Annotated in this window: 222 protein-coding genes, 4 tRNA genes, 8 pseudogenes and 1 riboswitch (2 of these 235 cut by a window edge); of the genes and pseudogenes, 78 read left to right on the plus strand and 156 right to left on the minus strand. The window is 70.2% G+C overall.

Going from position 1 to position 223789, the window contains the following annotated elements; translation table 11 throughout:
- The 22 genes from secY to rpsJ all read right to left on the minus strand — a co-directional run.
- Positions 1 to 966 carry the 5' portion of a preprotein translocase subunit SecY gene (gene secY, locus ACWCQS_RS02865; RefSeq protein ID WP_388619634.1) on the minus strand. The gene continues 348 nt to the left of window position 1, outside the view, so only the first 966 of its 1314 coding nucleotides appear in the window; it begins with the start codon at positions 964 to 966; its stop codon lies beyond the left edge, outside the window.
- A 243-nt stretch (positions 967 to 1209) separates the two neighbouring features.
- Complete coding sequence (gene rplO, locus ACWCQS_RS02870) at positions 1210 to 1665, minus strand: 50S ribosomal protein L15 (RefSeq protein WP_030745257.1); 456 nt, start codon at positions 1663 to 1665, stop codon at positions 1210 to 1212.
- A 2-nt stretch (positions 1666 to 1667) separates the two neighbouring features.
- Positions 1668 to 1850, minus strand: a complete 183-nt coding sequence (gene rpmD / locus ACWCQS_RS02875; RefSeq protein WP_003998814.1) for a 50S ribosomal protein L30 — start codon at positions 1848 to 1850, stop codon at positions 1668 to 1670.
- Between the two features lie 2 nt (positions 1851 to 1852).
- The gene (gene rpsE / locus ACWCQS_RS02880; RefSeq protein WP_009190144.1) at positions 1853 to 2458 is read right to left on the minus strand and encodes a 30S ribosomal protein S5; all 606 of its coding nucleotides are present in this window, start codon (positions 2456 to 2458) and stop codon (positions 1853 to 1855) included.
- A 37-nt stretch (positions 2459 to 2495) separates the two neighbouring features.
- Positions 2496 to 2879 (minus strand): 50S ribosomal protein L18, encoded by a 384-nt coding sequence (rplR, locus tag ACWCQS_RS02885; RefSeq protein WP_450982730.1) that lies wholly within the window; start codon positions 2877 to 2879, stop codon positions 2496 to 2498.
- A gap of 3 nt (positions 2880 to 2882) precedes the next feature.
- The gene (gene rplF / locus ACWCQS_RS02890) at positions 2883 to 3422 is read right to left on the minus strand and encodes a 50S ribosomal protein L6 (protein WP_388619630.1); all 540 of its coding nucleotides are present in this window, start codon (positions 3420 to 3422) and stop codon (positions 2883 to 2885) included.
- A 24-nt stretch (positions 3423 to 3446) separates the two neighbouring features.
- A complete protein-coding gene (gene rpsH / locus ACWCQS_RS02895; RefSeq protein WP_004984520.1) occupies positions 3447 to 3845 on the minus strand; it encodes a 30S ribosomal protein S8 in 399 nt (132 codons plus the stop codon).
- 213 nt (positions 3846 to 4058) lie between these two features.
- Complete coding sequence (locus ACWCQS_RS02900) at positions 4059 to 4244, minus strand: type Z 30S ribosomal protein S14 (protein WP_003948630.1); 186 nt, start codon at positions 4242 to 4244, stop codon at positions 4059 to 4061.
- A 5-nt stretch (positions 4245 to 4249) separates the two neighbouring features.
- Positions 4250 to 4807 carry a 50S ribosomal protein L5 gene (gene rplE / locus ACWCQS_RS02905; RefSeq protein ID WP_061920719.1) on the minus strand — a complete coding sequence of 186 codons (558 nt, stop codon included), beginning with the start codon at positions 4805 to 4807 and terminating at the stop codon, positions 4250 to 4252.
- Positions 4807 to 5130: a 50S ribosomal protein L24 gene (rplX, locus tag ACWCQS_RS02910; RefSeq protein WP_350962687.1), complete on the minus strand. Its 324-nt coding sequence runs from the start codon at positions 5128 to 5130 to the stop codon at positions 4807 to 4809. Before rplX ends, rplE begins: the two co-directional genes overlap by 1 nt.
- A gap of 2 nt (positions 5131 to 5132) precedes the next feature.
- Positions 5133 to 5501 (minus strand): 50S ribosomal protein L14, encoded by a 369-nt coding sequence (gene rplN, locus ACWCQS_RS02915; RefSeq protein WP_003998823.1) that lies wholly within the window; start codon positions 5499 to 5501, stop codon positions 5133 to 5135.
- Between the two features lie 100 nt (positions 5502 to 5601).
- A complete protein-coding gene (gene rpsQ / locus ACWCQS_RS02920; RefSeq protein WP_055706472.1) occupies positions 5602 to 5889 on the minus strand; it encodes a 30S ribosomal protein S17 in 288 nt (95 codons plus the stop codon).
- The gene (rpmC, locus tag ACWCQS_RS02925) at positions 5889 to 6113 is read right to left on the minus strand and encodes a 50S ribosomal protein L29 (RefSeq protein ID WP_007494763.1); all 225 of its coding nucleotides are present in this window, start codon (positions 6111 to 6113) and stop codon (positions 5889 to 5891) included. Before rpmC ends, rpsQ begins: the two co-directional genes overlap by 1 nt.
- Positions 6113 to 6532 (minus strand): 50S ribosomal protein L16, encoded by a 420-nt coding sequence (gene rplP, locus ACWCQS_RS02930; RefSeq protein WP_009190136.1) that lies wholly within the window; start codon positions 6530 to 6532, stop codon positions 6113 to 6115. The genes rpmC and rplP overlap by 1 nt, the downstream gene beginning before the upstream one ends.
- Before the next feature lie 5 nt (positions 6533 to 6537).
- Complete coding sequence (gene rpsC, locus ACWCQS_RS02935) at positions 6538 to 7356, minus strand: 30S ribosomal protein S3 (RefSeq protein ID WP_055706471.1); 819 nt, start codon at positions 7354 to 7356, stop codon at positions 6538 to 6540.
- A complete protein-coding gene (gene rplV / locus ACWCQS_RS02940) occupies positions 7356 to 7703 on the minus strand; it encodes a 50S ribosomal protein L22 (protein WP_351143382.1) in 348 nt (115 codons plus the stop codon). The genes rpsC and rplV overlap by 1 nt, the downstream gene beginning before the upstream one ends.
- 45 nt (positions 7704 to 7748) lie before the next feature.
- Complete coding sequence (gene rpsS / locus ACWCQS_RS02945) at positions 7749 to 8030, minus strand: 30S ribosomal protein S19 (protein ID WP_009190133.1); 282 nt, start codon at positions 8028 to 8030, stop codon at positions 7749 to 7751.
- A gap of 12 nt (positions 8031 to 8042) precedes the next feature.
- A complete protein-coding gene (gene rplB / locus ACWCQS_RS02950) occupies positions 8043 to 8879 on the minus strand; it encodes a 50S ribosomal protein L2 (protein ID WP_070026315.1) in 837 nt (278 codons plus the stop codon).
- A gap of 38 nt (positions 8880 to 8917) precedes the next feature.
- Positions 8918 to 9337 carry a 50S ribosomal protein L23 gene (rplW, locus tag ACWCQS_RS02955; protein WP_103812796.1) on the minus strand — a complete coding sequence of 140 codons (420 nt, stop codon included), beginning with the start codon at positions 9335 to 9337 and terminating at the stop codon, positions 8918 to 8920.
- Positions 9337 to 9990: a 50S ribosomal protein L4 gene (gene rplD / locus ACWCQS_RS02960; protein WP_103812795.1), complete on the minus strand. Its 654-nt coding sequence runs from the start codon at positions 9988 to 9990 to the stop codon at positions 9337 to 9339. The genes rplW and rplD overlap by 1 nt, the downstream gene beginning before the upstream one ends.
- An 8-nt stretch (positions 9991 to 9998) precedes the next feature.
- Entirely contained in the window at positions 9999 to 10643 is a 645-nt protein-coding gene (rplC, locus tag ACWCQS_RS02965; RefSeq protein WP_014674369.1) for a 50S ribosomal protein L3, read from the minus strand.
- 16 nt (positions 10644 to 10659) lie between these two features.
- On the minus strand, positions 10660 to 10968 hold the full coding sequence (gene rpsJ / locus ACWCQS_RS02970) for a 30S ribosomal protein S10 (protein WP_003948644.1): 309 nt from the start codon (positions 10966 to 10968) through the stop codon (positions 10660 to 10662).
- Positions 10969 to 11530: 562 nt separating this feature from the next.
- Here rpsJ and ACWCQS_RS02975 point away from each other — a divergent pair.
- Genes ACWCQS_RS02975 through ACWCQS_RS02990 form a run of 4 tightly spaced genes read left to right on the plus strand, consistent with a single transcriptional unit; the run spans position 11531 to position 14571 of the window.
- On the plus strand, positions 11531 to 11836 hold the full coding sequence (locus ACWCQS_RS02975; protein WP_451002802.1) for a hypothetical protein: 306 nt from the start codon (positions 11531 to 11533) through the stop codon (positions 11834 to 11836).
- Positions 11833 to 12582 carry a hypothetical protein gene (locus tag ACWCQS_RS02980; RefSeq protein ID WP_451002803.1) on the plus strand — a complete coding sequence of 250 codons (750 nt, stop codon included), beginning with the start codon at positions 11833 to 11835 and terminating at the stop codon, positions 12580 to 12582. Before ACWCQS_RS02975 ends, ACWCQS_RS02980 begins: the two co-directional genes overlap by 4 nt.
- A 22-nt stretch (positions 12583 to 12604) precedes the next feature.
- Complete coding sequence (locus ACWCQS_RS02985; protein WP_451002804.1) at positions 12605 to 14032, plus strand: putative T7SS-secreted protein; 1428 nt, start codon at positions 12605 to 12607, stop codon at positions 14030 to 14032.
- The gene (locus tag ACWCQS_RS02990) at positions 14032 to 14571 is read left to right on the plus strand and encodes a hypothetical protein (protein WP_451002805.1); all 540 of its coding nucleotides are present in this window, start codon (positions 14032 to 14034) and stop codon (positions 14569 to 14571) included. Before ACWCQS_RS02985 ends, ACWCQS_RS02990 begins: the two co-directional genes overlap by 1 nt.
- An 86-nt stretch (positions 14572 to 14657) precedes the next feature.
- On the opposite strand, the gene ACWCQS_RS02995 is transcribed toward ACWCQS_RS02990, so the two are convergent.
- From ACWCQS_RS02995 to ACWCQS_RS03020, 6 genes are all read right to left on the minus strand, one after another.
- Positions 14658 to 15122, minus strand: coding sequence for a hypothetical protein (locus ACWCQS_RS02995; protein WP_451002806.1), 465 nt, complete (start codon positions 15120 to 15122; stop codon positions 14658 to 14660).
- Positions 15123 to 15172: 50 nt separating this feature from the next.
- Entirely contained in the window at positions 15173 to 15673 is a 501-nt protein-coding gene (locus ACWCQS_RS03000; RefSeq protein ID WP_451002807.1) for a hypothetical protein, read from the minus strand.
- A 28-nt stretch (positions 15674 to 15701) separates the two neighbouring features.
- The gene (locus ACWCQS_RS03005; RefSeq protein WP_451002808.1) at positions 15702 to 17006 is read right to left on the minus strand and encodes a hypothetical protein; all 1305 of its coding nucleotides are present in this window, start codon (positions 17004 to 17006) and stop codon (positions 15702 to 15704) included.
- 38 nt (positions 17007 to 17044) lie between these two features.
- Positions 17045 to 17410 carry a hypothetical protein gene (locus ACWCQS_RS03010; protein ID WP_451002809.1) on the minus strand — a complete coding sequence of 122 codons (366 nt, stop codon included), beginning with the start codon at positions 17408 to 17410 and terminating at the stop codon, positions 17045 to 17047.
- 155 nt (positions 17411 to 17565) lie between these two features.
- Positions 17566 to 17763 carry a DUF397 domain-containing protein gene (locus ACWCQS_RS03015; RefSeq protein WP_451002810.1) on the minus strand — a complete coding sequence of 66 codons (198 nt, stop codon included), beginning with the start codon at positions 17761 to 17763 and terminating at the stop codon, positions 17566 to 17568.
- Positions 17760 to 18647: a helix-turn-helix domain-containing protein gene (locus tag ACWCQS_RS03020; RefSeq protein ID WP_451002811.1), complete on the minus strand. Its 888-nt coding sequence runs from the start codon at positions 18645 to 18647 to the stop codon at positions 17760 to 17762. Before ACWCQS_RS03020 ends, ACWCQS_RS03015 begins: the two co-directional genes overlap by 4 nt.
- 137 nt (positions 18648 to 18784) lie before the next feature.
- Here ACWCQS_RS03020 and ACWCQS_RS03025 point away from each other — a divergent pair.
- Positions 18785 to 19326, plus strand: a pseudogene (locus ACWCQS_RS03025) (ATP-binding protein).
- Complete coding sequence (locus ACWCQS_RS03030; protein ID WP_451002812.1) at positions 19323 to 19682, plus strand: hypothetical protein; 360 nt, start codon at positions 19323 to 19325, stop codon at positions 19680 to 19682. The pseudogene ACWCQS_RS03025 and the gene ACWCQS_RS03030 overlap by 4 nt, the downstream one beginning before the upstream one ends.
- Before the next feature lie 143 nt (positions 19683 to 19825).
- Here ACWCQS_RS03030 and ACWCQS_RS03035 read toward each other — a convergent pair whose 3' ends face one another.
- Positions 19826 to 20506 (minus strand): serine/arginine repetitive matrix protein 2, encoded by a 681-nt coding sequence (locus ACWCQS_RS03035; protein ID WP_451002813.1) that lies wholly within the window; start codon positions 20504 to 20506, stop codon positions 19826 to 19828.
- A 178-nt stretch (positions 20507 to 20684) separates the two neighbouring features.
- Here ACWCQS_RS03035 and ACWCQS_RS03040 point away from each other — a divergent pair, with 178 nt between their 5' ends.
- Entirely contained in the window at positions 20685 to 22715 is a 2031-nt protein-coding gene (locus ACWCQS_RS03040; RefSeq protein WP_451002814.1) for a glycosyltransferase family 4 protein, read from the plus strand.
- 263 nt (positions 22716 to 22978) lie between these two features.
- Here the strand turns inward: ACWCQS_RS03040 and tuf are convergent, their stop codons facing one another.
- The 14 genes from tuf to ACWCQS_RS03110 form a co-directional block, all read right to left on the minus strand.
- Entirely contained in the window at positions 22979 to 24172 is a 1194-nt protein-coding gene (gene tuf, locus ACWCQS_RS03045) for an elongation factor Tu (RefSeq protein ID WP_351618223.1), read from the minus strand.
- 156 nt (positions 24173 to 24328) lie between these two features.
- Positions 24329 to 26455 (minus strand): elongation factor G, encoded by a 2127-nt coding sequence (fusA, locus tag ACWCQS_RS03050; RefSeq protein WP_450982741.1) that lies wholly within the window; start codon positions 26453 to 26455, stop codon positions 24329 to 24331.
- Positions 26456 to 26494: 39 nt separating this feature from the next.
- Complete coding sequence (gene rpsG, locus ACWCQS_RS03055; protein ID WP_003998848.1) at positions 26495 to 26965, minus strand: 30S ribosomal protein S7; 471 nt, start codon at positions 26963 to 26965, stop codon at positions 26495 to 26497.
- A 2-nt stretch (positions 26966 to 26967) separates the two neighbouring features.
- Positions 26968 to 27339 (minus strand): 30S ribosomal protein S12, encoded by a 372-nt coding sequence (rpsL, locus tag ACWCQS_RS03060; RefSeq protein WP_003948652.1) that lies wholly within the window; start codon positions 27337 to 27339, stop codon positions 26968 to 26970.
- A gap of 600 nt (positions 27340 to 27939) precedes the next feature.
- A complete protein-coding gene (locus ACWCQS_RS03065; RefSeq protein WP_450982742.1) occupies positions 27940 to 31839 on the minus strand; it encodes a DNA-directed RNA polymerase subunit beta' in 3900 nt (1299 codons plus the stop codon).
- A 99-nt stretch (positions 31840 to 31938) separates the two neighbouring features.
- Positions 31939 to 35424, minus strand: a complete 3486-nt coding sequence (gene rpoB / locus ACWCQS_RS03070) for a DNA-directed RNA polymerase subunit beta (RefSeq protein WP_388619580.1) — start codon at positions 35422 to 35424, stop codon at positions 31939 to 31941.
- Between the two features lie 569 nt (positions 35425 to 35993).
- A complete protein-coding gene (gene rplL / locus ACWCQS_RS03075) occupies positions 35994 to 36380 on the minus strand; it encodes a 50S ribosomal protein L7/L12 (RefSeq protein WP_055706209.1) in 387 nt (128 codons plus the stop codon).
- A 112-nt stretch (positions 36381 to 36492) separates the two neighbouring features.
- Positions 36493 to 37023 (minus strand): 50S ribosomal protein L10, encoded by a 531-nt coding sequence (gene rplJ / locus ACWCQS_RS03080; protein WP_055706208.1) that lies wholly within the window; start codon positions 37021 to 37023, stop codon positions 36493 to 36495.
- Positions 37024 to 37303: 280 nt separating this feature from the next.
- On the minus strand, positions 37304 to 38239 hold the full coding sequence (locus ACWCQS_RS03085; protein ID WP_451002815.1) for a hypothetical protein: 936 nt from the start codon (positions 38237 to 38239) through the stop codon (positions 37304 to 37306).
- Positions 38240 to 38420: 181 nt separating this feature from the next.
- On the minus strand, positions 38421 to 39146 hold the full coding sequence (gene rplA, locus ACWCQS_RS03090) for a 50S ribosomal protein L1 (protein ID WP_388619572.1): 726 nt from the start codon (positions 39144 to 39146) through the stop codon (positions 38421 to 38423).
- Between the two features lie 101 nt (positions 39147 to 39247).
- Positions 39248 to 39682 (minus strand): 50S ribosomal protein L11, encoded by a 435-nt coding sequence (rplK, locus tag ACWCQS_RS03095; RefSeq protein ID WP_023547415.1) that lies wholly within the window; start codon positions 39680 to 39682, stop codon positions 39248 to 39250.
- A gap of 169 nt (positions 39683 to 39851) precedes the next feature.
- Entirely contained in the window at positions 39852 to 40706 is an 855-nt protein-coding gene (gene nusG, locus ACWCQS_RS03100; RefSeq protein WP_351802216.1) for a transcription termination/antitermination protein NusG, read from the minus strand.
- Between the two features lie 80 nt (positions 40707 to 40786).
- Positions 40787 to 41074, minus strand: a complete 288-nt coding sequence (secE, locus tag ACWCQS_RS03105; RefSeq protein ID WP_451002816.1) for a preprotein translocase subunit SecE — start codon at positions 41072 to 41074, stop codon at positions 40787 to 40789.
- Between the two features lie 106 nt (positions 41075 to 41180).
- A tRNA-Trp gene (locus tag ACWCQS_RS03110) sits at positions 41181 to 41253 on the minus strand.
- A gap of 262 nt (positions 41254 to 41515) precedes the next feature.
- Between ACWCQS_RS03110 and ACWCQS_RS03115 the strand changes: the two genes are divergently transcribed.
- Positions 41516 to 42742 carry a pyridoxal phosphate-dependent aminotransferase gene (locus ACWCQS_RS03115; RefSeq protein WP_451002817.1) on the plus strand — a complete coding sequence of 409 codons (1227 nt, stop codon included), beginning with the start codon at positions 41516 to 41518 and terminating at the stop codon, positions 42740 to 42742.
- A 147-nt stretch (positions 42743 to 42889) separates the two neighbouring features.
- Positions 42890 to 43930 carry an adenosine deaminase gene (locus tag ACWCQS_RS03120; RefSeq protein ID WP_451002818.1) on the plus strand — a complete coding sequence of 347 codons (1041 nt, stop codon included), beginning with the start codon at positions 42890 to 42892 and terminating at the stop codon, positions 43928 to 43930.
- Positions 43931 to 44169: 239 nt separating this feature from the next.
- Here ACWCQS_RS03120 and ACWCQS_RS03125 read toward each other — a convergent pair whose 3' ends face one another.
- Entirely contained in the window at positions 44170 to 44781 is a 612-nt protein-coding gene (locus ACWCQS_RS03125; protein WP_451002819.1) for a TetR/AcrR family transcriptional regulator, read from the minus strand.
- Positions 44782 to 44897: 116 nt separating this feature from the next.
- Here ACWCQS_RS03125 and ACWCQS_RS03130 point away from each other — a divergent pair, with 116 nt between their 5' ends.
- The gene (locus ACWCQS_RS03130; RefSeq protein ID WP_451002820.1) at positions 44898 to 45530 is read left to right on the plus strand and encodes an NAD(P)-dependent oxidoreductase; all 633 of its coding nucleotides are present in this window, start codon (positions 44898 to 44900) and stop codon (positions 45528 to 45530) included.
- Between the two features lie 19 nt (positions 45531 to 45549).
- Here ACWCQS_RS03130 and ACWCQS_RS03135 read toward each other — a convergent pair whose 3' ends face one another.
- From ACWCQS_RS03135 to ACWCQS_RS03175, 9 genes are all read right to left on the minus strand, one after another.
- The gene (locus tag ACWCQS_RS03135) at positions 45550 to 46722 is read right to left on the minus strand and encodes a UDP-N-acetylmuramate dehydrogenase (RefSeq protein ID WP_451002821.1); all 1173 of its coding nucleotides are present in this window, start codon (positions 46720 to 46722) and stop codon (positions 45550 to 45552) included.
- A 106-nt stretch (positions 46723 to 46828) separates the two neighbouring features.
- Complete coding sequence (locus ACWCQS_RS03140) at positions 46829 to 47230, minus strand: DUF3291 domain-containing protein (RefSeq protein WP_450982750.1); 402 nt, start codon at positions 47228 to 47230, stop codon at positions 46829 to 46831.
- Between the two features lie 32 nt (positions 47231 to 47262).
- Positions 47263 to 48759, minus strand: a complete 1497-nt coding sequence (locus ACWCQS_RS03145; protein ID WP_451002822.1) for a DHA2 family efflux MFS transporter permease subunit — start codon at positions 48757 to 48759, stop codon at positions 47263 to 47265.
- 84 nt (positions 48760 to 48843) lie between these two features.
- A complete protein-coding gene (locus ACWCQS_RS03150) occupies positions 48844 to 49413 on the minus strand; it encodes a TetR/AcrR family transcriptional regulator (protein WP_451002823.1) in 570 nt (189 codons plus the stop codon).
- A 114-nt stretch (positions 49414 to 49527) separates the two neighbouring features.
- Complete coding sequence (locus ACWCQS_RS03155; protein ID WP_388619550.1) at positions 49528 to 49956, minus strand: MaoC family dehydratase; 429 nt, start codon at positions 49954 to 49956, stop codon at positions 49528 to 49530.
- Positions 49957 to 49963: 7 nt separating this feature from the next.
- The gene (locus tag ACWCQS_RS03160) at positions 49964 to 50416 is read right to left on the minus strand and encodes an FAS1-like dehydratase domain-containing protein (protein ID WP_451002824.1); all 453 of its coding nucleotides are present in this window, start codon (positions 50414 to 50416) and stop codon (positions 49964 to 49966) included.
- A gap of 201 nt (positions 50417 to 50617) precedes the next feature.
- Entirely contained in the window at positions 50618 to 50782 is a 165-nt protein-coding gene (gene rpmG, locus ACWCQS_RS03165) for a 50S ribosomal protein L33 (RefSeq protein WP_003948671.1), read from the minus strand.
- Between the two features lie 90 nt (positions 50783 to 50872).
- Positions 50873 to 50945: transfer RNA gene (locus tag ACWCQS_RS03170), tRNA-Met, on the minus strand.
- Between the two features lie 45 nt (positions 50946 to 50990).
- Positions 50991 to 51063: transfer RNA gene (locus tag ACWCQS_RS03175), tRNA-Thr, on the minus strand.
- Positions 51064 to 51402: 339 nt separating this feature from the next.
- Between ACWCQS_RS03175 and ACWCQS_RS03180 the strand changes: the two genes are divergently transcribed.
- Positions 51403 to 52665: an amidohydrolase family protein gene (locus tag ACWCQS_RS03180; RefSeq protein ID WP_451002825.1), complete on the plus strand. Its 1263-nt coding sequence runs from the start codon at positions 51403 to 51405 to the stop codon at positions 52663 to 52665.
- A gap of 219 nt (positions 52666 to 52884) precedes the next feature.
- Positions 52885 to 53541, plus strand: a complete 657-nt coding sequence (locus tag ACWCQS_RS03185) for an SDR family oxidoreductase (RefSeq protein WP_451002826.1) — start codon at positions 52885 to 52887, stop codon at positions 53539 to 53541.
- 164 nt (positions 53542 to 53705) lie between these two features.
- Here ACWCQS_RS03185 and ACWCQS_RS03190 read toward each other — a convergent pair whose 3' ends face one another.
- From ACWCQS_RS03190 to ACWCQS_RS03200, 3 genes are read right to left on the minus strand one after another with little or no spacing between them, the layout of a single operon-like run.
- A complete protein-coding gene (locus ACWCQS_RS03190; RefSeq protein ID WP_451002827.1) occupies positions 53706 to 53918 on the minus strand; it encodes a hypothetical protein in 213 nt (70 codons plus the stop codon).
- 42 nt (positions 53919 to 53960) lie between these two features.
- Entirely contained in the window at positions 53961 to 54185 is a 225-nt protein-coding gene (locus tag ACWCQS_RS03195) for a hypothetical protein (RefSeq protein WP_351612174.1), read from the minus strand.
- A gap of 44 nt (positions 54186 to 54229) precedes the next feature.
- Positions 54230 to 54583, minus strand: coding sequence for a DUF6233 domain-containing protein (locus tag ACWCQS_RS03200; RefSeq protein WP_451002828.1), 354 nt, complete (start codon positions 54581 to 54583; stop codon positions 54230 to 54232).
- A 189-nt stretch (positions 54584 to 54772) separates the two neighbouring features.
- On the opposite strand from ACWCQS_RS03200, the gene ACWCQS_RS03205 reads away from it, so the two are divergent.
- The 4 genes from ACWCQS_RS03205 to ACWCQS_RS03220 all read left to right on the plus strand — a co-directional run bounded on the left by ACWCQS_RS03205 (position 54773) and on the right by ACWCQS_RS03220 (position 57642).
- Positions 54773 to 55255, plus strand: coding sequence for a carboxymuconolactone decarboxylase family protein (locus tag ACWCQS_RS03205; protein WP_450982757.1), 483 nt, complete (start codon positions 54773 to 54775; stop codon positions 55253 to 55255).
- Positions 55256 to 55696: 441 nt separating this feature from the next.
- Positions 55697 to 56038, plus strand: coding sequence for an RRQRL motif-containing zinc-binding protein (locus ACWCQS_RS03210; RefSeq protein ID WP_451003017.1), 342 nt, complete (start codon positions 55697 to 55699; stop codon positions 56036 to 56038).
- 555 nt (positions 56039 to 56593) lie between these two features.
- Complete coding sequence (locus ACWCQS_RS03215) at positions 56594 to 57214, plus strand: hypothetical protein (protein WP_451002829.1); 621 nt, start codon at positions 56594 to 56596, stop codon at positions 57212 to 57214.
- Between the two features lie 155 nt (positions 57215 to 57369).
- Positions 57370 to 57642, plus strand: a complete 273-nt coding sequence (locus ACWCQS_RS03220) for a hypothetical protein (RefSeq protein WP_451002830.1) — start codon at positions 57370 to 57372, stop codon at positions 57640 to 57642.
- An 82-nt stretch (positions 57643 to 57724) separates the two neighbouring features.
- Here ACWCQS_RS03220 and ACWCQS_RS03225 read toward each other — a convergent pair.
- A tRNA-Tyr gene (locus ACWCQS_RS03225) sits at positions 57725 to 57806 on the minus strand.
- Positions 57807 to 58033: 227 nt separating this feature from the next.
- Here ACWCQS_RS03225 and ACWCQS_RS03230 point away from each other — a divergent pair.
- The 3 genes from ACWCQS_RS03230 to ACWCQS_RS03240 all read left to right on the plus strand — a co-directional run bounded on the left by ACWCQS_RS03230 (position 58034) and on the right by ACWCQS_RS03240 (position 60576).
- A complete protein-coding gene (locus ACWCQS_RS03230; RefSeq protein WP_218514922.1) occupies positions 58034 to 58522 on the plus strand; it encodes a YajQ family cyclic di-GMP-binding protein in 489 nt (162 codons plus the stop codon).
- A gap of 251 nt (positions 58523 to 58773) precedes the next feature.
- Complete coding sequence (locus tag ACWCQS_RS03235; RefSeq protein ID WP_451002831.1) at positions 58774 to 60024, plus strand: APC family permease; 1251 nt, start codon at positions 58774 to 58776, stop codon at positions 60022 to 60024.
- A 150-nt stretch (positions 60025 to 60174) separates the two neighbouring features.
- On the plus strand, positions 60175 to 60576 hold the full coding sequence (locus ACWCQS_RS03240; RefSeq protein ID WP_451002832.1) for a YccF domain-containing protein: 402 nt from the start codon (positions 60175 to 60177) through the stop codon (positions 60574 to 60576).
- Positions 60577 to 60637: 61 nt separating this feature from the next.
- Here ACWCQS_RS03240 and gvpK read toward each other — a convergent pair.
- From gvpK to ACWCQS_RS03300, 12 genes and pseudogenes are all read right to left on the minus strand, one after another.
- A pseudogene (gvpK, locus tag ACWCQS_RS03245) lies at positions 60638 to 60739 on the minus strand (gas vesicle protein GvpK); the annotation flags it as partial.
- Positions 60740 to 60749: 10 nt separating this feature from the next.
- Positions 60750 to 61613: a zinc metalloprotease HtpX gene (gene htpX / locus ACWCQS_RS03250; RefSeq protein ID WP_450982761.1), complete on the minus strand. Its 864-nt coding sequence runs from the start codon at positions 61611 to 61613 to the stop codon at positions 60750 to 60752.
- A gap of 191 nt (positions 61614 to 61804) precedes the next feature.
- Positions 61805 to 63325, minus strand: coding sequence for an NADH-quinone oxidoreductase subunit N (locus ACWCQS_RS03255; protein WP_451002833.1), 1521 nt, complete (start codon positions 63323 to 63325; stop codon positions 61805 to 61807).
- Positions 63322 to 64896 (minus strand): NADH-quinone oxidoreductase subunit M, encoded by a 1575-nt coding sequence (locus tag ACWCQS_RS03260; RefSeq protein WP_451002834.1) that lies wholly within the window; start codon positions 64894 to 64896, stop codon positions 63322 to 63324. The genes ACWCQS_RS03255 and ACWCQS_RS03260 overlap by 4 nt, the downstream gene beginning before the upstream one ends.
- A gap of 6 nt (positions 64897 to 64902) precedes the next feature.
- Entirely contained in the window at positions 64903 to 66897 is a 1995-nt protein-coding gene (locus tag ACWCQS_RS03265; protein ID WP_451002835.1) for an NADH-quinone oxidoreductase subunit 5 family protein, read from the minus strand.
- Positions 66894 to 67268 carry an NADH-quinone oxidoreductase subunit NuoK gene (nuoK, locus tag ACWCQS_RS03270; RefSeq protein ID WP_153539358.1) on the minus strand — a complete coding sequence of 125 codons (375 nt, stop codon included), beginning with the start codon at positions 67266 to 67268 and terminating at the stop codon, positions 66894 to 66896. Before nuoK (ACWCQS_RS03270) ends, ACWCQS_RS03265 begins: the two co-directional genes overlap by 4 nt.
- Positions 67268 to 67906, minus strand: coding sequence for an NADH-quinone oxidoreductase subunit J family protein (locus ACWCQS_RS03275; RefSeq protein WP_451003018.1), 639 nt, complete (start codon positions 67904 to 67906; stop codon positions 67268 to 67270). Before ACWCQS_RS03275 ends, nuoK (ACWCQS_RS03270) begins: the two co-directional genes overlap by 1 nt.
- Positions 67907 to 67947: 41 nt before the next feature.
- On the minus strand, positions 67948 to 68499 hold the full coding sequence (locus ACWCQS_RS03280) for a NuoI/complex I 23 kDa subunit family protein (protein ID WP_451002836.1): 552 nt from the start codon (positions 68497 to 68499) through the stop codon (positions 67948 to 67950).
- Complete coding sequence (locus ACWCQS_RS03285; RefSeq protein WP_451002837.1) at positions 68499 to 69467, minus strand: complex I subunit 1/NuoH family protein; 969 nt, start codon at positions 69465 to 69467, stop codon at positions 68499 to 68501. Before ACWCQS_RS03285 ends, ACWCQS_RS03280 begins: the two co-directional genes overlap by 1 nt.
- Positions 69464 to 70936 carry an NADH-quinone oxidoreductase subunit C gene (locus ACWCQS_RS03290; protein WP_451002838.1) on the minus strand — a complete coding sequence of 491 codons (1473 nt, stop codon included), beginning with the start codon at positions 70934 to 70936 and terminating at the stop codon, positions 69464 to 69466. Before ACWCQS_RS03290 ends, ACWCQS_RS03285 begins: the two co-directional genes overlap by 4 nt.
- A complete protein-coding gene (locus ACWCQS_RS03295; protein WP_451002839.1) occupies positions 70933 to 71529 on the minus strand; it encodes an NADH-quinone oxidoreductase subunit B in 597 nt (198 codons plus the stop codon). The genes ACWCQS_RS03290 and ACWCQS_RS03295 overlap by 4 nt, the downstream gene beginning before the upstream one ends.
- Complete coding sequence (locus tag ACWCQS_RS03300; protein WP_388619487.1) at positions 71520 to 71939, minus strand: NADH-quinone oxidoreductase subunit A; 420 nt, start codon at positions 71937 to 71939, stop codon at positions 71520 to 71522. The genes ACWCQS_RS03295 and ACWCQS_RS03300 overlap by 10 nt, the downstream gene beginning before the upstream one ends.
- Before the next feature lie 202 nt (positions 71940 to 72141).
- Between ACWCQS_RS03300 and ACWCQS_RS03305 the strand changes: the two genes are divergently transcribed.
- The 5 genes from ACWCQS_RS03305 (at position 72142) to ACWCQS_RS03325 (ending at position 79020) form a co-directional block, all read left to right on the plus strand.
- Positions 72142 to 73323, plus strand: coding sequence for a sensor histidine kinase (locus tag ACWCQS_RS03305; protein ID WP_451002840.1), 1182 nt, complete (start codon positions 72142 to 72144; stop codon positions 73321 to 73323).
- Positions 73324 to 73621: 298 nt separating this feature from the next.
- Positions 73622 to 74956 carry a sensor histidine kinase gene (locus tag ACWCQS_RS03310; protein ID WP_451002841.1) on the plus strand — a complete coding sequence of 445 codons (1335 nt, stop codon included), beginning with the start codon at positions 73622 to 73624 and terminating at the stop codon, positions 74954 to 74956.
- A gap of 121 nt (positions 74957 to 75077) precedes the next feature.
- The gene (locus ACWCQS_RS03315; protein ID WP_388619479.1) at positions 75078 to 75767 is read left to right on the plus strand and encodes a LuxR C-terminal-related transcriptional regulator; all 690 of its coding nucleotides are present in this window, start codon (positions 75078 to 75080) and stop codon (positions 75765 to 75767) included.
- 270 nt (positions 75768 to 76037) lie between these two features.
- The gene (locus ACWCQS_RS03320; protein ID WP_451002842.1) at positions 76038 to 77966 is read left to right on the plus strand and encodes a 2-oxoacid:acceptor oxidoreductase subunit alpha; all 1929 of its coding nucleotides are present in this window, start codon (positions 76038 to 76040) and stop codon (positions 77964 to 77966) included.
- A complete protein-coding gene (locus ACWCQS_RS03325) occupies positions 77959 to 79020 on the plus strand; it encodes a 2-oxoacid:ferredoxin oxidoreductase subunit beta (RefSeq protein WP_451002843.1) in 1062 nt (353 codons plus the stop codon). Before ACWCQS_RS03320 ends, ACWCQS_RS03325 begins: the two co-directional genes overlap by 8 nt.
- Positions 79021 to 79037: 17 nt before the next feature.
- Here the strand turns inward: ACWCQS_RS03325 and ACWCQS_RS03330 are convergent, their stop codons facing one another.
- Positions 79038 to 79442 (minus strand): winged helix-turn-helix transcriptional regulator, encoded by a 405-nt coding sequence (locus ACWCQS_RS03330; RefSeq protein WP_451002844.1) that lies wholly within the window; start codon positions 79440 to 79442, stop codon positions 79038 to 79040.
- Positions 79443 to 79544: 102 nt separating this feature from the next.
- Between ACWCQS_RS03330 and ACWCQS_RS03335 the strand changes: the two genes are divergently transcribed.
- From ACWCQS_RS03335 to ACWCQS_RS03345, 3 genes are all read left to right on the plus strand, one after another.
- Entirely contained in the window at positions 79545 to 80399 is an 855-nt protein-coding gene (locus ACWCQS_RS03335; protein WP_451002845.1) for an SDR family oxidoreductase, read from the plus strand.
- 112 nt (positions 80400 to 80511) lie between these two features.
- The gene (gene rarD, locus ACWCQS_RS03340; protein ID WP_451002846.1) at positions 80512 to 81462 is read left to right on the plus strand and encodes an EamA family transporter RarD; all 951 of its coding nucleotides are present in this window, start codon (positions 80512 to 80514) and stop codon (positions 81460 to 81462) included.
- A gap of 37 nt (positions 81463 to 81499) precedes the next feature.
- Complete coding sequence (locus ACWCQS_RS03345) at positions 81500 to 81967, plus strand: VOC family protein (protein ID WP_451002847.1); 468 nt, start codon at positions 81500 to 81502, stop codon at positions 81965 to 81967.
- A gap of 32 nt (positions 81968 to 81999) precedes the next feature.
- On the opposite strand, the gene ACWCQS_RS03350 is transcribed toward ACWCQS_RS03345, so the two are convergent.
- Entirely contained in the window at positions 82000 to 83103 is a 1104-nt protein-coding gene (locus ACWCQS_RS03350; protein ID WP_451002848.1) for a hypothetical protein, read from the minus strand.
- 195 nt (positions 83104 to 83298) lie between these two features.
- Between ACWCQS_RS03350 and ACWCQS_RS03355 the strand changes: the two genes are divergently transcribed.
- Positions 83299 to 83886, plus strand: a complete 588-nt coding sequence (locus ACWCQS_RS03355) for a flavodoxin family protein (protein WP_451002849.1) — start codon at positions 83299 to 83301, stop codon at positions 83884 to 83886.
- A gap of 16 nt (positions 83887 to 83902) precedes the next feature.
- Here the strand turns inward: ACWCQS_RS03355 and ACWCQS_RS03360 are convergent, their stop codons facing one another.
- The 4 genes from ACWCQS_RS03360 to ACWCQS_RS03375 all read right to left on the minus strand — a co-directional run bounded on the left by ACWCQS_RS03360 (position 83903) and on the right by ACWCQS_RS03375 (position 88694).
- Positions 83903 to 84820, minus strand: coding sequence for an ABC transporter permease (locus ACWCQS_RS03360; RefSeq protein ID WP_451002850.1), 918 nt, complete (start codon positions 84818 to 84820; stop codon positions 83903 to 83905).
- On the minus strand, positions 84807 to 85838 hold the full coding sequence (locus ACWCQS_RS03365; RefSeq protein ID WP_451002851.1) for an ATP-binding cassette domain-containing protein: 1032 nt from the start codon (positions 85836 to 85838) through the stop codon (positions 84807 to 84809). The genes ACWCQS_RS03360 and ACWCQS_RS03365 overlap by 14 nt, the downstream gene beginning before the upstream one ends.
- Before the next feature lie 71 nt (positions 85839 to 85909).
- Positions 85910 to 87109, minus strand: a complete 1200-nt coding sequence (locus tag ACWCQS_RS03370; RefSeq protein WP_451002852.1) for a LolA family protein — start codon at positions 87107 to 87109, stop codon at positions 85910 to 85912.
- A 574-nt stretch (positions 87110 to 87683) separates the two neighbouring features.
- Positions 87684 to 88694, minus strand: coding sequence for a polyprenyl synthetase family protein (locus tag ACWCQS_RS03375; protein WP_450982778.1), 1011 nt, complete (start codon positions 88692 to 88694; stop codon positions 87684 to 87686).
- 591 nt (positions 88695 to 89285) lie between these two features.
- Positions 89286 to 89467: riboswitch (cyclic di-AMP (ydaO/yuaA leader) on the plus strand.
- 3 nt (positions 89468 to 89470) lie between these two features.
- Between ACWCQS_RS03375 and ACWCQS_RS03380 the strand changes: the two genes are divergently transcribed.
- A complete protein-coding gene (locus ACWCQS_RS03380; RefSeq protein WP_451002853.1) occupies positions 89471 to 89965 on the plus strand; it encodes a transglycosylase SLT domain-containing protein in 495 nt (164 codons plus the stop codon).
- A 148-nt stretch (positions 89966 to 90113) separates the two neighbouring features.
- Here ACWCQS_RS03380 and ACWCQS_RS03385 read toward each other — a convergent pair whose 3' ends face one another.
- The 3 genes from ACWCQS_RS03385 to ACWCQS_RS03395 all read right to left on the minus strand — a co-directional run bounded on the left by ACWCQS_RS03385 (position 90114) and on the right by ACWCQS_RS03395 (position 93546).
- Positions 90114 to 90926 (minus strand): HAD family hydrolase, encoded by an 813-nt coding sequence (locus tag ACWCQS_RS03385; protein ID WP_451002854.1) that lies wholly within the window; start codon positions 90924 to 90926, stop codon positions 90114 to 90116.
- A gap of 128 nt (positions 90927 to 91054) precedes the next feature.
- Complete coding sequence (locus ACWCQS_RS03390) at positions 91055 to 92257, minus strand: FAD-dependent oxidoreductase (RefSeq protein WP_451002855.1); 1203 nt, start codon at positions 92255 to 92257, stop codon at positions 91055 to 91057.
- 47 nt (positions 92258 to 92304) lie between these two features.
- On the minus strand, positions 92305 to 93546 hold the full coding sequence (locus tag ACWCQS_RS03395; protein WP_451003019.1) for a carboxylate--amine ligase: 1242 nt from the start codon (positions 93544 to 93546) through the stop codon (positions 92305 to 92307).
- A 305-nt stretch (positions 93547 to 93851) separates the two neighbouring features.
- On the opposite strand from ACWCQS_RS03395, the gene fahA reads away from it, so the two are divergent.
- The 5 genes and pseudogenes from fahA to ACWCQS_RS03420 form a co-directional block, all read left to right on the plus strand.
- Positions 93852 to 95069: a fumarylacetoacetase gene (gene fahA / locus ACWCQS_RS03400; RefSeq protein ID WP_451002856.1), complete on the plus strand. Its 1218-nt coding sequence runs from the start codon at positions 93852 to 93854 to the stop codon at positions 95067 to 95069.
- A gap of 480 nt (positions 95070 to 95549) precedes the next feature.
- Positions 95550 to 96488 (plus strand): M56 family metallopeptidase, encoded by a 939-nt coding sequence (locus ACWCQS_RS03405; RefSeq protein ID WP_451002857.1) that lies wholly within the window; start codon positions 95550 to 95552, stop codon positions 96486 to 96488.
- Between the two features lie 132 nt (positions 96489 to 96620).
- On the plus strand, positions 96621 to 97409 hold the full coding sequence (locus tag ACWCQS_RS03410) for a GntR family transcriptional regulator (RefSeq protein ID WP_451002858.1): 789 nt from the start codon (positions 96621 to 96623) through the stop codon (positions 97407 to 97409).
- A 12-nt stretch (positions 97410 to 97421) separates the two neighbouring features.
- Positions 97422 to 97532 (plus strand): annotated as a pseudogene (locus tag ACWCQS_RS03415) (ABC transporter permease); the annotation flags it as partial.
- A 2-nt stretch (positions 97533 to 97534) separates the two neighbouring features.
- Positions 97535 to 99049: pseudogene (locus tag ACWCQS_RS03420) on the plus strand (HEAT repeat domain-containing protein); the annotation flags it as partial.
- 36 nt (positions 99050 to 99085) lie between these two features.
- On the opposite strand, the gene recQ reads toward ACWCQS_RS03420, so the two are convergent.
- The 15 genes from recQ to ACWCQS_RS03495 form a co-directional block, all read right to left on the minus strand.
- Entirely contained in the window at positions 99086 to 101074 is a 1989-nt protein-coding gene (gene recQ, locus ACWCQS_RS03425; protein WP_451002859.1) for a DNA helicase RecQ, read from the minus strand.
- A gap of 210 nt (positions 101075 to 101284) precedes the next feature.
- Entirely contained in the window at positions 101285 to 102934 is a 1650-nt protein-coding gene (nuoN, locus tag ACWCQS_RS03430; protein WP_451002860.1) for an NADH-quinone oxidoreductase subunit NuoN, read from the minus strand.
- Positions 102931 to 104502, minus strand: coding sequence for an NADH-quinone oxidoreductase subunit M (locus ACWCQS_RS03435; RefSeq protein WP_451002861.1), 1572 nt, complete (start codon positions 104500 to 104502; stop codon positions 102931 to 102933). Before ACWCQS_RS03435 ends, nuoN begins: the two co-directional genes overlap by 4 nt.
- A gap of 5 nt (positions 104503 to 104507) precedes the next feature.
- Positions 104508 to 106454 (minus strand): NADH-quinone oxidoreductase subunit L, encoded by a 1947-nt coding sequence (gene nuoL, locus ACWCQS_RS03440; RefSeq protein ID WP_451002862.1) that lies wholly within the window; start codon positions 106452 to 106454, stop codon positions 104508 to 104510.
- 15 nt (positions 106455 to 106469) lie between these two features.
- Positions 106470 to 106769: an NADH-quinone oxidoreductase subunit NuoK gene (gene nuoK, locus ACWCQS_RS03445; RefSeq protein WP_023547474.1), complete on the minus strand. Its 300-nt coding sequence runs from the start codon at positions 106767 to 106769 to the stop codon at positions 106470 to 106472.
- Complete coding sequence (locus ACWCQS_RS03450) at positions 106766 to 107608, minus strand: NADH-quinone oxidoreductase subunit J (protein WP_451002863.1); 843 nt, start codon at positions 107606 to 107608, stop codon at positions 106766 to 106768. The genes nuoK (ACWCQS_RS03445) and ACWCQS_RS03450 overlap by 4 nt, the downstream gene beginning before the upstream one ends.
- Complete coding sequence (gene nuoI / locus ACWCQS_RS03455) at positions 107605 to 108207, minus strand: NADH-quinone oxidoreductase subunit NuoI (protein ID WP_451002864.1); 603 nt, start codon at positions 108205 to 108207, stop codon at positions 107605 to 107607. Before nuoI ends, ACWCQS_RS03450 begins: the two co-directional genes overlap by 4 nt.
- Positions 108200 to 109564, minus strand: coding sequence for an NADH-quinone oxidoreductase subunit NuoH (gene nuoH, locus ACWCQS_RS03460; protein ID WP_451002865.1), 1365 nt, complete (start codon positions 109562 to 109564; stop codon positions 108200 to 108202). Before nuoH ends, nuoI begins: the two co-directional genes overlap by 8 nt.
- Positions 109561 to 112089 carry an NADH-quinone oxidoreductase subunit G gene (locus tag ACWCQS_RS03465; protein WP_451002866.1) on the minus strand — a complete coding sequence of 843 codons (2529 nt, stop codon included), beginning with the start codon at positions 112087 to 112089 and terminating at the stop codon, positions 109561 to 109563. The genes nuoH and ACWCQS_RS03465 overlap by 4 nt, the downstream gene beginning before the upstream one ends.
- A complete protein-coding gene (gene nuoF, locus ACWCQS_RS03470) occupies positions 112086 to 113432 on the minus strand; it encodes an NADH-quinone oxidoreductase subunit NuoF (protein ID WP_451002867.1) in 1347 nt (448 codons plus the stop codon). Before nuoF ends, ACWCQS_RS03465 begins: the two co-directional genes overlap by 4 nt.
- Entirely contained in the window at positions 113432 to 114298 is an 867-nt protein-coding gene (gene nuoE, locus ACWCQS_RS03475) for an NADH-quinone oxidoreductase subunit NuoE (protein WP_451002868.1), read from the minus strand. The genes nuoF and nuoE overlap by 1 nt, the downstream gene beginning before the upstream one ends.
- The gene (locus ACWCQS_RS03480; RefSeq protein WP_388619400.1) at positions 114295 to 115617 is read right to left on the minus strand and encodes an NADH-quinone oxidoreductase subunit D; all 1323 of its coding nucleotides are present in this window, start codon (positions 115615 to 115617) and stop codon (positions 114295 to 114297) included. The genes nuoE and ACWCQS_RS03480 overlap by 4 nt, the downstream gene beginning before the upstream one ends.
- A complete protein-coding gene (locus ACWCQS_RS03485) occupies positions 115614 to 116384 on the minus strand; it encodes an NADH-quinone oxidoreductase subunit C (RefSeq protein ID WP_451002869.1) in 771 nt (256 codons plus the stop codon). The genes ACWCQS_RS03480 and ACWCQS_RS03485 overlap by 4 nt, the downstream gene beginning before the upstream one ends.
- Entirely contained in the window at positions 116381 to 116935 is a 555-nt protein-coding gene (locus ACWCQS_RS03490; RefSeq protein WP_143628055.1) for a NuoB/complex I 20 kDa subunit family protein, read from the minus strand. Before ACWCQS_RS03490 ends, ACWCQS_RS03485 begins: the two co-directional genes overlap by 4 nt.
- A gap of 13 nt (positions 116936 to 116948) precedes the next feature.
- Positions 116949 to 117308 carry an NADH-quinone oxidoreductase subunit A gene (locus ACWCQS_RS03495; RefSeq protein ID WP_003992243.1) on the minus strand — a complete coding sequence of 120 codons (360 nt, stop codon included), beginning with the start codon at positions 117306 to 117308 and terminating at the stop codon, positions 116949 to 116951.
- A 752-nt stretch (positions 117309 to 118060) separates the two neighbouring features.
- Between ACWCQS_RS03495 and ACWCQS_RS03500 the strand changes: the two genes are divergently transcribed.
- Together ACWCQS_RS03500 and def are read left to right on the plus strand one after the other, a co-directional pair.
- On the plus strand, positions 118061 to 118864 hold the full coding sequence (locus ACWCQS_RS03500; protein WP_388619394.1) for a C40 family peptidase: 804 nt from the start codon (positions 118061 to 118063) through the stop codon (positions 118862 to 118864).
- 151 nt (positions 118865 to 119015) lie between these two features.
- Complete coding sequence (def, locus tag ACWCQS_RS03505; RefSeq protein WP_451002870.1) at positions 119016 to 119645, plus strand: peptide deformylase; 630 nt, start codon at positions 119016 to 119018, stop codon at positions 119643 to 119645.
- 4 nt (positions 119646 to 119649) lie between these two features.
- On the opposite strand, the gene ACWCQS_RS03510 is transcribed toward def, so the two are convergent.
- Positions 119650 to 120942, minus strand: a complete 1293-nt coding sequence (locus ACWCQS_RS03510) for a geranylgeranyl reductase family protein (RefSeq protein WP_450982800.1) — start codon at positions 120940 to 120942, stop codon at positions 119650 to 119652.
- 97 nt (positions 120943 to 121039) lie between these two features.
- On the opposite strand from ACWCQS_RS03510, the gene ACWCQS_RS03515 reads away from it, so the two are divergent.
- Together ACWCQS_RS03515 and ACWCQS_RS03520 are read left to right on the plus strand one after the other, a co-directional pair.
- Positions 121040 to 121558 (plus strand): GNAT family N-acetyltransferase, encoded by a 519-nt coding sequence (locus ACWCQS_RS03515; protein WP_451002871.1) that lies wholly within the window; start codon positions 121040 to 121042, stop codon positions 121556 to 121558.
- 109 nt (positions 121559 to 121667) lie between these two features.
- The gene (locus tag ACWCQS_RS03520) at positions 121668 to 121976 is read left to right on the plus strand and encodes a PASTA domain-containing protein (RefSeq protein WP_388619384.1); all 309 of its coding nucleotides are present in this window, start codon (positions 121668 to 121670) and stop codon (positions 121974 to 121976) included.
- Between the two features lie 15 nt (positions 121977 to 121991).
- On the opposite strand, the gene ACWCQS_RS03525 is transcribed toward ACWCQS_RS03520, so the two are convergent.
- Complete coding sequence (locus ACWCQS_RS03525) at positions 121992 to 122687, minus strand: demethylmenaquinone methyltransferase (RefSeq protein ID WP_351802361.1); 696 nt, start codon at positions 122685 to 122687, stop codon at positions 121992 to 121994.
- Between the two features lie 23 nt (positions 122688 to 122710).
- A pseudogene (locus ACWCQS_RS03530) lies at positions 122711 to 123148 on the minus strand (acyltransferase family protein); the annotation flags it as partial.
- 463 nt (positions 123149 to 123611) lie between these two features.
- On the opposite strand from ACWCQS_RS03530, the gene ACWCQS_RS03535 reads away from it, so the two are divergent.
- Complete coding sequence (locus ACWCQS_RS03535) at positions 123612 to 124625, plus strand: chitinase (RefSeq protein WP_451002872.1); 1014 nt, start codon at positions 123612 to 123614, stop codon at positions 124623 to 124625.
- Here ACWCQS_RS03535 and ACWCQS_RS03540 read toward each other — a convergent pair.
- From ACWCQS_RS03540 to ACWCQS_RS03560, 5 genes are all read right to left on the minus strand, one after another.
- The gene (locus ACWCQS_RS03540; RefSeq protein ID WP_451002873.1) at positions 124612 to 125217 is read right to left on the minus strand and encodes a hypothetical protein; all 606 of its coding nucleotides are present in this window, start codon (positions 125215 to 125217) and stop codon (positions 124612 to 124614) included. The genes ACWCQS_RS03535 and ACWCQS_RS03540 overlap by 14 nt on opposite strands.
- 16 nt (positions 125218 to 125233) lie before the next feature.
- Complete coding sequence (gene mqnC, locus ACWCQS_RS03545) at positions 125234 to 126433, minus strand: cyclic dehypoxanthinyl futalosine synthase (protein ID WP_451002874.1); 1200 nt, start codon at positions 126431 to 126433, stop codon at positions 125234 to 125236.
- Between the two features lie 72 nt (positions 126434 to 126505).
- The gene (locus ACWCQS_RS03550; RefSeq protein WP_451002875.1) at positions 126506 to 127249 is read right to left on the minus strand and encodes a prepilin peptidase; all 744 of its coding nucleotides are present in this window, start codon (positions 127247 to 127249) and stop codon (positions 126506 to 126508) included.
- Positions 127250 to 127283: 34 nt separating this feature from the next.
- Positions 127284 to 129125 carry a protein kinase domain-containing protein gene (locus ACWCQS_RS03555; protein WP_451002876.1) on the minus strand — a complete coding sequence of 614 codons (1842 nt, stop codon included), beginning with the start codon at positions 129123 to 129125 and terminating at the stop codon, positions 127284 to 127286.
- Between the two features lie 76 nt (positions 129126 to 129201).
- A complete protein-coding gene (locus ACWCQS_RS03560; protein WP_451002877.1) occupies positions 129202 to 130050 on the minus strand; it encodes a menaquinone biosynthetic enzyme MqnA/MqnD family protein in 849 nt (282 codons plus the stop codon).
- A gap of 297 nt (positions 130051 to 130347) precedes the next feature.
- On the opposite strand from ACWCQS_RS03560, the gene ACWCQS_RS03565 reads away from it, so the two are divergent.
- Entirely contained in the window at positions 130348 to 130551 is a 204-nt protein-coding gene (locus ACWCQS_RS03565) for a cold-shock protein (RefSeq protein WP_004984723.1), read from the plus strand.
- 134 nt (positions 130552 to 130685) lie between these two features.
- Here ACWCQS_RS03565 and ACWCQS_RS03570 read toward each other — a convergent pair whose 3' ends face one another.
- A complete protein-coding gene (locus ACWCQS_RS03570; protein ID WP_451002878.1) occupies positions 130686 to 131261 on the minus strand; it encodes a helix-turn-helix domain-containing protein in 576 nt (191 codons plus the stop codon).
- A 68-nt stretch (positions 131262 to 131329) separates the two neighbouring features.
- On the opposite strand from ACWCQS_RS03570, the gene ACWCQS_RS03575 reads away from it, so the two are divergent.
- From ACWCQS_RS03575 to ACWCQS_RS03590, 4 genes are all read left to right on the plus strand, one after another.
- A complete protein-coding gene (locus tag ACWCQS_RS03575; RefSeq protein WP_451002879.1) occupies positions 131330 to 132019 on the plus strand; it encodes an AzlC family ABC transporter permease in 690 nt (229 codons plus the stop codon).
- Entirely contained in the window at positions 132016 to 132330 is a 315-nt protein-coding gene (locus ACWCQS_RS03580) for an AzlD domain-containing protein (RefSeq protein ID WP_451002880.1), read from the plus strand. Before ACWCQS_RS03575 ends, ACWCQS_RS03580 begins: the two co-directional genes overlap by 4 nt.
- Positions 132331 to 132356: 26 nt before the next feature.
- A complete protein-coding gene (locus tag ACWCQS_RS03585) occupies positions 132357 to 133064 on the plus strand; it encodes a class I SAM-dependent methyltransferase (RefSeq protein ID WP_451002881.1) in 708 nt (235 codons plus the stop codon).
- 192 nt (positions 133065 to 133256) lie between these two features.
- Positions 133257 to 133460: a hypothetical protein gene (locus ACWCQS_RS03590; RefSeq protein WP_451002882.1), complete on the plus strand. Its 204-nt coding sequence runs from the start codon at positions 133257 to 133259 to the stop codon at positions 133458 to 133460.
- A 147-nt stretch (positions 133461 to 133607) separates the two neighbouring features.
- On the opposite strand, the gene ACWCQS_RS03595 is transcribed toward ACWCQS_RS03590, so the two are convergent.
- The 5 genes from ACWCQS_RS03595 to ACWCQS_RS03615 all read right to left on the minus strand — a co-directional run bounded on the left by ACWCQS_RS03595 (position 133608) and on the right by ACWCQS_RS03615 (position 139701).
- Positions 133608 to 136649 (minus strand): AfsR/SARP family transcriptional regulator, encoded by a 3042-nt coding sequence (locus ACWCQS_RS03595; protein ID WP_451002883.1) that lies wholly within the window; start codon positions 136647 to 136649, stop codon positions 133608 to 133610.
- A 140-nt stretch (positions 136650 to 136789) separates the two neighbouring features.
- Positions 136790 to 137584 (minus strand): AfsR/SARP family transcriptional regulator, encoded by a 795-nt coding sequence (locus tag ACWCQS_RS03600; RefSeq protein ID WP_451002884.1) that lies wholly within the window; start codon positions 137582 to 137584, stop codon positions 136790 to 136792.
- Positions 137585 to 137660: 76 nt separating this feature from the next.
- On the minus strand, positions 137661 to 138491 hold the full coding sequence (locus ACWCQS_RS03605) for a hypothetical protein (RefSeq protein ID WP_451002885.1): 831 nt from the start codon (positions 138489 to 138491) through the stop codon (positions 137661 to 137663).
- Positions 138492 to 138535: 44 nt separating this feature from the next.
- Complete coding sequence (locus tag ACWCQS_RS03610) at positions 138536 to 138817, minus strand: DUF397 domain-containing protein (RefSeq protein WP_451002886.1); 282 nt, start codon at positions 138815 to 138817, stop codon at positions 138536 to 138538.
- Entirely contained in the window at positions 138814 to 139701 is an 888-nt protein-coding gene (locus ACWCQS_RS03615; RefSeq protein ID WP_451002887.1) for a helix-turn-helix domain-containing protein, read from the minus strand. The genes ACWCQS_RS03610 and ACWCQS_RS03615 overlap by 4 nt, the downstream gene beginning before the upstream one ends.
- An 83-nt stretch (positions 139702 to 139784) precedes the next feature.
- On the opposite strand from ACWCQS_RS03615, the gene ACWCQS_RS03620 reads away from it, so the two are divergent.
- Complete coding sequence (locus tag ACWCQS_RS03620) at positions 139785 to 140279, plus strand: ATP-binding protein (protein WP_451002888.1); 495 nt, start codon at positions 139785 to 139787, stop codon at positions 140277 to 140279.
- On the opposite strand, the gene ACWCQS_RS03625 is transcribed toward ACWCQS_RS03620, so the two are convergent.
- Both ACWCQS_RS03625 and ACWCQS_RS03630 read right to left on the minus strand, forming a co-directional pair.
- On the minus strand, positions 140209 to 141111 hold the full coding sequence (locus tag ACWCQS_RS03625) for a LysR family transcriptional regulator (protein ID WP_451002889.1): 903 nt from the start codon (positions 141109 to 141111) through the stop codon (positions 140209 to 140211). The two genes, ACWCQS_RS03620 and ACWCQS_RS03625, sit on opposite strands and share 71 nt — an antisense overlap.
- Before the next feature lie 159 nt (positions 141112 to 141270).
- Positions 141271 to 143223, minus strand: coding sequence for an AMP-dependent synthetase/ligase (locus ACWCQS_RS03630; protein ID WP_451002890.1), 1953 nt, complete (start codon positions 143221 to 143223; stop codon positions 141271 to 141273).
- Positions 143224 to 143458: 235 nt separating this feature from the next.
- Between ACWCQS_RS03630 and ACWCQS_RS03635 the strand changes: the two genes are divergently transcribed.
- Positions 143459 to 144280 (plus strand): MaoC family dehydratase, encoded by an 822-nt coding sequence (locus tag ACWCQS_RS03635; RefSeq protein WP_451003020.1) that lies wholly within the window; start codon positions 143459 to 143461, stop codon positions 144278 to 144280.
- Positions 144281 to 144318: 38 nt separating this feature from the next.
- Here ACWCQS_RS03635 and ACWCQS_RS03640 read toward each other — a convergent pair whose 3' ends face one another.
- The 9 genes from ACWCQS_RS03640 to ACWCQS_RS03680 form a co-directional block, all read right to left on the minus strand.
- Positions 144319 to 144993, minus strand: coding sequence for a TetR/AcrR family transcriptional regulator (locus tag ACWCQS_RS03640; protein WP_451002891.1), 675 nt, complete (start codon positions 144991 to 144993; stop codon positions 144319 to 144321).
- A 10-nt stretch (positions 144994 to 145003) separates the two neighbouring features.
- Positions 145004 to 145312, minus strand: a complete 309-nt coding sequence (locus tag ACWCQS_RS03645; RefSeq protein WP_451002892.1) for a DUF4229 domain-containing protein — start codon at positions 145310 to 145312, stop codon at positions 145004 to 145006.
- Positions 145313 to 145387: 75 nt separating this feature from the next.
- Entirely contained in the window at positions 145388 to 145912 is a 525-nt protein-coding gene (locus ACWCQS_RS03650; RefSeq protein WP_451002893.1) for an N-acetyltransferase family protein, read from the minus strand.
- Positions 145913 to 145928: 16 nt separating this feature from the next.
- Positions 145929 to 146588 carry a UdgX family uracil-DNA binding protein gene (locus ACWCQS_RS03655; RefSeq protein ID WP_450982820.1) on the minus strand — a complete coding sequence of 220 codons (660 nt, stop codon included), beginning with the start codon at positions 146586 to 146588 and terminating at the stop codon, positions 145929 to 145931.
- A 136-nt stretch (positions 146589 to 146724) separates the two neighbouring features.
- Positions 146725 to 147888: an aminofutalosine synthase MqnE gene (gene mqnE, locus ACWCQS_RS03660; RefSeq protein ID WP_451002894.1), complete on the minus strand. Its 1164-nt coding sequence runs from the start codon at positions 147886 to 147888 to the stop codon at positions 146725 to 146727.
- A 41-nt stretch (positions 147889 to 147929) separates the two neighbouring features.
- Complete coding sequence (locus ACWCQS_RS03665; protein WP_451002895.1) at positions 147930 to 148385, minus strand: Lrp/AsnC family transcriptional regulator; 456 nt, start codon at positions 148383 to 148385, stop codon at positions 147930 to 147932.
- 48 nt (positions 148386 to 148433) lie between these two features.
- Complete coding sequence (locus ACWCQS_RS03670) at positions 148434 to 149090, minus strand: UbiX family flavin prenyltransferase (RefSeq protein ID WP_451002896.1); 657 nt, start codon at positions 149088 to 149090, stop codon at positions 148434 to 148436.
- 143 nt (positions 149091 to 149233) lie between these two features.
- The gene (gene mqnP, locus ACWCQS_RS03675; protein WP_451002897.1) at positions 149234 to 150136 is read right to left on the minus strand and encodes a menaquinone biosynthesis prenyltransferase MqnP; all 903 of its coding nucleotides are present in this window, start codon (positions 150134 to 150136) and stop codon (positions 149234 to 149236) included.
- A gap of 79 nt (positions 150137 to 150215) precedes the next feature.
- Positions 150216 to 151673, minus strand: coding sequence for a menaquinone biosynthesis decarboxylase (locus tag ACWCQS_RS03680; protein WP_451002898.1), 1458 nt, complete (start codon positions 151671 to 151673; stop codon positions 150216 to 150218).
- A gap of 75 nt (positions 151674 to 151748) precedes the next feature.
- Here ACWCQS_RS03680 and ACWCQS_RS03685 point away from each other — a divergent pair, with 75 nt between their 5' ends.
- On the plus strand, positions 151749 to 152036 hold the full coding sequence (locus ACWCQS_RS03685; RefSeq protein WP_451002899.1) for a PLD nuclease N-terminal domain-containing protein: 288 nt from the start codon (positions 151749 to 151751) through the stop codon (positions 152034 to 152036).
- A complete protein-coding gene (locus tag ACWCQS_RS03690; protein WP_451002900.1) occupies positions 152036 to 152926 on the plus strand; it encodes a LysR family transcriptional regulator in 891 nt (296 codons plus the stop codon). The genes ACWCQS_RS03685 and ACWCQS_RS03690 overlap by 1 nt, the downstream gene beginning before the upstream one ends.
- Here the strand turns inward: ACWCQS_RS03690 and ACWCQS_RS03695 are convergent.
- The 5 genes from ACWCQS_RS03695 to ACWCQS_RS03715 all read right to left on the minus strand — a co-directional run bounded on the left by ACWCQS_RS03695 (position 152814) and on the right by ACWCQS_RS03715 (position 157972).
- Positions 152814 to 153770, minus strand: a complete 957-nt coding sequence (locus tag ACWCQS_RS03695; RefSeq protein WP_451002901.1) for a DMT family transporter — start codon at positions 153768 to 153770, stop codon at positions 152814 to 152816. The two genes, ACWCQS_RS03690 and ACWCQS_RS03695, sit on opposite strands and share 113 nt — an antisense overlap.
- 92 nt (positions 153771 to 153862) lie before the next feature.
- Positions 153863 to 154618, minus strand: a complete 756-nt coding sequence (locus ACWCQS_RS03700) for a hypothetical protein (protein ID WP_451002902.1) — start codon at positions 154616 to 154618, stop codon at positions 153863 to 153865.
- A complete protein-coding gene (locus ACWCQS_RS03705; protein WP_451002903.1) occupies positions 154605 to 156242 on the minus strand; it encodes a substrate-binding domain-containing protein in 1638 nt (545 codons plus the stop codon). The genes ACWCQS_RS03700 and ACWCQS_RS03705 overlap by 14 nt, the downstream gene beginning before the upstream one ends.
- Entirely contained in the window at positions 156239 to 157540 is a 1302-nt protein-coding gene (locus ACWCQS_RS03710; protein ID WP_451002904.1) for a hypothetical protein, read from the minus strand. The genes ACWCQS_RS03705 and ACWCQS_RS03710 overlap by 4 nt, the downstream gene beginning before the upstream one ends.
- Positions 157541 to 157639: 99 nt before the next feature.
- The gene (locus ACWCQS_RS03715; protein ID WP_451003021.1) at positions 157640 to 157972 is read right to left on the minus strand and encodes an ArsR/SmtB family transcription factor; all 333 of its coding nucleotides are present in this window, start codon (positions 157970 to 157972) and stop codon (positions 157640 to 157642) included.
- Between the two features lie 101 nt (positions 157973 to 158073).
- On the opposite strand from ACWCQS_RS03715, the gene ACWCQS_RS03720 reads away from it, so the two are divergent.
- The 6 genes from ACWCQS_RS03720 to ACWCQS_RS03745 all read left to right on the plus strand — a co-directional run bounded on the left by ACWCQS_RS03720 (position 158074) and on the right by ACWCQS_RS03745 (position 163322).
- On the plus strand, positions 158074 to 159048 hold the full coding sequence (locus ACWCQS_RS03720; RefSeq protein ID WP_451002905.1) for a quinone oxidoreductase family protein: 975 nt from the start codon (positions 158074 to 158076) through the stop codon (positions 159046 to 159048).
- Positions 159049 to 159280: 232 nt separating this feature from the next.
- Positions 159281 to 159889, plus strand: coding sequence for a DUF6232 family protein (locus tag ACWCQS_RS03725; protein ID WP_451002906.1), 609 nt, complete (start codon positions 159281 to 159283; stop codon positions 159887 to 159889).
- Positions 159886 to 160242 (plus strand): hypothetical protein, encoded by a 357-nt coding sequence (locus tag ACWCQS_RS03730; RefSeq protein ID WP_451002907.1) that lies wholly within the window; start codon positions 159886 to 159888, stop codon positions 160240 to 160242. The genes ACWCQS_RS03725 and ACWCQS_RS03730 overlap by 4 nt, the downstream gene beginning before the upstream one ends.
- A gap of 108 nt (positions 160243 to 160350) precedes the next feature.
- Positions 160351 to 160800, plus strand: a complete 450-nt coding sequence (locus ACWCQS_RS03735; protein ID WP_388619289.1) for a nucleoside deaminase — start codon at positions 160351 to 160353, stop codon at positions 160798 to 160800.
- Positions 160793 to 161758, plus strand: coding sequence for an isopenicillin N synthase family dioxygenase (locus ACWCQS_RS03740; protein ID WP_451002908.1), 966 nt, complete (start codon positions 160793 to 160795; stop codon positions 161756 to 161758). The genes ACWCQS_RS03735 and ACWCQS_RS03740 overlap by 8 nt, the downstream gene beginning before the upstream one ends.
- A 157-nt stretch (positions 161759 to 161915) precedes the next feature.
- Positions 161916 to 163322, plus strand: coding sequence for a condensation domain-containing protein (locus tag ACWCQS_RS03745; protein WP_451002909.1), 1407 nt, complete (start codon positions 161916 to 161918; stop codon positions 163320 to 163322).
- Positions 163323 to 163336: 14 nt separating this feature from the next.
- Here the strand turns inward: ACWCQS_RS03745 and ACWCQS_RS03750 are convergent, their stop codons facing one another.
- From ACWCQS_RS03750 to hemL, 8 genes are all read right to left on the minus strand, one after another.
- Positions 163337 to 163816, minus strand: a complete 480-nt coding sequence (locus ACWCQS_RS03750; protein WP_451002910.1) for a hypothetical protein — start codon at positions 163814 to 163816, stop codon at positions 163337 to 163339.
- Between the two features lie 25 nt (positions 163817 to 163841).
- Positions 163842 to 164942 carry a c-type cytochrome biogenesis protein CcsB gene (gene ccsB, locus ACWCQS_RS03755; protein ID WP_451002911.1) on the minus strand — a complete coding sequence of 367 codons (1101 nt, stop codon included), beginning with the start codon at positions 164940 to 164942 and terminating at the stop codon, positions 163842 to 163844.
- Entirely contained in the window at positions 164939 to 166666 is a 1728-nt protein-coding gene (gene resB / locus ACWCQS_RS03760; protein WP_451002912.1) for a cytochrome c biogenesis protein ResB, read from the minus strand. Before resB ends, ccsB begins: the two co-directional genes overlap by 4 nt.
- A gap of 3 nt (positions 166667 to 166669) precedes the next feature.
- Positions 166670 to 167440, minus strand: coding sequence for a cytochrome c biogenesis CcdA family protein (locus ACWCQS_RS03765; RefSeq protein ID WP_451002913.1), 771 nt, complete (start codon positions 167438 to 167440; stop codon positions 166670 to 166672).
- A 1-nt stretch (position 167441) separates the two neighbouring features.
- On the minus strand, positions 167442 to 168032 hold the full coding sequence (locus tag ACWCQS_RS03770; protein WP_451002914.1) for a TlpA family protein disulfide reductase: 591 nt from the start codon (positions 168030 to 168032) through the stop codon (positions 167442 to 167444).
- 118 nt (positions 168033 to 168150) lie between these two features.
- Entirely contained in the window at positions 168151 to 169416 is a 1266-nt protein-coding gene (locus ACWCQS_RS03775; RefSeq protein WP_451002915.1) for a hypothetical protein, read from the minus strand.
- A 149-nt stretch (positions 169417 to 169565) separates the two neighbouring features.
- On the minus strand, positions 169566 to 170225 hold the full coding sequence (locus ACWCQS_RS03780) for a histidine phosphatase family protein (RefSeq protein ID WP_451003022.1): 660 nt from the start codon (positions 170223 to 170225) through the stop codon (positions 169566 to 169568).
- 59 nt (positions 170226 to 170284) lie between these two features.
- A complete protein-coding gene (hemL, locus tag ACWCQS_RS03785; protein WP_451003023.1) occupies positions 170285 to 171601 on the minus strand; it encodes a glutamate-1-semialdehyde 2,1-aminomutase in 1317 nt (438 codons plus the stop codon).
- A 308-nt stretch (positions 171602 to 171909) separates the two neighbouring features.
- Here hemL and ACWCQS_RS03790 point away from each other — a divergent pair, with 308 nt between their 5' ends.
- Positions 171910 to 172611 carry a hypothetical protein gene (locus ACWCQS_RS03790; protein ID WP_451002916.1) on the plus strand — a complete coding sequence of 234 codons (702 nt, stop codon included), beginning with the start codon at positions 171910 to 171912 and terminating at the stop codon, positions 172609 to 172611.
- A gap of 144 nt (positions 172612 to 172755) precedes the next feature.
- Here ACWCQS_RS03790 and ACWCQS_RS03795 read toward each other — a convergent pair.
- The 10 genes and pseudogenes from ACWCQS_RS03795 to ACWCQS_RS03840 form a co-directional block, all read right to left on the minus strand.
- Positions 172756 to 172944, minus strand: a pseudogene (locus ACWCQS_RS03795) (site-specific integrase); the annotation flags it as partial.
- A 47-nt stretch (positions 172945 to 172991) separates the two neighbouring features.
- A pseudogene (locus tag ACWCQS_RS03800) lies at positions 172992 to 173525 on the minus strand (flavoprotein).
- Between the two features lie 118 nt (positions 173526 to 173643).
- Positions 173644 to 175218 carry a multicopper oxidase family protein gene (locus tag ACWCQS_RS03805; protein WP_451002917.1) on the minus strand — a complete coding sequence of 525 codons (1575 nt, stop codon included), beginning with the start codon at positions 175216 to 175218 and terminating at the stop codon, positions 173644 to 173646.
- Positions 175215 to 175613, minus strand: a complete 399-nt coding sequence (locus ACWCQS_RS03810; protein WP_451002918.1) for a hypothetical protein — start codon at positions 175611 to 175613, stop codon at positions 175215 to 175217. The genes ACWCQS_RS03805 and ACWCQS_RS03810 overlap by 4 nt, the downstream gene beginning before the upstream one ends.
- 61 nt (positions 175614 to 175674) lie before the next feature.
- Positions 175675 to 177090 (minus strand): MFS transporter, encoded by a 1416-nt coding sequence (locus tag ACWCQS_RS03815; RefSeq protein WP_451002919.1) that lies wholly within the window; start codon positions 177088 to 177090, stop codon positions 175675 to 175677.
- Positions 177087 to 177434 (minus strand): darcynin family protein, encoded by a 348-nt coding sequence (locus tag ACWCQS_RS03820; protein WP_451002920.1) that lies wholly within the window; start codon positions 177432 to 177434, stop codon positions 177087 to 177089. Before ACWCQS_RS03820 ends, ACWCQS_RS03815 begins: the two co-directional genes overlap by 4 nt.
- 92 nt (positions 177435 to 177526) lie before the next feature.
- The gene (locus ACWCQS_RS03825) at positions 177527 to 178423 is read right to left on the minus strand and encodes a diiron oxygenase (protein WP_451002921.1); all 897 of its coding nucleotides are present in this window, start codon (positions 178421 to 178423) and stop codon (positions 177527 to 177529) included.
- On the minus strand, positions 178420 to 179331 hold the full coding sequence (locus ACWCQS_RS03830) for a TauD/TfdA family dioxygenase (RefSeq protein WP_451002922.1): 912 nt from the start codon (positions 179329 to 179331) through the stop codon (positions 178420 to 178422). Before ACWCQS_RS03830 ends, ACWCQS_RS03825 begins: the two co-directional genes overlap by 4 nt.
- Positions 179328 to 180926: an AMP-binding protein gene (locus tag ACWCQS_RS03835; RefSeq protein WP_451002923.1), complete on the minus strand. Its 1599-nt coding sequence runs from the start codon at positions 180924 to 180926 to the stop codon at positions 179328 to 179330. The genes ACWCQS_RS03830 and ACWCQS_RS03835 overlap by 4 nt, the downstream gene beginning before the upstream one ends.
- Entirely contained in the window at positions 180919 to 181566 is a 648-nt protein-coding gene (locus tag ACWCQS_RS03840) for a thermostable hemolysin (protein ID WP_451002924.1), read from the minus strand. The genes ACWCQS_RS03835 and ACWCQS_RS03840 overlap by 8 nt, the downstream gene beginning before the upstream one ends.
- Positions 181567 to 182015: 449 nt before the next feature.
- On the opposite strand from ACWCQS_RS03840, the gene ACWCQS_RS03845 reads away from it, so the two are divergent.
- On the plus strand, positions 182016 to 182981 hold the full coding sequence (locus tag ACWCQS_RS03845; protein ID WP_451002925.1) for a LuxR C-terminal-related transcriptional regulator: 966 nt from the start codon (positions 182016 to 182018) through the stop codon (positions 182979 to 182981).
- On the opposite strand, the gene ACWCQS_RS03850 is transcribed toward ACWCQS_RS03845, so the two are convergent.
- Positions 182939 to 185140, minus strand: a complete 2202-nt coding sequence (locus ACWCQS_RS03850) for an MMPL family transporter (RefSeq protein WP_451002926.1) — start codon at positions 185138 to 185140, stop codon at positions 182939 to 182941. The genes ACWCQS_RS03845 and ACWCQS_RS03850 overlap by 43 nt on opposite strands.
- A 156-nt stretch (positions 185141 to 185296) precedes the next feature.
- On the opposite strand from ACWCQS_RS03850, the gene ACWCQS_RS03855 reads away from it, so the two are divergent.
- From ACWCQS_RS03855 to ACWCQS_RS03865, 3 genes are read left to right on the plus strand one after another with little or no spacing between them, the layout of a single operon-like run.
- Positions 185297 to 186049, plus strand: a complete 753-nt coding sequence (locus ACWCQS_RS03855) for a TetR/AcrR family transcriptional regulator (protein WP_451002927.1) — start codon at positions 185297 to 185299, stop codon at positions 186047 to 186049.
- A gap of 45 nt (positions 186050 to 186094) precedes the next feature.
- Positions 186095 to 186496: a BlaI/MecI/CopY family transcriptional regulator gene (locus ACWCQS_RS03860; protein WP_451002928.1), complete on the plus strand. Its 402-nt coding sequence runs from the start codon at positions 186095 to 186097 to the stop codon at positions 186494 to 186496.
- 33 nt (positions 186497 to 186529) lie between these two features.
- A complete protein-coding gene (locus ACWCQS_RS03865) occupies positions 186530 to 187519 on the plus strand; it encodes a M56 family metallopeptidase (RefSeq protein ID WP_451002929.1) in 990 nt (329 codons plus the stop codon).
- A 263-nt stretch (positions 187520 to 187782) separates the two neighbouring features.
- Here the strand turns inward: ACWCQS_RS03865 and ACWCQS_RS03870 are convergent, their stop codons facing one another.
- On the minus strand, positions 187783 to 189228 hold the full coding sequence (locus tag ACWCQS_RS03870) for a protein kinase domain-containing protein (protein WP_451002930.1): 1446 nt from the start codon (positions 189226 to 189228) through the stop codon (positions 187783 to 187785).
- A gap of 966 nt (positions 189229 to 190194) precedes the next feature.
- Between ACWCQS_RS03870 and ACWCQS_RS03875 the strand changes: the two genes are divergently transcribed.
- A complete protein-coding gene (locus ACWCQS_RS03875; RefSeq protein WP_451002931.1) occupies positions 190195 to 191712 on the plus strand; it encodes a sialidase family protein in 1518 nt (505 codons plus the stop codon).
- Between the two features lie 428 nt (positions 191713 to 192140).
- Here ACWCQS_RS03875 and ACWCQS_RS03880 read toward each other — a convergent pair whose 3' ends face one another.
- On the minus strand, positions 192141 to 193739 hold the full coding sequence (locus tag ACWCQS_RS03880) for an MFS transporter (protein ID WP_451002932.1): 1599 nt from the start codon (positions 193737 to 193739) through the stop codon (positions 192141 to 192143).
- Positions 193740 to 193751: 12 nt separating this feature from the next.
- Positions 193752 to 194450, minus strand: a complete 699-nt coding sequence (locus ACWCQS_RS03885; protein ID WP_451002933.1) for an SDR family oxidoreductase — start codon at positions 194448 to 194450, stop codon at positions 193752 to 193754.
- 95 nt (positions 194451 to 194545) lie between these two features.
- On the opposite strand from ACWCQS_RS03885, the gene ACWCQS_RS03890 reads away from it, so the two are divergent.
- The 4 genes from ACWCQS_RS03890 (at position 194546) to ACWCQS_RS03905 (ending at position 197264) form a co-directional block, all read left to right on the plus strand.
- Complete coding sequence (locus ACWCQS_RS03890) at positions 194546 to 195037, plus strand: winged helix-turn-helix transcriptional regulator (protein WP_451002934.1); 492 nt, start codon at positions 194546 to 194548, stop codon at positions 195035 to 195037.
- A 59-nt stretch (positions 195038 to 195096) separates the two neighbouring features.
- The gene (locus ACWCQS_RS03895) at positions 195097 to 195651 is read left to right on the plus strand and encodes a PaaI family thioesterase (RefSeq protein WP_451002935.1); all 555 of its coding nucleotides are present in this window, start codon (positions 195097 to 195099) and stop codon (positions 195649 to 195651) included.
- A 162-nt stretch (positions 195652 to 195813) separates the two neighbouring features.
- Positions 195814 to 196065, plus strand: a complete 252-nt coding sequence (locus tag ACWCQS_RS03900; RefSeq protein WP_451002936.1) for a hypothetical protein — start codon at positions 195814 to 195816, stop codon at positions 196063 to 196065.
- A gap of 11 nt (positions 196066 to 196076) precedes the next feature.
- Positions 196077 to 197264, plus strand: coding sequence for an SPFH domain-containing protein (locus tag ACWCQS_RS03905; protein ID WP_388619255.1), 1188 nt, complete (start codon positions 196077 to 196079; stop codon positions 197262 to 197264).
- Between the two features lie 131 nt (positions 197265 to 197395).
- Here ACWCQS_RS03905 and ACWCQS_RS03910 read toward each other — a convergent pair.
- Together ACWCQS_RS03910 and ACWCQS_RS03915 are read right to left on the minus strand one after the other, a co-directional pair.
- A pseudogene (locus ACWCQS_RS03910) lies at positions 197396 to 197998 on the minus strand (NAD(P)-dependent oxidoreductase); the annotation flags it as partial.
- Positions 197907 to 198926, minus strand: a complete 1020-nt coding sequence (locus ACWCQS_RS03915) for an EamA family transporter (protein ID WP_451002937.1) — start codon at positions 198924 to 198926, stop codon at positions 197907 to 197909. The pseudogene ACWCQS_RS03910 and the gene ACWCQS_RS03915, both read right to left, overlap by 92 nt.
- A gap of 78 nt (positions 198927 to 199004) precedes the next feature.
- On the opposite strand from ACWCQS_RS03915, the gene ACWCQS_RS03920 reads away from it, so the two are divergent.
- Positions 199005 to 199904 (plus strand): LysR family transcriptional regulator, encoded by a 900-nt coding sequence (locus ACWCQS_RS03920; RefSeq protein WP_451002938.1) that lies wholly within the window; start codon positions 199005 to 199007, stop codon positions 199902 to 199904.
- Between the two features lie 16 nt (positions 199905 to 199920).
- Here the strand turns inward: ACWCQS_RS03920 and ACWCQS_RS03925 are convergent, their stop codons facing one another.
- Positions 199921 to 200688, minus strand: coding sequence for an MBL fold metallo-hydrolase (locus ACWCQS_RS03925; RefSeq protein WP_451002939.1), 768 nt, complete (start codon positions 200686 to 200688; stop codon positions 199921 to 199923).
- A gap of 56 nt (positions 200689 to 200744) precedes the next feature.
- Between ACWCQS_RS03925 and ACWCQS_RS03930 the strand changes: the two genes are divergently transcribed.
- A complete protein-coding gene (locus ACWCQS_RS03930) occupies positions 200745 to 201710 on the plus strand; it encodes a helix-turn-helix domain-containing protein (RefSeq protein WP_451002940.1) in 966 nt (321 codons plus the stop codon).
- 198 nt (positions 201711 to 201908) lie between these two features.
- On the opposite strand, the gene ACWCQS_RS03935 is transcribed toward ACWCQS_RS03930, so the two are convergent.
- Positions 201909 to 202508, minus strand: coding sequence for a peroxiredoxin-like family protein (locus ACWCQS_RS03935; protein WP_451002941.1), 600 nt, complete (start codon positions 202506 to 202508; stop codon positions 201909 to 201911).
- A 93-nt stretch (positions 202509 to 202601) separates the two neighbouring features.
- Between ACWCQS_RS03935 and ACWCQS_RS03940 the strand changes: the two genes are divergently transcribed.
- On the plus strand, positions 202602 to 203216 hold the full coding sequence (locus ACWCQS_RS03940) for a TetR/AcrR family transcriptional regulator (RefSeq protein WP_451002942.1): 615 nt from the start codon (positions 202602 to 202604) through the stop codon (positions 203214 to 203216).
- Between the two features lie 14 nt (positions 203217 to 203230).
- On the opposite strand, the gene ACWCQS_RS03945 is transcribed toward ACWCQS_RS03940, so the two are convergent.
- Positions 203231 to 204025 (minus strand): MBL fold metallo-hydrolase, encoded by a 795-nt coding sequence (locus ACWCQS_RS03945; RefSeq protein ID WP_451002943.1) that lies wholly within the window; start codon positions 204023 to 204025, stop codon positions 203231 to 203233.
- A 98-nt stretch (positions 204026 to 204123) separates the two neighbouring features.
- Here ACWCQS_RS03945 and ACWCQS_RS03950 point away from each other — a divergent pair, with 98 nt between their 5' ends.
- The 10 genes from ACWCQS_RS03950 to ACWCQS_RS03995 all read left to right on the plus strand — a co-directional run bounded on the left by ACWCQS_RS03950 (position 204124) and on the right by ACWCQS_RS03995 (position 218010).
- Entirely contained in the window at positions 204124 to 204747 is a 624-nt protein-coding gene (locus tag ACWCQS_RS03950) for a CGNR zinc finger domain-containing protein (RefSeq protein ID WP_451002944.1), read from the plus strand.
- Between the two features lie 272 nt (positions 204748 to 205019).
- A complete protein-coding gene (pstC, locus tag ACWCQS_RS03955) occupies positions 205020 to 205976 on the plus strand; it encodes a phosphate ABC transporter permease subunit PstC (protein WP_450982863.1) in 957 nt (318 codons plus the stop codon).
- A 2-nt stretch (positions 205977 to 205978) separates the two neighbouring features.
- On the plus strand, positions 205979 to 207220 hold the full coding sequence (pstA, locus tag ACWCQS_RS03960; protein ID WP_451002945.1) for a phosphate ABC transporter permease PstA: 1242 nt from the start codon (positions 205979 to 205981) through the stop codon (positions 207218 to 207220).
- The gene (locus tag ACWCQS_RS03965) at positions 207220 to 208935 is read left to right on the plus strand and encodes a phosphate ABC transporter substrate-binding protein PstS (protein WP_451002946.1); all 1716 of its coding nucleotides are present in this window, start codon (positions 207220 to 207222) and stop codon (positions 208933 to 208935) included. Before pstA ends, ACWCQS_RS03965 begins: the two co-directional genes overlap by 1 nt.
- Entirely contained in the window at positions 208932 to 211586 is a 2655-nt protein-coding gene (locus ACWCQS_RS03970) for a hypothetical protein (RefSeq protein WP_451002947.1), read from the plus strand. The genes ACWCQS_RS03965 and ACWCQS_RS03970 overlap by 4 nt, the downstream gene beginning before the upstream one ends.
- 111 nt (positions 211587 to 211697) lie before the next feature.
- Positions 211698 to 213692: an Ig-like domain repeat protein gene (locus tag ACWCQS_RS03975; protein ID WP_451002948.1), complete on the plus strand. Its 1995-nt coding sequence runs from the start codon at positions 211698 to 211700 to the stop codon at positions 213690 to 213692.
- A gap of 92 nt (positions 213693 to 213784) precedes the next feature.
- On the plus strand, positions 213785 to 214693 hold the full coding sequence (locus ACWCQS_RS03980; protein WP_451002949.1) for a sortase: 909 nt from the start codon (positions 213785 to 213787) through the stop codon (positions 214691 to 214693).
- Positions 214694 to 214751: 58 nt separating this feature from the next.
- Positions 214752 to 215573 (plus strand): phosphate ABC transporter ATP-binding protein PstB, encoded by an 822-nt coding sequence (gene pstB / locus ACWCQS_RS03985; protein ID WP_451002950.1) that lies wholly within the window; start codon positions 214752 to 214754, stop codon positions 215571 to 215573.
- A 180-nt stretch (positions 215574 to 215753) separates the two neighbouring features.
- Positions 215754 to 216029: a hypothetical protein gene (locus ACWCQS_RS03990; protein ID WP_451002951.1), complete on the plus strand. Its 276-nt coding sequence runs from the start codon at positions 215754 to 215756 to the stop codon at positions 216027 to 216029.
- A gap of 154 nt (positions 216030 to 216183) precedes the next feature.
- A complete protein-coding gene (locus ACWCQS_RS03995; protein WP_451002952.1) occupies positions 216184 to 218010 on the plus strand; it encodes a phosphatidylglycerol lysyltransferase domain-containing protein in 1827 nt (608 codons plus the stop codon).
- 142 nt (positions 218011 to 218152) lie between these two features.
- Here the strand turns inward: ACWCQS_RS03995 and ACWCQS_RS04000 are convergent, their stop codons facing one another.
- The 5 genes from ACWCQS_RS04000 to ACWCQS_RS04020 all read right to left on the minus strand — a co-directional run bounded on the left by ACWCQS_RS04000 (position 218153) and on the right by ACWCQS_RS04020 (position 223112).
- Positions 218153 to 219562: a HAMP domain-containing sensor histidine kinase gene (locus ACWCQS_RS04000; protein WP_451002953.1), complete on the minus strand. Its 1410-nt coding sequence runs from the start codon at positions 219560 to 219562 to the stop codon at positions 218153 to 218155.
- Positions 219563 to 220294 carry a response regulator transcription factor gene (locus tag ACWCQS_RS04005; protein ID WP_451002954.1) on the minus strand — a complete coding sequence of 244 codons (732 nt, stop codon included), beginning with the start codon at positions 220292 to 220294 and terminating at the stop codon, positions 219563 to 219565. It abuts the gene before it with no gap.
- A gap of 138 nt (positions 220295 to 220432) precedes the next feature.
- Positions 220433 to 221020: a CE1759 family FMN reductase gene (locus ACWCQS_RS04010; RefSeq protein ID WP_451002955.1), complete on the minus strand. Its 588-nt coding sequence runs from the start codon at positions 221018 to 221020 to the stop codon at positions 220433 to 220435.
- A complete protein-coding gene (locus ACWCQS_RS04015) occupies positions 221017 to 222102 on the minus strand; it encodes an LLM class flavin-dependent oxidoreductase (RefSeq protein WP_451002956.1) in 1086 nt (361 codons plus the stop codon). The genes ACWCQS_RS04010 and ACWCQS_RS04015 overlap by 4 nt, the downstream gene beginning before the upstream one ends.
- A 119-nt stretch (positions 222103 to 222221) precedes the next feature.
- Positions 222222 to 223112 carry an NADP-dependent oxidoreductase gene (locus ACWCQS_RS04020; RefSeq protein WP_451002957.1) on the minus strand — a complete coding sequence of 297 codons (891 nt, stop codon included), beginning with the start codon at positions 223110 to 223112 and terminating at the stop codon, positions 222222 to 222224.
- 136 nt (positions 223113 to 223248) lie between these two features.
- On the opposite strand from ACWCQS_RS04020, the gene ACWCQS_RS04025 reads away from it, so the two are divergent.
- On the plus strand, positions 223249 to 223653 hold the full coding sequence (locus ACWCQS_RS04025) for a winged helix-turn-helix transcriptional regulator (protein WP_451002958.1): 405 nt from the start codon (positions 223249 to 223251) through the stop codon (positions 223651 to 223653).
- Positions 223654 to 223671: 18 nt separating this feature from the next.
- On the opposite strand, the gene ACWCQS_RS04030 is transcribed toward ACWCQS_RS04025, so the two are convergent.
- Positions 223672 to 223789 carry the end of a hypothetical protein gene (locus ACWCQS_RS04030; RefSeq protein WP_451002959.1) on the minus strand. It continues 362 nt past the right edge of the window, so the window shows 118 of its 480 coding nt (coding positions 363-480); its start codon lies off the right edge, out of view — the gene reads right to left on this strand; its stop codon occupies positions 223672 to 223674.

Here is a 223789-nt window from a genome sequence, read left to right on the forward strand (position 1 = left end):
GTACAGAGTGATGTAAATCGGGTGGTCGCCCTTGGTCAGGTTGTTCTGGACCCAGTTCTTCCAGCCCGAGTTGCCCCCCGCGAACTGCGCCACGAGCGCCGGGATGTAGAGCAGCGAGGAGGCGAAGATGACCGGAATCACACCCGCCTGGTTCACCTTGAGCGGGATGTACGTGGACGTACCACCGTAGGAACGACGGCCGATCATGCGCTTCGCGTACTGCACCGGGATGCGGCGCTGGGCCTGCTCGACGAAGACGACGAGCCCGACCATGACCAGGCCGACCAGGATGACGGTGCCGAACTCGATCCAGCCGCCGGCCAGGGTGCCCTGCTTCTTGATGGCCCACAGCGCGGACGGGAAGGTCGCGGCGATCGAGATGAACATCAGGATCGACATGCCGTTGCCGATGCCGCGGTCGGTGATCAGCTCACCGAGCCACATCACGACGCAGGTACCGGCGGTCATGCAGACGACCATCGTGATGGTCGTGAAGATCGCCTGGTCCGGGACGATGCTTGCGGCGACCGAGCAGCCGTTGAACAGCCGGCCGGTGCGGGCGGTGGCGACCAGGCCGGTGCCCTGCAGGATGGCGAGCGCCACCGTCAGGTACCGGGTGTACTGCGTGATCTTCGCCGTACCGGCCTGGCCCTCCTTCTTGAGGGCTTCCAGGCGCGGGATGACCACGGTCAGCAGCTGAAGGATGATGCTGGCCGTGATGTAGGGCATGATGCCGAGCGCGAAGACCGTGATCTGCAGCAGCGCACCGCCGCTGAACATGTTCACGAGGCCGAACAGTCCCTGGTTGGCCCCGGCCTCGGTCACACACTGCTGGACGGCCTTGTAGTTGACGCCGGGGATCGGGATGTGGGTACCGACCCGGTAGACCACGATGATGGCCAGCGTGAAGAGCAGCTTCTTGCGCAGGTCGGGCGTCCTGAACGCCCGGGCGAACGCGGTGAGCACGGTGCCTCCTGCGACCCCCGCGCAACTGCGTCAAGGGTGACGGTCTTGAGGTTCGACGGATACAGACGAATAGCTAACGGTCAACTGCCGCTCAGGGTGCCCCATGGGAGCAGCCAGAAAAAGTAGGCAGTGCTGGCCACCTTACCGGCGAGAGCACCGCCCTTGGAACGACCAACCGGGGATACCCCTTTTGTGGAGTATCCCCGGTCGGGATCGTTCACGTCATCGAGGGACCTGAGAAACTCAGACCAGCTCGGTGACCGTACCGCCGGCGGCGGTGATCTTCTCCTTGGCGGAGCCGGAGACGGCGTCGACCGTCACCTGCAGCGCCACCGAGACCTCGCCCTGGCCGAGGACCTTGACGAGGCTGTTCTTGCGAACGGCACCCTTGGCCACCAGACCCTCGACGGTGACCTCGCCACCCTCGGGGTAGAGCGCGGCCAGCTTGTCGAGGTTCACGACCTGGTACTCGGTCTTGAACGGGTTCTTGAAGCCCTTCAGCTTCGGGAGGCGCATGTGCAGCGGCATCTGGCCACCCTCGAAGCGCTCCGGAACCTGGTAGCGGGCCTTGGTGCCCTTGGTACCACGACCGGCCGTCTTACCCTTCGACGCCTCACCACGACCGACACGGGTCTTGGCGGTCTTGGCGCCCGGGGCGGGACGGAGGTTGTGGATCTTCAGCGGGTTCTGCTCCGCCATGATCAGTCGACCTCCTCGACCGTCACGAGGTGGCGGACGGTGTGCACCATGCCGCGGAACTCGGGGCGGTCCTCCTTGACGACCACGGTGTTGATCCCCTTGAGACCAAGCGACCGCAGGGTGTCACGGTGGTTCTGCTTGCTGCCGATGTAGGACTTGACCTGCGTGATCTTGAGCTGCGCCATGATTACGCACCCGCCCCGGCACGCGCACGAAGCAGAGCCGCGGGAGCGACGTCCTCGAGCGGCAGACCACGGCGAGCCGCGATCTCCTCGGGACGCTGCAGACCCTTCAGGGCCTCCACGGTCGCGTGCACGATGTTGATGGCGTTGTCGGAGCCGAGCGACTTCGACAGCACGTCGTGGATACCGGCGCACTCGAGCACGGCACGCACCGGACCACCGGCGATAACACCGGTACCCGGGGAGGCGGGCTTGAGCAGCACGACGCCGGCAGCCTTCTCACCCTGGATGGGGTGGGGGATGGTGCCCTGGATCCGGGGGACCTTGAAGAAGTGCTTCTTGGCCTCCTCAACGCCCTTGGCGATGGCGGCCGGCACCTCCTTGGCCTTGCCGTATCCGACACCCACGGTGCCGTCACCGTCGCCCACCACGACCAGCGCGGTGAAGCTGAAGCGACGACCACCCTTCACAACCTTGGCGACGCGGTTGATCGCGACGACGCGCTCAACGTACGCGGTCTTCTCGGCGGCAGCAGCGCCGCCGTCACGGCCCTTCCGGTCCCGCCGCTCGCCGCCACCGGCACCGCCACCGCGGCGCTGGGGTCCAGCCATTGGATTTACCTCTCTCTTTTCCGCTAGCTACGGCGGCTCAGAACCTGAGCCCGGCCTCGCGGGCGGCGTCCGCCAGGGCAGCGATGCGCCCGGCGTACTGGTTGCCACCACGGTCGAACACGACGGCCTCGACACCGGCGGCCTTGGCACGCTCGGCGACCAGGGCGCCGACCTGCTTGGCCTGCGCGGACTTGTCGGCCTCGCCACCACGGATCGACGCGTCCAGGGTGGACGCCGACGCCAGGGTGTGGCCCTTCAGGTCGTCGATCACCTGCGCCACGATGTGGCGGTTGGAGCGGGTCACGACCAGACGGGGGCGCTCCGCCGTACCGGCGATCCGCTTGCGGATCCGGATGTGACGGCGCTTGATCGCGGCGCGCTTGTAGGCGTCGCCCTTGAGGATCTTCTGCCCGTATGCCATGGCTTACTTACCCGCCTTTCCGACCTTGCGGCGGATGACTTCGCCCTCGTACTTGACGCCCTTGGCCTTGTACGGGTCGGGCTTGCGCAGCTTGCGGATGTTGGCCGCAACCTCGCCGACCTTCTGCTTGTCGATGCCCTCGACCGAGAAACGGGTCGGGGACTCCACCTTGAAGGTGATGCCCTCGGGGGCCTCGACGAGGATCGGGTGGCTGTAACCGAGAGCGAACTCCAGGTTCGAACCCTTGGCGGTCACTCGGTAACCGACACCGCTGATCTCGAGCTTCTTCACGTAACCCTGGGTCACGCCGGTGATCATGTTCGCCACCAGCGTGCGGGAGAGGCCGTGCAGGGCCTTGCTCTGACGCTCGTCGTTCGGGCGGGTCACCGACAGGGTGCCGTCCTCGCCCTTAGCGATGTCGATCGGAGCCGCGACGGTGTGGGACAGCGAGCCCTTGGGGCCCTTGACCGAGACCGTACGGCCGTCGATGGTGACGTCCACGCCGGCGGGAACCGCGATGGGGAGCTTGCCGATGCGCGACATAGCTGTTTCCTCCGTTCCCTTCTGCTACCAGACGTAGGCGAGGACTTCCCCACCCACGCCCTTCTTGCCGGCCTGCTTGTCGGTGAGGAGCCCGTGGGACGTGGAGATGATCGCCACGCCCAGGCCGCCGAGCACCTTCGGCAGGTTGGTGGACTTCGCGTACACCCGGAGACCGGGCTTGGAGATCCGCTTGATGCCCGCGATGGAGCGCTCACGGTTGGGGCCGAACTTCAGCTCCAGGACGAGGTTCTTGCCGACCTCGGCGTCCTCGACCTTCCAGCCCGTGATGAAGCCCTCCTGCTGGAGGATCTCCGCGATGTGCGACTTGATCTTCGAGTGCGGCATCGCCACGGAGTCGTGGTACGCCGAGTTCGCGTTCCGCAGACGCGTCAGCATGTCTGCGATCGGATCAGTCATGGTCATGAATTGGCCTTCGGCCTCTCTCGCCGGGGTTTCCTGGTGCGCCATCCCTCTCCCCGATCCGAGACGGGACGGGTGCGGCGCGGTGGACCTACGGCGTAGTAAGTCGTACGGGCGGCGACAGACGCCCAACCCCACAAGCCTAAGGCATGCGAGCTGGGCGTCTGACCGCCCTATCTACTTACCGAGAGCCTTGGTGTTCCCGATTTGCCGGGACTACCAGGAGCTCTTGGTCACGCCCGGCAGCTCGCCACGGTGAGCCATCTCACGAAGGCACACGCGGCACAGGCCGAACTTGCGGTACACGGAGTGCGGACGGCCGCAGCGCTGGCAGCGGGTGTAGCCACGCACACCGAACTTGGGCTTGCGAGCAGCCTTGGCAATCAGAGCCTTCTTCGCCATCTCGCTCACGCCTCCTTGAACGGGAAGCCGAGGTGACGAAGGAGCGCGCGGCCCTCAGCGTCGTTGGTCGCCGTGGTGACCACGGTGATGTCCATGCCCCGGGTACGGTCGATCTTGTCCTGGTCGATCTCGTGGAACATGACCTGCTCCGTGAGACCGAAGGTGTAGTTGCCACGGCCGTCGAACTGCTTGGGGGACAGGCCGCGGAAGTCGCGGATGCGCGGCAGCGCGAGCGACAGGGTGCGGTCCAGGAACTCCCACATGCGGTCGCCACGGAGCGTGACGTGGGCACCGATCGGCTGGCCCTCACGCAGCTTGAACTGCGCGATGGACTTGCGGGCCTTGGTGACGGCCGGCTTCTGACCGGTGATGGTGGTCAGGTCGCGGATCGCGCCTTCGATCAGCTTCGAGTCACGGGCGGCGTCGCCGACACCCATGTTGACCACGATCTTGACGAGGCCGGGAACCTGCATGACGTTCTCGTACTTGAACTCGTCACGCAGCTTGCCCGCGATCTCCTCGCGGTACTTCTGCTTCAGACGCGGAGTGGTGGTGGTAGCCATCAGATGTCCTCACCCGTCCGCTTGGCAACGCGGATCTTGTTGCCCTCTTCGTCGAAGCGGTAGCCGACACGCGTGACGACCTTCTTGCCGTCCTTCTCCACGACCAGCTGGACGTTGGAGACGTGGATCGGCGCCTCGGTGGTCACGATGCCGCCGGCCTGGGAACCGCGAGCGGTCGGACCGGCCTTGGTGTGCTTCTTGACCCGGTTGACACCCTCGACCAGGACACGGTCCTCGCGGGGGTAGGCCGCGATGACCTTGCCCTGCTTGCCCTTGTCCTTACCGGTGATGACCTGGACCAGGTCGCCCTTCTTGATCTTCATGCTTACAGCACCTCCGGCGCGAGCGAGATGATCTTCATGAACTTCTTCTCGCGCAGCTCACGGCCGACCGGGCCGAAGATGCGGGTGCCGCGAGGGTCGCCGTCGTTCTTCAGAATGACGGCGGCGTTCTCGTCGAAGCGGATGTACGAGCCGTCCGGACGGCGGCGCTCCTTGACGGTGCGAACGATGACCGCCTTGACGACGTCACCCTTCTTCACGTTGCCACCGGGGATCGCGTCCTTGACGGTGGCGACGATGACGTCACCGATGCCCGCGTAGCGGCGACCGGAGCCACCGAGCACACGGATGCAAAGGATCTCCTTCGCACCAGTGTTGTCGGCGACACGCAGTCGCGACTCCTGCTGGATCACGTCTATCTCCTGTTTGTCTGCCGGTTCCCGGCAGGGGCTTCAGTTACGAGAGCCCCTGCCGAGCCTGGCGGAACTGACCTGCGGGTTTGCCCCGCAGGAATTACTTGGCCTTCTCGAGGATCTCGACGACGCGCCAGCGCTTCGTCGCGGACAGCGGCCGGGTCTCCATGAGGAGGACGCGGTCGCCGACGCCCGCGGCGTTCTGCTCGTCGTGCGCCTTGAGCTTGTTGGTACGGCGGATGACCTTGCCGTACAGCGCGTGCTTGACGCGGTCCTCGACGGCGACGACGACGGTCTTGTCCATCTTGTCGCTGACGACGAGACCCTCACGGGTCTTGCGGAAACCGCGCGCCTCGGTGTTCTGCTCAGTCACGTTCTTCTCGCTCATCAGGCGTTCTCCACCGTCTCGATGCCGAGCTCACGCTCACGCATGAGGGTGTAGATCCGGGCGATGTCCTTGCGGACCGCCTTGAGACGGCCATGGTTCTCGAGCTGCCCCGTCGCCGCCTGGAAGCGGAGGTTGAACAGCTCTTCCTTGGCCTCGCGGAGCTTCGCCAGAAGCTCCTCGTTGCCCAGCTCGCGCAGCTCGGACGCCTTGGTACCGGCCGACATCACGCTTCACCTGCCTCGCGCTTGACGATCCGGCACTTCATCGGCAGCTTGTGGGCCGCACGGGTCAGCGCCTCACGGGCGATCTTCTCGTTGGGGTACGACAGCTCGAACATCACGCGTCCGGGCTTGACGTTGGCGATCCACCACTCCGGAGAACCCTTACCGGAACCCATGCGGGTCTCGGCCGGCTTCTTGGTGAGCGGACGGTCCGGGTAGATGTTGATCCAGACCTTGCCACCACGCTTGATGTGACGCGTCATGGCGATACGAGCGGCCTCGATCTGACGGTTCGTCACATACGCCGGGGTGAGCGCCTGGATGCCGTACTCGCCGAACGCAACCTGCGTGCCACCCTTGGACATACCGTTGCGCTTCGGGTGGTGCTGCTTGCGGTGCTTGACCCTACGGGGGATCAGCATGTCGGTCAGGCCTCCGTTCCGGTGCTCTCAGCCGGAGCGGCGGGGGCCTCGGCCTTGGGGGCCTCGGCACCGGCAGCCTGCTGCGGCTTGCGACCGCGCCGCTCGCCACCGCGGCCACCACGGGCCGGGCGGTCGGCGCCACCGCGGGCCGGGCGGTTACCCGCACGGGCGGCAGCGTTCTCGGCGCGGACCTCGGCGATGTTCTTGACGTCGCCCTTGTAGATCCAGACCTTCACACCGATGCGGCCGAAGGTCGTCTTGGCCTCGAAGAAGCCGTAGTCCACGTTCGCACGGAGCGTGTGCAGGGGCACACGGCCCTCGCGGTAGAACTCCGAGCGGGACATCTCGGCGCCGCCGAGACGGCCACCGCACTGGATCTTGATGCCCTTGGCGCCGGCCTTCATCGCCGACTGCATGCTCTTGCGCATGGCACGGCGGAAGGAGACGCGGGAGGACAGCTGCTCGGCGACGGCCTGGGCCACCAGCTGAGCGTCCGTCTCCGGGTTCTTGACCTCGAGGATGTTCAGCTGGACCTGCTTGCCGGTCAGCTTCTCCAGGTCACCGCGGATGCGGTCGGCCTCGGCGCCGCGGCGGCCGATGACGATGCCCGGGCGAGCGGTGTGGATGTCCACACGGACGCGGTCACGGGTGCGCTCGATCTCCACCTTCGAGATGCCGGCGCGCTCCATGCCGGACGTCATCATCCGACGGATGGCGACGTCTTCCTTGACGTAGTCCTTGTACAGCTTGTCGGCGTACCACCGGGACTTGAAGTCCGTGGTGACACCGAGCCGGAACCCATGCGGGTTAACCTTCTGGCCCATTACCGGGTTCCTTCCTTGCTGCTGACGACCACGGTGATGTGGCTGGTCCGCTTGCGGATCCGGTAGGCACGGCCCTGGGCACGCGGACGGAACCGCTTCAGGGTCGGGCCCTCGTCGACGAAGGCCTCGGAAACGAAGAGGCTGTCGACATCGGTGTGGTCGTAGTTGTGCGCGGCGTTGGCAATGGCGCTGTCGAGCACCTTGCCGACCGGTACCGAGGCTGCCTGCGGAGCGAATCGCAGAACAGCCTGGGCCTCCGTGGCGTCCATGCCACGGATGAGGTCCACCACACGGCGGGCCTTCATGGGCGTGACGCGGATGTACCGCGCCTGGGCCCTGGCTTCCATGGTTGTCCCTTCAGAGTTACTTACGTGTCTGAATGCGATCCGCTACTAGCGGCGCTTCGACTTCCGGTCTTCCTTGACGTGGCCCCGGAAGGTGCGGGTCGGCGAGAACTCGCCGAGCTTGTGGCCGACCATCGACTCGGTGACGAACACCGGGATGTGGGTCTTGCCGTTGTGCACCGCGATCGTGTGGCCGAGCATGGCCGGGACGATCATCGAGCGACGGGACCAGGTCTTGATGACGTTCTTGGTACCGGCTTCGTTCTGGACGTCCACCTTCTTGATCAGGTGGTCGTCGACGAAGGGTCCCTTCTTCAAGCTACGAGGCATCTCAACCCGTCCTTAGCGCTTCTTGTTCGTCTTGCGGCGGCGGACGATGTACTTGTTCGACGCCTTCTTGGGCGAACGAGTACGGCCTTCCTTCTTGCCCCACGGGGACACAGGGTGGCGACCACCGGAGGTCCGGCCCTCACCACCACCGTGCGGGTGGTCAACCGGGTTCATCACGACACCACGGACGGTCGGGCGGACGCCCAGCCACCGCTTACGGCCGGCCTTACCCCAGTTGATGTTGCTCTGCTCGGCGTTGCCGACCTCGCCGACGGTGGCGCGGCAGCGGACGTCGACCAGGCGGATCTCACCGGACGGCATGCGCAGGTGGGCCATGGAGCCCTCCTTCGCGAGCAGCTGCACGGAGGCACCGGCCGAGCGGGCGAACTTGGCGCCGCCGCCCGGACGCAGCTCGATGGCGTGCAGGGTCGTACCGACCGGGATGTTGCGCAGGGCGAGGTTGTTGCCCGGCTTGATGTCGGCCCCGGGACCGTTCTCGACGCGGTCGCCCTGGCTGAGGCCACGCGGCGCGAGGATGTAGCGCTTCTCGCCGTCCGCGTAGTGCAGGAGCGCGATGCGCGCGGTGCGGTTGGGGTCGTACTCGATGTGCGCGACCTTCGCCGGCACGCCGTCCTTGTCGTGACGACGGAAGTCGATCACGCGGTAGGCGCGCTTGTGTCCGCCACCCTGGTGGCGAACGGTCACACGACCGGCGTTGTTACGGCCGCCCTTGCTGTGCAGGGGGCGGACCAGCGACTTCTCCGGCGTGGACCGCGTGACCTCGACGAAGTCGGCAACGCTGGCGCCACGACGGCCCGGCGTAGTCGGCTTGTACTTGCGGATTCCCATTTCTCAGTCCTCGTCCGATATCGGACGATCCGACCCGCTTACGCGGTCGGACCGCCGAAGATGTCGATACGGTCGCCCTCGGCGAGGGTCACGATCGCGCGCTTGGTGCCCGCGCGCTGGCCGAAGCCGGTGCGGGTCCGCTTGCGCTTGCCCTGGCGGTTGATCGTGTTGACCCCGGTGACCTTGACGTCGAAGACCGCCTGGACGGCCTGCTTGATCTGGGTCTTGTTGGCGTTCGGGTCGACGATGAACGTGTACTTGTTCTCGTCGAGGAGCGCGTAGCTCTTCTCGGAGACGACCGGCTTCAGCAGGACGTCACGGGGGTCCGTGTACGACTTGCTCAGCGGGGTCTCGACGGTGTTCTTGCCCTCGGCGGCGTGACGGCGCGCCTTGGCGACGCGCGCGGCCTTGGCGGCCTTGGCGGCCTTCGAGGCGATAGCGGGGTGACGGATGGCCATCAGACCTCGCTCCCTTCGGTGTCGTTGGCCTTCGGGCCGGCGACGAAGGACTCGAAAGCGGCCTGGGTGAAGACCACGTCGTCCGAGACGAGAACGTCGTACGTGTTCAGCTGGCCCGGCTCCAGGATGTGGACCTGGGGCAGGTTGCGGGCGGACAGCCACGCGGCCTCGTCGGCGCGGTCGACGACCAGGAGCAGGTTCTTGCGCTCCGAGATCTTGCCGAACAGCGACTTGGCGGCCTTGGTGCTGGGGGTCTCGCCCTCGACCACGCCGGAGACGACGTGGATGCGGTTGTGACGCGCCCGGTCGGTGAGGGCACCGCGCAGGGCGGCGGCCTTCATCTTCTTCGGGGTGCGCTGCGAGTAGTCGCGCGGCACGGGACCGTGCACGACGCCACCACCGGCGAACTGCGGCGCGCGGGTCGAACCCTGGCGGGCGCGACCGGTGCCCTTCTGGCGGTACGGCTTCTTGCCACCACCACGGACTTCGCCACGGGTCTTGGTCTTGTGCGTGCCCTGACGGGCAGCGGCCAGCTGCGCGACGACGACCTGGTGGATCAGCGGAACGCTGACCTTGGCGTCGAAGATCTCCGCGGGGAGCTCGACGGAACCGGCCTTCTCGCCCGCCGGCGAAAGGATGTCAACAGTGCTCATCGGTTACCTCAGGCCCCCTTGGCCGCGGTGCGGACCAGGACGAGGCCGCCGTTCGGACCGGGAACCGCGCCCTTGATGAGCAGCAGACCCTTCTCCGCGTCAACGGCGTGGACGGTCAGGTTCTGGGTGGTGACCCGCTCGTTGCCCATGCGACCCGCCATGCGGAGGCCCTTGAACACGCGGCCCGGGGTGGCGCAGCCACCGATGGAACCGGGAGAGCGGTGCTTGCGCTGGGTGCCGTGTCCGGCGCCGAGGCCACGGAAGTTGTGGCGCTTCATGACACCGGCGAAGCCCTTGCCCTTGCTCTTGCCGGTCACGTCGACCTTCACACCGGCCTCGAACACCTCAGCGGTGATCTCCTGGCCGAGCGTGTACTCGGAGGCGTCCGCGGTGCGGATCTCGACGAGGTGACGACGGGGGGTGACGTCGGCCTTGGCGAAGTGGCCCTTGAGGGGCTTGTTCACCTTGCGCGGGTCGATCTCGCCGAAGGCGATCTGGACCGACTCGTAGCCGTCGACGTCGTTCGTACGAACCTGGGTGACGACGTTGGGGCCGGCCTTGACGACGGTGACCGGAACAACGCGGTTGTTCTCGTCCCACACCTGCGTCATGCCGAGCTTCTCGCCCAGGATGCCCTTGATCTGCTTAGCCATTCTCAGCCCACCAGCCTCAGAGCTTGATCTCGATGTCGACACCGGCCGGCAGGTCGAGTCGCATCAGAGAGTCAACGGTCTTGGGGGTCGGGTCGAGAATGTCGATCAGGCGCTTGTGCGTGCGCATCTCGAAGTGCTCGCGCGAGTCCTTGTACTTGTGCGGCGACTTGATGACGCAGTACACGTTCTTCTCAGTGGGCAGCGGCACCGGGCCCGCGACCGACGCACCAGTGCGGGTCACCGTCTCGACGATCTTCTTCGCCGAGGAGTCGATGACCTCGTGGTCGTAGGCCTTGAGCCGGATGCGGATCTTCTGTCCCGCCATGGCTACTCAGTAGTCCTGTCTCTCTTACGCTCTGGAACCCGGCGGATTCCTTACTGCTGCCGTCGTTTCTCCGACCCACGCGGTCGGGCGTGTCGCGCTCCCGCTGACATGGATGTCCCTTGTTCGAACATCCCTGCGGGAATGCGCACGGCCCTTCCGGAACCGCGGACCGGGGACCTCGGGCCCACCGGGCGCCTGGCCGGTGCCGCGCCCACACTTCCCGGAAGATTCCCGTACGTCCGCCCCAGTGCTGCCCGTGGGCAGTTAGGACGACGAGTACTGTGGGACTCGCTTCCGGTCCTCCCGGCGGGAGGCGCGCAGCATCAACACTCGACCGAGCAACTCGGACAGTCTGCCATATGCGGCGGTGCGGATGCCAATCGAGCCGGAGAGAATACCCCCGGGGTGACGTAGGTCAAACCGGCGGACCGGGCGGGGCGGGGTGTGGAGCCTTCGAGAACGTTCTGTGCCCGCCTTGTACTACGGAGCCAAGCGGTCCGCTTCGTGCGCCGGCCCCGTGAAAAGATCGCCGCCAAGAGATCTTTTCGGGGGTACGACGACGATGACTGGCTACTGCACGGTGGAGTTCGAGGCCCTGTCCCGGCTCGTCCAGGAGCTCAGCGAGTGCGCGGGCGCCATGCGGTCCGCCATGAAACAGCTGAAGGACATCGGCCCCGCGGGCGCCGGCTCCAAGGAGCTGGAGGAGGCCTGCGACGAGTTCCAGGACAAGTGGGGCTACGGCATCAAGCAGATCGCCAAGGCGACCGGGGGCATCACCGAGAAGGTCGCCGAGTCGGGCCGGCTCTATCAGGGCCTGGAGGACGAGGTCACCGCACTGGTGAGGTCCGTCAAGGTCGGTGAGCGGTGACTCCCGTACCGGAACCCACGGCCCCGGCCTTCCGCTTCCAGGTACAGCCCGAGTTCCATGAGGTGCCCCTGGGCATCGGCCAGGACGAGGACGCCTTCGAGGAGCATCTGCGGCAGTTCGCCCAGGACTACTGGGGGGAGCGGGAGGACCTGAAGCTGCTGCGCGAGCTGACCGCAGCGATGTACGGGGCGAACGCAGAGCTTCTCGTCGCGGGCGGCGCCGTCTACAACGCGCTCGGCATCTTCCCCGTCGGCGGCAGCCCGGACAGCACGCAACCCCCGGAGCGCATCAGCCGCGCCACCCTCACCGTCAGCGTCCGCGAGCTGGAGAACCCCGACCCGCACCTCACCGCGGCAGGCATCGCGGAGACTCTCGACAAGGCGGCCGGGAACGGCGCGGCGGGCGAGGTCCAGCCGATCTCCCTGCCTGCCGGGCCCGCGGTCGTGCACATCGCCGCCACCCGTGCGGTGTGGGAGCTGCCGAAGGGACCGGAGGAAGAAGCACCGGGCGGCGCCGAGCACGAGCAGTACTTCGTACGGATCGAGGTCTGGCTGCCGTTCCCCCAGGACGACCGGCTGCTGCTGCTCTGCCTGAGCACGCCCGACGTCCAGGACCTCCACCACTACCAGGCGGTCCTCGCCGACATCGCCCACACGATCACCTTCGCCGAGGACGCCGATGCCGGCGCGACCGCTTCCTCCGACCCGGCCGCCGTCCCCGTCACCTCCCCCTTCAGCTCCTACTGACCGCGTCGAGGAGACCAACCTCATGACCACCCCGACGTACGACGCGCTCGGCTTCGATCCCGCCCCAGGCGAGCTCGCCTCGGTGCACAACCTGGTCACCTCGCTCACCAACGTGACGAAGCAGCTGCACGACGCCCACGCGACGCTGACCCGGCTGGGCAAGGCGAACAGCGCCTGGGCGGGCGATGCCGCGACCGCCTTCGCCAAGAAGACCGGGTCCTTGCCGAAGTACCTGGCCACCGGGCACGACTCGCTCGTCGACGCCACGCACGCGCTACAGGGCTGGGAGACCAGCCTGCGGGAGTTCCAGACCCTGGCCGGACGCTACGAGCTGGAGGCCGAGCAGGCGCGCAAGACGCTGAAGGCCGCGCAGAACGACCCGGACCTGCAGCTCGCGGGCAAGACCTTCGACACCCAGGCCGAGGCGGACCGGGCGCAGCAGCGCCTGGACAGCGCGGCCAGGAGGGTCAACCAGGCCCGCGACGAGCTGGCCGCCATCATCAAGAAGGCCGAGACGCTCCTCACCCACCACGACGAGGCCGCGCGCGCCGCGGCGGCGGCGATCCGCAAGGCGGCCGAGGCCGCACCGGACGAGTCCCTGCTCCACAAACTCGGCGACCTGCTGTCCTCGATCGGCGACGAGATCAAGAGCCTCGCGAACGACCTCTGGCACTGGATCCAGAAGCACGCGGACACGATCTACAAGATCGGCGACTGGCTGAACATGGCGGCCGCCGTGTGCGACCTGCTGGCCATCGTCTTCTCCGAGACGATCATCGGCGCCGCCGTCTTCGAGGTCCTCGCCAGGGTTCTGAACGCCGGCGCACTCGCCTTCCACGGTGTCGGCTGGGCCGCCGGAGCGAAGAAGGGGTCATGGGCCGACATCGGCCTCGACCTCGCCGGATTCGTGCCATTCGGTGACCTCATCAAGGGTGGGAAGCTCGCTTGGCAGAGTTTCCGGGGTGTGGAGATAGCGGCCGACTCCTTCAAGGCGGCCGACCGGATCGCGGCGATTGCAGGGAAGGCGAAGGACGCGGAGGTCATCCTGGACCTCAAGAAGCCCCTCTTCGGCGCAGGAAAAGCCATGTACCGAGCCACCGCGGACACCTTCAAAGGTCGTTTCGCCATGGCCGCGGAACGCGTGTTCAACGACGCCACTCGCTACGAACGTCCGCTGACCAGCCCGGTGAAGTTCCTGGACCAGCACGTCGTCCCGAAGATCATCGATCACACTCCCCTGGGGAAGATTCCGGGTCTCGCCGATGCGGTGAAACTGGGGGAGAACGGCAAGACCTTCATCGATCCCACCTCATGGGTGTCGCGCGCCCCCGAGGTCGCCTACCGCGGATACAAGCTGTACGAGTCCGCGGAGACGGCCTTCTCCAACGAGGTGCACGGCAAGTACGAGAAGTACAAGGGCTTGATCGACCAGGGGCTGGGAGCACTGTGATGGCCACCGTCACGACGGGCTCGGACCGTGCATGGGGCGCCCGTCCGCCCAAGTCGGCCCTGCGCCTGTGGACCCGTTACTGCCTTCAGTGGGGGTGGGGGCCGCTGCTCTGGTTGCTCGTGCGGCTTCCCCTGATCGTGCTGGCTCTGCTCGACGTGGAGATCCCGCAGTCGGGCCGAGGGCCCATGGGGAAGCCTCGCTGGCGAAGGCGGATCTGGATCGACCGGGAGCGGCTGCGACTGGAACGCATCACCGAACCCCGCGAACAGGAGCGTGAACTCAGGCAGTTGCTGGCGGACCACCGGCTGAACTGCGTTCCCCCGCGCCCCGGAGCACCCGCGCCCCTCCCCTGCTCTGGCGGAATTCACCGGCTCGACATCGACGACAGCTACTACCGGCTGCTGGGCGCACGCCGCGCCTACGAGATCGCTCACGGCGAGTACGGCTGGCGCCTGGCCGAGAACGCCGAGAGGCACCTGCCGACCTGGCTGGAGCTGCGCTGCCCGGGGCCGGAAGAGCGCGCCCGGCGACCCCTGTGAACCACCCGGGTCGGCTACACCCCAGGCCTGTAGATCACGTCGTACGGCAGTTGGCCCGGGAGAGCCTCGGTGTACGCAGACTCCGATCAGAGGTGGCGTGTATGCACTCCGCGCCAGGCCCATCCCGCGCCGAGGACGGTTCCCTGCACGGGATTCCTCATCTCCGAACTGTCAAAGCGGAAACTCTCCGTCAGCTTGAAGCCGCCCTTGGCCCCCCGTTCGATCGTCCATCGGCGGGACATCTTCTTCACCGGTCCGCGGCGCCATGACGCCGACTCCGGCATTCTGAGTGATTCTCCGACCCATGTGATCTCGCGTTGCTCCTCGCTCACTCGAACTTCGTGGGATGCGGGGACGAGGCGCATCCGGATCCGATAGAGCCGGTCCATTTGGGATCTGGCGAAGAAGGTCCGCCAAGCCGGCTCAGCGACCCGGTATTCCGCCACCAGGTCAGCGCCCTCCTCTGGAGTGGCCAGGCGCACGACATACGGCGTGCCGGGTTGGTTGAGCCCGAGCAGCGCGGCCCAGAGCTCCTCGGCCGAACGCGTCATGACCTCCTTGCCGGGGTACCTCGTGTCCTCGGGTCTGCCGAAAAGGCCCATCAGGCAACATGTCCTTCGTCTTTCGGGCGTACCGCCCGCACGAACTCCTGGAAATCTCCCAGGAGGGCGTTGTGCTGCTCACCGGTAGTGGTCAGAGCGAATCTCACAACGGCACGCTCGGGCGGATCGGCGGTGTTCGGCAAGGACAGATAGACCTGGGACTGGACGAGGTCGTGGCGCGTGCCGTCGACGATCACTGAGAAGGCGAGGTTCTGCGTAAGCCCGGGAACGGCCGCGGAACCGACCTCGCGGCGGTCGGTCGTCACCACCGCCCCGACGAGTTCGCCCATGCGCCGCACCGAGGCGTCGGCGATCTCGGTCAGTGTGGCCGCGTCCGACCGGCGTTCGCCGTCCATGGTGATGTTGGCGGTGAATCCGTCATCCGCCTGCGACCAGAGCGCCACGAAGGCCACGTCCTCAGCGCCGACCTGGTCCGGTGCAGCCACGTGCCAGCCCGGTGGCAGTCGGTATTCCATCGACACCGGCAGGGTGTGGGGCATCTCGGCCTGTCCTTCCGCGGGAAACGAGTCAGAATACGCTGGTGATTCCGTGGATGGCCGAGCCGGCGACGTCGCCAGCCCTGTGGAGCCCATCCCCCACCGCATCGGCGGCACCTGACAGGGTTTGGGACACCTCCTTCGGATCGACGGTGACCTCGAAGCCCACATCGCCGCCAACGCCAGGACAGACCCCCGCCTCAGCGCCGAACGCCCACTTTCCGTCGTCCTGCTTACCGAGGGTCAATTTGGCCTCCGCCCCCTCGCCGGCCTCCCCGTCGGCCGTGAAGCCGGCGGTGACCCCGCCGGCCTCCACACCCCCGGCCACTCCGGCCTTGAACCCGGTGAACTCCTTGGCACTGAGAGTCAGGCCCTCCGGGCTGACCTTGGCCTTGGCTCCGGCCTCGAAACCGTAGAACGCGTTGGCCCGGCCGTAGGCGCCGACACCATCGTCCTGGATGGACCCCTTGAGCACGAGCCGCTCCGCTGCGGACATCTCAGCGCCGAGGGAGGCGGAGTTCTTCGTGAATGCGGCGTTCGCACTGACCCGGGCTCCCGCACTGAGGTCGGCTGACCCCGCCAGTTGCAAATCGCCGTGGGTCAGGGTTCCTTCCGACTTCACCTCGGCGAGAGTCAGATATGCCTTGGCGAAGAACTCGTAGCCATCGCCGGGGCCGGCGAAGGAAGTGCCGGCGTCGAAGGCGGTTGTGGTGGTCTTGCCGTGTGCGACCCATGCACCGGGCTTCTTGGCGTTGTATTTGTCGATGTCGCCCACGGCCTCGCCGTTGAATCCCCGACCGCCCGTGGCACTGCTCGAGTCGATCCCCACCTTGTCCAGCGCGACCTGCACGCTGACGTCGGCCTCACGGACGGCCTTCACGGCACTGTCGATCCGGTCCTGCCAGTCCTTTGCGACCGCCATGGAGACCAGGTCGTCGTGCTTGACTGGGCGGCCGAAGGGGTCTACCTGCCCCTTGTCGTCCCAGGAGACGATGCCCTGTTCCGAGACCTTCAGGCCCGCGTCGATGGCGTCCTGTCGTACGGTCAGAACCTCACCGACGAGCTTGGCTATTCTGGCCGCTGCTTCGCGTAACAGCGATGCGACCGCCTTGGCCTCCGTCTGCGCGTTACGGAACTCCTGGAGTGTGATCACGAAGCGCGCGTTGGCCGCGATGGCGGCCAGCCCGGCCGAGTTTTCGCCCATGGTGACGCTGTACACGTCCCGCTGGTACGCCTCTTCCTGTTCCTTGAACTTGCCTGCCATGCCTTCCCAGGCGGTGGCGGCGGTGGTGAGGCTGGACAGATCGACGTTTACGACATCGAAGTAGGACGGCATTTCTTCCCCCAAAGAAGCGCTGATCGCTGCGTCATGTGTCAGAACAGATCGAGCGGGGAGGAACGCCGGACTTCGGTGCCCACTCCGATGTCCATGGTGTGAATCGTGTTGCTGCCGGCGCGCAGTGCGTGGCTCTCCGAAGCCAGCCGTTCTCGCAGGTAGTCCGTCTGCTCCTGCCACTTCGCAAGGGCTTGCTTCAGACCCGTCGCGAGTTGCCAGGGCTCCTGGCCCGCTTCGAAAGCCTTGATGGTGAACGAACTGTCCCCGTCCGCGTAGGCCCCCGCTGCCTTCGTGTCCGGCTCGATGTGCTGATCAATGGCATTGGCCGCCGCCTGCTGCTCGGCAGGCGAGGAGGCCAGATCCGGCCGACTGTTCGTGGATCCAGCACCAGCGCTCTCGCCCATGTCCCGTACCCCCGTCAGGTTCCTGGCGTGTCCACTTCACGCTAGCAACCTCGTTTACTCAAGGGGGAGTTGAGCAGCACGTGACTGCCTGTCTTTGACACCACATGACACGCCGTTGGGTCAATTTTGATCGACAGCACGCAACCGCCACTACCTCAAGGGCGGGAGATCCCACCCGCGTACGGCAAGAAGTCGGCCCAGGCCTTCGGGGTGACGGCGAGCTGGGGGCCGGCGGTGTTCTTGGAGTCGCGGACGTGGATGGTGGTGGGGGTGAGGGCGACTTCGAGGCAGTCGTTGCCGTTACTGCTGTCGCTGTAGCTGCTTTTGAACCAGTGGAGTTCCGGGGTGCTCATAGTTCTCCCAGCGCTTGCTCGATGAAGACCAGAGACTCCTCTGGCGTGAGCGCCTGAGCCCGGATGATGCCATAGCGAAGGTCAAGGACCCGGAGCTGCCTCGGGTTCGAGACTGGACGGCCCGAGAAGTCACCGTCGGTACGGCCCATCCCCGTACCATCCGCGAACTTCAGCACTTGGATCCGGCCCCCCGTCCCAGGGTGGTTCGCGCGGGTGGTCGGCATCGCTTGAAGCTCCACGAACGGCAACCGGGCCACCTCCAGCATATGTTCGAGCTGTCGGCGCAACACCATTGTGTCCCCGACCGGGCGGCGCAGTGTCACCTCTTCCTGGACGAAGCTGAACTCGGGTGCGGGTGAGCGCTCGAAGACGGACTTCCGGGCGATGCGCGCAGCCACCATGCGCTCCAGCTGGTCCGGCGAGTAGGCCGGACGCCAGGTGTGAAGCAGCGCCCGTGCGTACTCCTCCGTCTGCAACAGGCCATGGATGTTGTGGTTGCTGTACAGCAGCATCTCCACCGCCCGCCCCTCCAGTTCCGCCAGCTCCCGCACCTTCTTCGGATACCGGGCCTTGCGCATGTCCTCCATGAAGGCCCTCAGATGCCCCTGCGCCTTCAGGATCTGGTCCGCCCTGTCCAGCAGCTCCGGCCGAGGGATCCGCGCCCCACGTTCGATCTTGCGGATCATGTCCTCGCCGTAACCAAGGGCCTCGGCCAACTCGGCCACGGTCAGACCGGCCGCCTCCCGACACACCCTCAGCAGGCGCCCCACGGCCTGCACTACCGGCTCGATCTCGTCCCCCGGCTCGACGTCCCAGCCCGCCTCGTCCACATCGTCACCCATCGGCTCGACGTCCCAGCCCGCCTCGTCCACATCGTCACCCATGGCCCCTCCTCCGACGCGCACTCGTACCCGTACAACGCGCGAGACAGCCGAGACAGCCGAGACAAAGCCGGGACGGTCACCGTACGTGCAGGCGTTGTCACTCATCCACGGAAGCACACTCGGCCACGCTGAGTGACATGAATCAAGAAACCGCCGAAGCCGCCGAGCCCCCGGCCGAACTCACCGGCGCCATCCCGAACTTCACGGTCCTCCTGTCCCCCACGCGTCGCGGCGCCCGCCTGGCCCGGCTCCTCGCCACCGAGCAACTCCGCACTTGGGGACTCCCGTTGGAGGCGGCGGCGCACATCGTGGCCGAGCTGGCGGCCAACGCCGCGACGCACGGCAGGGTGCCGGGGCGGAACTTCCGGCTCACGCTCTACGTCGTCGGCGACACGCTCCGGATCGAGGTGACCGACACGCGCGGTGACCGGCTGCCCAGGCTCCAATCCCCGTCCGCGGAGGGCGACTCGGGTCGGGGCTGGTACTCGTGGACGCGCTGGCCGACCGCTGGGGCGTCTCCACGGGCCGGGCTCCGCGCAAGACCGTATGGGCCGAGGTCACCCTCTCCGCACCGGAACCCGGGGCCTCGTGCTCCGGTGCCACGGCCGGTCCGCGCTCCCCTACCACAGTCATCCCCGACGACTACCCTGGCCAGTGCACTCCCGGGAGGGCTCCATGAGCACGCAGGCCGACCACGGACACGAGCTGGTACACGAGCTGGTTCCCCGCCCAAAACTGACTCCGGACGCTTTGCGGGCCGCCCTCGCCGTCGTCGACCCCGGGCGCCTGCCAGAGATGCAGCGGACGAAGGACGAGGTATTCGCCAAGGCCGTGGAGTGGCAGTCACTCAGCTCGGTGCGGAGCTGGGTCATGACCTGGGCCAGGGACATCGAGATCGCCCGCCGCCCGGACCTCGCCGCCCGCCATGCTCGAGCCAGAAACGACCTGGAACATGAAGACCCGGCCGTCGCCGGTGCAGCCCTGCGGGAGCTGAGCGCTGTCCTGAACGAGGCGATGAAGGCAGTACGCGATTGAGCGAGCGCGTCTACGTCCTGCAAATCACCTACCTGGGCCGGTGAGCCGGCGTTGGGCCGCTCTAGTTGAAAGGCCGTTCGCCCAGCCAAGCCGAAAACGAAGGAACCCCTGCTCATGAAGCAGGGGTTCCACTGGCCGCGACACTAGGACGGCGGCCCGGCCGGGGGCCATGGGGCGGGTCCGGAGGGGGGTGGGCCCCACTGCGGCGCCGGGGCCCACGCGGCGGCGAGGCGGCGGCGGTGACGACTGCGCCGAACGCCGGTGACGACGGCGATGGTCACGGTCGCGGCGGCCGCGGCGAGGAAGCAGCCGATCGCCGCGGCGATACTGCCGATCGTGGCCCCGACCTTGGGCTTGTCCCCGAGCGCGAACTCTGCCGGCAACTGCGACGTACAGGTCAGCGTGTAGTCGCCGGTGCTGTCGGGCTTCACCTCGAAGACGCGGTCCCAGGTGCGGGAACCGGCGGTGATGCGGAAAGTGCTGCTCGGTTGGGTCATCGACCCGGGTCGCATATCCGGGATCCGGCAGTCGACATGGCCCGGCCCGGACTGGGAGACGTAGATCGCCTTGGTCTTCCCCTGGACGAAGCCGAACGTCCGCGATTCGCCGCTGGAGAAACTGTGCGCGGTGTCGATCAAGCCCACGGTGTCCTTCACCGTCACCACGATGAAGGCGACGCCGGAACCCGCCAGGACGAGCCCCAGCAGCCCGGCCACCAGGTACCAGATGCGCCGGGGCCGCAGGTCCTTCGCCGGAATGTTCGGCGGCGGAGGCGGCGGGCCGCCGTAAGGCGGGCCCCACGGGTACGGGTTCTGTATCGCCACAGGGGCGCATGGTACGGCAATCGCCGCGGCCGGCCCCGTCTGGCTCATGTTCGTTCCGAGATCTCTAACCCCTTGTAAACGGTATGGAAAATGTGTGAATACTGTATGACTGCCCTGCGGACGGTCTGCACCCCACCAGTCGGCGGCTCCCACCCATGCCACAAAGCAGGAGAACTGCGTGAAGATCTCGTTCCTCATCCACAATGTGTATGGCCTGGGTGGGACAAACCGGACGACGATCAATCTCGCCTCGGCCCTGGCCGAGCGCCATGAGGTGGAGATCGTGTCGGTGTTCCAGAGCATCGACACACCGCTGTTCGCCGTGGACCCGCGGGTCAAGGTGACCAGCCTCATCGACACGCGTGAGGTCCCCGAGAAGGACCGGTCCGTACCGGCCCGGGTCTTCCCCGCCGCCGAGGCCCGCTACCACCAGTACAGCACGGTGACGGACGAGCGGGCCGCCGCCTACTTCCGCCGGAACAGCCCGGATGTGCTCATCGGGACGCGCCCCGGACTGAACGTGTACGTCGCACGCTTCGGCGGCGACCGGACGCTGCGCATCGGCCAGGAGCACATCACGCTCGCATCGCACTCGGAGGCTCTGCGTGGGGACCTGAAGAAGGCCTATGCACGCCTGAACGGATTCGTCACGGTCTCCGAGGCCGATGCGGCCAACTACCGCAGTGACATGGCCATTCCGGGGCTGCCGATCGTCTCCATACCCAACAGCGTCCCCGCGCCCTCGGTGTCCCCGGCCGACCCTGCCGCCAAGACGGTCGTCGCCGCGGGGCGGCTCGCGGTCATCAAGCGGTACGACCTGCTCGTACATGCCTTCGCGAAGGTCGCCGCCAAGCACCCCGACTGGCGCCTGCGGATCTACGGCGACGGCGGCCAGCGCGGGAAGTTGCGCTCCCTGATCAATGACCTCGGTCTGTACGACCGGGTCCATCTGATGGGACTCGCCTCGCCGATCGAGGCCGAGTGGGTCAAGGGCTCGATCGCCGCGGTGACCTCGGACAGCGAGTCCTTCGGCATGACCATCGTGGAAGCGATGCGCTGCGGAGTCCCGGTCGTGAGCACCGACTGCCCGCTCGGCCCGCGTGAGATCATCCGCGACGGCGAGGACGGCCTGCTGGTCAGGCCGGGAGACGTCGACTCCATCGCCGAGGGCCTGCTGCGGTTGATCGACGACGACACCGCGCGGGCCGCCATGGGTGCCGCGGCCCGCCGCAACGCCGAGCGGTTCGACCCCGCCGCGATCGCCGTGCGCTACGAGGAGCTGTTCCGTGAGCTCGGTGCCGACCGCTCCACCGCCGCGCCCGTCCGCACCCCGCTGTGGAGCCGCCTGCTGCGCACCCGCGCGGGCCGGGCGGCCGCGCCGCAGCCGCCCGTGTCGCCGGCACCGGCTCCGATGAGCGGGTCCGTCCATGCCGACGCGGACGGTTCGCTGCGCGTGGTGCCGGCGCCCACCGCGCCGGTCGACGAGGGCGAGCTGCTGCTGATCAGGCGCGGCGGCGAGGACCGTACGACCCTGCGCGTGCCGCTCGTCCGCGACGCCGGCGGCCGGCTCTCGGCTCCCGTCGAGCGCACGCTGCCCCTGGGGAACGCGGTGTGGGACCTGTGGATCGCTCCGGCGAAGGGCCCGCGCAAGCGGCTGCGCAGCGAGCTGCTCGACCTGCGGGGCCTGATGGACTTCCGGCCCGAGCCGCAGCTCTCCCCGGTGCGGGCACTGCTGCCGTACGCGACCGTGGACGGGTTCGTCGCGCTGAGCACCCGTGAGGCCGACGTGCACGCCGAGGTGCAGGGCATCGACATCGACGGCGGCGAGATCGGCGTGACGGTGCGTCTGTTCGGGACCGACGCCGCCGCCGAGGGCGTCGAGTTGCGCCACCGCGGCCGCGCCGACGCCCCGGTCCTGGAGCCGTCCTGGCACCGCGACCGGGACGGGCTGCTGCACGCCCGCGTCAGCTGCGCGGACGTCGCCCGGCACCACCACGACGAGCAGGACCTGTGGGACCTGTCGGTCCGCGTCGCCGGCCGGACCGAACCGGTGCGCGTCGGCGGCTGGTTCGGTGACGTCAAGGACCGCAAGAAGGTGTACGTGTACCCCGTCACGGTGTTCGAGGAAACCCCGCGCGGACGCGCCCGGGTACGGCCGTACTACACGGTCGACAACGACCTGTCCGTCAACGCCGTCGACCTGCCGTAGCGGCCCCGGCCGGGGTCCCGGGCCGGGCGGCGCGGGACCCCGGCCCCCGCAGGGCAGGCCCGGTACCTCGGGCCGGCGCTCGACACGCAGATCACCATCGGCCGGGGCTACAGCCTCCAGGTGTACGTGTGCGAGGCGTCCTACGGCCACCCGCCGGTGCAGAACATGCAGTGACCGCCCGTCAGGAACGCGAAGAGGCCCGTACGACCGGAGTCGTACGGGCCTCTCCTTTGGTCAGTCAGTGACCCTCAAGCAAGCGGAACTTACTTGACGATCTTGGTGACCTGGCCGGCGCCCACGGTGCGGCCACCCTCGCGGATGGCGAACTTCAGGCCCTCCTCCATGGCGACGGGCTGGATGAGGTCCACCTTCATCTCGGTGTTGTCACCCGGCATGACCATCTCGGTGCCCTCGGGGAGGGTCACCACGCCGGTCACGTCCGTCGTACGGAAGTAGAACTGCGGGCGGTAGTTGTTGAAGAACGGCGTGTGGCGGCCACCCTCGTCCTTGGACAGGATGTAGGCCTGGGCCTCGAACTCGGTGTGCGGGGTGACCGAGCCCGGCTTGATGATGACCTGGCCGCGCTCGACGTCCTCGCGCTTGATGCCGCGGAGCAGCAGACCGACGTTCTCACCGGCCTGGCCCTCGTCGAGCAGCTTGCGGAACATCTCGATGCCGGTGACCGTGGTGGAGGTCTTCTCCGGCTTGATGCCGATGATGTCGACGGTCTCGTTGACCTTCAGGACACCACGCTCGATACGGCCGGTGACGACCGTACCGCGACCGGTGATCGTGAAGACGTCCTCGATCGGCATGAGGAACGGCTTGTCGACGTCGCGCTCCGGCTGCGGGATCGACTCGTCGACGGCGGCCATCAGGTTGAGGACGGAGTCCACCCACTCCTTCTCGCCCTCGAGGGCCTTGAGAGCGGAGACCTTGACGACCGGAACGTCGTCGCCGGGGAACTCGTACTCGGAGAGGAGCTCACGGACCTCGAGCTCGACGAGCTCCAGGATCTCCTCGTCGTCCACCATGTCGGCCTTGTTCAGGGCGACGACGATGTACGGAACGCCGACCTGGCGGGCCAGGAGCACGTGCTCCTTGGTCTGCGGCATCGGGCCGTCGGTGGCGGCGACCACGAGGATGGCGCCGTCCATCTGCGCCGCACCCGTGATCATGTTCTTGATGTAGTCCGCGTGACCCGGGCAGTCGACGTGGGCGTAGTGACGCGCCTCGGTCTGGTACTCGACGTGCGCGATGGAGATGGTGATACCGCGCTGGCGCTCCTCGGGCGCCTTGTCGATGTTGTCGAACGGGGTGGCCTCGTTCAGGTCCGGGTACGCGTCGTGCAGCACCTTGGTAATGGCGGCCGTGAGGGTCGTCTTACCGTGGTCGATGTGACCGATGGTGCCGATGTTGACGTGCGGCTTAGTCCGCTCGAACTTCGCCTTCGCCACTGGGGTCCTCCTGTGGAGTGGTTCTGTACGCCTTACTTCATCGGCGCCAGGTGATCTTTGCTGTAAAGGCCCGGAACCGGGGGCAAACATCCGGGTTTACGGCTGTTTGCCCCTTGAGGCTCCGGAGTCAAGCCTACGGCGTGTGAACGCGGTGCGTTACTCGCCCTTGGCCTTCGCGATGATCTCCTCGGCGACGTTCCGCGGAACCTCGGCGTAGGAGTCGAACTGCATGGAGTAGCTCGCACGGCCGGACGTCTTGCTGCGCAGGTCGCCGACGTAACCGAACATCTCCGAAAGGGGCACGAGGCCCTTCACGACGCGGGCACCGGCCCGCTCCTCCATGGCCTGGATCTGGCCACGGCGGGAGTTGATGTCGCCGATGACCTCACCCATGTAGTCCTCGGGCGTGGTGACCTCGACGGCCATCATCGGCTCGAGCAGCACGGGCGAAGCCTTGCGCGCGGCCTCCTTGAAGGCCTGCGAGCCGGCGATCTTGAAGGCGAGCTCGGAGGAGTCGACCTCGTGGTAGGCACCGTCGTGCAGGATCACGCGGACACCGGTCATCTCGTAACCGGCGAGGATGCCGAACTGCATGGCCTCCTGCGCACCGGCGTCGACCGAAGGGATGTACTCCTTCGGGATACGGCCACCGGTCACCTTGTTCACGAACTCGTACGAGGTGTCGCCACCCTCGAGCGGCTCGATGCCGATCTGCACCTTCGCGAACTGACCGGTACCACCGGTCTGCTTCTTGTGGGTGTAGTCGACGCGCTCGACGGCCTTGCGGATCGTCTCGCGGTAGGCCACCTGCGGCTTGCCGACGTTGGCCTCGACCTTGAACTCACGGCGCATACGGTCGACCAGCACCTCGAGGTGCAGCTCGCCCATACCACCGATGATGGTCTGGCCGGTCTCCTCGTCCGAGTGAACCTGGAAGGACGGGTCCTCCTCGGCCAGGCGCTGGATCGCGACGCCCAGCTTCTCCTGGTCGCCCTTCGACTTGGGCTCGATGGCGACCTGGATGACCGGCGCCGGGAAGTCCATGGACTCCAGGATGACCGGGTTCTTGTCGTCGGACAGCGTCTCACCGGTGGTGGTCTGCTTCAGGCCCATGACGGCGACGATGTCGCCGGCGCCCACCGACTCGATCTCCTCACGCTTGTTGGCGTGCATGCGGTAGATCTTGCCGATGCGCTCCTTCTTGCCCTTGACGGAGTTCAGCACCGAGGTGCCGGACTCCAGGCGGCCCGAGTAGACCCGGACGAAGGTGAGCTTGCCGAGGTGCGGGTCGCTCATGATCTTGAACGCCAGCGCGGAGAGGGGCTCCTCGTCGGACGGCTTGCGCTTGACGACCTCCTCCGGGTTGTTGACCGCGTGGCCCTCGATGGCCTCGATGTCAACCGGGGAAGGCAGGTAGCGCACGACCGCGTCGAGCAGGGGCTGGACGCCCTTGTTCTTGAACGCGGTGCCGCAGAACACCGGGGTCACGGTGGTGCCGGTGCCCTTGCCGGAGGCGATGGTGATCCGACGGATGGCCGCGTACAGCTGCTCCTCGGTGGGCTCCTGGCCCTCCAGGTACAGCTCCATCAGCTGCTCGTCGTTCTCGGCCACGGCCTCGAGGAGCTTGCCGCGCCATTCCTCGGCCGCCTCGGTGTGCGTGGCCGGGATGTCGACGACGTCGTACATCTCGCCCTTGGTCGCCTCGGCGGACCACACGAGCGCCTTCATGCGGACCAGGTCCACGACGCCCTTGAAGTCGGCCTCGGCACCGATCGGCAGCTGCATCACGATCGGCTGAGCGCCGAGGCGGTCAGAGATCATGTCGACGCAGCGGTGGAACTCGGCACCGGTCCGGTCCAGCTTGTTGACGAAGCAGATACGCGGAACGCCGTAGCGGTCCGCCTGACGCCACACGGTCTCGGACTGCGGCTCAACGCCGGCGACGCCGTCGAACACCGTCACGGCACCGTCGAGCACGCGCAGGGAGCGCTCCACCTCGACGGTGAAGTCGACGTGGCCCGGGGTGTCGATGATGTTGATGGTGTGGTCGACGTTCTCCAGCGGCCAGTGGCAGGTGGTGGCAGCAGAGGTGATCGTGATGCCACGCTCCTGCTCCTGCTCCATCCAGTCCATGGTGGCAGCGCCGTCGTGGACCTCACCGATCTTGTACGAAACGCCGGTGTAGAACAGGATCCGCTCGGTGGTGGTCGTCTTGCCCGCGTCGATGTGGGCCATGATCCCGATGTTGCGGACCCTGGCCAGGTCAAGTGAAGTGGTAGCCATAAGGCTTCAGTCTTCTCTCGGTCTCGATGTGGGTAGCGACTACCAGCGGTAGTGCGCGAAGGCCTTGTTGGACTCGGCCATCTTGTGGGTGTCCTCGCGCTTCTTCACGGCCGCACCGAGGCCGTTGGAGGCATCGAGAAGCTCGTTGAGGAGACGCTCGGTCATGGTCTTCTCGCGACGGGCGCGGGAGTAACCGACCAGCCAGCGCAGCGCCAGGGTGTTGGCACGGCCGGGCTTGACCTCGACCGGAACCTGGTAGGTGGCGCCACCGACACGGCGGGACTTGACCTCGAGGGTCGGCTTGATGTTCTCGAGAGCGCGCTTGAGCGTGATGACCGGGTCGTTGCCGGTCTTCTCGCGCAGACCCTCCATGGCGCCGTAGACGATGCGCTCGGCGGTGGAGCGCTTGCCGTTCAGCAGCACCTTGTTGATCAGGGAGGTCACCAGAGGAGAACCGTAGACCGGGTCGATGATGACCGGGCGCTTCGGGGCGGGGCCCTTACGAGGCATTCTTACTTCTCCTTCTTGGCGCCGTAACGGCTGCGAGCCTGCTTGCGGTTCTTGACACCCTGGGTGTCGAGGGAACCGCGGATGATCTTGTAGCGAACACCCGGCAGGTCCTTCACACGGCCGCCGCGCACGAGCACGATGGAGTGCTCCTGCAGGTTGTGTCCCTCACCCGGAATGTAAGCGGTGACCTCGATGCCGCTGGTCAGACGCACACGCGCGACCTTGCGGAGGGCCGAGTTCGGCTTCTTCGGGGTGGTCGTGAACACACGCGTGCAGACGCCACGACGCTGAGGGGAACCCTCGAGTGCGGGCGTCTTGTTCTTCTCGACCTTGTCCTGCCGGCCCTTGCGGACCAGCTGCTGGATCGTAGGCACTACTTCTCCGGTTTCTGTGTGCCGATGGGTACAGCTAACCTGGAACGTCGCCGACCCACGCGGTCGGGTGTGTCGAATCCGGCGGACTCCCGCCGCAAGGCGAAAAGAGCACAGATTACGGTGGCCGCTCACAGCTCGCCATGCGGTCTGAAGGCACGCACGAGAGCCAGGGCACACCCCAGGCACAAGGTCTGAGCGTACCTACCTCATTCGCTGTGGTCAAAACAAATGGGCCTTACCTCTATCACGTCGGCCACGCTGTCAAGCCCCTGCGCCGCGCAACGCCCCACTGCATGCCGGGTACCGCCAGTCAAAACAGTTGAAACACGGCGGAATCCGGCCACTGACCGCACCGCCCTGCCGGCGCGTTCCGGCTGCCTGTGATGTGCGTCCCTGGCGGTGCCCCCGCCGCCCGTACGCGGCCGCCTGCCGCCCCGTGAAGGCCTTGTCCCGTCCCTGGGGCGCCAAGGTGGCCTTGCGCGCACGCCGATGGGCCTGAACGGCGGCCGGGCAGCGCGAAGGCGGCCTGGCGGCGCGAAGGCGCCCGGGAACGCCGAAGGGCGGCCACCCCGAGGGGTGACCGCCCTTCATGCTGCTCGCTTACTGGTTGTACGGACCGTAGTCGTAGTCCTCCAGCGGGACGGCCTGGCCGGAGCCGGTGCCGAACGGCGAGTAGTCGATGTCGTCGTAGCCGACGGCCGAGTACATCGCGGCCTTGGCCTCCTCGGTCGGCTCGACCCGGATGTTGCGGTAGCGGGACAGACCCGTACCGGCCGGGATGAGCTTACCGATGATGACGTTCTCCTTGAGGCCGATGAGGCTGTCGGACTTGGCGTTGATCGCCGCGTCCGTCAGGACTCGGGTCGTCTCCTGGAAGGAGGCGGCCGACAGCCAGGATTCCGTCGCCAGCGAGGCCTTGGTGATACCCATCAGCTGCGGACGACCGGAGGCCGGGTGACCGCCCTCCTGGACCACACGACGGTTCTCGTGCTCGAAGCGGGAGCGCTCGACCAGCTCGCCGGGCAGCAGCTCGGCGTCGCCGGACTCGATGATCGTCACACGGCGCAGCATCTGCCGGATGATGATCTCGATGTGCTTGTCGTGGATCGACACACCCTGCGAGTTGTAGACCTTCTGGACCTCGCCGACCAGGTGGACCTGGACGGCACGCTGGCCCAGGATGCGCAGCACGTCGTGCGGGTTGGTGGCACCCACGGTGAGCTGCTGGCCCACCTCGACGTGCTCGCCCTCGCTGACCAGGACCTTGGCACGCTTGGAGATCGGGTACGCCGTCTCGTCGCTGCCGTCGTCCGGGGTGACGACGATCTTCTTGGTCTTCTCGGTCTCCTCGATGCGGACGCGGCCGCTCGCCTCGGAGATCGGGGCGACACCCTTCGGGGTACGGGCCTCGAAGAGCTCGACGACACGCGGCAGACCCTGGGTGATGTCGTCACCGGCCACACCACCGGTGTGGAAGGTACGCATCGTCAGCTGGGTACCGGGCTCACCGATGGACTGGGCGGCGATGATGCCGACCGCCTCACCGATGTCGACCAGCTTGCCGGTGGCGAGCGAACGGCCGTAGCACATCGCGCAGGTGCCGACGGCGGACTCGCAGGTCAGGACCGAGCGGGTCTTGACCTCCTCGACGCCGTGCTTGACCAGCTCGTCGATGAGCACGTCACCGAGGTCGGTACCGGCCGGGGCCAGCACCTTGCCGTCGACGACGATGTCCTCGGCGAGGCAGCGCGCGTACACGGACGTCTCGACGTTGCCCGCCTTGCGCAGCACGCCGTCCGCACCGCGCTCCGCGATGTGGAGCTTGAGGCCACGGTCGGTGCCGCAGTCCTCCTCGCGGATGATGACGTCCTGGGAGACGTCGACCAGACGACGGGTGAGGTAACCCGAGTCGGCGGTACGAAGGGCGGTGTCCGCCAGACCCTTACGGGCACCGTGCGTGGAGATGAAGTACTCCAGCACGGACAGACCCTCACGGAACGAGGCCTTGATCGGACGCGGGATCGTCTCGTTCTTCGCGTTCGACACCAGACCACGCATACCGGCAATCTGACGCATCTGCATCATGTTGCCTCGTGCACCCGAGTTCACCATCATGAAGATCGGGTTGGTCTTCGGGAAGTTCTCGTTCATCGCCTCGGCGACCTCGTTGGTCGCCTTGGTCCAGATCGCGATGAGCTCCTGCGTGCGCTCGTCCTTGGTGATCAGACCGCGCTCGTACTGCTTCTGGACCTTCTCGTCCTGCGCCTCGTAGCCCTTGACGATCTCCTTCTTCGCCTCGGGAACGACGACGTCGGAGATGGCGACGGTGACGCCGGAACGGGTGGCCCAGTAGAAGCCGGACGCCTTCAGGTTGTCGAGCGTCGCCGCCACGATGACCTTCGGGTAGCGCTCGGCGAGGTCGTTGACGATCTCGGAGAGCTGCTTCTTGCCGACCTCGTAGTCGACGAACGGGTAGTCCTCGGGCAGCAGCTCGTTGAAGAGCGCACGGCCCAGCGTGGTGTTCAGCCGGAAGCTGTCACCCTGCTGCCACTCCGGCTCGCCCTCCTCGCGCGCCGGCGGGGTCCAGCCGCGCGGCGGGATGGTGCCCACCGGGAAGCGGATGTCCACGCGCGACTGCAGCGACAGCTCGCCGGCATCGAACGCCATGATCGCCTCGGCCACGGACGCGAACGAGCGGCCCTCGCCCTTGACGTCACGCATCTCGCCGTCGGTGGTGAGGAAGAACAGACCGAGGACCATGTCCTGGGTCGGCATCGTCACCGGACGGCCGTCGGCCGGCTTGAGGATGTTGTTCGAGGACAGCATCAGGATGCGGGCCTCGGCCTGCGCCTCCGCGGACAGCGGCAGGTGCACGGCCATCTGGTCACCGTCGAAGTCCGCGTTGAACGCGGTGCAGACGAGCGGGTGGATCTGGATGGCCTTGCCCTCGACCAGCTGCGGCTCGAAGGCCTGGATGCCGAGGCGGTGCAGGGTGGGAGCACGGTTCAGCAGAACCGGGTGCTCGGCGATGACCTCTTCGAGGACGTCGTACACGACCGTACGGCCGCGCTCCACCATGCGCTTGGCGCTCTTGATGTTCTGCGCGTGGTTCAGGTCGACCAGGCGCTTCATCACGAACGGCTTGAACAGTTCCAGCGCCATCGCCTTCGGCAGACCGCACTGGTGCAGCTTCAGCTGCGGACCGACGACGATCACGGAACGCGCCGAGTAGTCGACACGCTTGCCGAGCAGGTTCTGGCGGAATCGACCCTGCTTACCCTTCAGCATGTCGCTGAGGGACTTCAGCGGGCGGTTACCGGGACCGGTCACCGGCCGGCCGCGACGGCCGTTGTCGAAGAGGGCGTCAACAGCCTCCTGAAGCATGCGCTTCTCGTTGTTGACGATGATCTCCGGGGCACCGAGGTCCAGGAGCCTCTTCAGACGGTTGTTGCGGTTGATGACACGGCGGTACAGGTCGTTCAGGTCGGAGGTCGCGAAGCGGCCACCGTCCAGCTGCACCATCGGACGCAGGTCCGGCGGGATGACCGGGACGCAGTCCAGGACCATGCCCTTGGGGCTGTTGGACGTCTGCAGGAACGCGGAGACGACCTTCAGCCGCTTGAGGGCACGGGTCTTCTTCTGGCCCTTGCCGGTACGGATGATCTCGCGGAGCTTCTCGGCCTCCTCCTCGAGGTCGAAGGACTCCAGGCGCTTCTGCAGCGCCGCGGCACCCATCGAGCCGTCGAAGTACGTGCCGAAGCGGTCCCGCAGCTCGCGGTAGAGCAGCTCGTCGCCCTCCAGGTCCTGGACCTTGAGGTTCTTGAACCGGTTCCACACCTCGTCGAGGCGGTCGATCTCGCGCTGCGCGCGGTCGCGCAGCTGCTTCATCTCGCGCTCGGCACCCTCGCGCACCTTGCGGCGCACATCGGCCTTGGCACCCTCGGCCTCCAGCTCGGCCAGGTCGGCCTCGAGCTTCTTGGCGCGGGCCTCCAGGTCGGCGTCGCGGCGGTTCTCGATCTGCTGGCGCTCGACCGAGACATGCGCCTCCAGGGAGGGCAGGTCGCGGGTACGGCGCTCCTCGTCGACGTACGTGATCATGTACGCGGCGAAGTAGATGACCTTCTCGAGGTCCTTCGGAGCCAGGTCGAGCAGGTAGCCCAGACGGCTCGGGACACCCTTGAAGTACCAGATGTGCGTGACGGGCGCGGCCAGCTCGATGTGGCCCATCCGCTCACGGCGCACCTTCGCACGCGTGACCTCGACGCCACAGCGCTCGCAGATGATGCCCTTGAAGCGGACGCGCTTGTACTTGCCGCAGTAGCACTCCCAGTCCCGGGTGGGGCCGAAGATCTTCTCGCAGAAGAGGCCGTCCTTCTCGGGCTTGAGGGTGCGGTAGTTGATGGTCTCGGGCTTCTTGACCTCGCCGTGGCTCCACTGACGGATGTCGTCAGCGGTGGCCAGGCCGATCCGGAGCTCGTCGAAGAAGTTGACGTCGAGCACTATGCGTCAATCCCTCTCAGGGTCGTAAGTCTTTGGTCTGTACGGGGGCCTGGGGGTCGGCGGGGCCCCTTGTGGGTCAGGGGCCCCGCCGGACTCCCGTCAGACCTCTTCGACGCTGCTCGGCTCGCGCCGGGACAGGTCGATGCCGAGCTCCTCCGCAGCGCGGAAGACGTCCTCGTCGGTGTCACGCATCTCGATGGACATACCGTCGCTGGACAGCACCTCCACGTTCAGGCAGAGCGACTGCATCTCCTTGATGAGGACCTTGAAGGACTCGGGGATGCCGGGCTCGGGGATGTTCTCGCCCTTGACGATGGCCTCGTAGACCTTCACGCGGCCGGTGACGTCGTCGGACTTGATGGTCAGCAGCTCCTGGAGGGCGTACGCGGCGCCGTAGGCCTCGAGTGCCCACACCTCCATCTCGCCGAACCGCTGGCCACCGAACTGCGCCTTACCACCCAGCGGCTGCTGGGTGATCATCGAGTACGGACCGGTCGAGCGGGCGTGCAGCTTGTCGTCGACCAGGTGGTGCAGCTTCAGGATGTACATGTAGCCGACCGAGATCGGGTCCGGGAACGGCTCACCGCTACGGCCGTCGAACAGCCGCGCCTTGCCGGACGGGAGCACCATGCGCTCGCCGTCGCGGTTCGGGATGGTGTGCTGCAGCAGACCCGCCAGCTCGTCCTCGCGGGCACCGTCGAAGACCGGGGTCGCGACGTTGGTGCGCGGGGCGACCTGGTCGGCGCCGATGGCCTGCAGGCGCTGGGCCCACTCGTCCGCGAGGCCGGAGACGTCCCAGCCGCGGCTGGCGAGCCAGCCGAGGTGGATCTCCAGGACCTGTCCCGGGTTCATTCGGGACGGCACACCCAGCGGGTTGAGGATGATGTCGACCGGGGTGCCGTCCTCCAGGAACGGCATGTCCTCGATCGGCAGGATCTTGGAGATGACACCCTTGTTGCCGTGCCGGCCGGCGAGCTTGTCACCGTCGGTGATCTTGCGCTTCTGCGCGACGTAGACGCGGACCAGCTGGTTCACGCCCGGCGGCAGCTCGTCGCCCTCCTCGCGGTCGAAGACGCGCACGCCGATGACCTTGCCGGTCTCGCCGTGCGGCACCTTCAGCGAGGTGTCACGGACCTCACGGGCCTTCTCACCGAAGATCGCGCGCAGCAGGCGCTCCTCGGGGGTCAGCTCGGTCTCACCCTTCGGGGTGACCTTGCCGACGAGGATGTCACCGGCGATGACCTCGGCACCGATGCGGATGATGCCGCGCTCGTCGAGGTCGGCGAGGACCTCCTCGGAGACGTTCGGGATGTCCCGGGTGATCTCCTCGGGGCCGAGCTTGGTGTCACGGGCGTCGACCTCGTGCTCCTCGATGTGGATCGAGGAGAGGACGTCGTCCTGCACGAGGCGCTGCGACAGGATGATCGCGTCCTCGTAGTTGTGACCCTCCCACGGCATGAACGCCACGAGCAGGTTCTTGCCGAGGGCCATCTCGCCGTTCTGGGTGGCCGGGCCGTCGGCCAGGACCTGGCCGGTGACGACGCGGTCGCCCTCGTTGACGATGACCTTCTGGTTGACCGAGGTGCCCTGGTTGGACCGGGAGAACTTGGCCAGGCGGTACGTGATGTACGTGCCGTCGTCGTTGGCGGTGGTGATGTAGTCCGCGGAGACCTCCTGGACCACACCGTCCTTCTCGGCCTTGACCACGTCGCCGGCGTCGACCGCGGAGCGGTACTCCATGCCGGTGCCGACGAGCGGCGCCTCGGACTTAATCAGCGGCACGGCCTGACGCATCATGTTCGCGCCCATGAGGGCACGGTTGGCGTCGTCGTGCTCCAGGAAGGGGATCATGGCGGTCGCGACCGACACCATCTGGCGCGGCGAGACGTCCATGTAGTCCACGTCCTCGGGGCCGACGTAGTCGACCTCGCCGCCACGGCGGCGAACCAGCACGCGGGCCTCGGCGAACCGCATCTCCTCGTTCAGCGGCGCGTTGGCCTGCGCGATGACGAAGCGGTCCTCCTCGTCGGCCGTCAGGTAGTCGACCTCGTCGCTGACCTGGCCGTCGACGACCTTGCGGTACGGCGTCTCGATGAAACCGAACGCGTTGACCCGGCCGTAGGAGGCGAGCGAGCCGATCAGACCGATGTTCGGGCCTTCCGGCGTCTCGATCGGGCACATGCGGCCGTAGTGCGAGGGGTGCACGTCACGGACCTCGAAGCCGGCCCGCTCACGGGAGAGACCACCCGGGCCGAGGGCGTTCAGACGACGCTTGTGCGTCAGCCCCGACAGCGGGTTGTTCTGGTCCATGAACTGGGACAGCTGCGAGGTGCCGAAGAACTCCTTGATCGACGCCACGACCGGGCGGATGTTGATCAGGGTCTGCGGCGTGATCGCCTCGACGTCCTGCGTGGTCATGCGCTCGCGCACGACACGCTCCATACGGGCGAGACCCGTACGGACCTGGTTCTGGATCAGCTCGCCGACGCTGCGGATACGGCGGTTGCCGAAGTGGTCGATGTCGTCGGTCTCGACCATGATCGAGCGACCCGACGCGCCGACCGTCTCGGTCTCGCCGGCGTGCAGCTTCACCAGGTACTTGATGGTGGCGATGACGTCCTCGGTGGTGAGCACACCGGCGTCCAGCGGCTCGTCCGCACCGAGCTTCTTGTTGACCTTGTAGCGGCCGACCTTGGCGAGGTCGTAACGCTTCGGGTTGAAGTACAGGTTCTCCAGCAGCGTCTGCGCGGCCTCACGCGTGGGGGGCTCACCCGGACGCAGCTTGCGGTAGATGTCGAGCAGCGCGTCGTCCTGGCCCTGGGTGTGGTCCTTCTCCAGGGTGGCGCGCATGGACTCGTACTCGCCGAACTCCTCGAGGATCTGCTCGGTCGTCCAGCCGAGCGCCTTCAGCAGTACGGTGACCGACTGCTTGCGCTTGCGGTCGATGCGGACACCGACCATGTCGCGCTTGTCGATCTCCATCTCCAGCCAGGCACCCCGGGACGGGATGATCTTGGCGGAGAAGATGTCCTTGTCGGACGTCTTGTCGATGGTGGAGTCGAAGTAGACACCGGGGGAACGGACCAGCTGAGACACCACGACACGCTCGGTGCCGTTGATGACGAAGGTGCCCTTGTTCGTCATGAGCGGGAAGTCGCCCATGAAGACGGTCTGGGACTTGATCTCACCGGTCTCGTTGTTGGTGAACTCGGCGGTGACGAAGAGCGGGGCGGCGTACGTGAAGTCGCGCTCCTTGCACTCGTCGATGGAGTTCTTCGGCGGCTCGAAGCGGTGGTCCCGGAACGTCAGGGACATCGACCCGGAGAAGTCCTCGATCGGGGAGATCTCCTCGAAGATCTCCTCCAGACCGGACTTGGTGGGGACGTCCTGACCGTTCTCCAGAGCCTCCTCGACCCGACTCTGCCAGGCGGTGTTGCCGAGCAGCCAGTCGAAGCTCTCGGTCTGCAGCGCGAGCAGGTTCGGAACCTCAAGAGGCTCCTTGATCTTTGCAAAGGAGATGCGCAGCGGGGCGGTGCTGGCGCCGTTGTTCATATTCGCGGTCGAGGCATTGCGCGAGGCGGCCAAGAGGGGGTCCTTCCGAGGGCTCGGACTCACTACGCGCGTACCGGCCCCTCACCCATACACAGAGACAGACACCCCAGGTCAAGGGAGCTATTGTCGTCAGTGCTCGAGTGAGGGCAGACCCCTGGTGACGGGCAGGGGACAGCTAACAGGCAGCGCAAAGGGTCAGTGTAGCCACTTGGCACACTGATGTCCAGTGCGGGTTTTTCGAGACCCTCGCTGTGCTCACCGCTCTTGTCAACGCCCTCGGCATGCCTGCCCTCAACGCACGTTGATACTGCCCTCTTCGCCGTCGATCCATGCCTCGGATTCGGATCCTTGTGACGACGCGTCCTGAGAATTGCGCGCTGCGTGCGGTTCGTCAAGGGGCCCCAGCCGGAACACCGCCGTCCGGGGACACGGCGAAGATCACCTTACCCCTCACGAACACAGGTGCAAGGCGGCCCACACCGGACCCCGGGGAACGCCGTAGGGCGACCACCCAGATGGATGATCGCCCTACGGTGCGTTCGCGTTACAGCCCTACGAGACCGATTTCAGCGCGCAGTCGGGTCCTGGGGACCCGGAAGGTCTTACTTGACCTCGACGGAGGCGCCGGCGCCCTTGAGGGCCTCGGCGGCCTTGTCGGCGGCTTCCTTGTTGACCTTCTCGAGGACCGGCTTCGGGGTGCCGTCGACGAGGTCCTTGGCCTCCTTCAGACCCAGGGAGGTCAGCTCACGCACGACCTTGATGACCTGGATCTTCTTGTCGCCGGCGCCGGTGAGGATGACGTCGAACTCGTCCTTCTCCTCGACAGCCTCGGCGGCCGGGGCACCCGGGGCGCCGGCGGCGGCCACGGCGACCGGGGCGGCGGCGGTGACGTCGAACTTCTCCTCGAAGGCCTTCACGAACTCGGAGAGCTCGATGAGGGTCATCTCCTCGAACTGCGCGAGCAGGTCTTCCTGGCTGAGCTTCGCCATGATGGGCGATCCTTCCACTCAAATCGGCAGGTGCCGGATGTACTGGGTGTGGCGGGCGTACGTCGGCCCGCTGCGACCCGTGCCGTCGGCGCGGGTCAGAAAGCGAGCCGAATTACTCGGCACCGCCCTGCTCGGCCTGCTTGGCGCGAAGCGCGTCCACGGTGCGGACGAGCTTCGACGGGAGCGCCTGGAAGAGCGCGGCAGCCTGGGACTGCTTGCCCTTCATGGCACCCGCCAGCTTGCTGAGCAGAACCTCGCGGGACTCGAGGTCCGCAAGCTTCTTGATCTCGTCGGCGGAGAGGGCCTTGCCCTCGAGGACACCGCCCTTGATGACGAGATTGGGGTTGTCCTTGGCGAAGTCACGCAGACCCTTCGCCGACTCCACCGGGTCACCGGTGACGAAGGCGACGGCCGTCGGGCCAGCGAAGAGCTGGTCCTCCAGCGTGATCCCGGCCTCCTTGGCCGCAATCTTGGTCAGCGTGTTCTTCACCACGGCGTACTGGGCGTTCTCACCGAGCGACCGGCGCAGCGTCTTGAGCTGCGCCACGGTGAGACCGCGGTACTCGGTCAGCACGGCGGCGTTGGAGCTGCGGAACTTGTCCGTCAGCTCCGCAACCGCGGCAGCCTTGTCGGGCCTCGCCATAGAGCCTCGGCCTCCTTCCGGGTGATTCGGACCGCGCGGACCCGAAGGAGGACTGGGGAAAACGAAACGCCCCGGCGCAGGCGCACGGGGCGGACTCGACCGGTCGCACACGCGCTCGGCGCGCGCACTCCGGGAGTTCTTCCACTGTCACCTGCGCGGGTCGCCCACTTTTCAGCGGATCCTTCGGCCACCGCGCCCTCGTACGAGCGCGCGGCAACGACCAGCGGTCTTTGGCTTCCGTGGAAGCGTACGGGACGGCCCCCCGCCCAGGCAAATCGGGTCAGGACGTCGTGCTCGTGCTGCTGCCCGTCGCGGTGCCGTTGGGCAGGCGGCTGGACTTCATGAGCTTGGCGAAGTCCAGCGTGTCCGAGGCCGGCGGCGCCTCGGTGGTGACCGGGACGCCGTAGTCGCTGTAGTAGGCGGTGTTGACCATCTCGCCCTTGGCCATGGCGCCCTTCTCGATCTTCTTCACCGGCAGGTTCTGGTCGTTGAGCCAGATGTCGACGGTCTCGCTGGCGATGCCTGCCTGGTCGAGCTGCTTCTTCAGGGCGGCCAGCTGTTCCGCGCTGAGGTTGCTGCTCCTGCCCGCGAAGTCGGCGATGTTCACCGTGCCCGAGTAGTGCGTCGTACGGACGCCGGAGACGGTCTCCTGGCCGACCTTCTTCACGTCATGGGAGGCCAGCAGCAGCTTCACCGTCTGGCCCGGCGTGGCGGTGCGGATCTGGTCCTTCAGGTACGCCCCGGAGGCACCGCTGACCTGGGCGAGGAGGTCGTACGAGTACTTGATCCAGTGCTTGCCCCCCAGGCGCTCGGCGGACGTGCCGCCCAGGCTCGCGTAGTAGGCGTCCGGCAGGTAGCGGGCCTGCACCGACGGCGCCGCGCCGACCTTGTGCATGGCCTCGGCGACCTTGCCGCCGGTGTAGGTGATGGTGAGGCTGCCGGTGAGGCCGTTGCCCCAGCGCATGGTGCCGTTTCCCGACATCGACATCACGTCGCCGACGACCATGGTGGAGCGCACCTTCGCCGATTCCGCCTTGTCGGTGGACTGCTCGGCGGTGCGCAGCACGGCGGCGATGGGACTGATGTGGATCGTCTCGCCGCCGGCGGCCTTGTCACCCTTGCCGGAGCTTGCGGAGGAGCCGCAGGCTGCCACGGAGGTCAGCGCGGCGACCACCGCTACGGAAAGGGCCGTACGGCGAACGGTCGTGCTCTTCATCTGGTCCCACCCCTATTGCGAGTCGTAGTGCCCTGCACGGTAGCCCAGGCCACTGACAGTCATTCGAAAGGCCGTACAAAGGAAGGCCCTACGAAGAAAGGACGGGCCCCGCACCTGGAAGGTTGCGGGGCCCGCCCTCACTCACGCGTACCTGACGCGGCTACCGGGGTGAGCGGACGGCTCAGACGGCGGCCGGGTCCTCCTCGACGAGGAGGTTGCGGGTGCGGTTCGGGTCGACCGGGATGCCGGGGCCCATCGTGGTGGTGATGGCGGCCTTCTTGATGTAGCGCCCCTTGGCGGCGGACGGCTTCAGACGGAGGATCTCCTCCAGCGCGGCGCCGTAGTTCTCCACCAGCTTGTCGTCCCCGAAGGACGCCTTGCCGATGATGAAGTGCAGGTTCGAGTGCTTGTCGACGCGGAACTCGATCTTGCCGCCCTTGATGTCGGTGACGGCCTTGGCGACGTCGGGGGTGACGGTGCCGGTCTTCGGGTTCGGCATCAGACCACGCGGGCCGAGGACGCGGCCGAGGCGGCCGACCTTGCCCATGAGGTCCGGGGTGGCGACGACGGCGTCGAAGTCCAGGCGGCCCTTCGAGACCTCGTCGATCAGCTCGTCGGCACCGACGATGTCGGCGCCCGCGGCACGCGCGGCCTCGGCACGGTCGCCGGTCGCGAAGACCAGGACCCGGGCGGTCTTACCGGTGCCGTGCGGAAGGTTCACGGTGCCACGGACCATCTGGTCGGCCTTGCGCGGGTCGACACCCAGACGGAAGGCGACCTCGACGGTGGCGTCGAACTTGGTCGTGGAGGTCTCCTTGGCGAGACGGACGGCCTCGAGCGGGGCGTACAGCTTCTCCCGGTCGACCTTGGCGTCCGCAGCGCGGAGAGCCTTGCTGCGCTTGCTCACAACTTGCTCCTGTGTGTTCTGAAGGAGTCGTGGTCCCTGGGCCGAGCAGGCCCTGCCACGTGCGACCGGCTACGGCCGCATGACTGCTTGGGGGTTTGGGGTCAGCCCTCGACCGTGACGCCCATGGAACGCGCGGTACCGGCGATGATCTTCGCGGCGGCGTCCAGGTCGTTCGCGTTCAGGTCGGGCATCTTGGTCTGGGCGATCTCGCGGACCTGCGCCTCGGTGATCTTGGCGACCTTGGTCTTGTGCGGCTCGCCGGAGCCCTTCTCGATGCCCGCGGCCTTGAGGATCATCTTCGCGGCCGGCGGCGTCTTGGTGACGAAGGTGAAGGAGCGGTCCTCGTAGACCGTGATCTCCACCGGGATGACCCAACCGCGCTGCGACTCGGTCGCGGCGTTGTAGGCCTTGCAGAACTCCATGATGTTGACACCGTGCTGACCCAGCGCGGGGCCGACCGGCGGAGCCGGGTTGGCGGCACCGGCCTGGATCTGGAGCTTGATGAGCCCCGTGACCTTCTTCTTCTTGGGAGGCATAGCTCTCCGGGTCCTTTCATTCGGGTCCATGCCCGCGCAAGATCGCGATCCTGACGCAGGCATACCGCACAACGATAGCGGGTATAGATGCGCGGCCAAAAACCGAGCAGGTCAGACCGGCTGAGACAGCCCGCCTGACCTGCGCGGAAGAGCGACGTCCAGAAATGGACTAGTTCTTCTGGATCTGGTCGAAGGACAGCTCGACCGGCGTCTCGCGGCCGAAGATCTCCACCAGGCCCTTGACCTTCTTCGAGTCGGGGTTGATCTCATTGATGGTCGCCTGCAGCGTGGCGAACGGGCCGTCGGTGACGGTGACCGAGTCGCCGACCTCGAAGTCCAGCACCTGGACCTCGACCTTGCGCTGCGGGGCGGGCTTGCCCTCGGCCTCGGCGGCCTCGCGGGCGGCCTTCTCCTCGGCCTCCGGGGCGAGCATCTTGACGATCTCGTCCAGGGTCAGCGGGTACGGGTCGTAGGCGTTGCCGACGAAGCCGGTGACGCCCGGGGTGTTGCGGACGACACCCCAGGACTCGTTGGTCAGGTCCATGCGGACCAGGACGTAACCCGGCAGCTTGTTCTGCTTGATCGTCTTGCGGTCGCCGTTCTTGATCTGGACGACCTCTTCCTGCGGCACCTCGGCCTGGAAGATGTAGTCCTCGACGTTCAGCGAGACGGCGCGCTGCTCCAGGTTGGTCTTCACGCGGTTCTCGTAACCGGCGTAGGTGTGGATGACGTACCACTCGCCGGGCAGAGAGCGCAGTTCCTCGCGCAGGGCCTCGACGGGGTCGACGGGCGCGGCCGGCTCCTCCTCGGCGGCCTCGGCGGCAGCCTCCTCGGCCTCTTCCTCGTCTTCCTCGTCCTCGACGTTCAGGGCAGCCTCTTCGGCCGGCTCCCCCGCCTCGGCCTCGGCAGCCTCGAACTCGTCCTGCTCGTCCGCGCCCTCGACGATGTCGCGCTCGTCGTCCACCATCTCGGCAGCGGTCCCGCGAGGCTCGATGGCGTCGTCGTTCAGGTTCGGGTCAGACACGATGGCTGCTTCTTCCTGGATACATAGGGGTGGAACATGCGAAAACGGGCGCCGGTGCCACGGCGCCCTTCGCTCTTGGCTCAGCCGAAGACGTACTTGGCCGCGTGGTTGAGCCCATAGTCAATCACGGTCACCAGCGCGATCATGATGGCGACGAAGAAGATCACCACGGTGGTGTACGACGTCAGCTGGTTGCGCGTCGGCCAGACGACCTTGCGGAGCTCCGCGATGATCTGGCGGTAGAAGGTGGCGAGGCGCTTCAGCGGGCCCTTCTTGGCGCGCTTGCCGCCCTTGCGGGCCTTCTTCTTGGCTTCGAGCGCCTCGTCCTGGGCGTCAGGCGTGTCGATGGAGCCCACGGCGTCCGTCATTGTCCTCACCTGGTCCCGGGTCGTGGCCGTGCCGCGCCCGGTTTCTGAGCCGCACGGCGGTGCATTGCTGTACGTACACGCGCACACATCCTGGCGGTGTGTGTAGCAGGGCCGGAGGGACTTGAACCCCCAACCGCCGGTTTTGGAGACCGGTGCTCTACCAATTGAGCTACGACCCTTTGTGTGTCCCCCAACGTACCGCATCCGGCCGGGTGCGCGGTGTGCACCGGTTTCGGCGGCGGCTTCTGAAGGCCAACGAGGTGAGAGTGTACGTGGTCAACAGCCCGGCGTCGAACAGAAAGTGCCCGTCCGGAGCCACCTGACCAAAGATCGTCCTGGCCGGAGGCCGGATTCGGACCCGTGTTCACGTCCCGACCCGTTGCTGTTCAGTCTGTGAAACCCGTGTGCCGGGGGGATTTCCGGTCTGGAACGATGGGCTCCATGAGCGCTGCAACCCCACCCACCGAGCGCCGGGTCTCCGCCCGAGTCGGCGCGATCTCCGAGTCCGCCACCCTCGCCGTGGACGCCAAGGCCAAGGCCCTGAAGGCCGCCGGGCGTCCGGTGATCGGCTTCGGCGCCGGTGAACCCGACTTCCCGACCCCGGACTACATCGTCGAGGCCGCCGTAGAGGCCTGCAAGAACCCGAAGTACCACCGCTACACGCCGGCCGGCGGCCTGCCCGAGCTGAAGGCCGCGATCGCCGCGAAGACGCTGCGCGACTCCGGCTGGGAGCCCGACGTCTCGCAGATCCTCGTCACCAACGGCGGCAAGCAGGCCATCTACGAGGCGTTCGCCGCGATCCTCGACCCGGGCGACGAGGTCATCGTCCCGGCGCCGTACTGGACGACGTACCCGGAGTCGATCCGCCTGGCCGGCGGAGTCCCGGTGGAGGTCGTGGCCGACGAGACGACCGGCTACCGCGTCTCGGTCGAGCAGCTGGAGGCGGCGCGCACGGAGAAGACGAAGGTCGTGCTCTTCGTCTCCCCGTCCAACCCGACCGGCGCGGTGTACTCCGAGCCCGAGACCGAGGCGATCGGCCGCTGGGCCCTGGAGCACGGCCTGTGGGTGCTCACCGACGAGATCTACGAGCACCTGGTCTACGGCGACGCCGCCGCGGTGTCCCTGCCGGCGCTGCTGCCCGAGCTGCGCGACAAGTGCGTCGTCGTCAACGGTGTGGCCAAGACGTACGCCATGACCGGCTGGCGCGTGGGCTGGGTCATCGGCCCGAAGGACGTCGTCAAGGCCGCGACCAACCTGCAGTCGCACGCCACCTCGAACGTCTCCAACGTGGCCCAGGTGGCCGCCCTGGCCGCCGTCTCCGGTGACCTTCAGGCCGTGGCGAAGATGCGCGAGGCCTTCGACCGGCGCCGCAGGACGATCGTGCGGATGCTCAACGAGATCGACGGCGTGGTCTGCCCCGAGCCCGAGGGCGCGTTCTACGCCTACCCGTCGGTCAAGGCCCTGCTCGGCAAGGAGATCCGCGGCAAGCGCCCGCAGGACACGGTCGAGCTGGCCGCGCTGATCCTGGAGGAGGCCGAGGTCGCGGTCGTCCCGGGTGAGGCCTTCGGCACGCCGGGCTATCTGCGGCTGTCGTACGCGCTGGGCGACGAGGACCTCGTCGAGGGCGTGAGCCGCATCCAGAAGCTTCTGGCGGAGGCCAAGTCCTGAGCAGTCCATCTTTGGACAACCGAGCGGTCCATTTCTGGACAGGGGCACCCGGGAACGTTCCCGGGTGCCCCTGTTCGTTTGTGCGAGCAAGACCACGTACGGGGAAACGGCTACCGGTACGGCAGGGACGTACGGCAGGATCTGGGAATGGAGCGTGTACGTGATCTCTCTGAGCTGCCGAAAGCCCATCTGCACCTGCACTTCACCGGCTCGATGCGGCCGGGGACCGTCCTGGAACTGGCCGACAAGTACGGCGTACGTCTGCCCGAGGCCCTGACAGAGGCACTGACCAGCGGCGAACCGCCGAAGCTGCGGGCCACCGACGAGCGGGGCTGGTTCCGTTTCCAGCGGCTGTACGACGCGGCTCGCTCCTGCCTGCGCCGGCCGGAGGACATCCAGCGCCTGGTCCGGGAGGCCGCCGAGGAGGACCTGAACGACGGCTCGGGCTGGCTGGAGATCCAGGTGGACCCCACGTCGTACGCACCCCGGCTGGGCGGGCTGATCCCCGCGCTGGAGATCATCCTGGACGCGGTGGAGACCACGTCCCGGGAGACCGGGCTCGGCATGCGCGTGCTCGTCGCCGCCAACCGCATGAAGCACCCTCTGGACGCCCGTACGCTGGCCCGCCTCGCGGTGCGGTACGCCGACCGGGGCGTGGTCGGTTTCGGGCTCTCCAACGACGAGCGGCGGGGCATGGCGCGGGACTTCGACCGGGCCTTCCACATCGCACGCGAGGGCGGTCTGCTGTCGGCCCCGCACGGCGGCGAGCTGACCGGCCCGGCCTCGGTGCGCGACTGCCTGGACGACCTGCACGCCTCGCGGATCGGGCACGGGGTGCGCGCGGCGGAGGACCCGCGGCTGCTGAAGCGGCTCGCCGACCGGGGCGTGACCTGCGAGGTGTGCCCGGCCTCGAACGTGGCGCTCGGCGTGTACGAGAAGCCCGAGGACGTGCCACTGCGGACCTTCTTCGACGCCGGCGTGCCCATGGCGCTCGGCGCCGACGATCCGCTGCTGTTCGGCTCCCGGCTGGCCGCCCAGTACGAGATCGCCCGGCACGCGCACGGCTTCTCGGACGCCGAACTCGCCGAGCTGGCCCGCCAGTCGGTACGGGGTTCGGCCGCCCCGGAGAACGTCAGGGCGCGCCTGCTGGCCGGCGTGGACGACTGGCTGACCCGCCCGGCCGCATAAGGCGAGCGGCGGGCTCGCCCGGGCGGCTGGACGAGTGCCGGGATCTCCCCCATCAGCCTCGCGTGCCCCTTGCCGACACCCTTCTGGTACGGCCCGTGACCTGCCGCGTGCACGAACCAGCCGGCCTCGCCGAGCAACAGCCGATGGGCGCGGGGTTGCGCAGGGAGGTGTGACTCGCGCGGTCTCAGCCGTACGGGCGGGTCCCGTGGGAGGCGTTTGTCATGCGGTCAGGGTGAAGCTCACGCCGAGGCCGGCGCAACGGAGATTCCGCCCAGCAGTGTGCGCGCGAGCCGGGCGGCGAAGTCGTCGACCGACGGCCGTTCCCCGGTGCCGGTCGCGTCGTAGGCGAACGCGCGCTGCGCGCAGGCGCCCAGCAGCAGCGAGGCGGCCGCGAAGGTGTCTGCGTCGGCGCGGACCCGGCCGACGGCCTGTTCGGCGCGCAGATAGGCGTCCAGGTCCTGGATGGGCCGGTGCGGGCCAGAGCCGAGCGTGCGCAGGGCGTCGTCGTGCCGCCGCTTGAGCTGGGTCTCGGCGTACAGGGAGGCGGCGATCGGGAAACTCTGCTCGTAGAAGAGCGCGGCCTGGCGGGCGATCTCGGTGAGGTTGCCCTCCAGAGTGCCCTGTCCGGGTTCGGCGGCGAGGCTGTTGAGCAGGGGCGTGAGCCGGGGCAGCCGCTCGGCGAGCACGCGTACGAACAGGTCCTCCTTGCTGTCGAAGTACTTGTAGAGGGCCGCTTCGGAGCAACCGGCCGCGCGGGCGATCTCCTTGGTGGTGGCGCGGGCGAGTCCGACGGTGAGCATGAGCTCGTGGGCGGCGTCGAGGATGCGGACACGCGCCGGCTTCGGCTCCATGTGCGTCCAATCGGGCTTGACGGGTGGGTGAGTGCTTACCCACTCTAGAGGGCAGGCAGGTGAGTGAACACTCACCCACCTGCCTCACTCCACCCATCCCGAGTACGGGAGCACTCATGAACCTCACCGTTTTCGGCGCCACCGGCGGCATCGGCCGCGAGATCGTGCGTCAGGCGCTCGGCGCCGGCCACCGCGTGACCGCCGTCGTCCGCGATCCGGCCCGGCTCGACGTCACGGGCGACGCGCTGGAGGTGTTCCGCGCCGACCTCACCGACCCCGAGGAGCTGCGCGCAGCGGTCAGCGGCCGGGACGCGGTCCTCTCCGGCCTGGGCGCGCGCAGCCGCAAGGACGCCGGGGTCGCCACCCGGCTGACCCGGACCGTCCTGCGCGCCATGGAGGCCGAGGGCGTACGACGGCTGCTCGTGGTCAGCGCCGGCCCCGTCGGCCCCGCCCCCGAGGACGACGGCGCGCTGGACCGGGCGATGCGCGGCCTGGTGTCGGCCGTCCTGAAGGACGTCTACACCGATCTGCGCGGGATGGAGGCCGAGCTGGCCCGCAGTGGCACGGACTGGACGTCCGTACGGCCGCCGCGGCTGCAGAACAAGCCGCTCACCGGCCGCTACCGCACCACCGTCGGCGGCTTCCCGCCCAAGGGCCGCTTCATCGCGCGCGCGGACGTGGCGCATGCGATGCTGGCGATGATCGACGACGAAGGGACCGTGAAGCAGGGCGTGGGAGTGGCGTACTAGGCCACTGCCGTTCGTGCCGTCAGAGGCTGACGCCGACCGTCACCGGCTCGTTGACGAGCGTGATCCCGAAGGCCTCGCGTACGCCGGCGACCACCTCGCGGGCCAGGGCCAGCAGGTCCTCGGTGGTGGCGGCGCCCCGGTTGGTGAGGGCGAGGGTGTGCTTGGTGGAGATGCGGGCCGGTCCGGTGCCGTAGCCCTTGGTGAAGCCCGCCTTGTCGATCAGCCAGGCCGCGGAGGTCTTCGTACGGCCCTCCCCCGCCGGGTAGGCGGGGGGCTCCACGCCGTCGCCCAGCCGCTCGCGCACGCGCGCGTGGAACGCGGCGAACTGCTCGTCGCTGAGGATCGGGTTGGTGAAGAAGGACCCGGCCGACCAGGTGTCGTGGTCCTCGGGGTCCAGCACCATGCCCTTCCCGGCGCGCAGCTTCAGCACGGTCTCGCGGGCCTCGGCCAGCGGCACCCGCTCTCCCGGCTCGACGCCGAGCGCGCGGGCCGCCTCGGCGTACTTCAGGGGCGCCGAGAGCCCGTCCGCGTCCTCGAGCTCGAAGCGGACGCGCAGCACGACATGGCGCTCGGGGTCGGCCTTGAAGCGGCTGTGGCGGTACGAGAAGGCGCACTCCTCGTTCGTCAGCGTGACGGTCTCGCCGGCACGCCGGTCGTAGGCGATGACCTCGGTGATGGTGGAGGAGACCTCCTGGCCGTAGGCGCCCACGTTCTGGATCGGGGTGGCGCCGGCCGATCCCGGGATCCCGGCGAGGCACTCGATCCCCGCGAGCCCAGCCTCGACCGTGCGGGCCACGGCATCCGTCCACACCTCGCCTGCCGCGAGCTCCAGCGTCGTGCCGCGCAGCTCGACACCGCGCGTGGCGATGCGCAGGGCGGTGCCGTCGAAGCCCTTGTCGCCGATGACCAGGTTCGATCCACCGCCGATGACCAGCAGCGGCGTCCCGCTGTCGTCGGCCTCACGGACAGCGGCGATCACCTCGGCGTCGGTGGTGGCGGTGACCAGCCGGGCCGCGGGACCGCCCAGCCGGAAGGTGGTCAGCGGGGCGAGGGGGGCGTCGTGGAGTACCTGCACGGGCCCAAGACTACGAGACACCTCCGACAGCACCGCATCCACGCGGGCGACGAGCGACGGCCGGGGAACGGTGGCGGGAGGCGGTTCTGCACCATGCAGGGCGGGGTGGGGCTCCATGCCCTGTCCGCCCACTGACGCGAGCCGACACACGGGTACGCGCGCGTGGGCTCCTCTCGAAGCCCACGCGCGCGTACCCGACGTACCGCGGCTACCGACCGGCGGTCTAGCTGAGCCGCCGCTCCGCCTCCTCCCAGCTCACCGGCAACTCGTCGCTGGAGGTCTGCCAGGTGGCGAACGCGGCGTCGCGCATCTGGGAGGCCAGTCCACGAGAGGCGGGGCGGTGGACACCGGAGCGGGCGAAGGCCTTCAGCGCGTCGGCGGACTCCCAGGCGGACAACGTCCAGAAGGTCCGCCGCAGGGGCTGTGCCTTGAGGGAGGCCCCGTAGGCGCCGGGTGCCTTGCCGACCTGCCGCCACACCGCCGGGGTGCGGGCGAGGAAGCGGAGCGCGCCCCACAGGGAGCGGGTCTCGAAGCGCGAGGCGAAGACGTGCACCTCGGTGCCCTGCGGCGGGGTGTTCGGCACGATCCAGGGAAGAGCGGGGAGAGCGGGCATCGCGAACTCCATGGGACGAGGGTGGCGGGGTTCCCGGGCGGGTCTCAGCGGGCGCTGCTCTCCAGGGCGGTGCCCGCCGGGGCGGGAGCCTCCGCGGCAGCGGCCTCCAGGGCCGTCGCGGGCGTCCGCGCGTCCCCCGCGGCGAGGCGGGCGGCGGCGCGCCGGGCCGGGATCACCAGGGCCGCGACCGCGGCGAGGGCGACCACCGCCGAGCCGGTGACCAGGGCGGGCCGCAGGCCGTCGACGAAGCTCTGCGCACTCTCGTAGCCGCCCGGTGCGGAGAAGATCGACGACATCACCGCGATGCCGAGCGCGCCGCCCACCTCGCGCAGCGCGTTGTTGGCGCCGGAGGCGATGCCCTGCTCCTGCGGGCGGACGCTGGACATCACCAGATTGGCGGCCGGCGCGAAGTACAGGGCCATGCCGACCCCGCTGACGACCAGGGCGGGCAGCTGGGCGGCGTAGGAGGCGTCCGTGGTGGCCACGACGGCCATGTAGCCGAGACCGACGGCCTGCAGGAACAGGCCGGCCGCGACGACCGGGCGGCCGCCGATGCGGTCGGAGAGGATCCCGGCGATCGGCGCGACGAGCATCGGCATGCCGGTCCACGGCAGCATCCTGAGGCCCGCCTCGGTGGGCGAGTAGCCGAGCACGCCCTGCATGTACTGGCTGAGCAGGAAGATCGAGCCGAACATGCCGACGAACATCAGCAGGCTGGCCGCGTTGATGCCGGAGAAGGCGCGGGACCGGAACAGCCGCATCGGCAGCATGGGGTTGGCCGCGCGGGAGCTGTACAGGACGAACCCGGTCAGCAGCGCGCCGCCCGCGAACAGCGCGGTGAGGACCACGGTGTCGGTCCAGCCGTCGGCAGGGCCGCGGACCAGGCCGTAGACGATCCCGAAGAGGCCGCCGCTGGCGAGCAGGGTGCCGGGGACGTCGAGCCGGGCGCCGGTGCCATGGGACTCGGCGAGGCGCAGCCGGGCGAGCGGCAGCGTGATCAGGCCGAGCGGGACGTTCAGCCAGAAGATCCAGTGCCAGGAGACGTGCTCGGTGAGGCTGCCGCCGATGAGCGGTCCGGAGGCGACGGCGAGTCCGTTGACGGCGCCCCAGATGCCGTACATCATCCCGCGCTTCGCGGCGGGCACGGCTGCGGTCAGCAGGGTCAGCGTGAGCGGCATCGTCACGGCCGCGCCGACGCCCTGCACCGCGCGGGCGGCGATCAGGGAACCGATGCCGGGGGCCATGGCCGCGGCGGCGGAGGCGCCGGTGAAGACGGCGAGTCCGGCGATGAAGAGCCGGCGGCGCCCGAAGCGGTCACCGAGCGCCGCGCCGAACATCAGCAGGACGGCGAAGGTGAGCGTGTAGGCGCTCACGGTCCACTCGAGGTCGTCCAGCGCGCCGCCGAGGTCCTTGCGGATGGAGGGCAGGGCGGTGGTGACGACGAGGTTGTCGAGGGCCGCCATGAAGCCGGCGACGCTGGTGATGACGAGGGCCCAGGCGGCGCTTCCGCGGCTGGTGCTCGTTGCGGTCTGCTGTGACATCTCTCCCCCAGAGAGCGATCTAGTTAGTTATTGATGACTAACTTTTGCGGCCAGGAAAAGAGGCGGACAATCCACCTCGTTCCGCTACTTCTCCAGCCGGCCGGTGATCCGGGCCGCCGGATACATCCCCTGCCAGACCCGGTGTTCGGGCGGAAACCCCATGGCAGTGAGGGTGTTGATGAGCATTCCGTACGCCAGGAAGGTCGTGGTCTCACCGTCGTCCGCCCCCAGCGGCAGATGGACGGTGTCCCAGAGCTTCATCCAGGAGGCCCGCACGGCCTCGCCGAACTCGTGGTCACCCTCCGCCTCGGCCGCCGCGACCGTGATGTACGTCTGCATCTGCATCTGGAGCTTCTCGGGCTGCTCCGTGATCAGCCGCACATAGGCGTTCGCCATGGCATGCAGGGCCTCCTCGCCGTCCAGTCCCTCGGCCGCCGCCTCGAAGACCCGGCAGGTGTCCTCCACGCACCGGAGCGACGCGGCGGCGAAGATCGCCTTCTTGCCCGCGAAGAGCCGGAAGAGATACGGCTGCGACACACCGACGCGGCTCGCGATCGCCTCCGTGGAAGTGCCGTAGTAGCCCTTCCGCGCGAACTCGGCGATCGCCGCGCGAATGACGCTCTCGCGTCGCTCTTCTGCACTCATCCTGGGCATGGAAAGTAAGTTAGTACTCAATCACTAACTTGGCAAGCTCCTCGGCCCCGGACATACGTAAGGGGCGCCCCACCATGGAGGACGCCCCTTACCTCACTGTTTCCGGTGGTGCCGTCAGGCCAGCCGTACGACCGCCCGGGACATGCCCAGCACCTTCTGGCCGTCACTGGTCGCCGTCAGGTCCACGCGCACGGTGTTGTCGTCCAGCTTGGCCGCGACCTTGCCGCTGACCTCGATCAGCGCGCCCTGGTCGTCGTTCGGCACGACGACGGGCTTGGTGAAGCGGACGCCGTACTCCACGACCGCGCCCGGGTCCCCGGTCCAGTCGGTGACCACGCGGATCGCCTCGGCCATGGTGAACATGCCGTGCGCGATGACGTCCGGCAGTCCGACCTCCTTGGCGAACTTCTCGTTCCAGTGGATCGGGTTGAAGTCCCCGGAGGCACCCGCGTAGCGCACGAGCGTGGCGCGGGTCACGGGGAAGGTCTGCGCCGGCAGTTCGGTGCCGACCTCGACGTCGTCGTACGCGATCTTCGCCGTCATCAGGTCCTCACGCCTCCCCGGCCGCGCGGGCCACGAGCTTGGTCCAGGCGGTCACGACGTGCTCGCCGGCCTCGTCGTGCACCTCACCGCGGATGTCCAGGATGTCGTTGCCCGCGAGGGACTTGATGCCCTCGATGGTGGAGGTGACCGTGAGCCGGTCGCCGGCGCGCACCGGGCGGCTGTAGGCGAACTTCTGGTCGCCGTGCACCACGCGGCTGTAGTCGAGACCGAGCTGCGGGTCCTCGACGATCTGCCCGGCGGCCGGGAAGGTGATGGCGAACACGAACGTCGGCGGGGCGATCACATCGGAATACCCGAGCTGCTTCGCGGCCTCCGGGTCCGTGTAGACCGGATTGGTCTCACCCACCGCCTCGGCGAACTCGCGGATCTTCTCCCGGCCCACCTCATAGGGCGCGGTGGGCGGGTAGGTCCGTCCAACGAAGGACTGGTCGAGCGCCATGGCCCGGCACCTCCTGATGTCTGCTGTGATGGCCCCAAATTAGCCGGAATCCCGCGGGACAATGCGCAGGGGGGACGGGTCAGGACCGGCCGCTGAAGCACGGGTGAAGCCGAAGCGCCGGGGAAGCCGAGGCGCCGGTGAGGCGGTGAAACGCCGCGAGGCCGCCCCCTCGGAAGGGGACGGCCTCGCGAACGAGCCTGTTTATCGCGTCTCGCGGTGCGCGGTGTGCGCGTTGCAGCGAGGGCAGTGCTTCTTCATCTCAAGACGATCCGGGTTGTTACGCCGGTTCTTCTTGGTGATGTAGTTCCGCTCCTTGCACTCCACGCAGGCCAGCGTGATCTTCGGGCGGACGTCGGTGGCAGCCACGTGAGTGCTCCTAAGACGAACGGGTGGACTAATTCAACGCAAGAAAGAGTAGCCGATCGAAGGACCGACCCCACAATCGGCTACTGTGAGTAGCGGTGACCGGACTTGAACCGGTGACACAGCGATTATGAGCCGCTTGCTCTACCGACTGAGCTACACCGCTGCGATGCGATCGGACCCCGCCTTTCGGCGGGACCTCTCACACCAGAGCCCCAAAACGGAATCGAACCGTTGACCTTCTCCTTACCATGGAGACGCTCTGCCGACTGAGCTATTGGGGCGAGCGATGAAGACATTACACGGTCCGCCGCCGTTCACCCAAATCCGTATCCGGCGGCCCCGGACCACCCCTATCCCAGGGCCCGCAGTGGCCTCACGAGCCCTCGCACGGAGCTGAAGCCGCGTCCACGCGCGCGTGGACGTCGGCGGGAAGGGCGGGGCCACGCGGTGCGCGGCATGTGCACCGGCAACGACGGACCACGCCGGTACGACTATTGCGCTCCTGCGCGCCCGGCGCGGCTCGCCACCCTAGGCTCGACTCGCTCGGCGTGATCTTGGGGCCCGGGCCCCGGTGTCTCACGCGGGCCAACCCGAGCCCCCGCCCCCGATCCTGGAGCGCGATGCCCGACAGCCAGCCGCAGCCCCATCCGCCGTCGAACTCCTCGGGATCCTCGGGTCAGTCCGACCCCGCCCTGCTGCTGTGCGGAGCGCGGCTCACCGACGGCCGGACGGTGGACGTACGGCTGGGCGGCGGGCGCATCGAGGCGGTGGGCACGGCCGGCAGTCTGGCGCCGGGACCCGCCCGGACGGGCGCCACGCGCGTGGACCTGAACGGCTACCTGCTCCTGCCGGCCCCGGCCGAACCGCACGCCCACGGCGACACCGCGCTGTCCGCCGAGCACCCCGGCCCGGCGTCGTACGCCCCCGAGGACGTCCAGCGCCGGGCGACGGAGGCGGCCTTGCTGCAGCTCGGCCACGGCGCGACGGCGGCACGCACGCACGTGCGCGTGGGCGACGTACAAGGGCTCGGCGCGCTGGGCGCGGTCCTGCAGGCGCGGCGCTCGCTGCGGGGGCTCGCCGAGCTGACGACGGTCGCGATGCCACGACTGCTGACCGGGGTGGCCGGAGCCGACGGGCTGGCGATGCTGCGCGACGCGGTCAAGATGGGCGCCTCCGTGGTGGGCGGCTGCCCCGACCTGGACCCCGATCCCACGGGCTATGTGGAGGCGGTCCTGGAGGTGGCCTCCGAGCACGGCTGCCCGGTGGACCTGCACACGGACGCCTCCGACCTGGCCCGGTTGTCCCGGCTCGCGGCCATGGCCGGGGGCCTGCGCCCCGGCGTGACGATCGGGCCGTGCGCCGGTCTCGCACGCCTCCCCACCGAGGCGGCCTCCCGCGCCGCCGACCAGCTCGCGGCGGCCGGCGTGACGGTCGTGTGCCTGCCTCAGGGCGGCTGCTGCGGGACCGACCGCCGCGGCACCGCTCCGGTACGGCTGCTGCGCGCGGCCGGAGTGCGCGTGTCGGCCGGCAGCGGCGCCCTGCGCGACGCCTCCAACCCCGTCGGCCGCGGTGACCCCCTGGAGGCGGCCTATCTCCTCGCCTCCGCCCACGGCCTGCGCCCGGAGGACGCCTACGACGCCGTGAGCGCATCGGCCCGCGCGGTGCTGGGCCTGCCGGAGGTACGCGTGGAGGCCGGCTTTCCCGCGGACCTCCTCGCTGTACGCGGCAACCGCCTGGCCGGCGCCCTGTCCCTGGCCTACAGCCGGATCGTGGTCCACCGGGGCCGGGTGGTGGCGCGCACGAGCGCGGTGCGCGAGTACTGCAACTCGGCGGCCACGGTGGAACTCGGGTTGCCGCGGCAGGGGCGGGGCGAGCTGTCGTGAGGGCGCGCGGTCCGGAGTGCGGGCTGGAGCGCGGTCCGAGGTGAGGATCCGAGGAGAGCGCGCGGGTGGGTGTGAGCGCTGGGCGTGCGCTCGTGCGCGCCCAGCGCGGGCCAGTGGGCGTGAGCCCGGCGCGGGCCAGTGGGCGTGAGCCCGGCGCGGTGTTGCCACGCCGGTTAACTCGTGCGGCGGATGCGCCCCTTCCGGCGTACGGTCGGAATCATGCGCATTGTCATCGCTGGTGGTCATGGACAGATCGCGCTGCGGCTGGAGCGCCTGCTCTCCGCGCGCGGAGACGAGGTCGCGGGGATCATCCGCAAGTCCGAACAGGGCGACGATCTGCGCGCGGCCGGCGCCGAACCGGTGCTGCTCGACCTGGAGTCCGCCTCGGTGGAGGAGGTCGCGGCGCATCTGCAGGGCGCCGACGCGGCGGTCTTCGCGGCCGGCGCGGGCCCGGGCAGCGGGGCGGCCCGCAAGGAGACGGTGGACAGGGGCGCGGCGGTGCTGTTCGCGGACGCGGCCGTACGCGCGCGTGTACGCCGTTTCCTGGTCGTTTCCTCGATGGGCGCGGATCCCGCGCACCGGGGCGACGATGTCTTCGACGCGTACCTGCGCGCCAAGGGCGAGGCGGACGCCTACGTCACCCGCCAGGAGGCCCTGGACTGGACGATCCTGCGCCCCGGCTCACTGACGAACGACGCCGGCACCGGCCAGGTCCGGCTGGAGGCGCACACCGGGCGCGGCGCGATCCCCCGGGACGATGTGGCGGCCGTACTCGCGGAGTTGGTGGACACCCCGGCGACGACCGGCCTGACGCTGGAGCTGATCAGCGGATCGACACCGGTGTCGGTGGCGGTGAAGTCGGTGGCCGGGAACTGAGGCCGGCCACCGGCCGTTGAACGGACAGGCCCCGCCACCGAGCCCTCAGCACTATCGGCCTGTCGCCCCGTCAGTCCCCCAACAGCCACGCCCCACACACGCAAGCCCCCTCCCACACGAAAGCCCCCCTCCGCACACGCAAGCCCCTCCGCCTCTTCGCGAACTCAGAACAGAGGCAGCTGCCCGGGAAACTCCGGTACGGCGTATCCGTCCAACGCCGGCTGGACTGCCCCGAGTTGGGCCTGCTGCCGCGATCCGGTGCAGGAGACGAGTTCCCCGTTCTCCCGCGCCCCGGGCGGGTCGTGCCGCGCGTAGCGGCCCGCGACGACGGCGATGTCGCGATGACACACAGGGCAGGCTCTGCGTCGGGAGGACATGCCGTCAGTGTGCCCGCACCCGGCGCGGACGCGACACCGCTGTCAGGTGCGGGTCTCGGCCTCCCAGCGATCGGGGCCCACTCCGCGCCAGTCGATCAGCGGTGAGTCGGCCACCTGCTCCGGCTCGATCTCCAGCCCCGCGCGGCGCAGGAACTCCACGAGGTCCCCCACGTTGTGCGCCAGGCCCAGGATCTCACCGTCCACGCGGACCCGGCGGCCGCCGGTCGGGGACGGCAGGTGCACGATGATGGGTCGTTTCCCGGCCATGGCTCCAGCATCGTCCGGACCGCCCGGGCCTGCACCCGGACCGGTCATTCCAGTATTCCCAGCACACTGTCGGGGCGGCACAGCGGGCATGCGGCGACCTCTCCTTCGGTGAGTGCGCGGACCGCCTGCTGCCGGCCGACCGCCTTGACGCGTCCGCCGGCGCTCGCACAGCCGCCGACGTGGACGTACACCGCTGTGCGGCCGTTCAGTCCGCGCTCGATCAGCCAGTCCGGGGCGGCCTGCCGGACGGCGAGACGGCGCTGCCGTTCGGCCTCCCGGCGCTCTTCGTCCGCGATCCACCGGTCCATCAGGGCGAGCTGCCGCGCGGCCTGATGTTCGACGACGCGGCGGGCGAAGCGCAGCATGTCGAGACGCGTCAGCGGACGGTCATCGTTCACACGTTCGATTCTAGTGAAGAGACCCGGAAGTGCGACCAGCGGGATGCGACCGAACAGGATTCGCGTGAAATGGTTCCCCCACCGCTGAGACGCAGGTCACATCCCTTCCTGTCACAGCGCACGGGTCCGCTCTGTCCAAGAGGGCGTACGCAGAGGGCGTACACACCGGCAAGCACCCAGGAGTACACCGTGGAAGCTCGTCTGAACGTCATGGCCGCCCCGGTCGCGGCCAAGGTCATGAAGCACATCATCGCCGCGGGCATGGCGCTCTCGGAGTCGACCGTGCCGGCCTCGACGCGCGAACTGATGATGCTCCGCGCCAGCCAGATCAACGGTTGCGCCGGATGCATCGACATGCACACCAAGGAGGCCGCCGCGGCCGGCGAGACCGCCGTACGCCTCCATCTGGTCGCCGCCTGGCGGGAGGCCAAGGTCTTCACCGACGCCGAGCGCGCCGCGCTGGAGCTGACGGAACAGGGCACCCGCATCGCGGACGCGGCCGGCGGCGTCCCGGACGAGGTCTGGGCGAACGCCGCCAAGTACTACGACGAGGACCAGCTCGCCGACCTGGTGGCCCAGATCGCCGTCATCAACGCCTTCAACCGCGGAAACGTCATCACCCAGCAGCCCGCCGGCGACTACGAGGCGGGCATGGCCGCCAAGTTCCACTGACGGCAACGACAAGAGCCCCGCGACCTGCTCTCGCAGATCACGGGGCTCTCGTTTTCGTGTGGCGGCGCCGGGCTTCGAGCACGGGAGGCAGTGTCCGAGCCGCACGGGCAGGAATCCGCACCCGCCCCGCACACCCCCGGCACACCCCGAACCGGCACCCACCCCGGTTGCCGCCGACGCCCTGGCAGGCGTACCCGTTCTGGAACCGTCCGCGCTGGTCACGGCCCGTGCGGACGCAGCGCGGCAAACCGATCCACACGCGCCCGCGCACCTCCCGCACGCCCGTACACCGAGTCCGCACAGACGGGCCGCCCGCGCAGCGCCCGCGCGCTGGGCGAGGCATTCGGCATGAGCGAGTCCTGGGGACGCCGGCAGATCCTCGCCGTCCCGCGACGACGAGCCCTCCCGCCCCGTCCTGCGAGCCGTCGACACCGCGGCCGTCTGACAGCCGGCACTGCCGTCCACCGGTGGCACCTGGCTCCCGAGCGGCCGGCCACGGTCCGGCAACTGCGCGCCCTCGGGTTACGGCCCCGTGGGCGGGACGTGGCAGCCCAGTCGGAGCGTCCGCGGCGCCGCCGCGGACCGCTGGTCGCCCACCTCTACTCGATCGCGCCGCCAAAGCCCGTCCGGCCGACGAGGCCCGCCAAATGGGTGACCCCGGCCGAAGCCAATGCCGCCCGCCGCAGGTGCCCCGAGTGTGGTCGGGATGCCGAATGCGTCATCCCGCCCTCGCTCGGCATGTGCGTGCCGTGCGCCCATCCCGAGGAACGGCGCGTCACGTGAACACCGCCCGCTCTGAAGGGACTTCTGAGGGAAGACCACGCGTCACCGACCCTCGACCTGCCGGCCTGGATGCCCATGCTCGCCCCCACCGGCCGCCGCCGCTGCCTCCGCTTCGCCCGGCACTGACCCTTCACTCACGTGATCACCGGCACGTTCGCGCGCCTGCAGACCCTGCCGAACTCCGGCTGACCAGCGGAAACGCTCTGTCTCGCCGACCCGAACCCCACCCCGGAGCCGTGGAACCCGGCACCCACTCGGTGCGACAGCCGGGCCACCGGCCTGCCCGGACATGCAAGCCGAAACGGTCTGCCAGACAAACTGACGGACCGTCATAAAAAATTGGCGGCTAATTACTTTATCGCCCGGTCTCCAGAGGCGCCATCGGCGCTGAGCCACGTGTTGCAGACATGTCAGCGTCTGGCCTAACTCCGCAGGTCGAACCGTTATCGCATGCAGTTCGCGCGGAAAGCGTGATGAGGCTGGATGCGGATCAACGTTTGCATTCTCGAACCGATCGGACAGTTCCCTCGGCTATGCGAGGAGAGAGGACACAAAATGTTTCCGAAGCGCAAGGTGACGCGCAATTGGAGCCAAGACGAGGGCGCTCCCTCGCGTCGCCCCCGCCTGGGTGCGAAGGCGGCGGCCGTGATCGTGCTCGGCAGCGGGGTGGGTCTCTGGTCAGTGCCCATGGCGCACGCCGCAGATCATGATTCGCCCAAGACCTTCCGCTCAAGCGGTACCTTCGCCGCCCCCAAGGATGACGCAGACGTCGACGCTGCCGAGGACCGCGCGAACGCCAAGGAAGACTCGGACGACGACGCTACCCACGACCGCGCGAACGCCAAGGAAGACGAAGGCGGCAACACTGCCCACGACCGCGCGAAGGCCAAGGAAGACTCGGACGACGACCGCGCGAACGCCAAGGAGGACGAAGACGACGACGCCACCCACGACCGCGCGAACGCCAAGGAAGACGAAGACGACGACGCCACCCACGACTGGGCGGAGGCCAAGGACGACACGGACGACGAGGCCACCCACGACTGGGCGGACTTCGACGAGGACGGCTTCCGTATCACCGTCATCGTCAACAACAACAATAACAACAACAACGCGGGTGCCCAGAACAACAACAACAATAACAACAACAACCTCGGTCGCACCCACCACACCTGATTTCACGGTCTGGGTGGATGGGAAAGCCATCCACCCAGACTGCCGAGTGGCCGCCCATCCCGATTTTCACGACTCCAGGGTGTCCTCGGGAATATGAGTCAGCCAGGGCGTCGAGTTCTGGGCCGGGAAATGCACCGAGCTGCTGGAACTCCTGGATGCTCTGGACTCTGATCAGCCTGCTCGCCACTGCTGTCCTGGCCGTCACCCGCGCCCGCACCCGCGCCCGCACCCGCGCCCGCGCCCGCGCCCGCGCCCGTGTCACGACAGCCGAGCCTGCCGGCGAGCTCGTCCCCGTCAGCAGCCGCGAACTCCTCCGGCTCTTGGAGATCACTGTCGTGCCCCGTCCCCGACACGACCGCGGCCACCTCAACCCGTCCACGCCCCGCCCCACACATCGAGATGAGGCGTTCGAACGCGAGACAGCGTGAGACGGTCCGCTGATCACCCTGGGATACGACAAGGGCCCCGTGACCTGCTGTTCTCGCAGGTCACGGGGCCCTTGTTCCCGTGTGGCGGCGCCAGGATTCGAACCTGGGAAGGCGAAGCCGGCAGATTTACAGTCTGCTCCCTTTGGCCGCTCGGGCACACCGCCGGGGTTGGCCACCAGATCGAACCGCTTTTCGGCGGTGCCCCCTGGCGACGACGTAAACAATACCCGATACACGGGGGTGCTTCGCCACCCGGTTGATCTCCACCCCTCGGCTCGCGGGGTGGCTAGGCTAGTGCGGATGCGGCCCGGTATGACGCCGGGTCCGGCGGCCGCCGCCGCGCACGCCGGCACGCACCCGATACGCACCCCGATACAAGGAGCCACAGGACATGGCCGACTCCAGTTTCGACATCGTCTCGAAGGTCGAGCGGCAGGAGGTCGACAACGCCCTCAACCAGGCCGCCAAGGAGATCTCGCAGCGCTACGACTTCAAGGGCGTGGGCGCCTCGATCTCGTGGTCCGGTGACAAGATCCTCATGGAGGCGAACTCCGAGGACCGGGTGAAGGCTGTCCTCGACGTCTTCCAGTCCAAGCTGATCAAGCGCGGCATCTCGCTGAAGGCGCTGGACGCGGGCGAGCCCCAGCTGTCCGGCAAGGAGTACAAGATCTTCGCGTCGATCCAGGAGGGCATCTCCCAGGAGAACGCCAAGAAGGTGGCGAAGATCATCCGTGACGAGGGCCCCAAGGGCGTGAAGGCCCAGGTCCAGGGCGACGAACTGCGCGTCACCTCCAAGAGCCGGGACGACCTGCAGGCCGTGATCGCGCTGCTGAAGGGCAAGGACTTCGACTTCGCCCTGCAGTTCGTGAACTACCGGTAGCAGACCGGCAGGACATCGGTAGGAGACCGGCAGGGCACCGGTGGGAACCGGGCAGCACGCCGGTAGGGACCGGCAGCACACCAGCCGGACATCCGTGCAGCAGGGAAGGGCGGGCGCCCCCGAGCGGTGCCCGCCCTTCCGTGCTGTCGTAGCACACGTTCGCTGCCTGTTGACCGCGCGTACGTGGCCTGTTGACGAGGGAGACGCCGGTGGTCCACCTCCCGGTTCCGGCGGTCAGTAGGGTGCGGCGCATGACAACCTCCGGCACCGGGCTGCGCCGCACCCTCGGCGTGCGGGACGCCGTGCTCGTCGGCCTCGGCTCGATGGTCGGGGCCGGCGTGTTCTCGGCCCTGGGGCCCGCCGCGCGCGCGGCGGGCACGGGACTGCTGCCCGGGCTGGCGCTCGCGGCCGTGGTGGCCTACTGCAACGCCATGTCCTCGACCCGGCTCGCCGCTCGCTACCCGGCCTCCGGCGGGACGTACGTGTACGGACGGGAACGGCTGGGCCTCTTCTGGGGCTATCTCGCGGGCTGGGCCTTCGTGGTCGGCAAGACGGCGTCCTGTGCGGCCATGGCGCTCACCGTGGGCGCGTACGTCTGGCCGGGGCAGGCGCACGCGGTGGCGGTCGCGGCCGTGGTGGCCCTGACGGCCGTGAACTACGGCGGGATCCAGAAGTCGGCGTGGCTGACGCGCGTGATCGTGGCGGTGGTGCTGGCCGTGCTCGCGGCCACGGTGGTCGTGTGCCTGGCCTCCGGGCAGAGCGACGCCGGGCGGCTGGACATCGGGCTGTCGTCGGGCGCGGGCGGGGTGCTCCAGGCGGCGGGGCTGCTGTTCTTCGCGTTCGCCGGGTACGCGCGGATCGCGACACTCGGGGAGGAGGTGCGGGATCCGGCGTGCACGATTCCGCGTGCCATCCCGCTGGCCCTGGGGATCGCGCTTGTGGTGTACGCGTGCGTGGCCGTCGCGGTGCTCGCCGTCCTCGGTACGGACCGGCTCGGGCACGCGGCGGCGCCGCTGGCCGACGCGGTACGGGCGGCCGACGTGCCGGGGTTCGCACCGGTGGTGCGGGTCGGGGCCGCGGTGGCGGCGCTGGGCTCGCTGCTCGCACTGATCCTCGGCGTGTCCCGTACGAGCCTCGCCATGGCCCGGGACGGGCATCTGCCGAGGGCGCTGGCGGCCGTGCACCCGCGTTTCCAGGTGCCGCACCGGGCGGAGCTGGCCGTGGGCGCGGTGGTCGCCGTACTGGCCGCGACGGTCGATGTGCGCGGCGCGATCGGCTTCTCCTCCTTCGGCGTGCTCGCCTACTACGCCGTCGCCAACGCCTCCGCGTGGACCCTGAGTCCGGCCCCGTCGGCCCGTGTGGTACCCGTGGTGGGCCTGCTGGGCTGCGCCACGCTGGCGTTCGCACTGCCCGCCGGCTCGGTGGCCGTGGGGGCCTGCGTGCTCGCGGTGGGCGTGGCGGCCTACGGCGTACGACTGCGGGCGCGACGGCGCACCGAGTGACGCCGAGTGATGCCGAGTGATGCCGAGCCGGATCGTCTCCGGACGTTCCCGATCACGCCACAAGGACGCTGCGGTTCTGCCTGAACGCCCGGCACGCTGATACTTGTGGCAGCAGGCATGCCGGCGGAGCGACCTGGAGAGGTACCGACCATGAAGCTGTTCAACCTGCTGCTCAACATCCTGTGGCTCGTCTTCTGCGGCTTCTGGATGGCGATCGGTTATCTCGTCGCCGCCCTGATCTGCTTCGTCCTGATCGTCACCATCCCGTTCGGCATCGCGTCGCTGCGCATCGCCGGCTTCGTCCTGTGGCCGTTCGGCCGGACCACCGTGGACCGGCCGGACGCGGGGGCGGGTTCCTTCATCGGCAACGTGATCTGGGTGATCTTCGCGGGCTGGTGGCTGGCGCTGGGGCACCTCATCACGAGCATCCCACTGTTCCTGTCGATCATCGGGATCCCCTTCGGCTGGGCGAACCTCAAGCTCATTCCGATCTCCCTCATGCCGCTCGGGCGTGAGGTGGTGCCGTCGGACCAGGGTTTCGCCGGGCGCTGATCTCCCGCGCCGCGCGCGATCTTCTGCGTCGGCTCCGCCGCCCTCCCGCGCCGGCCGCCGGTCACGGCGGGAGCAGCGTGCCCAGCGGCCCGAGGTCGATGTTGAGGTCGGCCATGGTGAGGCCGTAGCCGTCGCACAGTTCGGCCATCCGGTCGTGCAGGAGGACGGCGGACTCACCTGTGGCGGCCTGCCATTTGCTCCAACCGCGCGATGCGGTCCGCCATCGGCGGGTGCGTGGAGAACATCTTGGTCAGGCCCTGGCCCGAGCGGAACGGGTTCGCGATCATCATGTGGCTGGCGGTCTCGATCCGCGGCTCGGGGGGCAGCGGGAGCTGCTGGGTGCCGGTCTCCAGCTTGCGCAGGGCACTGGCGAGGGCCAGCGGATCGCCGGTGAGCTGGGCGCCGGAGGCGTCCGCCTCGTACTCGCGGGAGCGGCTGATGGCCAGCTGGATGAGGCTGGCGGCGAGCGGGCCGAGGATCATGATCAGAAGCAGGCCGAGCAGGCCGGGGCCGTCGTCGTCGTCCGAGCGGCCGACCGGGATCAGCCAGGCGAAGTTCACCAGGAACATGATCACCGAGGCGAGTGCGCCGGCGACCGAGGAGATGAGAATGTCCCGGTTGTAGACGTGGCTGAGCTCATGGCCGATGACGCCCCGCAGCTCACGCTCGTCCAGCAGGCGCAGGATGCCTTCGGTGCAGCACACGGCCGCGTTGCGCGGGTTGCGGCCCGTGGCGAAGGCGTTGGGGGCCTCCGTGGGCGAGATGTACAGGCGTGGCATGGGCTGACGGGCCTGCGTGGACAGCTCGCGGACCATGCGGTACAGCGCGGGGGCCTCGAACTCGCTGACCGGGCGGGCGCGCATCGCGCGGAGGGCCAGCTTGTCGCTGTTCCAGTACGCGTACGCGTTCGTGCCCAGGGCCACCAGGACCGCGACGATCAGGCCGGTGCGGCCGAAGAGGCTGCCGATGACGATGATGAGTGCGGACAGTCCCCCGAGGAGTACTGCGGTCCTGAGCCCGTTGTGCCGGCGGTGCACCGTGCGCCCTCCAAGTCGTGCAGCTGGGGAACACTTTGGTCCAGTGGACCCTCCCGCTTGTGACAACGCCAGGCGGCGGCTGCGAGTTCCCTGGTGGGTGCGGCCGCGCGCCGGGGCCGTACGGGTGATGGGCGCGTACGGCCACGCGCGCGTGGAGGCCACGGATGCCCCACGCGTGCGTGGCCGAGCCTTCAGAACAGGCCGGTGGCCGCGAAGCGGAGGACCAGCTGGGGTGCTCCGGACAGGGCGACGCCGAGTACGCCGGTGAGGGCGAGGGCGGCCGTGAGGGGGGCCGGGACGTGGTGTCGGGCGGGTTCGCCCTCGGGGGCGCGGAAGAGCAGAGCCGTCCACTGCAGGTAGTAGAAGAGGGCGATCACCACGTTGACGGCCATGACGACGGCGAGCCAGCCGAGGCCCGCGTCGACGGCCGACGAGAACACGGTGACCTTGGCGAACAGCCCGATCACGCCCGGCGGCAGCCCGGCCAGGCACAGCAGGAAGAACGCCAGCAGGAGCGCGGTGAGCGGGTTGCTGGCGTACAGACCCCGGTAGTCGGCGATCCGGTTCAGGGCTCGGCTACGGCCCACCACGGCGGCCACCGCGAAGGCGCCGAGGTTCACGGCGCCGTACATCAGCGCGTAGGCCACCGTGGAGCCGATCGCCTTCTGCGGATCCTTGGCGTAGCCGGCCGCGGCGATCGGTACCAGCAGGTAGCCGGCCTGACCGACGGAGGACCAGGCGAGCAGCCGTACGGCGCTGTACGCGCGCGTGGCCTGCTGGCGCAGGGCACCGACGTTTCCGACGGTCATGGTGAGCGCGGCCAGGGCGGCGAGCGCGGGGCCCCAGACGTCGGCGTACGACGGGAGCGCGACGACGGTGACGAGGATCAGGCCGGAGAAGCCGACCGCCTTGCCGACGACCGACAGGTAGGCGGCGACGGGCAGCGGTGCGCCGACGTAGGTGTCGGGCACCCAGAAGTGGAAGGGGACGGCGGCCGTCTTGAAGGCGAAGCCGATCAGGGTGAGGACGACACCCGCCTGGGCGAGCGTGTGCAGCTGTCCGCCGACGTGGGGCAGGCGCTGAGCGACCTGGGTGAGGTAGAGCGTGCCGGTGGAGGCGTAGACGAAGCTGATGCCCATCAGGCTGACCGCGGTGGCCGTCACCGAGGACAGGAAGAACTTCAGGGCGGCCTCGGAGGACCGCTCGTCGCCGTGCCGGATGCCGACGAGGGCGAACGCGGGCAGGGAGGCGACCTCCAGGGCGACGATCAGCGTGGCCAGGTCGCGGGCGGCGGGCAGCAGGGCCGCTCCGGCCGCGGAGGACAACAGCAGGAACCAGAACTCGCCCGGCGGGACGCGCCGCTGGTCGTCGCTGAGGTTCGTGACGGACAGCAGGGCCGCGAGCAGGGCACCGCTGAGGACCAGGAACTGGATGACCAGCGTGAAGTGGTCGGCGGTGTAGCTGCACGCGCGTGTGCCGGCGCCGGTGAGGCAGAAGGTGCTGCGGTCGCCGTCCAGGAGGGGCAGCAGCATCAGCGCGGCCACGGCGAGACCGGCGACCGAGACCCAGCCGAGGACGGGCTTGCGGGCCTCGGGCAGGAACAGGTCGGCGACCAGGACGACGAGTGCGACCGCGGCGGCGATGGTCGGCGGGGCGACGGCGAGCCAGTCGACGGACTGGACCAGCGACTCGGCGAGGGGCTGGGCGCTCATCGGGTGCCTCCTGCGAGGAGCTGGTGCACGGCCGGGTCGGTCAGGCCGAGCAGCGCCCTCGGCCACAGTCCGGCGGCGACTGTGAGGGCAACGAGCGGGGTCCAGGCGGCGAACTCGTAGCCGCGTACGTCGGCGAGCTTCGGGACTTCCTGTTCGACGCCGCCCATGCAGACGCGGCGGACCACGATCAGCATGTACGCGGCCGTCAGCAGGGTGCCGAACGCGCCGATCGCCATGAAGGTGAGGAAGGCCGGCCGGCTGAGGTCGGCGGCGGGCTTGAACGCGCCGAACAGGGCCAGCATCTCGCCCCAGAACCCGGCGAGCCCGGGCAGCCCGAGCGAGGCGACGGCACCGAACGCGAGGAGGCCGCCGAGGCGCGGGGCCTTGCCGTACAGCGCGGCGCCGGTCTCCTCGGCGAGGGTGTCCAGGTCGGTCGTGCCCGTGCGGTCCTTCAGCGCGCCGACCAGGAAGAAGAGGAGGCCGGTGATGAGGCCGTGGGCGATGTTGGCGAACAGGGCGCCGTTGACGCCGGTCGGGGTCATGGTGGCGACGCCCAGCAGCACGAAGCCCATGTGGCCGACGGAGGAGTAGGCGATCAGCCGCTTGAGATCGCCCTTCGCGCCCCGCTTGGCCAGCGCCAGACAGGCCAGGGACCCGTAGATGATCCCGACGACGGCGAACGCGGCGATGTACGGCGCGAAGGTGTGGAAGCCGTGCGGCGCCACCGGCAGCAGGATCCGGACGAACCCGTACGTACCCATCTTCAGCAGGACACCGGCCAGCAGCACCGAGCCCACGGTCGGCGCCGCGGTGTGGGCGTCCGGCAGCCAGCTGTGCAGCGGCCACATCGGCGATTTCACCGCCAGCCCGATCCCGATCGCCAGAACGGCGATGACCTGCACGGATGCGGTCAGCGACCGGCCGTTGTCAGTGGCGAGTGCCACCATGTCGAACGTGCCCGCCTTGATGCCGATCAGGAGCAGGCCGAGCAGCATGACCACGGAGCCGAGCAGCGTGAACAGGATGAACTTCCACGCGGCCCGGGTCCGGCCCTCGCCGCCCCAGCGGGCGATGAGGAAGTACATCGGGATGAGCACCATCTCGAACGCGAGGAAGAACAGCAGCAGATCGAGGACGGCGAAGGTCGCGAGGGTGCCGGACTCGAGCAGGAGCAGCAGTGCGACGAACGCCTTCGGCGAGCCGCCCGCGGGCGGCTTGAAGTAGGAGTACAGCGCGCACAGGAAGGTCAGCAGCGCGGTCAGGACGACGAGGGGGAGGGAGATGCCGTCGATGCCGAGGTGGATCCGCACGTCGAGCGCGGGGATCCAGCTGATGTCCGTCGTGGCCTGCATCTTCGACGGGTGGTCGTGGTCGAAGCCGAGCGCGAGGACGATCGCGGCAATGAGGATCGCGCCGGTCACGGTCACTCCGTGCCGCAACACGGCCTGCTCGGGTGACTTCCCCTTCAGTCCGGGCGGAGCCGGGAGGAGGGCGGCGACGGCGCCGAGGAGCGGGCCGACGACGACGAATGCCAGAAGGAACTGCATCACGGACTCGTTGATATCGATCACGCCTGCTCACGCTCCCGTGGCGACGAGGACGACGGCGACCGCCAGGAGGACGGTGCCGGCGAGCAGCGCGCTCACATAGGTCTGCACATTGCCGGTCTGCGCCCGCCGTACGGCGGCCCCGAGCAGCCGGGGAAGGGCGGCCGCGCCCTGTACGTAGGTCTCGACGACCTCGCGGTCGAGGAACCGGACGAGGCTCGCTCCGGCCTGGACCGGAAGGACGAACAGTGCCGCGTACACGGCGTCCAGGTGGAAGCCGGCGGCCGCGTGGCGGCGCAGCGGGCCGAGCAGCAGCCGCGCCGGGTCCGCCGGGTCGGGCGCGTAGGCGATGTCGCCGTAGGCCGGCTCGTGGGTGGCGATGGCCTCGGCCTCGACCAGCCCGGCGTCCTCCTCCGGATGGGCGGCGACCGCGCCCAGCGGGACCCGGGCGGCGAGCTGGGTGGTGCGCTGCCAGGCGCCGTAGGTCAGCAGCCCGCCGACCACGGAGAGGCCTGTGCCCAGGATGGAGGTGAGCAGGGTCGGGGTCAGGTCGCGCCCGTCGAACCAGCCGGGCAGGACGCGGTAGGCGAGCCCGCCGAAGGCGAGGGACGGCACGGCGAGGACCCACAGCACCACGGTCATCGTCAGCGGCTGGCGGCCGTGGTGGGGGGCCTCGGCGCCCCGACCGCGGAAGGCCAGCAGCCACAGCCGCGCCGCGTAGGCGGCGGTGAGCAGGGCGGTGAGCAGACCGGCGACGAGGACGATCCAGCCGGCGGCGCAGGGGGCGTGGTCCGGGTGACCGTCGACCACGTGCTCGGCGGCGCCGAGGACGGACTCCTTGGAGAAGAAGCCGCTGAACGGCGGGATCGCGGCGAGTGCGAGGAGCGCCACGGTCATCGTCCAGTAGGCGTCCGGAACACGGTCGCGCAGATGGCTCATCCGGGACATGGCGGCCAGTGAGTTGGTGCCGGAGGCGTGGATGATCACGCCGGCCGCGAGGAACAGCAGCGCCTTGAAGGCGCCGTGGGACAGGAGGTGGAAGACGGCGGCACCGCGGTCGCCGACGGCGAGGGCGCCGGTCATGTAGCCGAGCTGGCCGATCGTCGAGTAGGCGAGGACGCGCTTGATGTCGTCCTGGGCGAGCGCGGCGAGACCGGAGCCCACCATCGTGACGGCGGCCATGACGGCCAGCACGGTCATCGCGGCCTGCGAGGCCTCGAAAACCGGGAGGAGGCGGGCGACGAAGTAGATACCGGCGGCGACCATCGTCGCGGCGTGGATCAGCGCGGAGACGGGCGTGGGGCCGGCCATCGCGTCCGGGAGCCAGGTGTGCAGCGGGAACTGCGCCGACTTGCCCGCGACACCCGCGAGGAGCAGCAGGGCGACGACCGTCGGATGGTGCAGGTTGCCGCTCGCGACGGCGCCGAGGACGCGGGTGATGCGGAAGGACCCGGCGTCGGTGGCGAGCGCGAACAGGCCGATGAGGAACGGCACGTCGCCGAGCTTGGTGACGAGGAAGGCCTTCAGGGAGGCGGCGCGGGCCTCGGGGGTCTCCCAGTAGTGGCCGACCAGGAAGTAGGAGCAGATGCCCATGACTTCCCAGCCGACCAGCAGCACGATCAGGTCGCCGGAGTAGACGACCAGAAGCATCGCGGAGGTGAAGAGGGAGACGAGGGCGGCGTACGAGGGGTAGCGCGGGTCGTCGCGCAGATAGCCCGTCGAGTAGATCTGCACACAGGCCGCGACGAACGCGACCAGGATCGCGACGAGCGCGGCGAAGCCGTCGATGTGCAGCGCCAGCTCGATGGGGACCGAGCCGGTGGGCGTCAGCTCGGTGTGGGCGTCGTTGGCCTGACCGCCTCCCTGGCGTGCTGCGACCAGCGCCGCCAGGACGAGCGAGACCAGCGGCGGCAGCACGGCGAGCGGGCGGATGAACCCGGGCGCGGTGCGGCCGAGCAGCAGTCCTGCCGCGGCGCCGAGGAACGGCAGAAGGGGGACGAGGGCGGCGAGGGTGGTCGTGGTCACGCGGTGGCCTCAGCCTTCTCGGCCGCGGAGGAGCCCGGTCCCTCGGTGCCGGGGCCCTCGGCGGTGTCGCGGAGCTTGTCGATGTCGGAGGTGCCGCGGTTGCGGTAGACGGCGAGCACGATCGCCAGGCCGATGCCGATCTCGGCGGCGGCGATGGTGATGGTGAACAGGGTCAGCGCCTGGCCTGAGTGCAGGGTGTCCTTCGCGGCCCGGCTGAGCCAGACGTCGAAGGCGACGAGGTTGAGGTTGACGGCGTTGAGCATCAGCTCGACCGACATCAGGACCAGGATCGCGTTGCGGCGGGCGAGGACGCCGTACAGGCCGGTGCAGAACAGGAGGGCGGAGAGTACGGCCGGGTAGGCGAGGTGCATCAGCGGGCGCCTTCCTGCTCGACCGGGTGAATTCCGGAATCCGTGACGGAGGGGGAACTCTCCCTGACCCCCCGGGAGTTCACAGGGGGAGGGTTCGACTCCGCCTTCGCCTTGCGGGACAGGACGATCGCGCCGACCAGGGCCGCGAGGAGCAGGACGGACAGGGCCTCGAAGGGCAGCACCCAGTTGCGGAACAGGCTCTCGCCGGTGACCCGGGTGGAGCCGGCGGCCGGGCCGTTCAGGTCGATCCAGGTGGTGCGGAAGGCGTCGGCGACCACCCAGACGAGGGCGACGGCGGCGGCACCCGCAACGGTCAGGGCGGCCCAGCGGTTGCCGGAGTCGGCGTCCGGGGAGCGGCCGATGGGGGCCTTGGTGAGCATCAGACCGAACAACAGGAGGACGACGACGGAACCGACGTAGATCAGGACCTGCACCCATGCGATGAACTCGGCCGTGAGCAGCAGGTACTCCACGGCGAGACCACCGAGCGCGACCACCAGCCACAGGGCGGCGTGCACCAGTTGGCGGGTGGTGACGGTGACGAGCGCGGCGCCGAAGGTGACCAGGCCGACGAGGAGGAAGGCGACCTCGACGCCGGTCGGGGACAGGAAGCCGTGTGAGGCCGCGGCGAAGTGCATGCCGGTACGACCCGCGGCCGGGCTCAGGGTCGAGGCGAGGGTCACGACGTGCCCTCCCCCGGTTCGGTCTGCGTGGCCGCCAGCTTCTCGGCGGTCTTGCGGGCGGCGGCGATCTCCTTCGGCTCCTCGGCGGCGGGGTCGAGGGCCGGCGGGGCCGGGACGGTCCACATCCACTCGCGGAGCTTGTCCCGCTCATGGGTGAGGTCACGGATGTCGGTCTCGGCGTACTCGAACTCCGGGGACCAGAACAGGGCGTCGAAAGGACACACCTCGATGCAGATACCGCAGTACATGCACAGGGAGAAGTCGATGGCGAACCGGTCGAGGACGTTGCGGCTGCGCTCGCGGCCGCCCGGGGCGGCGGGCGGGACGGTCTCCTTGTGGGAGTCGATGTAGATGCACCAGTCGGGGCACTCACGGGCGCAGAGCATGCAGACCGTGCAGTTCTCCTCGAACAGGCCGATCACGCCGCGCGTGCGGGGCGGCAGTTCGGGCTGGGCGTCCGGGTACTGCTCGGTGACCGTCTTCCTGGTCATCGTGCGGAGGGTGACGGCCAAGCCCTTGGCGAGGCCGGAGCCGGGAACGGGGGCCATCAGGAGATCACCACCTTGACGATGCCGGTGAGGGCGATCTGGGCGAGGGAGAGGGGGACGAGGAGGGTCCAGGACAGCTTCTGGAGCTGGTCCTCGCGCAGCCGCGGGTAGGTGACGCGGAGCCAGATGACGAGGAAGGCGAGGATCGCGGTCTTCAGCAGGGTCCACAGCCAGCCCAGGCCGTCGTGGCCCCACGGGCCGTGCCAGCCGCCCAGGAAGAGGACGGTGGTCAGGCCGCACAGGACGACGATCCCGGCGTACTCGGCGAGGAGGAAGAGTGCGAACCGCAGACCGGTGTACTCGGTGTACGCGCCGAAGATGATCTCCGAGTCGGCGACAGGCATGTCGAACGGCGGGCGCTGCAGCTCGGCGAGTCCGGCGACGAAGAAGACGACCGCGCCGACGATCTGCCAGGGCACCCACCACCATTGGAAGGCGTGCAGGATGCCGGGCAGGGAGACCGTGCCCGCCGCCATCGCGACCGAGGCGGCGGCGAGCAGCATCGGCAGTTCGTAGGCGAGCAGCTGGGCGGCCGTGCGCAGACCGCCGAGCAGGGAGAACTTGTTCGCGCTGGCCCAGCCGGCCATGAGCGAGCCGAGTACGCCGACGCCCATCACGGCGAGCACGAAGAACACACCCGCGTCGAGGACCTGGCCGACGGCGCCGTTGCTCGGGCCGATCGGGATGGCGAGCAGCACGAGGAGGTACGGCAGCAGGGCGACGGCGGGGGCGAGCTGGAAGACGCGCCGGTCGGCGCCGGCCGGGACCACGTCCTCCTTCTGTGCGAACTTCACGCCGTCTGCGATGAGCTGGGCCCAGCCGTGGAAGCCGCCGGCGTACATCGGGCCGAGCCGGCCCTGCATGTGCGCCATCACCTTGTGCTCGGTCTGGCCGACGATCAGCGGGAAGGTGAGGAAGACGACGAACACGACCACGAGTCGCAGGGCGACGTCCAACGCGCCGTTCACTGCGGGCCTCCTGGGGTGGTGTCGTCGTTGGGCTCGGGTTCGGCCTCGGGGTTGTCGGGGGTGGCGGGCTCGTCGTCGGTGGGGAGGCCGTCGCCGGTACCGGCGGGCCGCTCGGGTTGCTGCTCGGCCTGTTCGGCTTCGGCGGGGGCCAGCTCGGGCTCCGCAGACGCCCGCTCGGGTTCCGTCGAGGCCTGCTCGGGCCCCACAGCGGTCCGCCCCGGTTCCTCCGGTGCCTGTTCGGTTGCCGCCGGGGCCTGTTCGGGCTCCTCGAAGGCCGGGCGGGCGTGGTGCCATGGGGCGTCCGAGCTGCGCGGGGGCGTGGTCCGGCGGGCGGGACGAGCGGCGCCGTCCGTTGCCGCCGGCTCATCCGTGGCCGGTGCCGCCGGTTCAGGAGCCCGGGGTCGCTGTGAGGCCGAGCCTTCCGAGGCGCTGCGGGCGCGGCGCGGACGGGCCGGGGCGGGGCCGGGCTCATGGGCCACGGAGGCCTCGGCGGCCGGGCCCTCGGCTGCCGCATCCGCCGCGGCCTGGGTCGCGTCGCCCTCGGCCGCCGCCTGCTTGAGCCCGGCCGCGTCCTGGGGTGCCCGCGTCTGGCTCACCGAGCCCTCGCCGGCACTCCGCATCCGGCGCGGCCGCGCACCGGCAGCGCCCACGGCCCCGCCGGCCCCTGCAGCCCCGCCAGTCCCCGTAGCGCCAGCTCCGGCAGCCCCGCTGGCCCCGCCGGCCGCAGCAGCCTCGCCCGTCGGTTCGGGCGGGGCGGCCTGCGCGGTCTGGCTGGCCGATCCCTCCGCCGCCGTGCGGGTGCGTCGTACCGGGCGGTCTCCGGCTGCGCCCGCGCGAGCCGCCGGGCGTTCGCCCGCCGCTCGGCCCGCGCCGCGCGCCGGGCGGGCCGGGGCAGGGGGCAGTTGGCCCTTCAGGGGGCCCCACTCGTTGGGGTCGGGCACGCCCGGGGGGAGCATCTGGCGGCGCTTGGGGCCGCCGTGCTCGGATTCGCCGGGCTCCTTGGCGCCGGGCCAGGCCTTGGCGACACGTGCGGCGAGGACGAAGTCCTTGCGCAGCGGGTGGCCCTCGAAGGTCTCCGGGAGGAGCAGGTGCTCCAGGCTCGGGTGACCCTCGAACACCACGCCGAACATCTCGTGGGTCTCGCGCTCGTGCCAGGCGGCGCCCGCGTAGACACCCACGGCGGAGGGCAGCGCCGGCGCCTCGTGCGGGACGGTCGTGCGGACGAGGAGGCGGCGGACCGGACCCAGGGCGACGACATGGGCGGAGACGCGGAAGCCCGTGCCCGGTTCGTCGACCGCGCTCAGCCAGTCGAAATAGGTGCAGCCCAGGGTCGTACGGGCCGTCTCCAGGGCGGTGAGCCAGGAGGACGGCGGTACGTCCACGGTCAGGAGGTCGTAGGACTCCTCGGCCGTGGCGTCCGTACCGAACAGGTCCTCGACCGGGGCGGGCAGCCAGCCGACCGTGCTCATGGGGCATCCCCCTCGCCGGCGGGAGCGGGTGGCTTCACCAGGTCACTGGTCAGGGCAGCGGCCGAGGGCCGGGAGTGGCCGTACCGCTCCCCCAGCGACTCGCGGGCGATCTTCTCCTGGAGCTTGAGGATGCCCTGGAGCAGCGCCTCCGGGCGCGGTGGGCAGCCGGGGACGTAGACGTCGACCGGGATGATCTGGTCGACACCCTTCGTCACCGAGTACGAGTCCCAGTACGGGCCGCCGCAGTTGGAGCAGGCGCCGAAGGAGATGACGTACTTGGGCTCGGGCATCTGCTCGTACAGACGTTTGACGGCCGGGGCCATCTTGTCCGTGACCGTGCCCGACACCACCATCAGGTCGGCCTGGCGCGGACCGGGGGCGAACGGGATCACGCCGAGGCGGATGAAGTCGTGGCGGGCCATCGACGCGGCGATGAACTCGATCGCACAGCAGGCGAGGCCGAAGTTGAAGACCCAGAGCGAGTAGCGGCGGCCCCAGTTCAGAACCACCTTCATCGGCTCGGGGGCCAGGCGGGACAGCGCGCCCAGCCGCTTCGGCTCCGGGAGCGACACAGGGGTGGGGGTCACGTCCATGCCAGGACGCCCTTCTTGTATGCGTACAGCAGGCCCACGGCGAGGAAGCCGAGGAAGACGAACATCTCCACGAGCGTCGTCGCGCCGTAGCCGGGGGCGGCGAAGACCGTCGCCCAGGGGAACAGGAAGATCGAGTCGACGGCGAAGATGACGTACAGGAAGGCGTAGACGTAGTAGCGGACCTGGGTGTGGGCCCAGCCCTCGCCGACGGGGTCGACGCCGCACTCGTAGGTCAGCAGTTTCTCGGGGGTCGGCACGACCGGGCGCAGCAGGCGGCCCGCACCGAAGGCGACCGCGACGAACAGCACGCCGATCAGCGCGAGCAGGCCCACGACCGAGTAGGACCGGAAGTAGCCGGCCGCGATGACGTTCGCCGCGGCGGCCGTCGAGTCCCCCAACGTCTCCCGCACCGTCCGACCTCGCTCCCTGACATCATTCGACGATCTGTACGCACGGGAGTCTAGGCCCTGATAAAGAGCTGGTAAGCAGCCCGTCACGCCGTGAGACAGATGGCGGCGACGGGCGACGTGTGTGGGGTGGGGTTTTCCCCCGTCGGCGGAGGGCGGCATACCGCATGGCGCGGAGGGTGCACGGCACGGCAGGCTGACCGTTATGACCGCTACCAGCTCAGCCGTCGACCGGGCCGACGGCACCGACCCTCTGCCTCCGATCCGGCCGGCGTACGACGCGCACACGTGGAAGGAGATCCTGTATCTCCTGCTGAACCTGCCGGTGGCGGTGTTCGGCTTCGTCTACGCGATCACTGTGCTGTCCGTCGGCGGGTCCCTGACGATCACCGTCGTCGGCCTGCCGCTGCTGGCGCTCAGTCTGCTGGGCGCCCGGCAGCTGGGGAAGCTGGAGCGAGCCCGCGCGCGAAGGCTGCTCGGGGTGCGGGTGGAGGAGCCGACCCCGCTGCCGCTCGCGAAGAGCGGCGCGCTGACGCAGCGGCTGTGGCTGGCGCTGAAGGACCCGGTGGGCTGGCGGACGCTGCTGTACGACGTCATCCGGCTGCCCTGGGGCATCCTCACCTTCTGCACCGTGCTGACCTCGCTGTTCGTGCTGTGGCCGGTGCTGCCGTATCTGGCGCGGGGCCTGGCGAACGTGGACCGCTTCCTGGTGCGCGGGCTGCTGTCGCCCTCGGACGAGCTGGAGCGCCGTATCGCCGAGCTGGAGTCGGACCGCGGGGTGGTGGTCGACACGGCCGCCGCCGATCTGCGGCGCATCGAGCGGGATCTGCACGACGGGGCCCAGGCGCGGCTGGTCAACCTGGCCATGGGGCTCGGTCTGGCCAAGGAGAAGCTGCTGGAGGATCCCGACTCGGCGGCGGCGATGGTGGAGGAGGCGCACGGCGAGGTGAAGCTGGCCCTCCAGGAGCTGCGCGACCTCGCCCGCGGCATCCATCCGGCCGTGCTCACCGACCGGGGCCTGGACGCGGCCCTGTCCTCGGTCGCCACCCGCTGCACGGTGCCGGTGAAGGTGACCGTGGACCTGCCGGACCGCCCGGCACCGGCCATCGAGGGCATCGCCTACTTCACGGTCTCCGAGCTGCTGCAGAACATCAGCAAGCACAGCGGGGCCCGCACCGCGTCGGTGGACGTGTGGCGCACGGAGGACCGGCTGCTCATCCAGGTCCAGGACGACGGCCGGGGCGGCGCCCGCCTCGAGGACGGCACCGGCATGCGCGGCCTCGCGGAGCGCCTGGGCGCCGTGGACGGCCTGTTCGACCTCGACTCCCCACCCGGCGGCCCGACGGTGGTCACAGCCGAGCTGCCGTGGCGGGACCGCACGCAGTAGCCAACGGCTCCTCATGCAAGTGCTGGCGACTGCTACTCCCCAAGGGGCGCGGGGAACTGCGCGACCAGCCACAACGAACCCGCACCGAACCGACGACAGAACCCCCACGGCTGTCCGCGACCGACGGCAGCAAGAAACTACCGGCACCGAAAACGACACGGCCCACCCGCCGGAGGCCATGGTGGGGAAAACCCCCGCCCCGAGACGCCGACGACCTCCATGGCCCGCGAACCGCCGGCGCACGACCCTGGAAACACGGCTGAACCGCCGCTCACACGACGAGAACGGGACGAGATCAATGGCCATGGAGTACGGACACGGATACGGGCGGGAGGACGAACGGACCCGCACCGGCTTTCGGCTCCCTCCCGCCCTGCGGGCACCGTTCGAGGCGCGCAGCTGGCGCGAGTTCGGCTATGTCCTGCTGAGCCTGCCGATCTCGATCGTGCTGTTCACCTGGACGGTGACCATGGCGTCGCTCGGCGCGGGCCTGCTGGTGACCTTTCTCGGCGTCCCGGTCCTCGCGGCGGCGCTGGCCGGCTGCCGGGGTTTCGGCGCGCTGGAGCGGGCGCGGGCGCGCGGGCTGCTGCGGCTGGAGGTGGCCGAGCCCGAGCCGCTGCGGATGCGCAAGCCGGGCGCGCCGGCCTGGATGGGCGCGGTGCTCAAGAGCGGCACCTCCTGGCGGAACCTGCTGTACGCGCTGGTGCAGTTCCCGTGGGCGGTGTTCTCGTTCTCGGTGGCGGTGAGCCTGTGGACGACGGGCTGGACGCTGCTGACGTACCCGCTGTGGTTCTGGGTCTTCCCGGCGTACGCCGGCCAGGGCGGCATCCAGCTGTACGGCGACGAGCACCACAGCATCTATCTCGACAACCCCTTCGAGATCACCGTGACCGCGCTGGTCGGGCTGCTGTTCACGCTGGCCACGCCGTGGATCGTACGGGCCCTGACGACGGTGGACGGGCTGCTGGTCCGGGGCCTGCTGGGGCCCTCGCCGCTGTCGGCGCGGGTGGTGGAGCTGGAGTCGGACCGCGGGGTGGTGGTCGACACGGCCGCCGCCGATCTGCGGCGCATCGAGCGGGACCTGCACGACGGGGCACAGGCGCGGCTGGTCAACCTCGCGATGGACCTGGGGCTGGCGAAGGAGAAGCTGCGGGAGGATCCGCGGGCGGCGGCGCGGATGGTGGACGAGGCGCACGGCGAGGTGAAGACGGCGCTGCAGGAGCTGCGCGATCTGGCCCGCGGCATCCACCCGGCCGTGCTGACCGACCGGGGCCTGGACGCGGCGCTCTCCTCGGTCGCCTCCCGCTGCACGGTGCCGGTGCGGGTGGAGGTCGATCTGCCGGCCCGCCCGGCGCCGGCCGTCGAGGGCATCGCCTACTTCACGGCCTCCGAGCTGCTGCAGAACATCAGCAAGCACAGCCGGGCCCGCTCCGCGTCGGTGGACGTGTGGCGCGCGGAGGACCGGCTGATGCTGCAGGTGATCGATGACGGCGTCGGTGGCGCGGACGTCTCCCGCGGCTCGGGCCTGGCCGGTCTCGCCGGCCGCCTGGACGCGGTGGACGGCGTCCTCGTGGTGGACTCCCCGGAAGGCGGGCCCACCCGGGTGATCGCGGAACTGCCCTGGCGCACCTGACGCGAGGACCCGGCCCGGCCTTTCCCGCCTCCGCCCCGGGGGCGGGATTGTGCTGGTGCCGCGGGCGGCGCGTACCGAATGCTGGAATGCTGGACCTCCGTACGAGACCTGCGTAGGGACTATGGGGGGCCGGGAGATCGTGGAGGACAGGGTGCGGGTGGTCATCGCCGAGGACTCAGTGCTGCTCAGGGAGGGCCTGACCCGGCTGCTGACCGACCGCGGGCACGACGTCGTGGCCGGCGTCGGGGACGCGGAGGCCCTGGTGAAGACCGTCGCCGATCTGGACGCCCAGGGCGAGCTGCCCGACGTGGTGGTGGCGGACGTACGGATGCCGCCGACGCACACCGACGAGGGCGTACGGGCGGCCGTACGGCTGCGGAAGACCCACCCGGGGCTCGGGGTGCTGGTGCTGTCGCAGTACGTGGAGGAGCGGTACGCCACCGAACTGCTGGCCGGTTCCAGCCGGGGCGTGGGCTATCTGCTCAAGGACCGGGTCGCCGAGGTGCGCGAGTTCGTCGACGCGGTGGTGCGGGTGGCCCAGGGCGGTACGGCGCTCGACCCCGAGGTGGTCGCGCAGCTGCTCGGCCGCAGCCGCAAGCAGGACGTGCTGGCGGGGCTCACCCCGCGGGAGCGCGAGGTGCTGGGGCTGATGGCGGAGGGGCGCACGAACTCGGCGATCGCCAAGCAGCTGGTGGTCAGTGACGGCGCCGTGGAGAAGCACGTCAGCAACATCTTCCTGAAGCTCGGGCTGGCCCCGAGCGAAGGGGACCACCGGCGTGTTCTGGCCGTACTGACCTATCTGAACTCCTGATCCGAAGAACACTGTGTCAGCAGGGCGTCAGACGGTCCGGCTTCTGTGGGAAGTCCGGGTACTCGGATGGAAGACCGGAGGAGACGACCGGGGAAGGACGCCCTGACACCTCAGTGCCATGCCGACTCGACAGCACCACAGGCCGACTCGAATGTCGTCCATTCTGTGGATCGTCTCGGGAAGGCGACCCTAACCGACGTAGGGTTGATCCTGGGATGGTCCGTGGGACGACCACGCCCCGGACAGCCGCCTCGAAGGAGGTCCAGTTCAGTGACCAGCCAGGTCAGCAGCCAGGCGGAGCAGACCGACGGAGCCGTCGTCGGAGAGCAGCGCAAACCGGGCGGCGCCAAGGACGTGCGGCGCCTGGACCGGGTGATCATCCGGTTCGCGGGGGACTCGGGTGACGGCATGCAGCTCACCGGTGACAGGTTCACCTCGGAGACCGCGTCCTTCGGCAACGACCTCTCCACCCTGCCCAACTTCCCCGCCGAGATCCGCGCGCCCGCCGGCACCCTGCCCGGCGTCTCCAGCTTCCAGCTCCACTTCGCCGACCACGACATCCTCACCCCCGGGGACGCGCCGAACGTCCTGGTCGCGATGAACCCGGCCGCGCTGAAGGCGAACATCGGCGATCTGCCGCGCGGCGCCGAGATCATCGTCAACACCGACGAGTTCACCAAGCGCGCCCTGCAGAAGGTCGGCTACGACGCCTCCCCGCTGGACGACGGCTCGCTGGACGGCTACAACCTGCATCCCGTGCCGCTGACCACCCTCACGGTGGAGGCGCTGAAGGAGTTCGACCTCTCCCGCAAGGAGGCCGAGCGCAGCAAGAACATGTTCGCGCTGGGTCTGCTGTCGTGGATGTACCACCGGCCCACCGAGGGCACCGAGAAGTTCCTGAAGTCCAAGTTCGCGAAGAAGCCGCAGATCATGGCGGCGAACATCGCCGCGTTCCGGGCGGGCTGGAACTTCGGCGAGACGACGGAGGACTTCGCGGTCTCCTACGAGGTCGCCCCGGCCACCAAGGCCTTCCCCGTGGGCACCTACCGCAACATCTCCGGCAACCTCGCCCTGGCCTACGGCCTGATCACCGCGTCCCAGCAGGCGGACCTGCCGCTGTTCCTGGGCTCGTACCCGATCACCCCGGCGTCCGACATCCTGCACGAGCTGAGCAAGCACAAGAACTTCGGCGTGCGGACCTTCCAGGCGGAGGACGAGATCGCGGGCATCGGCGCGGCGCTGGGCGCGGCGTTCGGCGGCTCGCTCGCGGTGACCACCACGTCCGGTCCCGGGATCGCGCTGAAGAGCGAGACGATCGGGCTCGCGGTCTCCCTGGAGCTGCCGCTGCTGGTCGTCGACATCCAGCGCGGCGGCCCGTCCACGGGTCTGCCGACCAAGACCGAGCAGGCGGACCTGCTGCAGGCGATGTTCGGCCGCAACGGCGAGGCCCCGGTGCCCATCGTCGCGCCGAAGACGCCGGCGGACTGCTACGACGCCGCTCTGGAGGCGGCCCGGATCGCACTGACCTACCGCACCCCGGTGATGCTGCTGTCCGACGGCTACCTGGCCAACGGCTCCGAGCCCTGGCGGATCCCGGACCTCGACGAACTGCCGGACCTGCGGGTGCAGTTCGCCTCCGGCCCGAACCACACCCTGGACGACGGCACCGAGGTCTTCTGGCCGTACATGCGCGACCCCGAGACCCTCGCCCGGCCGTGGGCGCTTCCGGGCACCCCGGGGCTTGAGCACCGCATCGGCGGCATCGAGAAGCAGGACGGCACGGGCAACATCTCGTACGACCCGGCCAACCACGACTTCATGGTCCGCACCCGGCAGGCCAAGGTCGACGGCATCGAGGTCCCCGACATCGAGGTGGACGACCCGCACGGCGCGACCACCCTGGTACTGGGCTGGGGGTCCACCTACGGGCCGATCACGGCGGCGGTACGGCGGCTGCGCCGCTCCGGCGCGGCGATCGCCCAGACCCACCTGCGCCACCTCAACCCCTTCCCGCGGAATCTGGGTGAGGTGCTGAAGCGGTACGACAAGGTGGTCATCCCCGAGATGAACCTCGGGCAGCTCGCCACCCTGATCCGGGCGAAGTACCTGGTCGACGCCCACTCCTACACCCAGGTCAACGGCATGCCGTTCAAGGCGCAACAGCTCGCCGCGGCGCTGAAGGAGGCCATCGATGACTGACACCGGCAACGGGCTGCTGCAGCTGGTCCCCAAGGCCGAGGCCAAGCAGTCGATGAAGGACTTCAAGTCGGACCAGGAGGTGCGCTGGTGCCCGGGCTGCGGTGACTACGCAATCCTCGCCGCCGTACAGGGCTTCATGCCGGAGCTGGGGCTGGCCAAGGAGAACATCGTCTTCGTCTCCGGCATCGGCTGCTCCTCCCGCTTCCCGTACTACATGAACACCTACGGGATGCACTCCATCCACGGCCGCGCCCCGGCGATCGCCACCGGCCTGGCCACGAGCAGGCGGGATTTGTCGGTGTGGGTGGTCACCGGTGACGGCGACGCGCTGTCGATCGGCGGCAACCACCTCATCCACGCCCTGCGCCGCAACGTCAACCTGAAGATCCTGCTGTTCAACAACCGGATCTACGGCCTGACCAAGGGCCAGTACTCGCCGACCTCCGAGCTCGGCAAGATCACCAAGTCGACGCCAATGGGCTCGCTGGACGCGCCGTTCAACCCGGTGTCGCTGGCGATCGGCGCGGAGGCGTCCTTCGTCGCCCGCACCATCGACTCCGACCGCAAGCATCTGACCGAGGTGCTGCGCGCGGCCGCCGACCACCCGGGCACCGCGCTGATCGAGATCTACCAGAACTGCAACATCTTCAACGACGGCGCCTTCGACGCTCTGAAGGACAAGCAGCAGGCCGAGGAGGCCCTGATCCGGCTGGAGCACGGACAGCCGATCCGCTTCGGCGCCGCCGGCGCGCGCGGCGTCGTACGCAGCCGGGCCACAGGTGACCTGGAGGTCGTCACGGTGACGCCGGAGAACGAGGCGGACATCCTGGTCCACGACGCCCACGCCGCGTCCCCGACCACCGCCTTCGCCCTCTCCCGGCTCGCCGACCCCGACACCCTGCACCACACCCCGATCGGTGTCTTCCGCTCGGTCGACCGGCCGGTCTACGACACGGCGATGGCCGAGCAGCTGGACACCGCGATCGAGCAGAAGGGCAAGGGCGATCTCGCCGCGCTGCTGGCGGGCGGGGACACCTGGACGGTCGTCGGCTGAGGACGCCTTCGGCTTGGCTACGAGGCCCGGGACCGGACGTCCCGGGCCTCGTCGTATGCCCGGCGAGCGCTGAGGACGTCGTCCATGCGCCGCTCGGTCCACCGGGCCAGCGCGCGCACCTGCTCCGCCGCCTCGCAGCCCAGCCCGGTCAGGGAGTAGTCGACGCGCGGCGGGATGACGGGCTTGGCGTCCCGGTGGACGAGACCGTCGCGCTCCAGGGTCTGGAGGGTCTGCGTGAGCATCTTCTCGCTCACGCCACGCCCGCCGAGGCCGCTGATCGCCCGGCGCAGTTCGCTGAAGCGATACGGGCGTTCGAGGAGCTGGATCAGTACCAGCACACCCCAGCGGCTGGTGATGTGCTCCAGGACCAGGCGGTGGGGGCACATGGCCTCGCCGTCACCCTTCCACTCACTTACCGACATGCCCGTACCTTACTTCAAAGTGGGTACTTTCGCGTGGTTAGCGCCCCTCCTAGGGTAAGTGCCATACGAGAGTCACGGCACCCCCACAAGGAGTTCTGAACCATGAGCATCGTCGTCACCGGAGCCACCGGACACCTCGGCCGGCACGTAGTGGAGCAGCTGCTGGAGAAGGTTCCCGCGGAGCAGATCACCGCCGTCGTGCGCGACGAGGCGAAGGCCGCCGACTTCGCCGCCCGCGGGGTGAAGCTGGCCGTCGCCGACTACAACGCGCCCGAGACCTTCGGCGGCCTGTTCGCCGCCGGTGACAAGGTGCTGCTGATCTCGGGCAACGAGTTCGACAAGGGCCGGGTGCAGCAGCACAAGGTCGTCATCGACGCCGCGCAGGCGGCCGGTGTGGCGCTGCTCGCCTACACCAGCGCCCCGGGCAGCCTCACCGCCGCGCTCGCGGACGACCACCGGGCGACGGAGGAGGTGCTGCTCGCCTCCGGCCTGCCGTACACCCTGCTGCGCAACGGCTGGTACCACGAGAACTACACAGAGAACCTGGCCCCGGTGCTGGAACACGGCGCGGTCGTCCAGGCCGCCGGCGACGGCCGGGTCTCCTCGGCCGCCCGCGCCGACTACGCCGCCGCGGCGGTCGCGGTGCTGACCGGCGAGGGTCACGAGAACAAGACCTACGAGCTGGGCGGCGACGAGGCGTGGGGCTTCGCCGAGTACGCGGCCGAGCTGAGCCGGCAGACCGGCAAGGAGATCGTCTACAACGCGGTCTCCGTGGAGACCTTCGCCGGCATCCTCACCGGCGCCGGGCTGCCCGGACCGCTGGCCACGATCCTGGCCGGCGTGGACGCCTCGATCGAGAAGGGCGAGCTGGTGATCTCCTCCGGCGACCTGTCGCGGCTGACCGGCCGTCCCACCACCCCGCTGGCGGAGGCGGTCACCGCCGCGCTCAAGGGCTGAGCGGCCCATGATCCACCCCGGCTGTCATGACCGTATGGCGATACGGCCATGACAGCCGCGGGTTTCGGCGCTACCTTCGTTCTCGCGTGTCTGATGCGAGAGGGAGGGCCCGGTGGCCGGGAAGTCCAAGGGTGAGCACCGAATAGGCCTGCTGAACGGCTTCGCCGCCTACGGCATGTGGGGCCTGGTGCCCCTGTTCTGGCCTCTGCTGAAGCCCGCCGGGGCGGTGGAGATCCTCGCTCACCGCATGGTGTGGTCCCTGGTCGTGGTCGCCGTCGCCCTGCTCTTCGTACGGCGCTGGGCGTGGGCCGGTGAGCTGCTGCGCCAACCGCGCCGGCTCGCGCTCGTCGCCGTGGCCGCCGCCGTCATCACCGTGAACTGGGGCGTCTACATCTGGTCCGTGAACTCCGGCCATGTGGTCGAGGCCTCTCTCGGATACTTCATCAACCCGCTGGTGACCATCGCGATGGGCGTGCTGCTGCTCAAGGAGCGGCTGCGGCCCGTGCAGTGGGCGGCGGTCGCCACCGGCCTCGCCGCCGTCGTCGTCCTGACCATCGGCTACGGCCGCCCGCCGTGGATCTCGCTCGTCCTCGCCTTCTCCTTCGCCACCTACGGCCTGGTCAAGAAGAAGGTCGCCCTCGGCGGCCTGGAGTCGCTGGCCGCCGAGACCGCGATCCAGTTCCTGCCCGCGCTCGGCTATCTGCTGTGGCTCGGCGCGCACGGCAAGGCCAGCTTCATGAGCGACGGGACCGGGCACGCCGCCCTCCTCGCCTCCACCGGCCTGGTCACCGCGCTGCCCCTGGTCTACTTCGGCGCGGCGGCCATCCGCGTGCCGCTGTCCACGCTCGGCCTGCTGCAGTACCTGGCTCCCGTCTTCCAGTTCCTGCTCGGCATCCTGTACTTCCACGAGGCCATGCCGCCCGAGCGCTGGGCCGGGTTCGCGCTGGTCTGGCTGGCGCTGATGCTGCTCACGGGCGACGCGCTGCGCTCGGCGCGGCGGACCAGGCAATCGCTCGTGGTGGCACGCGGCGACCGGGCCGAGTCCGCGGCGGTCGAAGCCTGACGGCCGTTGTCAGTGCCGCGCGCTATAAGTGGCGACCATGTCGACACAGACGCCCGCACCACTGCACTGGAAGCTCGTCATCGACGCGGCCGACCCGCACGCCCAGGCCGACTTCTGGGCCGCCGCGCTCCACTACACGGCCGAGGACAACAGCGCCCTCGTCGAGCGGTTGCTGGCGGCCGGAGCACTGCCCGGCGGAGCGACCGTCGAATACCACGGCCGCCCCGCCTTCCGTGACCTGATCGCCGTACGGCATCCCGAGGATCCATACGACCCGGACACCGGCACGGGGCTGGGTCGGCGCCTGCTCTTCCAACGTGTCCCGGAACCGAAGACGGCCAAGAACCGGCTCCACCTCGACCTGCACGCCGGCCCGAAACGGCGGGCGGCGGAGGTGGCACGCCTGGAGGGGCTGGGCGCGCGGGTGGTTCGCGAGGTGAAGGAGCCGGGCGGGCAGTGGCTGGTGATGACGGACCCGGAGGGCAACGAATTCTGCCTGCAGTAGGCGCGTTGCCCGGTGCCGCCTGGTGCCGCCGGTTACGGCTGTGCGGCTCGGGCCGCCCGGTCGGTCAGGCGGACCATGCGGGCGCGGGCGGACTCCAGCGGGCGCGGGTCGTCGGCGGCGGGACCCGGCTCGGTGGTGAGGTCCGCCCACAGCTCGATGAGGTCGCGGCCCAGCCGCAGGCCCTCCTCGGGATCGCGCACCGCACGCCACGCGGTCGCCGCGCTCTGCACGTTGCCGTACGCGGCCTCCGCGTCCCGCGCCTGCCGGCGCAGCCGCGCGAGGTCCAGGGACTGCCGGCAGGCGCCGACCGGATCGCCTCCCAAGTAGGCGATGTAGGCGGACAGTTCGCGCAGGTGCAGCACCTCGGCGTGGCCGGGGCCCAGCACGGTGGCCGCCTCGGTCACCGTACGGTCGGCGAGCTGCGCGGCCGCCTCGATACGGCCGGAGCGCACGGCCTCGTTGATCCGCGTCATCGGCTCGGTGAACAACTCGGCCCCCTCCGCGGTCTCGGTCACGGGCTCGTCCCCGAGCACCTCCTCGGCGACGGCGTCGAAGCCCCGGGCGGGGGTGGGGGTCGGGGTGGTGGGGGCGGGCTCGGGGACGTAGGCGACGGGCGCCGGCGCCTTGGTGACCGGCATGACCGGCGCGGGGCCGAACTGTCCCGTCGGCGCCTGTACGGTCCCGGCCGGCACGGACGCCGACTGCTTCGGCGGGGACGCCTCCCGCACGCCCTCCGACGAAGGCACAGCCGCCTGAGAAGCCACAGCCGCCGGTGGAGGCACGTCCGCCGTGGTCGGCCGTTCCGGCGAAGCCACGCCCACCGCATCCGACTTCGCCGGTGCGGCCACGCGCACCGCCTGCCCCGTGATCCGGCTGGAGCCGTCCGCCGAGACCTCCAGGGGAACCATGCAGCCCGCCAGGTCGTCGCGGATCGTGGCGCGTATGGGGGCGCCGAGGCTTATGGCCAGACGCTGGAGGTGGTTGAGGACGGCCTGCTGGATCTCCTCGCCCGGCGCCGCCACCACCGACGTCCCGCCCACCGACGCGCCTCCCGCGCCGAACACCCGGACCGGTACCACCGCCGGATGCGCCACGGGCTGCTGCGCCCGCTTCTTCTCGAAGCTGACTCGAGACATCGGCTTTCCCTCACTCCCCCGGCGTGGCGATCCGGTCGTACGCGTCCTGCCGACCAGTGTGTCGGTTCGCTTCGCTTTCCGCGTCACCGCAGCGTCACAGCCTCGCACCAGCCGCACCCTGGCGCACATTGCTTGCGTGTGCATAAGATGCACACGCCTCTATCCGTTGTGCGACCGCACGCCCCGGGGGATCCCATGAGCCGTCGTTTTCTCTTCGTCCTCGGCAGCGCCCGCGCCGAGGGCAACACCGAACTGCTGGCCCGCGCGGCGGCCGAGCAGTTGCCCGCTGACACCGAACAGCGCTGGATCCGCCTGGCCGAGCACCCGCTGCCCGACTTCGTGGACCTGCGGCACGACAGCGACCACGTGCGACCGCCGTCGGACAGCGCGACCGGTCTGCTGCTGGACGCCACCCTGGCGGCCACGGACATCGTGATCGCCTCGCCGCTGTACTGGTACTCGGTGTCCGGCCTCACCAAGCGCTACCTCGACTACTGGTCGGCCTGGCTGCGCACCCCGGACATCGACTTCAAGGCGACCCTGGCCGGGCGCACCCTCTGGGGCATCGCCGCGCTCGCCCACGCCGAGCAGTCGGTCGCCGAGCCCTATACCGGCACGCTCAACAACTCGGCCGCCTACATGGGGATGCGCTTCGGCGGCGTCCTGCTGGGCAACGGCAGCGCTCCGGGTGACGTACTGAAGGACACCGACGCGCTGGCACGCGCGAAGACCTTCTTCGCCCAGGACGCCCCCTTCGCACGATTCCCGTACGACGTCGCCTGAGACGGCCCGGAGGGGATCAGGCGCTGATGTCCTTCGTCGTGAACCGCGCCCAGGCCGCCGAGCCGAACACCGCCGCGTACAGCGCCTGGAGGCCGAGGTTCTTCACCAGGTCGTCCCAGTAGACGGGGTCGCGCACCAGGTCGGCGAAGGACAGCCAGTAGTGAGAGAAGAGGTACGGCCGCAGTGCGTGCAACTGGGGTATCTGGTCGAGGATCTGGACCGTGATGACCAGGCCGACGGTGGTCGCCATCGCTGCGATGCCGCTGTTCGTGAGGGTCGACACGAACAGACCGAGCGCCGCCACGCCGACCAGTGAGGCGGCGACCACCAGGGCGATCAGCAGGGCCCGGCCTAGGCCCTCGGCATAACTGATCTGCGTGCCGGATATGGTCGTCAGGTCGCCCAGCGGAAAGAGCAGCGCGCCCACGATCAGCGCCGAGCCGGCGACGACCAGCGTGGCCAGCAGACAGAAGGCCATCACCGTCGTGTACTTGGTGAGCAGCAGCCGGGTGCGGCCGGCCGGGGCGACCAGCAGATAGCGCAGAGTGCCCGCCCCCGCCTCGCCGGCTATCGCGTCGCCCGCGACGACCCCGACCGCCATCGGCAGGAAGAACGGCAGGGTCGCAGCCAGTGCCGTGAACACCAGGAAGAGGCCGTTGTTGGTGATCTGCGTCATGAACGCCGGGCCCTGGCCGCTGTGGTCCACCGTCCTGCCGCCCCGCGTCTGGATCTTCACCGCGATCCCGACCAGCACCGGCACGGCGGCCAGCACCGCGAGCAGGGCGAGCGTGCGCCAGCGGCGGAGGGTCGTGACGAGTTCGCTGCGCAGCAGCCCGAACGTCCACAGCGGGCTCGGCCGACGCACCAGGGATGCGGGGGCCGTCCCGGACATCGGGCCCGTACCGTTCACGGAGGCCGTCTCAGCCCGCGACATCGAAGCCCTCCCCCGTCAATGCCACGAACGCGTCCTCCAGCGAGGCTCGTTCGACCGTGAACCCCCGGACCCGGACCCCCGCCGCGACCAGGGCCGCGTTCACCTCGGCGAGGTCCCGCGCGGGCGGCTCACCGGTGACCCGGTCGCCGTCGGCGGTGACGTCCCCGACCCCCTGCTCCTTCAGCACCCGGGCCGCCTCGGCCGGATCCGGGGTGGTCACCACCAGCCGGCCGCGCGCCCCGGCCGCCAGGTCGGCCACCGCGCCCTGGGTGATGAGCCGGCCCCGCGCCATGACCGCCGCGTGGGTGCAGACCTGCTCGATCTCGTCGAGGAGGTGGGAGGAGAGGAAGACGGTCGTGCCGTCGGCGGCCAGCTCCCGGATCAGGGCGCGGATCTCGCGCATGCCCTGCGGGTCGAGACCGTTGGTGGGCTCGTCCAGGACGAGCAGCCGGCGCGGCTGGAGCAGCGCGGCGGCCAGACCGAGGCGCTGTCTCATACCCAGCGAGTACGCCTTCGCCTTCTTGCCGGCGGCGGCCGCGAGGCCCACCCGGTCCAGGGCGGCGGCGACGCGGGCGTGCCGGGTGCGCGGGTCGGCGGTCGGGTCGGCGGCGTCGTAGCGCAGCAGGTTGTCCCGGCCGGAGAGGAAGCCGTACAGCGCGGGGCCCTCGATGAGCGCGCCGACCTGCGGAAGGACGGACCGGGCCGCCCGGGGCATCGGGCGGCCCAGCACGCGTGCCGTGCCCGCCGTGGGCTCGATCAGGCCCATCAGCATGCGGATGGTGGTGGTCTTGCCCGAGCCGTTCGGACCGAGGAAGCCGAAGACGCTGCCCGCCGGGACGGTCAGGTCGAGGCCGTCGACGGCGAGTTGTCCGCCGCGGTAGCGCTTGGTGAGGCCGTGGGTGGCGATGACGCTCGCCTCCGCCGGCCCCGGGGCAGGCGTCCCCGCGTCCTCCCCCTGCCCGGGGGCACGCTTCCGCGCCTCCCTCGCCTCCCGCTCCGTGGCGGACGATCCGTCCATCGGCTCCCTCTCGATTCGCGCCTCCCTTGAAGAGTGAACGTACGGTCACGGTCCGTAGTTCCCGGACGGGGTCACTTTCCCGCGTTCGCCGCCTTCACCAGGGCGTCCTTGGTCACCGCGCCGGCGTAGACCTTGCCGTCGTCGGTGATCAGGGCGTTGACCAGGCGGGTGGAGAAGACCGTGCCCTTGCCGAACTTGCCGGAGACCTTGTCGCCGAGCGAGCCGAGGAAGCCGCCGAGGTCACCGCCCCGGGAGCCGGTCGGCAGGCCGCCCTTGGCGCCGCTGTCGAAGGTGGCGATGGACGTCCAGCCCTTGCCGAGGACATCGGCGCCGTTCATACCCTTGGCAAAGTCCTCGCCGGGCTGGGGCGCGTGCTTGCGAGCCGCGGAGTCCTGCTTCTCCTCCGTCACCTTGGCGCCCTTGGGCGGGGTGAAGGCGAAGGTGGAGCCGGCCGGCCGGCCGAAGGTGACCTGGGTGAAGCCCACGTCGAGGACGGCGGCGCCGCCGCTCTTCGGCGTCAGCGTGAACTTCAGCGGCATGCCCGTCTTCGCGTCGACGGCGATGCTGATGGCGCCCACCGTGGTGCCGGACTGCCTGGGCTTGATCAGCAGCTTGTAGGCGTCGCGGCCGGCGACCCGCTCGGTGCCGTCGACCGTGACGGACGTGGTGCCGTCCACCGACTTCAGCGCCTGGTCGGCGAAGTCCTTCGGCGTGGCCGGGGGCTCGGCCTTGCGGTCCTTGCCGGAGTCGGCCGAGGTGCCGTGGTAGACCTCGTTGGTCTTGCTGTTGTAGCCCCATACGTTCTTGCCGTTGTGGATGAGGCTGTACTCGGAGCCGCTCTCCAGCAGCGACAGCTTCTGCTTCTCGGGTCCGTCGGCGGCGACGCGCAACGTGTGCGTGCCGGAGACCAGCGAGGTGAGCTGGGACTGCGGGTCGGCGGAGGAGCCGTCGCCGGAGCCCTTGCCGGCGCCGGAGGCCAGATTGTTCGCCAGGCCGCCGAGGTCGGGCAGGCCGAGGTCGGTGTCGATGCGCACGGTGCCGGACAGTTGCTGCACGTCCGACTTGGCGATCTTCTCGATGAGCTGCTGTGCGGTGATCCTGGGTAGGTCGGGGTCACCGGAAGCGGCGAGCGCCGGGACCAGACCGATCGTGGCCGCCGCGACCCCCACCACGGCGACCGGGACCGCGTAACGGGCCGTCCTGCGGCGTCGGGCGTGCCGCTCCTCGTCCCGAGCGGCGTCCACTGCGTCGTCGGATTCGTACGGTGCCATGTGTGCCTTACCTCCGTCGTCGGCGGCGGCTGTTCTCACGCTGGTCCATCAGAGCCGCCATTCTCACCCGAATCGGTGAGGAGTGGTGATTTCCGTGGTTTCCATCTCACCAAATCGGCCATGAAGAAGCGTCAGACCTCGGGGCCAACTCCGCATACGACTGGGGTATGACACACGGGGGCAGGAACTCCCCCGACCCGTAGGGGTCTCACCGGAACGGAGGGGGCCGTACGGGGGCACGGAGGGGCGTACGGACTCATGGGGCGTACGGATCGCACGGCTGGAGGAGTTGCGCGACGGGCGGCCGGAGGCATGCCCGGGCGCCGACCCAGCGGCCCCTCGAACGGCCTGAGCGCGGCGAGAGGCACGGATGGAGACATCCCGGGGGCTGGCGGCCTGAACACGGCAAGGCGCACGGCCGGAAACGCTGCACGACGGACAGCCGGAAGCGTGCCTCGGGCGCACGGCCTGAACGGCGGCGAGGCGCACGGCCGGAAACCCGGCGCGACGGAGACCCGCAATCGCGTCCGGGTCGCGGCCGGAGCTGTGGTGTGGTGTGCGGCAGGCGGCCTGGTCAGCCGGCGCGGTGGACCACCGCGTCGCACAGCTCCATCAGCGCGGCCTTGGCGTCGCACTCGCGCAGCGGCGCCAGCGCGGCCCGCGCCTCCTCCGCGTACCGCACGGTGTCCCGGCGGGCCTGCTCCAGCGCGGGGTGGGCGCGCAGCGCGACCAGCGCCTCGGCGTGTCGGGCGTCGTCACTGAGATCGGAGTCCAGCAGCTCGCACAGGGCGATGTCCTCGGCCAGGCCGAGCCGGGCCGCCCGCTCGCGCAGCCGGAGCACGGGCAGGGTCGCGATGCCCTCGCGCAGGTCGGTGCCCGGGGTCTTGCCGGACTCGTGCGAGTCGGAGGCGATGTCCAGGACGTCGTCGGCGAGCTGGAAGGCGACCCCGAGCCGCTCGCCGTACTGGGTGAGCACGTCCACGACCGTCTCGTCGGCACCGGACATCATCGCGCCGAACCGGCACGAGACCGCCACCAGCGAGCCAGTCTTTCCGCCGAGCACGTCCAGGTAGTGCTCGACCGGGTCACGGCCGTCGGAGGGACCGGCGGTCTCCAGGATCTGGCCCGTGACCAGCCGCTCGAAGGCGAGCGCCTGCACCCGGACCGCCTCGGGGCCGAGGTCGGCGAGGATCTGGGAGGCGCGGGCGAAGAGGAAGTCGCCGGTGAGGACCGCGACGGAGTTGCCCCAGCGGGTGTTGGCGCTGTCCACGCCGCGCCGCACGGCCGCCTCGTCCATGACGTCGTCGTGGTACAGCGTGGCCAGGTGGGTCAGCTCCACGACCACGGCCGAGGGCACGATGCCCGGCGCGTAGGGATCGCCGAACTGGGCCGCGAGCATCACGAGCAGCGGCCGGAACCGCTTCCCGCCGGCTCGTACGAGGTGCTGCGCGGCCTCCGTGATGAACGGGACCTCGCTCTTGGTGGCCTCGAGCAAGCCTTCCTCGACAGCCGCCAATCCGGCCTGGACATCGGCTTCCAGAGCCTGGTCCCGCACGCTCAGCCCGAACGGCCCGACGACGGTCACGAGGGGTCTCCTGTCTGCTGGTGTCTGCTGGCGATTACACGGTTTGTCGATAGGTCGCTGCCATCACTCAAGTCAGCGTATCCGGTCCCTGTTCGATCACCGATAGCGCCCACCGGTCCAGCCTGGGCGGTATCGGATCACGACCGGTATGTTTTTGATCAAGTAATAAGAGCGGACATTTATCGACTTAACAGGAACCCACACGCTTTGTCGCGAGCCGAGGGGCGAGCGGAGTAATGCCTACACCCCAGACAACGACGGGCGCCACACCAGGGGTTCCGCCAGGGGCTCCGTCACGGCTTCCGCCACAGACCTCCATCGATCCACCCGAATCCATCTTGTCCGATTTGAAATACTTTGTTATTTCGTGAATTGGGTCACGTCGGTCTCCGGCGCCGAACACCCGTCAAACCCCCTTCCCCCCTTGCACCGTCCGCGAGTTGATGGTTGGCAGCCGCAAAGGATCAAGTACCCCATACGACACAGACCAAGGTCAAATGGCGCTTTGTACGCATCAGGTACTTGTTTCGGACATGTGCTCTCGCATACGTTCCGGACCGTCGGGCGGACGCCGAATCCTGCCGCCGCCCGTGTGACCCATCGACGAACTCATTCGTATGGCAGGAGCGGGGGACCCAGGTAAGTCGCCTGACCGGTCGGCACACGCCGCACCGGGACGGCTAGGGGTGAAGCCGTGCCTTCTCACGAAGGCGCGGCCGGGCACCTCACCGCCCAAACCCGACAGCTCACCTCGCAGGCGACGGAGAGGACTTCCCATGCCTTCTGCCGCTCGGCACCGCCGCCCCCGCACCAACCGCCTCGCCCGCACCCTCGCCGTCGTCGGCACCGGAGCCGCCGTCCTCGCCCTGCCGCTCATCGGCGCCGCCGGCGCATCCGCGGCCACCGGCACGACGACCACCAAGTCGGCCTCCACCACCCTCGCCGGGTACCCGAACAACCTCGACGGCTGGATCCGCCAGTCCCTCGCGATCATGGCCCAGAAGGGCATCCCGGGCACCTACAACGGCATCTACCGCAACATCATGCGGGAGTCCTCGGGTAACCCGTACGCCATCAACCTCTGGGACTCCAACGCCGCCAAGGGCATCCCCTCCAAGGGCCTGCTCCAGGTGATCGACCCGACCTTCAACGCGTACCACGTGGCCGGCACCGCCCTCAATCCGTACGACCCGGTCGCCAACATCACCGCGGCCTGCAACTACGCCGCCGCCCGGTACGGGTCCATCGACAACGTGTCCAGCGCGTACTGACCGGTCCCGCAGGCCGGCACGGCATCGGCCGCCCGGTGTGCCCACACCTGACGGAGGGGCGCACCGGGCGGCCGTCGCTTCCTCCCGAGACGGTCGTGCACCGGGACGCCGAGTACGGGCCGGGCACGGCCGCGTACTGATGTGCCGGTCAGTCGGTCGGGAACAGTCTTTCGAGGACGACGGCGATGCCGTCGTCCTCGTTCGACAGAGTGATCTCATCGGCCACCGCCTTCAGTTCGCCATGCGCGTTGGCCATGGCGACCCCGCGTCCCGCCCAGTCGAACATCGGGATGTCGTTGGGCATGTCGCCGAACGCCAGCGCCTCCTCCGCCGCCACCCCTAGCCGCTCGGCAGCCAGCGCGAGACCGGTCGCCTTGGTCACCCCGGACGGCTGGAGCTCCACGGTCCCCGGCCCCGACATGGTGACCGTGGCCAGCGAGCCCACCACCGCACGCGCCGCTTCCGCCAACTCGTCGTCGGACAGGGTGGGGTGGCGCAGCAGCACCTTGCTGATCGGCGCACACCACAGGTCGTCGCGCCGGCCGACCCGCACCGCGGGCAGGGTCGGGTGCGGCATCCGGTATCCGGGCTCGATGAGCGTGAGCCCGTCGACCCCGTCCTGGTCGACGGCCGCGTACACCTGCCCCACCTCGGCCTCGATCTTGCCGAGCGCCGTCTCGGCCAGCTCCCGGTCCAGCCGGACCGACCACAGCAGGCGGCCGGTCCCGGCGTCGTACACCTGTGCGCCCTGTCCGCACACCGCGAGCCCCGTGCAGCCGAGGTGCGCCAGCAGCGGCCGCACCCGCGGGGCCGGGCGGCCCGTCACCACCAGGTGCCGGGCACCGGCCCGCGCCCCCCGCGCGAGCCCGGCGAGCGACCGGTCGGAGACGGTGTCGTCGCCGCGCAGCAGCGTTCCGTCCAAGTCGGTGGCGATCAGTGAATATGTGGGGGAGGCTGCCATGATCAGAGAATACGGATACCGAGCCCCACCGACTCACCTTGTCGCCCTGCGCACTTACGTACTGGTCGACCCCAAGTAGTGCCCCGCGGTTCCTTGTTGATAAGAGGCAGCAGGTGCTGCAGGAGGTCTCAGCCGTGGGCCGCCGCCAGGTGTTTCGTCAGGCGCGGTGAGGCGAACTCCGTGCCGCAGACGAAGCGCATCACCGGTCCGTACGACGACGCCGCCGGCAGACCGGTGAAGTACAGGCCCGGAACGGACGAGACGAAACCGGGTCCGAGCTTCGGCGTGCCGCGGCTGACCGCGAGCCGGGTGCGCAGTTCGTGGCCGAGGAAGTCCATCGCCGCGATGTCGACCCGGTAGCCGGTGGCGGCGATGACATGGTCGGCGGTGAGCCGCTCGGTGTGCCCGCCGTGGGTGCGGACGGTGAGGACGGGGCTGCCGTCCGGTGCCTCGGCGTTCACGACCCGCTCCACGTCCTGCACCTGCACCGCGCTCTCGAAGCGCTCGCGCAGCCACCAGGCGCCGAGCGGACCGAGGACCCGGCGGACCAGGAAGTGGCGGGTGGCCTCGGGCAGGTAGCGGTAGGGGTGCGGGTAGTAGCTGAACGCCCACAGCGACCAGGCGCGGCCGAACGGAGACTCGGGGCGCAGCTTGGACTGCTTCCAGGGCGGCGCGCCGAAGGCGACCCGGCCGCGGCCGCGCGCGACGACACGCACGCGTGCCCCTGCCTCGGCGGCGAGCGCCGCCGTCTCCAGCGCGGACTGGCCCGCGCCGACCACGATGAGCTCCTTGCCGGCGAAGCGGCTCAGGTCGTGGTGCTGGGAGCTGTGCGAGACCGGGCCGGTGGGCGCCGGACCGTCGGCCGCGGCTCCCGCGAGCTCCGCCGGCAGGTGCGCCAGGCCCGACAGTCCGGTGGCGACGACGACCGCGCGCGCGGTGAACATCTCCCCCGAGTCCAGCTTCAGCTCGAAGCCGCCGCTCGTGTCGCGGTCCACGGAGACGACCCGCACCCGCTCCAGGTCGGGGACGAGTTTGTGCTGGAACCACTCGCCGTAGCCGATGAACGTCTCCACCGGGATGATGTCCTCGTCACCCACCAGGCGGCGGATGCCGGCCGCATCGCAGTAGTCGGCGAGGGTGTGGGCGGGCTGTGGGCAGTCGAAATTCGAGGCGGCGGGCGTCGACTTCAGGAGCATGCCCTCGGGCATGTGGTCGCGCCAGCTGACCATGGGGTCGCCGAAGACGCGGACGGGGATACCGCGCGCCCGCAGATGGGCGGCGGTGGACAGGCCGAACGGCCCGGCCCCGATGACTGCAACCGGTCGAGTCACGAAGTCCCTCCCCAGGACATGGTGCGCCACTCTTTGTGTGGCTTTGCCTACTTCGTGGAGGTGCTGCCGCGGCGGTTGGTCCGCCACAGCTGATAGAGGTGCTTCGCGCCCGGGCGCACGAAGCGGGCGAGCATCGTGAGGAACGGCAGCGGGTCGTCACCCGCGAGCCAGGCCAGCTCCGTCCCGCTCGCCTTCGCCGGCGCGTGCGGCGTCGTATAGCCGCTGCGGCGGTAGGCGAGGAGGGCGGGGAGGTCGATGTTCTCCACGATGTAGCGGTGGCCGGCGCGCTGTTCCCCCTCCGGAACGGGGCGGCCGGTCAGGTTCAGGTGCATCGCGCGTACGACGTCCACACCCGACTCGTTCTCGAAGAGCCGGAACTGGGCGCCCATGCGCGGGTTGAAGTCGAGGAGTTTGTACTGTCCGTCGCGCCGGTCGAAGCGCAGGTCGAGGTCGATGATGCCGCTGTAGCCGATCTGTTTGATGAAACGTGCGGCGAGGTCGGTGAGTTCCGGGTTGTCGACGACGTACGCGTTCGCCGTCATGCCGGCGTGCGGCGGCCATGAGCGGACCTTGACCCCGGTGAACAGGGCGAGAGGGCTCGCGTCCTGGTCGAAGCAGGCGTGCACGATCCAGTCCTCGGCCTCCTCGCGCGGCAGGTACTCCTGGAGGATCACCCCCGGCCGTTCGCCCCAGTCGCGGGCGAGGGCGAGCAGGCCCTCGCGGGTGGCGATCCGCGTGGTGCCGTTGACGGCGGGCTGTTTGCGCCGGACGAACGCCTCACGGTTCTTGGCCACCACCGGGAAGCGGGCCGTGTCGGCGAAGGCGACGATGTCCTCGTACGACTCCGGGAACGCCGACGCGGGGCTCGCGATGCCGTGCTCCACACACAGTTCGTGCAGGCCCTGCTTGCTGGCGAGCCGGCGCGGCAGCGCGGGATCCACGCGCGGGAAGAGAAAGGAACCGGCCAGATCGTCCTGGTGCTCGGCGATCAGCACGGCGGCCTCCTCGTCGGTCGGGACGAGGACGGCGGGGCGGCCGATCCGGCGGCCGATCCGCAGCAGGCCCTCGACCAGGTGACCCGGGTCCTCCGCACCGGTCGTCGGCCACACGAAGGCCTTCTTCAGATAACGGGAGGAGGCCGCGGGCGTGTACGCGTCCTCGGTGATGGCGTACATGGGCACGCCGAGCCGGCCCAGGCTGCGGATCGCGCCGACGCCGCCGTGGTGCAGCGGATAGTCGCCGAACTTGACGATCAGTCCTGGTACGTCCCGGTCCACCTCGAACGGCACGCCGACGGTGTCTCCGGCCACGGGTCCCCCCACGTGTCCCCCCAATGGAACGGACCCACCCCGTCCGTGTCCCCAAAGGACGCTAAGCCGGAATTGCCGCCTCCGACAAGGCCTATTCGGACATTGCGAACTCTTTAGACAGGGTGCGAGCAACCTTTCGAAGACCCTGTGACACACATCTTTCGGACACCGTGGCGGGTGCCGCAGAGGTCTCTGCCCAAGACACGCATCGCGGCCGTAACGTGTGGCGCGACCACATGGAACGAGCGCCATGCACGGCCCGGATGAGAGTGAGGCAGCACCCCATGCCCCCCTTCGACGTCCCCGAGGGCGACCCCTTCGGCCCGCACAACCTTCCCTATGGCGTGTTCTCGCCCTCCGGCAGCACGGAACGGAGGGTCGGTGTCCGGCTCGGGGACCAGGTCCTCGACGCGGGCGCCGCGGCCGCCGCCCTCGGCTCGCCGCACCACCCGCTGCTCGCGCGGCCCACCCTCAACGCGCTGCTGGCCGCCGGCCGCCCGGCCTGGTCGGAGGTACGACGCGCCGTCACGTCCTGGGTCACGGACCCCGCGCACCGCGAGGCCGTCGAGCCGCTGTTCCACCCCCTGTCCGAGGTGACCCTGCACCTGCCCTTCGAGGTGGCGGACTACGTCGACTTCTACTCCTCGGAGAACCACGCCCGTAACGTCGGCCGGATCTTCCGCCCGGACGCCGAGGACTCCCTCACCCCCAACTGGAAGCATCTGCCGATCGGTTACCACGGCCGCTCCGGCACGGTCGTCGTCTCCGGCACGGACGTCGTACGGCCCTCCGGGCAGCGCAAGGCCCCGGCCGACCCGGCGCCCGTCTTCGGCCCGTCGATCCGGCTGGACATCGAGGCCGAGGTCGGCTTCGTCGTGGGCGTGCCGTCCGAGCTGGGCCGGCCGGTCGCGCTCGGCGACTTCCGCGACCACGTCTTCGGGCTGTGCCTGCTGAACGACTGGTCCGCGCGGGACATCCAGGCCTGGGAGTACGTCCCCCTCGGCCCCTTCCTCGGCAAGTCCTTCGCGACCTCGGTGTCGGCGTGGATCACCCCGCTGGAAGCGCTGGAGCACGCGCGCGTGGCGCCTCCGGAGCGCACGCACCCGCTGCTGCCCTACCTGGACGACTCGGCACTCGGTATCGAGCCCGGCGGCTACGACCTGCGGATCTCCGTCGCCATCAACGGCCACGTGGTCTCCGAGCCGCCCTTTTCGACCATGTACTGGACCGCCGCCCAGCAGCTCGCCCACATGACGGTGAACGGCGCCTCGCTGCGCACCGGCGACCTGTACGGCTCGGGCACGGTCAGCGGCCCCAAGGAGGCTCAGCGCGGCTCGCTGCTGGAGCTGACCTGGAACGGCCGCGACCCCCTCGAACTCCCGGACGGCAAGCGGACCTTCCTGGAGGACGGGGATGTGGTGACCCTGTCGGCCTGGGCCCCCGGCGCGGACGGGCGCCGGGTCGGGCTGGGGGAGGTCAGCGGGCGGGTCGTGTCGGGCTGACCGGCAGGTCGTAGCTGTACACCATCCCGGCGTTCGGCCTGTGCGCGGTCACCGGCGTCCCGGCAGGGGACGCGCTGACCGTGCACGCCCGGGAAATCGTCCGCACCACCGGGCTCGCGGCACGCCGCCTCGCTGCCACCGTCCGCCCGCCACCGTGAGGCGCCCGAACCCACCGAGGGAGGACGGGGGCTTGGTGGCCTGCGCAGTGGTCCTGGGGTTCGGAGCGGACGACGTACTGGAGGCAGTGCGGCAGGCCTTCCGGGAGCGGGAGCCGCACGGCCTCCGCCCCGGAAACCGGGCAAGCCGGACGCCGGGGAGAGCCGGCGGCGCAACGGCCCGACCGATCCACGCCGAGACCTGACTCTCGCCGCCCCGCACCGTCATACTGAGCGGACACGCACCACGCGAGGCGCCCTCGGCGCATCGCGCCGCACCACCCGACACCCGCACAACTCTCCGACCAGGAACCGGAGCCCCGGCATGACCGTCTGCCTGCTCCTGCTGAGCGTCGTCGCCCTGACGGCCGCCCTGCCGGCGCCACGCGCGCTGACCCGTGCCGCCTGGACCGAGCGGGAACCCGTGGTCGCGCTGTGGGTGTGGCAGTGCCTGGTCGCCACCGTCCTGCTGTGCTGCCTGGCCGCACTGGTCCTGGGCGCGGCGGCCGTCTTCCACACCGTTCGCGACCGCGTGTTCGCCCCGGCGCCGCCCTCCGTCACCGCCGCCTACGACCTGTCCTCGGCACCGGTGTGGGCCGCCGCCCTCACCGTGCTGCTGGCCGGCGGGGCCGCCTGGACGACGGCGTTGCTGGCGCGGGAGCTCGTTGAGGCCCGCCGCAGCCGTGGTCAGGCCCGCGCGCAGCTGCGGGAGCGCGCCCCCGACCTGCCGGCCGGACTCCCGGCGGCACGCGGCCCGATGCTGGTGCTGGAGGACGAGTACCCGGACGCCTGGTGGATGCCGGGACACCCGCCCCAGCTGGTCGTCACCACCGGCGCGCTCCACCGGCTCACCGACCACCAGCTGGACGCCGTCCTCACCCACGAACGCGGGCACGCGCGTGCCCACCACGACTGGCTGCTGCACCTGTCCACCGCGCTCGCCACGGGCTTCCCGCGCGTGCCGCTGTTCGCCCACTTCTGCGACCAGACGCACCGCTTGGTCGAACTGGCCGCCGACGACACGGCGTCCCGGCGCTGCGGCCACCTCACCACGGCCCTGGCGCTGATCGAGCTGAACCAGCACCGGGGCGTCCTGTCCTGCGACTCCAGCCGCCGCCTCCTCGGCGAACGCGTGGACCGCCTGCTGGAACCGCCGCCGCGGCTGCTGCGCCGGCACCGGGCCCTGACGACGACGGTGGCGGCCCTCGTTCCGCTGCTGCCGCTCCTGATCACATTCGCCCCTGGGCTTACGGCACTGTCCTGACTGGCCGACCGGGTGGCAGATCTTCCACCCGGAGAGGAAAACCAGCAGCTCAGAGCCGTATCCGACGCCCCCTGACCTGGCGCAACACTGCCGCAACACGCCATTCCCTACCGACTAGGTATGGTTCCAGCCATGCCACCCACCGCCCGCCCCCGCGACCACGCCGGTCAGGGCGCCGCGACCACCGTCGCCGCCCACCGCACGCGTCGACGGCTGCGTGCGGACCGGGCCCGGCAGCTCGCCGACCTGCTGCGCCACCAGATCCTCACCGGCGCCTTCCAGAACGGCCCCCTCCCCCACGAGTCGACCCTCGCCACCGACTACCGGGCCTCCCGCAACACCGTCCGCCAGGCGCTGGACCTCCTCAGGGCCGAGGGGCTCGTGGAACGGCTGCCCGGCGTCGGCACCGTGGTCGTCGCCCGGAAGTATCCGCACGGGCTCGACCGTCTCATGGGCCTCGCGGAAACCCTCCGTGAACACGGCCGCGTCACCAACGAGGTCCGCACCGTGGGCCCCGCACCGGCACCCGCCCCGGTGGCCGACCGCCTCCACGTCCCCACCGGCACCGATGTCCTCTACATCGAGCGTCTGCGCCGTCTCAACGGCCTGCCTCTCTCCCTCGACCTCACCTACATCCCGCTCGACCTCGGCACCGCCCTGCTCGGCGCCGACCTGGAGAACACCGATGTCTTCCGCCTCCTGGAAGCCATCACCGGCCAGCGCCTCGGCCACGCCGAGATCACCCTGGAGGCGGTGAACGCGGACACCCACTATGCCGCCGTACTCCAGGCCCCGCGCGGCGCCGCCGTACTGATGCTGGAGCGCCTCACCCACCTCGCCAACGGCCGTCCCGTCGACCTGGAGTTCATCCGCTTCCGCGGCGACCGCATCACCATGAGCGGCCTGCTCCACCGTTCCTAGAACGCTCCCTGCCTGCACGTTTCGGTTCTGGGTGTGGCCGCAGGCCTGCTCGTAGCCCGCTCGCGCCTCGCCGAGGATCTGCTCGGCCCGGTCCTGGAGGTCATCCGCCCGATCCCGGCGATACCGCGTACCAGGGGGAGCTTCCCGTCGACCAGGTGCGCGAAGCGCATCAGCTGATCTACCGCCCGCTGCGCAACCCGGACGGGCCGCCGCAGCCCCAGGTCAGGTACAAGCTGCGCCGCTTCGTGAACGACTACGTGGCACCGCCGAAGTCCGGTGCCCGGCTCTCCCTCGCTCTGGAGGCCTTCCAGCGGATGCGCGCCGATATCGCCGCCATGGGCGCCCGCACCCCGCACGAGCTGATGCGCTGCGCCGAGGTCAGCTTCATCCGTGACTGCGCCGAGATGGCCGCCCGTGCCTCTCTCGCCCGCACCGAGTCCCGCTGGGGCCTCTACCACGACCGTCTCGACCACCCCGGCCGCGACGACGTGTCCTGGTTCCACCATCTCGATCTGCACAAGTCCCCCTCTGGTGCGATGGAGTTCACGGCTCGTCCCGTGGCTCCCTATCTGGTCCCGGTCGAGGAGTTCGCGCCGGTCGGCGGTTCCTCCCGCCGACTGGGCGAGGTCCGCCCCGAGGACATGGCCACGGCCGGGCCGCGCAAGGTCGCACCGGTCGCCGCAGGACCGACGTCCGCGGGCGCCACCGCCTCCGCCGGCCGGCCCGGCGTGGCGGGCACCGCCTCGCCTCGGCTCCTGGAACTGCTGGCTCTGGCCGAGGCGGAGCTGGAACTCGCCCTGGTCGAGCCCTACTTGGCCGACCCGGACCCCGCCGTCCGCCGTACGGCCGTCTCGGTCCTCACCGAGACCGTGCCGACCGGCACCGGGCGGGCCCTGGCCGGCGCCCGGGCCGATCCCGACGCCGGGGTCCGCGCGGCCGCCGCGGCCTCACTGCGCGAGCTGATCGAGACCCTGCCGCCCGAACCCGCCCTCGGCACCGCTCTCACCGGCGCCCTCGCCTCGGTCGACCCCGTGGTCCGCGCCGCCGCCCTCGATGTGCTGCGCGCCCTGCGGCTCGGCGGGACCGGGGTGTTCGCGCCGACACTGGACGACCCCGACATCGCGGTCCGCACCGAGGCCGTACGGGCCCTCGTGTCCGTCGACGCGGTCGGGCCGCTGGCGGCTGCCGCGGACGATCCCTCCCGGGAGGTCCGGGTCACCGTGGCCAAGGCCCTGGCCACGGTCGGCTCGGCTTCCCTGACCGCAGCCGACCGCGAGCTGCTGGCCACCGCCCTGGACCGGCTCACCGAGGACGGCGACCCGCTGGTACGCGGCGCCACGTTCGCCGCGCTGGCCGACGCCGGCTGCCCGGGGCCGCTCGCCGACCGTGTCGTGGCCGCGCTGTCCGACCCGGCCTGGCAGGTCCGCTCCGGCGCCGCCACCGCGCTGTCGGCCGCGGCCGCCGAGACAGCCGTCCCCGCTCTGGCCAAGGCGCTGGCGGACCCCAACGCCGACGTCCGCAAGGCGGTGGTGCTGGCCCTGACCCGGCACCGAGCCGAGGAGGAGGCCCGCGCGGCCCTCGCCACGGCCACGGCCGACACGGACGCGGACGTCAGGGCGTACGCGGCCCGGGCGCTGTGACGGCGACGCTCACGCGTGTCGCCCAGGACCGACCTGCTATATCCAGTCGTCCGGCTCCGGCTCCTCTGCCGGTTCCGGTTCCGGCCAGTCGGCGTGCTGCGCGTCGCCTGCGGTCGGGGCCGGGTCGTCCAGGGCGGCCAACACGGCCAGCACGCCGTCCCCGTACGTCGCCAGCTTCTTCTCGCCGACGCCGCTCACCGTGCCGAGCTCACGCACCGAACCGGGCCTGCGGGTGACGATCTCCCGCAGGGTGGCGTCGTGGAAGATGACGTACGCCGGCACGCCCTGCTCGCGGGCCTGTTCGGCGCGCCAGGCACGCAGTGCCTCGAAGGCGGGGAGGAGGTCGTCGGGCAGTTCGGCCGCGGCGGCCTTGGCCTTGCGGTCGCCGCCGGAGGCGCCGGCCGACCGGGACCGGGAGGCGGCCGGCTTCTTTGGCTCCTTGCGCAGCGGCACCTCCCGCTCCCTCCGCAGCACGGAGCCGCTCGCCTCGGTGAGCACCAGAGTGCCGTACTCCCCCTCGACCGCGAGCAGCCCCTGCGCCAGCAGCTGCCGGATGACGCCCCGCCACTCGGCCTCGGTGAGGTCCTGTCCGATGCCGAAGACGGACAGCTGGTCGTGGTCGAACTGGATCACCTTGCCGGTGCGCTTGCCGAGCAGGATGTCGACGATCTGCACGGCACCGAACTTCTGGCCGCGCTCCCGTTGCAGCCGTACCACCGTCGACAGCACCTTCTGCGCGGCGATCGTGCCGTCCCAGGTCTCCGGCGGGGTGAGGCAGGTGTCGCAGTTGCCACAGCCCGCCGCGTCGGGGTCCTGGCCGAAGTAGGCGAGCAGCTGGCCGCGGCGGCACTGGGCCGTCTCGCAGAGCGCGAGCATGGAGTCCAGGTGGGCGGTGGCCCGGCGGCGGAACGCCTCGTCGCCCTCGCCGGACTGGATCAGCTTGCGCTGCTGTATGACGTCGTTCAGGCCGTACGCCATCCAGGCCGTGGACGGCAGTCCGTCGCGGCCCGCGCGGCCGGTCTCCTGGTAGTAGCCCTCGATCGACTTGGGCAGGTCCAGGTGGGCGACGAACCGTACGTCCGGCTTGTCGATGCCCATGCCGAAGGCGATGGTCGCCACCACGACCAGGCCGTCCTCACGCAGGAACCGGGCTTGGTGGGCGGCGCGCATGCCCGCGTCCAGGCCTGCGTGGTACGGCACCGCCTCGACGCCGTTGGCGGTCAGGAACTCCGCCGTCCGCTCCACCGAGTTGCGCGACAGGCAGTACACGATGCCGGCGTCGCCCGCGTGCTCATCGCGGAGGAAGGCGAGCAGCTGCTTCCTGGGGTCGGCCTTGGGCACGATCCGGTACTGGATGTTGGGTCGGTCGAAGCTGGCGACGAAGTGGCGGGCCGTCGGCAGGTTCAGCCGCTGGGTGATCTCCTGGTGGGTGGCGCGGGTGGCCGTGGCGGTGAGGGCGATCCGCGGGACGTCCGGCCAGCGCTCGCCGAGGAGGGACAGGGTGAGGTAGTCGGGGCGGAAGTCATGGCCCCACTGGGACACACAGTGCGCCTCGTCGATCGCGAAGACGGAGACCTTGCCGCGCGAGAGCAGGTCGAGCGTGCCCTCCAGGCGCAGCCGCTCCGGCGCCAGGTACAGCAGGTCCAGCTCTCCGGCGAGGAACTCGGCCTCGACCATGCGTCGCTCGTCGAAGTCCTGCGTGGAGTTGATGAAGCCGGCGCGCACACCGAGGGCGCGCAGGGCGTCCACCTGGTCCTGCATGAGCGCGATCAGCGGCGAGATCACCACGCCCGTACCGGGTCTGACCAGGGCCGGGATCTGGTAGCACAGCGATTTTCCGCCGCCGGTGGGCATGAGGACGACGGCGTCGCCGCCCGCCACCACATGCTCGATGATCGCTGCCTGCTCGCCCCGGAAGGTCTCGTACCCGAAGACCCGGTGCAGCGTGGCCAGCGCCTCGCTGTCGGCCGCGCCCGGCCCCTCGGTCACCTGTGGCATCTCGCTGATCCCGCCCGTCGCACGCATCGTCCTGTCCCCCGTCGGTCCCCCGTGTGTCGTCCTCGACCACTGCCTCCACGATAGGGGGCGGGACCGACAGCCTCGGAGTTATCCACAGGCTCGGTCCGTACTTCCGTGTAATCGGACGCTGACGTGAAGCGACAAGCGCCCTTCTTTGTCGCCGACAGCACGGCGGCCCGGCACCCCGTGAGGTGCCGGGCCGCTGTGGACCTGGGGTCAGCGCACGAACACCCCGGCCTGGCTGGCCAGGTCCAGGAAGTACTGCGGCGCCACGCCGAGGACCAGCGTCACCGCGACGCCGATGGCGATGGCCGCCATGGTCAGCGGGGACGGGACGGCCACGGTCGGGCCCTCCGGCTTCGGCTCGCTGAAGAACATCAGGACGATCACGCGGATGTAGAAGAACGCGGCGATCGCGGAGGAGATCACACCGACCACGACCAGCGGGGCCGCGCCGCCGTCCGCCGCCGCCTTGAACACGGCGAACTTCCCGGCGAAGCCGGAGGTCAGCGGGATACCGGCGAAGGCCAGCAGAAACACGGCGAAGACCGCCGCCACCAGCGGGGAGCGGCGGCCGAGACCCGCCCACTTGGACAGGTGGGTCGCCTCGCCGCCCGCGTCGCGCACCAGCGTGACCACCGCGAACGCGCCGATCGTCACGAACGAGTAGCCGGCCAGGTAGAAGAGGACGGACGAGACGCCGTCCTTCGACGTGGCGATGACGCCCGCGAGGATGAATCCGGCGTGCGCGATGGACGAGTACGCCAGGAGCCGCTTGATGTCGGTCTGCGTGATCGCGATGATCGCGCCGCCGAGCATGGTGATGATCGCCACCGCCCACATGACCGGCCGCCAGTCCCAGCGCATGCCGGGCAGGACGACGTACAGCAGACGCAACAGCGCGCCGAACGCGGCCACCTTCGTCGCCGCGGCCATGAAGCCGGTCACCGGGGTCGGCGCGCCCTGGTAGACGTCCGGCGTCCACATGTGGAACGGCACCGCGCCCACCTTGAACAGCAGGCCCATCACGATCAGGGCGCTGCCGAGCAGCAGCAGTGCGTCGTTGCCCATGGTGTTGGCGAGCGCCGGGTCGACGTTGGTGACCGTGCCGTCGACGACCTGGGCGATGCGCGCGTACGACACCGAGCCCGCGTAGCCGTACAGCAGGGCGATGCCGAACAGCGTGAACGCGGAGGCGAACGCGCCGAGCAGGAAGTACTTGACGGCGGCTTCCTGCGACATCAGCCGCTTGCGGCGGGCCAGCGCGCACAGCAGGTACAGCGGCAGGGAGAAGACCTCCAGGGCCACGAACAGGGTCAGCAGGTCGTTGGCCGAGGGGAACACCAGCATGCCGGCGATCGCGAAGAGGAGGAGCGGGAAGGCCTCCGTGGTGGTGAATCCCGCCTTCACCGCCGCTTTCTCACTGTCGCTGCCCGGCACGGAGGCGGCCTGCGCGGCGAAGGAGTCGACGCGGTTGCCGTGCGCGGCCGGGTCCAGTCGCCGCTCGGCGAACGTGAACAGGCCCACGAGGCCGGCCAGCAGGATCGTGCCCTGCAGGAACAGGGACGGGCCGTCGACCGCGATCGCCCCCATGGCCGCGATGTGCGCCTTGGTGGTGCCGTAGCCGTCGGCTGCCAGCGCGACCACCGCGGCGAACGCGGCGCACAGCGCGACGACGGACACGAACACCTGGGCGTAGTAGCGGGACTTGCGCGGGATGAACGCCTCGATCAGCACCCCGACCAGCGCCGCACCGACGACGATCAGTGTCGGCGACAATTGTCCGTATTCGATCTTCGGTGCCGGGATCTTCGCGATCGGGTCGGCCGCGGTTGTCCACAGGCTGTGGACGACTGTTGCGCTCACTTGGCCGCCTCCACCGAGGGCTTGGGGTCGGTCTTGTGTACGTCGGACATGGTCTGCTTGACCGCTGGGTTGACGATGTCCGTGACGGGCTTCGGGTAGACGCCCAGGAAGATCAGCAGCACGATCAGCGGGGCGACGACGACGAGTTCACGCGCGCGTAGGTCGGGCATCGCCGATACCTCGGGCTTCACCGGGCCCGTCATCGTCCGCTGGTACAGGACGAGGGTGTAGAGCGCGGCGAGGACGATGCCGAAGGTGGCGATGATGCCGATCACCGGGTAGCGCGTGAACGTGCCGACCAGGACCAGGAACTCGCTCACGAACGGCGCGAGTCCGGGCAGCGAGAGGGTGGCGAGGCCGCCGATCAGGAAGGTGCCGGCGAGCACCGGGGCGACCTTCTGCACGCCTCCGTAGTCGGCGATGAGCCGCGAGCCGCGCCGGGAGATCAGGAAGCCGGCGACCAGCATCAGCGCGGCCGTGGAGATGCCGTGGTTGACCATGTAGAGCGTCGCGCCGGACTGACCCTGGCTGGTCATCGCGAAGATGCCCATGATGATGAAGCCGAAGTGCGAGATCGACGCGTAGGCGACCAGTCGCTTGATGTCCCGCTGGCCGACGGCGAGCAGTGCGCCGTAGACGATGCTGATCAGGGCCAGGACGAGGATGACGGGTGTCGCCCACTTGCTGGCCTGGGGGAACAGCTGGAGGCAGAAGCGGAGCATCGCGAAGGTGCCGACCTTGTCGACCACCGCGGTGATGAGGACGGCGACCGGGGCAGTGGACTCCTGCATGGCATTGGGCAGCCAGGTGTGCAGCGGCCACAGCGGCGCCTTCACCGCGAACGCGAAGAAGAAGCCCAGGAACAGCCAGCGTTCGGTGCTCGTCGCCATGTGCATCGAGCCGTTCGCGCGGGCCTGCGCGATCTCCTGGAGGCTGAAGTTTCCGGCCACCACATAGAGGCCGATCACCGCGGCCAGCATGATCAGGCCGCCGACCAGGTTGTAGAGGAGGAACTTCACGGCCGCGTACGACCGTTGCGTCGAGGCCGCCTTCTCGCCCTGCGCGTGGGCACGGTCTCCGAAGCCGCCGATGAGGAAGTACATCGGGATGAGCATGGCTTCGAAGAAGATGTAGAACAGGAAGACGTCGGTGGACTCGAACGAGATGAGCACCATCGCCTCGACGGCCAGGATCAGCGCGAAGAAGCCCTGGGTGGGGCGCCAGCGGCGGCTGCCCGTCTCCAGCGGGTCCGCGTCGTGCCAGCCGGCGAGGACGATGAACGGGATCAGTACGGCGGTCAGCGCGATCAGCGCCACCGCGATGCCGTCGACGCCCAGCTCGTACCGCACCCCGAAGTTCTTGATCCAGGCGTGCGACTCGGTGAGCTGGTAGCGGGCGCCGCCCGGGTCGAAACGGACCAGGACGATGACGGCCAGGGCGAGTGTGGCGAGCGAGACGAGCAGCGCCAGCCACTTCGCGGCGGTGCGCCGCGCGGCCGGTACGGCGGCCGTGGCGACGGCCCCCACCGCCGGGAGTGCCGCCGTCGCTGTCAGCAGAGGAAAGGACATCGGTATCAGACCGCCCTCATCAGCAGGGTCGCGGCGACCAGGAGTGCCGCACCGCCGAACATCGAGACCGCGTAGGAGCGGGCGAAGCCGTTCTGGATCCGGCGGAGCCGTCCGGACAGGCCGCCGAAGCCGGCCGCCGTGCCGTTGACGACGCCGTCGACCAGGGTGTGGTCGACGTAGACCAGGGAGCGCGTCAGGTGCTCGCCGCCGCGCACCAGGACAACATGGTTGAAGTCGTCCTGGAGCAGGTCACGGCGGGCCGCGCGGGTGAGCAGCGAGCCGCGCGGGGCGACGGCCGGGACGGGCTTGCGGCCGTACTGGGCCCAGGCGATGCCGACACCGACGACCAGGCAGACCATGGTGGCGCCGGTGACCGTCGCCGCGCTGACCGGGGAGTGGCCCTCGCTGTGCCCGGTGACCGGCTCCAGCCAGTGCAGGAAGCGGTCGCCGAGGTTGAAGAAGAAGCCGCCGGCCACCGATCCCACGGCCAGCACGATCATGGGGATCGTCATGACCTTGGGCGACTCGTGGGGGTGCGGCTCGGCGTGCTCGCCGCGTGTCTCGGCGGCGGGCTCCACGCTCGGTTCGGCCGGGGACGGGGTCGGGGCGTGCCGCCAGCGTTCTTCTCCGAAGAACGTCATCAGCATCACGCGCGTCATGTAGAAGGCGGTGATGGCCGCGCCCAGCAGGGCCGCGCCGCCGAGGATCCAGCCCTCGGTGCCGCCCTTGGCGAAGGCCGCCTCGATGATCTTGTCCTTGGAGAAGAATCCGGACAGGCCCGGGAAACCGATGATGGCGAGGTAGCCGAGGCCGAAGGTGATGAAGGTGACCGGCATGTACTTGCGCAGGCCGCCGTACTTGCGCATGTCGACCTCGTCGTTCATGCCGTGCATGACGGAACCCGCGCCGAGGAACAGCCCGGCCTTGAAGAAGCCGTGCGTCACCAGGTGCATGATCGCGAAGACATAGCCGATGGGGCCGAGGCCCGCCGCCAGCACCATGTAGCCGATCTGCGACATGGTGGAGCCGGCCAGCGCCTTCTTGATGTCGTCCTTCGCGCAACCGACGATCGCACCGAAGAGGAGCGTGACCGCGCCGACCACGGTGACGGCGAGCTGGGCGTCGGGCGCCGCGTTGAAGATGGCGGCGGAACGGACGATGAGGTACACGCCCGCGGTCACCATCGTCGCAGCGTGGATCAGGGCCGAGACCGGCGTCGGGCCCTCCATGGCGTCGCCGAGCCAGGACTGCAGCGGCACCTGGGCCGACTTGCCGCAGGCGGCGAGCAGCAGCATCAGGCCGATCGCGGTGAGCTTGCCCTCGGAGGTGCCGCCGGTGTGGCTGAGGACCGGGCCGAAGGCGAAGGTGCCGAACGTGCTGAACATCAGCATGATCGCGATCGACAGGCCCATGTCGCCGACGCGGTTGACCAGGAAGGCCTTCTTCGCGGCCGTCGCGGCGCTCGGCTTGTGCTGCCAGAAGCCGATCAGCAGGTACGAGGCGAGGCCGACGCCTTCCCAGCCGACGTACAGCAGCAGGTAGTTGTCGGCGAGGACGAGCAGCAGCATCGCCGCGAGGAACAGGTTCAGGTAGCCGAAGAAGCGGCGGCGGCGCTCGTCGTGCTCCATGTACCCGACCGAGTACAGGTGGATCAGCGAGCCGACGCCCGTGATGAGCAGGACGAACGTCATCGACAGCTGGTCCAGGCGGAAGGTGACGTCCGCGTGGAAGCTGCCGACCGAGATCCATGTCCACAGGTGCTGGGTCAGCGTACGGTGGTCGGCGCTCTTGCCGAGCAGGTCGGCGAAGAGGACGACACCGATGACGAAGGAGACGGACGAGAGCAGCGTGCCGATCCAGTGGCCGACGGCGTCCAGCCGCCGGCCGCCGACCAGGAGGACGGCCGCTCCGAGCAGGGGCGCCGCGATGAGCAGCGCGATCAGGTTCTCCACGATTCTTCCGACCCCTTACAGCTTCATCAGGCTGGCGTCGTCGACCGAGGCCGAGTGGCGGGTGCGGAACAGCGACACGATGATCGCGAGGCCCACCACGACCTCCGCGGCGGCGACGACCATCGTGAAGAAGGCGATGATCTGGCCGTCGAGGTTGCCGTGCATCCGGGAGAAGGTGACGAACGCGAGGTTGCAGGCGTTCAGCATCAGCTCGATGCACATGAAGACCACGATGGCGTTGCGCCGGATCAGTACGCCGGTGGCGCCGATCGTGAACAACAGGGCGGCGAGGTACAGGTAATTGACCGGGTTCACTTCGACGCCTCCTCGGGCCGCTTGAACGTCGCCGGTTCGATCGCCGTGCGCTCCAGGCGTTCCTGCGCGCGCTGCTCCAGCGCCCGCAGGTCGTTGAGTGCCTCCGCCGACACGTCACGGATCTGTCCGCGCTCGCGCAGCGTCTTGCTGACGGTCAGCTCGGACGGGGTGCCGTCGGGGAGCAGGCCCGCGATGTCGACGGCGTTGTGCCGGGCGTAGACACCAGGGGCGGGCAGCGGCGGGACGTACGTGCCCTCGCGGACGCGCTGTTCGGACAGTTCGCGCTGGGTCTTGGCGCGCTCGGTGCGCTCGCGGTGGGTGAGCACCATGGCGCCGACGGCGGCGGTGATGAGCAGGGCGCCGGTGATTTCGAAGGCGAAGACGTACTTGGTGAAGATGAGGGAGGCGAGGCCCTCCACATTGCCGTTCGCGTTCGCCTGGCCGGTGCCGGCGAAATCCTTCAGGGAGGCGTTCCCGATGCCGGCGAGCAGCAGGATGCCGAAGCCGGCCCCGCACAGAAGGGCCAGCCAGCGCTGGCCCTTGATGGTCTCCTTCAGCGAGTCCGCGGCCGTGACACCGACGAGCATCACCACGAACAGGAACAGCATCATGATCGCGCCGGTGTAGACGACGATCTGCACGATGCCCAGGAAGTAGGCGCCGTTGGCGAGGTAGAACACCGCCAGGACGATCATGGTTCCGGCGAGGCTGAGTGCGCTGTGCACGGCCTTCTTCATGAAGACGGTGCACAGGGCGCCGATCACCGCGACGGTGCCGAGGACCCAGAACTGGAAGGCCTCACCGGTGGAGGTGGTGTAGGCGGCGAGCTGCTGGCTCATGCGTCCACCTCCTGGTCTTCCGGCCGCTCGCCCTTGGAGACGGCGGCCTGGCGGACCGTGCCCGGCGCGGCCTGCGTCACCAGGCCCCGGTAGTAGTCCTGTTCGTCGGTCCCCGGGAAGATCGCGTGCGGCGTGTCGACCATGCCCTCCTCAAGGCCGGCGAGGAGCTGTTCCTTGGTGTAGATGAGGTTGGCGCGGCTGGAGTCCGCCAGTTCGAACTCGTTGGTCATCGTCAGCGCGCGCGTGGGGCACGCCTCGATGCACAGGCCGCACAGGATGCAGCGGGCGTAGTTGATCTGGTAGACGCGGCCGTACCGCTCGCCCGGCGAGTAGCGTTCCTCGTCGGTGTTGTCGGCACCCTCCACATAGATGGCGTCGGCGGGGCAGGCCCAGGCGCACAGCTCGCAGCCGACGCACTTCTCCAGGCCGTCCGGATGGCGGTTGAGCTGGTGCCGTCCGTGGAACCGCGGAGCCGTGGTCTTCTTCTGCTCCGGGTACTGCTCGGTCAGCCGCTTCTTGAACATGGCCTTGAAGGTCACGCCGAAGCCGGCCACAGGGTTCAGGAAACCGGGCTTGGTCTCCTTGGGCTCCTCAGCCATCGGACGCCTCCTTTCCATCCGAAGATCCGTCACTGACAGTGTCCGACCCACCACTGACAATCAGCTCCCGCTCGTGGCGCGGGCGGCGCCTCGGCACCGGCGGCAACTCCTGTCCGGGCAGCGGCGGTACGGGGAAACCGCCCGCCAGCGCGTCGAATCCGGCCTGCTCCGTGGCGGGCTGCTCGGCAGCCCTCGCCTTCTCCCGGAACATGTCGGCGACGAAGGAGATGAGCAGCAGGGCGAGGACTCCGCCACCCACGTAGAGGGCGATGTCGGCGAAGTCGTAGTGCTCGTTGCGCAGGGCCCGTACGGTCGCCACCAGCATCAGCCAGGTCACGGAGACGGGGATGAGGACCTTCCAGCCGAGCTTCATCAGCTGGTCGTAGCGGACGCGAGGGAGCGTGCCGCGCAGCCAGATGAAGAAGAACAGCAGCAGCTGGACCTTGATCACGAACCAGAGCAGCGGCCACCAGCCGTGGTTCGCGCCCTGCCAGAACGAGCTGATCGGCCAGGGGGCGCGCCAGCCGCCGAGGAACAGCGTGGTCGACACGGCCGAGACCGTCACCATGTTCACGTATTCGGCGAGCATGAACATCGCGAACTTGATGGACGAGTACTCGGTGTTGAAACCGCCGACCAGGTCGCCCTCGGACTCCGGCATGTCGAAGGGGGCGCGGTTGGTCTCGCCGACCATCGTGACGATGTAGAGGATGAACGAGACCGGTAGCAGCAGGATGTACCAGCGGTCGTGCTGCTGGGCCACGATCGTGGACGTCGACATCGACCCCGAGTACAGGAACACGGAGGCGAACGCGGCACCCATGGCGATCTCGTAGGAGATCATCTGCGCGCAGGAGCGCAGGCCGCCCAGGAGCGGATAAGTGGATCCGGAACTCCAACCCGCCAGCACGATGCCGTAGATGCCGACGGAGGCGACCGCGAGGATGTAGAGCATCGCGATCGGCAGGTCGGTGAGCTGCATGGTGGTGCGCGTGCCGAAGATCGAGATCTCGTTGTCGGCGGGGCCGAAGGGGATCACCGCGATCGCCATGAAAGCCGGGATGGCCGCGACGATCGGCGCCAGGACGTAGACCACCTTGTCGGCGCGCTTGACGATGATGTCTTCCTTGAGCATCAGCTTCACACCGTCGGCGAGCGACTGGAGCATGCCCCAGGGGCCGTGCCGGTTCGGGCCGATGCGCAGCTGCATCCAGGCGACGACCTTGCGCTCCCAGACGATGGAGAACAGTACGGTCACCATCAGGAAGGCGAAGCAGAACACGGCCTTGATGACGACCAGCCACCACGGGTCGCGGCCGAACATCGAGAGGTCTTCAGCTGCGAGGTACGGGCTCATGCCTCCACCTCCTTGGGGGCCGGTTCGGCGGATACCGCCGGGCCGATGCGGACGAGTGAGCCGGGCCGTGCCCCGGTGTCGGAGGCGACGCCCGTGCCGACGGAGTTCAGCGGAAGCCAGACCACCCGGTCGGGCATCTCGGTGATCCGCAGCGGCAGTTCGACGGTGCCGCAGGGGCCGGTGACCGCGAGGACGTCGCCTTCCTTGACGTCCGCCTCGGCCGCCGTCGCCGCCGACACGCGCGCGTGGGCGGCATGCCGGGTTCCGGCGAGCGCCTCGTCGCCCTCCTGGAGGACGCCCTGGTCGAGCAGCAGCCGGTGCCCGGCGAGTACGGCCTCGCCGGCGGCCGGGCGGGGCAGCGCGCCCGCGGACTCCTGTGGGTCCGAGGCGCGCGGGCCGTCCCAGGGGCCGAGCCGGTCGATCTCCGCGCGTGTGGTGCGCAGATCCGGCAGACCCAGGTGGACGTCCATGGCGTCGGCCAGCATCTGCAGCACGCGCGCGTCGGTCGGTGCCAGGCGGCGGGTCATCTGATCGGGCTTGAGGGCGGCGTCGAAGAAACGCACCCTGCCTTCCCAGTTGAGGAAGGTGCCCGCCTTCTCGGCGACCGCGGCGACCGGCAGCACGACGTCGGCGTGCTCGGTGACCTCGCTGGGCCGCAGCTCCAGCGACACCAGGAAGCCGACGCTGTCGAGCGCCTCACGCGCGCGTGCCGGGTCGGGCAGGTCGGCGACCTCCACTCCGGCGACGACGAGCGCCGATAGTTCGCCGGTGGCGGCGGCCTCGACGATGTGGTGGGTGTCGCGGCCGTAGCGCAGCGGGAGTTCGGCGAGCCCCCAGACGGCGGCGACCTCCTCACGCGCGCGTGGGTCGGTCGCGGGGCGGCCGCCCGGCAGCAGCGACGGCAGCGCGCCCGCCTCGACGGCGCCGCGCTCACCGGCCCGGCGCGGGATCCACACGAGCTGGGCGCCGGTCGCGACGGCGGCGCGTACGGCGGCGGTCAGGCCGCCGACGACCGAGGCGAGCCGCTCACCGACGACGATGACCGCGCCCTCGGTGCGCAGGGCCTCGGCGGCGCGGGTGCCGGGCTCCTCCAGGCCGACGCCGCTCGCGAGGGCGTCCAGCCACTCGGTCTCGGTGCCGGGCGCGGCCGGCAGCAGAGTGCCGCCCGTCTTCTCAAGGCCCCGGGTGGCGTGTGTGGCCAGCGCGAACACCTTCTGCTTGCGCCTCCGCCAGGCCTTGCGCAGCCGCAGGAAGACGCCGGGCGCCTCCTCCTCCGACTCGAAGCCGGCCAGCAGGACCGCGGGCGCCTGCTCCAGGGAGGTGTACGTGACGCCCGTACCGTCGAGGTCACGGCCGCGGCCTGCCACCCGGGCGGCCAGGAAGTCGGCCTCCTCGCCGCTGTGCACGCGCGTGCGGAAGTCGATGTCGTTCGTGTCGAGAGCGACGCGCGCGAACTTGCTGTACGCGTAGGCGTCCTCGACGGTCAGCCGGCCGCCGATGAGAACGCCGGCCCGGGAGCGTGCGGCGGTCAGGCCCCGCGCGGCCGCCTCCAGGGCCTCCGGCCATGACGCGGGTTCCAGGACACCGTCGGCGTTACGGACGAGCGGGGTGTCCAGGCGGTCCTTCATCTGCGCGTACCGGAACGCGAAGCGTCCCTTGTCGCAGACCCACTCCTCGTTGACCTCGGGGTCGTTCTCGGCGAGCCGCCGCATGACCTTGCCGCGCCGGTGGTCGGTGCGGATGGCGCAGCCGCCGGAGCAGTGCTCGCACACCGACGGCGAGGAGACGAGGTCGAAGGGGCGGGAGCGGAAACGGTAGGCCGCCGAGGTGAGCGCGCCGACCGGGCAGATCTGGATGGTGTTGCCGGAGAAGTACGACTCGAAGGGGTCGCCCTCGCCGGTGCCGACCTGCTGCAGCGCGCCCCGCTCGATCAGCTCGATCATCGGGTCGCCCGCGATCTGGTTGGAGAAGCGGGTACAGCGGGCGCACAGTACGCACCGCTCGCGGTCGAGCAGCACCTGCGTGGAGATCGGTACGGGCTTTTCGTAGGTGCGCTTCTTGCCTTCGAAGCGGGACTCGGCGTTGCCGTGCGACATGGCCTGGTTCTGCAGCGGGCACTCGCCGCCCTTGTCGCAGACCGGGCAGTCCAGCGGATGGTTGATGAGCAGCAGCTCCATCACACCGTGCTGGGCCTTCTCGGCGACCGGCGAGGTCAGCTGGGTCCTCACCACCATGCCGTCGGTGCAGGTGATGGTGCAGGACGCCATCGGCTTGCGCTGGCCCTCGACCTCGACGATGCACTGACGGCAGGCGCCGGCGGGGTCGAGCAGGGGGTGGTCGCAGAACCGGGGGATCTCGATGCCGAGCTGCTCGGCGGCCCGGATGACCAGGGTGCCCTTGGGCACGCTGATCTCGATGCCGTCGATCGTCAGCGTGACGAGGTCTTGCGGCGGGACCGCCGCCTGTCCCCCACCCGTGGGGCGCCGGCCCGCGGCGGAGCCGCTACTGGCCTGCTGTACGGTCATGCGTTCACCTCCGGGCGGTCCGCCCAGGCCGTCGACTTGGCCGGGTCGAAGGGGCAGCCCCGGCCCGTGATGTGCTGCTCGTACTCCTCGCGGAAGTACTTCAGCGAGGAGAAGATCGGGGACGCGGCGCCATCACCGAGGGCGCAGAAGGACTTGCCGTTGATGTTGTCGGCGATGTCGTTGAGTTTGTCGAGGTCGGCCATGACGCCCTTGCCGGCCTCGATGTCCCGCAGCAACTGCACCAGCCAGTACGTCCCTTCGCGGCAGGGCGTGCACTTGCCGCAGGACTCGTGGGCGTAGAACTCGGTCCAGCGGGTCACCGCCCGCACCACGCAGGTCGTCTCGTCGAAGCACTGCAGCGCCTTGGTGCCCAGCATCGAGCCCGCGGCGCCGACGCCCTCGTAGTCGAGGGGGACGTCGAGGTGCTCGTCGGTGAACATCGGCGTCGACGAGCCGCCCGGCGTCCAGAACTTCAGGCGATGGCCCGCCCGCATGCCGCCGCTCATGTCGAGGAGCTGGCGCAGCGTGATGCCGAGCGGGGCCTCGTACTGGCCGGGGCTCGCGACATGGCCGCTGAGCGAGTAGAGCGTGAAGCCCGGAGACTTCTCGCTGCCCATCGACCTGAACCAGTCTTTGCCGTTTTTCAGGATCGCGGGAACCGACGCGATCGACTCGACGTTGTTCACAACAGTCGGACAGGCGTAGAGGCCTTCCACCGCAGGGAAGGGGGGACGGAGCCGCGGTTGACCACGGCGGCCTTCGAGCGAGTCGAGCAGTGCGGTCTCCTCACCGCAGATGTACGCGCCGGCGCCCGCGTGCACGGTGAGCTTCAGGTCCAGCCCGCTGCCCAGGATGTTCTCGCCGAGGTAGCCCGCCGCGTAGGCCTCGCGCACGGCCTCGTGCAACCGCCGCAGAACGGGGACGACTTCACCACGCAGATAGATGAAGGCATGCGACGACCTGATGGCATAACACGCGATCACAATGCCCTCGATGAGGCTATGCGGGTTCGCGAAGAGGAGCGGGATGTCCTTGCAGGTCCCGGGCTCCGATTCGTCGGCGTTGACAACTAGATAGTGCGGTTTTCCATCACCCTGCGGAATGAACTGCCACTTCATTCCGGTCGGGAACCCCGCGCCGCCGCGTCCGCGCAGACCGGAGTCCTTGACGTACGCGATCAGGTCGTCCGGTGACATTGCGAGCGCCTTGCGGAGCCCCTCGTACCCCTCGTGCCTCCGGTAGACGTCCAGAGTCCAGGACCGGTCCTCGTCCCAGAAGGCCGACAGCACGGGTGCGAGCAGCTTCTCGGGGCTCGTGTCCTTGACCTCGGGTACCACGGTCATCACTCCCCCTCCTCGGCGGTAGGCCCTGCCGGGTGCGCGGAGTCGGAGGCCGATGTGTCCAGCGGCGCGTCATGGGAACTGAGGTGTTCGGCCGGTGACGGCTCGTGCACCCTGTCCTGCGGTTCCCCATGCGGACCTCCGCGCGGATGGACCACGCGCGCGGGTGCGGCCTCTCCCCTTGCCAGGCGAAGGCCCACAAGCGACGCGGGTCCCGCACCGCCGCCCTCCTCGACGGCCCCGGGCCGCTCGTCGGGGAAGCCGGCGAGGATCCGCGCGGTCTCCTTGAACGTGCACAGCCGCGCCCCGCGCGTGGGCTGTACGGGCCGTCCCGCGCGCAGATCGTCGACCAGGCGCTTGGCGCTGCCCGGCGTCTGGTTGTCGAAGAACTCCCAGTTGACCATCACGACCGGCGCGAAGTCGCAGGCCGCGTTGCACTCAATGTGCTCCAGGGTGACCTTGCCGTCGTCGGTGGTCTCGCCGTTGCCGACGCCCAGGTGCTCCTGGAGGGTCTCGAAGATCGCGTCCCCGCCCATCACCGCGCACAGCGTGTTGGTGCAGACGCCCACCTGGTAGTCACCGGAGGGCTTGCGCCGGTACATGGTGTAGAAGGTGGCGACGGCGGTGACCTCGGCCGTGGTCAGGTTCAGCATGTCCGCGCAGAACTGCATGCCGGTGCGCGTGACATGGCCCTCCTCCGACTGCACGAGGTGGAGCAGGGGGAGCAGGGCGGACCGGGAGTCCGGGTAGCGCGCGATGATCTCGCGCGCGTCCGCCTCCAGCCGGGCCCGGACGTCGTCCGGGTAGGCGGGCGCGGGCAGTTCGGGCATGCCCAGGCTGACGCCCCGCTCCGAAGAAGAGGTGGTCACCGGTCGACGCCTCCCATCACGGGGTCGATGGACGCGACGGCGACGATGACGTCGGCGACCTGGCCGCCTTCGCACATCGCCGCCATGGCCTGCAGGTTGGTGAAGGACGGATCGCGGAAGTGGACCCGGTAGGGGCGGGTGCCGCCGTCGGAGACGGCGTGCACGCCGAGTTCGCCCTTCGGGGACTCGACAGCCGCGTACGCCTGTCCCGGCGGGACGCGGAAGCCCTCGGTGACGAGCTTGAAGTGGTGGATCAGGGCCTCCATGGAGGTGCCCATGATCTTCTTGATGTGGTCGAGGGAGTTGCCGAGTCCGTCCGGTCCGAGGGCGAGCTGGGCGGGCCAGGCGATCTTCTTGTCGGCGACCATGACCGGGCCGGGCTGCAGCCGGTCCAGGCACTGCTCGACGATCCTGAGCGACTGGCGCATCTCCTCCAGGCGGACCAGGAAGCGGCCGTAGGCGTCGCAGCTGTCGGCGGTCGGAATCTCGAAGTCGTACGTCTCGTAGTCGCAGTAGGGCTGTGCCTTGCGCAGGTCGTGCGGCAGGCCGGTGGAGCGCAGGATCGGACCGGTGGCGCCGAGGGCCATGCAGCCGGCCAGGTCGAGGTAGCCAATGTCCTGCATGCGGGCCTTGAAGATGGGGTTCCCGGTGGCGAGCTTGTCGTACTCCGGGAGGTTCTTCTTCATCTTCTTCACGAACTCGCGGATCTGGTCCACCGCGCCCGGGGGCAGGTCCTGGGCGAGTCCGCCGGGGCGGATGTACGCGTGGTTCATCCGAAGGCCCGTGATGAGCTCGTAGAGGTCGAGAATCATTTCACGATCACGGAAGCCGTAGATCATGATCGTGGTGGCGCCGAGCTCCATACCGCCGGTGGCGATGCACACCAGGTGGGAGGACATCCGGTTCAGCTCCATCAGGAGCACCCGGATGATCTTGGCGCGCTCGGTGATGTCGTCCTCGATGCCGAGGAGTTTCTCGACGGCGAGGCAGTAGGCGGTCTCGTTGAAGAAGGACGTCAGGTAGTCCATGCGCGTGACGAAGGTGGTGCCCTGCGTCCACGTGCGGTACTCGAGGTTCTTCTCGATGCCGGTGTGCAGATAGCCGATGCCGCAGCGGGCCTCGGTGACCGTCTCGCCCTCGATCTCCAGGATCAGGCGGAGCACTCCGTGGGTGGAGGGGTGCTGGGGACCCATGTTGACGACGATGCGTTCGTCGTCGGCGCGGGTCGCGGACTGGACGACCTCGTCCCAGTCGCCACCGGTGACGGTGTATACGGTGCCCTCGGTGGTCTCGCGAGGGGAAGCCTGGGAAGTGCTCACGAGTACGACCTCCGCTGGTCCGGAGCCGGGATCTGGGCGCCCTTGTACTCGACGGGGATGCCGCCGAGGGGGTAGTCCTTGCGCTGCGGGTGGCCCTGCCAGTCGTCCGGCATCATGATCCGCGTCAGGGCCGGGTGACCGTCGAAGACGATGCCGAAGAAGTCGTAGGTCTCGCGCTCGTGCCAGTCGTTCGTCGGATAGACGGAGACGAGGGACGGGACGCGCGGGTCGGCGTCGGGGGCGCTGACTTCGACGCGGATCAGCCGGTTGTGGGTGATCGAGCGCAGGTGGTAGACGGCGTGCAGCTCGCGACCCTTGTCCTGCGGGTAGTGGACGCCGCTGACTCCGGTGCACAGTTCGAAGCGCAGGGCCGGGTCGTCGCGCAGGGTGCGGGCGACGCGGAGCAGGTGCTCGCGTTCGATGTGGAAGGTGAGCTCGCCGCGGTCGACGACCGTCTTCTCGATGGCGTTGTCCGGGAGGAGTCCCTGTTCCTCCAGGGCACCCTCCAGCTCGTCGGCGACCTCGTCGAACCAGCCGCCGTAGGGGCGACTCGCCGGTCCCGGAAGTCGGACCGAGCGGACCAGGCCGCCGTAGCCGGAGGTGTCGCCGCCGTTGTTGGCGCCGAACATGCCGCGCTGGACGCGGATCTCCTCGCCACCCTGGCCGCGCTGGCCGGGGAGGTTGGAGGCGGAGAGGTCCTTCTCGGGGTTCACCCCGTTCGCGGACCCGTTCACGCCGCCCGTGCCGTTGCCGTTCGCGTCGCTCACCGCAGCAGCCCCTTCATCTCGATCGTGGGCAGGGCCTTGAGCGCCGCTTCCTCCGCCTCGCGGGCCGCCTCCTCGGCGTTGACGCCGAGCTTGGCGGACTGGATCTTCTGGTGGAGCTTGAGGATCGCGTCCATCAGCATCTCGGGGCGGGGCGGGCAGCCCGGCAGGTAGATGTCGACCGGGACGATGTGGTCGACGCCCTGGACGATCGCGTAGTTGTTGAACATGCCGCCCGACGAGGCGCAGACACCCATGGAGATCACCCATTTCGGGTTGGGCATCTGGTCGTAGACCTGCCGGAGCACCGGCGCCATCTTCTGGCTGACCCGGCCGGCGACGATCATCAGGTCGGCCTGGCGCGGTGAGCCGCGGAAGACCTCCATGCCGAAGCGCGCCAAGTCGTACCGGCCGGCGCCGGTGGTCATCATCTCGATGGCGCAGCAGGCGAGGCCGAAGGTGGCCGGGAAGACGGACGCCTTGCGCACCCAGCCCGCGGCCTGCTCGACGGTGGTCAGCAGGAAGCCGCTCGGCAGCTTTTCTTCGAGTCCCATGTCCTAAGGCCCCTCAGTCCCATTCCAGGCCGCCGCGCCGCCATACGTACGCGTATGCGACGAAGACGGTGAGCACGAAGAGCAGCATCTCCACGAGCCCGAAAATCCCCAGGGCGTCGAAGGTGACGGCCCAGGGATAGAGGAAGACGATCTCGATGTCGAAGACGATGAAGAGCATCGCCGTCAGGTAGTACTTGATGGGGAAGCGCCCGCCGCCGGCCGGCGTGGGGGTCGGCTCGATACCGCACTCATAGGCCTCGAGCTTGGCGCGGTTGTACCGCTTCGGACCGATCAGCGTGGCCATGACCACGGAGAAGATCGCAAAGCCTGCCCCGAGGGCTCCCAGTACGAGGATGGGCGCATACGCGTTCACCGCTCCTCGCTCCTCTCAGTCGGCGCTGACTGCTGGCGGTTGCACTGGTGCACTGCGCTCACTTCCGCCTCACAGACCTCACGAGCCCCGCCGGTCCCGGGCGAAGATCGAGAACATGTGAAGCAGGTCACAAGCCCAGTTGCCACGCATCTTATGCCCGCCACTCTGTGATCTGCGACACGGGGTATTGCATGAGCTTTGTGATCTCCACCACCTGATGAAGGATCATGAAGTCGGATGATGAGTGATCTTCATACGCGAAGCGTTCAGTTGATCACGAGAAGTGACATTCTCGCTTGTCATCGCAGGCCGGAGGGTGCGTCTCAATATCAAGAGAGTTCCGCTGCATGCAAATTGGTACTGGACGCAGGTGCCTGGTAGAGGGGCGCGTTCACACATCAGGGGGAGGTGCGGGGTGCGATGTGGACGCGGATCCGACGCGTGCACGCGTTCACGAGCTCCTCGCGCACGGGACGCCGCGTTTCCGGTGACCGTTCCGTGACCTCCGCCACATCGATGAGAGGCCTCTGAGAACCGGGCTTGGCCAATGACCGCAACCAGTGGTAGGCGGGGGGCAATTCGGGCGAAATGATCAAAGGCCGTGATCAAGCCCTTGATCACGGGCGTCCGCAATGTCCGTTACGGCGTCAATAAAGAACGACACGCCCGGGATTCCAGGTCTCGATTGAGCAACTGTGGCGCAGCACACGTTTCTTGAAGATATGAAGGAGCCCCTGATACCGGTTGTTCCCATGTCCCACACCGCTCACATACGCAGCCACCGGAAGCCCCGCCGCAGCGCGTCGACCCTCGCGATGCGGGCCGGAGTTGCCGGTGGCGTCCTCAGCACCCTGGCAGTCGCCGGGGCGTCCGGCTCGGCGAACGCGGCCGAGCCGGTGACGCAGACCCTCGAACTGCCCACCCTGACGGCCGACCTGGCCGCCCAGGCCGCAAAGTCCGCGGACGCCACCCAGCAGGCCGCCGCGAACTACCAGCTCCAGGCCGAGCGCGACGCGGCCGCCGCAAACGCCGCGAAGCAGGCCAAGGCGGACCTCGCGGAGGCCAAGCAGAAGGCCGCCGAGGCCAAGAAGAAGGCCGAGGAGGCCGCCCGCAGGGCCGCCGCCGATCGTGCCTCGCGCAGCGCGGCACGCACGACGCTCGCCGCCACGGACACCGGCAGCACCTCCACGAGCACGGCGACCGGTTCGGCCGCGTCCGTCATCTCCTTCGTGAAGGCGCAGATCGGCAAGTCCTACGTCCTGGGCGCCTCCGGCCCGAGCGCCTACGACTGCTCCGGCCTGGTGCAGGCCGCCTTCAAGCAGATCGGCGTCAGCCTGCCGCGCGTCTCCCAGGACCAGTCGACCGCCGGCACGCAGGTCTCGCTGAGCAACCTGCAGCCGGGCGACATCCTCTACTGGGGCAGCGCGGGCAGCGCGTACCACGTGGCGGTGTACGTCGGCGACGGTATGTTCGTCGGCGCGCAGAACCCGTCCACCGGCATCGTCGAGAAGCCGCTGTCGTACGACCCGCCGACCGGCGCCGTGCGGGTGCTCTGAGCGCACCGCACGTCTCTCAACGCGCGTAGGGCCGCAGCCGCTCGGGGGCAGCGGCCCTTGCGTCGTTCCCGGGGCGCCAGAGGCCCCGTCCTGACAAGCTCTGTTCGGGCCGCCGTCCGGCGGTCCGTCCATGAGCGAAGGAGACCGCGTCATGCCACGCGTGTTCGTACAGGGCAGGCCCGCCGACTACCACCCCCGCCACGCGCCCGAGGCCGGGCGCGGAACGGTGCGCCGGATCACCGAGGTCGGCGAGGAGGTCCTGCACAAGCCGTGCCGGGACGTCACGGAGTTCGGACCCGACCTCGCCGCACTCGTCGACGACATGTTCCTCACCCTGTATGTCGCCGAAGGGGCGGGACTTGCCGCGAATCAGGTAGGGGTCGATCTGCGGCTGTTCGTGTACGACTGCCCCGATGACAACGGAGTCCGGCATGTCGGACACATCGTCAATCCGGTGCTCGAAACGCCCACGAGCGGGCGACGATTGCTGGACGAGGGCGAGGGCTGTCTGTCGGTTCCGGGTGCCGTGATGGCCGTACCGCGGCCGGACCGGGCCGTCGTGCGCGGGCAGGACAAGGACGGCAACCCGATGGTCATCGAGGGCACGGGGTACTTCGCGCGCTGCCTCATCCACGAGACCGACCACACCAACGGGTACATCTACCTGGATCGGCTCTCCAAGCGGGAGAAAAAGGACGCGCTGCGGCAGATGGCGGACCGGCGGGACGAGGTGTTCGCCCGCCGGGCCGCCCGTGCCGAGGAGCTGAGCCCGGCCCGGTAGAGGCTCACGCCTTCGGGGCCACCTTGCTCAGGCCGTTGATGATCCGGTCCATGGCGTCGCCGCCCGTGGGGTCGGTGAGGTTCGCCAGCAACTTGAGGGTGAACTTCATCAGCATCGGGTGGGTGAGGCCACGCTGGGCCGCGATCTGCATGACCTTCGGGTTGCCGATGAGCTTCACGAACGCGCGGCCGAGCGTGTAATAGCCGCCGTAGGTGTCCTTGAGGACGCGCGGGTAGCGCTGCAGGGCGATCTCGCGCTGGGCGGGCGTGGCCCGCGCGTGGGCCTGGACGATGACGTCGGCGGCGATCTGGCCGGACTCCATGGCGTAGGCGATGCCCTCGCCGTTGAAGGGGTTCACCAGGCCGCCGGCATCACCGACGAGGAGCAGGCCGCGCGTGTAGTGGGGCTGGCGGTTGAAGGCCATGGGGAGTGCGGCGCCGCGGATCGGGCCGGTCATGTTCTCGGGGGTGTAGCCCCAGTCCTCGGGCATGGAGGCGCACCAGGCCTTGAGGATCTCGCGCCAGTCCAGCTCCTTGAAGGAGGCGGAGGTGTTCAGGACGCCGAGGCCGACGTTCGACGTGCCGTCGCCCATGCCGAAGATCCAGCCGTAGCCGGGCAGCAGCCGGTCCTGGGTGCCGCGGCGGTCCCACAGCTCCAGCCAGGACTCCAGGTAGTCGTCGTCGTGGCGAGGGCTCTCGAAATACGTCCGGACCGCGACGCCCATCGGGCGGTCCTCGCGGCGGTGCAGGCCCATCGCGAGGGACAGGCGGGTGGAGTTGCCGTCGGCGGCGACCACCAACGGCGCGTGGAAGGTGACCTCGCGCTTCTCCTCGCCCAGCTTGGCGGTGACGCCGGTGATACGGCCGGTGCGGTCGTCGATGACCGGGCCGGAGACGTTGCAGCGCTCGTACAGCCGCGCCCCCGCCTTCTGGGCGTTGCGGGCGAGCTGCTCGTCGAAGTCGTCGCGCTTGCGGACGAGTCCGTAGTTCGGGTAGGAGGCGAGTTCCGGCCAGTCCAGCTGGAGGCGGGAGCCGCCGCCGATGATGCGCAGGCCCTTGTTGCGCAGCCAGCCGGCCTCCTCGGAGATGTCGATGCCCATGGCGACGAGCTGCTTGACCGCGCGCGGGGTGAGGCCGTCGCCGCACACCTTCTCGCGCGGGAACTCGGTCTTCTCGAGGAGCAGGACGTCGAGGCCGGCCTTGGCGAGGTGGTACGCGGTCGTGGAGCCGGCGGGCCCCGCGCCCACGACGATCACATCGGCGGTGTTCTCGGAGAGGGGCTCGGTCTCGACGGTCACGGCGGGATCTCCCCAAGTTCGAAATCTGTGTGCCGACCGGCACTGGACATGGGCAGTCTATTCAGCAGAATTGATCACCCGGCTGAAGGGCTGCCCTGTGAACCGACCTCTCCCCGCGGTACGGCTGCGCGTTCCCACCCATGAGGACGCGATCGCCTGGCACCGGGTCTTCGACGACCCCGAGGTCATGGAGTTCTACGGCGGCAGACCGGCCGCGCTGTCGGTCTACGAGGAGCTCACCGCGCGGCAGCGGCGGCACGACGCCGAACTCGGCTTCTGCCTGTGGACCATGCTGGACGAATCCGGGGAAGTCATCGGCTTCACCGGGGCGCAGCCCTGGCAGCCGGACTGGGGCCCGGTCGGCGAGATGGAGATCGGCTGGCGGCTGGGCCGCGCGCACTGGGGCAAGGGGTATGTCACCGCGGCCGCGCGCGAGACGCTCCGGCGAGTGGGAGCGGCCGGGGTCAAGGAGGTGGTGGCGATGGTCCGGCCGGGCAACGAGCGGTCGATCGCGGTGACCCGTCGGCTCGGCATGCGCCCGGCGGAGACCTATCCGCATCCCACCCTGGACGAAGACGCCCTGTGCTTCCGACTGGGCGTCGAACACGCTGAGTAGCCATCTGTCACAGAAAGACACCGGCTCCTTCCGGCCGGGGCGCACGGGAGTTACCCTTCCAGTACCGCTGGGGGTGACATCTGTGCGCATAACACCCAAAACACCCGAAGTGCGTGTGCCACGGCTGGTCGGGCTGATGGCCGTGGACGCGCGCGAAACGGCCCAGGCGCAGGGCCTGTTCCTCAACGCGCCGGACCGCCCGGACTTCCACCTCGCGGTCGTCGACTACGTCGTACGCCAGTACCCGCAGCCCGGCGCCGAGGTGCCCCGGGACTCCATGGTGTACGTGTGGTTCGACTTCGGTGAGGGAGAGGGCGGCGGAGGCGTGCGCGAGCCGCGCATCCCGCGGCCGCCCAGGGGCGGACTGCAACGCGAGCTCGGTGAGCCCGGGGACGCCTTCGAGACGATCAACCGCTAGGCCCGGAAGAAGGCCTCAGCTCTCCTTGAAGCCGCGGTGCAGCGCGACCACACCGCCGGTGAGGTTGCGCCAGGCCACCTTCGACCAGCCCGCCTTGCGCAGCCGTTCGGCGAGGGCGGGCTGGTCGGGCCAGGCGCGGATGGACTCGGCGAGGTAGACGTACGCGTCCGGGTTCGAGGAGACCGCCCGCGCGACCGGCGGCAGCGCCCGCATCAGGTACTCGGTGTAGACGGTCCGGAAGGGCGCCCACGTCGGGTGCGAGAACTCGCAGATCACCACCCGTCCGCCGGGCCGGGTCACCCGGTACATCTCCCGCAGGGCCGCGTCCGTGTCCTGGACGTTGCGCAGCCCGAAGGAGATCGTCACGGCGTCGAAGGTGTCGTCCTTGAACGGCAGCCGCGTCGCGTCGCCGGCCGTGAACGGCAGCCAGGTGTGCTTCTTCTTGCCGACCTGCAGCATCCCGAGCGAGAAGTCGCACGGGACGACGTACGCGCCCGTGCGCGCGAAGGGCAGCGAGGAGGTGGCCGTACCGGCGGCCAGGTCGAGGACCTTCTGCGCGGGGCGCGCGTCGACCGCCTTCGCCACCTCCTTGCGCCACACCCGGTCCTGGCCGAGCGACAGCACGTCGTTGGTCAGGTCGTACCGTTCCGCCACGTCGTCGAACATCGAGGCGACTTCGTGCGGCTGCTTGTTCAGGGAAGCGCGGGTCACCCGCCCATTCTTGCAGCCCGCTCTCACGGCAGGAGTCTGGGCTGCTTCCGTGCCGCGACATCCTCCACCCAGCCGCACAGCAGCACGAAGACGGCGATCAGGAGCCAGCCGATGCCGAACATGAACCACTGGCTGTCCAGCGGCAGGTATCGCTCGAAGGCGGGCACGTCCCAGAAGCGGTCGATCAGCGGGACGGCCAGGACCAGGGCGATCTCGTGCCTGAGGTAGATCGTCACCGCGCGCGCGTTGAAGACGGTGACCGCGCGGTCCAGCCGCCGGAACCGGGTCAGCCGGGCGAAGTCGATCCGGAAGTACGCCTTCGCCCACATCAGCAGCGTCACGAAGCCTGCCGACCAGAAGGCCTGGGCGTGGGGGTTCTCGTCGAGGTCGTAGGTGCCGAAGTCGGCCTGGTGGGAGAAGGCGTACCAGGCGCCGTAGGCCATCGCGGCACCCGACAGGGAGGAGGACGGGGTGCCCTGTGGCACGTCCGCCTGGCGGCCGATGCCACCCTGCGGCCGTACGCCGTCGGGGGCCCGGCCGTCGCCGGCGGTGCCGAAGGGCAGCAGGGAGGACGGGTTGAGGGAGGTGCCCCAGCCCATGAAGGCGGCGGCGAGCACGCCCGCGTAGGTGTGGCAGACGACGCCGACGAGCAGGCCGATGCGGCGCAGCACCTTCGAACGGCGTCCGGTGGCGTCAACGAACACGGGCCCCTCGGTGGACCCGTTGCCATGTTTGCGGTGGCGACCACGCCGTGCGGCGCGACTTTCGATGGCGGGTTCGGATTGCATTCCTCGGACATTGGGCGGGCTTTATGTGCGCTTTTCCCGGCTGTTCTTGTGAGCCATCGGTGAGTACCTGTCCAAACCTGTCACTTCACTTAGCTTCCCCGGGTCACCTTCTTCCGTGTGAGAGAGTGCGTAGACGATGAGCAATTCACCGACACCGATCGCCGGGGTCACCTGCGTGATTGCACTCGCAATCACGAGCTGTGCCACCCAGGACGCCCGCTCCTCCCCTGCCCACGCCCGCTCCTCCCCCGCCTACGCCCCCTACGTGAGCGCCACCGAGGCATCGGGCACCGACTCCGCCGGTTCGCCGTCGACGTACAACCTCGCCTTCGTCATCTCCGGCGGCAGTGGCTGCACCCCGAAGTGGAACGGCACGGAGGCGATCGGCGACCCGGCCGCGACGTCCCGGATATCGCGGCTGAAGCAGGACGGCGCCGACGTCCGTGTCTCCTTCGGCGGGGCGTCCGGCAAGGAGCTGGCCGCGACCTGCGACAGCGTCGCGGAACTGGCCGCCGTCTACGGCAGGGCGCTGGACGCGGCCGGCTCCAGCCGGGCCGATTTCGACATCGAGGGCGACGAACTGACCGACTCCGCCTCCGTCGCCCGGCGTTCACAGGCGATAGCGCGGCTCCAGAAGCAACGGCCGGATCTGAAGGTCTCCTTCACTCTGCCGGTGATGCCCTCGGGCCTCGACTCCGACGGCCTCGCGCTGCTGGCGTCCGCGAACACGTATGACGTCCAGGTCGCCACGGTGAACCTGATGACGATGAACTACGGCGAGTCGTACACCGGCGACATGGGCGACTACGCCGTCACCTCCGCGAAGGCCGCGCACGCCCAGTTGAAGAAGGTGTTCGGGCTCTCGGACGCGGGGGCGTGGCGGGGGATGGCGCTCACCTCGATGATCGGGGTCAACGACGTGGCCGGGGAGACGTTCACGCTGTCCGACGCGGCCCGGGTGCGGAAGTTCGCGGAGGAGAAGGAGATCGCCTGGGTGTCCATGTGGTCCACGTTCCGGGACCGGCGGTGTGCGGACGGGGAGTCCGGTGCGGACGACGCGGCGACCGACTGCAGTGGCGTGAGCCAGAGTTCGGGGGCGTTCGGGGAGGCGTTCGCGGGATGGGCCGGCAGAGGAGTCAGCGGCGTCTGAACACCAGTCGGCCTGCCAGCACCGTCGCCACGCACGTGCCCGCGCCGCGTTCGGTCAGTTCCTCCTCGTCGCGGACGTCGAAGACGGCGAAGCGGGCGGCCGAGCCCGGGTCGCGGGGAGGGGCGAACACCGCCGGTACCCCGGCGGCGAACGGGTCGAGGGACGGGACGCCGGCCGGGCGGGCGGCACGCCCCGCGAGCACCAGTCCGGTGCGCCGTACGGCGTCGGCGACCGCCCGGTTGCGCAGCGGTTCGCAGGCCGCCGCGACCGTCCCGTGTGCCAGCATGCGCTGCACCCCGCGCCGGGCGCTCGCGCCCCAGCGGGCGTCGTCGAGCGTGAGCGCGGTGAGCGCGTCGCCGGTCAGCGGTTCGGTGCCCAGCTCGTCGGCCTCCCGGGGGTCCGGGTGGTACGCCTCCTCCAGCAGTTCGGTGCCGTGCTTGTTGACGAGCCCGGGCGTGAGGATGCCGGGCCAGGAGCGCACGCGCGCGGGCGGGTACGCGGCGACGAGCTCCTCGAGGGGACCGGCGCCCGCGATCAGCTCGCCCTCGACGGCGAGGGCGTGGCCCCTGGAGTCGGTGTGGATCGTCAGCAAGGCGGGCGCAGCCGGCTCAGTTGGACGCCAGCAGCTTCAGTTCGGGGTGGGCCGTGCCGCCCTCGATCGCGGTCGAGGAGATGTGGGACATCACCCGCTCGTCGACGGGGTCGTTCGCCGGGTCGTCGTGGACGACCAGGTGCTCGTACGTCGTCGAGCGCTGGGCGGGCACCCGCCCCGCCTTCCTGATCAGGTCGATGATCTCCAGGCGGTTGGAGCGGTGCTTGGCGCCGGCCGAGGAGACCACGTTCTCCTCCAGCATGATCGAGCCGAGGTCGTCCGCGCCGTAGTGCAGCGACAGCTGGCCGACCTCCTTGCCGGTGGTCAGCCACGAGCCCTGGATGTGCTGGACGTTGTCGAGGAAGATGCGGGCGATCGCGATCATCCGCAGGTACTCGAAGAGGGTGGCCTGGGTGCGGCCCTTCAGGTGGTTGTTCTCGGGCTGGTAGGTGTACGGGATGAAGGCGCGGAAGCCGCCCGTACGGTCCTGTACGTCCCGGATCATCCGCAGGTGCTCGATGCGCTCGGCGTTCGTCTCACCCGTGCCCATCAGCATGGTCGAGGTGGACTCCACGCCCAGCCGGTGCGCGGTCTCCATGATCTCCAGCCACCGCTCGCCGGACTCCTTGAGGGGCGCGATGGCCTTGCGGGGGCGTTCGGGGAGCAGTTCGGCGCCGGCGCCGGCGAAGGAGTCGAGGCCCGCCTCGTGGATCCGGGTGATGGCCTCCTCGACGGACACACCGGAGATACGGGCCATGTGCTCGACCTCGGACGCGCCCAGCGAGTGGATCACCAGCCGCGGGAAGGCCTCCTTGATGGCCCGGAAGTGCTTCTCGTAGTACTCGACGCCGTAGTCCGGGTGGTGGCCGCCCTGGAACATGATCTGGGTGCCGCCCAGCTCGACCGTCTCCGCGCAGCGGCGCAGGATGTCGTCGAGGTCGCGGGTCCAGCCCTTCTCCGTGTCCTTGGGGGCCGCGTAGAAGGCGCAGAACTTGCACGCCGTGACGCACACGTTCGTGTAGTTGATGTTCCGCTCGATGATGTACGTCGCGATGTGCTCGATGCCGGCGTACTTGCGGCGGCGTACGGCGTCGGCGGCGGCGCCCAGCGCGTGCAGCGGGGCGTCCCGGTAGAGGTCGAGCGCCTCTTCCGGGGTGATCCGCCCACCGGCAGCGGCACGGTCGAGGACAGACTGGAGGTCGGCCTTCTCGGTCACCAGGGCGTCCCTTTCGTCAAGGGGTGTGGACGGACCGAACCAGCCTACGCCAGCGCTTTCAGCGTGAGGACGTCAGGCCGCGTACGCGCCGATCAGCAGCCCGGTGAGAGCCCCGGCCAGCAGGAACGGACCGAACGGGATCGCGGTCTTCCGGCCCGCCCGCCGTACGGCGACGAGGGCCGCGCCGTACAGCGCGCCGAGCAGGAAGCCGGCGAAGGCGCCGAGCAGGACGGTGGACCAGCCGTACCAGCCGAGTACGGCGCCCATGCCGACGGCCAGCTTCACATCGCCGAAGCCCATGCCGGCCGGGTTGATGCGGTACAGCGCGTAGTAGCCGGCGCCGAGCGCGAGGGCTCCGTACAGCGCGGTGAGCCAGTGGCCGGCGTGCTCGGGCAGCAGCGCGACGAGGCCCAGCAGGGCGAGGGCGGCCGCGGCGAGGGGCAGGGTCAGCGGGTCGGGCAGCCGCTGCACCCGGAAGTCCACCACGGCCAGCAGCACGCCGACCGGCGCGAGCAGCAGCCAGACCGCCAACTCCGGTCGGGTGCCGGTGGCGGCGGCGAGAGCGGCGCAGGTCAGGGCGGTGACGAGGGAGGCGGTGAGGGCGGCGGCGGGGGGTACGTCCGTACGGCGGGCCGCCACCCCGCAGGCGCCGCACGCGATCCGGCCGAGCCAGCCGCGGAGCGGGTGGCCGTCCGGGCAGCGGTCCCGCCAGGGCTCACCGGACGGTACGGCGAAGCGGTAGGCGGCGCGGGGCAGCAGCCCGCCCACCAGCGCGCCCCACAGCGCGGCGACGGCCGCCAGCGCCCCTGTGCTCATCCGGTCCCCCCGACCCCCGTCGCACGCACCGTGCTCATCCGGCCTTCGACAGGCGTGCCACCGGGTTGCCCTCGGCGGAACTGTCCGAGGTGAACCTCAGGTCGTCGCCGACCGGCGTCAACTCGACCTGGTGCGGGGTGGGTACGCAGTGGCCGGGGTTGTCCTTGGCGCCGGTCGAGGTCGCGAGGACCTGGGTCTTCGTCACCTTCTTCAGGGTGAGGACGTCGGTGCACACACCGCCGATCTGGTCGGTCTGCCGGAGCCGTCCCAACTCCTCTCCCACGGCGGCCTGATGGACGGTGAGCCGGAAGGTGCCCTCGGGCAGATTGCCGCCGAGGCCGGTGGCCTGTCCTTCCCAGGTGCCGAGGTAGCGGGCCGGGATCGCGCCGGGCCCGGAGCCTGTGACGGGGGCGCCGGTGGCGGCATCGGTCGGCGCCGGGGAGCGGTCCGGGCCGCTGCCCGCGCTCTTGTCGCTCCCGTCCTGCCGGGCCCAGGGCTGGAGCAGCACGCCGACGCCCACGGTCGCCGCGGCCAGCGCACCGGCGACGGCCAGCACCACCGTGCAGCTCAGCCGGCGCCCACGGCCGGCCTCGACCGGCGCGGAGGCCGCCGCCACGCTGACGGAGAACCGGCCGGGTGGCACCGCGTCACGCGGCGCGGGCACGACGGTCGGCGCTCCGGCGGGCGCCCCGTCCACACCGGTCGCCGGCCCCGGGACCGCCCCGACACCGGCCGGTGCTCCCGAGGGAACCCCGCCAACCCCGGTCGCTGCGGCCGGACTCCCGGAATTCATCACCGGCGCGGGCCCGAAGGCCCCGGCTCCGGTGAACGAGTCGAGCTCCGCAGGGGCAGGAGCAGGGGCAGGTACGGCGGCAGAGGCCGAGGCAGAGGCCGGTGCCGCACCCGAAGCAGGCGTCGGCACCGAGGTCCCGGTCACCGCCGGGCTGTCGAAGGGCGCCGGGCCCGAGGGTGCCGTCTCCACCGTGTCCAGGTTCAGGAGGCGTACGGCGCTGCGGCTGACCTGCTCCACCAGGGGGCCCGGCAGCCAGCCGCCGGTGATCAGGCGGGCGGCGCCCTCGGGGGCGAGGCGGTGGCTCACCTCGGCGGGGGTGGGCCGGGAGGCCGGGTCCTTGGTCAGGCAGGCCGCCGCCACCTCCGCCAGCTCACCGCCGAGCGAGCCGAGTTCGGGCTCCTCGTGGACGACCTTGTAGAGCAGCGCGGCCGAGGAGTCGCCACGGAAGGGCTGTTCACCGGTGGCCGCGTGGACGAGGACCGCGCCGAGGGAGAAGACGTCGGCGGCGCCCGTCACGCCCTTGCCGAGGATCTGCTCGGGTGCCATGTAGCCCGGGGAGCCGATCGACACACCGGTGGACGTCAGGGACGCCGTGCCGTCCATGGCCCGTGCGATGCCGAAGTCGATCAGCAGGGGGCCGTCGACGGTCAGCAGGACGTTGGAGGGCTTCACGTCCCGGTGCACCAGCCCCAGTTCGTGTACGGCCGTCAGCGCCTCGGCGAGGCCCGCGCCCAGAGCCCGTACGGTGTGCGCGGGCAGCGGGCCGGTGTCCGCGACGGCCGCGGCGAGGGACGGGCCGGCCGCGTAGGCGGTCGCGACCCAGGGCACCGGGGCGTCCGGGTCCGCGTCCAGGACGGGTGCGGTCCAGGCGCCGCCGACCCGGCGGGCGGCCGCCACCTCGCGCCGGAAGCGGGCGCGGAACTCCTCGTCCAGCGCGAAGTGCGGGTGCACGATCTTCACGGCGACGGTACGGCCGCCCGCGCTGCGGCCGAGGTAGACCCGGCCCATGCCACCGGAGCCGAGCCGGCCGAGCAGCCGGTAGGGCCCGACGGTGGCCGGCTCGTCCATGTCCAGCGGCTGCATGACGCGCTCCCCCCAACCCCGCTGCCTCACGGCTCGGGCCCGAACATCTCCCGGGCAGCAGCCTAGTGAGGCATCCTCAGCGCTGCAGCAGGTCCACCTTCACGTCCGCCGGGAAGCCGGTCGTCGGGCCGACGCGGCGGGCGAACTCGGCGACCGCCTCCAGTTGGGGCGTGCCGAAGCTGAAGTCGAGGGTGGTGAAGTACTGGGCCAGGGTCGCCTCGTCGAAGGCCTCCCAGCGGGCCGCCTGTTCGGCGACCTTGCCGACCTCCTCCAGGGAGAGGTTGCGGGAGGCGAGGAAGGCCTCGTGGACCTGGCGGGTGATGTCCGGTTCGCGGTCGGCGTAGTCGCGGCGGGCCGCCCAGACCGCGAAGACGAACGGCAGGCCGGTCCACTCCTTCCAGAGCGCGCCGAGGTCGTGCACTTCGAGGCCGAAGCGGGGGCCGTCGAGCAGATTCGCCCGCAGCGCCGCGTCGCCGATGAGGACGGCGGCCTCGGCCTCCTGCATCATCAGGCTGAGGTCGGGCGGGCAGGTGTAGTAGTCGGGCTGGACGCCGTAGCGCTCGGCGAGCAGGAGCTGGGCGAGGCGGACCGAGGTGCGGGAGGTCGAGCCGAGCGCGACCCGGGCGCCGTGCAGGCGGTCCAGCGGGACCTGCGAGACGATCACGCAGGACATCACCGGGCCGTCGCAGCCGACGGCGATGTCCGGGAAGGCGACCAGGTCGTCGGCGTTGCGCAGGAACTCGACCAGGGTGATGGGGCCGATGTCGAGATCGCCGCGCACGATCTGCTCGCTGAGCTTCTCCGGGGTGTCCTTGGTGAGCTCGAAGTCGAGGAGAGTGCCGGTTCTCGCGAGCCCCCAGTACAGGGGCAGGCAGTTCAGGAACTGGATGTGGCCGACGCGCGGCCGGGTGCGAGAATTGTCCACATCGCGAGACTAGACCCCGTGCTGTACGGTGCCGGGACCGACCCCACCGTGGCCGTGCCGTCAAATGGCCGAGTGGATGTTCAAACATCCGGGTGACGTGATCTTGACCTCTATTGCTTTCGGCTGCCCGGATGCTAGGCTTGCCGCAAGTTGCAGTTTGGTTTCCCTTGCAGTACAGAGCCTGCGGAGCATGTAACCGCAGGCTCTAGTCGTTTTCAGACGTATGCAGTTGTGCAGCACCGTTTCACACTTGCAGGTTCTGGAGCAGGGCAACCCTTTTGAGCCCAAGGAGGGCTTATGGCTACCGGAACCGTTAAGTGGTTCAACGCCGAAAAGGGCTTTGGCTTCATCGCCCAGGAGGGCGGCGGCCCCGACGTCTTCGTTCACTACTCCGCGATCAACGCCACCGGCTTCCGCTCCCTCGAGGAGAACCAGCAGGTGAGCTTCGACGTGACGCAGGGTCCGAAGGGCCCGCAGGCGGAGAACGTCACCCCCGTCTGATCACTGCCTGATCGCAGAACCTGAGAGCAGTACCCAAGGAGCCCCGCGCCGTTCCGGCGACGGGGCTCCTGCCTTGCCCTCCGCCTGCCCCGCCTTTTCCCTCCCCGGCCGTCGATGAATTCTGTACGAATTCTCTAGGTGTGCTGCATGACGAGGACGAAGGTCGTGCCCGGTTCCAGTGCCTCGTACGAATGCGCCACGTCCCCCCGATAGGTCAGGTAATCGCCGGGCTCCAGTTCGACCTCCTGTCCGGCGGGGCCCGCCTTCATCCGGCCCGAGCCGATGATCAGATGCTCGACCGTGCCGGGGATGTGCGGATCCGACATGCGGGCCGCCCCCGGCTCGGCGCGCAGGCGGTAGATGTCCCGCCGGGCCCCCGGAGGGCTCGCGGACAACAGGGTGGCGACAAAGTTCGCCTGCTCCGAGGCGACCTCGGGGCCCTCGCCGGCCCGGATCACCTGGATCCGCGGCGCGGGCGGCTCGACCAGCGCGCTGAACGGCACCCCCAGCGCGACCGCGAGCGACCAGAGCGTCTCCACGTTGGGATTGCCGCTCGCCGCCTCCAGCTGGGACAGCGTGGACTTCGCGATTCCGGCGCGTTTGGCCAGCTCGGACAGGGACAGCCCGGTGCGGGCGCGCTCGCGCTTGAGCGATGCGGCGATCCACTCCAGCGGAAGCCGGGCGGGGGTCCCGGGAGACGGCTCGGTCATGTCGTTCGCTCCATCGGTACGATCGTTCGGCTTGACGGACAGGGGTGCTGCGTTCCATTGTAGAAAACATGCGTTCGGTACAGCGAACAACCGATGACATGTCCCTGGTACGCGACAGCTCGCTCGTCTGGCTCGCCAGCGGCGTCGTCGGCGTCTCCTTCGGCGCCGTCTCCGTGGCCGGCGGCCTCCCGGTGTGGGTGCCGGTGCTGATGTCCCTGGTGGTGTACGCCGGCTCGGCCCAGTTCAGCGCGGTGGGCGTACTGCTCGCCGGGGGCGGGCCGATCGCGGCAGCGGCGACGGGACTGCTGCTCAACACCCGTACGGCCGCGTTCAGCCTGGCGGTCGCGGACATCATCGGCACCGGCCGTGCGAGCCGTCTCCTCGGCGCCCATCTGGTCACCGACGAGACGGTCGCCTTCGCCCTCGCCCAGTCCGGCCCGGTACGGCAGCGCAGGGCGTTCTGGATCTCCGGGCTCGGTCTGTTCGCCGTGTGGAACATCGGGGTGCTGGCGGGCGCGCTCGCCGGGGACGCGCTGGGGGACACCGCGCGGTACGGACTCGATGCCGCGTTCCCCGCGGTTCTGGTGGCGCTGGTGTTGCCTCAGTTGCGGGCGGACGCGGTGGTACGGCGGTGCGCGCTGGTCGGGGCCGCGGTGGCGCTGGCGGTCACGCCCGCCGTGCCTGCGGGGGTACCGGTGCTGCTCGCTCTGGCCGGGCTCTTCCTGCATCGCCGGCAGCCCGTGGCGGCCGCCGTATGAACGCCGCCGTCGTGGTGGTCCTCGCGCTGGCCGTGGGGACGTACGCCTTCCGGCTCGTGGGGCCGGTGCTGCACGGGCGGGTGGAGATACCGGCGCGGGTGCAGGAGCTGGCGTCGGCCGGGGCGGTGGTGTTGCTGGTCGCCCTGCTGGCGACAGGGGCGTTGACCGAGGGCGGGGGGTTCGCCGGGCTCGCCCGGTCGGCCGGGGTGCTGGTGGGGGGCGTACTGGCGTGGTTCAGGGCGCCGTTCGTCGTGGTGGTCGTGGGGGCGGCTGCGGCGGCCGCGCTGCTGAGGGTGGCCGGGGTCGCCTAGGCCGCCCGGTCCGTTAGCTTCGGGGCATGACCGACACCACCGGGTTTCTTGCCGCCACCCGTGTCTTCTACGACGCCATTGCCGAGGACTACGCCGAGCTCTTCCGGAACCAGCTCGTGGACAGGCCGCTGGACCGGGCGTTGCTCGCCGGGTTCGCCGAGCTGGTCGGCGACGGGGCCGTGGCCGATCTCGGGTGCGGGCCCGGCGTCGTCACCGCGTACCTCGCCTCCCTCGGACTCGATGTCTTCGGGCTCGACCTGTCCTCGTCCATGCTGGCCGTCGCCCGGCGCGAGAATCCCGGGCTGTGTTTCGCACAGGGCTCGATGCTGGACCTGGCCCTCGCGGACGGCGCGCTCGCCGGTGTTGTCTCCTGGTACTCCAGCATCCACACCCCGGTCGATCAACTCCCTGTGCTGTTCGCCGAGTTCCACCGGGTGCTGTGTCCCGGCGGACATCTTCTGGTCGCCTTCCAGGTGGGCGAGGAGCCGCTTCGGCTCGACCGGCCGCTGGGTCATCCCGTCGCGCTGGACTTCCAGCGGCGCCGCCCCGAGCGCATCGCCGAGCTGCTCGCGGACGCCGGGTTCGCGCTCGGCTCCAGCACCGTGCGCCAACCGGAGGAGCGGATCGGGGAGTCGGTCCCCCAGGCCCTCCTGATCGCCCGGAAGCCCGGCGCCCCCGTCGGCGCGGGAGACCCCGGCGATCCCGGCGATCCCGGCGCCTCTGCCGACTCCTGAGAGGCGATTGAAACCAGGAGTACCGGTGGCCCGCCCCGCTCCGGGAACCAGCGGGGACGGCATGGGGATCGGCGCCGAAGAGCATCGGTCGCGTCGTCGGGGAGCAACCCGGCGACCGGATCACCTCCGCACCTTCGATCCGTCGTCTCCGATCCGCCTCTTGCGGTCCGTCTCTTCCTGGGGGATACACCAATGCGCACCATCGCACTGCGTACGAAGACGGTTCTGGCCGCGCTCACCGGCGCGGGTGTCCTCGCGCTCGGCACCATCTGCACCGTCCCGGCGGCCGGCGTGGAGCACGGTCTGGCGCACATCGCCTCCGACCTGTCCGGCCACCCCGCGCACACCGGCCCGGCCCTGGCGGACGACCACCCTCCGGCCCTGAGCATCGCCTGACCACGCCCTCCCACAGGCCAGGTACAAGCACAGGCACAGGCACGCACACCACCTCGACGGCACCGGTCGGGCTCGCTCCCACCGGTGCCGTTCCCCATGGCCCAGCGGCTTGCTCCGCGGCTCCCCCGCGCCGGCGGGCGACCGGCCCTACAGCCGCCGCCCCGCCTCCGTGACCCCCATCGCGTCGTACAACCCCTCCGCCTCCCGCTGATACCGCTCGGCCTCCGGCTCCTCCCCCAGGGCCTTGGCCGATTCCGCCAGGCCCTGGAGGGCGCGGGCCATCTCGATGCGGTAGCCCAGGCGGGAGGCCAGCTCATGGGACTGGCGGTAGAGGTCCCGGGCGCGTTCGGGGGCGTCGGCGCGCAGGTGGACCAGGGCCACCACGTTCACCACGGCGGCCTGGCGCAGGGCCGTGCCCTCGGTGGAGACGAGGTCTAGTGCGCGCTCGGCGTGCTCGGCGGCCGAGCGGACTTCGCCGAGGCGCTGGCAGACCCTCGCCCAGTGGGCGAGGACGAAGGCGACGTTCCCCGGCTTGCGGGACTCGTCGCACAGTTCGAGGGCCTGGGCGAGGCAGGCCCGCGCCCGCTCGTCCTCGCCGGCGCCCAGATGGGACAGTGCCAGCCAGGTCAGCGAGGTGATCTCATTGTTGCGCTCGCCGAGGCTCCGGTTCAGCTCGGTGGCCCGGGCCGCGTGCCGTGCGCCGTCGGCGTAGTGGCCCGCCCAGGTCTCCACGGTGGCGAGGTTGGCGAGCGCCACCGCCTCCAGTCCGGGCGCGCCCAGTTCCCGGTGCAGGGCGATGCCCTTGGCCAGGTAGGTACGGGCCTCCTCGAAGTCGCCCACCGCCCCGTACAGCAGGCCGAGGGTGTCGGTGCAGAACGCCGCGGAGCGCAGATCGTCGGCCCCGGCCAGTTCCAGGGCCTCGCGCGCGGTGGTGATGCCGTCCTGGAAGTCGCCGAGCCACCAGTGGGCCACGGCCAGGTTGCCCATGCTGCGGCTGAGCAGGGACAGGTCGCCGAGCTGCCGGCCGGCGTCCACCGCGATCCGGCTGACCACCCGGAACTCCTCGTAGTGGCCGCGCAGGTCCAGGTAGAAGAGGAGGTTGCGGGCCAGCAGCAGCGCCGGGCGGTGCAGGCCCTGGGCGCGCGCACGGTTGACGATCGACAGCAGTGCCTCGTACTCGCGGTCGAGCCAGTCGAGCGCCTGTGCGTCGGTGTCCAGCGGGGGCAGTTCCGGGGCGTCTCCGGCCGGTGCCCGGCCGAGCGGTTCGCGCCCGGGGGAGAGCAGGTCGCAGGCCCGGTCGGCGGCCGGCATGTAGTACGACACCAGCCGCTCGACCGCGGCCTCCTCGTCGTCCTCCGCCTCCCGCACGCTCATCGCGTAGGTGCGCACCAGGTCGTGGAAGCCGTACAGGCCCGCCTCGTGCTGTTCCAGCAGATGGGCGTCGAGGAGGTCCTCCAGGGTGTCCTCGGTGTCGTGGACGTCGGTGCCGAGCAGCGCGGCGGCCGAGTGGACGTCGATGGCGCTGCCGGGGTGCAGGCCCAGCAGCCGGAAGGCGACCCTCTGGTCCTCCTCCATCGCCTGGTACGACAGCCGGAGCGTGGCCTCCACGCTGCGTTCCCCCGCGCTCAGTTCGCGCAGCCGGCGGGTCTCGTCGGCGAGCCGGTCGACCAGGTACTGCACGGTCCAGCGGGGGCGGTTGCGCAGCCGGGCGGTGGTGATGCGCAGGGCGAGGGGCAGTCCGCCGCACAGCCGTGCCAGGCGGGCGGTGGCCTCGGGTTCGGCCGTGGTGCGGTCGCCGCCGAGCATCCGGGTCAGCAGGGTGGCGCTGTCCTCGGCCGAGAGCAGGCCCAGGCTGAGCCATTCGGCGCCGTCCAGGTCGAGCATCCGGACCCGGCCGGTGAGCAGGGCCAGGCAGTCCTCGGAGGCGGGCAGCAGCGGGCGTACTTGTGCGGCGTCGGCGGCGTTGTCGAGGAGCAGCAGCATTTTCCGCTGTGCGGAAACGGTTCGCCAGAGCGTGGTGCGTCTCTCCAGGTCGTCCGGTATCCGGTCGTCCGGCACGCCGACCGCGCGCAGCAGGGAGTGCAGCACGGTCCCCGGCTCGTGCGCCTTCTCACCGGGGCTGAATCCGCGCAGGTCGACGAAGAGCTGCCCGTCGGGATAGTCGGCGGTGAGCAGATGGGCGGCGTGCACGGCGAGCGCGCTCTTGCCGCTGCCGCCCATGCCGTCGATGCCGAGGATCCGGGTGCTCCCGCTCGCCGGGGCCTGGCCCACGGCCAGGATCCGGGCCAGCTCCTGCTCCCGCCCGGTGAAGTCCGGCAGGTCGTACGGCAGGGTGCAGGGGGCGGGCTCGGACGGCTGGAGATAGGCGGCGGGCGCCAGATGGGCGGCCCGCTCGGCCACGGACTGCGGTACCCGCGGGGCGACCTCGGGGCTGTCACGCAGGATGGCCTCGTACAGCCGGGTCAGTTCGGCGCCCGGGTCGATGCCCAGCTCCTCCACGAGCAGCGCGCGCACCCGGCCGAACTCCTCCAGCGCCTCCGCCTGCCGGCCCGCCCGGTACAGGGCGAGCATCAGCCGCCCGCGCAGGGTCTCCCGCAGCGGATGCGCGGTCACCAACTCCCGTAACGGCCCGATCAGTTCCACCGACTGGCCGAGTTCGAGCTGCAGCTCGAAGTACTGCTCGGCGATCGCCATGTGCCGCTCTTCCAGCGCCGCCGAGGCCGCGTTGATCACCGCGCCGCCGCCACCGGCCAGCACCGGCCCGCGCCACAGGTCAAGGCAGGCCCGCAGATGCCCGACCGCCTCGGCGGACCGCCCGGCGGCCACGGCCTGCCGGGCCTGCCGCGCCCACTGCCCGAACTCGTGCAGGTCCAGCTGGTGTTCGCCGAGCATCGCCCGGTATCCGGCGCCGTCGGTGACGATCACCGAGGCGCCGTCCGGGATGCGGGTGCGCAGCGCGGCGACGGCCTTGCGGACCTGGTGGCTGGCGGTCTGCGGCGGCTCGTCGTCCCAGGCGGCGGCGATCAGCCGGGACACCGGCACCATGCGCCCGGGCTCCAGCAGCAGGGTGACCAGCACCCGCTCGTGCGTCGGGCTGCCGAGCCGCAGCCGGCGCTCGCCGTACCAGCCTTCCAGCGAACCGAGGATGTTGAACCGTACGACAGGACGAACCGTTGCCGCCGATTCCACGAACCTGTCCCCTCCGCCCCGTAGCACCCCCCGGCCCACGATGTTCGGGACCACCCTAGGTTGTACCCGAACGAGCAGCGCGGAGGAGGTGATTCCGCCGTCCTGCCACACAGCCGACCCAGGTGGACAGCTAATCACCTTCACGCGAGCTGGAGGAGGGTCGTGCGTGTTTCGCCTGCCAGGGCGGGGTCGTGGCGCAGGATCGCGTGCTCCACCCGGCGCAGCGCGGGAGACGGCTGGATGCCCAGCTCCACGTCCAGATGCCGCCGCATCCGCCGGAACACGTCGAGCGCGTCCGCCTGCCGCCCCGAGCAGTACAGGGCGATCATCAACTGCTCGCAGAACCGCTCCCGCAAGGGGTGGTTGGTGTGCGCCTCGGTCAGCTCGGCGAGCACCGCCGCGTGCCGCCCGAGCCGCAGCTCGGCGTCGAACCGCAGCTCCATCGCCCGCATCCGGTACTCCTCGTACCGGGCGCCCGCCAACTGGCACAGGGTCCCGCCGGGGAACCCCCCGAACACCGGCCCGCGCCACAGCGCCAGCGCCTCGCCCAGCAGCCGGGCCGTGCGCTCGGCATCCTCCGGAGCGGCCGCCTCGGCCTGCCGTACGGCCCGCACGAACTCGGCCGCGTCCAGCTCCGCGTCGCCCACGGTCAGCCGGTAACCGGAAGGATGGATCGTCACCCGGGAGGCGGCCCGGTCCGGCTCCAGCGCCCGCAGCCTGCGGCGCAGCCGGCTGACGTGCGCCTGCAGCGCGTTCGCCTGGTTGTCGGGTACGGCCTCGCCCCACATCTCCTCGACCAGGCTCTCCCCCGACACCGGTTGCCCCTCGCTGACCAGCAGCGTCTGCACCAGGGTGCGCTGCAGGTCGCCGGAGATCTCCGCAGGACCGGACACGGTACGGATCTGCAGTGCCCCGAGGACCGAGAACTTCAGCATCCTGACTCCGCCTCCTGTTGACGTCGCTGGCGTCGTCGTCCTTCTTCCGGCGACATACCAACAGTGCGGACAGGCTCTACCGGTTCGTTCCCGATCCGTTCCCGGTGACCAGGGCCGTCAGGGACGACACCCGCTGGGCCGCCACCTCCGGCGAGTCGGCGTGCACGACGAGATGCCCCGGCGCGAGGGAGTCCGGTGGCGACACATGCCGCACATGCGGCAGCACACCCACCTCCGCCGTCTCCAGCTGCCACGGCGGGTTCAGCACGACCGCCGCCGCGTACCGGCCCGGCCGGACCGCGTCCACCAGCCGCCCGGACAGCACCTCGACCGCCCCTGCCGCCAGATCGAACCCGCCGGCCACCTTCAGCAGCTCCGGCACCGGGTCCCGGGCCAGCCCCGCCCGGCACCCGGTGATCAGCGGGCCTCGCGGGGTCAGCTCGACACCCGTGTGCGCGGGCCCGTACTGGTACCCGGTCAGGTCCAGCAGCGCGGTCACCACCGCACGTACCTCGGCGGCGGTGTCCTCCGTCAGCGGCGCCGGGTGCAGCAGCCCGTACGGCATCCGGGCGGTGATCCCGACGGTCTGATGCATGCCGTGCACGCTGAGCGTCTCCACCGACAGCCGTGTGGCGCCTGCGGCGGGCTCGGCGTGGTCCGGCGACAGCCGGTTGTCGCGGACCAGCCGCCGTACGGCGTCCTGGTCCGCGAGCAGGGCGAGGGAACGGGCGGGGTTGACGAACAGCCCCGCCGTCGCGGCCTCGTCCAGGAGGGCGCGTACGGCGGGCTCGTCACGGATGTCGGCCCGGGCCGAGCGCACTTGGACACCGGCGTGCGCCGCCTCCTTCAGGAGACGCTGGTCCGGGTTCAGGAGGAAGATCCGGCGGACGTCTGTGTCTTCTTTCATGCCTCTGCTCGGGTGGACGGAGTCGGCGAGGGTGGAAAGGCAGGCTATGAGCGGGCGTTACCGTTCCGGTCCCGGCCGGGTCCCGACTTCCCCTCCGCCGTGAGGAAAGCGGTCCAGGTGGCGGGGGTGACGGTGAGGTGGGGGGCGGCGGGTTGTTTCGAGTCGCGGATGTGAATGGCGGTGGGGTGGGTGGCAACTTCGACGCAATCGCCGCCCTCGCCGTCGCTGTAGGTGGACTTGTGCCAGATGTAGGCAAGTTCGACGCACTGGCCGCCTTCGCCATCGCTGTAGCTCGACTTGAACCAGATGAACTGTTCTATGGTCATCGCTCTTCCAGCATCTTCTCGATCAGGTCCAGGGACTCGTGCGGGTTGAGAGCCTGAGCCCGGATGATCCCATAGCGAGCGACGAGGACGCGGACCTCTTCGCGATCGGTGATCAACTTCGGGTACCCCTGGGTCTCCATGTACGCAACCTGCTCCTGCCCCTTCGGGATCAGCAAGGTGAAGGAGCCGCCAAGCGAGGGGTGTTCCTCCCGCCTCGTCGGCATCACCTGCACCTGCACATTCCGCATGCGCCCGATCCGCAGCAGCTGAAGGAGCTGCTCCCTGTGCACCCTCGGTCCGCCGATCGGTCGCTCCAGTACGGCCTGTTCCATGACGAAGCTGAACTCCGGCGGCGGCCACTGTTCGAAGATCTGCTGGCGCGAGAGCCTGTCCGCCACCCGCTTCTCAATGGTCTCCTCGTCCAGGGGTGGGTGCCTCTGTGTGAACACCGCCCGTGAGTACTCCTCGGTCTGAAGCAGGCCGAGCACACCCATGGTGCTGTAGTCATGAAGGGATACTGCCTGCGCCTCCAGCGCCGCATACCCCCGGTACCACTCCGGATGCCGCGTCCGCGCCTTCGTCATCGCCTCCTCGACCTGGGGGATGACCGCCGTCAACAATCCACCGGCACCCAGGATTTCGTCCGCCTTCCGCAAGAACTCCGGCCTCGGCGTCCGTACCCCCCTCTCCATCGCCGAGATCTGATCGGGGCCGTACCCGACCAGGTCGCCGAACTCCCGCTGGCTGAGCCTCGCCCGCTCCCTGAGCAGCTTCAACTGTTTGCCGATCACGACGAAGACGCCCACTGCCCCGTTCTCCTCAGCGGGCGTTTCCGGCCTCCGCTGCTGCTCCCCTGTCACGCCACCCTCCGACGACTCGTACACCAAACGAACCGCACCCGTACGACTACGCTCAGTCGCCGGGTCTCCCCTGGTCAGCGTAGGGAGAACCGAGCACTCTCGGTGACGTGAACCCGGAAATCTCCACCCCCACACCTGAGGCCACCGAACTCGTCCAACGCCTCAGCGCCACTCCCCTCGGCGCCCGGCTGGCCCGGCGGCTCACCTCCACCCAGCTCGCCACCTGGGGATACCCGCACGACAGCGACCCGAACTGCACCGCGCAGCTCCTCGTCGCCGAACTGGCCGCGAACGCCGTCACCCACGGTCGTGTGCCCGGCCGGGACTTCGAGCTGCGACTGCGCCTCCTCCCCGGGAAGGACACCTTGCGTATCGAGGTGAGTGACGCCCGGGGAGACAAGGATCCGCGGTTCCTGGACGGCGGGCCGGCGGACGAGAACGGCCGCGGACTGGTCGTCGTACTGGTGCTGTCGAGCCGGTGGGGCGTGGCCCGGCGCACTGTCGGCAAGACCGTGTGGGCCGAACTCCCGCTCAGCCCGCGGCAGCGCCCCCGCCCCGGAACTCCGCGACCGTGTGCGCGAAGGCCCGGGCCGGAGGGCTGAGGGAGTCCCAGCGGCGGACGGCCCAGCCGACGGGCAGGGGACGCAACCCCGGCAGCGGGACGAGCCGCAGCTCGCCCGCCCCCGGCACCGGAAGGCCCGGTACGGCGGGGACCACCGCCCGGCCCACGCCCAGCTCGGCCAGCAGCAGTGCCGTGTCCCAGTCGGCGACGCTCGTGTCGTAGGCGAAGCGGACGCCCAGTTCGGCGCAGGCCGCGTCCAGGTGGACGGCGGAGGTGGAGTTCGGGGGCAGCCGGATGAGGCGGACCCCCGTCAGGTCGGCCGCGTCCAGCTGGGACCGCCCGGCGAGCGGGTCGTCCGCGCGGACCGCGAGCAGCCACGGCAGTTCCGCGACCGTCCGCTGTTCGATGCCGCGCACCGGAGAGCCGACGGTGATCCAGGCCAGGTCCAGGGTGCCGTCGGCCAGCGCGTCGAAGGTGCCGCGTCCCGAACTGACCGTACGGAACTCCAGGTTGACCTCGGGGTGGCGGCGGCGGAAGGCGACCACCGCCTCGGACATGAAGTGCCGGACGGTGGTGGCACCGGTGGCGACACGGACGTATCCGCCGCGGCCGTCCACCTGGTCGCGCAGTTGCCGTACGGCGATGTCGAGCCCGGAGATGCCCTCGGCTGCGGCGGCCTCCAGTATGCGCCCGGCCTGCGTGGGGACCACGCCCCGCGGTTGCCGTTCCAGCAGCGCGACCCCCGTCTCCCGCTCCAGCCGCTTCACATGCTGGCTGACGGCCGACTGGGTGCAACCGAGGTCCCGGGCGACGGAACTGAGGCTGCCGGCCCGGCACACGGCCACGAACACGCGGAGGTCGTCCAAGGTCACAACACCCAAGCTAACACTTGGGTTTGGGAAGCGAACCCAAGGATTGACTGGTAGTCAGGCGTCATACGAGGATCAGTACCGGGAAACGGCCGACCCGGGCGGCAACCCGCTTCGCGCGCGAGGAGCGGGTGCCGACCCTCATGGGGTGACGGGCGCTCCTCAGGGTCCGGTGGCCGGGCCGTACAGGCCCTCCACCTCGCTCGCGAAGTCGGTCGCGATCTGCTCGCGGCGCAGCTTCATCGACGGGGTCAGATGGCCGGCCTCCTCGGTGAAGTCCACGGGGAGCACGGTGAAGCGGCGGATGGACTCGGGGCGGGAGACCAGCTTGTTGGCCTCGTCGATCGCGCGTTGCAGGACCGCATCCAACTCCGGGTCGCCGACCAGCAGTTCCGGCGGCACGGGGTGCTTGCCGATCATCTGGCGCCAGTGGACGATGCCGTCCGGGTCGAGGGTGATCAGCGCCCCGACGTACGGGCGGGCGTCGCCGACCAGCATCACCTGGGAGATCAGCGGGTGCTGGCGCAGCCAGTTCTCCAGCGGGGCGGGGGCCACGGACTTGCCGCCCGATGTGATCAGCAGCTCCTTCTTGCGGCCGGTGATGGTGAGGTAGCCCTCGTCGTCCAGTTCGCCGATGTCCCCGGTCGCCAGCCAGCCGTCCCTGGTCGCGGGGACGACTCCGCCGGCTTGTGGGTCCCAGTAGCCGCGCAGCACGTGGTCGCCGGAGACCAGGATCTCGCCGTCGGCGGCGATCCGGACACGGGTGCCGGGCAGCGGCCAGCCGACCGTGCCCAGGCGGGGCTTGAGGGGCGGGGTGACGGTGGTGGCGCCGGTGGTCTCCGTCAGGCCGTAGCCCTCGAAGATCTCGATGCCGGCTCCGGCGTAGAAGGCGGCCAGGCGCCGGCCGAGCGGGGAGCCGCCGCAGATGGCGTACCGGACGCGACCGCCCATGGCGGCGCGGAGCTTGCGGTAGACCAGCGGGTCGTGGAAGGCGCGGGCCGTCTTCAGGGAGCGGCTCGGGCCGCCACCGGTGCCGGTCTGCCGGGACTCCAGCGCCTCGCCGTAGCGGACGGCGACCGCCGCGGCCCGGTCGAAGGCGGCGACCCGGCCGCCCGACTCGGCCTTCGCGCGGGCCGAGTTGTACACCTTCTCCAGCATGTACGGAATGGTCAGCAGACAGGTCGGTTTGAAGGCGGCGAGGTCCGGCAGCAGGTCCTCGGCGGCCAGGCTCGGCGCGTGACCGAGGCGGACCCGGGCCCGGACGCAGGCGATCGCCACCATGCGGCCGAAGACATGGGACATCGGCAGGAAGAGGAGGACCGACGGCTCCTCGCCCTGGTCCTTGAAGACCGGGTGGAGCAGCTCGATGGCGTTGTCGACCTCGGCGAAGAAGTTGCCGTGCGAAAGGGCGCAGCCCTTGGGGCGGCCGGTGGTGCCGGAGGTGTAGATGAGGGTGGCGAGGGTGTCGGGGCCCAGCATGCCCCGCCGTACGGCCACTTCGCCGTCCGGCACCTGCACGCCGGCCTCGGCGAGCCGGGTCACGTGCTCCTTGTCCATCACCCACAGATGGCGCAGGTCGGGCAGGTGCTGGAGTTCGGGGCCGAGGGCGGCGGCCTGGACGGCGGTCTCGGTGATCAGGGCGACCGCGCCGGAGTCGTGCAGGATCCACCGGGTCTGGAAGACGGAGGAGGTCGGGTAGATCGGCACGGTGACCAGGCCTGCGGCCCAGGCGGCGAAGTCGAGCAGCGTCCACTCGTAGCGGGTACGGGCCATGACGGCGATCCGGTCGCCGGGCACCAGCCCCTCGGCTATCAGTCCCTTGGCCACCGCGAGGACTTCCTCGGCGAAGTGAGCGGCCGTCATGTCCGCCCAGCGGCCCTCGGGGAGCCTGCGGCTGAGCACGGTCGCGGCGGGAGCGCCGTCCGCGTTGTCGAACGGCAGGTCAGCGAGCGAGCCGTGTTTCACCGGGGGCGCGAACGGCGGTACGGACACCTCCCGAACGGCGCCGTCCAGGCGCTGGACCCAGGGCTCCACAAGGACCGGGCGGCCGTCGTAGTCGATGGCGCAGACGGCGGCGCCGGAGGAGACCGGGGCGTTCGGGAAGGGGGTGGACACGGGCGGCTCCTCTGGCGTGCGTGTACCTGCGGCGCCTCGGCGGAAAGGGGTTACCGCAGGTTAGGGAGGCGATCGTACGGGTCCTTCGTGAGGGGGTTGTGCGGGTTTGAGGGTGGTCCGGGGCCGGGGGTGTGCAGCCTCGCGGGGTATGTGACGGAGGCTCACTTTTGGGCCGACCACTGCGAGGCGTAGGCTTACCGGCGGTAACCTTACTTCAGAGTAGGCAGATGGGGGGCTGGGCGCGGTGGGTGATTTGCTGCATATCGCGGGTGGCGTCCTGCGCTCGCCGTTCAAGCGGCCCTCCCCGGAGGCCGAATTCCCGCGCACCCACCTGGTGTTGCCCGGTCTGCGGGTCGACCTGGACCGGCTGGCCGCCTACGAGCACGTGTGCGGCTTTCCCACCGGCGACAGCGCCCTCCCCGTCACCTATCCGCACATCCTCGGCTTCCCCCTGGCCATGCGGCTGATGAGCGACGGGGCCTTCCCGCTGCCGCTGCTGGGGCTCGTGCACACCTCGATCGGGATCACCCGGCACACCTCCCTCCCGGCGCACGCGGAGTACGAACTCGCCGTGCACATCGAGGGACTGGCCCCGCACCGGCGCGGCACCGAAGCCACGGTGGTCACCGGGATGCGGGCCGAGGGGGAGGTCGTGTGGGAGTCGCGGAGCACGTATCTCGCCCGGCATCGCACCGACGGGCCCGCCGGACCCCGGGAAGCGCAGCCGGCCCCGCTGCCCGTCGTCGACTCGTGGCGGCTCGCCGGGGACGTGGGCCGGCGGTACGGCGCCGCCTCCGGCGACCGCAACCCCATCCACCTGTACCCGCTCACCGCCCGCCTCTTCGGCTTCCCACGGGCCATCGCGCACGGCATGTGGACGCTGGCCCGCTGCCTGGCCGCGAGCGGCTGCGCCGGGGGGCGGGTGCGGGCGCGGTTTCTGGCGCCGGTGTTGCTGCCGGGGACGGTGACTTACGGGGCGGACGGGTCCGGGCGGTTCGAGTTGCGGGGTGAGGGAGGGCGACTGCATGTGTGGGGTGAGCTGAGCCAGGCGCCGTAGCAGTACATCGCTGTTGCCGAGTGCCGGTCCGTCGTGGGTTACTCGCGCAGTTCCCCGCGCCCCTGGGTTGGTTCCGCCGGCGGTGTCCATGAGTTGCCCCGCATCAGGCTGCCCAGGCCCGACCAGGCGAAGTTCATCAAGGTGGTCGCCGCCTGGCGGGCCGTGACGCCGGGCGTGCCGTTGGACCACGCGGCCAGTGACTCCGCCGCGCCCACCAGGGCCTCGGCCAGGCCCGCCACCTCGTGTTCGGGGAGGTCGGGGTCGCGGTGGGCCTCCCGCGCGGCGATCGCGACCAGGCGGGTCACGAACGCGACGATCTCCCTGCGCATCGCGGCGACCTCGGTCGCGAAGGGTTCGCCGTGGGTGCGGGCCTGGAGGTGGAGCACGGACCAGGCGTCGGGGTGCTCGGCAGTGTGCGCGAAGAAGGCCTGGAGGCCGTCCCAGAGCTGCCGGTCGGCGGGGAGGTCCGTGCGGACGCCGGCGCGGACGGCCTCCGTGAGGGCGGTGGCCTCACGCCGGATGCAGGCGGTGAAGAGGTCTTCCTTGGAGTTCAGGTACAGGTAGACCAAGGGCTTGGAGACACCGGCCAGCTCGGCTATCTCGTCCATGGAGGCGGCCATGTAGCCGCGTTGCCCGAAGATCTGTACGGCGGCGTCGAGCATCTGCTGCTCCCGCACCGCACGCGGCATCCGCTTCGCCCTCGCCCCACCCATGGGGGCAAGACTAGTTGGAGGCTGCCGCCCCGCCCTGCGTCCTCGCGGCGTCGTCGGCGCCGTCCTCCTGGCTGCGGTTGGCCTCCAGGTTGGCCTTCATCCGGTCGACCCTGGTCACGATCTGCACCGAGGCCCGGTCCCGCTCCTTGCGCAGCACCACCCAGCTGATCGGCGCCGAAAGGATCAGCGCGAGCAGCAGCACCCACAGGCCGTTGGAGCTGCCGAAGCCGTGCGGGAAGATGCCGGAGTAGACGGCTCCCCAGACGACCACGAGGCAGCCGGCGAAGATGCCGAGGCGCATCAGCGTGTAGCGGAGCATCTCAATCCACTCGTCCGATTCCAAAAGGGGTCATCGTCCAGTGAAGCACGGACGGGGAGAGATCTTGCAGCGGGGTCAGTGGAGGGGGAGCAGCATGATGATGTCGTCGCGGTCGTCGCCGGGCGCCACCCGGACAGCGCCGGGCACCCGGCCGACCTCCTTGTAGCCGCAGGAGCCGTAGAACCGCTCCAGGCCGAGGCCGCCCCGGCAGGTCAGCCGGATCGCGTCGATGCCGTCGAAGGTACGGGCCGCGTCCGCGGCGGCCGCCAGCAGGTCACGGCCGTAGCCCCTGCCCTGGTGCCTCGGGTGGACCATCACCGTGTACAGCCACACCCAGTGCGTCTGGAGCGGGTGGGTGTTGAAGGCGAAGAACGCGGTCGCGGCCGGTTCGCCCGTCTCGTCGCACCCGACGAGCAGCCGGTGCCGCTCCTCGGCCATGCCCACGAAGTGCCGCACCAGCTCCGGCCGGATGTCCTCCCGGCTCACCGGCGGCACGAAACCCACGGCGCCGCCCGCGTTGGAGACGTCCGTCCACAGGTCGAGGATGCCGTCGCGCAGGGCGGGGGTGATGGCGGGGTCCAGCGTGAAGGTAAGTGGCATGGGCGAAGTGTAGCTATTACCCCAGGGCGCGTGCGGCCACTTTCAGATCGGCGACGAGCCCCTGGTACGCGGCCTTCCGGTCCTCGTCGTCCTGGGCCCGCAGCACCGAGGACGGGTGCACGGTCGGCACCAGCCGCTCGGGGCGCCCGTGGATCTCCCGCTCCAGGACGGTGCCGCGCACCTCGCCCACCCGGAAGGACGACCCCAGCAGCGCCTTCCCCGCCGTCGCACCCAGCACCACGATCAGCTCGGGCTCGACCAGCGCCAGCTCCGCCGCGAGCCAGGGGCCGCAGGCGGTCATCTCCCTCAGACTCGGCGTCTTGTGGATCCGGCGCTTGCGGGGCTCGGCCTGGGTGAACTTGAAGTGCTTGACGGCGTTGGTGACGTACGCGTCGCCGGGGTCGATGCCCGCCTCCGCGAGCGCTTTGTCCAGCATGCGGCCCGCGGGTCCGACGAAGGGTTTGCCCTGCCGGTCCTCCTGGTCGCCGGGCTGCTCACCGACGAGCATGACGCGGGCGTGCGCGTTGCCCGCGCCGAACACCGTCTGGGTCGCGTTCTCGTGCAGAGGGCAACCACGGCAGCCTGCCGCGGCTTTGCGCAGAGCGGTGAGACTGGCGCCCTCCGGAACGAAGGGCTCCGCCGTGTAGGCGTCCTCGGGGGCCTTCGTGACAGCCATGTGTGCCGGGTACCCCCGCTTGAGGACGGCGAACGAAGCGGGGGCTCCGTCCGTCGCCCGGCTGCGGCTGCGTCTTGGCTGGTCGCCCGGTTCCCCGCGCCCCCTTGGGTTGGGACGCCGAGCCCCCGCTGAAAAGTCAGACCCGCATCGGCTGCGGGGACTCCCGGCGCGCCGGGTCGGGGCCGTCGTACTCGCGGATGATCTCGTACCGCGTGTTCCGCTCCACCGGGCGGAAACCGGCGTCGCGGATCAGGTCCAGCAAGTCCTCGCGGGTCAGCTTGTTCGGGGTGCCGTAGTTGTCCGCGTCGTGGGTGATCTTGTACTCCACGACCGAGCCGTCCATGTCGTCCGCGCCGTGCTGGAGGGCCAGCTGGGCGGTCTGCACGCCGTGCATCACCCAGAAGACCTTCACGTGCGGGACGTTGTCGAACAGCAGACGGGAGACCGCGAAGGTCTTCAGGGCCTCCGCGCCGGTCGCCATCTGGGTACGGGCCTGGAGGGTGTTCCGTACCTTGCCGTCCTTCATGTCCACGAAGTCGTGCTGGTAGCGCAGCGGGATGAAGACCTGGAAGCCGCCGGTCTCGTCCTGCAGCTCGCGCAGCCGCAGGACGTGGTCGACCCGGTGCCTCGGCTCCTCGATGTGCCCGTAGAGCATGGTGCACGGGGTCTTCAGACCCTTCTCGTGCGCCAGGCGGTGGATGCGGGACCAGTCCTCCCAGTGGGTGCGGTGGTCCACGATGTGCTGCCGGACCTCCCAGTCGAAGATCTCCGCGCCGCCGCCGGTGAGCGACTCCAGGCCCGCGTCGATCAGCTCGTCCAGGATCTCCGAGGCGGACAGACCGCTGATCGTCTCGAAGTGGTGGATCTCCGTCGCCGTGAAGGCCTTGAGGGAGACGTTCGGGAGGGCGGCCTTCAGCTCGCGCAGGGAGCGGGGGTAGTACCGCCACGGCAGGTTCGGATGCAGGCCGTTGACGATGTGAAGCTCGGTGAGGTTCTCCGACTCCATCGCCTTGGCGAGCTTGACCGCCTCCTCGATGCGCATCGTGTACGCGTCCTTCTCGCCCGGCTTGCGCTGGAAGGAGCAGTAGGCGCAGGAGGCCGTGCACACGTTGGTCATGTTGAGGTGCCGGTTGACGTTGAAGTGGACCACGTCACCGTTCTTGCGGGTCCGCACCTCGTGGGCGAGCCCGCCCAGCCACGCCAGGTCGTCCGACTCGTACAGCGCGATGCCGTCCTCGCGGGTCAGCCGCTCACCGGAGCGGACCTTCTCCTCCAGCTCGCGCTTGAGTCCGACGTCCATGCCAACACGCCCTTTCTACGACAGCACGGCCAACCGTATCCCTAGGCCTCCTCGGGCAGCTCCCCGACCCGGTTCTCCCACTTCGTGGACAGCACGATGGTGGTACGGGTACGGGAGACGCCCTTGGTGCCGCTGAGCCGCCGGATGATCCGCTCCAGGCCGTCCACGTCCGTGGCCCGCACCTTGAGCATGTAGGAGTCGTCGCCGGCGATGAACCAGCAGTCCTCGATCTCCGGCAGGTCCCGCAGCCGCTGGGCGACGTCCTCGTGGTCGGCGGCGTCGGAGAGCGAGATGCCGATCAGCGCGGTGACGCCGAGGCCGAGTGAGGCCGCGTTCACCGTGGCGCGGTAGCCGGTGATGACACCGGCCGCCTCAAGACGGTTGATGCGGTCGGTGACGCTGGGGCCCGACAGGCCGACGAGACGCCCCAGCTCCGCGTACGAGGCCCGGCCGTTCTCCCTCAGGGCCTGGATGAGCTGCCTGTCCACCGCGTCCATGCGATCGAAGCCTTCCGGTGAAAGTTCCTGAAGTGATGAGAGGTACTGCTACTGCTCGTTGCCCGCTGTGCCGCCGCCCAGCTCGCCGCGCCACCGCCGGTACAAGCCGTGCCCGACGCCCGCCGCGTCCAGCACCCGCCCCGCGACGAAGTCCACCAGGTCCTGGATGTGGGTGGCGCCCGCGTAGAAGGCGGGCGACGCCGGCACGACGCTCGCGCCGGCGTCGTCCAGCGCCACGAGGTGCCTCAGGGTCTGGCCGTTCAGCGGGGTCTCGCGTACGGCCACGACCAGGGGGCGGCGCTCCTTGAGGGTGACGCTCGCCGCCCGCTGCAGCAGATCCTTGGACAGGCCCAGCGCGACGCCCGCGACGCAGGCCGTCGAGGCGGGCACGATCAGCATCCCCTTGGCCGGGTACGACCCCGAGGACGGTCCGGCCGCGAGGTCGCCCGCGGTCCAGTACCGCACCCCGCTGATGTCCACGTCGAAGGTCCCGGGCTTGCCGTCGGCTCCCCGGGCCAGCCATTCCCGCAGGTCGTCCCGCCAGTGGGCGTCGCGGAACGAGATGCCCGTCTCGTCCACCAGCGTCAGCCGCGAGGCCCGGCTGACCACCAGGTCGACCGTCTCCCCCGCCGCCAGCAGTGCGCGCAGCACGGCCGCCGCATACGGCGTCCCGGAAGCACCGGACACCCCCACGATCCAAGGCACGCGCTGCGATTCTCCTGCGTTCACATATCGAGCCTATCCGGCCGCCCGACGTGCGTGTCGGGCGGCCGGGCCACGATCCCCGCACGCGCACAGGAAGGTTGCTGCGAGCCACCCGGCAGGTCTGCTGGAGCCACCCGAACGGGCTACGGCGTGAGGCCGCGCACCAGCAGGTCGATGAGGGCGCACACGAAAAGGCTGATCCCGATGAAACCGTTCGTCGAGAAGAACGCCCTGTTCAGGCGGGAGAGGTCGTGCGGTCGGACGATCGAGTGCTCGTAGACGAACGCACCCGCGACGATCAGCAGGCCGAGCCAGAAGAAGGCACCCGCGCCGGTGACGGCGCCGTACCAGACGAACAGGGCCGTCGTGATCGTGTGGCAGGCCCGCGCGCCCCAGATCGCGGCCGGGATGCCGAAGCGGGCCGGGACCGACATGACGCCGATCTCGCGGTCGGTCTCCACGTCCTGGCAGGCGTAGATCAGGTCGAAGCCGCCGATCCAGATGCCGACGGCGAGGCCGAGGATCGCCGCGTCCCAGTTCCAGGTCCCGGAGATGGCCAGCCAGCCGCCCACCGGCCCCATCGCCTGGGCGAGGCCGAGGATGGCCTGCGGGAAGTTCGTGAACCGTTTGCCGTAGGGGTAGATCACCATCGGGATCACCGCCACCGGCGCCAGGGCCAGGCACAGCGGGTTGAGCAGGGCCGCCGCGCCCAGGAAGATCACCAGGGCGATCAGGGCGCCGGTCCAGGCGTGCCGGACGGTCATCGCCCCGGTCACCAGCTCGCGGTGGGCCGTACGCGGGTTCCGGGCGTCGATCTCGCGGTCGATGATCCGGTTGACGGCCATCGCGAACGTGCGCAGGCCGACCATGCAGATCGTGACCAGCAGCAGCCGGCCCCAGTGGATGTTCTTGTCCCACTCGTACATCGCCGTGAGGGAGGCGATGTAGGCGAAGGGGAGCGCGAAGACCGAGTGCTCGATCATCACCAGGCGCAGAAAGGCCTTCGTGCGTCCCGGCTGGGGGATCGCGGCGGAAGCGCTGCTCACAGGCCGTACTCCGGATCATCCCCGCGGCGGCGGGGAAACCCCGTCTCCGCGCTGCCCCGCACCATCATGTCGGTGCCCTTCACAGTCCGTACTCCTTCCAGCGCCGAGTCACCCGTTCGGCCGTATCCGGGTCCGACAGGACCATGTCCGGCCAGCCCCCGTCGCGGGTGTAGCCCTCCTCGGGCCACTTCTTCGTCGCGTCGATCCCCGCCTTGCCGCCCCAGAACTGCTGGTAGGAGGCGTGGTCCAGATGGTCGACGGGGCCTTCTACGACCGTGAGGTCACGGGCGTAGTCGGTGTTGCCGAGGGCCCGCCAGGCGACCTCGTGCAGATCGTGCACGTCGCAGTCGGAGTCCACGACGACGATCAGCTTGGTCAGGGACATCATGTGCGCCCCCCAGATCGCGTGCATCACCTTCTGCGCGTGCTTGGGGTACTTCTTGTCGATCGAGACGATCGCACAGTTGTGGAACCCGCCGGCCTCGGGCAGGTGGTAGTCCACGATGTCCGGGACGATGATCTTCAGCAGCGGGAGGAAGAAACGCTCCGTCGCGCGGCCGAGGGGCCCGTCCTCCGTCGGGGGCCGGCCGACCACGATCGACTGGAGCAGCGGGCGCTTCCGCATGGTCACGCAGTCGATCTTCAGCGCGGGGAACGGCTCCTGCGGGGTGTAGAAGCCGGTGTGGTCGCCGAAGGGGCCCTCGGGCAGCATCTCGCCCGGCTCCAGCCAGCCCTCCAGGACGACCTCGGCGTTCGCCGGCACCTGGAGCGGCACCGTCTTGCAGTCGACCATCTCGATCCGCCTGCCCGCGATGAACCCGGCGAACAGGTACTCGTCGATGTCGCCGGGGAGGGGCGCGGTGGAGGCGTAGGTGACGGCCGGGGGGCAGCCGAAGGCGATGGCGACGGGCAGCCGCTCGCCCCTCCGGGCGGCCACCTGGTAGTGGTTGCGGCTGTCCTTGTGGATCTGCCAGTGCATGCCGATGGTGCGCCGGTCGTGGCGCTGGAGGCGGTAGAGCCCGAGGTTGCGGATGCCCGTCTCCGGGTCCTTGGTGTGGGTGAGCCCCAGGTTGAAGAAGGAGCCGCCGTCCTTCGGCCAGGTGAACAGCGCCGGGAGCCGGTCGAGGTCCACCTCGTCGCCGTGCAGGACGACCTCCTGCACGGGGGCATGGTCGGATTTCACCTTCTTCGGCGGCACGTGGGTCATCGCGCCCAGCTTGCCGAAGGCCTCGCGCACGCCGACGAAGCCGTGCGGCAGCTCGGGCCGGAGCAGGCCGCCGATCTTCTCGGAGATCTCGCCGTACGACTTCAGGCCCAGGGCCTTCAGCAGGCGGCGGTCGGTGCCGAAGACGTTCATGGCCAGCGGCATCGCCGAGCCCTTCACGTTCTCGAAGAGCAGGGCGGGGCCGCCGGACTTCTGCACCCGGTCGACGATCTCCCCGACTTCCAGATACGGGTCGACCTCGGCCTTGATGCGCTTGAGGTCGCCCTCGCGCTCCAGCGCCCGCAGCAGGGAGCGAAGATCGTCGTAAGCCATGTGTCCCAGTATCTGCCACCCGATACCCTGGCTCGGTCACCGGGGCCGTCTCACTTCGTCGGGGGATCGCACGCCATGCTCAGGTATCTGCCGTTCCTGCTGGTGCTGGCGCTGTGGATCTACGCCTTCGTGGACTGCCTGAACACCCCGGAGGAAGAGGTGCGGCATCTGCCGAAGGTGGTGTGGGTGATCATCATCCTGCTCTTCGGCGAGGTGCTGGTCGGTCCGGTCGCCTGGCTGATCACCGGCAAGGCGCGGCAGCCGGTCCCGGCGGGCGGTGCCGCGCCCGGGCAGTGGGTCGCGCCCGACGACAACCCCGAGTTCCTCAAGTCCCTGAACAAGGACGACCCCGAGCAGGCCTGATGGAACTCCGGCTGCTCGTCACCTTCGAGAAGGTCGCCACGGTGCTGAGCTTCACCCAGGCCGCGGCCGAGCTGTCGTATGCGCAGTCCAGCGTGACCGGCCAGATCCGCACCCTGGAGTCCGCCCTCGGCGTCGAGTTGTTCGACCGGCTCGGCAGCCGGATCCGGCTCACCGAGGCCGGTGAGCGGCTGCTGCCGTACGCCCGGCAGATCATCGAGCTGACCGAGGAGGCCCGGGCGGCCGTCGTCGAGCCGGCGGAGCCCGCCGGCACCCTCACCGTCGGGACCATGGAGTCGCTCACCTCCTACCGGCTGCCGCCGCTGCTGGAGTACTTCCACCACCGCCACCCCAGGGTGCGGCTGGCGCTGCGCACCACCATCGGCGACGAGACGCGCCAGGCGCTGCGTCAGGGCACGTACGACGTCGGGTTCCTGATGGAGGAGCGGACCGAGCACCCGGGACTGGAGAGCGCGGTGCTCGCGGTGGAGCCGCTGGCGCTGGTCGCGGCGCCCGGGCACGCGCTGAGCGACTCCGCCGTGCCGACCGCCGCCCTGACGGACCAGCCGCTGCTGGCCACCGAGCCGGGGTGCGCCTACCGGGACCTGTTCGAGCGCGAGCTGAAGTCCTTCGGGGACGTGGAGTTCATGGAGTTCGGCACGATCGAGGCCACCAAGCGCGCGGCGGCGGCCGGCCTCGGGATCGCGCTGCTGCCCGAGGTGACGGTCGCCGCCGAACTCGCGGAGGGCTCTCTCGTACGACTGGACTGGGAGCCGCCGTTCACGCTTCGCACGCAGCTGGCGTGGCGGGCCGGGAAGCGGCTTCCGGCGCACGCCCGGCTGTTCGTGGAGCAGGCGCGGCGACTGGTCGCCGAGCAGGACGGGCGAGGGTGACCTTGAGGCTCGCCGTCACGATCAGCGGGACGCCCAGCGCCTGGACGAGCCCGATGTGGTGGCCGTAGACCAGCCAGTCCATCAGCATCGCCACGGCCGGGTACACGAAGGCCAGTACGGCGATCTTCGCGGTCGGCAGCTTGGCGTACGCGGCGTACATGAGGACGTACATCACCCCGGTGTGGATCAGCCCGAGCCCGACGAGCCAGCCCCACCTCCAGCCGGTGCCGCTCATCGCGCCGAAGTCCGCGAAGGGCAGCAGCAGCGGGATGCCGACGAGGACCTGGACGAGGGCGATCAGGTGCGGGCGGACACCGGTGATCCGCTTGGTCACCAGGGTGGACAGGCCGTAGAGCAGGGCGGCGAGGAGGGCCTGGCCGATGCCGAGCAGATAGGTGCCGCCGCTCGCGAAGTCGGCGGGGGTGACGCCGGAGACGAGGACCAGCCCGGCGAAGGCGAGGGCGATCCAGCCGACCTTCGCGGCGGTGATCCGCTCGCGGAACAGCAGGGCGCCGAGGAGGACCACGTAGAAGGGCTGGGTGTGGTACACGACCGTGGCCACGGAGATGGACGTGTTCTCGTACGCCGAGAACAGCAGCACCCAGTTGAAGACGATGAACACCCCGCCCAGGACGGCGAGTCCGAGGGTGCGGCGGGTGAAGCCGTGGTCGCGCAGCAGGCCGCGGGCGGCGACATAGCCGCCGAGGGCGAGGGCGCCGAACAGGACGCGGAAGAAGACGACGTCGAAGGGCGAGGCACCCGACTCGACGACGAAGACGCCGAGGGTGCCGGAGAGCATCATGGCGGTGGTCAGCTGGGCCGTGCCCCTGGTCTCTGAGGTCATGCCGATGACGCTACGAGCGGCCGCCGGTGCCGGTCCACGCGCCGGTGCGGGGCGCTGCCGATGGGGGTATCGGCGGTGCCGATACCCCCAGTTCACTGGAAGACGGCCACCGGGTACTGGAGCACGACCTCGCGGGTGTCGGGGCGCCAGGTCGTCACCTTGCCCAGACAGTGGGCCTGGAACTGGCCCTCGGGCAACTGCCGGCCCGGGGGGCGCAGCCCGGCGGGGCGCAGGACGACCCGCAGGCGCGCGGACTGCTCGCCGTCTCCGTAGGGGGCCCGCATCACCAGGGTCTCGCCCTGCGGGTCCTGGGCCTCGAACCGGCCGGTGATCATGACGAATTCGCCGATCTCGCTGAGCACCACGTCATTCGTGACCCCGGCGCCGAGGAGGGCGCGGTTCGGTGTGACCGTCGCGGATTCCGGCCGCAGCCGCACCTGGGCGAGCCCGTCCCCGCGCTGCAGGACGGACAGCAGCAGCCCGATCACCTGTATCGGCTGGCTGTCCTCGACGTACTTGGCGACGATCTCGGTGGTTCGGTCCCCGGTGAGCTGGAACATCAGGGACAGCACCGGAATCGCCGCCAGGCAGCCGGTGTTGCGCACGTTCCGCTCCTCGACCTCCTTGCGCAGCGCCGCCTGGTGATTGCGCATCTTGAACACGTCCATGACGGCGTCGTTGTCCAGGTACAGCGGAAGGTAGTGGGGGTCCTCGGGCGTCCTCCGGATTCGCACGAGGGCCCGCCGTACGACGAGCACGGCCAGCACGAGCAGGTCGGCGAAGGCCGCCAGCCACCAGATCATCGCGCCCCACCAGGCGCTCCACCAGGTGCCGTCAAGAACAGCCACGGATCTCCTTGAACGCGGTGGACAGGGACGAGTGACGGGCGTCGACCATGCGGCCGCCGGTGACGGAGGCGACCTGGCGCAGTTCGGCCGCGTCGGCGTCGCCGAAGTGGACGGGGTAGGTGTGCACGGCGCGGGCGTCGGCGGGCCGGGACCGGTAGCGGCTGACGAAGGTCGCGCGGTCGATGCCGGCGTTGTTCTCGCCGTCGGTCATCAGCACGATGGCCACGGCCCGCCCCGGGTCCTCGCGCAGGGCCCGCTCGGCGGCGCCGTAGCCGTGGTCGAGGGCGGACCAGACGGCCGTCGAGCCGTCGTAGCCGCCGTGGGAGACGAAGTCCGTCAGGGCCGTGAGGTCGGCGCCGCCGTGCACGGTGACGGTGCGTTCGTCCAGCGGGCGCCCGCCGAAGCGGATCACGGTCAGCCGCTCGCCCTGGTAGAAGCGCACGAACTTGCCGGTGGCGGAGGAGTCCGCGCCGCTGAGCCCCGCGAACGCGGCTTTGAGCGCGGTGGTCCGGGAGCCGCGCATGGAGGCGGAGAAGTCCAGCAGGAAGATCACCTGGTCGGCGACGCGGCGCCGGGGGTCGCCGTAGTCGGCCAGCAGCCGGTCGAGGACGGCCGGGTCGTCCGGGAAGTACAGGGCGTTGTCCAGGGGCGCGGTGAGCCGGGGGTCGCGGGTCACGGCGGTGCTGACCGGGCGGCGCAGGGTCCTCCGCATGATCTCCCGCTGGTGGCCGGCGGCGGTCAGCCACTGCACCACGCGGTCGTAGGCGTCCCGGCGGGCGGGGTCGAGCAGCAGCAGCGGATAGTCGGACAGCACCATGCCGTCGGCGGGGTGGACGATCTCCAGGGGCTGCTTGAGGCGGCCGGAGGCGTTCAGGGTGAGCAGTTCGGACTCGTAGGTGATCAGGGCGTTGGTGCGGCCGGGGTGCTCGGCGAAGGAGTCCAGCAGGGCGTGGGAGCTCTCGGCGGTGAGGGTCTGCCCGGAGCGGAAGCCGCGCAGCCGGTCGCAGCTGACGTCCTGCGGGCGCAGCGCGCTGCCGGTGCCGGCCGCGGCGGTGGCGACGCCGACCAGCGCGGCGAGCCCGCTGTTGCTGTGCCGGGGGTCGGCCATGCCGAAGCGTACGGTGCCGGTGGCGGCGGCGTCGGCGAGGTCCGCCCAGGACAGGCGGCCGCCGGGCGCCTCGGCGCGCAGGGTGCGGGCCACATCCGCAGTGAGGCCGACGACGACCGGGGAGCGCATGATCGAGGTGCTCTGCACGACGGTGGCCGGGTGGGTCCCGGCGGCGGCCTTCTTGGCCTTCAGCCGGAAGTAGCGGTCGGAGGAGAGCCAGGCCAGGTCGTAGGAGTGGCGGCCGGTCAGCAGGGTGTCGCTCGCGTCGTTGGTCGGCCGGTAGTCCAGGTCCAGGCGGACCCCGGTGTCCTGCCGGAGCTGGTCCAACAGGGGTTCCATGTCGGTGAGTTCGTCGCTGGCGAGGACGTGCAGGGTGGTGTCGGGGCCGCCGCCCCCGCCGGAGCAGGAGACGAGACCGCCGAGCGCGGCGAGCAGGACCAGGCAGAGGGCGAGTCGCAAGGCAGGGCGGAGGCCGCGGGGGCGGCACAGGGCGGTCATCGGTCCGCGGGCGGTCATGGCGCCTCCCCGCCGGCCGCCGACCGGGGCACGGGGTCGCAGTCGCCGACGATCTCTATCATCTTCTCCAGCAGGTCGAGCCGGGGCAGCACCGCCTTGGTGTCGTCGTCCGACAGGACGGGCGCCTGGATGTGGTGGTCGGTGAGGAACCGGGTCAGCGAGTCGCTGGTGGCGGAGGCGCCCTCGGCGTCCCGGACCCGGAAGCCCAGCTCCATCGCCCGCTGCTGCAGCGCCGGGTCCTTGCTGATCAGGTCGCCGAGCCGGTCGCCGGCCGCGGTGAGCGCGATGAGCTGCGGCTCGGTGATGAACCGGGCCGACGGGTAGAGCAGCACGCGCTCGCTGTCGATGTGCCCGGTGCCGGCCTGGGTGGCGATCTGGTGGGCCAGGAACTGGTGCTCGTAGATCACCGCGATCGGCGCGATGCTCTTGCCCTCGGCGGAGACGTAGGTCTCGTTCTTCTCGGAGGACGGCATGCCCTGGTCGTTGAGGAGGAGCCTTATCCGCTCGGCGAACCGGGTCGCCTCGGCCGTGTCCTGCGGGATGTTGTCGTGGTTCCAGACGTAGGAGACGAGCCCCAGATAGGTGCCGGCGGAGTTGGCCTCGCAGATGTCCGAGGTCTGGGCGAGCACCTTGTTGCCGTTGTGGATGCCGTACCGGTCGATGCCGACGCGGTGGCCGTTCCGGTCGGTGCCGAGCAGGTCCCAGCGGCGGCCGTCGGCGGTGGCCTGCAGGAACTTCTGCATGTTCAGTGAGTAGTAGAGCGGCTTGGACCCGGTGGGCACGCCCGGTAACGGGGTGGCGATCCCGGCGTCCTGCAGCGTCTCGGCGTACTCGCGGTAGGTGCCGAGGACGACCGGGCTGACGAACGGGCGGTACGTCGTCGCCGGGTGGCCCTCGGCCGCGCGCTTCCTGGTGATCAGGTCGGCGGCGGGCTGCCCGGAGGGGAAGACGACGTCGTAGCCGTCGTAGCTCTGGGCGGCGATACCGCGCGAGCCCATGCGGGTGATGTGCACCCGGAAGCCGTGCCGGACGAGCAGCCGCTGGACCTCGGGATCCTCGAAGTAGTCGGCCTTCGAGGCCATCTTGGCCTCGATCGTGACGATGTGGGTGAAGGGCAGGCCGACATGGCCCTGGGCGAGGACGACGATCGCGCACAGGGCGGTGACGGCGGCGACGGCGCGCGGGAACCACCGCCGTGCCGTGGAGCCGCGCGTGGGCGCGACCACCGGCTCCCCGACCCGCAGGCGGGGCTCGCCGGTCTGACGGGGTCTCTCGGTCTCGGCTCTGTGTGTGGCCACCCGTGTCTCCTGCGTCAGCGGGGACAGGATCGTCCGCCGCCCGGACGATGGCGAAGGGAACGCCCAACCAACTTGAACCGAAGGAAATGTGAAGGTCCGTCAGAAATTGCTGTCGGTGCGCAGCACGAGGTCGAGCAGCCCCGGGAAGCGGGCGTCGAACTCGGCCCGGCGCAGCCGGTTGACCCGCCGGGGACCCTCGTCCCGCTGCTCCACCAGCCCGGCCCCGCGCAGCACCGCGAAGTGGTGGCTGAGGGCGGCCTTGCCGACCGGCACGTCGAAGCTGCCGCAGCTGCGGGTCCAGTCGCCGGAGCCGGCCAGCTCCCGGACCAGGGTGAGGCGTACGGGGTCGGCGAGGGCGGCGAGCGCCGTGAGGAGGGGCACCTCGTCGGGGTGGGTGTGTTCCGGGGCGGCCCGGTGACTGCCGGTGGTCACTGCCACGCTCCCCTCTTCCGCTTGCCGAGTGTTCGATGAAAACCATACACTCACGAGTGTTCGCTTTTGATTGAACAGTCGAGTCGAGCCAGGGGTGTGGCATGCGCGCGATGGAGTTCCAGGAGTACGGCGGTCCCGAGGTGCTGCAGGTGGTGACGGCCGAGGTGCCGGAGCCCGGCCCCGGGCAGGTGAGCATCGACGTGGCCTACACCGGCGTGAACTTCGCCGACCTCAAGGCCCGCGCGGAGGGCTACCGGGTGCCCGCACTGCCGTACGTCCCCGGCCTGGAGGTCTCCGGCCGGGTCCGCGCGCTCGGCGCGGGCGTCACGGGTCTCACCGTCGGCCAGGAGGTGGTCGCGCTCACCGAGGGCGGCGCCTACGCGGAGGTGGCGGTGGCCGAGGCGGCGACCGTCTTCCCGGTCCCCGCCGGCCTGGACCTGCGCACCGCCGCGACCCTGCCGACGGTGCTGCCCACGGCCTACGCCCTCGTCCACACCGTCGGCCGGCTCCAGCCCGGCGAGTCGGTCCTCGTCCAGGGCGCGGCCGGCGGGGTCGGCACGGCGGTCGGGCAGCTCGCGCGGGCGGCGGGCGCCGGGGCGGTGTACGGCGTGGTGTCCTCGGCCGCGAAGGCCGCCCACGCCAAGAGCCACGGCTACGACGAGGTGTTCGTCGGCGCCTTCCAGGAGCCGGTGCGCGCGGCGACCGGGGGGCGCGGCGCCGACCTGGTGCTGGACCCCGTCGGCGGCGACACCCTGCGCGCCGGACTGGCCTCGCTGGCGGTCTTCGGGCGTCTGGTCTCCTACGGCAACGCGAGCGGCGCCGAGCCGTGGAGCGTGGGCCAGCCCGAGCTGTACCCGCTCGGTGTCTCGGTCTCCGGCTTCTCCATCCTGAACCTGGCCCGGACCGCGCCGGACGCGCTGCGCCGGCTGTCGGAGCGGGCGTTCGCGAAGGCGGTCGACGGCACGGTGACCCTGCCGGTGACGGCCGAGTTCCCGCTCGACCGGGCGGCGGAGGCGCACCGGCTGATGGGAGGGCGGTCGAGCACGGGGAAGCTGCTGTTGCGGGTGGCTGACTGATTTACCGTCAACTTCTTCCGGACCCAGGGAACTTCGCGATTCATAACGACTTGCCATCCCCGAGCAGGGTGTTGTTAATGGTCGTCACTGAGTTGCGAGGGATCGCCTGACCTCTGGGGGACAGAAGCAGATGCAGAACGGCCAGCCACCCGAGCGCCCGGCCCAGGATCCGCCACCCGTACCCACGCGGCCGACGTCCGCACCCACCGCGCCGCCCGCTGCGCCGGCCACCGTGCCCACCGCTGCGCCGGGCATGCCGGACGTCCCCGCGCCACCGGCTCATCCGGCGCCGGTCCGGGTCGATCTCCGGGTCAGCAAGCGGATCCTGTGGATCGGGGCGGCGGTGTACCCGCTGCACAACATCGCCCGCGTCTACACCTTCGTCATGCGCCCCAAGCGCAAGGAGGCGGTGCTTCGGTTCCTGCGGTACACCGCCGTGACGATGATCGTCGGCTTCCTCGCGATGCTGCCGGGACTGCTGGCCTCCATCAACGCGGGCGGAGGGGACGGCAACTCCGGTGCCGCCGGCTATGTCGTTTTCGTCTGGATCGTTGCCGCCCTCGCCGAGATCTACTTCCTGATCGAGATGGTCGGCGTCCTGACCGCCGCCCCGCAGCACGTCCTCGCGATCGAGACCTCGGGCGCCTCGACCGCGCTGGTCACCAGCCAGAACGCGCAGTACCTGGACCAGATCGTCGGCCAGATCTCCTACGCCATCGATCATCCGGACGTCGAGTTCAAGGTCACGGTGGAGAGCCTCACCGTCTCGCCGAAGAACTACTACTTCGGCGACAACGTCAACATGTACGGCGGCAGCGGAAACGTGGGGATCGGCGCATGAGCGGCTCGAACAACTACTACTACGGCGACAACGTGAACATGTACGGCGGCCAGGGCAACCAGGGCATCGTCAAGAACCAGACGGGCGCCGGAGCCGGGCAGCAGGACCCGGCCCTGGTCGCCGCCCTCGCCGAACTGCACCGGCTGATCGCCGAGTTGCGGGCCCAGGTGCCGACGCCCAGCGCCCAGCTCCTGGACGAGTCCCTGCCCGCCCTCAGCCCCGACGCCACCGTGCCCGCGCAGGAACGGCACCGAGCGCTGATGGCCATCGCGGGGATCGCCACCACGGTCGGGGCCGTCGGCCAGCCGGTGGCCGAGGCGGTACGGGCGGTCATCGGGATGATCAGCGGGTAGCCGGCGCGCGGGTGACCGCCGCGGGGTGCTCCGCCGTGCCGGGTGAGTTCCCAGCGCCCCTTCGGGGCGCTGTTGCCCCGCCACTCCCCCGCCCAGCACAGTGAAGCCATGGACGAACGACAGGCCCGCGCCTGGCTCGCCACCGCCGTAGCAGAGGCCCGTGCCGGGCTGGAAGAGGGCGGGATCCCCATCGGCGCCGCGCTGTACGCCCCGGACGGCACCCTCCTCGGCCGGGGCCGCAACCGCCGGGTGCAGGACGGCGACCCCTCGATGCATGCCGAGACGGCCGCGTTCCGGGCGGCGGGGCGGCAGCGCACGTACCGCGGCACGACCATGGTCACCACCCTCTCCCCCTGCTGGTACTGCAGCGGCCTGGTCCGCCAGTTCGGTATCTCCCGGGTGGTGATCGGCGAGGCCACCACCTTCCACGGCGGCCACGAGTGGCTGGCCGGGCACGGCGTGGAGATCCTGGTCCTGGAGGACCCCGAGTGCGTGACGATGATGCGCGCCTTCGTCAAGGACAACCCCGAGCTGTGGAACGAGGACATCGGTGACTGACGCGCGTGTTCCCACCATCGACCTGCGCCCCTGGCTGGCCGGCGACGAGGCGGCTCGGGCCGGCCTCGCCCGTACCGTCGACCAGGCGCTGCAGACAGCCGGATTCCTTCTGGTCACCGGGCACGGGGTGGAGCCGGGGCTGCGGACGGGGATTCGGCGGGCGGCGCGGGAGTTCTTTCTGCTGCCCGTCGAGGTCAAGCAGCGGTACGAGGCGAAGGTCGGCGGCCGGGGCTGGCTCGGGCCCGGTGCCGAGGCCAACGGGTACGCGGAGGGGACCGAGACACCGCCCGACCTGAAGGAGTCGCTGACCTTCGCGACGGACGAGCCGTTCGAGGACCCGGTGGTCAACGCCGAGTGGTACGCGCCCAACGTGTGGCCGGCCGAGGTGCCGGAGCTCCGGGAGCTGTGCATGGCGTATCTGGCGCGCATGGCCGCCCTGGAGAAGGAGCTGCTGTCGCTGCTGGGATACGCGCTCGGGCTCGAACCCGACTTCTTCTCCCGGCACATGGACCGTCCGACGTACGGCTTCAACATCAACTGGTATCCCGGGACGGACGTCGTCGGCGAGCCGCTGCCGGGGCAGTTCCGGATCGGGCCGCACACCGACTTCGGCACCGTGACCGTCCTGGACCGGCAGGCCGGGAAGGGCGGGCTTCAGGTGTACACCGACGCCGGCGGCTGGGAGGACGCGCCGTACGACCCGGCCGCCTTGACCATCAACGTCGGTGACCTGCTGGCCCGTTGGACCGGCGACCGGTGGCGCTCCGGGCGGCACCGGGTGCTGCCCCCGCCCGTCGACGCGCCCGCCGAGGAGCTGATGTCGCTCGTGTACTTCGGCGAGTGCAACCCGGGCACCCGCGTGGAGTCCGTGCCGGCGCCGGTGGGCCGGGTGGCGTACCCGCCGGTCGACTCGCATGTGTACCTGCGCGAGAAGCTGGACTCGATCACCGTCGGGTGAACCTGACCCCGGCGCCTCACCGTCGGTTATTCACTTCCGCGTTCGGCCTGCCACCCGTTCCGTTGAAATGAACCCGACGGGCATGTCCCGGCCGCGTCCCACGGCATTGCGTTGCAGGGGGCCCGCACTCAGGGGCCCCTTCTGCGATGGGAGACGCGTGCGAATCACTGACATCCAGCGCTGCGAGGTCCGGCCGGGACGGCTCGTCGAGTGGACCCTGAGCCCGGCGACCGTGGCGGCGGCGACCGCGCTCCCGGAGGACTCCCGGCCCCCCGCCTACATCCAGGAGTCGCACATCAGGACCGCGAGGTGCGTCCGGGAGAACGGGCTGTTCGTGCCGACCTGGCTCGGCACCGCCTTCGACCTGCCGGGCCCGGTCGACCTCGACGTGCTCCAGGACGCGCTGCGCGCCTGGACGGTACGGCACGAGACACTGCGCAGCGGCTTCCGCTGGGCCGGTGACGAACCGCGCCGGTTCACCCTCGACGCCGCCGACGTGTCACTGCAGCGCCGGGACGCCGGCGACTTCCCGGACGCGGACGAGCTGGTGCGGCACCTCCAGGACCGTTTCGACATCGTCGCGGACGCGCTGCGCTGGCCGAACCTGATCTACACGGCGGTGGTACGGGACGACGGCGCCACCGTGTTCCTGGCCTTCGACCACAGCAACGTCGACGCCTACTCCCTGACCCGGATCGCCGCCGAGGTGCACGAGCTGTACACGGCGGGCCCGACCGGCACCGGCCCCGACTCCCGGGCCCCGGTGGCCAGTTACGTCGACTTCTGCGAGCTGGAGCGGGCCGACGCGGACGGCATCGATGCGCGGCACGCGATCGTCGGCCGCTGGCGCGAGTTCATCCGGCGCTGCGACGGCATGCTGCCGGGCTTCCCGGTCGACCTCGGCCTGGAGCCGGGCGGGCCGCTGCCCAGGCAGCAGATGCTGTGCGAGCCGCTGGCGGACGCGGCCGAGGCGGCGGCCTTCGAGGCGTACTGCCGTCCCTACGGCGGCAGCATGCTCGGTCTGCTGGCCGCGACCGGGCTGATCGTGCACGAGCTGGGCGGGCAGCCGGTGTACCGGACCGTGGTGCCGTTCCACACCCGGGTGAAGTCGCGCTGGAGCGACTCGGTGGGCTGGTACGTGGGCGGCGCCCCGATCGAGGTCCCGGTGGGCCGTACGACGGGCTTCCCGGACACCCTGCGGGCGGTGCGCGCGCAGTTGCAGGCCAACCGCTCGCTGGCCCGGATGCCGCTGGCCCGGGTGCTGAGCCTGCTCGGCGCGGACTTCCGGCCGACCTCGCCGGACCTGTACTCGATCGTCTCCTACGTCGACACCCGGACCGTCCCCGGCGCCGAGCACTGGGCCGAGCAGCGGGCGCACGCGCTGCTGCGGGTGTCGTACGGCGACCAGGTGTGCGTGTGGGTGAACCGGCTGCACGAGGGGCTGTGGCTGGCGAGCCGGTATCCGGACACCGATGCGGCGGCGAAGAACCTGCGGCTCTATGTCGAGCGACTGCGCGACCACATCGCCTCGGTGACCCACGGCACCCTGACCGCGGCGTCCTGAGCGCCTGGGCCGCCCTAGGTGAACTGACCGGGAAGGGGCTCCGAAGGCTCCGAGGGCGCGGGGGGCTGTGGGGGCCGGTATGCCGCGAGGCCCTGCGCGGACTCCAGGATGGCGATCAGGCGTTCGAATCTGTCGCGCCAGCCGGACTCCGACGCCGCCTCGCCCTGGAACTCGTGGGTGAAGCGCAGCACGCTCTCGCCGGCGCCACCCCGCTCCAGATGGAACCGGATCCGGCCGCCGCCCTCGACGGTGTACTCCGCGACCCGGTCCACGTCCCAGGCGGTGACCCGGCCGGAGCCCAGGTCACGCAGGGTGACCGCGCCGTCGAGGCGGGGCTGCAGAACGTCGACGGCGGTGCACCACGCCCCGAGTCCCTCGGGGGTGGCCACCGCCGGCCAGACGTCTTCCATGGGCCTCGGGAGCCGCACCAGGAAGTGGAGTATGTGCGTGTTCCCGTGGGTCTGGCTGGTGCCCTGTGCGATGGAACCGCTCATGACACCAGTGTGGGCGACCCTCGGCTCACACGCCCGCGTAGGAGTGCTTGCCGCTGACGAAGATGTTGACGCCGTAGTAGTTGAACAGCCAGCAGCCGAAGGCGATCATCGCCAGATAGGCGGCCTTGCGGCCCTTCCAGCCGGCTGTGGCGCGGGCGTGCAGGTAGCAGGCGTAGGCGACCCAGGTGATGAAGGACCAGGTCTCCTTCGGGTCCCAGTTCCAGTAGCGGCCCCAGGCGTCACCGGCCCAGATCGCACCCGCGATGATCGTGAACGTCCACAGCGGGAACACCGCGGCGTTGACCCGGTAGGCGAACTTGTCCAGCGAGGCCGAGGCAGGCAGCCGCTCCAGGACCGAGGTGGCGAAGGCACCCGGCTTGCCGCCGGTCTGCAGCTTGGTCTCGTACGAGTCCTTGAACAGGTACAGGATCGTGGCGACCGCGCCGACGTAGAACACCGCGCCGCAGAAGATCGCGGTGGAGACGTGGATGTACAGCCAGTACGAGTGCAGGGCCGGCACCAGCTGGTCGCTCGCGGTGTACAGGACGGTGACCGCGAGGCCCAGGTCGAGCAGGACCGTGGTGATCAGGAACAGCCCGAGCCAGCGCACGTTCTTCTTCAGCGCCAGCAGCGCGAGGTACACGCCGACGGCCACCGTGGAGAAGGTGATGTTGAACTCGTACATGTTGCCCCACGGCGCCCGCTGCACGGAGGCCGCGCGGGCGGCGACACCGGCCAGCTCCACCAGGAAGGCGAGCACGGTGAGCGAGACGGCGATCCGCCCGTAGAGGTCGCCCTGCGCGTCCCCGCCGTGCGCACCCGGCCCGTCCGGCACATCACGGGCACCGGAGGCCGAGCGGACGACGACCTTGGGACGCTCCAGCACGGCCGTACCGCCGGCCTGCTTGACGGTGACGGCGGGAGCCTTCGCGGAGGTCTCCGACTGAGCCGTCAGCGCGGCGGCCGTACGGGCCACCTTGCTGCGGCTGCCGAAGAGCCATTCGGCGATGTACGCGAAGAAGGCCAGCGTGTAGACGGCCATCGACGAGTAGATCAGCGTGTTGCTGATGCTCGCCAGGTGTTCGTTGGTCACGGCGGCGAGATCGGTTGCGGCGGCGAGAGTCACTTCTCAGCCCCTTCGGCAGGTACGACTGGGGTGTCGGGGGATTCTGAAGAGTGGTCGTCGGGGTCGGGTGCCCCCGGCGCCTGGTCGTAGAGGATTCCGGCGAGGTCGCCCAGTTCCTCGGGCACCTTGGCGGACTCGCTGCGGCCCAGCCCGGCCATCTCGACGACCGTCACGCCGTCGGCGCCGCGCACCGCGCGCACCCACACCCGGCGCCGCTGGATGAACAGCGAGGCGGCCAGGCCGAAGATCGCGGTGAGGGCACCGCCGAGCGCCCAGCCGCTGCCGGGCTCCTGGACGATCTCGAAGCCGGCCCACTCCTTGATGTCCTTCTCGAAGGTGATGGACCCGGCGCCGTTCGGCAGCGTGAGCGTGTCGCCCGGCTGGAGGAGCTTCTTCAGCAGCTGGCCCTTGCTGTCCTTGAACGCCTTCATGTGCGTCTTGTCCAGCTGGTACACGCTCTGCGGGATGCCCGCGTTCACGCTGCCGAGGTCGCCGTGGTAGGCGTTCACCGCGAGCAGCGGGTTCACCAGTGCCGGGAACTGGGAGAGCATCGTGCCGCTCTTCGGGTCGAAGGTCGGCACGAAGAAGGCCTGGAAACCGAGCTGTTCCGACTGGCCCTGGGCGTTCCTGTAGCCGTCCATCACCTTGATCACACCGTTGGAGGTGACGTTTCCGTCGAGCGGCAGCAGCGGCACGGCGTCGTGGAAGACCTCGTTGCCCTTGCCGTCGCGGACGGTGATGACCGGCGCGTAGCCGTGGCTGACGAGGTAGACCTTGGAGTCGCCGATGTGCAGCGGCTGATTGACCTTGATGGTGGTCGACTTCTGCTTGCCGTACGCGCCCTCGGTGTAGTCGATCTTCGCCTGGTAGGTGCGCGGGGTGCCCCGGTTGGGACCGCTGACCTCGTAGGTGCCCCTGAAGTCCTTCAGGTCGAAGCTGAACGGCACGAGGTCGTCGTTCTGGAACAGGCTGCCGGACTTGAAGTCGTCGTACTGCGACAGCGCGTTGGAGAAGCCGTCGCCCTCGACCACCAGCTTGGTGCCGTCCGACTTGTACAGCTGGCCGGAGGCGAAGGCGATCAGCAGCACGATCAGGGCGATGTGGAAGGCCAGGTTACCCAGCTCGCGCAGATAGCCCTTCTCGGCGGCGACGGCGTCACCGGCGACATGGGCGCGGAAGCGGCGCTTCTTCAGCAGGGCGAGCGCGGCCTCGCGCACCTGCTCGGGCTCGGCGGTCGTACGCCATGTCGTGTAGGCCGGCAGCCGGTTCAGCCGCTTGGGGGCGCCCGGCGGCCGGCCGCGCAGCTGGCCGACGAACTGCCAGGTGCGCGGGACGATGCAGCCGATGAGGGAGACGAACAGCAGGATGTAGATCGCGGAGAACCACACCGAGCTGTAGACGTGGAACAGGCCGAGCTTGTCGTAGACCGGCGCGAGCGTCTTGTGGGCCTTGCGGAAGTCGTCGACCTTGTTCAGGTCGGCGCCGGTCTGCGGGATGAGCGAGCCGGGGATCGCGCCGAGCGAGAGCAGCAGGAGCAGCAGCAGCGCGACCCGCATGGAGGTCAGCTGCCGCCAGAACCAGCGGGCCCAGCCGATGACGCCGAGGCCGGGCGCGACGGAGAGTTCCTCCGCCGGGGCGGTGGACAGCTGGGAGCCGGCCGCGCCGAGGTCCTCCTGATCGGGGCTCGCCTGGTCCTGGCTCTTGTCGGTTTCGGTTGTGCTCATCGATCAGATCCCCACAGTGAAGCCGTCGGACCAGGTCTGCACCTGCTGCACCAGACTGTCCCAGGCGCCGGTCAGCAGCAGCACACCGGTCGCGATCATCATCGTGCCGCCGATGCGCATCACCCAGACATAGTGGCGCTTGACCCAGCCGAACGCGCCGAGTGCCTTGCGGAAGGCGATCGCGGTGAGCACGAAGGGGACGCCGAGGCCGAGGCAGTAGGCGACGGTCAGTATGGCCCCCCGGCCGGCGCTCGCCTGCTGGGAGGACAGGGCGATGACGGAGGCGAGGGTCGGGCCGATGCAGGGGGTCCAGCCGACCCCGAACAGGGCGCCGAGCAGGGGCGCGCCGATCAGACCGGCCGTCGGGCGCCGGTGGAAGCGGAACTCACGCTGGGTCAGCCAGGGCATCAGCCCCATGAAGAAGACGCCCAGCAGGATCATGAGCACGCCGAGCACCTTGGACAGCGTGTCCTTGTACTCCTGCAGGGTGGAGCCGAAGAAGCCGAACAGCGCGCCGCCGGAGACGAACACGGCGGTGAAGCCGAGGACGAACAGGAGGGCACCGGTGGCCATCCGCCCGCGCCTGGCCTCGGCCAGGTCGGTGCCTGCGACGCCGGTGACATAGGAGAGGTAGCCGGGGACCAGGGGCAGGACGCAGGGAGAGAAGAAGGAGACGAGCCCGCCGAGCAGCGCGACCGGCAGAGCGATCAGCAGGGCGCCGCTGCGCACCGTCTCGTTCTGGCCCGTCGCGGCCAGCGTCAGGAGCGCGCTCACGTCACTTCTCCGCGAGGACCGGCTTGAGCATCTTCAGCAGGGCGGTGTCGTCGAGCGCCTCCAGGGCCCGCGCGGCGACCTTCCCCTGCTTGTCGATGACGAGCGTGGAAGGGATCAGCTGCGGGTTGAGGGTGCCCTTCTTGAAGCGGAGCATCAGCTTGCCCGCGGGGTCGTACAGGCTCGGGTAGCCGATCCCGTGCTCCTTCTCGAAGGCGACCGCGGGGGTGGTGCTGGTGTCCCGGGTGTTGATGCCGACGAACTGCACACCCTTGCCCTGGTACTGCTTCGACACCTTGGAGAAGTACTGGGCCTCCTCGCGGCACGGCCCGCACCACGAGCCCCAGACGTTGACGACGACGACCTGGCCCTTGTAGTCGGCGACGTCCAGGGTCTTGCCGTCGATGGTCTTGCCGGACAGGTCCGGGGCACCGGTGCGCTTGCCCACCGGCACGGTGTCGATGCCGTTGTGGCCGGTGACGAAGTTGGTGTTGCCACCGCCGCCGGAGGTGCCACCCTTGCCGCACGCGGACAGGGTCAGGGCCGCGACGGCGGCCACGGCGCTGAGCAGGACGGCGCGGCTACGGGTACTCATGTGAAAAGTTTCGCATGTCCGTTCCGGCGATCTGTGGCACCCCCCTGCCGGGCGGAAAACCGCATTTCAGGGCGTATTTACACGGGACATTTCCGGCACCACCCGCTTTCCGGCGGCCCTACGCCAGGAAGGTCTTCCACCCGCCCGTCGGCCGCTGCCCGACCTCCAGCGTGCGCAGCTTGGCGAGCACCTCGGGCTTCTGTACGTCCATCCAGTCGACGAACTGCCGGAAGGAGACCAGCCGTACGTCCGCGCCCTTCTCCTTCTCCCGCGCGATGTGCTTGAAGGCCTCCTCGACGGAGTCCATGTAGATGCCGCCGTTCCAGTGCTCGAAGTGGTTGCCTATGAAGAACGGCGCCCGGTTTGTCTCGTATGCCCGCTGGAAGCCCGCTATGTACGACTGCGCGGACTGCTGGCGCCAGCCCGGGTAGTTGTAGGCGGGCGCCTTGGTGGAGTTCACGGACTGGTTGGCGAGCATGTTGTAGTCCATGGACAGGACCTCGAAACGGCGCCCCGGGAAGGGGATCAGCTGCAGCGGCAGGTCCCAGATCCCGAGCCGCTTCACCGGCCACACCTGACGGCCGCCCGGCGAGGAGGCGTCGTACCGCCAGCCCAGCTCGCGGGCGGTGGGCAGCAGTTGGTTCTGCCCGAGCAGACAGGGCGTACGGCCGCCGACCAGCTCCTTGTCGTAGTCGAAGGGCAGTGAGGGCAGGTCGTGCCAGCCGGTGTTGGTCCGCCACTGCTTCACGAACGACTTGGCCTGCTCGATCTCGCTCCGCCACTGCTGTGGCGTCCACCACTTGACCGAGCCGTGGACCTCGCCGCAGAAGTGCCCGTTGAAGTGGGTGCCGATCTCGTGGCCCTCCAGCCAGGCGCGGCGGACGTTGGCCAGCGTGGCCTTGATGTGGGGGTCGCTGAAGTAGCCGATGGCGGAGGCGCCGCGCGGGTTGTTCGGCGGGTCGTACATCCGCTTCTTCGACTCGGGCAGCAGATACAGCCCGGAGAGGAAGAAGGTCATGCTCGCGCCGTGCTCCTTGGCGAGGTCCAGGAAGCGCGGGAACAGCCCGTTGCCGACCTCGCCGGCGCCGTCCCAGGAGAAGATCACGAACTGCGGCGGGGTCTGGCCGGGCTCCAACGGCTCGGGCCTGGCCGGCTGGTGCGGCTGCTTGCCCGTGAAGGACGTGGAGCCGTCCCCGATCGGCCGGCCGGCAGGCGCCTTGGGCTCCGGGTCCTGGCCGTCCTTCCCCTGACCGGAACCGTTCGCGTGCCCCGCACCGTCCGATGGTGTGTGGCTCCCGCAGCCGACGAGGGTGGCGGCGGCCGCCGCGCCCGCGCCGATGCCGAGCAGTCCCCTGCGGGAGAGAGTCCGGGAGACGGTGCGCATGAAAATCCCCGATTCGTCGCGCGTGGTGTTAGTCACCCTGAGAGAGGGCGCGACGATCGGGGAGGTTCCTTTGATTCGTATGGTTTTCGTAACGGATACCGCAAAAGCGCGCTAAGTCACGTCAAACGGGCCGTCAGAATCCGGCGTATTCAGGCACCGAAGGCCTTCCCCTGGGCGGTGCCCTTGCCCTTCTGCGGCTTGGCACCGGCCCGCAGATGGGCCGGGACGAGATCGATGGCGGGCTCGCTGTAGCCGACCGACACGATCTTGTCGCCCAGGTAGGTGAAGGACGTCAGGGAGGCCAGCGTGCACTGCCGCTTGCGCGGGTCGTGCCACAGCCGCCGCCGCTCGACGTACGACCGCACGATCCAGATCGGCAGCTGATGGCTGACCAGCACCGCCTCGTGCCCGCGCGCCCGGTCCTTGGCCGCGTTCAGCGCGCCCATCATCCGCACGACCTGGTCGACGTACGGCTCGCCCCAGGACGGCCGGAACGGGTTGACGAGGTGCTTCCAGTTGCCGGGCCGCTGCAGCGCGCCGTCGCCGACGCCGAAGGTCTTGCCCTGGAAGACGTTGCCGGCTTCGATGAGCCGCTCGTCGGTGTCCAGGTCCAGACCGTGCGCCTTGGCGATCGGGGTGGCCGTCTCCTGCGCCCGCTCCAGCGGTGAGGCGCAGACGTACGTCACGTCCCGCGCGGCGAGGTGCTCCGCGACCCGGTCGGCCATCTGCCGCCCCAGCTCGGACAGGTGGTAGCCGGGCAGCCGCCCGTACAGAATCCCGGTCGGGTTCTCGACCTCGCCGTGCCGCATGAGATGGACGACGGTGACGTCCTTGTCCCTGCTGCTGACGCTGCTGCTGATGCTGTTGCTCACGCGGTGGCCTCCGCAGCCGCCCGGGCCGCCGCCGGAAGGGCGTCGGCGATCTTCTGGATGGCCCGCTCGTCGTGGGCCGTGGACACGAACCAGGACTCGAAGGACGACGGCGGCAGGTAGACGCCGTTCGACAGCAGCGAGTGGAAGAAGGCGGTGAAGCGGAAGGACTCCTGGCGCTTGGCGTCCTCGTAGTCGCGCACCTGCCGGTCGGTGAAGAACACCGAGAACATGTTGGAGGCCGTCTGCAGCCGGTGCGCGACGCCCTCCTTGTTCAGCGCCTCGGTGACGAGGGCCTGGATCTGCGCGGACACGGCGTTCACCGTCTCGTACGCGGCGTCGTCCAGCAGCCGCAGCTGGGCGAGCCCGGCGGCGGTGGCGACGGGGTTGCCGGAGAGCGTGCCGGCCTGGTAGACGGGCCCGGCGGGCGCCAGGTGCGCCATGACATCGGCGCGCCCGCCGAAGGCGGCGGCGGGGAAGCCGCCCCCCATCACCTTCCCGAACGTCATCAGATCGGGCTCGACCCCGTCGACCCCGTACCACCCGGCGCGGCTGGTCCGGAACCCGGTCATCACCTCGTCGGAGATGTAGAGGGCGCCGTTCTTGTGGCAGGCGTCCCTGAGCCCCTGGTTGAACCCGGGGTCCGGCGGCACGACGCCCATGTTGCCCGGCGAGGCCTCGGTGATCACGCACGCGATCTCGCCGGGGTGCCGGTGGAAGGCCTCCTGCACGGCTTCGAGATCGTTGTACGGCAGCACGATCGTGTCCCCGGCCTGCGCACCGGTGACGCCGGGGGTGTCGGGCAGCGCGAAGGTGGCGACACCGGAGCCGGCGGCGGCGAGCAGCGCGTCCACGTGCCCGTGGTAACACCCGGCGAACTTGATCACCTTGGACCGGCCGGTGAACCCGCGGGCGAGCCGGATGGCGCTCATGGTCGCCTCGGTGCCGCTGCTGACGAGCCGGACCTGCTGCACGGGCCCGACCCGGGCGACGATCTCCTCGGCGAGCGCGACCTCGCCCTCACCGGGCGTGCCGAAGGACGTACCGCGGGCGACGGCCTCCTGGACGGCGGCGATGACCTCGGGGCGCGAGTGCCCGAGGATCATGGGCCCCCAGGAGCAGACGAGGTCGACGTACTCGCGGCCGTCGGCGTCGGTGAGGTAGGGGCCCTTGCCGGACACCATGAAACGAGGCGTGCCGCCGACCGCGCGGAAGGCGCGCACCGGCGAGTTCACCCCGCCGGGCGTGACGGCGGAGGCGCGGTCGAAGAGCGCCTGGGAGGCGGGCGCGTCGTAGGGATAGGGTGTTTCGCTCAGGGCACTCATGGTGTGCGGCTTCTCCGGCTTCTCGGACTCCGGTGACTTGGGTGACCCCCTCAGGGTAGGCCGCGGGCGGGCCGTGAGGCGGCCGACCTCCGGCCCGCGGCAGCGCGGGGCTGCCATCTGCGAGACTGAGACCTGATACACACAGCTGTTACGCACGTAATGATCAGGGGCCGGACAAGAACCCGTGGACTGTTGTTCCACCGCACGTTTCGGCGGGCGGCCGTGGGGGAGGTCACTGACACGATGATCGGGTTGCGCGGCGGGGGCCACGCGTCCTAGAAAAGCAGTCGGGTGGAGATATGCATCGCGGTGGCGGACTGGGCGAGGGGACTGATGACCTGGGTCCTCGACGTGCCCGGCGGGGAAGGCACCGGCGCGACGCGGAGGAAGCGACCGAAGCACGGCAGAGCGACGCACGTCAGACACAGGGTGTACCGAGTGAGCCCGAGCGGTACGACCGGCGGACCGACCGGCAGCTGGAGAGCCAGCTCGACCGGCCGACCGACCGCCGGCTCGTCGACCGGGCAGACCGCCTGAGGGCGGGGAGCAGGAAGGGTGGTCGGGTGGGGGTGACGTACAAATACTTCGGCGCGCCCGACGGCGCGACCGCGGCCCGTGTCCCCATCTCGATGCGCCCCGAGGAACTCGGCGGCGACGAGCTGGGCATGAACGGCATGTTCACCAAGATCAAGCCGGAGACCATGGCCGCGATGGTGCTGACCGGCATCGAGGGCGTCCCCCTGCACAAGGTCCCGCCCCTGGAACTGGTCGTCCTCCACCCCGACTACGCCGTCGTCAAGCTCCCCATGACCGTCGTCGACCCCCTGCGCGGCATCGGCGAGGAAGCGGTCGGCGCGGCGGCGTTCATCTGGTCCACGGTCCCGGACCGGGGCGGGCCGCGGGATGCGTTCAATGTGTACCAGTTGCTGCACGAGTGGCAGGACTTCAGCCATCGGCTGCATGAGGCGGGGCATCAGCCGTATTGCCTTGTTTGGCCTTGAGCTGGGGGTTGGTGCGGTTAGGGCGGGGTTTTATGACCCCGCCCTCGTCATGCACCGGAAGGGCACATGGGTTTCTCCGGGGGCGCTGATGTGCCCTGCGCTTCGGACTCCGGCGTCTCGGTGCAGGCGTTGTGGATCGCCTTGCGCTTGGAGGTAGCACGCCCGGCGCTCGCGGGGAGGAATTACGCCGGCGGCGGCCAGGGCGCGCTTCCAGTCGCCCATGTTGAAGACACTGCGGTTGTAGGCCCGCCCCTTCTTGTCGACGAAGAGGAACCGGAAGGTCTTCGGCTCGCCGGCCGGCTTGGCCCAGGGCAGGGTGACCTCGACCGGCGGGGGCGTCGACGGTGATCACCGCAGACCGTGCCCGGTGAGGGACGGTGTCACCGCACCGTGCTGACCAAAGGCCCCAGCAACTCCAGGGCTTCCTCCCAGCGGAAGCGATCCGCCGCGCCGCCCGCCCTCGGCCGGTGTGGTTCGCACGAGCCGATCAGGACGTCTATCGCACGCAGCCGGTCCAGGCTCTGGCGGTAGGCGGGGTGAGCGGCCTGGGCGGAGTTCAGATAAGGCAGCGCCACCGTAGGGATGCCCATGCCCTACGCCTCGCACAGGATGCCCAGGGCGAGGGTGTCGGAGATCCCGGCGGCCCACTTGTTGATCGTGTTGAAGGTGGCGGGAGCGACGGCGATCGCGTCCGCCGGGGGCAGTGGGCGCGGGTCTCCTGGTGAACGCCAGGCCGAGCGGATCGGGTAGCCGGTTTGTGCCTCGATCGCGTTGACGTCGATGAAGCCGAGTCCCTGCGGTGTGGCGATGACGCCGACATCCCAGTTCGCCTCCTGGGCGGCGGTGATGAGCTTGCCGACGTCACGGGCAACACCTGCCGCGCACACGAACCGCTTTCGGCAACGGTTGGTCAGGACCGCGCCAGCGTCCCACTCGGCGGTGCGCGGCCGGGGCGCCGGTGCGCTCGGCGACCCTGCGGTAGACCTCGTCCGACGGCCAGTACACAACTGCCGCAGCGTCGCCCTGTGGCGATCACACCACCTGGAAGTTGGCCATCATCGCCATGTCCTCGTGCTCCAGGTTGTGGCAGTGCAGCATGTATCGGCCGCGGTAGCCGCGGAAGCGGACCAGCACGTCCACGACCTCGTACGGGCGCACGTCCACCGTGTCCTTCCAGCCGGCGTCGGTGGGCTCGGGCGCCCGGCCGCCGCGCGACAGCACCTGGAAGTGAGCCAGGTGCAGATGCACGGGGTGGTGGAAGTCGCTGGTGAGGCGCCAGCGTTCGACGGTGCCGAGGCGCGGACGGGCCAGGACCTCCGACGTGCTGAACGGGCGACCGTTGATGGTCCACGCATCGTCCGAGCGGCGGAAGTCGAAGTGCCGGGTGGCGACTGCCAACGCCGGGCGCAGGGCGGCGTACCGGGACAGGCGGGCCGGGACGTGGCTCGCGTCCTTCTCCCTGCGGGCGATCCTGAAGCGCATGACCTGGCGCATACGGCCATCCGCCAAGGTGTTGACCAGAGTGACGTGGCTGCCCACCGGGCAGTCGGTGAAATCCACGACCGTGTCGAAGCGTTCCGCCGGCACTATGGGGATGCGGTCCAGACGCTGGGGCGCGGGCAGCAGGCCGCCGTCACCTCCGATCTGCGTGAAGGGGAGGGTTCCGCCGTCTTCCCGTTGCAGCATCAGCTGGTACCTGCGGGCGTTGGAGGCGTTCAGCAGCCGCAGCCGGTGACGAGTCGCGGAGACCTCGGCCTCGGGCCAGGGGGCGCCGTTCACCAGCTGCACGTCGCCGAGGACGCCGTCCATGTACGCGTCCTGGACGCCGGGAGTGCCGGTACAGGTCGGCGAGTGGCCCGGGTAGCGGAAGGAACCATCCTCCTCGAAGGAGCGATCGCAGATCATCAGAGGGATGTCCCGCTCACCGCCGGGCAAGGGCAGGGCGTCTTCCTCCTGGTCGTGGACGAGGAACATCCCGGCCAGGCCGCGCCAGACCTGTGGTGCGCTGAAGTCCATCCGGTGGTCGTGGTACCAGAGTGTCGCCGCCCGCTGGTCCATCGGGTACTCGTAGGTCTTGTAACCCTCGGAGACCGTCCAATCGGACGCCGGGGCATGCATGCCGCCCATGCCGTGCGTCATTCCCCTGGCCTTGAACTCGGCACCGCACTGCACGGGCACCAGCACGTCGGTCGGATAGCCGTCGGAGTGTGGTGGGGTGACGCCGCCGTGCAGGTGCAGGGAGGTGGGCACGGACAGCTTGTTGAGCACCCGCACCTCCATCCGGCGGCCCGAGCGGGCGGTGAACGTCGGGCCAGGGAAGATGCCGTCGTAGCCCCAGACGGTCGTCTTCAGACCAGGGATGATCTCGACGGACCCCTGGCGCTGCGTGATGTCGTAGTAATCGGTGCCGCCCGAGGTGCGTGACGGGCGAGCGCGTGGCGGCACAGGCAACGGCACGGCGAACTGCCGGGGCGGCCTGATCCTGCTGGTCAGGACGGCCCCTGTGCGTTCCCGCGACCACTTATCGTAGGCCGCCGCTGCGGCGGGTATGGCGAGCCCGGCCGTGACGCCCGCCGTGACCCCCAGAAATCGTCGACGTGACGTCACCTGCCCGTACCCTTCCCGACCTTGTACGTGTACGCCCAGCAGGAAAGTGCCACGCCCACACCGAACACACCGAGGGCGAGTGGGATATGGCCGCCCAGCAGGCGGGCCGCGCCCAGCCCCATCTGCGCCCCGACCAGCACGACCAGGCCGACCGCGAGCGCGAAGGACCAGGCCGGCGCTCCCATTCGGCGCCACACCAGCAGGGCGGCCACGGCGTCGACGAGGGAGAGGGCGGCGAGTAGCTGAGCGTTGGCCGCGTGCAGGTCCAGGAACCGTACGTCACCCGTGATGAACAGGCCCGCCAGAGCTGCCTGGAGCAGGGTGTCGAACAGGAACAGCATCGAGGTGACCCGCAGCAGGGTGAGCGGCCAGGTGCGAGGCCGGCCCGTCGGCATGCGGGAAGACGGTTCCGCTTCCGCCGGGCGCGGAAGCGGAACCGCAGTGTCTGCGGACCTGTCAATCATGAATCACCCCTGGAGCGGATTGCGGCGTGACTGTGCCCAGTCGTCGCGTCGCGAAAAGGGTCAGCACGCCGACGGCCGCGAGGACGGCGAACGCCAGCCGGTATGACCCTGCTGTGCCCGTGAGGTCTTCCTCGGCCCCGTGCTGGATGCTGGCGATCAGGTTCACGCCGATCGCGGCGCCCATGTTGCGGCACAGGGTCACGGCACCCGTGTACGCACCGAGCTGCTCCTGGGGCGCGGCATTCTGCGCCTGCACCAGGGCGGTGGCGACGGTGAAGCCCGTACCGAGGCCCGCGAGGAGCTGCGCGACGACCGCCGTGACGAGCGAGGTATGAGGGGTCAGGCACAGGACGGCGGGGCCGGCGACGAGCAGCACCGCGCCGCCCGAAGCCACCGCGCGGGCGCCGTGCTTGCCGAGTAGCCCGGCACAGACCGCGGACCCGGCCACCCACCCGAGCGAGGCCACCAGCACGACTAGGCCGCTCGCTGCGTCACCGGCCGTGGCCGTGCGGGTCAGCGCCAGCGGCAGCTGGGTGACGGAGGCGTAGAGGACGATCGAGGCCCCGACGGAGACCAGGGCTGCGGCCCGTGCCCCTCGGTCCGTCACCAAGGCGACCGGGACCAGGGAGACCGACGAATCGCGCCGGACCTGGCGGAGGTGCAGGGCGATCACGGCCACCGCGACGACAGCCGCTACCGCGAGCACCGGAGGCGCCGGTGACACCAGCACCACCAGCAGGGCTGTGAGCCCCACGGAGAACGTCGTCAGCGCTCGCACGTCGACTCGGCCGCGCTGGCCCGTCCCCGCGTTCCGGCCGGGCGCCTGGCGCGCCACGACGAGCGCTGCGACGAGTGCGAGCGGGAGGTTCGCGGCGAACACCCAGCGCCAGCCGACCGTCGCCTGCGCCGCCGACCCCAGAGCCGGACCGGCGACCGCGGCCAGCCCCCACACTGCCGACAGAAGTCCCTGCATCTTGGCCCGGCCGACTGCGTCGAAGACCTGCCCCACCAGGACGTACGACAGCGTCACCACGGCTCCGGCCCCGAGGCCCTGTACCGCCCGGGCGGCGATCAGCGCGACCATCCCCGGCGCGACCGCAGAGCCCGCCGATCCTGCCGCGAACAAGCCGAGCGCAACGCACATCGACACCCGCGACCCGAAGCGGTCAGCCACGGCTCCCGAGACCGCGGTCGCCAGGATGCTGCACAGCAGGAAGCCGGAGACCAGCCAGGGGTACAGCTCGTCGTGCCCCAGCGTGCGGGCCATGGTCGGCAGAATCGAGCCGACCACCGTGGAGTCCGCGGCGGCCAGGAAGAGAGCCAGGAGGGCGCTCGCGATCAGTGCGCGGCGCCCGGCCGGAGCGTCGCCCTCCGCCCGCGCTTCGCGTGCCTCGTCGACGACGGTCACTTGCCCTGCCCGTCCCCGCCGGCCTGCGCCTCGAACTGCCGGAAGCCGTCCTCGATGCCCATGAAGATGTCGTTCACGACCAGGTAGCCCTGGGCGATGAGCGGCGAGTCGCGAAGCTCCTCGATAAGGAAGTAGTACGCCTTCAGGTCCTCGGTCTCCAGCAGGGCGAAGTCGGAGAACGCGGTGTGGAACGCCTCGGCGTCGAAGAAGCGGGCGGAGACCCGGTCGGCGTACTTGGCGAACACCGGGAAGATGTGGGCGGCCTCCAGCGCGTTCCGCTCCTCACGGGGGAGCGCCAGCCAGGCCGGGGTGAAGGTGTAGGTCAGGATGATCGTCGTCTTCACGACTGCTCCAGGGAATGGTGAGGGGTGGATGGGCAGCACGGTGCCGGGGCGTCCGGGGGTTGAGCGGCCCCGGCACCGTGGTCTCGGGAGGGTCAGACGTGGACCGTCGTCGTACCGCTGAATCGCTCCAGCAGGGCACGGGTCTCGTCGTCGAGGGCGTCGTCGAGCTTGGTGATCGGACCCGCGAGGGCGTGCCGGCCGAAGGCCATGGTCAGCTCGGTCTGCATCTGGTGGATCAGATTGCCCTCGGTGTAGTCGACGCCGAAGGTGTCCTTGGCGTGCTTCTCGAAGGCCATGGCCAGCTGAACGTTGAGTTCTTCGGTGCCCGCGATGATGCGCCGCATCGCCGCCTGCTCCTCCTCGTTGAAGGAGGGGATCAGCTCGTCGATGACCCAGTGGTCGGTGCGGACGTGCCGCTCCTCGTCGAGGTTGTGCAGGTGCAGCAGCTTCGGCAGGAAGTACGACATCTCCGGGTCGTAGGCCCGGGTGCGCCGCTCGATCACCGTGATGATCGACTCGCCGATGTACGCGGTGCAGCACAGGGCCGCCAGCTTCACGTACGGGGACTCGTCGCCGAGGTAGAGGGCAAGCCGTTCGTTGAACAGGTTGTCCGGCAGGACGAAGTCCACTCCGCCGAGCTCGCGCACGTACCGGTAGAAGGCGTTGGCGTGGTTGAGCTCTTCGGAGGCGAAGCAGGACAGCGCGTCGTGCAGGCCGCGGCCCTCGGTGAACGGGTCCTCCGTGCCCTGGACCTCGGACAGGACGATGGACATCACCGCGGAGACGTGCCGCTCGATCTCCGCGAGCTGGGCCAGTTCCTTGACCGCGTAGGCCACGGCCGCCTGTTCGTGGCCCTCCTCGTCGAAGCAGACCCGCGAGAGGTAGGCCAGTTCCGCGTCGTTGCGGGCCTTCTCCCAGGGCAAGGCGTTCGGGTGGAAGGTGTTGACGTGGGCGAGCTCGTTGACCCGCTCCAGAGCCTGGGCGGTCACGCGGCGGCCTCCACGTCGATGTAGCTGAGGGCGTTGTAGATGGTCCGCTCGGTGTCGAGGATGGCGCGGCGGCCGTGCATCACCCGGGTGTTGTCGATGATGGCGATGTCGCCGTCCTGCCAGTCGAGGTTCTCGGTGAGCCGGTCGGTGACGTCCGAGATCTCCAGGATCAGCTCGGTCGGGAACTCGGTGCCGTCCGCGAACGTGATGCGCGGCTTCTCGTAGTTGGTCGAGGGGCCGAGGATGGAGTTCGCGAAGGCGATCCGCTCGCCGAAGAGGGTGGGCGCGGCGGCCGGCGTGCGGAAGGCGTAGGTGATGCCGCCGTCCTCGTGCAGTTCGACCGTGGTGCCGGGCACGGAGTCGGCGAGGGCGCGCAGCTGCTCGAAGGTGATCTCCTCCAGCGGCACCCGCTGCTCCATCATGTGGAACGCCATCGCCCGCCACTGCTGCTCACCGACATAGCGGGAGTAGACGATGTCCTGCGCCGAGAAGGCCGCCTTGGCCTCGTCGGACAGCGCGTCCCAGACCCGGTAGCCGTCGCAGACTGTGGTCTGCGAGCCCTCCTTGGCGGCCTTCTCGGAGAAGAACCAGGCGAGGTGGGACCGGAAGGGGTTGTTGCCGTTCTCGGTGTGCAGGCCGATCGGGCCGGTGCCGGCGTCCACCTTCTGGGCGACCTCGGAGTAGAAGTCGCGGGCCGGGTCGATGGTGGTGCGGACGCTGACGTTGTTGACCAGCGAGGTGAAGGCGTCCATGTCGGCGTTGAAACCGCGCAGCAGCAGGAAGCCGGATTCCGCGAGCAGCTTCAGCAGGTGGGCCGAGTCGATGTCGGCGACGGAGCCGGCGCCGGCCGGGGTCAGGACGAGACCCTGACCCGTGCCGTAGGGCGCGGTGTGCACTGCGGTGGTCATGCGTGCTCCTCGATGGTGTCCTGGGTGAGCAGAAGGTCACGGACGGCCTGCCGCTTGGGGCGGCCGGTCACGGTGAAGCAGGTGAGATAGCGGAGGTCGTCCTGCCGCATGAGGCGGATGTCGGTGACGCGTTCGACGTCGGACAGGTTCCGCAGCCCGAAGTCGGTGATCTCCTTGCGGATCACGTCCTCGTCGCGGGTCGTGTCGACGACGAACAGGCCGCGTACGGTGTCGAGTCCGTCGGCGAGGACGACGGCCTCCCTGACGAAGGGGAGCTGCCGGTACTGGGCCTCGACGAACTCCGGGGACACGTTGCGGCCGCCCGCGGTGATGATGATGTTCTTCTTGCGGCCGACGATCCGGATGTAACCGTCGTCATCGATCGTGGCCAGATCGCCGGTGTGCAGCCAGCCGTCCTCGTCGACGGCGCAGCTGGAGGGGTCCTCGACGGTGTATCCGGCGAAGAGCGAGCTGCTGCGGACGTACAGCTCACCGTCCTCGGCGAGCTTGACCTCGACGTGGTCGAGGGGCTTGCCGACCGTGCCGATGCGGACGTTGCCGGGGAAGTTCCAGGCGACGACCGAGCTGTTCTCGCTCAGCCCGTACCCCTCGTACAGCGGCAGGCCGTACTCCTTCAGGCGGGTGAGCACCTCGGGCGGCACCGGGGCTCCGCCACAGGCGATGAACACCGGGCCCTCGTGGCCGAACAGCCGCTGGTGTCTTTGTGCCAGGTCTTCTTCGGGATGCTGGTCGCACAGCGACAGCAGCAGCGCAGCCATGGTCGGCGGCATCACCGTCGCGGTGGGGCGGGCCGAGCGCAGCAGGGACAGCATGCGCGGCCCCGCGTCGCCCGAGGTGCCCACGAGTGCCGTACCAGGCGGAAGGAAGGCCACCGAGCCGCCTGCCAGGAACGGCATGTAGAGGCCGGTGACCTGCTCCACCAGCAGACTCAGTGGGACGATGGACAGGTAGCGGCGGAAGATCTCCGGGTCGCTGCGCCGACGGAGCGAGTCCAGAAGGGCCTCGATGCCGTGCCGGCGGATCATCACGCCCTTGGGTGCGGAGGTCGTGCCCGAGGTGTGGATCACCTTGAAGACGGCGTCCTCGTCCCAGGAGGCGATGGGGTGGGCGACCCTGCCGTCCCGGTACGCCCCCGCGGCGATCAGGGCGGGCAGGTCCACCGCGTCGACCTGGCAGCCGGCGGTCAGGACGCGCTCGTTCCCCCACTCCTGGAGCCTGTGGGCTCCCCGGCTGTCCACGAGGCACGCGTCGGCCCCGGCCAGCAGGGAGGCCGCCTGCTCGGCGCTGAAGGCGGTGGGGACCGGGATCTCGACGGCGCCCGAGAAGAGCAGCGCGAGGTCGGCGACGACCCACTCGGCGGAGTTCTCGGCCAGCAGGCCCACCCGCGGCGTGCGGCCCAGCCGGGCCGCGAGGACGGCGAGGTCGTCGGCGAGCACCCTGGCGGCGCCGATCACCTGGCGGTAGGTCCACTTCACCGTGGGACCACCGGCCGGGGAGAGCACCTCGACCATGATGTCGTCGCTGTCGGCGCGGGCAAGCAGGCCGTGGATCAGCGAGAAGCGCGTTTCAGACACCGGCCAGCTCCTTACGGCGATGCGGGATCAACTGCATGTCGATGGAGGCGAACTGGTACCGGCCGACTCCGTTGACGAAGGACTGGGTCTGCTCGGCGATCACCGCGTAGACCACGAGCGGCCGCTGGTCGTAGAAGGTGCCCCAGTTCTCCAGCTCCTCCGGGTCCAGTCGGGCCGGGTCGGCTTCGCCGATGGGGTTGAAGACGATGCCCAGCCGCTTCTGCAGCGCGAGCGAGCGCTGCGTGGAGGTCATCACGGCGTAGCGGCAGCCGAGCCCCCACAGGACCACGGTCAGGGCTTTGAACAGCTCAGCGCCCGCGGTGGCACGCACCGAGGCCACCGAGCCCAGCTGCACGATCTCGTGACGGCCCGTCACCGGCTGGCCGTCGGCGACGATCAGCTCCTCGACCGGGACGTCCAGGTACTTCTCCAGGAAGAGCGGTCCACCCTCGGCGGGCGTGAGGCCGGTGCACGCGAGAACCTCCTCGCGGCCGGTCTCCGCGTTCCGTTCCAGGTAGGAAAGGAACCGCTCCGGGTTTACTTCGACCCGCGCTCCGAAGGTGTTCGCATAAACCTTCTTGACCAGCTCGGCGGATTCCTCCCACCATGCCGATCCACGCTCTGACAGCACAATACGCATTACTCGTACCCCCCTGTACGACGCTTTTTCTCCGTATCCGGTTTCACTTGGTCGGCCACCACTGCCGAAGCGCCACAGATACGTCTTTGACCTGCGCACATGCAGACAGCATGACGATGTCGCCATACATGAGAAAAGCCCCCGTGAAGTGAAAATGAGAGATACAGGGAGCCCACCGACCGGAAACCGGTCACACCCCCCGTGCACTCCCTATTCTGCCTGACCGAAAACGCGCCAACCGCGATTTACGGCTGCGCGTGCACGCCATGGCAGGAATTCGCCAGGCACCGGCCGGCGGAACCGGGGGCCCGGCTCGGCCGGTGCCGCGCGTGGTGGCCGCCGCCGCTGCAGCCAAACGGTAACGTGTAGATGTTCGAGGGACCGACGGGGGGAACATGGTGCGAGTGGGGCGAGTTGGTGACTCGCAGGACAAGGCGGTTCAGAGCGCTGTGGCACCGGCTCTCTACCAGTGGGTGCGGACGGGAGGCGCGACCGACGACCGCACCGTCGGAGCCGAGCTGGGCGTCGAGGCGGGGGAACTGGACGCCGCGTGGACCGAGTTGAGGGAGCTGGGGCTCGTACACACCGGTAGCGACGGCTCCTCCGTCTCGGTGGTCGACCCCGAGGCCGCGCTGCTGCGCCTGCTGGAGGAGCAGCGGCGCTACCTGAACCTCCACATGGACTGGCTGGACCGGGGCATGTGGGCCGTGGAGAGCCTCGTCGGCCGCTACCGCCACACGATGGAGCACGAACGGGCCGAGATCGAGGTCGAGGTGATCACGGACGCCGCCCGCATCCACCGGCTGCTCGACGATCTGGTCGATCTGGTCCAGACGGACGTCGCCTCGCTCCACCCCGGCCCACTCCCGTCGGCCGAGGTTCTGCGCTCCGGTCTGGAGCGCGACCGCGTGCACATCGCACGCGGGGCCCGGGTCCGCACGGTCTATCCGTCCCGCTTCGCCGGCGTCCCTTACGTCCAGCAGCACTTGCAGGAGTTGCTCGCGCTGGGGAGCGAGGTCCGGCTGAGCCCGACGGTTCCGTTGCACATCATCGTCGCGGACGGCCGTATAGCTGTCCTTCCGATCGATCCGGACGAGCCGGAGAAGGGCGTCATCCTGGCGCGCGGCGCGGCGCTGGTGCGGTCGTACGCGGCCCTGTACGAGTACTGCTGGCACGCGGCCTCGCCGGTGACACCCGATCACGGGATGGAGCCGCCGTCCCCTGCCGCGACGGAGCAGCAAAGGACCGTGGTCCGGCTGATGGCCACCGGCATCAAGGACGAGCAGATAGCTCGGCACCTGGGTATCTCCTTGCGGACATTGAGCCGTGTCACATCGGAAGTCATGCAGCAGCTGGGGGCGGAGAGTCGTTTTCAGGCGGGGGTACGGGCTCTCGAGCTGGGCTGGCTGAGCTGACTCACCGGCTCCGGCTCGGCCGCCTCCCGCACCCCGTGCCGCTCCCACCAGCGGACGAGTGGCGCCGGAGCCCACCACGCGGCCCGGCCCAGGAAGCGGAGCACGGCGGGCATCAGCAGCAGCCGCACCACCGTGACATCGAGGACGATGGCGACCGCCATGCCGACACCGATCATCTTCACGAAGCTGATCCCGGAGGTCGAGAACGCCGCGACGACAACGACCAGCAGCAGTGCGGCGCTCGTGATGATGCGGGCGCTGCGCTGCACACCGACCGCGACGGACTCCTGCGCGTCACCACTGCGGTCCCAGTGCTCCCGCATCCGTGCCAGCAGGAACACCTCGTAGTCCATGGACAGCCCGAACAGCACCGCCAGCATCAGGATCGGCTGACTGGCGTCGAGCGTTCCGGTCGCGGTGAAGCCGAGCAGCCCGTCACCGTGCCCCGACTGGAACACCCACACGACGACCCCGAAGGCAGCAAAGAGCGACAGGGCGTTCATCGCCACCGCCTTGAGCGGCAGGACGAGCGATCCGAAGGCCAGGAACAGCAGCACCATCGTGGCCAGTACGGCGATCAGTGCCATCCAGGGCAGGTGCGCGGCCAGGCTGTCCAGCTGGTCCACGAGTGCTGCGGTGGTCCCGCCGACCAGCACCTCGGCGTGCGCCGGGGGCCGCACGCCGCGGACCTTCTCGACCAGCTCCCGCGCCTGCTTGCTCATGGGGTATGAGGAGTAGCCGACCTGGACGAGCGCGGAGGAGCCGTGGACGGCCATGACCTGGGCGCCGTCGGCCCCGTGCAGCTGCCCCACCCGCCTGGTGAATGCGGCGAGTTCGGCCTTGGGGCCGGCACCGTCCGCCCGCTGTCCGCCGTCGAAGCTGACCACCACGGACATCGGCGAAGCGAGATTGCGGGCGAAGTCGCGGTCCAGCCGCTCGCTGGTGACGCGGCTGCCGGTGTGCTCGGGCAGCACCTTCTCCGTGACACCACCCCAGTTCGCCTGCAGGAAGGGCAGCCCCAGGCCGACCAGCAGGGCCACGACGGGCGCGGCCACCAGAACCGGCCGACGCATGACGGCACGCGCGGCGCGGTACCAACGTCCTGTCTGCACCGGCTCATTGGCGCGACGGCCGCTGGGCAGAGGGATACGCAGGGCGTTGACCCGCCGGCCGAGGACCGCGAGCAGCGCCGGAAGCACCGTGAGCGACGCGACCATGGCGATCACCACGGCCGCCACTCCGCCGTACCCCATGGAGCGCAGGAAGCCCTGCGGGAAGATCACGAGACTGCCGATGGACACCGCGACCGTGATCCCCGAGAAGGCGACGGTCCGCCCGGCCGTGGCCATGGTCTCGCGGACCGCCTCGACGGTCGGCCGGCCGCTGGCCATCTCCTCCCGGAAGCGGCCCACTACGAACAGGGCGTAGTCGATGGCCAGGCCGAGGCCCAGCATCGTCACGATGTTCAGCGAGAACACCGACACGTCCGTGAGCCGGGTGAGCATCCGGAGCACGGTGAAGGACCCCAGGACCACCAGCGCGCCGATGGCGAGCGGCAGGGAGGCTGCGGCCAGACCGCCGAAGATCAGCACGAGCAGCAGGAGCAACAGCGGGGCGGACAGCGTCTCGGCGCGCGAGGTGTCCTGCTTGGTGAGCGTGCTGACGTCGTCCATCACCACGGCGTGGCCGGTGAGTCCGAGCCGCACGCCGGCCGCGGAGAACTTCCCCTTGATACGGCCGAAAACGTCCTTGGCGTGGTCGGCGTCCGGGGCGTCGAGCCGTAGCGCGGCGAAGGTGCTGTGGCGGTCGCGGGAGACGAAGGCCGGGGACCCCGTGCTCCAGTACGTCCGCACGCTCGCCACGTCGCCGGTCGGCAACCCGCGCAGCGACTTCTCGACCGCCGAGCGGAACGCCGGATCCGTGACGGTCCGGTGCGGGTCACTGAAGACCGCGATGACATCGGTGCGTTCGTCGGGAAACCGCTTCTCGATGCGTTGCGCCGCCCGCTGGGAGGCGCTTCCCGGTGTGTCCCAGCCACCGCCGCTCAGATCCTCCCCGACGCGGCCTCCCCACAGCGCGCCGGCGACCACGACGGCCAAGCCCAGGACGAGCATCAGCCATCGACGCCGTGCGACCAGATCCCCCCAGCGAGCCAGCATGTTCCCCTCGACTCAGTGAACGGCGTCCGCAGACGCCGTTTTGCTTACACCGTGTGCTTACGGCGTTTGCTAACACTGTTTACTAGACGCGATGGGCGTTAGCATTGTCAAGCGCGGGCCGGTCGGCGGAGCCGCACGACAGCAGGAGGCACAGCCGTGAGCAGCCAGATCGCCCCACCGTCGACCCGACGGGCGCGACAGCGCGAGGAGTCGCGAGAGCGCCAGCGCGCCGAGATGAAGTCGGAGATCCTGCGCTGTGCCCGACGCTTGCTGGTGGACGAAGGCCCCGGCGCCGTGTCCCTGCGCGCCATCGCCCGCGAGATGGGCATGACCGCACCGGGCCTGTACCGCTACTACGCCGACCACCGCGAGCTCGTACAGGCGTTGACCGCATTCCTCTACGACGAACTCACCGCGGACCTGTCGCGCGCCCGCGACCGGGCTCCCGACCAGTCGCCGCATGGCCGTCTCACCGCGGTCGCCCGTGCCCTGCGCACCTGGGCGCTGCACCACAAGCCCGAGTTCACCCTCATCTTCAGCAAGCCCATGTCCGACGCGGACTGCGCCCCGGGCGACCCCTGCCACGCGGCCAGCTGGCGCTTCGGTGGAGTGTTCGTGGGGCTGATGATGGAGTTCTGGCGAACCGGCACCCTGCCCCTGCCCAAACCCGGCACACTCGACCCGGCCTGGCTCTCCCAGCTGGAAGAGGTCCGCGAGCACGTCGGCTCCGAACCGCCCCTTGAAGCGCTGTACGTCTTCGTCCTCGCGTGGTCCCGCCTGTACGGCATGGTCTCCATGGAGGTGTTCGGGCATCTGGCCTTCGCCCTGACCGATCCCGAGCCGGTGTTCGAACAGACCCTGCGCGAGATCCTGGTGCTACTGGGAGCAGACCCGCGTACCGCCCGGTAGCCATGCCGTGGCACACTCCCGGGCGGGGAAGGGAGTGACCACAGCATGGACCGCAGAGCCCTGCTCGGCATCGGCGACCCGGGTGGCCGCCGTCCCAACGGCGCGCTGGAGGCGGAGGTCCTCTCGGTCCTCCAGGCGGCGCACGACCACCTGACCGCAGGCGAGGTCGTAACCCGTCTCACCGGAGCCTTCGCCTACAGCACGGTGGTGACCACCCTGTCCCGCCTGCACGACAAGGGACTTCTGCGTCGCTCCCGCCGCGGCCGCGCCTACGCCTACGCACCCGTCGACGACGAGCCCGGCCTGGCAGCCCGGCGGCTTCACCAGCTGCTCGCCGACGAACCTGACCGTGAGGCCGTCCTGAGCCGCTTCGTCATTGCGATGTCCCCCGACGACGAGCGGCTGTTGCGCCGCCTGCTGGGCACGGAACAGCCCTCCGACGGCTGAGCACCAGCTCCCGCAGGAGACTGTCCCCCCGAGTTGAAGGGAACCGAACCCTCCGTGTTCTGCACGGTCTACCTCCTGCTGCTGCTTGGCTTGCCGGCCACCTGGGTCGCCCGTCCGCTGGCCGAACGCCTGGACCCCCGTCCGGCCACATGGCTGCTCACCGCCACAGCCGGCACACTCGCGGCCGCCAGTAGCGCGGGGTTGATGCTGCTCGTTCTGGCCGGCCTGCTGCGCACCGCCCCGGTGGCTTCCTACGGACACTGGTCCCTGCACGTTCTCAGGGACGGAACGCCGAGCACCAGGCTCGTCCCGCTCCTGGCAGGCGTGGCACTGCTGTCGGCTGCCGTCGCGACGGTGCGGGTCGTGCGACGCCGAGTCCGCGCGCAGCGCACGGCTGCGCGGGAGGCAGCCTCCCTGCCGGCACGGAACGGGCTGTCCGTCGTGGAGGACCCCTCGGCCGACGCCTTCGCCGTGCCCGGCAGTGCGACCTCGGCGGTTCCCGGAGGGCGCATCGTCGTCTCGACGGCGATGCTGGCCGCGCTGACGCCCGAGGAGGTCTCCGTCCTCGTGGCCCACGAGCGAGCCCACCTCCGCGCACGCCACCACTGGTTCGTCATGGCCTCCCAGCTGGCCGCCACCGCGAACCCGCTGCTGCGCCCGCTGGCCCGGCACGTCTCCTACACGGTCGAACGCTGGGCCGACGAGGAAGCCGCCCGCGCGACAGGTGACCGCCGCCGCGTGGCCGTCACGATCGGCAAGGCAGCCCTGGCCAGACAGCGCGCGGCGCCTCGGGCCTGCGCGTCCCGCACCGTCCTCCACCTGACCGGATCGTCAGCCGTGGTCGGCCCCATACCCCGCAGGGTCGCCGCCCTGCTCGAACCGTCCCACCGCGGAACCCGCGCCCGCCCCGTCATCCCGGCGCTGACGGCACTTCTGCCGGCCATGGCCCTCCTGTGTTGCGCCGACGCAGCGCATGACGTCCACCATCTGCTGCAAATGGCCCACCAGGCGACCAGACAGTGACCTAGGGCCCCTCCGCCACAACAGCATGTCGGCGAGCACGGGACGGCCGAAGGCCCGGACAGGGGTACCCGGGCTGCCGCGTCGGTTCGGCTTGTCAGCCCAGGTGGTGTGGCGTCCACTCCCAGGGAGACCTCCGTGAGGTCACTGAGCAGGCCATGGATGGGCCGCACGGACGTCCAGCAAGAACTCGTTGGCTGTCCGCTGGCCTCGTCATGCGCTGAGGTTTCGGGTCAACGTGGTCGTGAGCCGACGGCCGGGCGGCGTCACGCCGACGGATACGCCTTCGGAGCTGCCCGCCTGTCCGAGGCCCGGCGACGCACGAGTTCGGCGGTCTCCCACGACACCGTGGCCATGGCCGCCAGCGACAGCAGCAGGTAGAAGACGTAGAGCTTGTGCAGGTCGTCGAGGAAGTACCAGATCGACGCCGTCGCACTGAACCAGAAGGCGATCAGCGGGCCGGCGCCGCGCTCCTGACCGCGTGCTGCGCTGACGAGACAGCAGGCGGCGGCCAGTGCGAGCAGAACGGCGATGGCGACGTAGGAGTGGGCCCACCCGACGTAGGCGCGCCGCAGTTCGGAGTTGACCGCCACGGCCTCGGCCACCGGTCCCCAGCCCACCACGCACGACAGGCGTGTCGACCAGGGCAGCGTCACCAGGCCCAACACGCCTGCGGCGATGGCGACCCAGCCGAAGTGAGCGGTGTCCACCAGTCGGCCACGTGCGCACAGCAGCGAAAGCAGGCATCCGAGCAGAGCCAGAGCGCTGTCGGCGGAAGGGCGCAATGAGATACGGAACCTGTCCCAGAGAGCGGTTCGGCCGCCGGACGGAGTCGCCTGGGGCCCGGGCGTGGTGGCCTGGACCGTCGGCATGGAGGTCTGTGTCAGGGCGTCGGCGAGGGCTTCGCGCATCTGCCCGGCATCGGCGAACCGTTCCTTCGGGTCCTTGCTGAGGGCGCGCAGGATCACCGCCTCCACCGCCGGTGGTATCTGCGGTCTCAGCCGGGAGACCGGCTCCGGTGCGGCGAACAGGTGCTGATGCATAACGGCGAAGGGCGATTCGCCACGGAACGGCGGCTGCCCGGCCAGCAGTTCGTGCAGCAGACACCCCATCGCGTACAGATCGGCACGGTGGTCGATCTCCGCCCCGTTGATCTGCTCGGGGGAAAGGTAAGCGGGGGTGCCGATCGCCGCACCGCTACCCGTGATGCGGGTGGCGGTCTCGGTGAAAGCCTTGGCGATGCCGAAGTCGAGGACCTTCACGGTGTCGGGTCCGGTGAGCATGATGTTCGAGGGCTTGATGTCCCTGTGCACGATCCCGCACTCGTGGCTGTGCCGCAGCGCGTCCAGCACCGCGCATGCCGCGTTGACGGCGTCGGCGACAGGCAGCGGGCCCTCTCGCAGGACCTCGGCGAGCGTGGCGCCCTGCACGTACTCCATGACCAGGTAGGGCCGTGGGCCGTCCGGGTGCGGCTCCTCGCCGACGTCGTGGATGGTGGCCACCGCTGGGTGGTTCAGCGCGGCGACCGCGTGCGCCTCGCGCCGGAAACGGGCTCGCGACTGCGGATCGTGGGCCAGCGCCGAGGAGAGCAGTTTCACCGCTACAGTGCGGCGCAGCCGCTGATCCACCCCCCGATGGACCGTTCCCATACCACCTTGACCGAGCTTCTCGACCAGTTCGTACCGGCCGCCGAGGACCACTTCCCGCCCCACTCACGCCTCCCGTGAATCAGAAACCCGGCGCAGCTTACGGCGCGACCGCCCCAGGCCAAGGCGCCCACACCGCGCTCCTGGCAACCGTCGCCTTCCTCCTCGGCGCCGCAACGACCTTCGTCCTGCTCAATTCCGACTCCTTCGACGACCGCGGTGATCAGAACGTCTCCGCCACCAGCACCCTCCCCCTGATCGCGGCCCTCCCCACGATTCGACCTCAAAGCGTTCGAATGACGGCCTGGTCAAGGTCTCCATCACGTACGCCCCCGCTCCACCTGAGCCTGACCGACCCGCATCTGCGCGCCATACTCGAAAAGCGCTGGCTCGACCAGGGCATCGACGTCTCCAACTCCCGTCAGTCGCCCCGCAGGCCGGCAGGGCCGCGCGCAGCCGAGCCGTGGACGGGTCGGGCGCCACCCAATTCCTGCCTGACCGTCACAGCGCCCGTCGCGGTTACGCGCCGTCGCGGCATACCGCGCGGAACGGGTTCAGCACATACGAGGTCGGGAAACGGCGTTGACCCGTGAGAACCACCGGGACGAGTTTCCGCAGGTCAACGCACACTTCACCGAGAAACCCCAGGCCAGCGCCCCACCGCCTCCAATCGCTGCACGAATGCCAGGACTTCTCGCATCGGTTGCATGAGGCGGGGCATCGGCCTTATTGCTTGGTTTGGCCCTGAGTTGGGGGTTGGTGGGGTTTGGGCGGGGTGCTTCTTCCTCGCGACCAACAGGCTCCTCCGCAAGTCCTGTCGCCGCAGGCCAGGAGCACTTTCCGCGCTTCTGGTCAAGTCCCGGACGGCGCCCGCCTCGTGACAGCGTGAGGTTAGCCCGCCGGTGTGATCTCGCGAACCTGTGAGCGTTTCCTGGACTCTTCCGGGTTCGGCAGGTGCCCAAACTGCCGATCATGAGATCTCGGAAACTCACCGCATACGCGAGGACACTCGCAGTCGGGGCACTGCTGGGCGTGCTGGGCACGCCCGGACTCGTACAGGCCGCCACCGCAGATCCGACGCCACAGCCGTCCGACACCTCCGGCGGTAGCGATCAGCCACCCGATCGATCCGTCTACCGCGGCTGGAGCCCTCAGTACCCTCGGTACCGCGAGCGGGCGCTCAGAGCCGCGGGCGTTTTCGTCATTGACGCGACCTCGGCCGCCAGAAGTACGGGAGGCAGTGAGCCCAGCATCGCGGTCAACCCCGAGCGCCCCGACGAGATCGCGATCACCAGGTTCGGCGGGAGCGCCTGGAACAACAACGCGGACCTGCTCTTCTCGCGCAATGGCGGGCGAAGCTGGAAAGAGGAGAGAGTCATCCGGGTGCCCCCTGGTGTACCGGGTACGGCGGGATGCCCGTGTGACCAGACCGTCGACTACGGCCGCGACGGCAGGCTTTACGGGACATTCCTGACCGCGAACGGGGGACTTCATGTGGTGACCGGTTCGACAACCGATCCCACCCGCGCCTCGCAGTGGCAATGGAACGGCAACCCCGCCCAGCTCACGAGCGGCAACCGCAACAACGTCGACCAACCGTGGCTGCTGGTGAACCGTGACCCGAACAACCGGCGCCAGGACAACGTGTACGTCGCCTACGACGACTTCGGCGCCAATCCGCAAGCAGCCCGTGTCGCTGTCTCCTACGGCGCCAACCCGGTCAACTTCACCGCCGACAACAAGGCGGGCACGGAGGCTCCCTTGGCGGGGACCAACCCCGGCCTGCGCCTGGCGACTGATCACCGGAACGGCACGGTCTATGCGCTGTACGAGCAGACGACAGGGGCCGGAGTTCAGCCCAAGAACGTGACCTACAAGCTCAATCGCTCGACAGACGGGGGCGCCACCTGGACGCTCAACGGCAATCCCGACGGGCTCACCGTGGACACAGTCCCCAGTTTTCAATGGAGCGCGGGCGCCCCGTACAAATTCGGCGGCGTAAACGCCCTGATCGGCGGTGTCGACCACGCCGCAGTCGACCCCTCCAACGGCGACGTTTACGTCGTCTATGGCGAGGCCACGGGCGGCGGCCCCAACCGGATCAAGATCCGCCGCCTCACCGACAACGGCTCGGGCGGCCTCACCGTCGGTCCGGCGCACGATGTGTCGACTTCGACCAACGCCGCCCTTCCTTCGGTCGCGGTTTTGTCCGACGGGACGGTCGGTGTCCTCTACGACACATTCGAGGGACTCGGGAGAGACAACGCCCCGATCTTCTCGGCGCATCTCGCGCGCAGCAAGGACCACGGCGTGACATTCAGCGATGTCGTGCTCCAGACCTTCCAGACGGCAGGAAACGACGGGAACCCCAGACAGCGCGTCCTCGGTGACTACCAGCAACTCAAGGCGGTGGACGATCAGTTCTTCGGCGTCTTCGCCGGGAACTTCAGCGGCGCAGTCACCGGTCCGCCCACCGACGCGATCTACTTCAGCACCAAGGGCAAGCACCACCATCGCGACTACCCGCACCACGACAAGCACCACGGGTGACGACAACGCATCGAGCAGGCGGAGCTTCCCTCCTCCTCGGTGATCAGGCCCTCGCATGGGGACGGCAGTCCCAGCGGGGGCCGTCGCATGTGTGCGGTTGTGTCGTGAGCGCAGGGGTGCCGGGGGCCTGCGGCTGGGACGGGGCTGCTGTGCGTCTCCTCCCCTAGATGAACTGGGCATTCACCAGAGGGAGTTGCCAAGGCTGATCGGCCACACCATCACGCGGGACGCCACGGTGTCCGGCTGTCACGCCCCGTCGACGGCGGACACCTCGACGCCGGTTCGTCCGTCCCGCAGCTTCTCTCGGTCCTCCCAGTCGGTGTGCGGTGGTACGTGCCGCCCAAGCGTCTTGATCCATCGTTTGCCCTGTACAGGGATTCATGTCCCCGCGCCACGCTCAACCCCGGCTGACTCCCGGAAGCCGTGCGTCAGTTCGTCGTCGCAGAGGCGTGGTGCGGGCGGTTGTGGACCAGGAGGGCCGAGGCGACGGCCGCGCACAGGAATACGGCGGTGATGACCGTCAGGCCGGCGTGAACGCCGGAGGTGAAGGCGTCGCCGATCGCGGCGGTCACGTTCGGTGGGGTCGGGCGGTGGCCGCCGGTGCCTGTGGAGACAGCGTGTTCGACAGTGGGCCAGGCCGCTCGGGGGACGTGGTGAGCGGCGAGACGGGTGGGCAGTTGGGACTGGAGCCGGCTGGCCAGGAGGGCGCCGAGGAGGGAGGAGCCGGTGACGGATCCGATCTGGCGGAAGGCGTTGACGGCTCCGGAGGCCATGCCGGCGCGTTCATGGGAGACGCTGACCAGAGCGGCGGCGGTGCTCGGCGCGGCCACCATGCCGGATGCGGCGCCGAAGAGCACGTACAGCCACCACACCCGGGCATAGGGGGTGGTCGGGTCCAGCGTGGTCAGTCCGGCCGTGGCGGCGGCTCCGATGAGGAAGCCCAGGGTCAGCGGGAGCTTGAAGCCGGTGCGGCGGATCACGCGTCCGGTCGCGTAGCTGACGACGACGTAGACGCCGAAGAAGGCCAGCAGCCGCCAGCCCACGGCCAGGGCGGACAGATGCTGGACGCGCTCGTAGAAGAGCACCGACAGGATGGCCAGCCCGGTGAAGCCGAACAGGGAGACCGCCGCGACGAACATGACGGCGCTGAACGACGCCGACCGGAAGAGGCCGATGTCCAGCATGGGCGTGCGGCCGGCGCGCTCGACGAGCACGAACCCGGTCAGGGCGGCGGCGGCGATGAACCAGGCGGTGAGGATCCGGGGGCTGGTGTAGCCGTCGTGTCCGCCTTCGATGAGGGCGTAGACGAGGGCGGCGATGCCCAGGACGGCCAGGACCTGGCCGGGGATGTCGAGTTTGCCCTCGGGGCCGCGCGACTCGGCGACGAAGACGGCGACGGCCATGGTCACCACGGCGAGGACGGCGGTCGACAGGAAGACCGTGTTCCAGTGGAAGTGGTCCAGCAGGGTGCCCGCGATCAGCGGGCCGGCGGCGAGTCCGATGCCCGAGGAGGCCGCCCAGACGGTGACGACCTCGGTACGACGGTGCGGGTCGGGGAACGTGGCTCCCAGGATGGCCAGGCTGTTGGGCAGGATGAGAGCGCCGCCGAGGCCGGAGACGAGCTGGCCGGCGATGACGCCTCCCGCCGAACCCGCGGTGTAGACGATGAGCGACCCGACGATCATGACCGCGGCGCCGGTGACGAAGGCGCGCTTGCGGCCGTAGAGGTTGCCGATGGTGCCCGCGGACATCACCAGGCTGGCCACGAGCAGGGTGTACGCGGAGGGGATCCAGACGAGGCCGGTCGGGGAGACGTGCAGGTCGTCCTGGATGGCCGACAGCGCCGACACCGAGGCGGTGATCAGCAGAAACGTCGTCATGGCGCCCAGGCACATCGCGATGAGCGTGACGGCGGCGGCGGCGCGGGAGGGCTGGTTCGGGGAGGTCTGGGTCGGGGAGGGCCGGACACCGGTGGGCCGCTCGGCCGGCTTGAGCCGGCCCGGGGCGGGGGACGGAGTGGAAACCATGGTGTCCTCGTCTCAGCCGAGCTGCGGGTAGAGGGCGGCGACGCCACCGGAGAGGCCGGCCTGGACCTGGCGGCTGCGGTCGTCCACGACGATCTCGGGCGCGCCGGCGGCGATGCCGTCCACGGCGGCACGGGCGACGTCCGCCGGGTCGGTCTTGGAATCGGTGACGTGGCGGGCCATGTCGGTGTCCATGTAGCCGACGTGGAGTCCGGAGACGGTGATGCCCCGGGGTGCGAGCTGCTGGCGCACCGCGTTGGTCAGGCTCCACTCCGCGGACTTGGCCGCGGAGTAGGCGCCCACGGCGGGGAAGGTGATCCATGACAGCACGGACAGGATGTTGAGGATGGAACCTCCGCCCTGGGACTCGATCACCGGGGCGAACGCCCGGATCACGCCGAGGGTGCCCAGGTAGTGGGTCTCCATCTCCAGGCGTACGGCGTCCCAGCTGCCGGTCAGCAGATCGGCGCCCGTGGAACTGCCCGCGTTGTTGATCAGCACGGTGATGTCGCCGGCCTCCTCGGCGGCCGCGGCGACGGAGGCCGGGTCGGTGACGTCGAGCCGTATCGGCTTCACGCCGGGCAGATCGATCTGGTCCGGTCGGCGGGCCGCCCCGTACACCGTGGCGCCGCGCGCGACCAGTTCCTGGGCGAGCGCCCTGCCGAGACCGCGGTTGGCTCCGGTGACCAGGGCGGTTGCTGCGCTGATGTCCATGATTCTTCCCTCGGGAGCTGACTAACGCTTTCAGAAGTCAGCTACGACGTTATAGGCTGACTTCGGAAGAGGCAAGTCAGGTGGAGGGCTGGGAGATGAACGATCTGCTGAAGGAACGGGACGCCTGGTCCATGGCCAACTGCTCCATCGCCAGGACCCTGGAGATCGTCGGCACCAGGACGGCGCTGCTGATCATGCGCGAGGCGTTCTTCGGCACCCGCCGGTTCGACGACTTCGCCAAGCGTGTGGGCATCGGCGAACCCGCCGCCTCCACGCGCCTGAAGGAACTCACCGCCGCCGGCCTCCTGGAGCGCGTGCCCTACCAGGAACCCGGCCAGCGGACCCGGTACGCCTATCAACTGACCGAGAAGGGGCGGGACTTCCTGCCCGTCCTCTCGGCGCTGCGGCAGTGGGGCGACACCTGGGCCGCCGACGAACAGGGACCCCCCGTGGTCGTACGCCACCAGAACTGCGGCGCCCCGGTACACGTGGTGCTGCGCTGCGACGACGGCCACGACGTGCCGATCGGTGGCACGTTCGTCGACGCCGGCCCGGGTCTCATGCGCGTCAGCCCGGACACCCCCTGAACCCTCCGTCGCCGACCGGCGCGCCCCACCGACCCACCCGCCCCCGAGGAGCTGCCCCCATGCCCGACACATCGAAGAAGTCCCAGGTCACCGGCGCGACCGGCGCGACAGGAGCGGAGAGGCGCAGATCACGCGTGTTCGGCTGGGAGGACCCCGCCCTCTCCGCCGACGCCGTCCCTCACCACAGCGGTCTCGACTTCCTCCGCGAGATCCTGGCCGGGCGCCTGCCCGCCCCGCCGATCGCCGCCACCCTGGGCTTCACCCTGGAGGAGGCCGAGCACGGCCGGGCGGTCTTCGTACTGGTGCCGGGCGAGGAGCACTACAACCCGATCGGCAGCGTGCACGGCGGCGTCTACGCCACGCTCCTCGACTCGGCGGCCGGCTGCGCGGTGCAGTCCGTGCTGCCCCAGGGCATGGGATACACCTCGATCGACCTGACCCTGAAATTCCTGCGCCCGATCACCGTCGACACCGGCAAGGTCCGCGCCATCGGCACCGTCCTCAGCAGCGGCCGCCGCACCGCCCTCGCCCAGGCAGAACTGCGCGACTCCGACGACCGGCTGCTGGCCCACGCCACCAGCAGCTGCATGCTCTTCCCGGTCCCGGCCCGCTGACCACCCCCGGTGTCGCCGGGAAGACGGGAGCGGAACACTGAGACCGAGACACCGAGAGCAGAACACCGCGACCGGAACACCGCCGCCTCCCACCCGTTGGGAACCGGCCCCGGTCGGTCTATCGTCGGAATTCTCAGGCCAGAACGAGGAGGACGGCCGGTGATGCCGCAGGACGAGGCCGTGGTCGGCTGTACGGGCAAGGTGCTCATAGGGACGCGGGGATCCGCGGGTCCCGGTGAGGTCCTGGTGCGGGTTCGAGGTGGCTCCGAGACGTTTCTGGCGTGGTCCGAGGCTCCCCTGCCCGCGGGCGCCACGGTCCTCGTGATCGAATCACGGGGATGCCGCGAGGTCGGCGTCATCGAGTGGGTGGATCCATTGGACGCGCTCGGCGGAGAGGCCGCCGGCGCAAGCTGAGGAGTACAGGTATGTTCGGATACCGCGTTCCCGCTCCCGACGAGGCGATGTTGATCTCGGGGGGCCGGCGGGGACTGGGGGGCGCTCCGTTCCGCGTGGTGACGGGCCACGGAAAGTTCGTGCTCCCGGTCTTTCGCAAGGTCCGGTTCCTCACCCTCTCCATGTGTGAGGCCGAGGTCACCGAGACCTGTGTGACCAAGCAGGGCATCTCGCTGCACGTCCGCGCGGTCATCGCCTTCAAGGTCGGCAACGACCACGAGAGCATCATCAACGCCGGCCAGCGTTTCCTCTCCGACCAGGAGCAGATGTCCGTGCTCACCGGCCGGATCTTCGCCGGCCACCTGCGGGCCATCATCGGCTCGATGACGGTCGAGGAGATCGTCACCGAACGGCAGAAGCTCGCCGCCGAGGTGCTGGACACCTCCAAGACGGAGATGGCCAAGATCGGCCTGATCGTCGACTCGCTGCAGATCCAGTCCATCGACGACGGCGACACCGGCTACATCGACGCGATGTCCGCCCCGCACAAGGCGGCGATCCAGCGGCAGGCCCAGATCGCCCAGGCCCAGGCCACCCAGGCCGCGGTCGAGGCGGAGCAGGAGGCGGCCCGCAAGCAGGCCGAGTACGCCCGGCAGACCGCGATCGTCAAGGCCGAGTACTCGGCCGAGGTGGACCGCGCCCAGGCGCAGGCCGCGCAGGCCGGACCGCTGGCGCAGGCCCACGCCCAGCAGGAGGTGCTCGCCGCCCAGACGGAACTGGCCCAGCGCCAGGCCAAGCTGCGCGAGCAGCAGCTGGTCGCCGAGGTCGTCAGGCCCGCCGAGGCCGAGGCCGAGCGGGTCAGGATCCTCGCCGCCGCCGAGGCCCAGCGCATGAAGATCCAGGCGGAGGCCGCGGCCTCCTACGACCGGGTCGCGCTGGACCGGATGCTCATCGACCAGCTCCCGCAGATCGTGAAGGAGGCCGCCGGCGGTCTGTCCGGCGCCAACGTCAACGTCCTGAACGGCGCGGACGGCCTCGGCGAGATCGCCGCCGGCCTGGTGTCCCAGGGCCTGACGATCCTCGACTCGGTCCGGCAGGGCCTGGGCCAGGACAAGGACGGCCAGGGCGGCCAGGGCACCAGGGGTGACGTCAACGGCCTGCTCCAGCTGCACTCCGGCAAGGAGCGGAGGTCGGACGACGGGCCGGTGGACGTCGACTAGGCGCTCCGCCGGCTCGGCCGCGTGGGGACGTCTTTCGTCTGCCGCGTCGTTGTGGCTGGTCGCGCCCGCGCGGCGGTAGCCGCATGTCGAGCACAGCCCCGCGCCCCTTCGGGGCGCTGATGTCCGGGGCGCTGATGTACGACCGTGATGTGGCGGTCCGGCCCCGGGCACTCCAGCTCGTCCAGCACCGCGACCGCCAGGTCCTCGGCGCTGATCCATGACCTGCCGCGGGCATCCGTCAGCAGCGTGTCGGTGCCGCGCCGGTAGCGGCCGGTGCGTTCGCCGGGTTCCAGTACGGCCGGTGGGCTCAGGTAGACCCAGTCGGCGTCGGTGCGGGCCCGGCAGGCATGCAGCTGGGCGAGGCCGGCGAGCGCGACGGCGCGGTACTCGTCCGGCACGTACGCGGGGTTCTCGGCGACCGGCAGCTCCCGGTCGCCGGGGCTGCGCAGGGCGCCCGCGCCGCCGATCACGAGGACCCGGATGCCGAGCCGGGCGGCGGCGTCCAGCACCGTGCGGGTGGCGCCGACCAGGAACTCCCGGTCGGCCGGGAACGTCCGCACGGTCAGTACGACGGCGTCGGAGCCGGTCAGCGCCTCCGGTACGGCGTACGGGTCGGTCGCGTCCAGCGCGACCGGCGTCACCTCAGGGTCGGCGCTCGCCGGCGGCTTCCGGGACAGCGCCAGCACGCGGTGTCCGCGCGTCCTCGCCTCGCCGGCCACCCGGGCGCCGACCATTCCGGTGGCCCCGAGCACGGCGATCGTCATCGATCCTGTCCTCACCGAGTTCCTCCTCCTTCGTCCGGGGTCCCGTGGGACCGAGTTGCGCGGCCACCAGCGCGGTCAGCGCCAGGGCGAAGCCCAGGCTCTGCGGCAGGCTCAGCGACTCGCCCAGCGCGATCCCGATGACGGCCGCGACGAGCGGGGACAGCAGCACGAGCGGTGCGGACGCGGCGACCGGCAGTCGGCCGATCCCGCGGAACCACAGCGTGTACGCGATCAGTCCGCCCATGCTGCCGAGCCACAGATAGCCGCCGGCGGCGCCCGCGTCGATCCGCTGCGGCACCCCCTCGACCGCCAGGGTGAGCGGGAGCAACAGCAGCCCGCCGACGGTCAGTTGCCACCCGGTCAGGGCAAGCGGGCCGACACCCGCAGGCCGGCCCCAGCGCTTGGTGAGAACGACCCCGCAGGCCATGGTGGTCGTATGGCCCAGCCCGGCGAGCACACCGACGGCGTCCAGCCGGGCCCCCGGCCCGAGGACGACCAGCCCGACGCCGAGCACACCGAGCACGCCCCAGGTCAGCCGCCAGGCCGTGGGCCGGTCGTGGAGCACGGCGAGGCCGACCCCCGCGGCCAGCAGCGGCTGGACGGCGCCGAGGGTGGCGGCCACCCCGCCGGGCAGGCGTTCGGCGGCAACGAACAGCAGGGGCATGGCGCCGATGTTGAGGACGCCGAGGACCGCGGTCTTCCACCACCACTCCCCGCGCGGCAGCACCCGGGTGATCAGCAGCGCGAGCAGTCCGGCGGGCAGGGCCCGCATCAGGCCCGCGAACAAGGGGTGCCCGGGCGGGAGCAGCCGCGTGGTGACGACGTAGGTGGTGCCCCAGGACGCGGGGGCGAGCGCGGTCAGCAGGACGGTCGCCGCCTGGGCCTTGTACCGATGCATGGGGGAAGTGTCGGCGGGGCGCGGCCATGATTCCAAAGCATGGTTGTCATTGCAGCCATGAACAATCACGATTGATCCATGGACCTTCAGCAGCTGCGGTACGTCGTCGCCGTCGCCGACACGCTCAACTTCACGCGTGCCGCGGAACGGTGTCAGGTGGTGCAGTCCGCGCTGAGCCACCGGATCGCCGCGCTGGAGCGGGAGTTGGGGGTGCGGCTGTTCGCCCGGTCCAGCCGCCGGGTGGAACTGACCGGCGCCGGCGCGGCGTTCCTCGTGGGCGCGCGCGAGTGCCTGGCCGCCGCCGACCGCGCGGTCGCGGACGCCGCCGCCGCGACCGGCGTGGTGCGCGGGCGGCTCGCGGTCGGCGTGATCGTGACCACGGCGGCCGTCGACGTACCCGAGTTGCTGCAGCGCTACCGCGCCCGGCATCCGGAGGTCAGGGTCGTCCTGCGGTCCGGCCGCAGTGACGAGATGGCGGCGGCGATCCGCGCCGGGGAGCTGGACATCGCGTTCCTGGGCCTGCCGGAGGGTGAGCGGCCGGCCGGACTGGAGACGGTCGTACTCGATCACGACCAGCATGTCCTGGTGGTGCCGGCCCAGCACCGGCTGGCGGGGGCGTCCCGGGTCACGCTGGCGGAGATCGCCGGCGAGACCTTCGTGGACTTCGTGGCCGGGACGCCCGCCCGAGCCCAGTCCGACCGGGCGTTCGCCGCCGCGGGCCTGTCGCGTGACGTCGCGTACGAGGCGGGGGTCGTGGAGCTGATCATCCGGCTGATCGGGCGCGGGCTCGCCATCGCCCTGCTGCCGTCGGCGTTCATCCGGCCGCTCGCCGACGGCGATTCCCGACTGGCCCTGGTGCCAGTGATCGACGGGCCGCGACGCCTGGAGTATCTGGCCTGGAGCCGGTTCAACCCGAGCCCGGCGACCCGGGCGATGCTCGACGTCCTCGGGGTCAGACAGCCGTCGGCGCGGTCCTAGTACCCGCGGAGCGGTCCTAGTGCCCGCGCACGGGTCGGCGCAGGTAGGCGTCGGCCAGTTCGCGCAGCCGGCCCGGGCCGAAGGGGCGGCCGTGGCCGGGCAGGACGACGCGGACGTCCAGGTCCGCGAGGCGCGCCAGGCTCCGGCGGTAGGCGGCGGGGTCCGACTCGGGCAGGTCGTCGATGAGGTCGCCCTCGTAGAGCGCGTCACCCGTGAACAGCGCGCCCGTGCGCTCCTCGTACAGGGCGATGCAGCCGGGGGTGTGTCCGGGCAGGTGGAGGACGGTCAACGCGCGGCCGCCGACGTCGAGTTCGTCCCCGTCCAGCAGGGTGCGGGTCACCGTCAGCGGGCCGACGCGATAGGTGCGGGGGTCGTAGCCGGGGTGGGGCAGCGCGTCGATCAGCAGATCCGGTACCGGCTCGCCGCCCGCGTCGATGCCGAGTCGTGCGTACAGCTCGGGGCCGTACAGGCTCGCGGGCACACCTTCCGCCAGGGCCTCGGTGGCGGCCGGGTGCGCGGCCCGCTCGCGGAACTCGTGGGCGCCGCCGACATGGTCCAGGTGGGCGTGGGTGAGGACGGCCAGCGGGTCCCGGTCGAAGAGGCGCGGCAGCTTCCGGCGCAGCGCGGCCACGCCGAGCCCGGTGTCCACGACGAGGTCCCGCCCGGTGCCGCGCAGCCACCACAGGTTCCCCCGCAGCAGCGGGTGGACATGGGGTTCCCTGATCCGTACGACGCCGTCGGCCGGTTCCGTCAGCTCGTACCAGCCGTCCACGAGAGCAGTCATGGGCGGGATCCCACCAGGGCGCCCGCCGGCCGGGCGAGACATTTACCGTGGGGCGAATGTTGCTGCTCCGGCTCGATGTCGACGACCTGGCCTCGGTGCGGTTCGCGAGTTCGCCGCTGACCGAGACCGTCCTCAGCCTGTGGGCGTGGCAGAACCCGGTGCGGCACGCCGAGCACCAGCCCTTCCTGCGCCGCTCCACCACGCTGCTACGACAGCTCGACTGGCCCCTGCTGCAGGCTCTGGTCGGCCCGCGCAGGCGGATACCCGACTTCCTCACCCCGCACCCGGCGTCGCCCGTGCCCGACATCGACGACGAGTTCACCGCCCTTCGTGCGACCCCGGCCGACCGGGTGGCGGCCGAACTGGCCGACGCATCGGCCGACTTGGCGCCGCACCCCCTGCTACGCCCCCCGCACGGGGACCCGGCGGCCCTGCTCGCGCGGATCGCCGACGCCCTGCACGCCTACTGGACGCTGTTGATCGCCCCCAACTGGCCGCGGATGCACGCCGTGCTGCGGGCCGACGTCCTGCACCGCGCCCGGCGGCTGGCCGACGGCGGCGCCGCGGCGCTGTTCGCCGGGATCGACCCGGGACTGCGCTGGCGCGGCGGCACGCTGGCCGTGGACGCGCTGCGCCACGAGCAGCGCGATCTCGCCGTGGACGGCCGCGGGGTGACGCTGAGTCCGTCGCTGTTCTGCGACCGCGTCATCACCCTGGTCGACCCCGCGCTCCCGCCCCGGATCGGCTACCCGGCGCGGGGCCGCGGCACCGTCTGGGACCCGCCCGCGCCGGCTCCGCCGGCCGCGCTGGCCGACCTGCTCGGCCGGACCCGGGCCCGTCTGCTGGCCGCGCTCACCGAACCCGCGAGCACGACCGATCTGGCCCGCCGGCTGGGCCTGAGCCCCGCCGCGGTCAGCCGGCACCTCGGCGTGCTGCACCGTGCCGGTCTGCTCACCCGGGCGCGAGACGGGCACGCGGTCCTCTATCTACGCAGTGCCCTCGGCGACCGGCTGTGCGGCTGAGGGCCGCGGGTCGCCGTGCTGCCCAGCGGACGCAGCGCCGCGTCGGACGGCGAGCCGGGCTCGGCCGTGGGAGCGGACGCCCGAGGTACAGGTGCGGACCGGGTGACGGGCCCACAGTGCGGGAACTCACCGCTGTGGATGAACAGCTGACCGACCGCAGGGCCGCCTCCTTCGGGGCGCCGCAGCGAAGGGTGCCGGTCAGGACCGGGCGGCGCCGGTCCGTCGTACCGCGTCCGCGAGCTCCAGCAACTCCCCCACCTCCCACTGGTCATACGCGTGCTCGCCGTACTTCGCGGCGAGCACGCTGCCGTCCGCGGCGATCAGGAAGTCCGCGGGGAGGCCGAGCCGGCCGCCGTGCGGCCGGGACGCCGGGGGCCGCTCGCGGCCGCGCAGGATCGTCCAGGTACTGCGCAGCACCGCCCGCAGGACCGGCCCCCACACCCGCGGGTCCAGCAGCGCCCGGGGCGCCGACTCCACGCCGAACTCAACATACAGCCGCTTGTCGGGGTCGGCGACGACGGCGAAGGGCAGGCCCGCCGTGTGGGCCCGCAGTTCCTCGGCGGGCGAGTGGAAGACGACGACCTCCCTGATGCCGGCCGCCTCGATCTCCGTGTGCCGCCGCGCGAAGGACCGCAGGTGCAGATTGCAGACGGGGCAGCCCGCGAAGCGGCGGAACTGGAGGTGGACCAGGCGAGCCGGGTCGGGCACGGGGAGCGGCGGGCCAAAGACCGGGGTGAGGTCGCGGGGGCCGAGCTGGGAGCCGGGGCCGAGCGGCCGCCGGGGCGTGGACGGGGACATGGGCAACCGCCTCCCTCGTGGGCACGGCACGGACGCGTAGGCGTACGTCGTACGCTTACGAGCGTAAGCGTATGCCGTACGCTGTCAAGCGCCATGCCCCGACCCCGCTCCCTCACCCCCGACCGACTGGCCTCGGCCGCGCTCGCGGTCCTCGACCGCGACGGACTGGCCGGGCTGTCCATGCGTACGGTCGCCAAGGAACTCGGCGTGAGCACGATGGCCCTCTACCGGTACGTGGCCGACCGCGAGGAACTGGAGCGGCTCGTCGTGGAGTTCGCGCTCGGGGCGGTGGACACCGGGGCCCCGCCGGCGGACCTGCCGTGGCGCGAGCGCGTCGAGGTGATGGTGCGGCGACTGCGGGACACCCTGCGCACGCACCCGTCGGCGATCCCGCTGTCGGTCGCCCACCGGCACCACTCCCGCGCCGTGCTGCGCTGGTCGGAGACGGTGCTCGGCATCCTCACGGACGCGGGCTTCGCGGGCGAGCGCCGGGTCCTGGCCCTGCGCAGCCTGGTCGCCTACGTCAACGGCGCCCTGCAGCTGGCACAGCTCGGCTCCCTGTCGGGCGCGGGCACGGTGGCCATCTCCGCACTGGATCCCGAGGAGTTCCCGCTCATGTCCGCCACCGCGCGGCATGCCCGAGGCGTGGACCCCGAGCGGGAGTTCTTCGGCGGCCTCGCCGTGCTGCTGCGCGGTCTGGAGCCCTGAGGGACGCTTCCGGTTCAGTCCAGCTGGAGCCGGTCCGCCAGGCCCGCCTCCTCGAACGCCGCCACCACGTCCTCGCGGGTCTCGGTGAAGTGGGCCCAGCTGTCGCAGTGGGCCGGGACCACCCGGCGGGCGGCGAGCAGCCGGGCGGCGGTGGCCGTCCCCTTGCCGTCGAGGACGAGGAGGGCGTCGTCGAGGACGGGCATCCGGGGTGCGCCGGCGAAGAGGACGGCGGTGTCGACGGGGGCGTACCGGTCGGCGATCTCCTGGACCAGTTCCAGGGAGGCGTTGTCGCCGCTGACGTAGACGCTGGGCAGGTCGGCGGAGGTCAGCAGGAACCCGGTGACCTCGCCGACGAGCGGCTCGGAGCCCTTGGGGCCGTGCAGGGCCGGGGCGGCGGTGACGGTGACCGTGCCGCCGTCGGGGCGGGGCAGGTCGACGGACTGCCAGGGCGTGAGCGGTTCGGTGGTGCCGCCGAGCCGCGCGGCCGCCGCCGGTGTGGTGAGGGTGCGCGGGGTGGCGGCCAGCAGGGCGCGGCCGGAGTGGTCGAGGTTGTCGGCGTGCTGGTCGTGCGAGAGCAGGACGACGTCCACCGGGCCGAGTTCGGCGGCGCTCGTGCGGGGCGGGGCGGTCTTGGTCAGGGTGCGGCCGCTGGGGGACGGGTAGTCGCCGGGGTCGTCGAAGGTGGGGTCGGTGAGGAGGCGGAGTCCGCCGTACTCGATGAGGACGGTGGGGCCGCCGAGGACGCGCACGGGAATCTGCTCGTCGGAAACGGGAATCTGCTCGCCGGAATCGGCGGAAGGGGCGGCCATGGCGGTTCACCTCACGGATAGAAGAACTGGCATCCATGAGGGACGCTACTCCTTTCTCACGGATGGCAGCAAGCCGTACCATGAGAACCGTGAACCCCGTGCGCCCAGTGCCCCCCGCCGACACCGAGGAGAGCGCCGAGCGGGCCGCCCTGCCGCCCGCGCCCGGCGCCGCCCGGCATCCCGCCCTCGACCTGGCCAACAGCCTGATCGTTCAGCCCGGCGGACAGCGGGTCGACCTGCTCGACACGCCCGCCGCCGCCCAGCGCTGGCTGGTGGAGCGCGGGCTCGCGCCGGCGGACGCCGACCTGCGCGAGACCTGCGCGAGCCGGCTGCGCTCACTGCGTGACCGGATCCGCCCTCTGCTCGCGGCCCGCATCGAGGGCCGCCCCGCCCCCGCCGACGCCCTCGCCGCCGTCAACGAGGCCCTGACCCTCGTCCCTGCCGCCCTGTTGCTGCACTGGTCGCCCGAGCGCGGCCTGTACCGCTCGACGGCCCACCCCACCACCCAGATCGTCGAACACGCGCTGGCCGCCCTCGCCGCCGACGCCGCCGACCTGCTCACCGGCCCCGACGCCGACCGCCTCACCGCCTGCGGCTCCACGCCCTGCAACCGGTACCTGCTGCGCCACGGCCGCCGCCACTGGTGCTCCACCCGCTGCGGCGACCGCGCCCGGGCGGCCCGCGCCTACGCCCGCCGCACGGCACGGCCCCAGGGCGACTGAGCGCACCAGAAGCGTGGTGCGTGCACACACCTCTCCCACCGAAATGACATGAACCGTTCACCGGCGCTCTGTCTTCGGCGACCGGAACCGACAGCATCCGGCCATTGACTCTCCCCGCGCGGGGACCGCCGTCCTCGCACATGTCGCTGCATGTCGCTGCATGTCGCAAGAGGGGGCCACACGTGGTGTCCGCGGTAGAGGGGTCCGGCAGAACGGAGCCCAGCAGACCTGAAGGACCGGAGCATCCCGAAAGCCCCCCGCCACAGCGGAGGTTGGCCGCCCGCGGCCTCGGGGACCGGATCTTCCGGTACCAGTTGACGGCCACCGGCCTGACCGTCCTCACGGTCATGGCGGCGATTGGCCTGTTCTTGTTGCTCAGGGCCGGACAGGCGCTGCGGACACGGGGATTCGCGTTCCTCACCACCGCCGAATGGCAGCCGGACGTCCACCGGTTCGGCATCGCCGCGGTCCTCACCGGCACCGTGCTGATCGCCGCCGTCGCCGTGACGATCTCCGTTCCGCTGGCCGTGGGCACCGCGCTGTTCATCTCCGACGTGGCCCCGCGCCCGCTGCGGCGCACGCTCGTCTCGATGGTGGACCTGATGGCGGCCGTGCCGTCGGTGGTGTACGGGCTGTGGGGGCTGTTCTTCCTGCAGCAGCATGTGATCGGCCTGTCGCGCTGGCTGAGCGACTGGTTCGGGTGGATACCGCTGTTCACGGTGGACGGCACCCAGCCGGGCGAGCCGCTCGCCTCCGAGAGCGTCTACACCGCCTCCACCTTCGTCGCCGGGATCGTCGTCGCCCTCATGGTCGCGCCGATCCAGTGCTCGGTGATGCGCGAGGTGTTCGCGCAGGCCCCGGCCGGCGAGCGGGAGGGCGCGTACGCGCTCGGCGCGACCCGCTGGGGCATGATCCGGGCGGTCGTCCTGCCGTACGGCAAGGGCGGGATCATCGGCGGCACGATGCTGGGGCTCGGCCGGGCGCTCGGCGAGACCATCGCCGTGTACCTGATCATCTCGCCGGTCTTCCGCGTCCAGTGGCACATCCTGCAGACCGGCTCGAACTCCGTCTCGTCCCTCATCGCCCTGCACTACGGCGACGCCTCGACCTTCGGCATGTCGGCGCTGATGGCGGCGGGCCTGGCCCTGTTCCTGCTCACCCTGGCGGTCAACTTCACCGCCTCGTCCATCGTGGCCCGTTCGCGGTCCGGCGCACAGAGCGAGGCGTGACGATGACCGTCGTACAAGAGATCCGGGACGGCGTGGAAGAAGCCGCTCCCCGGGAAGCCGCGGCCGATATCCCCGACGTACCGCGCCGCATCGGCGGCCCCACCCTGAGCGGGGTCCTCTCGCTCCTGGGCGCCGCCGCCTCGGGCCTGTGCACGGCCGTGCTGCTGTTCGGTGAACTCGCGCCGTTCTCCGGTGCGTTGGGCTTCACCGTCATCGCGTACGCCGTCTTCCTGCTCGTCTACGCCGTGCTCACCGGCCTGGAGGAGGACGCCCAGGCGGTACGGGACCGGGTGATGAGCGTCGTGCTGTGGACGGCGGGCGCGCTGATGCTCAGCGCGCTCGCGCTGGTGGTGGGCTTCACCGCCTGGCGCGGCCGCGAGGCCCTGCCGCACGGCAACTTCTTCACCCAGGACATGCAGGCGGCGGGCCCGCTGGACCCGCTGAGCAACGGCGGCATCGCCCACGCCATGCTCGGCACGCTCATCATGATCACCATCGCCCTGGTGATCACGGTTCCGCTGGGCCTGGCCTGCGCCGTCTACCTCAACCAGGTCCCCGGCCGCTTCTCCCGTTTCGTCCGCACGATCGTGGAGGCGATGACCGCGCTGCCGTCCATCGTGGCCGGGCTGATGGTGTACGCCACCTGGATTCTCGGGCTCGGGATGCAGAAGTCGGGGCTCGCGGCGGGGTTCGCGATCAGCGAGATGATGCTGCCGATCGTGATCCGGGCGGCGGACGTGGTGCTGCGGCTGGTGCCGGGCACACTGACGGAGGCGGCGGAGGCGCTGGGCGCGCCGCGCTGGCGGACCGTGTGGCACGTGGTGCTGCCCACCGCGCGCTCGGGCCTGGCCACCGCGGTCATCCTCGGCACGGCGCGCGGCATCGGCGAGACCTCGCCGGTCCTGCTGACGGCCGGATTCACGGCCGCGCTGAACGCCGACCCGACCGACGGCCCGATGGTCTCCCTCCCCCTCGCCGTCTTCAACTTCGTCAAGTCCCCCCAGCCGACGATGATCGCCCGCGGTTTCGGCGCGGCGGCGGTCCTGATGGCACTGGTCCTGGTCCTCTTCGCGATCGCCCGCATCATCGGCGGCCGGGGACCGGGCCACCAGAGCAGGCGCCAGGCGCGGCGGGCGGCACGCGCCTCCCGCCGCGATGCGGAGAGGTACGCCGAACTGCACTCACCGGGACTGCGGCTGTTCGAAACCGGTTCCGCTGACCACACCGACGGAGAGACCCACTGATGCTCACGACACTCCGCAGACTGGGCATCCTGGCCGCCCTCCTCTGCGTCCTCAGCACGGCGACCCCCGCGGTCGCCGACAGCTACACCCCCATCTCCGGCGCCGGTTCCACCTGGGCGGAGAACGCCGTGGACGAGTGGCGCCGGGCGGTGAACCAGTACGGCATGCGGATCAGTTACGCCGGCACCGGCTCGTCCGACGGCCGCCGGCAGTTCCTCAGCGGCACGGTCGACTTCGCGGTGTCGGACATCCCGTTCCAGACCCACCCGACCGACGGCTCCGCCGCGGAGCGCCCGGCGCCCGGCTCGTACGCGTACATGCCGATCGTGGCGGGCGGCACCGTGTTCATGTACCACCTGACGGTCAACGGGCAGCGGGTCACCAATCTGCGGCTGTCCGGGGACAACGTCACGAAGATCTTCACGGGGGTGATCCAGACCTGGGACGACCCGGCGATCAAGGCCGACAACCCCGGGCTCCAGCTGCCCCACCGCACGATCGTCCCGGTCGTCCGCTCAGACGGCTCCGGCTCCACCGCCCAGTTCACGCTGTGGATGGCCAACCAGCACAGGGCGCAGTGGCAGGCGTACTGCAACCGCGTCGGCCGCTCCGGCGCCTGTGGGCAGACGTCGTACTACCCGACGGTCCCCGGCATGATCGCCCAGTCCGGCGACCTCGGCGTGGCGGGCTATGTCGCCCAGAACTACGGCGAGGGCGCGATCGGTTACGTCAACTACTCCTACGCGCTCAACGCGCACTATCCGGTCGCCAAGGTCCTGAACCACGCCGGCTACTACACCGAGCCGACCCCGCAGAACGTCGCCGTCTCGCTGCTCAAGGCGAAGATCAACACGGACAGGAGCAGCCCGGACTACCTCACCCAGCAGCTGGACGGCGTCTACAACGACACCGACAAGCGCAACTACCCGCTGTCCAGCTACTCGTACATGATCCTGCCGCTGAAGGTGCAGGGCACCTTCACCCAGGACAAGGGCAAGACGCTCGGCGCGTTCTCGTACTACTTCATGTGCCAGGGCCAGCAGCAGGCACCCGACCTCGGCTACTCCCCGCTGCCGATCAACCTGGTGCAGGCGGGCTTCGACCAGATCCGGCGGATCCCGGGCGTGCGGGCCCAGAACATCAACATCAGGAACTGCAACAACCCCACCTTCACCCCCGACGGCCACAACCGGCTCGCCGACACCGCGCCCTACCCGGCCGCCTGCGACAAGCTGGGCGCCGCGCCGTGTACCACGGGCAGTGGCGGCGCCAAGGAGGGTGGCAGCGGCGGGAGTTCGGGCGGCGCCTCCGGCGGCACGGGCGGCAGCGGCGGCGCCAACGGCGGCTCGGCGAACGGCGGCGCCGCGAGCGGAGGATCGGCCGGCGGGGGCACCGGCGCGGCCGGCGGTGGCGGGGCCGGCAGCGGGCAGCCGTCCATCGACCCCGACACCGGGCAGACCATCGCACCGGGCGGCGGCTCCGCAGGGAGCGGCGGCACCGGCTCCGCCGCGGCGGCCGGCGGGACCATCGCGCTCGCCCAGCCGGTCGCCATCGCTGCCGGGCACGGCTGGACCACCACCCAGACCCTGATGCTGCTCGCCGTGATCCTGCTCCTCGGCCTGCTCCTGCTGCCGTCCCTGGTGTCCCGGCTGATCGGCGCCCACTCCGGACCCGGCACCGCCGGCGACCGCAACGGCGAGGGGAGTTCCCGGTGACCCGGCTGCCCACCCGCGTCCGCCGCGCCCTCACCCGGCTGCTCGCCGGGGCCGCCGCCGGCGCCCTGGCCGGGCTGGCGCTCGCCCAGGCGGCCCCGTCCGCCACGGCGGCCGCCGACGGCACCGGCTCCGCCGTCACGGTCTCCGGGCGCGGCGAGTTCAAGGACATGAGGTTCACGGTGGACCGCACCACCCACCTCACCAGCCAGGCGATCAAGGTCTCCTGGACCGGCGGCACCCCGACCACGTTCGCGGGCACGCTGTTCAACACGGACTTCGTGCAGATCATGCAGTGCTGGGGCGACGACGACCACACCGTGCCGGGCAACCCGGGGCCGCCCCGCACCCAGTGCCAGTACGGCGGCTCCCCGACCACCGACCGCGGCAACTGGCCCGGCAACGGCCAGGACGACACCCGCCAGGTGTTCTACAGCGCCGACCCCACCAACTACGGCCAGGACGACGTCTACGGCGCCGCCGACCCCAACGCCCCGGCCGAGGTGCCGTTCAAGGCGGTGGACGGCACGGTCATCACCACCAACACGCAGAACAACCCCTACTTCAACCGCAACACCACCAACGAGGTCGACTTCGCCCGCACCGGCGCCGACGGCACCGGACAGGAGTACTTCGAGGTGCAGACCGCGAACGAGGCCCCGCACCTGGGCTGCGGCGTCCCGGTCACCCGCAACGGCGTCACCACGCCCCGGCGCTGCTGGCTGGTGATCGTCCCGCAGGGCCACCTGGACCTGGACGGCAAGCCGTACGCCGACCACAGCCAGGTCAACGCGGGCTCCCCGGTCTCCTCCACCAACTGGCGCAACCGCATCGCCATCCCGCTCGACTTCAACGCGGTCGGCGCCAACTGCGCGCTCGGCGCCAAGGAGCGGCCCACCCTGGGCAGCGAGCTCGCCGCCGACGCCATGACCAGCTGGCAGGCGGCCCTGTGTCCGGCCGGGAAGGTGTACGGCTACACCGAGATGGGCGAACCGGACATCCGCGACCGGCTCACCCGCAGGGGCGACACGGGCCTCGGCTTCACCACCCGGGCCCTGGGCGCCGACTACGGCACGACGGCCCCGTCCGGTACGACGGCATACGCACCCGTGGCCCTGTCCGGCGCGGTCATCGGGTTCACCATCGAACGCAGACCGAAGGCCGGGGCACCGGAGGACATCCGGAAACTGGCGGGCACCAAGGTCGAGTCGATCAGGCTCACGCCCCGTCTGGTCGCCAAGCTGCTCACGGAGTCGTACCGCAACTCGCCCTGGGGCGCGGTCGTCGGCGACAGGACGGCCAAGGGCTACGACTGGGCGAGGAACAACCCGGCGGGCCTCGCGAGCGACCCGGAGTTCATCGACCTGAACCCGGAGTTCGCCCACCTCTCGGTCGCCGAGACGCCGGCCACCGACACCGACCTGCTGACCTCGCTCGGCCACAGCGACAGCGCCCGCGCGCTGTGGCAGTGGATCCTCGCCGACAAGCAGGCACGGCAGTTCCTCGCCGGGGTCTCCGACCGCTGGGGCATGCAGGTGAACCCGTACTACAGCACCAACCCGGACGTGAACCCCACCGGTGCCCCCTTCGACCCCGAGCACACGGACGACTACCCGAAGTCCGACCCGTGGTGCACGGTCCCGCCCGGAACCGACGCACCCAAGGACGACACGCAGTGCATGACCGACTTCCACCCCTACGTCACCGACATGCACGCCGGTGCCCTGCACACCCGGCGGGCCGACGTGCTGTGGAAGTCGACCTGGGACCCGCTGGCCAACCCGCCCGCCTACAAGCTGCCCGGCCCGCAGACGGTCGGCTCCCGGTTCGTCATCACGGTCACCGACGCGGCCTCCGCCGCCCGCTACGGCCTGCAGACCGCCCGGCTGCGCAACGCCGCCGGTGACTTCGTGGCCCCGACGACCAGCTCCCTGACCGAGGCCGCCAAGAGCGCCTCCGGCAAGGGCGTCGCCGAGATCACCCCGGCCGGCGCCACCGCGAAGGGCGCCTACCCGCTCGCCCAGCTGGTGTGGGCGGCCGTGCGCCCGGGGTCACTGAAGGCGGACGCCCGCGCGGACTACGCGGCGCTGCTGCGGTACGCGGCCGGCGCCGGCCAGGTCCAGGGCGCCGACCCGGGCCGCCTGCCCGCCGGGTACGCCCCGCTCTCCCGCGGCCTGCGCGAGCGCGCCCTGAAGGCCGCCGACGCGCTGGCGCACTACACCGGACCCGGACCCGCCGGGGACGACGGCGGCACGAGCGGCGGCACCGTCGGCGGCGGCTCCGAGACCATCGGCACCGGAGGCGGTTCGGGCGGCGTCATCCCCGGCGGCCCCGGCGGTGACGGCGGCAAGGCCGGCGGCGCGGACGGCGGCAGCGGCAAGGCCTCGGCGTCGCCGAGCGCGCAGGCGTCGTACGACGGCGGCAAGGCCCTACAGACCACCGCCGCCGGGACCACCCCCGACGACCCGGCGAACCCGCTGCGCTGGGCCGTACCCGCCGGGGCCGCGCTCGGTGCCGCCGCCGGTCTCGGCGCGCCCTTCGCCGGCGGCCGCAGGCTGCGGCTGCCGCTGCGGGTGACGCTGCCCGGCGGTCGCACGGTGACGGTCGTACCGGCCTTCACCCTGCCGGAGAGGCTGCGCCCGCCGCAGCCCTGACCTCCGGCCCCAGACGGCCGCCCGCCCCGACAGGCACTCGGGGCGGACGGCCCGTACCACCCTGCCAGATCCCCCTCTCACACCCGACGCACAATCGTCAGGAGACTCTCGATGCGCAGAACGCGCTCCACGGCGGCGCTCGTCGCCGCCGCCGCGGTGGCCGGCGGCCTGGCTCTGGCGAGCCCCGCCCACGCCGACCCCACCCCCGCCGGGACCTTCCGCAAGCTGGTCGGCGTGGGCTCCGACACCACCCAGGACGTGCTCAACGCCCTGGCCGGTGACACGGTGAACAACAAGAGCTACGCCGACACGGCCGTGAAGTCGGCGAGCGGCGCGGGCATCGCCTCCTACGACGCGATCGAGCCCGGCACCGGCTCCACCACCTCCATGATCCAGACCCGCTCCGGCGGCCCGTCCTTCCTGCGCCCGAACGGCTCCGGCAAGGGCCGCCTCGCGCTGAGCGAGTCGCTGACCGGCGACAAGTACCCGGACTCCGCCGGTGCCGCCATCAAGAACCAGGTCGACTTCGCCCGCTCCTCCAGCGGCCCGAGCACCTCGGGCACCGCGCTCACCTACATCCCGTTCGCCCGGGACGCGGTCGGCGTCGCCGTCAAGGGCTCGGCGCTGGACAACCTCACGGTGGACCAGCTGCACGACATCTACTCCGGCACGCTCACCACGGTGAACGGGCAGGCCGTGCACCCGAGGATCCCGCAGAGCGGCTCGGGCACCCGCAAGTTCTTCCTGTCGGCGATCGGCCTGACCGACGCCACGCTCTCCCCGGACATCCCGACCGTCCAGGAGAACCAGGCCGACAGCGCGGTCGAGCAGGACGGCAACCTGGTGCCGTTCTCCGTGGGCAGCTGGATCGCCCAGAACAACGGCGTCGCCCCCGACTACAGCAAGCAGGCGGCGGCCGACGGGGCGCACCTGGCGGCCGTGCAGCTGCCCGGCGACACCGGTGCCACCACCCCGGTGATCACGGTCAACGGCAAGCTCTCCCCGGTCACCGCCTACTACGAGAACGCCACCTTCGGCCGTGACGTCTACAACGTCGTGCCGTCCCGGGCGATCGACCCGACCAGCATCTTCTTCGACCAGGACCTCTACGACGTCTTCGTCAGCAGCGGCAGCCACAGCGCCGCGCTGGCCTCCGACGGCGCCGAGAAGGTCATCGCCGACTTCGGCTTCGTCAACGAGCCGTACAACGGCTCGGTCAGCGTGGCCAAGCACGCCAAGCTGGGCGGTCTGGAGGAGTCGGGCGTCGACGCCTCCACGCCCGCAAAGCCCGGCCTGAAGGCCACCCCGGGCGACGCGAGCCTGAAGCTGTCCTGGACGGCCCCGGCGGCCACCGGTCTGCCGCTGACCGACTACCGGGTCACGCTGACCGGCTCCGACGGCCGCGTGGTGGCCGTCAAGGACCTCCCGGCGGGCACGACGTCGTACACCTTCACGGGTCTGGCGGTCGGCACCTACACCGGCACCGTGACGGGCAACAACCTCAACGGCACGGGTGCTCCGGCCAGTTGGACCGGCGCGGTCAGGTTCGCGAGCACCACGAAGGCGACCACCACGACCACCGCCTACGGCAGGACGCCCAAGGTCTCCGTCACCGTCGCCGGCTCGCACGGCGTGACCGCCACCGGCAAGGTCACGGTGAAGGAGGGCAGCACGGTCCTCGGCACCGGCACCCTGGACGCCTCCGGCAAGGCCACCGTCGCCCTGCCGAACCACCTCAAGGTCGCCACGCACACGCTGACCGTCTCCTACGCGGGCAGCGGCAGTCTCTACACGTCCCACACGACGACCAGCCTGAAGATCGTCAAGGCGACCCCGTCGGTGAGCACCTCCGCGCCGACCTCGATCAGCCACACCGCCCAGGCCAAGGTGACCGTCAAGGTCAGCGCGACCGGCACCACCCCGACCGGCACCGTGCGCATCTACGAGGGCTCCAAGGTCCTCGCGACCGGCACGCTGAGCGGCGGCAAGGTGACCATCACCCTGCCGAAGCTGAGCCGCGGCACGCACACGCTGCACGCCTTCTACACCGGTTCCGCCTCGGTGAACTCCAAGGCCGGCGCGAACTTCACCATCAAGTCCACCTGATCCACCCGACCCGCGCGGCTGCCGGGGAGCCCGACCCGCTCCCCGGCAGCCCGCCGAACCGACGAAACGTCCAGTGAAGGAGGCAGGCCGCCGTGACCGTCGCCGCCCCCGCCGCGCTCGCACCGGCCGCGCCCGGCGCCCGGGTCCGCGGCCTGACCGCCGTACGCCATCTCGCCCGCGGCGCCCTGCTCAGCCTGGCCGCACTGCTGCTCGGCAGCACCGCCCAGCTGCTGGTGCTCAGCGGCATCCAGCAACACAACGCCCAGCACGCCGCGTTCGACGAGCTGCGCGACCAACTCGCCCTGGGCACCGCCCCGGTGGCGCAGACCGACCAGCAGGGCAGACTGCTCGCACCCGGCACCCCGGTCGCCCTCATCGACGTGCCCGAGCTGAGCCTGACCCAGGTCGTGCTGGAGGGCACCGACTCCTCGGTGCTGACCGACGGCCCCGGACACCGCCGGGACACGCCGATGCCCGGGCAGTCCGGCACCAGCGTGCTGATGGGCCGGGCGGCCGCGTACGGCGGCCCGTTCGGACACCTGGCCGAGCTGACGGCCGGGGACACGTTCACCGTGACCACCGGCCAGGGCAAGGCGCGCTACCGGGTCGCCGACGTCCGCCGGGCCGGTGACCCGGCACCCGCGCCCCTGGCCTCCGGCAAGGGCCGGCTGGTGCTGGTCACGGCCACCGGTCCCGGTTTCATGCCGAGCGGCGTCCTGCGCGTCGACGCCGACCTGGTCTCGGCCCCGTTCCAGACCCCGGCCGCGGTGATCCGCTCCGGCACCCTGCCCGGCTCCGAGGAGCCGCTGGCCCGGCCCTCCGGGGTGCCGTGGCCGCTGGTGATGTGGCTGCAGGCGCTGCTGCTCGCGGCGGTCGCCGCGGTGTGGACCTGGCACCGCTGGGGCCGCCACCAGACGTGGCTGGTCTTCGCCCCGGTCCTCGCGGTGCTCGGCCTCCAGGTCGCCACCCGCGCCACCGAACTCCTCCCGAACCTGCTGTAGCCCTCCCCGAGCAACCTGCCGTAGCCCGCACCGAGCTCTCCGTCACCGAGGTGGCCCCATGACCGACACCGCCGTACTCCCCGCGACCGACGCCCCGCCCGCCCGGCCCGCCACCCTGGAGGCCCGCGCGGTCTCGGCCTGGTTCGGCAGCCACCGGGTGCTCAGCCGGGTCTCGCTGACCATGCCGGCGGGCCGGGTGACCGCCCTGATCGGCCCCTCCGGCTGCGGCAAGTCCACGTTCCTGCGCACCCTGAACCGCATGCACGAGCTGATCCCCGGGGCGGCCCTCGGCGGCGAGGTGCTCTTCGACGGCGAGGACATCTACTCCCCCGAACGCCGGCTCACCGACGCCCGGCGGAGCATCGGCATGGTCTTCCAGAAGCCGAACCCGTTCCCGGCGATGTCGATCTACGACAACGTGGTGGCGGGCCTGAAACTGACCGGCACCCGGGTGGGCCGCCGTGAGAAGGACGAGCTGGTCGAGGAGTCCCTGACCCGGGCCGGCCTGTGGAAGGAGGTCAGCGACCGCCTCCGGCAGCCCGGCGGCGCGCTCTCCGGCGGCCAGCAGCAGCGCCTGTGCATCGCCCGCGCCCTCGCCGTACGCCCCCGGGTCCTGCTCATGGACGAGCCGTGCTCGGCGCTCGACCCGACCTCCACCCGCCGGGTCGAGGAGACGATCCAGGACCTGCGGGACGAGGTCACGATCGTGATCGTCACCCACAACATGCAGCAGGCCGCCCGCGTCTCCGACCAGTGCGCCTTCTTCCTCGCCGAGCAGGGCACGCCCGGCGGGATCGTCGAGCACGGCCCCACGGAGCAGATGTTCGGCTCCCCGGCGGACTCGCGCACGGCGGACTATGTGGCGGGCCGCTTCGGCTGATCCGCCTGCGCACCAGATCCCCCGAACACACCCGGCGCACCGGCCGGGGAGTGACAGCCGACACACCGCGCGGCCTTGTCCGGACGTCCGCGGCGCCGACCCCGGCCGACCCTACGTATTGTAGGTTCCCAACCGCCAGCGGTCGCAGGGCTGTTCATTCGTCTGTTCATCGGGGGATCCATGCAGGACACGGAAACGGAGGCCGGCGGGCAGGTCTGTGCGCGCAGTCTGGCACCAACACTGGCCCTGCTGGTCGTCAGTCTTCTCGTCGCCGCCGTCGGCGTGTACGAGCTGTGCGGGTTCGGGCTGCACAGCCTGGACCGGCGGCCGCATCTGTTCAGTGACGGGCTCGCGACCGGCGGGGTGATCGTCGCCGCGGTCGCGGCCGGCGCGGCGGTGGGAAACCTGGCCTGGCATCTGGCGGCGGCCCGGCGCGGCGGGGGAAGCTCCGGGTAAGAGGCGCTGCACGGGAAGGTCCGGGTAAGAGCGATTGTCGGTACGCTCCTCTGCGAACACCGCCCCAAACCGGGCTACCCTACAGGCTGTAGGGTCAGGGTGGCCCCGACCGGGGTCTCCTCGTCCCCCTTTCCCCCCAAGGTGACCAGTCACCATGTCCGCTCAGCAGCAGACCATGCCCACCCCACAGGTCCCCGCACAGCGCGGCACGCGCCGCGCACCGCAGCTGCCCGTGCCCGGCCCCCGCCTGCGTGCCCGGGCGGCCTCGGCCACCGTCTGGTACCTGCGGCTGATAGCCGTCTTCAACATCATCGCGGTCATGTCGCTGCCGTTCCGCAAAGAGGTGCAGGAACACAACGACGGCAAGCTCTTCACCGCCCGCCACGTGCACGCGCACACACACCACGCCGGCCAGTTCTTCACCCCGTACCTGGCCACCGCCGGCCTGGCCTCGGCCGCGGCGGCGATCTTCCTGGCGCTGGTGATGCGGCGCGGCAAGCGGGCCGCATGGGTGGTCAACCTGCTGTTCGCGGGTCCCCTGTTCGTGCTCTATGTCCTCGCGCTCACCCAGCACCCCTTCCGCGACCACGCCTTCAACTGGGTCTCCACCGCCCTCACCGGCCTCTTCGTGGCAGCGCTGCTGATCGGCCGCCGTGAGTTCAACGCCATCGGCGACCCCTCCAACCCGAAGCTCGCACTGGCCGTGGGCGCCGGCGGCATCCTGGTGACCGGCGGGCTCGGCACGCTGCTCGTGCACGCCACCAACAAGCTGCCCCACGCCCCCTGGGGCGAAGAGCTCGCCTACACCCTGCTGCGCGGCATCAGCGTCGGCCCGCTCGCCGACCGCGTCGACTCCGTGCACGCGCCCCGCTGGGCCGACATCATCATCAACGTCCTGCTCGCCGCGGCCTTCCTCCTGGTCCTGTACGCCTGCTTCCGCTCCCCGCGCGGTCGCCGACGGCTCACCGAGGAGGACGAGACCCGGCTGCGGGCCCTGCTCGACAAGCACGGCGCACGCGACTCCCTCGGCTACTTCGCGCTGCGCCGCGACAAGGCCGCCATCTTCTCCCCCACCGGCAAGGCCGCCATCACCTACCGCGTCGTCGGCGCCGTCTCCCTCGCCTCCGGCGACCCGATCGGCGACCCCGAGGCCTGGCCCGGCGCCATCGACGCCTGGCTCGCCGAGGCCCGCCGGCACGCCTGGACCCCGGCCGTCATGGGCGCGAGCGAGGAGGCCGGCACGATCTACGCCCGGCACGGCCTGGACGCCCTCGAACTCGGCGACGAGGCGATCGTCGACATCGCCGACTTCACCCTGGAGGGCCGCGCCATGCGCGTGGTCCGCCAGGCCCACAACCGGGTCAAGCGGGCCGGCTACACCGTGCGCATCCGCCGCCACGAGGACATCCCCGCCGACGAGATGGCCCTGCTCATCGAGCGCGCCGACCACTGGCGCGACGGCGCCACCGAACGCGGCTTCTCCATGGCCCTCGGCCGCCTCGGCGACCCGGGGGACGGCCGCTGCGTGATGCTGGAGTGCCGCGACGCGAACGACGAGCCGCGCGCCCTGCTCAGCTTCGTCCCCTGGGGCGAGCACGGCCTGTCCCTGGACCTGATGCGCCGCGACCGCGACTGCGAGAACGGCCTGATGGAGTACATGGTCGTGGAGCTGCTGCTGCGCGCGAAGGAACTGGGCATCCAGCGGGTGTCGCTGAACTTCGCGATGTTCCGCTCGGTCTTCGAACGCGGCGCCCGCCTGGGCGCGGGCCCCGTTCTGCGCCTGTGGCGCTCAACCCTCACCTTCTTCTCACGCTGGTGGCAGATCGAGTCCCTCTACCGCGCCAACGCCAAGTACCGCCCGGTGTGGGAGCCGCGCTTCCTGCTCTTCGCCAAGAGCAGCGACATCCCGAGGATCGGTCTGGCGAGCGCCCGGGCGGAGGGCTTCCTGGAGCTGCCGGGGATGGGCGGACGGCGGTCCTGAGCCGCACGCCGACCGCAGGTCACCGCCGTACGACGGTGATGCGGCACGCTGCCGGCGCACTCACCGGCCGGCAGGGTGCCGATGGAGAGGGAGTACGGGAGGCGGGCCGGCAGGTACGCCTGCCGCTCAGCCGTCCCGGTACTCAGCCGCCGACCGTGAAGCCGATCACCGCTCCGCCGCCCTCCCGCCGGAAGGCGAACGGTGCTCCGCCATGGGCCATGGCGACCTCGCGGACGATGGACAGACCCAGCCCCGACCCCGGCAGGGAGCGCGCGTCCGCGGCGCGGTAGAAGCGGTCGAAGATCCGGATCAGGTCGCCCTCGGCGATACCCGGCCCCCGGTCCAGCACCTCCACCCGCACGGTCCCCGTCCGCGCGGGCCCGGTGATGTTGACCTCGATGGGCCCCTTGCCGTCCCGGTCGAACTTTGCCGCGTTCTCCACCAGATTCGACATGGCCCGCTGCAGCATCCCGGGCCGCCCGTCGGTGATCGTGTCACCGCTGGTGCGCAGCAGGATCTCGCGCCCGGTACGGCGTCTGGCGAGCCCCACGACGTCCTCGGCGATGTCGGCGAGGTCCACCCGTTGCGGCGGCTCGGTGTCGGACTGCCCCGCCGCGAGGTCGACGAGCTCGTTGACCAGGTCGGTCAGCTCCCGCGCCTCCTGGCTGAGGTCGGCGACCAGTTCCTCCCGGGTGGCGGGGGGCAGCTCGTCGATGCGGCGCAGGAGAGAGATGTTGGTGCGCAGGGACGTCAGCGGCGTACGCAGCTCGTGCCCCGCGTCCTGCACCAGCCGTCGCTGGTCCTCCTCGGACTGCGCGAGCCGGCCCAGCATCCGGTCGAAGGCGCGGCCGAGGCGCCCGACCTCGTCGAGCCCGGCAACCGGCACCTCGATGCCCAGCCGGCGGGTACGGGCCACGTCCTCCGCGGCGGAGGTGAGGATCACCAGGCGCCGGGTGATCCGGCGGGCCAGCCACCAGCCGAACAGCCCGGCCGCCACCACGACCGCCGACATCAGGATCAGCGTCCGCTGCTGCAGTGTCCGCAGCAGATCCTCGGTGTCGCTGAACTCCTGCGCGACCTGGACCGCGCCCCGCCCGTCGCCGAGCGAGACGGTGGCGATGCGGTACACGTCCGAGTCCACCGGCACGTCCTTGTGCTGGACCACCTTCCCCGCCGTCGTCGCGAGCGCCATGGCCTTGTCGCGGGAGGTGACGGGCAGGCTCGGGTTGCCGTGGTCCACGATCTGTCCCTGCGCTCCCAGCACCTGCACATCGGTGCGGGCGGGCCGGACCAGGTCGTGCCCGGGGCGGGAGGAGGAGAAGTCCTCGGGAACCATCTCGTGCTGCCGCACCTCGCCCCGCACGTCCTGCACGACCTGCGTGAACACCGACTGCTGGTCGACCCGGACGAGCCGCGCGGCGCTGCCGTACGACAGGATGCCGACGAGGATCGTGACGGCGGCGGTGACGGCCGCGAAGGAGACGGCGAAGGTGGTGCGCAGGGAGACCAGCTTGGGCCGGCCGGGAGCCAGCAGCCGCCGCAGGCGGCCCACCTAGTCCTCCCGGAGCACGTAACCCACGCCCCGCACGGTGTGGATCAGCTGCGGGGCGCCGGGCTCGTCGAGCTTGCGGCGCAGGTAGCCGACGTAGACGGCGAGGTTCTTCGAGCCGGGCCCGAAGTCGTAGCCCCAGATGCGGTCGTAGATCGTGGAGTGGTCGAGCACGATGCCCGCGTTGCGCACGAGCAGTTCCAGCAGCTCGAACTCGGTGCGGGTCAGCTCCAGCTCGCGCTGGCCGCGCCAGGCCCGGCGGGCCTGCAGGTCCATGCGGATGCCGGCGGCCTCGACCTGCCGGTCGGAGATCTGGACGTCCCGGCCGCCGTTGTCGCCGCCGGTGGCGCCGGTGCCGGCGGGCACCGGGCTGGTGCGGCGGAGCAGGGCGCGCAGCCGGGCGAAGACCTCCTCGACGTCGAACGGCTTGACGACGTAGTCGTCGGCGCCGGCGTCCAGGCCCGCGATCCGGTCGGCGGTTTCCACGAGGGCGGTGAGCATGAGGATCGGGGTGCGGTCACCCTCGGCGCGCAGCACCCGGCAGACCTGGAGGCCGTCGATCCCGGGCATCATCACGTCGAGCAGGAGGACGTCCGGCGGCGTCTTGTGGGCCTGTGCCAGCGCCTCGACGCCATCGGCCACCGCCGTCACCTCGTACCCTTCCAGGGTCAGGGCACGCTCCAGGGCATGACGGATGGCACGGTCGTCTTCAGCGAGCAGCACAGTCTGGGGCACGCACCCAGTTTGCCAAGGCCTGCAGCGGTTCGGTCGAGGCGGGCGGACCTACGATCACCCTTTTTACCCCCCTCTCACCGTCACACGGGCAACCCGGCCCGCCGCCCTACCGTCTTCTCACCTTGCCTGAGCGCCGGGCTAGGCGCCGAGCCGGGCGAGCTGTTCCTCGAACGGCACGACCGGCGGTTCGGCCTGCTGACCGGCTCCGCCCGCCCGCAGCCCCGACATCAGTGCGGCCAGCTCCCCCGCCGCCCGCTCGATCCGCCCGGCGAGCCCTTCCTCGCCCCAGTCCTCCGACGCCGCGTACACCGCCGTGGGGACGATCATGGCTCGCAGATAGGCGAACAGCGGCCGCAGCGCGTGTTCCAGCACCAGCGAGTGCCGGGCCGTGCCGCCGGTGGCCGCGAGCAGCACCGGCTTGCCCACCAGGGCGTCCTTGTCCAGCACGTCGAAGAACGACTTGAACAGCCCGCTGTACGAAGCCGAGAACACCGGTGTGACGACGATCAGCCCGTCGGCCCCCGCCACCGCGTCCTGCGCGGCGGCGAGCGCCTTCCCGGCGAACCCGTTGGTGAAGTTGTGCGCGATCTCGACGGCGAGGTCCCGCAGCTCGATCACCTCCACGTCCGCCTCCGCCCGCCGCGCCACCGCGGCGGCCAGCCGGTCGCCCAGCAGCCGGGTGGAAGAGGGGACGCTCAGTCCCGCGGACACGATCACCAGCTTCATTCGGCGCTCGCCTCCTTCGCGGCCAGCAGGGACTGGTGGGTCGGCGCCTCGGGCACGTTCGCGGGCCGGCCGTTCGCGAACTCCTTGCGCAGCACGGGCACGACCTCCTCGCCGAGCATGTCGATCTGCTCCAGCACGGTCTTCAGCGGCAGCCCGGCGTGGTCCACCAGGAACAGCTGGCGCTGGTAGTCACCGGCGTACTCGCGGAAGGACAGGGTCTTCTCGATGACCTGCTCCGGGGTGCCGACGGTGAGCGGGGTCTGGTCGGTGAAGTCCTCCAGGGAGGGCCCGTGGCCGTAGACCGGCGCGTTGTCGAAGTACGGCCGGAACTCGCGCACCGCGTCCTGCGAGTTCCTCCGCATGAACACCTGGCCGCCGAGGCCGACGATCGCCTGCTCGGGGGTGCCGTGCCCGTAGTGCGCGTACCGGGTCCGGTACAGCTCGACCATCCGCTTGGTGTGGTCGGCCGGCCAGAAGATGTTGTTGTGGAAGAAGCCGTCGCCGTAGTACGCCGCCTGCTCGGCGATCTCCGGGGAGCGGATGGAGCCGTGCCAGACGAAGGGCGGTACGCCGTCCAGCGGGCGCGGGGTGGAGGTGAAGCCCTGCAGCGGGGTGCGGAACTTGCCCTCCCAGTCCACGACGTCCTCGCGCCAGAGCCGGCGCAGCAGGGCGTAGTTCTCGATGGCGAGGTTGATGCCCTGCCGGATGTCCTGGCCGAACCAGGGGTAGACCGGCCCGGTGTTGCCGCGGCCCAGCATCAGGTCCACGCGCCCTTCGGCCAGGTGCTGGAGCATCGCGAAGTCCTCCGCGATCTTCACCGGGTCGTTGGTGGTGATCAGGGTGGTGGACGTGGACAGGATCAGCTTCTCCGTCTGCGCCGCCACATAGCCGAGCATCGTCGTCGGGGACGACGGCACGAACGGCGGGTTGTGGTGCTCGCCGGTGGCGAAGACGTCCAGGCCGACCTCCTCGGCCTTGAGCGCGATGGCGACCATGGCCTTGATCCGCTCACGCTCGGTCGGCGTACGCCCCGTGGTGGGGTCCGGCGTGACATCGCCGACCGTGAAGATCCCGAACTGCATGGTCGCTCACCCTCCAGGTTGTTTACGGTTCAACTATATCCGCTGAACCGCCGCCCCGGCCGGGTTATTCCGGTCACCCCGCGAGTCCGCCATCTCGGGGCGGTCCGCCGCCTCAGGGCTCAGGGCACGAGCACCAGCCGCCCGCGCACCCCGCCCTCCGCGAGCCGCGCATGCGCCTTGGCCGCCTCCTCCAGGGCGTACGTCTCGGCCACCCGCAGGGTCAGCACCCCCTCGTCCACCAGTCGCACCAGCTCGGCGAGCTGCGCGCCGTCGGCCTGAATCCACACGTTCCGCAAGCGCACCCCGCGCTCCGCCTCCGGCAGCGCCCCGTCACGGACCGCGACGAACGCACCCCCGTCCCGCACCCACCCGAGCGCCGGCGCCCCGAGCACGGCGGCGTCCAGCACCGCGTCCACGCCCCCGGGCCCGGCCCCGCCGGCCGTGAAGTGCGCGGCACCCAGGGAACGCACCAGCTCCTCGTCGTCGGCACGGGCGTGCCCGGTCACCTCGATCCCCCGGTGCGCGGCCAGCTGCACCGCGAACCCGCCGACCGCACCCGCGGCCCCGGTCACCAGCAGCCTGTCGCCCGGCGCGAGGTCCAGCAGATCCAGGGCCTGCAGCGCGGTCAGCCCGTTCAGCGGCAGGGTGCTCGCGTGCGCCGCGTCCACCGAGGCGGGCGCCACGGCCACCGCACCCGCGTCCACCACGACGTACTCGGCATGGGACCCCAACGGCTCCGCGACGCCCGCCGCCAGCGCCACCACCGGTTCGCCGGGCTCCCAGGAGGCGGGCGCGCCCACCGCGTCCACCGTGCCGGCCACGTCCCAGCCGAGTCCGAGGGTCTTGCCGGCCCCGCCGAAGACACCGGCGCGCACGGCCGCGTCCACCGGGTTCAGCGCACCCGCGGCCACCTTGATCCGCACCTGCCGCGCCCCCGGCTCCGGCACCGCGACGTCCGCGATCTCCACCCGCTCCGGACCGCCGAACTCCCTCACCACCGCAGCACGCATGACAACTCTCCCCATTCACAAGGCAGTTGATGATTTCCGCGGCACCTCTTCGGCCGCAGCACCAACCGTAGGAGAGCTACTATCCCTGGGAAAGTAGTTACCTGAGAGTGTGTAGCTCACCCGAAGGGAAGAGCCCATGGCGACCATGACCGCCGCCCAGCGCCGCGAGCAGGCCCGCGCCGACTACGACGCCTTCCTGCGCGAATGCCCCACCAACCAGCTCCTCGGCCGGCTCAGCGACAAGTGGGTCAGCCTCGTCGTCGCCGCCCTGGCCACCGGTCCCATGCGCTACAGCGACCTCGGTCGCAAGATCGCCGGCGTCAGCCCCAAGATGCTCACCCAGACCCTGCGCACCCTCGAACGGGACGGCATCATCAGCCGCACGGTCACCCCGTCCGTCCCCGTCCGCGTCGACTACGAACTCACCCCGCTCGGCGCCGGCCTCGCCGCCCTGCTGACCGCCGTGAAGGACTGGGCCGAGACCCACTTCGAGGAGGTACGAGCGGCCCGCGAGCGCTACGACGCGCAGAACCCCGCCTGATCCCCCGATCGGCGGGCCTCAGAAGGCGTACGCGTCCCCGGTGTCCAGCACCAGCACCTTCACCTGGTCGTTCGTGCGGCCCTGGTCCGTCGCGCCACCGGCCCACGCCGTGTCGATGTCCAGCGTGACCTCCGAC

The sequence above is a fragment of the Streptomyces sp. NPDC002076 genome, assembly GCF_053593835.1.

Coding starts and splice junctions, on each gene's coding strand:
- rplO (WP_030745257.1), bottom strand. CDS start 1,665: ATGGCGGAGCAGAACCCGCTGAAGATCCACAACCTCCGTCCCGCCCCG.
- rpmD (WP_003998814.1), bottom strand. CDS start 1,850: ATGGCGCAGCTCAAGATCACGCAGGTCAAGTCCTACATCGGCAGCAAG.
- rpsE (WP_009190144.1), bottom strand. CDS start 2,458: ATGGCTGGACCCCAGCGCCGCGGTGGCGGTGCCGGTGGCGGCGAGCGG.
- rplR (WP_450982730.1), bottom strand. CDS start 2,879: ATGGCATACGGGCAGAAGATCCTCAAGGGCGACGCCTACAAGCGCGCC.
- rplF (WP_388619630.1), bottom strand. CDS start 3,422: ATGTCGCGCATCGGCAAGCTCCCCATCGCGGTTCCCGCCGGCGTGGAC.
- rpsH (WP_004984520.1), bottom strand. CDS start 3,845: ATGACCATGACTGATCCGATCGCAGACATGCTGACGCGTCTGCGGAAC.
- ACWCQS_RS02900 (WP_003948630.1), bottom strand. CDS start 4,244: ATGGCGAAGAAGGCTCTGATTGCCAAGGCTGCTCGCAAGCCCAAGTTC.
- rplE (WP_061920719.1), bottom strand. CDS start 4,807: ATGGCTACCACCACCACTCCGCGTCTGAAGCAGAAGTACCGCGAGGAG.
- rplX (WP_350962687.1), bottom strand. CDS start 5,130: ATGAAGATCAAGAAGGGCGACCTGGTCCAGGTCATCACCGGTAAGGAC.
- rpsQ (WP_055706472.1), bottom strand. CDS start 5,889: ATGAGCGAGAAGAACGTGACTGAGCAGAACACCGAGGCGCGCGGTTTC.
- rpmC (WP_007494763.1), bottom strand. CDS start 6,113: ATGTCGGCCGGTACCAAGGCGTCCGAGCTGCGCGAGCTGGGCAACGAG.
- rplP (WP_009190136.1), bottom strand. CDS start 6,532: ATGCTGATCCCCCGTAGGGTCAAGCACCGCAAGCAGCACCACCCGAAG.
- rpsC (WP_055706471.1), bottom strand. CDS start 7,356: ATGGGCCAGAAGGTTAACCCGCATGGGTTCCGGCTCGGTGTCACCACG.
- rplV (WP_351143382.1), bottom strand. CDS start 7,703: ATGGAAGCCAGGGCCCAGGCGCGGTACATCCGCGTCACGCCCATGAAG.
- rpsS (WP_009190133.1), bottom strand. CDS start 8,030: ATGCCTCGTAGCTTGAAGAAGGGACCCTTCGTCGACGACCACCTGATC.
- rplB (WP_070026315.1), bottom strand. CDS start 8,879: ATGGGAATCCGCAAGTACAAGCCGACTACGCCGGGCCGTCGTGGCGCC.
- rplW (WP_103812796.1), bottom strand. CDS start 9,337: ATGGCCATCCGTCACCCCGCTATCGCCTCGAAGGCCGCCAAGGCCGCC.
- rplD (WP_103812795.1), bottom strand. CDS start 9,990: ATGAGCACTGTTGACATCCTTTCGCCGGCGGGCGAGAAGGCCGGTTCC.
- rplC (WP_014674369.1), bottom strand. CDS start 10,643: ATGGCTAAGCAGATCAAGGGCATCCTGGGCGAGAAGCTCGGCATGACG.
- rpsJ (WP_003948644.1), bottom strand. CDS start 10,968: ATGGCGGGACAGAAGATCCGCATCCGGCTCAAGGCCTACGACCACGAG.
- ACWCQS_RS02975 (WP_451002802.1), top strand. CDS start 11,531: ATGACTGGCTACTGCACGGTGGAGTTCGAGGCCCTGTCCCGGCTCGTC.
- ACWCQS_RS02985 (WP_451002804.1), top strand. CDS start 12,605: ATGACCACCCCGACGTACGACGCGCTCGGCTTCGATCCCGCCCCAGGC.
- ACWCQS_RS02990 (WP_451002805.1), top strand. CDS start 14,032: ATGGCCACCGTCACGACGGGCTCGGACCGTGCATGGGGCGCCCGTCCG.
- ACWCQS_RS02995 (WP_451002806.1), bottom strand. CDS start 15,122: ATGACGCGTTCGGCCGAGGAGCTCTGGGCCGCGCTGCTCGGGCTCAAC.
- ACWCQS_RS03000 (WP_451002807.1), bottom strand. CDS start 15,673: ATGCCCCACACCCTGCCGGTGTCGATGGAATACCGACTGCCACCGGGC.
- ACWCQS_RS03005 (WP_451002808.1), bottom strand. CDS start 17,006: ATGCCGTCCTACTTCGATGTCGTAAACGTCGATCTGTCCAGCCTCACC.
- ACWCQS_RS03010 (WP_451002809.1), bottom strand. CDS start 17,410: ATGGGCGAGAGCGCTGGTGCTGGATCCACGAACAGTCGGCCGGATCTG.
- ACWCQS_RS03015 (WP_451002810.1), bottom strand. CDS start 17,763: ATGAGCACCCCGGAACTCCACTGGTTCAAAAGCAGCTACAGCGACAGC.
- ACWCQS_RS03020 (WP_451002811.1), bottom strand. CDS start 18,647: ATGGGTGACGATGTGGACGAGGCGGGCTGGGACGTCGAGCCGATGGGT.
- ACWCQS_RS03030 (WP_451002812.1), top strand. CDS start 19,323: ATGAGCACGCAGGCCGACCACGGACACGAGCTGGTACACGAGCTGGTT.
- fusA (WP_450982741.1), bottom strand. CDS start 26,455: ATGGCTACCACTTCACTTGACCTGGCCAGGGTCCGCAACATCGGGATC.
- rpsG (WP_003998848.1), bottom strand. CDS start 26,965: ATGCCTCGTAAGGGCCCCGCCCCGAAGCGCCCGGTCATCATCGACCCG.
- rplL (WP_055706209.1), bottom strand. CDS start 36,380: ATGGCGAAGCTCAGCCAGGAAGACCTGCTCGCGCAGTTCGAGGAGATG.
- rplJ (WP_055706208.1), bottom strand. CDS start 37,023: ATGGCGAGGCCCGACAAGGCTGCCGCGGTTGCGGAGCTGACGGACAAG.
- ACWCQS_RS03085 (WP_451002815.1), bottom strand. CDS start 38,239: ATGAAGAGCACGACCGTTCGCCGTACGGCCCTTTCCGTAGCGGTGGTC.
- rplK (WP_023547415.1), bottom strand. CDS start 39,682: ATGCCTCCCAAGAAGAAGAAGGTCACGGGGCTCATCAAGCTCCAGATC.
- secE (WP_451002816.1), bottom strand. CDS start 41,074: ATGACGGACGCCGTGGGCTCCATCGACACGCCTGACGCCCAGGACGAG.
- ACWCQS_RS03115 (WP_451002817.1), top strand. CDS start 41,516: ATGAGCGCTGCAACCCCACCCACCGAGCGCCGGGTCTCCGCCCGAGTC.
- ACWCQS_RS03120 (WP_451002818.1), top strand. CDS start 42,890: ATGGAGCGTGTACGTGATCTCTCTGAGCTGCCGAAAGCCCATCTGCAC.
- ACWCQS_RS03125 (WP_451002819.1), bottom strand. CDS start 44,781: ATGGAGCCGAAGCCGGCGCGTGTCCGCATCCTCGACGCCGCCCACGAG.
- ACWCQS_RS03130 (WP_451002820.1), top strand. CDS start 44,898: ATGAACCTCACCGTTTTCGGCGCCACCGGCGGCATCGGCCGCGAGATC.
- ACWCQS_RS03135 (WP_451002821.1), bottom strand. CDS start 46,722: ATGGAGCCCCACCCCGCCCTGCATGGTGCAGAACCGCCTCCCGCCACC.
- ACWCQS_RS03140 (WP_450982750.1), bottom strand. CDS start 47,230: ATGGAGTTCGCGATGCCCGCTCTCCCCGCTCTTCCCTGGATCGTGCCG.
- ACWCQS_RS03145 (WP_451002822.1), bottom strand. CDS start 48,759: ATGTCACAGCAGACCGCAACGAGCACCAGCCGCGGAAGCGCCGCCTGG.
- ACWCQS_RS03150 (WP_451002823.1), bottom strand. CDS start 49,413: ATGCCCAGGATGAGTGCAGAAGAGCGACGCGAGAGCGTCATTCGCGCG.
- ACWCQS_RS03155 (WP_388619550.1), bottom strand. CDS start 49,956: ATGACGGCGAAGATCGCGTACGACGACGTCGAGGTCGGCACCGAACTG.
- ACWCQS_RS03160 (WP_451002824.1), bottom strand. CDS start 50,416: ATGGCGCTCGACCAGTCCTTCGTTGGACGGACCTACCCGCCCACCGCG.
- ACWCQS_RS03180 (WP_451002825.1), top strand. CDS start 51,403: ATGCCCGACAGCCAGCCGCAGCCCCATCCGCCGTCGAACTCCTCGGGA.
- ACWCQS_RS03185 (WP_451002826.1), top strand. CDS start 52,885: ATGCGCATTGTCATCGCTGGTGGTCATGGACAGATCGCGCTGCGGCTG.
- ACWCQS_RS03190 (WP_451002827.1), bottom strand. CDS start 53,918: ATGTCCTCCCGACGCAGAGCCTGCCCTGTGTGTCATCGCGACATCGCC.
- ACWCQS_RS03195 (WP_351612174.1), bottom strand. CDS start 54,185: ATGGCCGGGAAACGACCCATCATCGTGCACCTGCCGTCCCCGACCGGC.
- ACWCQS_RS03215 (WP_451002829.1), top strand. CDS start 56,594: ATGTTTCCGAAGCGCAAGGTGACGCGCAATTGGAGCCAAGACGAGGGC.
- ACWCQS_RS03220 (WP_451002830.1), top strand. CDS start 57,370: ATGCTCTGGACTCTGATCAGCCTGCTCGCCACTGCTGTCCTGGCCGTC.
- ACWCQS_RS03230 (WP_218514922.1), top strand. CDS start 58,034: ATGGCCGACTCCAGTTTCGACATCGTCTCGAAGGTCGAGCGGCAGGAG.
- ACWCQS_RS03235 (WP_451002831.1), top strand. CDS start 58,774: ATGACAACCTCCGGCACCGGGCTGCGCCGCACCCTCGGCGTGCGGGAC.
- ACWCQS_RS03240 (WP_451002832.1), top strand. CDS start 60,175: ATGAAGCTGTTCAACCTGCTGCTCAACATCCTGTGGCTCGTCTTCTGC.
- ACWCQS_RS03255 (WP_451002833.1), bottom strand. CDS start 63,325: ATGAGCGCCCAGCCCCTCGCCGAGTCGCTGGTCCAGTCCGTCGACTGG.
- nuoK (WP_153539358.1), bottom strand. CDS start 67,268: ATGCACCTCGCCTACCCGGCCGTACTCTCCGCCCTCCTGTTCTGCACC.
- ACWCQS_RS03275 (WP_451003018.1), bottom strand. CDS start 67,906: ATGCACTTCGCCGCGGCCTCACACGGCTTCCTGTCCCCGACCGGCGTC.
- ACWCQS_RS03280 (WP_451002836.1), bottom strand. CDS start 68,499: ATGGCCCCCGTTCCCGGCTCCGGCCTCGCCAAGGGCTTGGCCGTCACC.
- ACWCQS_RS03290 (WP_451002838.1), bottom strand. CDS start 70,936: ATGAGCACGGTCGGCTGGCTGCCCGCCCCGGTCGAGGACCTGTTCGGT.
- ACWCQS_RS03295 (WP_451002839.1), bottom strand. CDS start 71,529: ATGGACGTGACCCCCACCCCTGTGTCGCTCCCGGAGCCGAAGCGGCTG.
- ACWCQS_RS03305 (WP_451002840.1), top strand. CDS start 72,142: ATGACCGCTACCAGCTCAGCCGTCGACCGGGCCGACGGCACCGACCCT.
- ACWCQS_RS03310 (WP_451002841.1), top strand. CDS start 73,622: ATGGCCATGGAGTACGGACACGGATACGGGCGGGAGGACGAACGGACC.
- ACWCQS_RS03315 (WP_388619479.1), top strand. CDS start 75,078: ATGGGGGGCCGGGAGATCGTGGAGGACAGGGTGCGGGTGGTCATCGCC.
- ACWCQS_RS03325 (WP_451002843.1), top strand. CDS start 77,959: ATGACTGACACCGGCAACGGGCTGCTGCAGCTGGTCCCCAAGGCCGAG.
- ACWCQS_RS03330 (WP_451002844.1), bottom strand. CDS start 79,442: ATGTCGGTAAGTGAGTGGAAGGGTGACGGCGAGGCCATGTGCCCCCAC.
- ACWCQS_RS03335 (WP_451002845.1), top strand. CDS start 79,545: ATGAGCATCGTCGTCACCGGAGCCACCGGACACCTCGGCCGGCACGTA.
- ACWCQS_RS03345 (WP_451002847.1), top strand. CDS start 81,500: ATGTCGACACAGACGCCCGCACCACTGCACTGGAAGCTCGTCATCGAC.
- ACWCQS_RS03350 (WP_451002848.1), bottom strand. CDS start 83,103: ATGTCTCGAGTCAGCTTCGAGAAGAAGCGGGCGCAGCAGCCCGTGGCG.
- ACWCQS_RS03355 (WP_451002849.1), top strand. CDS start 83,299: ATGAGCCGTCGTTTTCTCTTCGTCCTCGGCAGCGCCCGCGCCGAGGGC.
- ACWCQS_RS03360 (WP_451002850.1), bottom strand. CDS start 84,820: ATGTCGCGGGCTGAGACGGCCTCCGTGAACGGTACGGGCCCGATGTCC.
- ACWCQS_RS03365 (WP_451002851.1), bottom strand. CDS start 85,838: ATGGACGGATCGTCCGCCACGGAGCGGGAGGCGAGGGAGGCGCGGAAG.
- ACWCQS_RS03370 (WP_451002852.1), bottom strand. CDS start 87,109: ATGGCACCGTACGAATCCGACGACGCAGTGGACGCCGCTCGGGACGAG.
- ACWCQS_RS03380 (WP_451002853.1), top strand. CDS start 89,471: ATGCCTTCTGCCGCTCGGCACCGCCGCCCCCGCACCAACCGCCTCGCC.
- ACWCQS_RS03385 (WP_451002854.1), bottom strand. CDS start 90,926: ATGGCAGCCTCCCCCACATATTCACTGATCGCCACCGACTTGGACGGA.
- fahA (WP_451002856.1), top strand. CDS start 93,852: ATGCCCCCCTTCGACGTCCCCGAGGGCGACCCCTTCGGCCCGCACAAC.
- ACWCQS_RS03405 (WP_451002857.1), top strand. CDS start 95,550: ATGACCGTCTGCCTGCTCCTGCTGAGCGTCGTCGCCCTGACGGCCGCC.
- ACWCQS_RS03410 (WP_451002858.1), top strand. CDS start 96,621: ATGCCACCCACCGCCCGCCCCCGCGACCACGCCGGTCAGGGCGCCGCG.
- recQ (WP_451002859.1), bottom strand. CDS start 101,074: ATGCGTGCGACGGGCGGGATCAGCGAGATGCCACAGGTGACCGAGGGG.
- ACWCQS_RS03435 (WP_451002861.1), bottom strand. CDS start 104,502: ATGTCCTTTCCTCTGCTGACAGCGACGGCGGCACTCCCGGCGGTGGGG.
- ACWCQS_RS03450 (WP_451002863.1), bottom strand. CDS start 107,608: ATGAGCCAGCAGCTCGCCGCCTACACCACCTCCACCGGTGAGGCCTTC.
- nuoI (WP_451002864.1), bottom strand. CDS start 108,207: ATGGCTGAGGAGCCCAAGGAGACCAAGCCCGGTTTCCTGAACCCTGTG.
- nuoH (WP_451002865.1), bottom strand. CDS start 109,564: ATGAGCCCGTACCTCGCAGCTGAAGACCTCTCGATGTTCGGCCGCGAC.
- ACWCQS_RS03465 (WP_451002866.1), bottom strand. CDS start 112,089: ATGACCGTACAGCAGGCCAGTAGCGGCTCCGCCGCGGGCCGGCGCCCC.
- nuoF (WP_451002867.1), bottom strand. CDS start 113,432: ATGACCGTGGTACCCGAGGTCAAGGACACGAGCCCCGAGAAGCTGCTC.
- ACWCQS_RS03490 (WP_143628055.1), bottom strand. CDS start 116,935: ATGGGACTCGAAGAAAAGCTGCCGAGCGGCTTCCTGCTGACCACCGTC.
- ACWCQS_RS03500 (WP_388619394.1), top strand. CDS start 118,061: ATGTCCCACACCGCTCACATACGCAGCCACCGGAAGCCCCGCCGCAGC.
- def (WP_451002870.1), top strand. CDS start 119,016: ATGCCACGCGTGTTCGTACAGGGCAGGCCCGCCGACTACCACCCCCGC.
- ACWCQS_RS03535 (WP_451002872.1), top strand. CDS start 123,612: ATGAGCAATTCACCGACACCGATCGCCGGGGTCACCTGCGTGATTGCA.
- ACWCQS_RS03550 (WP_451002875.1), bottom strand. CDS start 127,249: ATGAGCACAGGGGCGCTGGCGGCCGTCGCCGCGCTGTGGGGCGCGCTG.
- ACWCQS_RS03555 (WP_451002876.1), bottom strand. CDS start 129,125: ATGCAGCCGCTGGACATGGACGAGCCGGCCACCGTCGGGCCCTACCGG.
- ACWCQS_RS03565 (WP_004984723.1), top strand. CDS start 130,348: ATGGCTACCGGAACCGTTAAGTGGTTCAACGCCGAAAAGGGCTTTGGC.
- ACWCQS_RS03570 (WP_451002878.1), bottom strand. CDS start 131,261: ATGACCGAGCCGTCTCCCGGGACCCCCGCCCGGCTTCCGCTGGAGTGG.
- ACWCQS_RS03575 (WP_451002879.1), top strand. CDS start 131,330: ATGCGTTCGGTACAGCGAACAACCGATGACATGTCCCTGGTACGCGAC.
- ACWCQS_RS03580 (WP_451002880.1), top strand. CDS start 132,016: ATGAACGCCGCCGTCGTGGTGGTCCTCGCGCTGGCCGTGGGGACGTAC.
- ACWCQS_RS03585 (WP_451002881.1), top strand. CDS start 132,357: ATGACCGACACCACCGGGTTTCTTGCCGCCACCCGTGTCTTCTACGAC.
- ACWCQS_RS03590 (WP_451002882.1), top strand. CDS start 133,257: ATGCGCACCATCGCACTGCGTACGAAGACGGTTCTGGCCGCGCTCACC.
- ACWCQS_RS03600 (WP_451002884.1), bottom strand. CDS start 137,584: ATGCTGAAGTTCTCGGTCCTCGGGGCACTGCAGATCCGTACCGTGTCC.
- ACWCQS_RS03605 (WP_451002885.1), bottom strand. CDS start 138,491: ATGAAAGAAGACACAGACGTCCGCCGGATCTTCCTCCTGAACCCGGAC.
- ACWCQS_RS03610 (WP_451002886.1), bottom strand. CDS start 138,817: ATGACCATAGAACAGTTCATCTGGTTCAAGTCGAGCTACAGCGATGGC.
- ACWCQS_RS03640 (WP_451002891.1), bottom strand. CDS start 144,993: ATGGGTGGGGCGAGGGCGAAGCGGATGCCGCGTGCGGTGCGGGAGCAG.
- ACWCQS_RS03645 (WP_451002892.1), bottom strand. CDS start 145,312: ATGCTCCGCTACACGCTGATGCGCCTCGGCATCTTCGCCGGCTGCCTC.
- ACWCQS_RS03650 (WP_451002893.1), bottom strand. CDS start 145,912: ATGCCACTTACCTTCACGCTGGACCCCGCCATCACCCCCGCCCTGCGC.
- ACWCQS_RS03655 (WP_450982820.1), bottom strand. CDS start 146,588: ATGGCTGTCACGAAGGCCCCCGAGGACGCCTACACGGCGGAGCCCTTC.
- mqnE (WP_451002894.1), bottom strand. CDS start 147,888: ATGGACGTCGGACTCAAGCGCGAGCTGGAGGAGAAGGTCCGCTCCGGT.
- ACWCQS_RS03665 (WP_451002895.1), bottom strand. CDS start 148,385: ATGGACGCGGTGGACAGGCAGCTCATCCAGGCCCTGAGGGAGAACGGC.
- ACWCQS_RS03680 (WP_451002898.1), bottom strand. CDS start 151,673: ATGGCTTACGACGATCTTCGCTCCCTGCTGCGGGCGCTGGAGCGCGAG.
- ACWCQS_RS03685 (WP_451002899.1), top strand. CDS start 151,749: ATGCTCAGGTATCTGCCGTTCCTGCTGGTGCTGGCGCTGTGGATCTAC.
- ACWCQS_RS03690 (WP_451002900.1), top strand. CDS start 152,036: ATGGAACTCCGGCTGCTCGTCACCTTCGAGAAGGTCGCCACGGTGCTG.
- ACWCQS_RS03695 (WP_451002901.1), bottom strand. CDS start 153,770: ATGACCTCAGAGACCAGGGGCACGGCCCAGCTGACCACCGCCATGATG.
- ACWCQS_RS03705 (WP_451002903.1), bottom strand. CDS start 156,242: ATGACCGCCCGCGGACCGATGACCGCCCTGTGCCGCCCCCGCGGCCTC.
- ACWCQS_RS03720 (WP_451002905.1), top strand. CDS start 158,074: ATGCGCGCGATGGAGTTCCAGGAGTACGGCGGTCCCGAGGTGCTGCAG.
- ACWCQS_RS03730 (WP_451002907.1), top strand. CDS start 159,886: ATGAGCGGCTCGAACAACTACTACTACGGCGACAACGTGAACATGTAC.
- ACWCQS_RS03735 (WP_388619289.1), top strand. CDS start 160,351: ATGGACGAACGACAGGCCCGCGCCTGGCTCGCCACCGCCGTAGCAGAG.
- ACWCQS_RS03750 (WP_451002910.1), bottom strand. CDS start 163,816: ATGAGCGGTTCCATCGCACAGGGCACCAGCCAGACCCACGGGAACACG.
- resB (WP_451002912.1), bottom strand. CDS start 166,666: ATGAGCACAACCGAAACCGACAAGAGCCAGGACCAGGCGAGCCCCGAT.
- ACWCQS_RS03770 (WP_451002914.1), bottom strand. CDS start 168,032: ATGAGTACCCGTAGCCGCGCCGTCCTGCTCAGCGCCGTGGCCGCCGTC.
- ACWCQS_RS03775 (WP_451002915.1), bottom strand. CDS start 169,416: ATGCGCACCGTCTCCCGGACTCTCTCCCGCAGGGGACTGCTCGGCATC.
- ACWCQS_RS03780 (WP_451003022.1), bottom strand. CDS start 170,225: ATGCGGCACGGCGAGGTCGAGAACCCGACCGGGATTCTGTACGGGCGG.
- ACWCQS_RS03790 (WP_451002916.1), top strand. CDS start 171,910: ATGCATCGCGGTGGCGGACTGGGCGAGGGGACTGATGACCTGGGTCCT.
- ACWCQS_RS03810 (WP_451002918.1), bottom strand. CDS start 175,613: ATGCCGACGGGCCGGCCTCGCACCTGGCCGCTCACCCTGCTGCGGGTC.
- ACWCQS_RS03830 (WP_451002922.1), bottom strand. CDS start 179,331: ATGACCACCGCAGTGCACACCGCGCCCTACGGCACGGGTCAGGGTCTC.
- ACWCQS_RS03840 (WP_451002924.1), bottom strand. CDS start 181,566: ATGCGTATTGTGCTGTCAGAGCGTGGATCGGCATGGTGGGAGGAATCC.
- ACWCQS_RS03850 (WP_451002926.1), bottom strand. CDS start 185,140: ATGCTGGCTCGCTGGGGGGATCTGGTCGCACGGCGTCGATGGCTGATG.
- ACWCQS_RS03860 (WP_451002928.1), top strand. CDS start 186,095: ATGGACCGCAGAGCCCTGCTCGGCATCGGCGACCCGGGTGGCCGCCGT.
- ACWCQS_RS03880 (WP_451002932.1), bottom strand. CDS start 193,739: ATGGTTTCCACTCCGTCCCCCGCCCCGGGCCGGCTCAAGCCGGCCGAG.
- ACWCQS_RS03885 (WP_451002933.1), bottom strand. CDS start 194,450: ATGGACATCAGCGCAGCAACCGCCCTGGTCACCGGAGCCAACCGCGGT.
- ACWCQS_RS03890 (WP_451002934.1), top strand. CDS start 194,546: ATGAACGATCTGCTGAAGGAACGGGACGCCTGGTCCATGGCCAACTGC.
- ACWCQS_RS03895 (WP_451002935.1), top strand. CDS start 195,097: ATGCCCGACACATCGAAGAAGTCCCAGGTCACCGGCGCGACCGGCGCG.
- ACWCQS_RS03900 (WP_451002936.1), top strand. CDS start 195,814: ATGCCGCAGGACGAGGCCGTGGTCGGCTGTACGGGCAAGGTGCTCATA.
- ACWCQS_RS03905 (WP_388619255.1), top strand. CDS start 196,077: ATGTTCGGATACCGCGTTCCCGCTCCCGACGAGGCGATGTTGATCTCG.
- ACWCQS_RS03915 (WP_451002937.1), bottom strand. CDS start 198,926: ATGCATCGGTACAAGGCCCAGGCGGCGACCGTCCTGCTGACCGCGCTC.
- ACWCQS_RS03920 (WP_451002938.1), top strand. CDS start 199,005: ATGGACCTTCAGCAGCTGCGGTACGTCGTCGCCGTCGCCGACACGCTC.
- ACWCQS_RS03925 (WP_451002939.1), bottom strand. CDS start 200,688: ATGACTGCTCTCGTGGACGGCTGGTACGAGCTGACGGAACCGGCCGAC.
- ACWCQS_RS03930 (WP_451002940.1), top strand. CDS start 200,745: ATGTTGCTGCTCCGGCTCGATGTCGACGACCTGGCCTCGGTGCGGTTC.
- ACWCQS_RS03935 (WP_451002941.1), bottom strand. CDS start 202,508: ATGTCCCCGTCCACGCCCCGGCGGCCGCTCGGCCCCGGCTCCCAGCTC.
- ACWCQS_RS03940 (WP_451002942.1), top strand. CDS start 202,602: ATGCCCCGACCCCGCTCCCTCACCCCCGACCGACTGGCCTCGGCCGCG.
- ACWCQS_RS03945 (WP_451002943.1), bottom strand. CDS start 204,025: ATGGCCGCCCCTTCCGCCGATTCCGGCGAGCAGATTCCCGTTTCCGAC.
- pstA (WP_451002945.1), top strand. CDS start 205,979: ATGACCGTCGTACAAGAGATCCGGGACGGCGTGGAAGAAGCCGCTCCC.
- ACWCQS_RS03965 (WP_451002946.1), top strand. CDS start 207,220: ATGCTCACGACACTCCGCAGACTGGGCATCCTGGCCGCCCTCCTCTGC.
- ACWCQS_RS03975 (WP_451002948.1), top strand. CDS start 211,698: ATGCGCAGAACGCGCTCCACGGCGGCGCTCGTCGCCGCCGCCGCGGTG.
- pstB (WP_451002950.1), top strand. CDS start 214,752: ATGACCGACACCGCCGTACTCCCCGCGACCGACGCCCCGCCCGCCCGG.
- ACWCQS_RS03990 (WP_451002951.1), top strand. CDS start 215,754: ATGCAGGACACGGAAACGGAGGCCGGCGGGCAGGTCTGTGCGCGCAGT.
- ACWCQS_RS03995 (WP_451002952.1), top strand. CDS start 216,184: ATGTCCGCTCAGCAGCAGACCATGCCCACCCCACAGGTCCCCGCACAG.
- ACWCQS_RS04010 (WP_451002955.1), bottom strand. CDS start 221,020: ATGAAGCTGGTGATCGTGTCCGCGGGACTGAGCGTCCCCTCTTCCACC.
- ACWCQS_RS04015 (WP_451002956.1), bottom strand. CDS start 222,102: ATGCAGTTCGGGATCTTCACGGTCGGCGATGTCACGCCGGACCCCACC.
- ACWCQS_RS04020 (WP_451002957.1), bottom strand. CDS start 223,112: ATGCGTGCTGCGGTGGTGAGGGAGTTCGGCGGTCCGGAGCGGGTGGAG.
- ACWCQS_RS04025 (WP_451002958.1), top strand. CDS start 223,249: ATGGCGACCATGACCGCCGCCCAGCGCCGCGAGCAGGCCCGCGCCGAC.